A 165,047-nucleotide genomic window follows, 5' to 3' on the forward strand; every position below is an offset into this window, starting at 1 on the left:
ACCCCCACACCCTGACCACCCGCCACAACCTCGCCTACTGGCGGGGAGAGGCGGGAGACGCGGCCGGCGCCGCAGCCGCGTTCGAGCAGCTGCTGGCCGACCGCCTGCGGGTGCTGGGCAAGGACCACCCCCACACCCTGACCACCCGCAGCAACCTCGCCCACTGGCGGGGAGAGGCGGGAGACGCGGCCGGCGCCGCAGCCGCGTACGAGCAGCTGCTGGCCGACCGCCTGCGGGTGCTGGGCAAGGACCACCCCCACACCCTGACCACCCGTAACAACCTCGCCCACTGGCGGGGAGAGGCGGGAGACGCGGCCGGCGCCACGGCCGCGTTCGAGCAGCTGCTGGCCGACCAAGTTCGGGTGCTGGGCGAGGACCACCCCCACACCCTGACCACCCACCACAACCTCGCCTACTGGCGGGTCAAGGCGGGAGAGACACCCCGCGATTGAAGGCCAGCTGGATCCGACACCGTTCCCGAGCCTGACGGGCTGGCGCCGGCGAAGTCGCGGAAAAACTACGCTGACGCGCTCGCCACCATCACGCCTGCACTCGTGAAGTCCAGGACAGGTATGCCAGGTTGGATCAATGTCACCTTCCTGAGACGGGGTGGGGCATGTTCACCTTGCGGCAGGGCGTTGTCCGGGCCGGCCGGAGCTGGACAGACGACGGGGCAGCGCACGAGACCCGCCACCTGAAGGCCCGGACCAAGAGGGACTCCCGGCCGGTACCCATCCCGCCGCACTTCGTGCGGATGCTCCGGGAGCACATCGCTACCGAAGGCACAGCGCCCGACGGCCGGCTCTTCAGGACCAACCGCAACGGCCTGTTGCAAGAGACCGGCTACGAGGTGTGGGCGAAGGCTCGCCGAGATGTGCTGAGCCCCTACGACTTGCGGCACGCCGGGGTGTCGTTCTGGCTCAGCTCCGGAGTGGACGCCATGGAGTGCGCCCGTCGCGCTGGCCACAGCATCGCGGTCCTCCACAAGGTGTACGCCAAGGTGTTGGACCAGACGCGGGAGCGGGCAAACAGTCGGATCGACGCGGCCCTACGAGCGTGGAACGAGCCGGAGTGATCATCCTCTCCCCCGGGGGACGCCTGGGGGACACGCACTGACTGACGTCGGGATACGAGCGGCGGGGTGAGACACGCCCGCGTTCCGCCCGCTGCGACGCGAAGGGCCGTCGACAACGAGAAACCCCCTCTGACCAGGTATTCAACCTGGTCAGAGGGGGTTTCCCTCCGTGTGGCGGCGCCAGGATTCGAACCTGGGAAGGCTGAGCCGGCAGATTTACAGTCTGCTCCCTTTGGCCGCTCGGGCACACCGCCGGGTAGTGCTGCCGCTTCGAACCCGCTTTCGGCGGTGTTCCCCGGCAACGACGTAAACAATACCCGATCCGCAGGGGTGCTTCGCCACCCCATTGATCTCCACCCGCGGGGCGCGGGGTGGCTAGGCTGGTGCGGATGCGGCCCGGTGCTCCACCGGGCCCGGCGGTCGCCGCCGCGCACGCCGGCACGCACCCGATACGCACCCGATACAAGGAGCCACAGGACATGGCCGACTCCAGTTTCGACATCGTCTCGAAGGTCGAGCGGCAGGAGGTCGACAACGCCCTCAACCAGGCCGCCAAGGAGATCTCGCAGCGCTACGACTTCAAGGGCGTGGGGGCCTCGATCTCGTGGTCCGGTGAAAAGATCCTCATGGAGGCGAACTCCGAGGACCGGGTGAACGCCATCCTCGACGTCTTCCAGTCGAAGCTCATCAAGCGCGGCATCTCGCTGAAGGCGCTGGAGGCGGGCGAGCCGCAGCTCTCCGGCAAGGAGTACAAGATCTTCGCGTCGATCCAGGAGGGCATCTCCCAGGAGAACGCGAAGAAGGTGGCGAAGATCATCCGCGACGAGGGCCCCAAGGGCGTGAAGGCCCAGGTCCAGGGTGACGAGCTGCGCGTCAGCTCCAAGAGCCGCGACGACCTGCAGACCGTCATCGCCCTCCTCAAGGGCAAGGACTTCGACTTCGCGCTGCAGTTCGTGAACTACCGGTAGGACCGGGCACGGGCGAGGAGACGATGAGGGTGGGCACCCGGCGGTGCCCACCCTTTGCGTACCGCCGCGCCTCACGCGCGCGGTCAGTCGCGTGAGTTGCCGAACAGGATCCGGTAGACGATCAGCAGCACCAGGGAGCCGCCGATGGCCGCGGCCCAGGTGGCGCCGTCGTAGAAGTGCTTGCTGACCGGGTGGTCCAGCCAGCGGGCCGATATCCAGCCCCCGATGAACGCGCCGGCGATGCCGATGAGGGTCGTCCCGATGAAGCCGCCCGGGTCGCGTCCCGGCAGCAGGACCTTGGCGATGGCTCCGGCCAGCAGTCCCAGAATGATCCAACCGATGATGCTCATGCCGTGAACCTGCCCTTCCGCGCTGTGTCCGCACTGTCGGTTCCCTGGGATTCCAGTGGGACCCGCTGTCCGTCGCGCGCGTGTTCGTGCCGTGTCGATGAAGAGGACGTCACAGGTCCGCCCGCCGGTTGCCGGGCTCACTAGGGTGCGGCGCATGACACCTACCGATGCCGCTCTGCGCCGTACTCTGGGCGTGCGGGACGCCGTGGTCGTCGGCCTGGGCTCGATGGTCGGCGCCGGCGTCTTCTCCGCTCTGGGCCCGGCCGCGCGCGCGGCCGGCTCCGGGCTGCTGCCCGGGCTCGCCCTCGCCGCCCTGGTGGCCTACTGCAACGCCATGTCCTCGGCCCGGCTCGCCGCCCGCTACCCGGCCTCCGGCGGGACGTACGTGTACGGCAGGGAGCGGCTCGGCGCCTTCTGGGGCCATCTCGCCGGCTGGGCCTTCGTGGTCGGCAAGACGGCCTCCTGCGCGGCCATGGCGCTCACCGTGGGCGCGTACGTGTGGCCAGGGCAGGCGCACGCGGTGGCGGTCGCCGCCGTGGTGGCCCTGACCGCCGTGAACTACGGCGGGATCCACAAGTCGGCCTGGCTGACGCGGGCGATCGTGGCCGTCGTCCTGGCCGTTCTCGCGGCCGTGGTCGTGGTGTGCCTGACCTCCGGACGCGCCGACGCCGGGCGGCTGGACATCGGCCTGTCCTCGGGGGCCGGCGGGGTGCTCCAGGCGGCCGGGCTGCTGTTCTTCGCCTTCGCCGGGTACGCGCGGATCGCCACCCTCGGCGAGGAGGTGCGCGACCCGGCGCGCACGATTCCGCGGGCGATCCCGCTGGCCCTGGGGATCGCTCTGGTGGTGTACGCGTGCGTGGCCGTCGCCGTGCTCGCGGTCCTCGGCGCGGACCGGCTCGGGCAGACGGCGGCGCCGCTGGCCGACGCCGTGCGGGCGGCCGGGGCGCCGGGGCTCGTGCCCGTGGTGCGGGCCGGGGCCGCGGTGGCCGCGCTGGGCTCGCTGCTCGCGCTGATCCTCGGGGTGTCCCGGACGACGCTCGCCATGGCCCGGGACGGCCACCTGCCGGGCGTCCTGGCGGCCGTCCACCCACGGTTCCGGGTGCCGCACCGGGCGGAGCTGGCCGTGGGCGCGGTGGTCGCCGTGCTGGCCGCGACGGTCGACGTGCGCGGCGCGATCGGCTTCTCGTCGTTCGGCGTGCTCGTGTACTACGCCGTTGCCAACGCCTCGGCCTGGACGCTCGGGCCGGGCCCGCGCGCCCGCGTGGTGCCCGCGGTGGGCCTGCTGGGCTGCGTCACGCTGGCGTTCGCGCTGCCGGCGGCCTCGGTGGCCGTCGGCGCGGGCGTGCTCGCGGCGGGCGGGGCGGCCTACGGCGTACGAGGGTGGTGGACGGGCCGGCGCGAGACGTGACGTCGGGCCGACGGGCCGGGCACGCGTGCGTGCACGCGCGTGCGCCGGCCCGGCTGCGGCGCCCCGGTCAGCGGCCCGCGAACGGCTGGTCGGTGCGGACGATCTCGCGGCCCAGCGGCAGCAGGGAGACCGGGATCAGCTTGAAGTTGGCGATGCCGAAGGGGATGCCGATGATCGTGATGCACAGGGCGATGCCGGTGGCGATGTGGGCGAGCGCCAGCCACCAGCCGGCCAGGAGGAGCCACAGGACGTTGCCCACGCAGGACGGCGCGCCCGCGTCGCGCCGCTCGACCGTGGTGTACCCGAACGGCCAGAGGGCGTAGATGCCGATGCGGAAGGCGGCGAGGCCGAAGGGGATGCCGATGATCGTGATGCACAGCAGGACGCCGGCGGCCAGGTAGCCCAGGAACAGCCAGAAGCCGCTCAGGACGAGCCAGATGACGTTCAGGATGGTCTTCACAGGCGTCCTGCCATCTTCTCCAGGCGGGCGATGCGCTCCGCCATGGGCGGGTGGGTGGAGAACATCTTGGACAGTCCCTGCCCCGCGCGGAAGGGATTGGCGATCATCATGTGGCTCGTCGTCTCCAGCCGGGGCTCGGGCGGCAGAGGCAGCTGCTGGGTGCCCCTCTCCAGCTTGCGCAGGGCGCTGGCCAATGCGAGCGGGTCGCCGGTGAGCTGGGCGCCGGAGGCGTCCGCCTCGTACTCCCGGGAACGGCTGATGGCCAGCTGGATCAGGCTGGCGGCGAGCGGGCCGAGGATCATGATCAGCAGCATGCCGAACAGGCCGGGGCCGTCGTCGTCGTCCGAGCGGCCGACCGGGATCAGCCAGGCGAAGTTCACCAGGAACATGATCACCGAGGCGAGCGCGCCGGCGACCGAGGAGATGAGGATGTCCCGGTTGTAGACGTGGCTCAGTTCGTGGCCGATGACGCCGCGCAGCTCCCGCTCGTCCAGCAGGCCCAGGATGCCCTCGGTGCAGCACACGGCCGCGTTGCGCGGGTTGCGGCCGGTGGCGAAGGCGTTGGGGGCCTCCGTCGGTGAGATGTACAGGCGGGGCATGGGCTGGCGGGCCTGCGTGGACAGCTCCCGCACCATCCGGTACAGCGCCGGGGCCTCGAACTCGCTGACCGGGCGGGCGCGCATCGCGCGGAGCGCCAGCTTGTCGCTGTTCCAGTACGCGTAGGCGTTCGTGCCCAGGGCGACCAGGACCGCGACGATCAGTCCGGTGCGCCCGAAGAAGCTGCCGATGACGATGATGAGTGCGGACAGTCCCCCGAGGAGTACGGCGGTCCTGAGCCCGTTGTGCCGGCGGTGCACGGTACGCCCTCCAAGTCGTGCATCTGGGGAACACTCTGATCCAGTGGACCCTCCCGCTGATGACAACGCCAGGCGGCGGCCACGAGTTCCCCGACGGATACGGCGGCGTGCCTGGGCCGCCCGGGTGACGTGCGGGTTCGGCCACGCGCGCGTCGGGGGCACGGGTGCCCCGCGCGCGCGTGACGACTCCTCAGAACAGTCCGGTGGCCGCGAAGCGGAGGACCAGCTGGGGTGCCCCGGACAGGGCGACGCCCAGGACGCCGGTCAGGGCGAGCGCGGCCGTGAGGGGGGCCGGGACGCGGTGCCGGGCGGGCTCGCCCTCGGGGGCGCGGAACAGCAGGGCCGTCCACTGCAGGTAGTAGAAGAGGGCGATCACGACGTTGACGGCCATCACGACCGCGAGCCAGCCGAGGCCGGCGTCGACGGCCGCCGAGAACACGGTGACCTTGGCGAACAGGCCGATGATGCCCGGCGGCAGTCCGGCCAGGCACAGCAGGAAGAAGGCCAGCAGGAGCGCGCTGAGCGGGTTGGTGGCGTACAGGCCCCGGTAGTCGCTGATCCGGTTCAGGGCGCGGCCGCGGCCCACCAGGGCGGCCACGGCGAACGCGCCGAGGTTCACGGCGGCGTACATCAGGGCGTACGCGACCGTGGAGCCGATCGCCCTCTGGGCGTCCTTGGTGTACCCGGCGGCGGCGATCGGCACCAGCAGGTAGCCGGCCTGGCCGACGGAGGACCAGGCGAGCAGCCGTACGGCGCTGTACGCGCGCGTGGCCTGCTGGCGCAGGGCGGCGACGTTGCCGACGGTCATGGTGAGGGCGGCCAGGACGGCGAGCGCGGGGCCCCACACGTCGGCGTACGAGGGGAACGCGACGACGGTGACGAGGATCAGCCCGGAGAAGCCGACCGCCTTGCCGATGACGGACAGGTAGGCGGCGACGGGCAGGGGCGCGCCCACGTAGGTGTCGGGCACCCAGAAGTGGAAGGGCACGGCGGCCGTCTTGAAGGCGAAGCCGACCAGGGTGAGGACGACACCGGTCTGGGCGAGGGTGTGCAGCTGCCCGTCGACGTGCGGCAGGCGCTGGGCGACCTGGGTGAGGTAGAGGGTGCCGGTGGAGGCGTAGACGAAGCTGATGCCCATGAGGCTGACCGCGGTGGCGGTGACCGAGGACAGGAAGAACTTCAGGGCGGCCTCGGAGGACCGCTTGTCGCCGTGCCGGATGCCGACGAGGGCGAAGGCGGGCAGGGAGGCGACCTCCAGGGCGACGATCAGGGTGGCGAGGTCGCGGGAGGCGGGCAGCAGGGCGGCGCCGGCGGCGGAGGACAGCAGCAGGAACCAGAACTCGCCGGCCGGGACGCGGCGCCGCTCGTCGTCCAGGTGGGTGACCGAGAGCAGGGCCGCGAGCAGGGCGCCGCCGAGGACCAGGAACTGGATGACGAGGGTGAAGTGGTCGGCGGTGTAGCTGCACGCGCGCGCGTGGCCGCCGGTGCAGAAGGTGCTGCGGTCGCCGTCCAGCAGGGGCAGCAGCAGCGCGGTCGCCGCGGCCAGTCCGGCCACCGAGACCCAGCCGAGCACGGCCTTGCGGGGCTCCGGCACGAACAGGTCAGCGACGAGGACGGCGAGCGCCACGACGGCCGCGAGGGTGGGCGGGGCGATCGCGAGCCAGTCGACGGACTGGACCAGCGACTCGGCAAGCGGCTGGGCGCTCATCGGGTGCCTCCTGCGAGGAGCTGCTGCACGGCCGGGTCGGTCAGGCCGAGCAGGGCCCTCGGCCACAGTCCGGCGAGGACGGTGAGGGTGACGAGCGGGGTCCAGGCGGCGAACTCGTACCCGTGCACGTCGGCGAGTTTCGGCACCTCCCGCTCCGCGCCGCCCATGCAGACGCGGCGGACCACGATCAGCATGTACGCGGCGGTCAGCAGGGTGCCGAACGCGCCGATCGCCATGAAGGTGAGGAAGGCGGGCCGGCTGAGGTCGGCGCCGGGCCGGAACGCGCCGAAGAGCGCGAGCATCTCGCCCCAGAACCCGGCGAGCCCGGGCAGGCCGAGGGAGGCGACGGCACCGAAGGCGAGCAGGCCGCCGAGGCGCGGGGCCCTGCCGTACAGCGCGGCACCGGTCTTCTCGGCGAGGGTGTCGAGGTCGGTGCTGCCGGTGCGGTCCTTCAGCGCGCCGACCAGGAAGAACAGCAGGCCGGTGATGAGGCCGTGGGCGATGTTGGCGAACAGGGCGCCGTTGACACCGGTCGGGGTCATGGTGGCGATGCCGAGCAGGACGAAGCCCATGTGGCCGACGGAGGAGTAGGCGATCAGGCGTTTGAGGTCGCCCTTCGCACCCTGCTTGGCGAGGGCCAGGCAGGCCAGGGATCCGTAGATGATCCCGACGACGGCGAACGCGGCGAGGTACGGCGCGAAGGTGTGGAAGCCGTGCGGCGCGACCGGCAGCAGGATCCGGACGAAACCGTACGTACCCATCTTCAGCAGGACACCGGCCAGCAGCACCGAGCCGACGGTCGGGGCGGCGGTGTGGGCGTCGGGCAGCCAGCTGTGCAGCGGCCACATCGGTGTCTTCACCGCGAGCCCGATCCCGATCGCCAGAACGGCGATGACCTGCACGGACGCGGTCAGCGACCGGCCGTTGTCAGTGGCGAGTGCCACCATGTCGAACGTGCCCGCCTTGATTCCGATCAGGAGCAGGCCGAGCAGCATGACCACGGAGCCGAGCAGCGTGAACAGGATGAACTTCCACGCGGCCCGGGTCCGGCCCTCGCCGCCCCAGCGGGCGATGAGGAAGTACATCGGGATGAGCACCATCTCGAACGCGAGGAAGAACAGCAGCAGGTCGAGGACGGCGAAGGTCGCGAGGGTGCCGGACTCCAGCAGGAGCAGCAGGGCGACGAACGCCTTCGGGGACGGGCCCGACGGCGGCTTGAAGTAGGAGTAGAGCGCGCAGAGGAAGGTCAGCAGCGCGGTCAGGACCAGAAGGGGGAGGGAGATGCCGTCGGTGCCGAGGTGGATCCGCACGTCGAGTGCGGGGATCCAGCTGATGTCGGTCGTGGCCTGCATCTTCGACGGATGGTCGTGGTCGAAGCCGAGCGCGAGGACGATCGCGGCGATGAGGACGACGCCGGTGACGGTCACACCGTGCCGGAGCACGGCCTGCGCGGGTGACTTCCCCTTCAGCCCGGGCGGGGCGGGCAGGAGAGCGGCGGCGGCGCCGAGGAGCGGGCCGACGACGACGAATGCCAGAAGGAACTGCATCACGGACTCGTTGATATCGATCACGCCTGCTCACACTCCCGTGGCGACGAGGAGGACGGCGACCGCCAGGACGACGGTGCCGGCGAGCAGCGCGCTCACATAGGTCTGCACATTGCCGGTCTGGGCGCGCCGTACGGCGGCCCCGAGGAGCCGGGGCAGGGCGGCGGCGCCGTGGACGTAGGTGTCGACGACCTCGCGGTCGAGGAACCGGACGAGACTCGCCCCGGCCTGCACCGGGCGGACGAACAGTGCCGCGTAGACGGCGTCCAGATGGAAGCCGGCGGCCGCGGGGCGGTGCAGCGGGCCGAGCAGCAGCCGTGACGGGTCGGCCGGGTCGGGGGCGGAGGCGATGTCGCCGTAGGCCGGTTCGTGGGTGGCGATGGCTTCGGCCTCGACCAGCCCGGCGTCCTCCTCGGGGTGGGCGGCGACCGCACCGAGCGGGACGCGGGCGGCGAGCACGGCGGTGCGCTGCCAGGCGCCGTAGGTGAGCAGCCCGCCGACCAGGGCGAGGCCCGTGCCGAGGATCGAGGTGAGCAGGGTCGGGGTCAGGTCGCGGCCGTCGAACCAGCCGGGCAGCGAGCGGTAGGCGAGCCCGCCGAAGGCGAGGGAGGGGACCGCCAGGACCCAGAGCACCACGGTCATGGTCAGCGGCTGGCGGCCGTGGTCGGGGGCCTCGGCGCCCCGGCCGCGGAAGGCCAGCAGCCACAGCCGGGCGGCGTACGCGGCGGTGAGCAGGGCGGTGACCAGACCGGCGACGAGGACGATCCAGCCGGCGGCGCCGGGGGCGTGCCCGGTGTGGCCGGAGGTGACGTGCTCGGCGGCGCCGAGGACGGACTCCTTGGAGAAGAAGCCGCTGAAGGGCGGGATCGCGGCGAGCGCGAGCAGCGCCACGGTCATCGTCCAGTAGGCGTCCGGGACGCGGTCGCGCAGGCCGTGCATGCGGGACATGGCGGCCAGCGAGTTGGTGCCGGCGGCGTGGATGACCGCGCCGGCCGCGAGGAACAGCAGCGCCTTGAAGGCGCCGTGCGACAGGAGGTGGAAGACGGCGGCACCGCGGTCGCCGACGGCGAGGGCGCCGGTCATGTAGCCGAGCTGGCCGATGGTCGAGTAGGCGAGGACACGCTTGATGTCGTCCTGGGCGAGCGCGGCCAGACCCGAGCCGGTCATGGTCACGGCGGCCATGACGGCGAGGACCACCATCGCGGCCTGGGAGGCCTCGAAGAGCGGGAGGAGACGGGCGGTGAAGTAGACACCGGCGGCGACCATCGTCGCGGCGTGGATCAGCGCCGAGACGGGTGTCGGGCCCGCCATCGCGTCCGGGAGCCAGGTGTGCAGCGGGAACTGCGCCGACTTGCCCGCGACGCCCGCGAGCAGCAGCAGGGCGATCACGGTGGGGTGGCCGATGCCGCCGCTCGCGACGGCGCCGAGGACGCGGGTGATGCGGAACGACCCGGCGTCGGCGGCCAGCGCGAACAGGCCGATGAGGAACGGCACGTCGCCGAGCTTGGTGACGAGGAAGGCCTTCAGGGAGGCGGCGCGGGCCTCAGGGGTCTCCCAGTAGTGGCCGACCAGGAAGTAGGAGCAGATGCCCATGACTTCCCAGCCGACCAGCAGCACGATCAGGTCGCCGGAGTAGACGACCAGGAGCATCGCGGAGGTGAACAGGGAGACGAGGGCGGCGTACGAGGGGTAGCGGGGGTCGTCCCGCAGGTAGCCGGTGGAGTAGATCTGCACGCAGGTCGCGACGAACGCCACCAGGACGGCGACGAGCGCGGCGAAGCCGTCGATGTGCAGGGCCAGCTCGATCGGCACGGACCCGGTGGGCGTCAGCTCGGTGTGGGCGTCGACGGCCGTGCCGCCACCCTGCCGTACGGCGACCAGCGCGGCCAACAGCAGGGAGGCCAGCGGCGGCAGCACGGCGAGCGGGCGGACGAACCCGGGGGCGGTGCGGCCGAGCAGCAGGCCGGCCGCGGCGCCCAGGAACGGCAGGAGCGGGACGAGGACGGCGAGGGTGGTCGTGGTCACGCGGTGGCCTCAGCCTTCTCGGCCGCGGGGGTGTCGGGGCCTTCGGTCTCGGGGCCCTCGGCGGTGTCGCGGAGCTTGTCGATGTCGGAGGTGCCGCGGTTGCGGTAGACGGCGAGCACGATGGCCAGGCCGATGCCGATCTCGGCGGCGGCGATGGCGATGGTGAACAGGGTCAGGGCCTGGCCGGAGTGCAGGGTCTCCTTCGCGGCACGGCTGAGCCAGACGTCGAAGGAGACCAGGTTGAGGTTGACGGCGTTGAGCATCAGCTCGACCGACATCAGGACCAGGATGGCGTTGCGGCGGGCGAGGACGCCGTACAGGCCGGTGCAGAACAGGAGGGCGGAGAGTACGGCGGGGTAGGCGAGGTGCATCAGCGGGCGCCTTCCTTCCCGGGAACCGCGGGGGCGGCGTCGGCCTTGGCCTTGCGGGACAGGACGATCGCGCCGACCAGAGCGGCGAGGAGCAGCACGGACAGCGCCTCGAAGGGCAGCACCCAGTGCCGGAACAGGCTGGCGCCGGTGACCTCGGTGGTGCCGGCGGCCGGGCCGTCCAGGTCGATCCAGGTGGTCCGGAAGGCGTCGACGACCACCCACACCAGGGCGACCGCGGCGGCGACGGCCACGGCCAGGGCGGCCCAGCGGTTGCCGGAGTCGGCGTCCGGGGAGCGGCCGATGGGGGCCCGGGTGAGCATCAGACCGAACAGCAGGAGGACGACGACGGAACCGACGTAGATCAGCACCTGCACCCAGGCGATGAACTCGGCCGTGAGCAGCAGGTACTCCACGGCGAGACCGCCGAGCGTGACCACCAGCCACAGGGCGGCGTGCACCAGCTGCCGGGTGGTGACGGTGACGAGCGCGGCGCCGAGGGTGACCAGGCCGACGAGCAGGAAGGCGATCTCGACGCCGGTCGGGGAGAGGAAGCCGTGCGGGTCGGCGGCGGCCGCGGTGGCCGTTGCTGCGGCGAGGGTCACGACGCACCCTCCTGTGGATCGGCCGGCTCGGCCTGGGCCGCGGCCAGCTTCTCGGCGGTCTTGCGGGCGGCGGCGATCTCCTTGGGCTCCTCCGCGCCGGGGTCCAGGGCGGGCGGGGCCGGCACGGTCCACATCCACTCGCGGAGCTTGTCCCGCTCGTGGGTGAGGTCGCGGATGTCGGTCTCGGCGTACTCGAACTCCGGGGACCAGAACAGGGCGTCGAAAGGACAGACCTCGATGCAGATACCGCAGTACATGCACAGCGAGAAGTCGATCGCGAACCGGTCGAGGACGTTGCGGCTGCGCTCGCGGCCGCCGGGGGCGGCGGGCGGGACCGTCTCCTTGTGGGAGTCGATGTAGATGCACCAGTCGGGGCACTCGCGGGCGCACAGCATGCAGACCGTGCAGTTCTCCTCGAACAGACCGATCACGCCGCGGGTGCGGGGCGGCAGTTCGGGCAGGACGTCGGGGTACTGCTCGGTGACGTGCTTCCTCGTCATCGTGCGCAGGGTGACGGCCAGGCCCTTGGCGAGGCCGCTGCCGGGGATGGGGGCCATGGTTAGCTGATCACCACCTTGACGATGCCGGTGAGGGCGATCTGGGCGAGGGAGAGGGGGACGAGCAGGGTCCAGGAGAGCTTCTGGAGCTGGTCCTCGCGCAGCCGCGGGTAGGTCACGCGGAGCCAGATGACCAGGAACGCGAGGACCGCGGTCTTCAGCAGGGTCCAGACCCAGCCGAGGCCGTCGGCGCCCCACGGGCCGTGCCAGCCGCCCAGGAAGAGGACGGTGGTCAGGCCGCACAGGACGACGATGCCGGCGTACTCCGCCAGCAGGAACAGGGCGAAGCGCAGGCCGGTGTACTCGGTGTACGCACCGAAGATGATCTCCGAGTCGGCGACCGGCATGTCGAACGGCGGGCGTTGCAGCTCGGCGAGTCCGGCGACGAAGAAGACGACCGCGCCGACGATCTGCCAGGGCACCCACCACCAGTGGAAGGAGTGCAGGATGCCGGGCAGGGAGACCGTGCCGGCCGCCATCGCCACCGAGGCCGCCGCCAGCAGCATCGGGAGTTCGTAGGCGAGCAGCTGGGCGGCCGTGCGCAGGCCGCCGAGCAGGGAGAACTTGTTGGCGCTGGCCCAGCCGGCCATCAGCGAGCCGAGCACGCCGACGCCCATCACCGCGAGCACGAAGAACACGCCGGCGTCCAGCACCTGGCCGACGGCGCCCTCGCTCGGGCCGATGGGGACGGCGAGCAGGACGAGGAGGTACGGCAGCAGGGCCACGGCGGGGGCGAGCTGGAAGATCCGGCGGTCGGCGCCCGCCGGGACCACGTCCTCCTTCTGCGCGAACTTCACACCGTCCGCGATGAGCTGCGCCCAGCCGTGGAAGCCGCCGGCGTACATCGGGCCGAGGCGGCCCTGCATGTGGGCCATCACCTTGTGCTCGGTCTGGCCCACGATCAGCGGGAAGGTGAGGAAGACGACGAAGACGACCAGGAGTCGCAGGGCGACGTCCAGCGCGCCGTTCACTGCGGGCCTCCTGCGGGGTCGTCGGGGGTGGTGGGGGTGGTGGGGTCGTCGGCGGTGCCCGGCTCCTCGGGGGTGCCGGGGCGCGGCTCCGGGGCGGGTGGCTGTTCCGGCTCCGGTGCCTTCCCCTCGGCCGACCGCGGCTCCGGTGCCTTCCCCTCGGCCGACCGCGGCTCCGGTGCCTGCTCCTCGGCCGACCGCGGCTCCGGTGCCTGCTCCTGGTCCGGCTGCGGCTCCGGCTCGGTGAACGCCGGGCGGGCGTGGTGCCACGGGGCGTCGGCGCTGCGTGGGGCGGTGCTGCGCCGGGCGGGGCGGGCGCCGGCCGCTCCGGCCGGCCCCTCCGGTTCCGCCCGCTCGGCCGGCCCTGCCGGTCCCGCGGATTCCGTCGCTTCCCTAGGGGCGGCCGGTTCCGCAGGGGCGGCCGGTTCCGGGGTCGCCCGGGTCCGCTGGGTGGCCGAGCCCTCCGAGGCGCTGCGGGCGCGGCGCGGCCGGGCGGGTGCGGGCGCCGGACCGGGCTCGTGCGCGACCGAGGCCTCGGCGGCCGGCCCTTCCACCGGACCCTCCGCGGCCGCCTGGACGGCGTCGCCCTCGGTCGCGGCCTGCTTGCGGCTCGCCGCGTCCTCGTCCCGCGCCGCCGCCTGGCTCACCGAGCCCTCGCTCGCGCTCCGCGCCCGACGCGGCCGAACGGGAGCACCGGCACCAGCCCCCGCACCGGCGCTGGCCTCCCCCGCCTGCGGAGCAGCCTGGCCGGCCGAGCCCTCGGAGGCCGTGCGGGTGCGTCGTACCGGGCGGTCGCCCGCCGTGCGCCCCGCCGCCCTGGCCGGGCGGGCCGGGGCAGGGGGGAGCTGGCCCTTCAGGGGGCCCCACTCGTTGGGGTCCGGTACGCCCGGGGGCAGCATCTGGCGGCGCTTCGGGCCGCCGTGCGCCGCACCCGCCGCAGGCTCCCCGGGTTCCTTGGCCCCCGGCCAGGCCTTGGCGACGCGGGCGGCGAGGACGAAGTCCTTGCGGAGCGGGTGGCCCTCGAAGTTCTCGGGGAGGAGGAGGTGCTCCAGGCCCGGGTGGCCCTCGAACTCGACGCCGAACATCTCGTGGGTCTCGCGCTCGTGCCAGGCGGCGCCGGCGTAGACGCCGACGGCGGAGGGCAGGGAGGGGGCGTCGTGCGGGACCGTCGTACGGACCAGGAGGCGGCGGACCGGGTTCAGGGCGACGACGTGCGCGGCGACGCGGAAACCGGTGCCCGGTTCGTCGACCGCGCTCAGCCAGTCGAAATAGGTGCAGGACAGGGTCGTACGGGCCGTCTCCAGCGCGGTGAGCCAGTCGGACGGCGGTACGTCCACGGTCAGCAGCTCGTACGACTCCTCGGCCACCGCCTGCGGACCGAAGAGTTCCGCGGCGGGGGCGGGCAGCCAGCCCTCGGCCGTGCTCATCGCGTGCCTCCCTCGCCGGCCGGGGCCGGGGGCTGCACCAGTCCGCTCTGCAGCGCGGCGGCGGAGGGGCGGGCGGACCCGTTGCCGTACCGCTCCCCCAGCGACTCGCGGGCGATCTTCTCCTGGAGCTTGAGGATGCCCTGGAGCAGCGCCTCGGGGCGGGGCGGGCAGCCGGGGACGTAGACGTCCACCGGGATGATCTGGTCGACGCCCTTGGTGACGGAGTAGGAGTCCCAGTAGGGGCCGCCGCAGTTGGAGCAGGCGCCGAAGGAGATGACGTACTTCGGCTCGGGCATCTGCTCGTACAGGCGCTTGACGGCCGGGGCCATCTTGTCCGTGACCGTGCCCGAGACCACCATCAGGTCGGCCTGGCGGGGGCCCGGTGCGAAGGGGATCACGCCGAGCCGGATGAAGTCGTGGCGGGCCATCGACGCGGCGATGAACTCGATCGCGCAGCAGGCGAGGCCGAAGTTGAACACCCAGAGCGAGTAGCGGCGGCCCCAGTTCAGGACCACCTTCATCGGCTCGGGTGCCAGCCGGGCGAGGGCGCCCAGCCGCTTCGGCTCCGGCAGGAGAACGGGCTCGGACACCGGCTCGGGCGCCGACTCGGGCACTGAGGGGTTCACGTCCATGCCAGGACGCCCTTCTTGTATGCGTACAGCAGGCCTACGGCGAGGAAGCCGAGGAAGATGAACATCTCCACGAGGGTCGTCGCGCCGTAGCCGGGGGCGGCGAAGACCGTCGCCCAGGGGAACAGGAAGATCGAGTCGACCGCGAAGATCACGTACAGGAAGGCGTAGACGTAGTAGCGGACCTGGGTGTGGGCCCAGCCCTCGCCGACGGGGTCGACGCCGCACTCGTAGGTCAGCAGTTTCTCCGGCGTCGGCACGACCGGCCGCAGCAGGCGGCCCGCGCCGAACGCAACCGCGACGAACAGCACGCCGATGAGGGCGAGCAGCCCGACCACCGAGTAGGACCGGAAGTAGCCGGCCGCGACGACGTTCGCCGCGGCGAACGACGAGTCCCCCAACGTCTCCCGCACGGTCCGTCCCTCGCTCCCTGACCTCGTGACCTTTGTGAACAAGTGAACTCTGTGTCGCTACGCGATTCGAGGATCTGTACGCACGGGAGTCTAGGCCCTGATAAAGACCGGGTAAGCAGCCCGTCACGCCGTGAGACAGCCGGGCCCGCTGGGGGTGGGGTTTTCCCCCGGCGGCGGAGGCAGGCGTACCGCATGGCGTCAGGGGTGCCGCGCACGGCACGCTGATCAGCATGACCGCTCCCCGCCCCGCCGCCGGCCGGTCCGACGGCACCGACGAACGCGACGGATCCGACGGCCCGCACCGGCTGCCTCCGCCCCGGCCCGCCTACGACGCGCACACCTGGAAGGAGATCGCGCATCTCCTGCTGAACCTGCCGGTGGCGGTGTTCGGGTTCACGTACGCGCTGACCGTGCTGGTGACCGGCGGCGCCCTCACCCTCACCGCGATCGGGCTCCCGCTGCTCGCGCTCAGCCTGCTGGGCGCCCGGCAGCTGGGCAAGCTGGAGCGGGCCCGGGCCCGCAAGCTGCTCGGGGTGCGGGTGGCGGAGCCGTCGCCGCTGCCCATCGCCAGGGGCGGGGGCCCGGTGCAGCGGCTGTGGATGGCGCTGAAGGACCCGGTGGGCTGGCGGACCCTGCTGTACGACGCGATCCGGCTGCCCTGGGGCATCCTCACCTTCTGCACCGTGCTGGTCTCGCTGTTCGTGCTGTGGCCGGTGCTCCCGTACCTCGCGCGGGCCATGGCGAACCTGGACCGGGTGATGGTGCGCGGGCTGCTGTCGCCCTCGGACGAGCTGGAACGCCGTATCGCCGAACTGGAGTCCGACCGCGGGATCGTGGTCGACACGGCGGCGGCCGACCTGCGCCGGATCGAACGGGATCTGCACGACGGCGCCCAGGCGCGGCTGGTCAACCTGGCCATGGGGCTCGGCCTGGCCAAGGAGAAGCTGCTGGAGGACCCGGACACGGCGGCGGCGATGGTCGAGGAGGCGCACGGCGAGGTGAAGCTGGCCCTCCAGGAGCTGCGCGACCTCGCCCGGGGCATCCACCCGGCCGTGCTGACCGACCGCGGCCTGGACGCGGCCCTGTCGTCCGTCGCCTCCCGCTGCACGGTGCCGGTGAAGGTGACCGTGGACCTGCCGGCCCGGCCCGCGGAGGCCATCGAGGGCATCGCCTACTTCACCGTCTCCGAACTGCTGCAGAACGTCAGCAAGCACAGCGGGGCCCGGACCGCCGCGGTCGAGGTGTGGCGCACCACGGACCGGCTGATGCTCCAGGTCCGGGACGACGGCCGGGGCGGCGCCCGGCTGGACGGGGGCAGCGGCATGCGGGGCCTGGCGGACCGGCTGGGCGCGGTGGACGGCCTGTTCGTGGTCGACTCCCCGGCCGGCGGCCCGACGGTGGTCACCGCGGAACTGCCGTGGCGGGACCGTACGGCCTGAACCCCGCCGGGACGCGCCGGCCCGCCCCGGACGGCCGGGGTGGGGAAAACCCCCCGCTCGAGACGCCGACGGACTCCATGTCGCGCGGACGCGCGGCGGACGACCCTGGTCGTACGGCTGAACCGCCGCCAGGACGACGAGAACGGGACGACACCGATGGCCACGGAGTACGGACAGGGGTTCGCCCACCGGAGCGAGCCGCACCACCGGCTGCCCGCCGCGCTGCGGGCGCCCGTCGAGGGGCGCAGCCTGCGCGAGTTCGCCTACGTGCTGCTGGGCCTGCCGATCGCGATCGTGCTGTTCACGTGGACGGTGACGATGGTCGCGCTCGGCGCGGGCCTGCTGGTGACCTTCCTCGGCATCCCGGTGCTGGCGGCGGCGCTGGCCGGCTGCCGGGGCTTCGGCGTGCTGGAGCGGGCGCGGGCGCGCGGGCTGCTCGGCCTGGAGGTGGCCGACCCGGAGCCGCTGCGGCCGCGCACGCCGGGCGCGGCGGCCTGGACGGGCGCGCTGCTCAAGAGCGGCGCCTCCTGGCGGCACGCGCTGTACGCGCTGGTGCAGTTCCCGTGGGCGGTGTTCTCGTTCTCGGTCGCGCTGACCTTCTGGACCTGCGGCTGGACGCTGCTGACCTATCCGCTGTGGTTCTGGGTGTTCCCGGCGTACGCCGGCGAGGGCGGTCTGCAGCTGTACGGCGACGCCCACCACAGCGTCTATCTCGACAACCCCTTCGAGATCACCGTGACCGCGTTGGTCGGGCTGCTGTTCACGCTGGTCACGCCGTGGCTCGTCCGGGCGCTGACCACCGTGGACGGGCTGCTGGTGCGCGGGCTGCTCGGCCCGTCGCCGCTGTCGGCGCGGGTGGTGGAGCTGGAGTCGGACCGCGGGACCGTGGTCGACACGGCCGCCGCCGACCTGCGGCGCATCGAGCGGGACCTGCACGACGGGGCGCAGGCCCGGCTGGTCGGCCTGGCCATGGACCTGGGGCTGGCCAAGGAGAAGCTGCGGGAGGACCCGGACACGGCGGCGCGGATGGTGGAGGAGGCGCACGGCGAGGTGAAGACGGCCCTGCAGGAGCTGCGCGACCTCGCCCGGGGCATCCACCCGGCCGTACTGACCGACCGCGGCCTGGACGCGGCCCTGTCGTCCGTCGCCTCCCGCTGCCCGGTCCCGGTGCGGGTGGAGGTCGACCTGCCGGCCCGGCCGGCGCCGGCCATCGAGGGCATCGCCTACTTCACCGTCTCCGAACTGCTGCAGAACGTCGGCAAGCACAGCCGGGCCCGGTCCGCCACGGTCGACGTCTGGCGCTCGGCGGACCGGCTGATGCTCCAGGTGACCGACGACGGCGTCGGCGGCGCGGACGCCTCCCGGGGGTCCGGCCTGGCCGGGCTCACCGCGCGCCTGGACGCGGTGGACGGCGTCCTGCTGGCGGACTCCCCGGCGGGCGGCCCCACCCGGGTGATCGCGGAACTGCCCTGGCGCGGCTGAGGGCACCCGCGCTCCGCCCCGGTGCGGCAAGGGCACCCCCGCTCCGCCCCGGTAGGGCGGCGGTCCGGCACGAATCCTGGAATGCTGGTCCTCCGCGGGACGGCGCGGACGGATGCCGTCGCGGAGACCGGGGCGCAGGGCAGTGGGGGGCCGGAAGATCGTGGAGGACAGGGTGCGGGTGGTCATCGCCGAGGATTCCGTGCTGCTCAGGGAGGGCCTGACCCGGCTGCTGACCGACCGGGGGCACGAGGTCGTGGCCGGCGTCGGCGACGCGGACGCACTGGTGAAGACCATCGCGGAGCTGGCCGACCAGGGCGAGCTGCCCGACGTGGTGGTGGCGGACGTGCGGATGCCGCCGACCCACACCGACGAGGGCGTCCGGGCGGCCGTCCTGCTGCGCCGGCTGCACCCGGGGCTCGGGGTACTGGTGCTGTCGCAGTACGTGGAGGAGCGTTACGCCACCGAACTGCTGGCCGGATCCAGCCGGGGCGTCGGCTATCTGCTCAAGGACCGGGTCGCGGACGTACGGGAGTTCGTGGACGCGGTGGTGCGGGTCGCCGGGGGCGGTACGGCGCTGGACCCGGAGGTGGTCGCGCAGCTGCTCGGCCGCAGCCGCAAGCAGGACGTGCTGACCGGGCTGACGCCCCGGGAGCGCGAGGTGCTCGGGCTGATGGCGGAGGGGCGGACCAACTCGGCGATCGCACGGCAGCTGGTGGTCAGCGACGGTGCCGTGGAGAAGCACGTCAGCAACATCTTCCTGAAGCTGGGTCTGGCCCCGAGCGACGGGGACCACCGGCGGGTTCTGGCCGTTCTCACCTACCTGAACTCCTGAGGCGGGGGTCCGTCCGGGAGGGCGGGGTGATCCGCAGGAGGCGGTCCCGGACGGCGGCCGGAGAAGGGAACCTGGAAACGCGCGGGGAGCGCCTTGGCCGGTGCCTCGGCGATGCGGGACATCATGTGAACGCAGCGCGACAGGCCGTCTCGAATTCGTCCAATCCACGGATGACCTCGGGAAGGCGACCCTAACCGACGTAGGGTTGATCCTGGGATGGTCCGTGGGACGACCAGGCCCCGGACAGCCGCCTCGAAGGAGGTCCAGTTCAGTGACCAGCCAGGTCAGCAGCCCAGCGGAGCAGACCGACGGAACCGTCGTGGGAGAGCAGCGCAAACCGGGCGGCGCGAAGGACGTGCGGCGCCTGGACCGGGTGATCATCCGGTTCGCGGGGGACTCGGGTGACGGCATGCAGCTCACCGGGGACCGGTTCACCTCGGAGACCGCTTCGTTCGGCAACGACCTCTCCACCCTGCCGAACTTCCCCGCCGAGATCCGCGCCCCCGCCGGCACCCTGCCGGGTGTCTCGTCCTTCCAGCTCCACTTCGCCGACCACGACATCCTCACCCCGGGTGACGCGCCGAACGTCCTGGTCGCGATGAACCCGGCCGCACTGAAGGCCAACATCGGCGACCTCCCGCGGGGCGCCGAGATCATCGTGAACACCGACGAGTTCACCAAGCGGGCCCTGCAGAAGGTCGGCTACGCCAGCGACCCGCTCCAGGACGGCTCGCTCGACGGCTACAGCCTCCATCCGGTGCCGTTGACCACGCTCACCGTGGAGGCGCTGAAGGAGTTCGACCTCTCCCGCAAGGAGGCCGAGCGCAGCAAGAACATGTTCGCGCTGGGCCTGCTGAGCTGGATGTACCACCGGCCCACCGAGGGCACCGAGAAGTTCCTGAAGTCGAAGTTCGCCAAGAAGCCGGAGATCGCCGAGGCCAACATCGCCGCGTTCCGCGCGGGCTGGAACTTCGGCGAGACGACGGAGGACTTCGCGGTCTCCTATGAGGTCGCGCCGGCGGCCAAGGCCTTCCCCGTCGGCACCTACCGGAACATCTCCGGCAACCTCGCCCTGTCCTACGGCCTGATCACGGCGTCCCGGCAGGCGGATCTGCCGCTGTTCCTGGGGTCGTACCCGATCACGCCGGCCTCGGACATCCTGCACGAGCTGAGCAAGCACAAGAACTTCGGTGTGCGCACCTTCCAGGCCGAGGACGAGATCGCGGGCATCGGCGCGGCGCTGGGCGCGGCGTTCGGCGGTTCGCTGGCGGTGACCACGACGAGCGGCCCCGGTGTCGCCCTGAAGAGCGAGACGATCGGTCTGGCGGTCTCGCTGGAGCTGCCCCTGCTGGTGGTGGACATCCAGCGCGGCGGCCCGTCGACGGGTCTGCCGACCAAGACGGAGCAGGCCGACCTGCTCCAGGCGATGTACGGCCGCAACGGCGAGGCGCCGGTACCGGTGGTCGCGCCGAGGACCCCGGCCGACTGCTTCGACGCGGCTCTGGAGGCGGCGCGGATCGCGCTGACGTACCGCACGCCGGTGATGCTGCTGTCGGACGGTTACCTGGCCAACGGCTCCGAGCCGTGGCGCATCCCGGACCTGGAGGAGCTGCCCGACCTGCGGGTGCGGTTCGCCTCCGGCCCGAACCACACGCTGGAGGACGGCACCGAGGTCTTCTGGCCGTACAAGCGGGACCCGCAGACCCTGGCCCGGCCGTGGGCGATCCCGGGCACCCCGGGCCTGGAGCACCGCATCGGCGGCATCGAGAAGCAGGACGGCACGGGCAACATCTCCTACGACCCGGCCAACCACGACTTCATGGTCCGCACCCGGCAGGCCAAGGTCGACGGCATCGACGTCCCCGACGTCGAGGTCGACGACCCGCACGGCGCGAGGACGCTGGTCCTCGGCTGGGGTTCGACCTACGGCCCGATCACGGCGGCGGTACGGCGGCTGCGCACGGCCGGCGAGTCCATCGCCCAGGTCCACCTGCGCCACCTCAACCCCTTCCCGCGCAACCTCGGCACGGTCCTGAAGGGCTACGACAAGGTGGTGATCCCCGAGATGAACCTGGGGCAGCTCGCCACCCTCATCCGAGCGAAGTACCTGGTCGACGCCCACTCCTACAACCAGGTCAACGGCATGCCGTTCAAGGCGGAACAGCTCGCCGCGGCGCTGAAGGAGGCCATCGATGACTGACGCCACCAACGGGCTGCTCCAGCTGGTCCCCAAGGCCGAGGCCAAGCAGTCGATGAAGGACTTCAAGTCGGACCAGGAGGTGCGCTGGTGCCCGGGCTGCGGTGACTACGCGATCCTCGCCGCCGTGCAGGGCTTCATGCCGGAACTGGGCCTGGCCCGGGAGAACATCGTCTTCGTCTCCGGCATCGGCTGCTCCTCCCGCTTCCCGTACTACATGAACACCTACGGGATGCACTCCATCCACGGCCGCGCCCCCGCCATCGCGACGGGCCTGGCCTCCTCCCGCCGGGACCTGAGCGTGTGGGTCGTCACCGGCGACGGCGACGCGCTGTCCATCGGCGGCAACCACCTGATCCACGCCCTGCGCCGCAACGTCAACCTGAAGATCCTGCTGTTCAACAACCGGATCTACGGCCTGACCAAGGGCCAGTACTCGCCGACCTCCGAGGTCGGCAAGATCACCAAGTCGACGCCGATGGGCTCGCTGGACGCGCCGTTCAACCCGGTGTCGCTGGCCATCGGCGCGGAGGCCTCCTTCGTGGCCCGCACGATCGACTCCGACCGCAAGCACCTGACCGAGGTGCTGCGCGCCGCCGCCGACCACCCGGGCACGGCGCTGATCGAGATCTACCAGAACTGCAACATCTTCAACGACGGCGCGTTCGACGCCCTGAAGGACAAGCAGCGGTCCGAGGAGGCGCTGATCCGGCTGGAGCACGGGCAGCCGATCCGCTTCGGGGCCGACGGGGCCAGAGGCGTCGTCCGCGACCGGCGGACCGGCGACCTGAAGGTGGTGACCGTGACCCCGGAGAACGAGGCGGACGTCCTGGTGCACGACGCCCACTCCGCGTCCCCGACCACGGCCTTCGCCCTGTCCCGGCTGGCCGACCCGGACACCCTGCACCACACCCCGGTCGGGGTGTTCCGCTCGGTCGAACGGCCGGTGTACGACGTTCAGATGGCCGAGCAGCTCGACACCGCGATCGAGCAGAAGGGCAAGGGCGACCTGGGCGCGCTGCTGGCGGGCGGGGACACCTGGACGGTCGTCGGCTAGCCCGTACGCCCGCGTGTGATCACGAGGCCCGGGACCGCGCGTCCCGGGCCTCGTCGTATGCCCGGCGGGCACCGAGCACGTCGTCCATGCGCTGCTCGGTCCACAGCGCCAGCGCCCGCACCTGCTCCGCCGCCTCGCGGCCCAGCCCGGTCAGGGAGTAGTCGACGCGCGGCGGGATGACGGGCTTGGCGTCCCGGTGGACGAGACCGTCGCGCTCCAGCGTCTGGAGGGTCTGCGTGAGCATCTTCTCGCTGACGCGGCCGATCGCCCGGCGCAGTTCGCTGAAGCGGTACGGGCGGTCGAGAAGCTGGATGAGCACCAGCACGCCCCAGCGGCTGGTGACGTGCTCCAGGACCAGGCGGTGGGGGCACATGGCCTCGCCGTCGCCCTTCCCCTCACTAACCGACATGTATGTACCTTACTTCAAAGTGGGTACTTACCGATAGTTAGCGCTTCTCCTAGGGTTAGCGGCATACGCAGTCGAGAAGGAGAACGCAGACCATGAGCATCGTCGTCACCGGAGCCACCGGACACCTCGGCCGGCACGTCGTGGAGCAGCTGCTGGAGAAGGTCCCGGCGGAGCGGATCACCGCCGTCGTACGGGACGAGGCGAAGGCCGCCGATGTCGCGGCCCGCGGCGTGCGGCTGGCCGTCGCCGACTACAACGCGCCCGAGACCTTCGACGGCGTGTTCGCCGCCGGCGACAAGGTGCTGCTGATCTCCGGCAACGAGTTCGACAAGGGCCGGGTGGGCCAGCACACCGTCGTCATCGAGGCGGCCAGGGCGGCCGGCGTGGCGCTGCTCGCCTACACCAGCGCCCCCGGCGGTCTGACGGCCGCGCTGGCGGACGACCACCGGGCGACCGAGGAGGTGCTGCTCGCCTCCGGCCTGCCCTACAGCCTGCTGCGCAACGGCTGGTACCACGAGAACTACACGGAGAACCTGGCGCCGGTGCTGGAGCACAACGCGGTCGTCCAGGCCGCCGGCGAGGGCCGGGTCTCCTCGGCCTCCCGCGCCGACTACGCCGCCGCGGCGGTCGCGGTGCTGACCGGCGAGGGCCACGAGAACACCACGTACGAGCTGGGCGGCGACGAGGCGTGGAGCTTCGCCGAGTACGCGGCCGAGCTGAGCCGGCAGACCGGCAGGGAGATCGTCTACAACGCGGTCCCGGTGGAGACCCTCACCGACATCCTGACCGGTGCCGGGCTGCCCGCTCCGCTGGCCGGGATCCTGGCCGGCGTGGACGTCTCGATCGCGCGGGGCGAGCTGGTCGTCTCCTCCGGCGACCTGTCCCGGCTGATCGGCCGCCCGACCACCCCGCTGGCGGAGGCCGTCACGGCCGCACTGAAGGGCTGACGCGCACTCCCGCCCGGCTGTCATGACCGTATGGCAATACGGGCATGACAGGCGGTGGCCTGCGGCGCTACCTTCGTTCTCGTGCGTCCAGGGAGGACGCGCGCGAGAAGGAGGGTCCGTGGCCGGGACGTCCGATGGTGAGCACCGCATAGGCCTGCTGAACGGCTTCGCCGCCTACGGGATGTGGGGGCTGGTCCCCCTGTTCTGGCCGCTGCTCAAGCCCGCCGGTGCCGTGGAGATCCTGGCCCACCGCATGGTGTGGTCCCTGGTGTTCGTCGCCGTCGCGCTGCTCTTCGTACGGCGCTGGGCCTGGGCCGGCGAGCTGCTGCGCCAGCCCCGGCGGCTCGGCCTGGTCGCCGTGGCGGCCGCCGTCATCACCGTGAACTGGGGCGTCTACATCTGGGCGGTGAACGCCGGGCACGTCGTCGAGGCCTCGCTCGGCTACTTCATCAACCCGCTGGTCACCATCGCGATGGGCGTGCTGCTCCTGAAGGAGCGGCTGCGGCCCGTGCAGTGGGCGGCGGTCGGGATCGGCCTCGCCGCCGTCCTCGTGCTGACCGTCGGCTACGGCCGACCGCCGTGGATCTCCCTCTGTCTCGCCTTCTCCTTCGCCGTCTACGGGCTGGTCAAGAAGAAGGTCGGCCTCGGCGGCGTCGAGTCGCTGACCGCCGAGACCGCGATCCAGTTCCTGCCGGCGCTCGGCTATCTGCTGTGGCTGACCGCGCACGGCGAGGCCAGCTTCGTGAACGACGGCACCGGACACGCCGTCCTGCTCGCCTCCACCGGCGTCGTCACCGCCCTGCCCCTGGTCTGCTTCGGCGCGGCGGCGATCCGCGTGCCGCTGTCCACGCTGGGCCTGCTGCAGTACCTGGCCCCGCTCTTCCAGTTCCTGCTCGGCATCCTCTACTTCCACGAGGCCATGCCGCCCGAGCGGTGGGCCGGGTTCACGCTGGTCTGGCTGGCGCTCATCCTGCTGACCGGCGACGCGCTGCGCGCCTCGCGACGGCCGGCCCGGCTCGCCGTACCGGCGGCCCGCACGGTCGAGACGCCCGCGTCGGCGCGGGCGGACGTCTGACGCCGGCGCCGGCTCGGCGGACGTTGCGACCGGCGGGGCCGAAGCGGGCCCTTCCGCCGGTGACTGCGGCTATAAGTGGGACGCATGACCACACAGGCACCCGCCCCGCTGCACTGGAAACTCGTCATCGACGCCGCCGACCCGCACGCGCAGGCCGACTTCTGGGCCGCCGCGCTGCACTACACGGCCGAGGACAACAGCGCCCTCGTCGAACGGCTGCTGTCCGCCGGCGCGCTGTCCGGGGAGGCCACCGTCGAGTACCACGGGCGGGCCGCCTTCCGTGACCTGATCGCCGTACGGCACCCGGACGACCCGTACGACCCCGAGACCGGCACCGGGCTCGGACGGCGGCTGCTGTTCCAGCGGGTGCCGGAGCCGAAGGCGGGGAAGAACCGGCTCCACCTCGACCTCCACGTGGGCCCGGAGCGGCGCGCGGACGAGGTGACACGCCTTCAGGCGCTGGGCGCCCGCGTGCTGCGGGAGGTGAAGGAGCCCGCGGGTCAGTGGGTGCTGATGGCCGACCCGGAGGACAACGAGTTCTGCGTGCAGTAGGCCCGGCTCCCGCGCGCGGGGGCGGTCACGCCCGCGCCGCCGCCTTGGCCGCGCGGTCGGTCAGGCGGACCATGCGGGCACGGGCGGACTCCAGCGGGCGCGGATCGTCCGCGGCGGGGCCCGGCTCGGCGCTCAGGTCCGTCCACAGGTCGATCAGGTCGCGGCCGAGCCGCAGCCCCTCCTCGGGATCGCGCACCGCACGCCACGCGGTGGCCGCGCTCTGCACGTTGCCGTAGGCGGCCTCCCCGTCCCGCGCCTGGCGGCGCAGCCGGGCGAGGTCCAGGGACAGCCGGAAGGCGCGGACCGGGTCACCGGCCAGGTAGGCGATGTAGGCGGACAGTTCACGCAGGTGGAGGACCTCGGCGTGGCCCGGGCCGAACACGGCGGACGCCTCGGCGAGGGTCCGGTCGGCCAGCTCCGCCGCCGCGTCGATACGGCCCGCCCGCACGGCCTCGTTGATACGGCCCATCGGCTCGCTCAGCAGCTCCGCACCCTCGGCGGTCTCGGTCAGCGGCCCGTCCCCGAGCACCTCCTCGGCGACCGCGTCGAACCCGCGGGCCGGGGTCGGGGTGGCGGTGGTGGCAGGGGCGGGGGCGGCCAGGTCCGACGGGACGGCGGTGAGCGGCGCCGACGGTACGGCCGCAGCCAGGGCCGGGGCAGCCGGGGGTCGGACGGCGGGAGCCGGGGTGGCGTGGACCTGGGAGGCGGAAGTCGGGGTGGCGGGAGTCGGGGTGGCGGGGGCCTGTGTGGTCGGGGCGGGCTCGGTCATCACGGGCGCCGGGCCGAACTGCCCGGTCGGGGCCTGCACGGTGCCCGGCGGCACGGTCCCCGGCCGCCGGTCCGGCGCGGCCAGCCGCATGGGCTTGCCCGTCATCCGGCTGGAGCCGTCCGCCGCGACCTCCAGGGGGACGACCCAGCCCGCGCGGTCGTCGTGGATGGTCGCCCGTACGGGGGTACCGAGGCTGATGGCCAGCCGCTGGAGGTGGTTCAGCACGGCCTGCTGGATCTCCTCGCCCGGCGCCGCCGCGACCGGCGTCCCGCCGACCGACGCGGAGCCCGCGCCGAACACCCGGACGGGCACCGCCGTCGGGTGCTCCACGGGCTGCGGTGCCCGCTTCTTCTCGAAGCTGAGTCCAGCCATCGGTGTTCCTCACTCCCCCGGCGTCGCGATCCGGTCGTACGCGTCCTGCCACCAGTGTGTCGCCTGCCTCCCGGCTTCCACGTCACCGCGACGTCACAGCCTCGCACCAGCCGTACCCTGAACCCACTGGCGCGATTTGCTTGCACATGCATAAAATGCACACGCCTTTAGTGGTACGACAACACGCACCTGGGGGATCCATGAACCGCCGCTTCCTCTTCGTCCTGGGCAGCGCCCGCCCGGACGGCAACACCGAACTGCTGGCCCGCGCGGCCGCCGAGCAGTTGCCCGCAGAGGCCGAGCAGCAGTGGGTCCGCCTCGCCGACCACCCACTGCCCGACTTCGTGGACCGGCGCCACGACAGCGACCACGTACGGCCGGCGGCGGACACGACCACCGGCCTGCTGCTGGACGCCACGCTCGCGGCGACGGACATCGTGATCGCCTCGCCGCTGTACTGGTACTCGGTCTCCAGCCTCACCAAGCGGTACCTGGACCACTGGTCGGGCTGGCTGCGCACCCCCGGCATCGACTTCAGGGCGGCGATGGCCGGCCGCACCCTGTGGGGCGTCGCCGCGCTGGCGGACCACGAGCCGTCCGTCGCCGATCCGTACGCGGGCACCCTCAACAACTCGGCCGCCTACCTGAAGATGCGCTTCGGCGGGGTCCTGCTGGGCAACGGCAGCGGGCCCGGCGACGTACGCAAGGACACCGAGGCGCTGACCCGCGCGAAGACGTTCTTCGCCCAGGAGGCGCCCCTCGCGCGCTTCCCGTACGAGACCGCCCAGGCGGGGGCTAGGCGTTGATGTCCTTCGCCGTGAACCGGGCCCAGGCCGCCGAGCCGAACACGGCCGCGTACAGGGCCTGGAGGCCGAGGTTCTTCACCAGGTCGTCCCAGTAGACGGGGTCGCGCATCAGGTCGGCGAAGGACAGCCAGTAGTGCGGGAACAGGTAGGGCTGCACGGCGTGCAGCTGGGGTATCTGGTCGACGATCTGCACGGTGATGAGCAGCCCGACCGTGGTCGCCATCGCCGCGATACCGCTGTGGGTGAGGGTCGACACGAACAGGCCGAGGGCCGCCACACCGACCAGTGAAGCCGCGACGACCAGGGCGATCAGCAGGGCGCGCCCGAGTCCCTCGGCCAGGCCGATCCGGGTGCCGGAGATCGTCGTCAGCTCGCCCATGGGGAACAGCAGCGCGCCGACGAGCAGCGCCGAGACCGTGACGACCAGGGTGGCCAGCAGACAGAAAGCCAGCACGGTCACGTACTTGGCGAGCAGCAGCCGGGTGCGGCCGGCCGGGGCGACCAGCAGATAGCGCAGGGTGCCCGCGCCCGCCTCCCCGGCGATCGCGTCGCCCGCGACGACACCGACCGCCATCGGCAGGAAGAACGGCAGGGTCGCGGCGAGCGCGGTGAACACCAGGAACAGCCCGTTGTTGGTGATCTGCGTGATGAACGCCGGCCCCTCGCCGTGCCCGCCGCCGACCGTCCCGCCGCCCTGTGTCTCGATCCGCACCGCGGTCCCGACCAGCACCGGCACCGCGGCCAGCACCCCGAGCAGGGCGATGGTGCGCCAGCGGCGGACGGTGGTGACCAGCTCGCTGCGCAGCAGCCCGAGGGTCCACAGGGGTTTCGGCCGGCGCGCGGCACCCGCCTGGAGCACGTCAGCCCGCGACATCGAAGCCCTCCCCCGTCAGTGCCACGAACGCGTCTTCCAGCGAGGCCCGTTCGAGTGTCAGACCGCGGACGCGGACGCCCGCGGTGACCAGGGCCGCGGTCACCTCGGCGAGGTCCCGCCCGGGTGGTTCGCCGGTGACCCGGTCGCCGTCGGCGGCCACGTCCCCGACTCCCAGCTCCTTCAGCACACGGGCCGCCTCGGCCCCGTCCGGGGTCGTCACCACCAGCCGGCCGCGCGCCCCGGCCGCCAGCTCGGCCACCGCGCCCTGGACGACGAGCCGGCCCTGCGCCATGACCGCCGCGTGGGTGCAGACCTGCTCGATCTCGTCCAGGAGGTGGGAGGAGAGGAAGACGGTCGTACCGTCGGCGGCCAGCTCCCTGATCAGGGTGCGGATCTCCCGCATGCCCTGCGGGTCGAGGCCGTTGGTGGGCTCGTCCAGGACGAGCAGTCTGCGCGGCTGGAGCAGCGCGGCGGCCAGCCCCAGGCGCTGCTTCATGCCGAGCGAGTACGCCTTGGCCTTCTTGCCCGCGGCGGCCGCGAGGCCGACCCGGTCCAGTGCCGCGGCGACCCGGGCGCGCCGGGTGCGCGGGTCGGCGGTCGGGTCGGCGGCGTCGTAGCGCAGCAGGTTGTCCCGGCCGGAGAGGAAGCCGTACAGGGCGGGGCCCTCGATGAGCGCGCCGACCTGGGGGAGGACCGTACGGGCCGCCCGGGGCATGGGCCGGCCGAGCAGCCGGGCCGTGCCCGCGGTCGGCTCGATCAGGCCCATCAGCATGCGGATCGTGGTGGTCTTGCCCGAGCCGTTCGGGCCGAGGAAGCCGAAGACGCTGCCCGCCGGGACGGTCAGGTCGAGACCGTCCACGGCGAGCTGTCCGCCGCGGTAGCGCTTGGTGAGTCCGCGCGTGTCGATCACGGGCAGTTCGTCCATCGGCTCCCCCTCGATCCGTGTTCCCGTGAAGGGTCAACGTGCGGTCACGCTCCGTAGTGCCCGGACGGGGTCACTTTTCCGCGTCGGCCGCCTTCACCAGGGCGTCCTTGGTCACCGCGCCGGCGTACACCTTGCCGTCGTCGGTGATCAGGGCGTTGACCAGGCGGGTGGAGAAGACCGTGCCCTTGCCGAACTTCCCGGAGACCTTGTCACCGATCGAGCCCAGGAAGCCGCCGAGGTCGCCGCCGCGGGAGCCGGTGGGCAGGCCGCCCTCGGCGCCGGTGTCGAAGGTGGCGACGGACGTCCAGCCCTTGCCGAGGACCTTCGGCCCGTCCTTGCCCTCCAGGCCGCCTGCGAGGCCCTCGCCGTGCTTCGGGGCGTGCCCGGGCGCCTCGGCCCCGTCCTTGTCCTCGGTGACCTTCGCGCCCTTGGGCGGGGTGAAGTCGAAGGTGGAGGCGGCCGGCTTGGCGAAGGACACCTGGGTGAAGCCGGCGTCGAGCACGGCGGCGCCGCCGCTCTTCGGGGTGAGCGTGAACTTCAGCGGCAGGCCCGTCTTCGCGTCGACGGCGATGCTGATCGCGCCGACCGTGGTGCCGGACTGCCTGGGCTGGATGAGCAGCTTGTAGGCGTCGCGCCCGGCGACCTGCGCGGTGCCGTCGACGGTGACGGACGTGGTGTCGTCCACCGACTTCAGGGCCTCGTCGGCGAAGTCCTTGGGGGTGGCCGGCGGCTCGGCCCGGTGGTCCTTGCCGGAGTCGGGCGTGGTGGAGTGGTGGACCTGGTTGCTCTTGCTGTCGTAGCCCCAGACGTCCTTGCCGTCGTGGATGAGGCTGTACTCGGCGCCGCTCTCCAGGAGGGACAGTTTCTGCCGGTCGGGGCCGTCGGCGGCGACGCGCAGGGTGTGCGTGCCGGAGACCAGTTCGGTGAGCTTGGCCTGCGGGTCGGCGGCGGAGTCGTCGCCGGAGCCGCCCCGGCCCTCGCCGGAGAGCAGGCCCTTCTCCAGGCCGCCGAGGTCGGGCAGGCCGAGGTCGGTGCTGACCTTCACGGTGCCGGACAGCTGCTGCACGTCCGACTTCGCGATCTTGTTGATGAGCTGCTGTGCGCTGATCTTCGGCAGGTCGGGGTCGCCGGAGTCGGCGAGCGCCGGGACCAGCCCGATCGTGGCCGCCGCCACTCCCACCACCGCGACCGGGACGGCGTACCGGGCGGCCTTGCGCCGACCGGAGCGCGGGTCCTCGTCCCGCGCGGAGCCCACTGCGTCGTCGGATTCGTACGGTGCCATGTGTGCCTTACCTCCGTCGTCGGCGGCGGCTGTCCTCACGCTGGTCCGCTGGTCCGCTGGTCCACCTGAGCCGCCATTCTCACCCGAATCGGTGAGGAGTGGTGATTTCCGTGGTTCCCATCTGACCAAATCGGCCGTGAGGAAGCGTCAGCCCTCGGAGCCAACTCCGTGTACGCCTGCGGTATGACACACGGCGGCGGCATCTCCACCCGACCCGTAGGGGTCGGGACGGCGCCGCCGCCCGTACGTGGTCCGGCCGGGTCAGCCGGCGCGGTGCACGACCGCGTCGCACAGCTCCAGCAGCGCGGCCTTGGCGTCGCACTCGCGCAGCGGGGCGAGCGCGGCCCGCGCCTCCTCCGCGTACCGCACGGTGTCCCGGCGGGCCTGCTCCAGCGCGGGGTGCGCGCGCAGCGCGGCCAGCGCCTCGGCGAGCCGGGCGTCGTCGCTGAGGTCGGAGTCGAGCAGCTCGCACAGCGCGACGTCCTCGGGCAGGCCCAGCCGGGCGGCGCGCTCGCGCAGCCGGAGCACCGGCAGGGTGGGGATGCCCTCGCGCAGGTCGGTGCCCGGGGTCTTGCCGGACTCGTGGGAGTCGGAGGCGATGTCCAGGACGTCGTCCGCGAGCTGGAAGGCGACCCCGAGCCGTTCGCCGTACTGGGTGAGGACGTCGACGACCGTCTCGTCGGCGCCGGACATCATCGCGCCGAACCGGCACGACACGGCCACCAGGGAGCCCGTCTTGCCGCCGAGCACGTCCAGGTAGTGCTCGACCGGGTCGCGTCCGTCCGAGGGACCCGCGGTCTCCAGGATCTGACCGGTGACCAGCCGCTCGAACGCCAGGGCCTGCACCCGGACCGCCTCGGGGCCGAGGTCGGCGAGGATCTGGGAGGCGCGGGCGAACAGGAAGTCGCCGGTGAGGACCGCGACGGAGTTGCCCCAGCGGGTGTTGGCGCTGTCCACCCCCCGTCGTACGGCCGCCTCGTCCATGACGTCGTCGTGGTACAGCGTGGCCAGGTGGGTCAGCTCCACCACCACGGCCGACGGTACGACGCCGGGCGCGTACGGGTCGCCGAACTGGGCCGCGAGCATCACGAGGAGTGGCCGGAAACGCTTCCCTCCGGCGCGTACGAGGTGCTGCGCGGCCTCCGTGATGAACGGGACCTCGCTCTTGGTGGCCTCGAGCAAGCCTTCCTCGACAGCCGCCAATCCGGCCTGGACATCGGCTTCCAGAGCCTGGTCCCGCACGCTCAGCCCGAACGGCCCGACGACGGTCACGAGGGGTCTCCTGTCTGCTGGTGTCTGCTGGCGATTACACGGTTTGTCGATAGGTCGCTGCCATCACTCAAGTCAGCGTATCCGGTCCCTGTTCGATCACCGATAGCGCCCACCGGTCCAGCCCGGGCGGTATCGGATCATGACCGACATAGGGGTGATCACATAATAAGAAGGGACATTTATCCCCTTAACAGTAATTCGGGCATTCCACCGCAACCTCTCCGCTCCTTTTTGGCCACCCCTTACTACGTCGCCCACTACGACAACGACACACCCCGTACCCCGGATTCCACCACCACCCCGACTTCCCTCCTCAATCCCCCTAATCCCCCATGTCTGATTTGAAGCAGTTTGCTATTTCGTGAGTTGGCTCACGTTCCCCCTCCACCCGACCCACCCTCAGAAGGCCCTGGGAGCCCTTGTCCTGTCGGCGAGTTGAGGATTGGCAACCGCAAAGGATCAAGCACCCCATACGGCATCGATCAAGGTCAAATCGCATGTTGTGTGAATCCGGTACTTGTTCCCGACATGTGCTCTCGCATACGTTCCGGGCCGTCGGGCGGACGCCGAATCCTGCCGCCGCCCGCGTAACCCATCGACGAACTCATTCGTACGGCAGGAGCGGGGGACCCAGGTAAGCCGCCAGGCCGGACGGCACACGCCGCACCGGTACGGCTCGGGGTGAAGTCGTGCCTCTTCCAGGGCACGGCCGGGCACCTCCCCGCCCGAACCCGACAGCTCACCTCGCAGGCGCCGGAGAGGAACACCCCTATGTCTGCTGCCGCTCAGCCCCGCCGCACCCGCCTCGTCCGCGCCCTCGCCGCCGTCGGCACCGGCGTCGCCGTCCTCGCCCTGCCGCTGATCGGCGCGACCGGCGCCTCCGCGGCCACCGGCACCACCACGACGGCCGCCACCACCACCGCCGGATACCCGAACAACCTGGACGGCTGGATCCGCGAGTCGCTCGCGATCATGGCCGAGAAGCACATCCCGGGCACCTACAACGGCATCTACCGCAACATCATCCGCGAGTCCTCGGGCAACCCGAACGCCATCAACCTCTGGGACTCCAACGCCGCCAAGGGCATCCCGTCCAAGGGCCTGCTCCAGGTGATCGACCCGACGTTCAACGCGTACCACGTCGCCGGAACGTCGTTCAACATCTACGACCCGGTCGCGAACATCACCGCCGCCTGCAACTACGCGGCCGCGCGGTACGGCTCGATCGACAACGTGTTCGGCGCGTACTGACCGGCCCGGGGCCGCGCCCGGCACCCCTGATGTCCCGGTCAGCCGGCCGGGAAGAGTCCTTCGAGGACGACGGCGACGCCGTCGTCCTCGTTCGACAAGGTGATCTCGTCGGCCACCGCCTTCAGTTCGGGATGCGCGTCGGCCATGGCGACACCGCGCGCGGCCCAGTCGAACATCGGGATGTCGTTGGGCATGTCGCCGAAGGCGAGGGCCCGGTCGGCACCGATCCCCAGCCGCTCGGCGGCCAGCGCCAGCCCGGTCGCCTTCGTCACCCCGCTCGGCTGGAGCTCCACGGTGCCGGGCCCGGACATGGTGACCGTCGCCAGCGAGCCCACCGCCGCGCGCGCCACCGCCGCCAACTCGTCGTCCGACAGGGTGGCGTGCCGCAGCAGCACCTTGCTGATGGGCTCCGTCCACAGGTCGTCGCGCCGGCCGACGCACACCGCGGGCAGCGTCGGATGGGGCATCCGGTAGCCGGGCTCGATCAGCGTGAGCCCGTCGACGCCGTCCTGGTCGACCGCCGCGTAGACCTGCCCCACCTCCGCCTCGATCTTGCCGAGCGCGGTCTCGGCCAGCTCCCGGTCAAGCCGGACCGACCACAGCAGACGGTCGGTCCCGGCGTCGTAGACCTGTGCCCCCTGCCCGCACACCGCGAGCCCCGCGCAGCCGAGGTCCGCGAGCAGCGCCCGTACCCGCGGCGCCGGGCGGCCCGTCACCACCAGGTGCCGGGCACCGGCCCGCGCCACCCGCGCGAGCGCGGCGAGCGACCGGTCGGAGACGGTGTCGTCGCCGCGCAGCAGCGTCCCGTCCAGGTCAGTGGCGATCAGTGCATATGCCGGGGTGGGTGCCATGATCAGAGAATACGGACACCGCACCCCGCCGACTCACCTCTCGATCCACGCACTTACGTGCTGCCGCGCCCCAAGTCGCGTGCACAGCAGGCCCGATGGCGAACCCTCCGCGACTCCCCGGCTCAACCGTGGGCCGTGGCCGGGCGCTTGGGCAGCGCGTGCAGACCGCCGGCGCCGGCCTGCACGGGCACTCTTCAGACGACTCTTCCGACGCTGTGCGAGCAACCTGTCGAGCCTCGCGTGAGGCACTGCCCAAGACATGCGGGTGGGACGTAACGTGTGGCCCGACCACATGGAACGCAGTGCCATGCATGGCCCGGATGAGAGTGAGGCAGCACCCCATGCCCCCCTTCGACGTCCCCGAGGGCGACCCCTTCGGTCCGCACAACCTCCCCTATGGCGTGTTCTCGCCCTCCGGCAGCACGGAGCGGAGGATCGGTGTCCGCCTCGGGAACCACGTCCTCGACGCGGGCGCCGCGGCCGCCGCGCTCGGCTCGCCCCACCAGGCGGTGCTCGCCCGGCCCACCCTCAACCCGCTGCTGGCCGCCGGCCGCGCCACCTGGTCGGACGTGCGGCGTGCCGTCACCTCCTGGGTCACGGACCCGGCGCACCGCGAGGCCGTCGAGCCGCTCTTCCACCCCCTGTCCGAGGTGACCCTGCACCTGCCCTTCGAGGTCGCGGACTACGTCGACTTCTACGCCTCGGAGAACCACGCCCGCAACGTCGGCCAGATCTTCCGCCCGGACGCCGAGGACTCCCTCACCCCCAACTGGAAGCACCTGCCGATCGGCTACCACGGCCGCTCCGGCACGGTGGTCGTCTCCGGCACGGACGTCGTACGGCCCTCCGGGCAGCGCAAGGGCCCGGGCGACCCCGCGCCCGTCTTCGGCCCCTCGGTCCGGCTGGACATCGAGGCCGAGGTCGGCTTCGTCGTGGGCGTACCGTCGCGGCTGGGCAGCCCGGTCGCGCTCGGCGACTTCCGGGAGCACGTCTTCGGGCTGTGCCTGCTGAACGACTGGTCCGCGCGGGACATCCAGGCCTGGGAGTACGTCCCGCTCGGCCCGTTCCTCGGCAAGTCCTTCGCGACCTCGGTGTCGGCATGGATCACCCCGCTGGAAGCACTGGAGCACGCGCGCGTGGCGCCCCCCGAGCGCACCCACCCGCTGCTGCCCTACCTGGACGACTCGGCGCCCGACGCCGAACCCGACGGCTACGACCTGCGCATCTCCGTCGCGATCAACGGCCATGTGGTCTCCGAGCCGCCGTTCTCCACCATGTACTGGACCGCCGCCCAGCAGCTCGCCCACATGACGGTGAACGGCGCCTCCCTGCGCACGGGCGACCTGTACGGCTCGGGCACGGTCAGCGGCCCCGCCGAGGACCAGCGCGGCTCGCTGCTGGAGCTGACCTGGAACGGCCGCGATGCCCTCGAACTCCCCGACGGCAAGCGGACCTTCCTGGAGGACGGTGACGTGGTGACGCTGTCGGCATGGGCCCCCGGCGCGGACGGGCGCCGGGTCGGGCTGGGCGAGGTGACCGGGCAGATCGTGGCGGGGTGACCCGCGGGCTGGCGGTGCCGGAGTCCCTCCGGGCTGTGCACCGAGGTCGGCGCGCGTGGCGGCCTTCGGGCTGCGCCCGCCGGCATCGGCGCGCGCGTGGCGCCGCGGAAATCGGCCACGCGCGCGTGCCGGTGCGGGCCGGCACCGTCGGGCACCCGGACCCGTCCGGTCCGCCCACGCGCGCGTGCCGCGGTGCGGCGGGATCGTCGCCGACACCTGACTCGGGGCGCCGGTCTTCGTCATACTGACGGGGACACGCACCACGCGCGAGCCGCCGCCGCGTGACGCGTGCCCCGCACCACCGACACCGCACACCTCTCCGACCAGGAACCGGAGCCCCGGCATGACCGTCTGCCTGCTCCTGCTGAGCGTCGTCGCCCTCACGGCCGCCGTACCGGCGCCGCGCGCGCTGACCCGTGCCGCCTGGCCCGAGCGGGACCCCGTGGTGGCGCTGTGGGTGTGGCAGTGCCTGGTCGCCACCGTCCTGCTGTGCTGCCTGACCGCGCTGGTCCTGGGCGCGGCGGCCGTCTTCCACACCGTCCGCGACCGCGTGTTCGCACCCGCACCGCCCGCCGTCACCGCCGCCTACGACCTGTCCACCGCGCCGGTGTGGGCCGCGGTGCTCACCATGCTGCTGGCCTGCGGGGCGGCCTGGACGACGGCGATGCTGGCCCGGGAACTCGTCGAGGCCCGCCGCAGCCGCGGCCAGGCCCGGGCGCACCTGCGCGAGCGCGCCCCCGAGCTGCCGGCCGGACTGCCCGCGGCCCGCGGGCCGATGCTGGTACTGGAGGACGAGTACCCGGACGCCTGGTGGATGCCGGGGCACCCGCCGCAACTGGTCGTCACCACGGGAGCGCTGCACCGCCTCACCGATCTCCAGCTGGACGCCGTCCTCACCCACGAGCGCGGACACGCCCGCGCCCACCACGACTGGCTGCTGCACCTGTCCACCGCGCTCGCCACGGGCTTCCCGCGCGTGCCGCTCTTCGCCCACTTCTGCGACCAGACGCACCGTCTGGTCGAACTGGCCGCCGACGACACGGCGTCCCGGCGCTGCGGGCACCTCACCACGGCCCTCGCCCTGATCGAGCTGAACCAGCACCGGGGCGTCCTCTCCTGCGACTCCAGCCGCCGCCTCCTGGGCGAGCGCGTCGACCGCCTGCTGGAGCCCCCGCCGCGGCTGCTGCGCCGGCACCGGGCCCTGACGACGACCGTGGCCGCGCTGGTGCCGCTGCTGCCCCTGCTGATCACGTTCGCTCCGGGGCTGACGGCACTGTCCTGACCGACCCCGCGGGGTGGCAGATCTTGCCCCACCGAACGAAAACGCCCAGCTCAGCGGCTTGCTCCAGATATCCGCAGCTGGCGCAACACTCCAGCAACACGCCATTTCCTACCGCGTAGGTATGGTTTCAGCCATGCCACCCACCGACCGCCCCCGAGACCATGCCGGGCAGGGCGCCGCGAGTACCGTCGCCGCCCACCGCGCACGGCGCCGGCTGCGTGCGGACCGGGCCCGGCAGCTCGCCGACCTGCTGCGCCGCCAGATCCTCACCGGCGCCTTCCAGGACGGCACCCTCCCTCACGAGTCCACCCTCGCCACCGACTACCGCGCCTCCCGCAACACCGTCCGCCAAGCCCTGGACCTGCTCCGGGCCGAGGGCCTGGTGGACCGGCTGCCCGGAGTCGGCACCGTCGTCGTCGCCCGGAAATACCCGCACGGGCTCGACCGTCTGATGGGCCTCGCGGAAACCCTCCGCGAACACGGCCGCGTCACCAACGAGGTCCGCACCATGGGCCCCGCCCCCGCACCCGTCCCCGTGGCCGAACGCCTCCGCGTCCCGGCCGGCGCCGACGTCCTGTACATCGAACGCCTGCGCCGCCTGAACGGCCTCCCGCTCTCCCTCGACCTCACCTACATCCCGCTCGACATCGGCACCGCCCTGCTCGGCGCCGACCTGGAGAACACCGATGTCTTCCGCCTCCTGGAAGCCATCACCGGCCAGCGCCTCGGCCACGCCGAGATCACCCTGGAGGCGGTGAACGCGGACGCCCACTCCGCGGCCGTACTCCAGGCCCCGCGCGGCGCCGCCGTGCTGATGCTGGAACGCCTCACACACCTCGCCGACGGCCGCCCCGTCGACCTGGAGTTCATCCGCTTCCGCGGCGACCGCATCACGATGAGCGGCCTGCTGCACCGGTCGTAACCGCCCCGCCTGCACATTCCCTGGAGACAGCCATGCCCTTGGCGCCCCAGCGGGCCGACGTGCCCGTGACCATCGACGAGTCGAAGTGCATCGACGGCTGCACCCTCTGCGTGGACATGTGCCCGCTGGACTCCCTCGCCATCGACGAGAGCAGCGGCAAGGCGTACATGCACGTCGACGAGTGCTGGTACTGCGGCCCCTGCGCGGCCCGGTGCCCCACCGGAGCCGTCACGGTCAACATGCCCTACCTGCTGCGGTGAGAGGTACACCCATCATGAAACGCACGACAGTCGCCCTGTCCGCCGCCGCACTCCTGCTGCCCCTGTCCGCCTGCGGCGGCAGCGCCGAGGCGGGCAGCGGCTCCACGGTCACCGTCACCGTCGGCTACCAGTCCAAGACCATCAACACCGTCACCGCCGGGACCCTGCTGCGCTCCCTCGGGTACTTCGAGAAGCAGCTCAACTCCCTGCACGACGGCCACACCTACAAGGTGGACTGGCAGGACTACGCCACCGGCGCCCCGATCACCGCCCAGATGACGGCCGGGAAGATCGACATCGGCTCGATGGGTGACTTCCCGCTGCTGCTCAACGCGGCCCGCGGCAAGCAGCTCGGCCGGCCGACCCATCTGGTCTCCGCCACCGGCTACAACCTGCGCGGCGGCCTCAACACCATCGTCACCGCACCTGACTCCTCGCTCACGTCGCTGAAGGACCTGAAGGGCAAGAAGGTCTCCACGAGCGTCGGCTCAGCCGCCGACGGCACCCTGGTACGGGCCCTGCAGCGAGCCGGCATCGACCCGGACAAGGGGATCTCCAAGCTCAACCAGCAGCCCGCCGTGGGGGCTTCGGCGCTGTCGGCCGGCAGCGTGGACGCGCTGTCCCAGTTCGTCGCCTGGCCGGGCCTGCTCGCCTTCCAAGGCAAGGCCAAGGCGCTCTACGACGGCGCCCAGCTGAAGCTGCCCACCTTCCACGGCGTCACCGCCCGCGAGGACTTCGCCCGGCAGCACCCGGCCGTCCTGGAAGCCTTCCTCAAGGCGCAGGCCCAGGCGACGGACTACCTCAACGGCCACCCTGTCACCGCGGCCGAGAAGGTCGCCGAGGCCACCGGCCTGCCCGCCGAGGTCGTGTACCTGTACAACGGCGCCCACGGCATCTCCACGTTCAGCCCGGCGCTCACCCCTCAGCTCGTCTCCGCCCTGAAGCAGGACGTGCCCGTGCTGAAGGCCGCCAAGCTGACCGGCGACATCGACGTGGACTCCTTCGTCGACGACCGGTACGTGAAGAAGGCCCTCGGCACGTCGTACACCAAGCGGCTCGCCGCGTCGCCCCCGCCGGCCGCGAGCGAGGCGTGGCCCAAGGGCAGCGAGAAGACCCTCTCCTACAAGTCCCCGAAGCAACTGCTGACCTACCTGGCCGCACACCAGGACGGCATCCGCGCCGCCTACGTGCCCGACTCCACCACCGGCACCCTCTGGTTCGCCGACAAGGCGGTCTGGGTGGCCGACGGCGACCGGCTGCTGCCCTTCGTCACCCCGGCCACCGCGCAGGACTATCTCTCCGCGCACGGCGGCGCCCGCACAGTGTCGTACCGCGAGGCTCTGGAGCGGGCCTCATGACCCGGCGCCCCCTGGCCCGGTATGCGCTGCGGGCGGTGTCCCTGACCGCCGCCCTCGGCGTGTGGCAGCTGCTGACCAGCCTGAACGTCGACCTGTGGCTGCGGTTCTCGCAGTTTCCGACGGTCACCGACGTGGCCCGCGCCTTCACCGACCGGCTCTCCGGCGACGACTACTGGACGGACCTCACCGACAGCCTCACCCGCATCCTGACCGGCTTCGTGCTGGCGGCCGTCCTCGGCGTGGCGACCGGTGTGCTCGTGGCCCGCTCCCGCCTGGCCGAGGACCTGCTCGGACCGGTGCTGGAGGTCGTCCGGCCGATCCCGGCGATCGCCCTCGTCCCGGTCGCGATCCTGCTGTTCCCCTCCAACGAACAGGGCATCGTCTTCATCACCTGCACCGCCGCCTTCTTCCCCGTGCTGGTCTCCACCCGGCACGCGGTCCGCGCGCTGAGCCCGGTCTGGGAGGAGGCGGTGCGCACCATGGGCGCCGGCCGACTCCGGATCCTCGGCTCGGTCGTGCTGCCGGGAGCCCTGCCCGGCATCTTCGGCGGGTTGTCGGTGGGCATCGGCGTGTCGTGGATCTGCGTGATCTCCGCCGAGATGATCTCCGGCCAGTACGGGGTCGGATACCGCACCTGGCAGGACTACACGGTGGTGAACTACCCCGGTGTCTTCGTCGGCATGGTCACGATCGGCGTGCTCGGCTGGATCACCTCCACGGCCGTGGAACTCCTCGGCCGCCGGCTGACCCGCTGGCTGCCCCGCACCTCGTACGTCCCCGGCGTGCGTCCCCGCGCGCCCCGGCCGCTCGCCGCCCCAGCCCGCCCCGACGGCGAGCCCGAGCAGCAGGCCGAGTCCGAGCAGCAGGGCCAGAACGACACCGAGGAGGCCCGTGATGAGCACCTCGTCTGAGACCGTCACTGCCCCCGCCGCGCCGGCACCGGAAGGCGTGCGCGGGACCCGGCTGGCTTTCCGGTCCGCCGTCCTCGGCCGCCCGGACGCGCCGGTGCTGTCAGGCGTCGACCTGGAGGTCGCCCCCGGCGAGATCCTCACCGTCGTCGGCCCTTCCGGCTGCGGCAAGTCCACGCTGCTGCGGACGCTCGCCGGGCTGCTGGCGCCGCTGGGCGGCACGGCCGAGGTGGACGGCGGCACGCTGACCGGGCCGTCGGCCGACCGCGCGCTGGTCTTCCAGGAGGACGCGCTGCTGCCCTGGCGCAGCCTGCGCGGAAACGTCGAACTCCCCCTGGCCATCAGGGGTGTCCCGCGTGCGGAGCGGCGTTCCCGGGCCGAGTCGTGGCTCGCGCGGGTCGGACTGAGCGAGCAGGCCGGGCAGTTGCCGCACCGGGTGTCCGGCGGGCAGCGCCAGCGCGCCCAGTTGGCCCGGGCCCTGGCGGACAGTCCGCGCGCGGTTCTCATGGACGAGCCCTTCGGCGCCCTGGACGCGCAGACCCGTTCCGGCATGCAGGACCTGCTGGTGGAGGTGTTGCGGGGCACGGGCGCGACCGTCGTGTTCGTCACGCACGACGTGGACGAGGCCCTTTTCCTCGGTGACCGTGTGGCCCTGCTCGGGTCGGGGCGGGTGTCCGCCGTGCGCGAGGTGCCGCGCCCCCGGGACCGTGCGGCCTTCGACGATCCGGCCCGTGTGGCGCTGCGCCGCGCCGTCCTCAGCTCGCTCGGCTCCTGAAAGGCATTCCGGTGACCACCCTCGCGCCCACCCCCCTGCAGATTCCCGCCGTCACCGACGCCGAGGAGCTGACCTGCGATGTCCTCGTCGTCGGCGGCGGCACCGCCGGCACCATGGCCGCCCTGACCGCCGCCGAGCGCGGTGCGAACGTCCTGCTGCTGGAGAAGGCCCACGTCCGGCACTCCGGCGCGCTCGCCATGGGCATGGACGGCGTCAACAACGCGGTCATCCCCGGCCGTGCCGAGCCCGACGACTACGTCGCCGAGATCACCCGCGCCAACGACGGCATCGTCGACCAGTCCACCGTCCGCCAGACCGCCACGCGCGGCTTCGCGATGGTGCAGCGGCTGGAGTCGTACGGGGTCAAGTTCGAGAAGGACGAGCACGGCGAGTACGCGGTCCGCCAGGTCCATCGCTCCGGCTCGTACGTACTGCCGATGCCAGAGGGCAAGGACGTCAAAAAGGTCCTGTACCGGCAGTTGCGGCGGCGCGAGATGCGGGAGCGGATCCGGATCGAGAACCGGGTGATGCCGGTCCGGGTCCTGACCGCCGGCGGTCGGGCCGTGGGTGCGGTCGGCTTCCACACCCGTACCGGCGCGTTCGTCACCATCCGCGCGGGCGCGGTGATCCTGGCGACCGGTGCCTGCGGCCGGCTCGGCCTGCCCGCCTCCGGTTACCTCTACGGCACCTACGAGAACCCGACCAACGCCGGTGACGGGTACGCCATGGCCTACCACGCGGGTGCCGAGCTGACCGGTATCGAGTGCTTCCAGATCAACCCGTTGATCAAGGACTACAACGGCCCGGCCTGCGCCTACGTCGCCAACCCGTTCGGCGGCTACCAGGTCAACCGGCACGGCGAGCGCTTCGTCGACTCCGACTACTGGTCGGGGCAGATGATGGCCGAGTTCGCCGCCGAGGTGGCCGGCGACCGGGGCCCGGTCTACCTCAAGCTCAGTCATCTGCCCGAGGAGTCGATCTCCGCCCTGGAGTCGATCCTGCATTCCACCGAGCGGCCCACCCGCGGCACCTTCCACGCCGGCCGCGGGCACGACTACCGCACCCACGACGTCGAGATGCACATCTCCGAGATCGGCCTGTGCGGCGGCCACTCCGCCTCGGGTGTCCGCGTCGACGACCACGCGCGTACAACCGTGCCCCGCCTGTACGCCGCCGGCGACCTCGCCTGCGTCCCGCACAACTACATGATCGGCGCCTTCGTCTTCGGCGACCTCGCGGGCGCGGACGCCGCCCGGTACAGGGCGTACGACGGTGAGCTTCCCGCGGACCAGGTGCGCGAGGCCCACGAGTTGATCTACCGCCCGCTGCGCAACCCGGACGGCCCGCCGCAGCCCCAGGTCGAGTACAAGCTGCGCCGCTTCGTGAACGACTACGTGGCACCGCCGAAGTCCGGCGCGCGGCTCTCCCTCGCGCTGGAGGCGTTCGAGCGGATGCGTGCCGACATCGCCGCCATGGGTGCCCGCACTCCGCACGAGCTGATGCGCTGTGCCGAGGTCACCTTCATACGCGACTGCGCGGAGATGGCCGCCCGCGCTTCTCTGGCCCGTACCGAGTCCCGCTGGGGCCTCTACCATGATCGTCTCGACCATCCCGGGCGCGACGACGTCTCCTGGTTCCACCATCTCGATCTGCACAAGTCCCCCTCTGGTGCGATGGAGTTCACGGCCCGTCCCGTGGCTCCGTATCTGGTGCCGGTGGAGGAGTTCACGCCTGTCGGCGGTCCCTCCCGGCATCTGGGCGAGGTCCGTCCCGAGCACGTGGCCACGGCCGGGTCCCGCGAGGTGGCTCCGGTGGCCGTACGGCCCGCGTCCGCGCGTGCCGCCGATGCCGGTCCCGTGAGCCCGGCGGACGCGCGGGACGCCGCCTCTCCCCGGCTGCTGGAGCTGCTGGGCCTGGCCGAGGCGGAGCCCGAACTTTCGGTGGTCGAGCCGTATTTGGCCGACCGGGATCCCGCTGTGCGCCGTACGGCCGTCGCGGTGCTCACGGAGACCGTGCCGGCCGGCACCGGTCAGGCCCTCGCGGGTGCGCTCGCCGACCCCGATGCCGAGGTCCGCGCGGCCGCCGCGGCCTCGCTGCGGGAGCTGGTGGAGACGCTGCCGCCCGAGCCGGCTCTGGGGGCCGCGCTCACCGACGCGCTCGGCCAGGCCGACCCCGTGGTCCGGGCCGCCGCCCTCGATGTGCTGCGGGCCCTGCGGCTCGGCGAGGCCGGGGTGTTCGCCGCGGCACTGGGCGACCCCGACATCGCCGTCCGGACGGAGGCCGTGCGGGCACTCGTCTCGGTGGACGCGGTCCGGCCTCTGGCGGGCGCGGCGGACGATCCCTCCCGGGAGGTCCGGGTCACCGTGGCGAAGGCCCTGGCCACCGTCGCCCCGGCCGCCCTCGCCCCGGGCGACCGGGACCTGCTCACCGCCGCCCTGGACCGGCTCACCGAGGACGGCGACCCGCTGGTGCGCGGTGCCGCGCTGGGCGCGCTGGCGGCCACCGGCTGCCCGCCGCCGCTGGCCGCACGTGCCGTGGCCGCCCTGTCGGACCCGGCCTGGCAGGTACGGTCCGGCGCCGCGACCGCGCTGTCGGCCGCGCCTGCCGACCCGGCCGTCCCCGCGCTCGCCAAGGCCCTCGCCGACCCGAACGCCGACGTCCGTAAGGCGGCGGTCCTGGCCCTGAGCCGGCACCGGACCTCGGCGGAGGCCCGCGCGGCCCTCGCCACGGCCACGGCCGACTCGGACGCGGACGTCCGGGCCTACGCGGCGCGGGGGCTGTGAGCCCCGCACCGCGCGGGGCCGCAGCGGCCTATATCCAGTCGTCCGGCTCCGGCTCGTCGGCCGGTTCGGGCCAGTGGTCGTCCGGCCCGTCGTCGGCGGCCGGGGCTTCGCCGTCGGCGGCCTTGGCCGACCCGTTCAGGGAGGCCAGCACCTCGAGCACCCCTTCGCCGTACGTCGCCAGCTTCTTCTCGCCGACGCCGCCCACCGTGCCCAGTTCCCGCACCGAACCGGGCCACCGGGTCACGATCTCCCGGAGGGTGGCGTCGTGGAAGATGACGTACGCCGGGACGCCCTGCTCCCGGGCCTGCTCGGCGCGCCAGGCCCGCAGGGCCTCGAAGGCGGGGAGCAGCGCGTCGGGCAGTTCGGCCGCGGCGGTCTTGGCCTTGCGGTCGCCCCCGGAGGCGCCGGCGGACCGGGACCGGGAGGCGGCCGGTTTCTTCGGCTCCTTGCGCAGCGGCACCTCGCGCTCCCGCCGCAGCACCGAGCCGCTCGCCTCGGTGAGGACCAGCGTGCCGTACTCCCCTTCGACCGCGAGGAGCCCCTGGGCCAGCAGCTGCCGGACGACGCCGCGCCACTCGCCTTCGGTGAGGTCCTGGCCGATACCGAAGACGGACAGCTGGTCGTGGTCGAACTGGATCACCTTGGCGGTGCGCTTGCCGAGCAGGATGTCGACGATCTGCATCGCGCCGAACTTCTGTCCGCGCTCCCGCTGCAGCCGTACAACCGTGGACAGCACCTTCTGCGCGGCGATCGTGCCGTCCCAGGTCTCGGGCGGGGTGAGGCACGTGTCGCAGTTGCCGCAGCCGGTGGCGTCGGGGTGCTGGCCGAAGTAGGCGAGGAGCTGGCCGCGGCGGCACTGGGCGGTCTCGCACAGCGCGAGCATGGCGTCGAGGTGGGAGGCGGCCCGCCGGCGGAACGCCTCGTCGCCCTCGCCGGACTGGATCAGCTTGCGCTGCTGTATGACGTCGTTCAGGCCGTACGCCATCCAGGCCGTGGACGGCAGTCCGTCGCGGCCCGCCCGGCCGGTCTCCTGGTAGTAGCCCTCGATCGACTTGGGGAGGTCCAGGTGGGCGACGAAGCGTACGTCCGGCTTGTCGATGCCCATGCCGAACGCGATGGTCGCCACCACGACCAGGCCGTCCTCGCGCAGGAACCGTGACTGGTGCGCCGCGCGCGTGGCCGCGTCCAGGCCCGCGTGGTACGGCACCGCCTGGATGCCGTTGGAGGTCAGGAACTCCGCCGTGCGCTCCACCGAGTTCCGCGAGAGGCAGTACACGATGCCGGCGTCGCCCGCGTGCTCCTCCCGGAGGAAGGCGAGCAGCTGCTTCCTGGGGTCCGCCTTGGGCACGATCCGGTACTGGATGTTGGGGCGGTCGAAGCTGGCGACGAAGTGCCGGGCCGTCGGCAGGTTCAGTCGCTGGGTGATCTCCTGGTGGGTGGCGCGGGTGGCCGTGGCGGTGAGGGCGATCCGCGGGACGTCCGGCCAGCGCTCGCCGAGCAGGGACAGGGAGAGGTAGTCGGGGCGGAAGTCGTGGCCCCACTGGGACACGCAGTGCGCCTCGTCGATCGCGAAGACGGAGATCTTGCCGCGGGAGAGCAGGTCCAGCGTGGCGTCCAGGCGCAACCGCTCCGGTGCCAGGTACAGCAGGTCCAGCTCGCCGGCCAGGAACTCGGCCTCGACCACGCGCCGCTCGTCGAAGTCCTGCGTGGAGTTCATGAAGCCGGCACGGACGCCGAGGGCCCGCAGGGCGTCCACCTGGTCCTGCATGAGGGCGATCAACGGCGAGACCACCACGCCGGTACCGGGTCTGACCAGGGCCGGGATCTGGTAGCAGAGCGACTTTCCGCCGCCGGTCGGCATCAGGACGAGGGCGTCACCGCCCGCCACGACGTGCTCGATGATCGCCTGCTGTTCGCCCCGGAAGGCGTCGTATCCGAAGACCCGGTGCAGCGTGGCCAGCGCCTCGCTGTCGGCCGCGCCCGGCCCCTCGGTCACCTGTGTCATCTCGCTGATACCGCCCGTCGCGCCCATCGTCCTGTCCCCCGTCGGTCCCCCGTGTGTCGTCTCTCGACCGCTGCATCCACGATAGGGGTCCGCACCGACAGCCCCGGAGTTATCCACAGGTTTCCCCGACGGCACCGCATGTCAAGGACACGATCGTCGTTCACACGTTCGCGGGAGACCTGCTCCTTTCCGCCCGATAGCCTGAACGCACTGGCGAGACTCCGTCGCATGGGAGCACTGATGAGCGTCGCACCGAAGGCGTCCGCGTCCAGCTGGCCGATCCCGCCGAAGGGCGGATGGACCGCCGACGACCTGGACCGCCTCCCGAATCTTCCGCCGCACACGGAATTGATCGACGGGAGCCTGGTCTTCGTGAGTCCGCAGACGATGTTTCATGTACGGGCCGTTGACTTCTTCAATTGGCAGCTCCAGTCGCTGGCGCCGGAGGAATTCGAGGTCATTCGCGAGTTCACGATCGACATCGACCACCAGAACAGGCCCGAGCCGGACGTCGTGGTGGTAAGCGCAGACGTGGTGGAGGACCCGAGCCAGACCCGCTTCCCAGCGGAGTCCGTCGTCCTGGCCATCGAGGTCGTCTCCGAGGACTCCGTCTCCCGCGACCGTGAGACCAAGCCCCTGAAGTACGCCCGCGCCAAGATTCCCCACTACTGGCGGGTCGAGAACGAGAACGGGCGGGCCGCGGTGCACGTCTTCGAGCTGGAGCCGACGACCGGCACCTACACGAGCACCGGCATCTTCCGCGAGCGCATGAAGCTGGATGTGCCGTTTCGGATGGACCTCGATCTCACCCGGATCAAGACGCGCCGCGACAGGAATCAGTGACCACGACGACATGCCGCTGCCCGGCACCCTGAGCGGGGGTGCCGGGCAGCGGCATGTACGCGGGGAACGTCAGCGCACGAACACTCCCGCCTGGTTCGCCAGGTCCAGGAAGTACTGCGGTGCCACACCGAGGACCAGTGTCACCGCCACGCCCAGGCCGATCGCGACCATGGTCAGCGGTGACGGAACGGCGACGGTCGGGCCTTCCGCCCTCGGCTCGCTGAAGAACATCAGCACGATCACCCGGATGTAGAAGAACGCGGCGATGGCCGAGGAGATCACACCGATCACGACCAGTGGTGCCGCGCCGCCGTCCGCCGCCGCCTTGAACACGGCAAACTTCCCGGCGAAGCCGGAGGTCAGCGGGATGCCGGCGAAGGCCAGCAGGAACACCGCGAACACGGCCGCCACCAGCGGCGAGCGGCGGCCCAGGCCCGCCCACTTGGACAGGTGGGTGGCCTCGCCGCCGGCGTCGCGGACCAGCGTGACGACGGCGAAGGCGCCGATCGTGACGAAGGAGTAGCCCGCCAGGTAGAAGAGGACGGACGACACGCCGTCCTTCGACGTGGCGATGACACCCGCGAGGATGAATCCGGCGTGGGCGATGGACGAGTAAGCCAGTAGCCGCTTGATGTCGGTCTGGGTGATGGCGACGATCGCACCGCCCAGCATGGTGATGATCGCCACGGCCCACATGACCGGCCGCCAGTCCCAGCGCAGCCCGGGCAGGACGACGTAGAGCAGGCGCAGCAGCGCGCCGAACGCGGCCACCTTGGTCGCCGCCGCCATGAAGCCGGTCACGGGGGTGGGCGCGCCCTGGTAGACGTCGGGCGTCCACATGTGGAAGGGCACCGCGCCGACCTTGAACAGCAGGCCCATCACGAGCATGGCGCCGCCGATCAGCAGCAGCGCGTCGTTGCCCATGGTGTTGGCGAGCGCCGGGTCGACGTCGGTGGCCGTGCCGTCGACGACCTGGGCGATGCGGGCGTACGACACCGAGCCCGCGTACCCGTACAGCAGCGCGATGCCGAACAGGGTGAACGCGGAGGCGAACGCCCCGAGCAGGAAGTACTTGACCGCGGCCTCCTGCGACATCAGGCGCTTGCGGCGGGCCAGCGCGCACAGCAGGTACAGCGGGAGGGAGAAGACCTCCAGGGCGACGAACAGGGTCAGCAGGTCGTTCGCCGCGGGGAAGACCAGCATGCCGCCGATGGCGAAGAGGAGCAGCGGGAAGACCTCGGTGGTGGTGAAGCCCGCCTTCACGGCCGCCTTCTCGCTGTCGCTGCCGGGCACGGATGCGGCCTGCGCGGCGAAGGAGTCGACCCGGTTGCCGTGCGCCGCCGGGTCCAGGCGGCGCTCGGCGAAGGTGAACAGGCCGACCAGGCCGGCCAGCACGATGGTGCCCTGCAGGAAGAGGGCCGGGCCGTCGACCGCGATCGCGCCCATGGCCGCGATGTGCGCCTTGGTGGTGCCGTACCCGTCGGCCGCCAGCGCGACGACCGCGGCGAACGCGGCGCACAGGGCCACGACGGACACGAAGACCTGGGCGTAGTAGCGGGACCTGCGCGGCACGAAGGCCTCGATGAGCACCCCGACCAGCGCCGCACCGATGACGATCAGGGTGGGCGACAATTGTGCGTATTCGATCTTCGGCGCGTCGATCTTCGAGATCGGATCGGCCGCGGTTGTCCACAGGCTGTGGACGGCTGGTGCGCTCACTTGGCCGCCTCCACTGCGGGCTTGGGGTCCTTCTGGTGTACGTCGGACATGGTCTGCTTGACCGCCGGGTTGACGATGTCCGTGACGGGCTTCGGGTAGACGCCCAGGAAGATCAGCAGCACGATCAGCGGGGCGACGACGACCAGCTCGCGCGCGCGGAGGTCGGGCATCGCCGAGACCTCCGGTTTCACCGGGCCCGTCATCGTCCGCTGGTACAGCACGAGGGTGTACAGCGCGGCGAGGACGATGCCGAAGGTGGCGATGATGCCGATCACCGGGTAGCGCGTGAACGTGCCGACCAGGACGAGGAACTCGCTGACGAACGGCGCCAGTCCGGGAAGCGACAGGGTGGCCAGGCCGCCGATCAGGAAGGTGCCGGCGAGCACCGGGGCGACCTTCTGCACGCCTCCGTAGTCGGCGATGAGCCGGGAGCCGCGCCGGGAGATGAGGAAGCCGGCGACCAGCATCAGCGCGGCGGTGGAGATGCCGTGGTTGACCATGTAGAGCGTGGCGCCGGACTGGCCCTGGCTGGTCATCGCGAAGACGCCCATGATGATGAAGCCGAAGTGCGAGATCGACGCGTACGCCACCAGGCGTTTGATGTCCCGCTGGCCGACGGCGAGCAGGGCTCCGTAGACGATGCTGATGAGCGCCAGGACGAGGATCACGGGCGTCGCCCACTTGCTGGCCTCCGGGAACAGCTGGAGGCAGAAGCGGAGCATCGCGAAGGTGCCCACCTTGTCGACGACCGCGGTGATGAGCACGGCGACCGGGGCGGTGGCCTCCTGCATGGCGTTGGGCAGCCAGGTGTGCAGCGGCCACAGCGGCGCCTTCACCGCGAAGGCGAAGAAGAAGCCGAGGAACAGCCAGCGTTCGGTGCTGGTCGCCATGTGCAGCGAGCCGCCGGCGCGGGCCTCGGCGATCTCGGTGAGCGAGAAGTTCCCGGCGACCACGTAGAGGCCGATCACCGCGGCCAGCATGATGAGGCCGCCGACCAGGTTGTAGAGCAGGAACTTCACCGCGGCGTACGACCGCTGGGTGGCGGCCGTCTCCTCGCCGTGCGCGTGCGCACGGTCCCCGAAGCCGCCGATGAGGAAGTACATCGGGATGAGCATGGCTTCGAAGAAGATGTAGAAGAGGAAGACGTCGGTGGCCTCGAACGAGATGACCACCATCGCCTCGACCGCCAGGATCAGCGCGAAGAAGCCCTGGGTGGGCCGCCAGCGGCGACTGCCGGTCTCCAGCGGGTCGGCGTCGTGCCAGCCCGCCAGGATGATGAACGGGATCAGTACGGCGGTCAGCGCGATCAGTGCGACCGCGATGCCGTCGACGCCCAGCTCGTACCTGACGCCGAAGTCCTTGATCCAGGCGTGGGACTCGGTGAGCTGGTAGCGGGCGCCGCCCGGGTCGAAGCGGACCAGGACGGTGATCGCCAGGGCGAGCGTGGCGAGCGAGACGACCAGCGCCAGCCATTTCGCGGCGGTGCGCCGGGCGGCCGGTACGGCGGCCGTGGCGACGGCCCCGAGGGCCGGGAGCGCCGCCGTCGCTGTCAGCAGAGGAAAGGACATCGGTATCAGACCGCCCTCATCAGCAGGGTCGCGGCGACCAGGAGTGCCGCACCGCCGAACATCGAGACCGCGTAGGAGCGGGCGAAGCCGTTCTGGAGCCGGCGCAGCCGTCCGGACAGGCCGCCGAAGCCGGCTGCCGTGCCGTTGACGACGCCGTCGACCAGGGTGTGGTCGACGTACACCAGGGAGCGCGTCAGGTGCTCGCCGCCGCGCACCAGGACCACGTGGTTGAAGTCGTCCTGGAGCAGGTCGCGGCGGGCCGCGCGGGTGAGCAGCGAGCCGCGCGGGGCGACCGCCGGGACGGGCTTGCGGCCGTACTGGGCCCAGGCGATGGCGACGCCGATGACCAGGCACACCATGGTGGCGCCGGTGACCGTGGCCGCGCTGAGCGGTGAGTCGCCCTCGCTGTGGCCCGTGACGGGCTCCAGCCAGTGCAGGAAGCGGTCGCCGATGCTGAAGAAGCCACCGGCGAAGACCGAGCCGACGGCCAGCACGATCATCGGGATGGTCATGACCTTCGGGGACTCGTGCGGGTGCGGCTCGGCGTGCTCGCCGCGGGTCTCGGCGGCGGGCTCCACGCTGGGCTCGGCCGGGGACGGGGTCGGGGCCTTGCGCCACCGTTCTTCTCCGAAGAACGTCATCAGCATCACGCGCGTCATGTAGAAGGCGGTGATGGCCGCGCCGAGCAGGGCCGCGCCGCCGAGGATCCAGCCCTCGGTGCCGCCCTTGGCGAAGGCCGCCTCGATGATCTTGTCCTTGGAGAAGAAGCCGGACAGGCCCGGGAAGCCGATGATGGCGAGATAGCCGAGGCCGAAGGTGATGAAGGTGATCGGCATGTACTTGCGCAGGCCGCCGTAGCGGCGCATGTCGACCTCGTCGTTCATGCCGTGCATCACGGAACCGGCGCCGAGGAACAGGCCGGCCTTGAAGAAGCCGTGCGTCACCAGGTGCATGATCGCGAAGACGTAGCCGATGGGGCCGAGGCCGGCGGCGAGGACCATGTAGCCGATCTGCGACATGGTGGAGCCGGCCAGCGCCTTCTTGATGTCGTCCTTGGCGCAACCGACGATCGCACCGAACAGGAGCGTGACCGCGCCGACGACGGTGACGGCCAGCTGGGCGTCGGGGGCGGCGTTGAAGATGGCGCCGGAACGGACGATCAGGTACACGCCCGCGGTCACCATCGTCGCCGCGTGGATGAGGGCGGAGACCGGGGTCGGGCCCTCCATGGCGTCCCCAAGCCAGGACTGCAGCGGCACCTGGGCGGACTTGCCGCAGGCGGCCAGCAGCAGCATCAGGCCGATCGCGGTGAGCTTGCCCTCGGAGGTGTCACCGGTGTGACCGAGGACCGGGCCGAAGGCGAAGCTGCCGAAGGTGGTGAACATCAGCATGATCGCGATCGACAGGCCCATGTCGCCGACCCGGTTGACCAGGAAGGCCTTCTTCGCGGCCGTGGCGGCGCTGGGCTTGTGCTGCCAGAAGCCGATCAGCAGGTACGAGGCGAGGCCGACGCCCTCCCAGCCGACGTACAGCAGCAGGTAGTTGTCGGCGAGGACGAGCAGCAGCATCGCCGCGAGGAACAGGTTGAGGTAGCCGAAGAAGCGGCGGCGCCGCTCGTCGTGCTCCATGTACCCGACCGAGTACAGGTGGATCAGCGAGCCGACGCCCGTGATGAGCAGCACGAACGTCATGGACAGCTGGTCGAGGCGGAAGGTGACGTCCGCCTGGAAGCCGGCCACCGGGACCCAGCTGAACAGGTGCTGCGTCAGGGTGCGGTGCTCCGCGCCCTTGCCGAGGAGGTCGGCGAAGAGGATGAGGCCGAACACGAAGGAGGCGGCCGACAGGAGCGTGCCGATCCAGTGGCCGACGCGGTCCAGGCGCCGGCCGCCGGTCAGCAGGACGGCCGCTCCGAGCAGGGGCGCCGCGATGAGCAGCGCGATCAGGTTCTCCACGATTCTTCCGACCCCTTACAGCTTCATCAGGCTGGCGTCGTCGACCGAGGCCGAGTGGCGGGTACGGAACAGCGACACGATGATCGCGAGGCCCACCACGACCTCCGCGGCGGCGACGACCATCGTGAAGAAGGCGATGATCTGGCCGTCGAGGTTGCCGTGCATCCGGGAGAAGGTGACGAACGCGAGGTTGCAGGCGTTCAGCATCAGCTCGATGCACATGAAGACCACGATGGCGTTGCGCCGGATCAGTACGCCGGTCGCGCCGATCGTGAACAGCAGGGCGGCGAGGTAGAGGTAGTTGACCGGGTTCACTTCGACGCCTCCTCGGGCCGCTTGAACGTCTCCGGCTCGATCGCCCTGCGCTCCAGGCGCTCCTCCGCGCGCTGCTCCAGCGCCCGCAGGTCGTTGAGCGCCTCCGCGGACACGTCACGGATCTGGCCGCGTTCGCGCAGCGTCTTGCTGACGGTCAGCTCGGACGGGGTGCCGTCGGGCAGCAGGCCCGCGATGTCCACGGCGTTGTGCCGGGCGTAGACACCGGGGGCGGGCAGCGGCGGGATGTGCGCGCCCTCGCGGATGCGCTGCTCGGACAGCTCGCGCTGGGTCCGGGCGCGCTCGGTGCGCTCCCGGTGGGTGAGCACCATGGCTCCGACGGCGGCCGTGATGAGCAGCGCGCCGGTGATTTCGAAGGCGAAGACGTACTTGGTGAAGATGAGGGTGGCGAGGCCCTCCACGTTGCCGTTCGTGTTCGCCTGGCCGGTGCCGTTGAACTCCTTCAGGGAGGCGTTGCCGATGCCGGCGAACAGCAGGACACCGAAGCCGACGCCGCACAGAAGGGCCAGCCAGCGCTGGCCCTTGATGGTCTCCTTCAGGGAGTCCGCGGCGGTGACGCCGACGAGCATCACCACGAACAGGAACAGCATCATGATCGCGCCGGTGTAGACGACGATCTGCACGATGCCGAGGAAGTAGGCGCCGTTGGCGAGGTAGAACACCGCCAGGACGATCATGGTGCCGGCGAGGCAGAGCGCGCTGTGCACGGCCTTCTTCATGAAGACGGTGCACAGGGCGCCGAGCACCGCGATCGTGCCGAGGACCCAGAACTGGAAGGCCTCACCGGTGGAGGTGGTGTAGGCGGCGAGGTGGTGCGCGCTCATCGGCCGATCACCTTCTCCGAGGCCGGCTCGTCCTCGCCGAACGTGGACGCGGCCTCCTGCGGGACCTCTCCCTTGGAGACGGCGACCTGGCGGACGGTGCCGGGTGCGGCCTGCGTGACCAGGCCGCGGTAGTAGTCCTGTTCGTCCGTCCCCGGGAAGATCGCGTGCGGCGTGTCGACCATGCCCTCTTCGAGACCGGCGAGCAGCTGCTCCTTGGTGTAGATGAGGTTGGCGCGGCTGGAGTCGGCCAGCTCGAACTCGTTGGTCATCGTCAACGCGCGCGTGGGGCACGCTTCGATGCACAGGCCGCACAGGATGCAGCGGGCGTAGTTGATCTGGTAGACGCGGCCGTACCGCTCGCCCGGCGAGTAGCGTTCCTCGTCGGTGTTGTCGGCGCCCTCCACATAGATGGCGTCGGCGGGGCAGGCCCAGGCGCACAGCTCGCAGCCGACGCACTTCTCCAGGCCGTCCGGATGGCGGTTGAGCTGGTGCCGTCCGTGGAACCGCGGAGCCGTGGTCTTCTTCTGCTCCGGGTACTGCTCGGTGAGCCGCTTCTTGAACATGGCCTTGAAGGTCACGCCGAAGCCGGCCACGGGGTTCTGGAAGCCGGGCTTGGTCTGCCCGGTCTCCTGAGGCTCCTCAGCCATCGGACGCCTCCTTTCCATCCGAAGATCCGTCACTGACAGTGTCCGGCCCGCCACTGACAATCAGTTCCCGCTCCCGGTTGGAGCGGCGCCTGGGCACCGGCGGCAGTTGCTGCCCGGGCAGCGGCGGTACGGGGAAGCCGCCCGCCATCGGGTCGAAGGCCGGCTCCTGGGCGGCGGGCTGCTCGGCCGTCCTCCCCTTCTCGCGGAACATGTCGGCGACGAAGGAGATCAGCAGCAGGGCGAGGACACCGCCGCCGACGTAGAGCGCGATGTCGGCGAAGTCGTAGTTCTCGTTGCGCAGGGCGCGGACGGTCGCGACCAGCATCAGCCAGGTCACCGAGACCGGGATGAGGACCTTCCAGCCGAGCTTCATCAGCTGGTCGTAGCGGACCCGCGGGAGCGTGCCGCGCAGCCAGATGAAGAAGAACAGCAGCAGCTGCACCTTGATCACGAACCAGAGCAGCGGCCACCAGCCGTGGTTCGCGCCCTCCCAGAAGCTGCTGACCGGCCAGGGGGCGCGCCAGCCGCCGAGGAACAGGGTGGTCGAGACGGCCGAGACGGTCACCATGTTCACGTACTCGGCGAGCATGAACATCGCAAACTTGATCGAGGAGTACTCGGTGTTGAAGCCGCCGACCAGGTCGCCCTCGGACTCCGGCATGTCGAAGGGGGCGCGGTTGGTCTCGCCGACCATCGTGACGATGTACAGGATGAAGGAGACCGGCAGCAGCAGGATGTACCAGCGGTCGTGCTGCTGCTCGACGATCGTGGACGTCGACATCGAGCCCGAGTAGAGGAACACGGAGGCGAACGCGGCGCCCATGGCGATCTCGTACGAGATCATCTGCGCGCAGGAGCGCAGGCCGCCGAGGAGCGGATAGGTGGATCCGGAACTCCAGCCCGCGAGGACGATGCCGTAGATGCCGACCGAGGCGACCGCGAGGATGTAGAGCATCGCGATCGGCAGGTCGGTGAGCTGCATCGTGGTGCGGTGGCCGAAGATCGAGATCTCGTTGCCGGCCGGTCCGAAGGGGATCACCGCGATCGCCATGAAGGCCGGGATGGCCGCGACGATCGGCGCGAGGACGTAGACCACCTTGTCCGCGCGTTTGACGATGACATCTTCCTTGAGCATCAGTTTCACGCCGTCGGCGAGCGACTGGAGCATGCCCCAGGGGCCGTGCCGGTTGGGTCCGATGCGCAGCTGCATCCAGGCGACGACCTTGCGCTCCCAGACGATGGAGAACAGCACGGTCACCATCAGGAAGGCGAAGCAGAACACCGCCTTGACGACGACCAGCCACCAGGGGTCGCGGCCGAACATCGAGAGGTCTTCAGCGGCGAGGTACGGGCTCATGCCTCCACCTCCTTGGGGGCCTCTCCGGCGGCAGCCGCCGGGCCGATACGGACGAGGGAGCCGGGCCGCGCCCCGGTGTCGGAGGCGACGCCGGAGCCGACGGAGTTCAGCGGGAGCCAGACCACCCGGTCGGGCATGTCGGTGATCTGGAGGGGCAGTTCGACCGTGCCGGCGGGGCCGGTGACGGCCAGGGGTGCGCCGTCGGCGACGCCCGCCTCGGCGGCGGTCGCGGCGGACACGCGCGCGCGTGCGGCGTGCCGGGTGCCGGCGAGCGCCTCGTCGCCCTCCTGGAGGACGCCCTGGTCGAGCAGCAGCCGGTGTCCGGCGAGCACGGCCTCGCCGACGGCCGGCCGGGGCAGCACGCCCGCGGATTCCATGGGCCCGCCGGCGCGGGGGCCGTCCCAGGGGCCGAGCCGGTCGATCTCCGCGCGCGTGGTGCGCAGATCCGGCAGGCCCAGGTGGACGTCCATGGCGTCGGCGAGCATCTGCAGCACGCGCGTGTCGGTCGGTGCGAGCCGGCGGGTCATCTGGTCGGGCTTGAGCGCGGCCTCGAAGAAGCGGACGCGGCCTTCCCAGTTGAGGAAGGTGCCCGCCTTCTCGGCGACCGCGGCGACGGGCAGGACGACGTCGGCGTGCTCGGTGACCTCGCTGGGCCGCAGCTCCAGCGAGACCAGGAAGCCGACGCCGTGCAGCGCCTCACGCGCGCGTGCCGGGTCGGGCAGGTCGGCGACCTCCACCCCGGCGACCACCAGTGCGGACAGTTCGCCGTTGGCGGCGGCCTCGACGATCTGGTGGGTGTCGCGGCCGTAGCGCGACGGGAGTTCGGCGAGCCCCCAGACGGCGGCGACCTCCTCCCGCGCGCGCGGGTCGGTCGCCGGGCGGCCGCCCGGCAGCAGCGAGGGCAGCGCGCCCGCCTCGACGGCGCCGCGCTCACCGGCCCGGCGCGGGATCCACACCAGTTCGGCGCCGGTCGCGGTGGCGGCGCGGAGGGCGGCGGTGAGGCCGCCCGCGACCCCGGCCAGCCGCTCCCCTACGACGATGACGGCGCCCTCGGTGCGCAGGGCCTCGGCGGCACGCGCGCCGGGCTCCTCCAGGCCGTCGCCGCCGGCGAGGGCGTCCAGCCACTCCGGCTCGGTGCCCGGCGCGGCCGGCAGCAGCGTGCCGCCGGCCTTCTCCAGGCCCCGGGTGGCGTGCGTGGCCAGCGCGAACACCTGCTGCTTGTGCTTGCGCCAGGCCTTGCGCAGCCGCAGGAAGACGCCGGGTGCCTCCTCCTCCGACTCGAAGCCGACCAGCAGCACGGCGGGCGCCTTCTCCAGGGAGGTGTACGTGACGCCCGTACCGTCGAGGTCACGGCCGCGGCCGGCGACCTGTGCGGCCAGGAAGTCGGCCTCCTCGCCGCTGTGCACGCGCGCGCGGAAGTCGATGTCGTTGGTGTCGAGCGCCACGCGCGCGAACTTGCTGTACGCGTAGGCGTCCTCGACGGTCAGCCGGCCCCCGATGAGGACGCCGGCCCGGGAACGGGCGGCGGTCAGGCCGCGTGCCGCCGCCTCCAGTGCCTCGGGCCAGGAGGCGGGCTCCAGAACGCCGTCGGCGTTCCGGACGAGCGGGGTGTCGAGGCGGTCCTTCTGCTGCGCGTAGCGGAACGCGAAGCGTCCCTTGTCGCAGATCCACTCCTCGTTGACCTCGGGGTCGTCGGCGGCGAGCCGCCGCATGACCTTGCCGCGCCGGTGGTCGGTGCGGGTGGCGCAGCCGCCGGCGCAGTGCTCGCAGACCGACGGCGAGGAGACGAGGTCGAAGGGGCGGGAACGGAACCGGTAGGCGGCCGAGGTGAGCGCGCCGACCGGGCAGATCTGGATGGTGTTGCCGGAGAAGTACGACTCGAACGGGTCGCCCTCGCCGGTGCCGACCTGCTGGAGCGCGCCCCGCTCGACCAGTTCGATCATCGGGTCGCCCGCGATCTGGTTGGAGAAGCGGGTGCAGCGGGCGCACAGCACGCACCGCTCGCGGTCGAGCAGCACCTGGGTGGAGATCGGTACGGGCTTCTCGTAGGTGCGCTTCTTGCCGTCGAAGCGGGACTCGGCGTTGCCGTGCGACATCGCCTGGTTCTGCAGCGGGCACTCGCCGCCCTTGTCGCAGACCGGGCAGTCCAGCGGGTGGTTGATGAGCAGCAGCTCCATCACGCCGTGCTGGGCCTTCTCGGCGACCGGCGAGGTCAGGTGGGTCTTCACCACCATCCCGTCGGTGCAGGTGATGGTGCAGGACGCCATCGGCTTGCGCTGGCCCTCGACCTCGACGATGCACTGGCGGCAGGCACCGGCCGGGTCCAGGAGGGGGTGGTCGCAGAACCGCGGGATCTCGATGCCGAGCTGCTCGGCGGCCCGGATGACCAGGGTGCCCTTGGGCACGCTGATCTCGATGCCGTCGATCGTCAGCGTGACGAGGTCCTCCGGCGGGACCGCCGCCTCTCCGCCACCCGCGGGAGCGTTGGTGGTCACGGTCATGCGTTCACCTCCGGGCGGTCCGCCCAGGCCGTCGACTTGGCCGGGTCGAAGGGGCAGCCCCGGCCGGTGATGTGCTGCTCGTACTCCTCACGGAAGTACTTCAGCGAGGAGAAGATCGGTGATGCGGCACCGTCACCGAGGGCGCAGAAGGACTTGCCGTTGATGTTGTCGGCGATGTCGGCGAGCTTGTCGAGGTCGGACATGACGCCCTTGCCGGCCTCGATGTCCCGCAGCAACTGCACCAGCCAGTACGTGCCTTCGCGGCAGGGCGTGCACTTGCCGCAGGACTCGTGGGCGTAGAACTCGGTCCAGCGGGTCACGGCCCGCACCACGCAGGTCGTCTCGTCGAAGCACTGCAGTGCCTTGGTGCCGAGCATGGAGCCGGCGGCGCCGACGCCCTCGTAGTCGAGGGGGACGTCGAGGTGCTCGTCGGTGAACATCGGTGTCGAGGAGCCGCCCGGTGTCCAGAACTTCAGGCGGTGGCCCGGCCGCATGCCGCCGCTCATGTCGAGGAGCTGGCGCAGGGTGATGCCGAGCGGGGCCTCGTACTGGCCGGGGCTCGCGACGTGGCCGCTGAGCGAGTAGAGCGTGAAGCCCGGGGACTTCTCGCTGCCCATCGACCTGAACCATTCTTTGCCGTTTTTCAGGATGGCGGGAACTGAAGCGATCGACTCGACGTTGTTCACCACAGTCGGACAGGCGTAGAGGCCTTCCACCGCAGGGAAGGGGGGACGGAGCCGCGGTTGACCACGGCGGCCTTCGAGCGAGTCGAGCAGTGCGGTCTCCTCACCGCAGATGTACGCGCCCGCACCCGCGTGCACGGTGAGCTGGAGGTCGAGTCCGCTGCCCAGGATGTTCTCGCCGAGGTAGCCCGCCGCGTAGGCCTCGCGCACGGCCTCGTGCAGCCGCCGCAGAACTGGGACGACTTCACCACGCAGATAGATGAAGGCATGCGACGACCTGATGGCATAGCACGCGATCACAATGCCCTCGATGAGGCTGTGCGGGTTCGCGAAGAGGAGCGGGATGTCCTTGCAGGTGCCCGGCTCCGACTCGTCGGCGTTGACAACTAGATAGTGCGGTTTCCCATCACCCTGAGGAATGAACTGCCACTTCATTCCGGTCGGGAACCCCGCGCCGCCGCGGCCTCGCAGCCCGGATTCCTTGACGTACGCGATCAGGTCGTCCGGCGACATGGCGAGGGCCTTGCGGAGCCCCTCGTACCCCTCGTGCCTCCGGTAGACGTCCAGGGACCAGGACCGGTCCTCGTCCCAGAAGGCCGACAGCACGGGTGCGAGCAGCTTCTCGGGGCTCATGTCCTTGAGCTCGGATGCCACGGTCATCACTCCCCCTCCTCGGCGGTAGGCCCTGCCGGGTGAGCCGGGTCGGAGGCCGACGTCTCCTGCGGCGCGTCATGGGAGCTGAGGTGCTCGGACGGCGACGGCTCGTGCACCCTGTCCTGCGGTTCCCCCTGCGGACCTCCGCGCGGATGGACCACGCGTGCGGATGCGGCCTCTCCCCTTGCCAGGCGAAGGCCCACCAGCGACGCGGGTCCCGCACTGCCGCCCTCCTCGACGGCCCCGGGCCGCTCGTCGGGGAAGCCGGCCAGAATCCGCGCGGTCTCCTTGAAGGTGCACAGCCGCGCCCCGCGCGTGGGCTGTGCGGGGCGCCCCGCGCGCAGGTCGTCGACCAGGCGCTTGGCGCTCGCCGGGGTCTGGTTGTCGAAGAACTCCCAGTTGACCATCACCACCGGCGCGTAGTCGCAGGCCGCGTTGCACTCGATGTGCTCCAGGGTGACCTTGCCGTCGTCGGTGGTCTCGCCGTTGCCGAGGCCCAGGTGTTCCTGGAGGGCCTCGAAGATCGCGTCGCCGCCCATCACCGCGCACAGCGTGTTGGTGCACACGCCGACCTGGTAGTCACCGGAGGGCCGGCGCCGGTACATCGTGTAGAAGGTGGCGACGGCGGTGACCTCGGCTGTGGTCAGGCCCAGCATGTCCGCGCAGAACTGCATCCCGGTGCGCGTGACATGGCCCTCCTCCGCCTGCACGAGGTGGAGCAGCGGCAGCAGGGCGGACCGCGAGTCCGGGTAGCGCGCGATGACCTCGCGCGCGTTCGTCTCCAGCCGGGCCCTGACGTCGTCCGGGTAGGCGGGCGCGGGCAGTTCGGGCATGCCCAGGCTGACGCCCCGCTCCGAAGAAGAGGTGGTCACCGGTCGACGCCTCCCATCACGGGGTCGATGGACGCGACGGCGACGATGACGTCGGCGACCTGGCCGCCCTCGCACATCGCCGCCATGGCCTGCAGGTTGGTGAAGGACGGGTCGCGGAAGTGGACCCGGTAGGGGCGGGTGCCGCCGTCGGAGACGGCATGCACCCCGAGTTCGCCCTTGGGCGACTCGACGGCCGCGTACGCCTGTCCCGGCGGGACGCGGAAGCCCTCGGTGACCAGCTTGAAGTGGTGGATCAGGGCCTCCATGGAGGTGCCCATGATCTTCTTGATGTGGTCGAGGGAGTTGCCCAGTCCGTCCGGTCCCAGGGCGAGCTGGGCGGGCCAGGCGATCTTCTTGTCGGCGACCATGACCGGGCCGGGCTGGAGCCGGTCCAGGCACTGCTCGACGATCCTGAGCGACTGGCGCATCTCCTCCAGGCGGATGAGGAAGCGGCCGTAGGCGTCGCAGGAGTCGGCGGTCGGGACGTCGAAGTCGTACGTCTCGTAGTCGCAGTACGGCTGCGTCTTGCGCAGGTCGTGCGGGAGGCCGGTGGCGCGCAGGATCGGGCCGGTCGCGCCGAGGGCCATGCAGCCGGCCAGGTCGAGGTAGCCGATGTCCTGCATGCGGGCCTTGAAGATGGGGTTCCCGGTGGCGAGCTTGTCGTACTCCGGGAGGTTCTTCTGCATCTTCTTCACGAACTCGCGGATCTGGTCCACCGCGCCGGGCGGCAGGTCCTGGGCGAGTCCGCCGGGCCGGATGTACGCGTGGTTCATGCGCAGGCCCGTGATGAGCTCGTAGATGTCGAGAATCATTTCACGATCACGGAATCCGTAGATCATGATCGTGGTGGCGCCCAGTTCCATGCCGCCGGTGGCGATGCACACCAGGTGCGAGGAGAGCCGGTTCAGTTCCATCAGGAGCACCCGGATGATCTTGGCGCGCTCGGTGATCTGGTCCTCGATGCCGAGGAGCTTCTCGACGGCGAGACAGTAGGCGGTCTCGTTGAAGAAGGACGTCAGGTAGTCCATGCGCGTGACGAAGGTGGTGCCCTGCGTCCACGTGCGGTACTCGAGGTTTTTCTCGATGCCGGTGTGGAGGTAGCCGATGCCGCAGCGGGCCTCGGTGACCGTCTCGCCCTCGATCTCCAGGATCAGGCGGAGCACTCCGTGGGTGGACGGGTGCTGGGGTCCCATGTTGACGACGATGCGTTCGTCGTCGGCGCGGGCCGCGGACTGGACGACCTCGTCCCAGTCGCCACCGGTGACGGTATATACGGTGCCCTCGGTGGTCTCGCGTGCGGACGCGGCCGACGCGGCGGATGCTGACTGCGTGCTCACGAGTACGACCTCCGCTGGTCCGGAGCCGGGATCTGGGCGCCCTTGTACTCGACGGGGATGCCGCCGAGGGGATAGTCCTTGCGCTGCGGGTGGCCCTGCCAGTCGTCGGGCATCATGATCCGGGTCAGGGCCGGGTGACCGTCGAAGACGATCCCGAAGAAGTCGTAGGTCTCGCGCTCGTGCCAGTCGTTGGTCGGGTAGACGGAGACCAGCGACGGGATGTGCGGGTCGCTGTCGGGGGCGCTGACCTCGAGGCGGATCAGCCGGTTGTGGGTGATCGAGCGCAGGTGGTAGACGGCGTGCAGCTCGCGGCCCTTGTCGTTCGGGTAGTGGACACCGCTGACGCCCGTGCACAGCTCGAAGCGCAGGGCCGGGTCGTCGCGCAGGGTGCGGGCGACGCGGACCAGGTGCTCGCGTTCGATGTGGAAGGTCAGCTCGCCGCGGTCGACGACCGTCTTCTCGATGGCGTTGCCGGGCGGGAGGCCCTGCTCCTCCAGGGCGCCCTCCAGTTCGTCGGCGACCTCGTCGAACCAGCCGCCATAGGGCCGGGCCGCCGGTCCCGGGAGCCGGACCGAGCGGACCAGGCCGCCGTAGCCGGAGGTGTCGCCGCCGTTGTTGGCGCCGAACATGCCGCGCTGGACGCGGATCTCCTCGCCGCCCTGGCCGCGGCGGCCGGGGAGGTTGGAGGCGGAGAGGTCCTTCTCGGGGTTCACCCCGTTCGCGGACCCGTTCGCCCCGTTGACTCCGTGGGTGCCGTTCGCGTCGCTCACCGCAGCAGCCCCTTCATCTCGATCGTGGGCAGGGCCTTGAGCGCCGCCTCCTCCGCCTCGCGGGCCGCTTCCTGCGCGTTCACGCCGAGCTTGGAGGACTGGATCTTCTGGTGGAGCTTGAGGATCGCGTCCATCAGCATCTCGGGGCGGGGCGGGCAGCCGGGCAGGTAGATGTCGACCGGGACGATGTGGTCGACGCCCTGGACGATCGCGTAGTTGTTGAACATGCCGCCGGAGGAGGCGCACACCCCCATGGAGATCACCCACTTGGGGTTGGGCATCTGGTCGTAGACCTGCCTCAGGACGGGCGCCATCTTCTGGCTGACCCGGCCGGCGACGATCATCAGGTCGGCCTGGCGCGGTGAGCCGCGGAAGACCTCCATGCCGAAGCGGGCGAGGTCGTAGCGGCCGGCGCCGGTGGTCATCATCTCGATGGCGCAGCAGGCCAGGCCGAAGGTGGCCGGGAAGACGGACGCCTTGCGCACCCAGCCCGCGGCCTGCTCGACGGTGGTCAGCAGGAAGCCGCTCGGCAGCTTTTCTTCGAGTCCCATGTCGTTAAAGGCCCCTCAGTCCCATTCCAGGCCGCCGCGCCGCCATACGTACGCGTAGGCGACGAAGACGGTGAGCACGAAGAGCAGCATCTCCACGAGCCCGAAAATCCCCAGGGCGTCGAAGGTGACGGCCCAGGGGTAGAGGAAGACGATCTCGATGTCGAAGACGATGAAGAGCATCGCCGTCAGGTAGTACTTGATGGGGAAGCGCCCGCCGCCGGCCGGCGTGGGGGTCGGCTCGATGCCGCACTCGTAGGCCTCGAGCTTGGCGCGGTTGTACCGCTTCGGACCGATCAGCGTGGCCATGACCACGGAGAAGATCGCAAAGCCTGCCCCGAGGGCTCCCAGTACGAGGATGGGCGCATACGCGTTCACCGCTCCTCGCTCCTCTCAGTCGGCACTGACTGCTGGCGGTTGCACTGGGCTCACGTCCGCCTCACCGGTCCCACGAGCCCCGCTCGTCCCGGGCGAAGATCGAGAACATGTGAAGCAGGTCACAAGCCCAACTGCCTCGCATCTTATGCCCGCCGCTCTGTGATCTGCGACACGGGGTATTGCACAAGCTTTGTGATCTCCACCACCTGACGAAGGATCATGAAGTCGGATGATGAGTGATCTTCATACGTGAAGCGTTCAGTTGATCACCAGACGTGACAATCTTGCCTGTCTTTGCAGGCCGGAGGGGGCGTCTCCATATCAAGAGAGTTCCGTTGCATGCAAATTGGCGTGGGACGCGGATGGCTGCTAGAGGACTGCGTTCACACATCAGGGGGAGGCGAGGGGTGGGGTGTGGACGCGGGTCGGGGTGCGTGCACGCGTTCACGAGCCGGGCGCGCGCGGGACGCCGTGGTTCCGGTGGTCGTTCCGTGACCTCCGCCACATTGATGAGAGGCCTCTGAGAAGCGGGCTTGGCCAACGACCCCAACCGATGGTAGGTGGGGGGCAATTCGGACGTAATGATCAAAGACCGTGATCAAGGGCTTGATCACGGGCGTCCGCAATGTCCGTTACGGCGTCAATAAAGAGCGACACGCCCGGGATTTGAGGGCTCGATTGAGTAACTGTGGCGCAGCACACGTTTCTTGAAGATATGAAGGAGCCCCTGGTACCGGTTGTTCCCATGTCCCACACCGCTCACATACGCAGCCACCGGAAGCCCCGCCGCAGCGCGTCGACCCTCGCGATGCGGGCCGGAGTTGCCGGTGGCGTTCTCGGCACCCTGGCAGTCGCCGGGGCGTCCGGCTCGGCGAACGCGGCCGAGCCGGTGACGCAGACCCTTGAACTGCCCACCCTGACGGCCGACCTGGCCGCTCAGGCGGCCCAGTCCGCGGACGCCACCGAACAGGCCGCCGCGCACTACCAGCTGCAGGCCGAGCGTGACGCGGCTGCCGCCAAGGCCGCCAAGGAGGCCAAGGCGGACCTCGCCGAGGCCAAGAAGAAGGCGGCCGAGGCCAAGAAGAAGGCGCAGGAGGAGGCCCGCAAGGAGGCCGCCGCTCGCGCCTCGCGCACCGCGGACCGGACCACGCTCTCCACCACGGCGAGCACCGGCTCCACCTCGACCTCGACCTCGACGTCCACCAGCACCTCCCCGGCCACCGGTTCCGCCGCGGCCGTCATCAGCTTCGTCAAGGCGCAGGTCGGCAAGGCCTACGTCTCCGGCGCCACCGGCCCGTCCGCCTACGACTGCTCCGGCCTGGTGCAGACGGCCTTCAAGCAGGTCGGCATCAGCCTGCCGCGCGTCTCCCAGGACCAGTCGACCGCCGGCACCCAGGTCTCGCTCAGCAACCTGCAGCCGGGCGACATCCTGTACTGGGGCAGCGCGGGCAGCGCGTACCACGTCGCGGTGTACGTCGGCGACGGGATGTTCGTGGGCGCCCAGAACCCCTCCACCGGCGTCGTGGAGCGCCCGCTGTCGTACGACCCGCCCACCGGCGCCGTGCGGGTGCTCTGACCGCACTCCGCACCTCTCACGCAAGGGCCGCAGCCGCTCGGGGGCAGCGGCCCTTGCGTCGTCCCTGGCATGCTCTGCCCGGGCCGCCGTCCGGCGGTCCGACGCCGAGTGGAGGAGTCCACGCGATGCCACGCGTGTTCGTTCAGGGAGTTCCCGCCGACTACTACCCGCGCCACGCCCCCGAGGCCGGGCGGGGCGCGGTGCGCCGCATCACCGAGGTCGGCGAGCAGGTGCTGCACAAGCCGTGCCGGGACGTCACGGAGTTCGGGCCCGACCTCGCCGCGCTCGTCGACGACCTGTTCCGCACCATGTACGTCGCCGAAGGGGCGGGACTGGCGGCGAATCAGGTCGGGGTCGATCTGCGGGTGTTCGTGTACGACTGCCCCGACGACGACGGAGTCTGGCATGTCGGGCATGTCGTCAACCCCGTGCTGGACACGCCCACGAGCGGGCGACGGCTGCTGGACGAGGGCGAGGGCTGTCTGTCGGTTCCCGGCGCCGTGATGGCCGTACCGCGGCCGGACCGGGCCGTCGTACGCGGGCAGGACAAGGACGGCCGTCCGGTCGTCGTGGAGGGCACGGGGTACTTCGCGCGGTGCCTGGTCCACGAGACCGACCACACCAACGGGTACGTCTACCTGGACCGGCTCTCGAAACGGGACAAGAAGGACGCGCTGCGGCAGATGGCGGACCGGCGGGACGAGGTGTACGCCCGCCGGGCCGCCAACGCCGCGGCTTTCAGCTCCTAGTCACGCCTTCGGGGCCACCTTGCTCAGCCCGTTGATGATGCGGTCCATCGCGTCGCCGCCCGTCGGGTCGGTGAGGTTCGCGAGGAGCTTGAGGGTGAACTTCATCAGCACCGGGTGGGTCAGACCGCGCTGGGCGGCGATCTGCATGACCTTCGGGTTGCCGATGAGCTTCACGAAGGCACGGCCGAGCGTGTAGTAGCCGCCGTAGGTGCCCTTGAGGACGCGCGGGTAGCGCTGGAGGGCGATCTCCCGCTGGGCGGGCGTCGCGCGCGCGTGGGCCTGCACGATGACGTCGGCGGCGATCTGGCCGGACTCCATGGCGTAGGCGATGCCCTCGCCGTTGAAGGGGTTCACCAGGCCGCCGGCGTCGCCGACGAGCAGCAGCCCGCGCGTGTAGTGCGGCTGGCGGTTGAAGGCCATGGGGAGGGCGGCGCCGCGGATGGGGCCGGTCATGTTCTCGGGGGTGTAGCCCCAGTCCTCCGGCATGGAGGCGCACCACGCCTTGAGGATCTCGCGCCAGTCCAGCTCCTTGAAGGAGGCGGAGGTGTTGAGCACGCCGAGGCCCACGTTGGAGGTGCCGTCGCCCATGCCGAAGATCCAGCCGTAGCCGGGCAGCAGCCGGTCCTGGGGACCGCGCCGGTCCCACAGCTCCAGCCAGGACTCCAGGTAGTCGTCGTCGTGGCGGGGGCTCTCGAAGTAGGTCCGGACGGCGACGCCCATCGGGCGGTCCTCGCGGCGGTGCAGGCCCATGGCGAGGGACAGCCGGGTGGAGTTGCCGTCGGCGGCCACCACCAGGGGCGCGTGGAAGGTCACCTCGCGCTTCTCCTCGCCGAGCTTGGCGGTGACACCGGTGATGCGGCCGGTGCGGTCGTCGACGACCGGGCCGCTCACGTTGCAGCGCTCGTACAGCCGCGCGCCCGCCTTCTGGGCGTTGCGGGCGAGCTGCTCGTCGAAGTCGTCGCGCTTGCGGACGAGTCCGTAGTTCGGGTAGGCGGCGAGATCGGGCCAGTCCAGCTGGAGGCGGGAGCCGCCGCCGATGATGCGCAGGCCCTTGTTGCGCAGCCAGCCGGCCTCCTCGGAGATGTCGATCCCCATGGCGACGAGCTGCTTCACCGCGCGCGGGGTGAGGCCGTCACCGCAGACCTTCTCGCGCGGGAACTCGGTCTTCTCCAGGAGCAGCACGTCGAGACCGGCCTTGGCGAGGTGGTACGCGGTCGTGGAACCGGCCGGTCCCGCCCCCACGACGATCACATCGGCGGTGTTCTCGGAGAGGGGCTCGGTCACGACGGTCACGGCGGGATCTCCCCAAGTTCGAAATCAGTGTGCCGACCGGCACTGGACATGGGCAGTCTATTCAGCAGAATTGATCACCCGGCTGAAGGGCTGCCCTGTGAACCGACCTCTCCCCGCGGTACGGCTGCGCGTTCCCACGCACGAGGACGCGGTCGCCTGGCACCGGGTCTTCGCCGACCCGGAGGTCATGGAGTTCCACGGCGGCAGGCCGGCGGAGCTGTCGGCGTACGAAGAGCTCACCGCGCGCCAGCGGCGGCACGACGCGGAGCACGGTTTCTGTCTGTGGACCCTACTGGACGAGTCCGGGGAGGTCATCGGCTTCACCGGTGCGCAGCCCTGGCCGAGGGACTGGGGCCCGGTCGGCGAGACCGAGATCGGCTGGCGGCTGGGGCGGGCGCACTGGGGCAAGGGGTACGCCACCGCGGCGGCGCGGGAGACGCTCGGCCGGGTGCGGGCGGCCGGGGTGCCCGGTGTGGTGGCGATGGTCCGGCCGGGCAACGGGCGGTCCCTGGCGGTGGCCCGGCGGCTCGGCATGGAGCAGGCGGAGACCTACACCCACCCCGCGTTCGACGAACCGGCACTCTGCTTCCGGCTGAGCCTCACCGACAACTACGCACAGTAGTCGTCTGTTACAGAAAGACACCGGCGCCTTCCGGGCGGCCCGGGCGGGAGTTACCCTGCCAGTACCGCTGGGGGTGACATCTGTGCGTATAACACCCAAAACACCCGAAGTGCGCGTCCCGCGTCTGGTCGGTCTGATGGCCATGGACGCGCGCGAAACGGCCCGGGCGCGGGGGCTGTCCCTCAACGCGCCGGACCGCCCGGACTTCCACCGCACCGTCGTCGACTACGTCGTACGCCAGTATCCGCAGCCCGGCGCCGAGGTGCCGGCGGACTCGATGGTGTACGTGTGGTTCGACTTCGGTGAGGGCGAGGGCGGCGGAGGCGTGCGCGAGCCGCGCGTTCCGCGGCCCCCGACGGGCGGACTGCAACGGGAACTGGACCAGCCCGGCGACCCGTGCGGGGTGGCCGGATTCAGCTCTCCTTGAAGCCCCGGTGCAGTGCGACCACACCGCCGGTGAGGTTGCGCCACGCCACCTTCGACCAGCCCGCCTTGCGCAGCCGTTCGCCGAGGGCGGGCTGGTCGGGCCAGGCCCGGATGGTCTCGGCGAGGTAGACGTACGCGTCGGGGTTGGAGGACACCGCGCGCGCGACCGGCGGCAGCGCCCGCATCAGGTACTCGGTGTAGACGGTACGGAAGGGCGCCCAGGTCGGGTGGGAGAACTCGCAGATCACCACGCGTCCGCCAGGCCGGGTGACCCGGTACATCTCCCGCAGGGCCGCGTCCGTGTCCTGCACGTTGCGCAGCCCGAAGGAGATCGTCACCGCGTCGAAGGTGTCGTCCTTGAAGGGCAGCTTCGTCGCGTCGCCCGCGGTGAACGGCAGCCAGGTGTGCTTCCTCTTGCCGACCTGGAGCATCCCGAGGGAGAAGTCGCAGGGGACCACGTACGCGCCCGTCCGCGCGAACGGCAGCGAGGAGGTGGCCGTGCCGGCGGCCAGGTCCAGGACCTTCTGCGCGGGGCGTGCGTCGACCGCCTTCGCCACCTCCCTGCGCCAGAACCGGTCCTGGCCGAGCGACAGCACGTCGTTCGTCAGGTCGTACCGTTCCGCCACGTCGTCGAACATCGAGGCGACTTCGTGCGGCTGCTTGTTCAGGGAAGCGCGGGTCACCCGCCCATTCTTGCAGCCCGCCCTCCGAGCAGGGGCGTCGGCTTCCTGCGCGCCGCGACGTCCTCCACCCAGCCGCACAGCAGCACGAAGCCGGCGATCAGGATCCAGCCGACGCCGATCATGGACCATTGGCTGTCCAGCGGCAGGTAGTGAGAGATTCCCCTTCATGAGGAGACCACTGAGGCCGATCGCCGCGTTCACCTGTGCCGTCGCACTCGCGGTGACCGGCTGCTCCCAGGGGGCCGGGAGCACGGCGGCCGCGGGCACGCCCCGCTCCGCCGCCCACTCCCCCGGCTACACGCCCTACGTCAGCGCCACCGAGGCCGCGGCCACCGACTCCGCCGGTTCCCCGACCACGTACAACCTGGCCTTCGTGATCTCCGGCGGCAGCGGCTGCACCCCGGAGTGGAACGGCACCGAGGCCGTCGCCGATTCCGCCGTGACGTCCCGGATATCGGCGTTGAAGAAGAACGGCGCCACCGTCCGTGTCTCCTTCGGCGGGGCCTCCGGAAAGGAGTTGGCCGCCACGTGTGACAACGCCGAGGAACTCGCCGCCGCTTATGCCGAGGCGCTCGACGCGGCCGGTTCCACCGCGGCCGATTTCGATATCGAGGGAGAGGAACTGACCGACTCCGCGTCCGTCGGCCTGCGTTCGCGGGCGATAGCCCGGCTGCAGAGGGAACGGCCGGACCTGGAGGTCTCCTTCACCCTTCCGGTGATGCCGTCGGGGCTCGACGCGGGCGGCCTCGCCCTGCTGGAGTCGGCGAACACCCATGACGTCCAGGTGTCCACGGTCAATCTCATGACCATGAACTACGGCGAGTCGTACGGCGGTGACATGGGGGACTACGCCGTGACGTCCGCGAGGGCCGCGCACGCGCAGTTGAGGAAGGTGTTCGGGCTGTCGGACGCCGGGGCGTGGCGCGGGATGGCGCTCACGTCGATGATCGGGGTCAACGACGTGGCCGGTGAGACGTTCACGCTCGCCGACGCCGGTGAGGTGCGGGCGTTCGCGGAGCGGAAGGGCATCGCGTGGGTGTCCATGTGGTCCGCGTTCCGGGACCGGCCGTGCGCGAGCGCATCCGCCGCGCAGGACGCGTCGACCGTGTGCAGCGGGGTGAAGCAGGAGAAGGGGGCGTTCGCAGAAGCGTTCGCGGGGTGAGGTACGGGTGGGGGACGCCCCTCAGCGCCGCCGGAACACCAGCCTCCCCGCCACCACCGTGGCCACGCACGTCCCCGCCCCCCGCTCGGTCAGCTCCGCCTCGTCGCGGACGTCGAAGACGGCGAAGCGGGCCGGGGAGCCCGGGGCCAGGGCGGGCGGGGTCGCGGGCGGGAGGGCGGAGGCGAGCGGGTCCAGGGAGGGGACGCCGGGGGAATGGGGCCGGCGGGGCAGGAGTTCGAGCCCGGTGCGGTGCACGGCGTCCCGTACCGCGCGGTTGCGCAGCGGTGCGCAGGCCGCCGCGACCGTGCCGTGGGCGAACATGCGCTGCACCCCGCGCCGGGCGCTCGCGCCCCAGCGGGCGTCGTCGGGGGCGAGGGCCGTCAGCGCGTCCCCGGTCAGCGGCTCGGTGCCGAGGGTGTCGGCCTCCCGCGGGTCGGGGTGGTACGTCTCCTCCAGCAGTTCGGTGCCGTGGAGGTTGACGAATCCGGGCGTGAGGATGCCGGGCCAGCTGCGCACGCGCGCGTGCGGGTGCGCGGCGGCCAGCTCCTCCAGGGGCCCGACGGCCTCGATGCGCTCGCCTCTGACGAGGACGGCGTGGCCCCGGGAGTCCGCGTGGATCGTCAGCACGGGGCGCCTAGTTCGACGCGAGCAGCTTCAGCTCGGGGTGGGCGGTGCCGCCCTCGATGGCCGTGGAGGAGATGTGCGAGACCACGCGGTCGTCGACGGGGTCGTTAGCCGGGTCGTCGTGGACGAGCAGGTGCTCGTACGTCGTGGACCGCTGGGCCGGGACCCGGCCGGCCTTGCGGATCAGGTCGATGATCTCCAGGCGGTTGGAGCGGTGCCTGGCGCCGGCCGAGGAGACCACGTTCTCCTCCAGCATGATGGAGCCGAGGTCGTCGGCGCCGTAGTGCAGGGACAGCTGGCCGACCTCCTTGCCGGTGGTGAGCCAGGAGCCCTGGATGTGCCGGACGTTGTCCAGGAAGAGGCGGGCGATGGCGATCATCCGCAGGTACTCGAAGAGGGTCGCCTGGGTGCGGCCCTTCAGGTGGTTGTTCTCGGGCTGGTAGGTGTACGGGATGAAGGCGCGGAAGCCGCCCGTACGGTCCTGTACGTCCCGGATCATCCGCAGGTGCTCGATCCGCTCGGCGTTGGTCTCGCCGGTGCCCATCAGCATGGTGGAGGTGGACTCGACGCCCAGCCGGTGCGCGGTCTCCATGATCTCCAGCCAGCGCTCGCCGCTCTCCTTGAGGGGCGCGATGGCCTTGCGGGGGCGCTCGGGGAGCAGTTCCGCGCCGGCGCCGGCGAAGGAGTCCAGGCCGGCCTCGTGGATGCGGGTGATGGCCTCCTCGACCGACACCCCGCTGATCCGGGCCATGTGCTCGACCTCGGACGCGCCCAGGGAGTGGATGACCAGCTGCGGGAAGGCTTCCTTGATGGCGCGGAAGTGCTTCTCGTAGTACTCGACGCCGTAGTCCGGGTGGTGGCCGCCCTGGAACATGATCTGGGTGCCGCCCAGCTCGACGGTCTCCGCGCAGCGGCGCAGGATGTCGTCGAGGTCGCGGGTCCAGCCCTTCTCCTTGTCCTTGGGGGCCGCGTAGAAGGCGCAGAACTTGCACGCCGTGACGCACACGTTCGTGTAGTTGATGTTCCGCTCGATGATGTACGTGGCGATGTGCTCGGTGCCCGCGTAGTTGCGGCGGCGTACGGCGTCGGCGGCGGCGCCCAGGGCGTGCAGGGGGGCGTCACGGTAGAGGACGAGTGCCTCTTCCGGGGTGATCCGCCCACCGGCAGCGGCACGGTCGAGGACAGACGTGAGGTCGGCCTTCTCGGTCACCAGGGCGTCCCTTTCGTCAAGGGTTGTGGACGGGTCGAAGTCAGCCTACGCCAGCCGTTTCGGCCGCCCGCGCTCAGGCCGCGTACGCGCCGATCAGCAGCCCGGTGAGGGCGCCGGCCAGGAGGAACGGGCCGAAGGGTACGGCCGTCTTGCGGCCCGCGCGCCGGGCGAGGACGAGCACACCGCCGTAGAGCGCGCCGAACAGGAACCCGGCGAAGGTGCCGAGCAGCACGGTGGGCCAGCCGTACCAGCCGAGGACGGCGCCCGTCCCCAGGGCCAGCTTCACGTCGCCGAAGCCCATGCCGCCCGGGTTGACGCGGTACAGCACGTAGTAGCCGGCGCCGAGTGCGAGGGCTCCGTAGAGGGCGGTGCGCCAGTGGCCGGCGTGTTCGGGGAGCAGGGCGGCGAGGCCGAGCAGGGCGAGGGCGGTGGCGGCGAGCGGGAGGGTCAGCGGGTCGGGCAGCCGCTGCACCCGGAAGTCGACGGCGGCGAGCAGCACGCCGACGGGCGCGAGCAGCAGCCAGACCGCCAGTTCGGGCCGGGTGCCGGTGGCGGCGGCGAGGGCGGCGCAGACGAGGGCGCCGACGGTGGCGAGGAGGAGCGCGGAAGGGGCGTACGGCTGGTACGACATGACGGGCGCGCGCTCCCGGGCGCCCGCGCGTTCGCCGGAGCGCCCGCTCCCCTCGGCTGCCGCGCGTCCGTCGACGTGCGCGCACTCCCCGCACCGGACCCCGCCCAGCCACCCCCGGACCGGATGCCGGCCGTCCGGGCAGCGCTCGCGCCAGGGCTCGCCGGACGGGACGGCGAATCGGTAGGCGGCGCGGGGCAGCAGCGTGCCCGTCAGCGCGCCCCACACCGCGGCGACGAGCACCAGCACCCCCGTGGTCACCCCGCCCACGCTCCCCTCCCCCTCGGCCGGCCCGTCCCGGGTTCCTACCCCGTTCAGGGCCGGAGCAGTTCCACCTTCACGTCGGCCGGGAAGCCGGTGGTCGGCCCGACCCGGCGGGCGAACTCGGCGACGGCCTCCAGCTGGGGGGCGCCGAAGCTGAAGTCGAGGGTGGTGAAGTACCGCTCCAGGACGGCCTCGTCGAACGCCTCCCAGCGGGCGGCCTGTTCGGCGACCTTGTGGACCTCTTCCAGGGAGAGGTTGCGGGACTCCAGGAAGGCCTCGTGCACCTTGCGGGTGATGAAGGGCTCGCGTTCGAGGTAGTCGCGCCGGGCCGCCCACACCGCGAACACGAACGGCAGACCGGTCCACTCCTTCCACAGCGCGCCGAGGTCGTGCACCTGGAGGCCGTAGCGGGGGCCGTCGAGCAGGTTGGCGCGCAGGGCCGCGTCCCCGATGAGGACGGCGGCCTCCGCCTCCTGCATCATCAGGCTGAGGTCGGGCGGGCAGGTGTAGTAGTCGGGCTGGACGCCGTAGCGGTCGGCGAGCAGGAGCTGGGCGAGCCGGACCGAGGTGCGTGAGGTCGAGCCGAGGGCGACCCGGGAGCCGTCCAGCCGGTCCAGCGGGACCTGAGAGACGATCACGCAGGACATCACCGGGCCGTCGCAGCCGACGGCGATGTCGGGGAAGGCGACGAGATCGTCCGCGTTGCGCAGGAACTCGACCAGGGTGACGGGACCGATGTCGAGGTCCCCGCGCACGATCTGCTCGCTGAGCTTCTCGGGGGTGTCCTTGGTCAGCTCGAAGTCGAGGAGCGTGCCGGTTCTCGCGAGCCCCCAGTAGAGGGGCAGGCAGTTCAGGAACTGGATGTGGCCGACGCGCGGCCGGGTGCGAGAATTGTCCACATCGCGAGACTAGACCCCATGCGCTACGGTGCCGGGACCGGCCCCACCTCCAAACGGGCTAGCGGACGTTCAAACATCCGGGTGAAGTGATCTTGACCTCTCTTGATTTCGGCCGCCCGGATGCTAGGCTTGCCGCAAGTTGCAGTTTGGTTTCCCTTGCAGTACAGAGCCTGCGGAGCATGTAACCGCGGGCTCTCGTCGTTTTCAGACGAATGCAGTCGTGCAGCACCGTTTCGCACTTGCAGGTTCTGGAGCAGGGCAACCCTTTTGAGCCCAAGGAGGGCTTATGGCTACCGGAACCGTTAAGTGGTTCAACGCCGAAAAGGGCTTTGGCTTCATCGCCCAGGAGGGCGGCGGCCCCGACGTCTTCGTTCACTACTCCGCGATCAACGCCACCGGCTTCCGCTCCCTCGAGGAGAACCAGCAGGTGAGCTTCGACGTGACGCAGGGCCCGAAGGGTCCGCAGGCGGAGAACGTCACTCCCGTCTGATCACTGCCTGATCGCAGAACCTGAGTGCAGTACCCAAGGAGCCCCGCGCCGTCCGGCGACGGGGCTCCTGCCTTTCCCCGTTCATTTCGTGTTCATGAACGCTCACACGTGCTGCATGATCAGCACGAACCGGGTCCCGGCCGCGAGCGCCTCGTACGCGTGAGGTACGTCTCCCCGGTATGACATGTAGTCACCGGGGCCGAGTTCCACGGCCTCTCCGAGCGGACCGGCTTTCACGGCCCCTTCACTGACCACGATGTGCTCGACGGTCCCGGGAATGTGGGGCTCGGAGTCCCGTACGGATCCGGGCTCCAGCCACACGTGGTAAATGTCCCGGCGCGCCCCCGGCGGGCTCGCCGAGAGCAGCGCGGCCACATAGCTGGACCGCTCCGAGCCGACCGTGGGCCCCTCGCCGGCCCGGATCACCTGGACGCCGGGCGCCGGTGACTCCACCAGCGTGCTGAACGGCACGCCGAGCGCGACCGCGAGCGCCCAGATGGTCTCCATGCTCGGGTTGCCGCTCGCCGCCTCCAGCTGGGACAGCGTGGACTTGGCGATTCCGGCGCGTTTGGCCAGCTCGGACAGGGACAGGCCGGCACGGCCGCGCTCCCGCTTGAGAGACGCGGCGATCCACTCCAGGGGGAGCCGGGCGGGTACCTCGGACATGGGCGTTCGCTCCATCGGTACGATCGTTCGCCTTGACGGACAGGGCACTCACTGTCCATTGTAGAAAACATGCGTTCGGCACAGCGAACAGCCGCGACTGGTTCCCACGGCTCCCTCGTCCGCAACAGCTCGCTCGTCTGGCTGGCCAGCGGTGTCGTCGGCGTCTCCTTCGGTGCCGTCTCCGTCGCCGGCGGGCTGCCGGTGTGGGTGCCGGTGCTGATGTCCCTGGTGGTGTACGCGGGATCGGCCCAGTTCAGCGCGGTGGGTGTGCTGCTCGCCGGTGGCGGCCCGGTCGCCGCCGTGGCCACCGGGCTGCTGCTCAACACCCGGACGGCGGCCTTCAGTCTGGCCGTGGCGGAGATCCTCGGCACCGGCCGCGCGGCCCGCTTCCTCGGCGCCCACCTGGTCACCGACGAGACGGTGGCCTTCGCCCTCGCCCAGCCGGACCCGGTACGGCAGCGGCGGGCGTTCTGGGTATCCGGGCTCGGCCTGTTCGCCGTGTGGAACCTCGGCGTCCTGGCCGGCGCGATGGCGGGCAGCGCACTGGGCGACACCGCCCGCTACGGCCTGGACGCCGCCTTCCCCGCCGTGCTGGCCGCCCTGGTCCTGCCCGCCCTCCGCGCGGACGCGACGGTACGGCGGTGTGCCCTGCTCGGCGCCGCCCTGGCCCTGGCGGTCACGCCCGCCGTCCCGGCCGGGGTCCCGGTCCTGCTGGCCCTGGCCGGACTCTTCCTGCACCGCCCCCGGGGAGCCGCCGCATGAACACCACGCTCGCCGTGATCCTCGCCCTGGCCGTCGGCACGTACGCCTTCCGGCTGGTCGGCCCGGTCCTGCACGGCCGGGTCACGATCCCGCCGCGGGTCCAGGAGCTGGCCGGCGCGGGCGCGGTGGTCCTCCTGGTCGCCCTGCTGGCCACGGGCGCCCTGACCGAGTCCGGCGGCTTCGCCGGCTGGGCCCGCCCCGCCGGGGTGCTGGTGGGCGCGGCCCTGGCCTGGCGCCGGGCACCGTTCGCCGTGGTGGTCCTGGCCGCGGCGGCGACGGCGGCGCTGCTGCGGTGGGCGGGGGTCGGTTAGGCGGCGTTCCGCCAGACGGTCAGGTCGCCGGTCAGGAAGGCGATGTCCGGCATCGCGGTGGACTTCGTCTGGATCACGTACAGCCCGATGTTCCCCTCGGTGTCCTTCATGCAGAACTCGGTCCCGGCCGCCGCCGCGGCCAGCGTCCAGCTGTGCCGGTGGGCGCTCCTCAGCATGAGACGGCACTCGTCGAGGGTGGTGCCGTGGGCGCCGAACATCTGCATGAACACCACCTTGTCGCCGGTGAGTTCACAGCCGGTCGCCCGGCAGTCGAAGCGGACGTCCCCCTTGCGGTCCTTCCGCTCGGGGTTCTTGTCCCCGAGGCTCAGCGAGGTCTTGGCGTCCAGCCACACCTGCGCGAACCCCTCCGGCCGCGGGTCCCGGGGCGAGGCCGAGGCCGAGGGCACGCTGTCACCGGCCCCCGGGTCCGACGTCCCGGAGGAGCCCGCCGCGGAGCCCGCCGCGGAGTTCGACGGAGAGTCCGACGAGGACGCCGACGCCCGCGCGGACGCCGCCCCGCCGGCCCGTGAGGAACCGGTCGCCGCGGCCCGCCCGCCCGACCGGTCCCGTGCGTCCATCACCGTCCACGCCAGCAGCGCCACCAGCAGCGCACCGCCGAGCACGCCGGTCACCGAGATCAGCGCGGCGCGCCGCCGGCGGGCCGTGCGCTCCTCCGGCGTCGGCTGCGGCCACCCCGTCAGCGGCTGCGGGTAGGTGACGAGCGGCTGTGGGTACGCCGTGGGCGCGGGCACCGGCGGCTGCGGAGAGGCCGGGGTCGGCTCGGGGACGGGTGCCGGGACCGCGACCTCCGGTCCGGTGATCTCCCGCCACACGGCCGGTCCCCCGCCCGCGTCGGCCTCGGTCCCCAGCCGCTTGCGGCACCACTCCACGATCTCCGCCGGAGTGGCCCGCTCCGCCGGGTCGGCGGCCAGACACCGGGCGAGCAGCGGACGCAGCGGCTCGGGCAGCAGGTCCAGGTCGGGTGCGGAGTGCACGATCCGGTACAGCACGTTCACGGCCGGGCCGTCGCCGTACAGCGGCCTGCCCAGCGCGGCGAACGCGGCCGTCTGCCCGAGCGCGAAGACGTCCGTCGCCGCCGTCACCCCGTCCCCGGCCGCCTGTTCGGGCGCCATGAACGACGGAGTGCCGATCGTGCCGCCGGTGGCCGTGTACGACGTCCCGTCGGCGGCCAGCGCGATACCGAAGTCGATCACCCGGGGCCCGTCGGCGGCCAGCAGCACGTTCGACGGCTTCAGATCCCGGTGCACGATGCCCTCGGCATGGATCGCCTGCAACGCCTCGGCCACCCCCGCCATCAGCCACAGCACCGCCGGCACGGGCAGCGGTCCGCGCCGGGCCACCGCCTCCGCCAGCGACGGCCCCGGCACGTACAGCGTGGCCAGCCACGGCGGCACGCCGTCCGCGTCCGCGTCGATCAGCTCGGCGGTGTACGCCCCCCGGACCCGCCGGGCCGCCTTGATCTCCCTGCCGAACCGCCGCCGGAAGTCCGGGTCGTCCGCCAGCTCCGGCCGCACGACCTTGAGGGCCACGGGCCGGCCGCCCTGCGTGTGCGACAGGTAGACCCGGCCCATGCCGCCGGCACCGAGCCGGGCGGCGAGCCGGTAACCGGCCACCCTTGATGGATCGTCCGCCTGCAGCGGCTGGAAGATCTCCGTCGCGTGGTTCACGGCCCCAGTACCCCCCGGTGTGATGCATTGGCCAAGGGCAGCAGCCTAAGGGGACGTGTCGGTGCGGTCCGCTACGGTCCCTCCCCATGACCGACACGCGCGCCTTCTACGACGCCATCGCCGAGGACTACGCCGACCACTTCCGCGACCCCCTCGCCGAACGGCCCCTGGAGCGGGCGCTGCTCGCCGCGTACGCCGAGCAGGTCGGCCCGGGCGGCCGGGTCGCCGACCTCGGCTGCGGGCCGGGCGCGGTCACCGCCCACCTGGCCGAGCTGGGGTTGTCCGTCTTCGGCCTGGACCTGTCCGAGTCCATGATCGCCATCGCCCGTCGCGACTTCCCGCGGCTGCGGTTCGAGCAGGGCTCCATGCGGGAGCTGTCCGTCGCCGACGGTTCGCTGGCCGGGGTGGTCTCCTGGTACTCCAGCATCCACACCCCCGTGGACGAACTCCCCGACCTGTTCGCCGAGTTCCACCGCGTACTGGCGCCCGGCGGGCGGCTCCTGCTCGCCTTCCAGGTGGGCGACGTACCGCTCCGCCTCGAACGCCCCTTCGGTCACGACGTGGCCCTGGACTACCACCGGCGCCACCCCGGGCAGATGGCCGAGCTGCTCTCCGACGCGGGCTTCACCCTCCGCTGCACCACCGTGCGCGAGCCCGAGGTGACGCGCGGCGAATCACCCGTCCCGCAGGCGTTCCTTCTCGCCCAGAAGGAAGGCTGACCAGGCGGAGGGGGTGACGGTGAGGTGGGCGGCGAGGGGTTGCTTCGAGTCGCGGATGTGGATGGCGGTGGGGTGGGCGGCGACTTCCACGCAATCGCCGCCTTCGCCACCGCTGTGGCTGGATTTGAACCAAGTCAGTTCCGCGCTGCTCATAGCGTCTCCAGCTTCTTTTCGATCAACGCTCGCGTTTCCAGGGGCGGAAGTGCCACGGCCCGCATGATCCCATAGCGATCGGCGATCTTCCGTACCTCCTCCCGGTCCGTGACGAGTCGGGGGAACCCTTGGATCTCCGTGTACGCGACCTGCGAGTGCCCCCGGGGAACAAGGAGGTTGAACGCGCCGTCCATGTTGGGGTGTTCCTGTAGGCGCGTCGGCATCACCTGGATCTCCACGTTTCTCATACTGCCGACGTCCAGCAGGCGGCGCAGTTGCTCGGCGTGAACGCGTGGCCCGCCGATCGGTCGATCGAGCACGACCTCTTCGAGTACGTAGCTGACCACGGGGGCCGGTACGCGCTCGAACACCTGCTGGCGTGAGAGTCGGTCGGCGACCCGCTTCTCGATGGTCTCCTCACTGAGGAACGGTCGGCGTTTGGTGAACACCGCCCGCGCGTAAGCCTCGGTCTGCAACAAACCCTGCACCGCATGGTTGGAGTAGTGGTGCAGCTCCACAGCCTCCGCTTCCATCGCCGCGTAGTTCCGGTACCACTCCGGGTGCCGGGTCCGCGCCTTGGCCATCGCCTCCTCGACCTCGGGGATGACGTCCGTGAACAGCCCGTCCGCATTGAGGATCTTGTCCGCCCTCCGCAGGAACTCCGGCCTCGGCGTCCGCACCCCCCGCTCGATGGCCGAGATCAGATCCGGACCGTACCCCGCCAGCTGACCGAACTCCCTCTGGTTCAGCCCGGCCTTCTCGCGCAGCAACTTCAGCTGCTTGCCGATGAGGACGAACACCGCGTGCGACCCGTTCGCCTCCGCCGGTGTCTCCGGCCTCCGCTCCTCCAACACGACACCCTCCACGACACCCGTACACCAGACGATCCGCACCCGTACGACTACGGAGAGTCGCCGAGTATCCCCTGGTCAGGGTAGAGAGAAGTGACCACTGTCGGTGATGTGAACGTAGAAATCTCCACCCCCACAACCGAACTCGTCCAACGGCTCAGCCCGACCCCCCGAGGTGCCCGGCTGGCCCGTCGGCTCACCAGTACCGCGCTCGCCACCTGGGGATACCCCCACGACGGCGACCTCAGCCACACCGCCCAGCTCATCGTGGCCGAACTCGCCGCCAACGCCGTCACCCACGGTCGCGTACCGGGCCGGGACTTCGAACTGCGGCTCGCGCTGCTCCCCGCCAGGGACACCTTGCGTATCGAGGTGAGCGATGCCCGGGGCGACCGCGCCCTGCGGTTCCTGGACGGGCGGCTGGAGGACGAGAACGGCCGGGGTCTCGTGGTCGTGCAGGTGCTGGCCACCCTCTGGGGCGTGTCCGAGCGGGACGTCGGCAAGACGGTCTGGGTGGAGCTGGCGCTCAGCGCAGGGCGGCGACCGTGTCCGCGAAGGCCCGGGCCGGCGGGCTGAGCGCGTCCCAGCGGCGCACGGCCCAGCCGACGGGGAGGGGACGGAGGCCGGGCAGCGGGACCAGGCGCAGTGGGCCGTCGCCGGGGACCGGCAGCCCCGGTACGGCCGGTACGACCGCCCTTCCGATCCCCAGCTCGGCGAGGAGCAGGGCCGTGTCCCAGTCGGCCACGTTCGGTTCGTAGGCGAACCGGACGCCGCGTTCGGCGCACGCCGCTTCCAGGTGGGCGGCGGACGTGGAGTTCGGCGGGAGCCGGATGACCCGGGCGTCGGACAGCTCGGCCGGGTCCAGGTGCGGGCGGTCGGCCAGCGGGTCGTCCGCCCGGACCGCGAGGAGCCACGGCAGCTCAGCGACCGTCCGCTGCTCGATGCCCCGGACCGGCGGTCCGATGGTGATCCAGGCGAGGTCCAGCGTGCCGTCGGCGAGGGCGTCGAAGCTGCCCCGGCCCGAACTGACCGTGCGGAACTCCAGGTTGACCCTGGGGTGCCGGCGGCGGAACGCGACGACCGCGTCGGACATGAAGTGCCGGACGGTCGTCGCGCCGGTGGCCACGCGGACGTACCCGCTGTGGCCGTCGACCAGGTCGCGCAGCTGTCGTACGGCGACGTCCAGGGCGTTGATGCCCTCGCCTGCGGCGGCCTCCAGTATCCGGCCGGCCTGCGTCGGTACGACCCCACGCGGCCGGCGTTCCAGCAGGGCCACGCCGGTCTCCCGCTCCAGCCGCTTGACGTGCTGGCTGACGGCGGACTGGGTGCGGCCCAGGTCGCGGGCGACCGAGCTGAGGCTGCCCGCACGGCACACGGCGATGAACACGCGGAGGTCTTCGAGGGTCACAAAACCCAAGCTAACACTGGGGTTTGGTGAGGAAACCCAAGGATTGACTGGGCTCAGCACGGCGCGCGAGGATCGTTCGCGGGCCGCGACCGACCCAGGCGGCAACCCGCTCCCCGCCCCACCGAGTCCGGAGGAGGTGGGACCAGCGAGGAGCGGGTGCCGACCCTCGCCGCGCGCACCGGCGGTGGCCCAATCCGTCCCTCACCTCAGCGCTCGTACAGCGCCTCCACCTGCGGAGCGAAGTCCCGGAGGACCCTGTCCCGGCGGAGTTTCATCGACGGAGTCAGGTGGCCCGCCGCCTCGGTGAAGTCCACCGGGAGGACGGTGAAGCGGCGGATGGACTCGGGGCGGGAGACCATGCGGTTCGCCTCGTCCACCGCTCGCTGGAGAACGGCCGTCAGTTCCAAGTCGCCGACCAGGAGTTCCGGCGGTACCGGATGCTTGCCGATCATCTGGCGCCAGTGCGTGATGCCGTCGGGGTCGAGGGTGATGAGGGCGGCCACGAACGGGCGGGCGTCGCCGACCAGCATCACCTGGGAGATCAGGGGGTGCTGGCGCAGCCAGTTCTCCAGCGGGGCCGGGGCCACCGACTTGCCGCCCGCGGTGATCAGCAGTTCCTTCTTGCGGCCGGTGATGGTGAGGTAGCCCTCGTCGTCCAGTTCGCCGATGTCGCCGGTGGGCAGCCAGCCGTCCCGGGTCGCCGGTACCACCCCGCCCGCCTGCGGGTCCCAGTAGCCGCGCAGCACATGGTCGCCGGCGAGCAGGATCTCGCCGTCCGCCGCGATCCGCACCCGCGTGCCCGGCAGCGGCCAGCCGACCGTGCCGAGGCGGGGCTTCAGGGGCGGGGTGACCGTCGAGGCGCCGGTGGTCTCGGTGAGGCCGTAGCCCTCGAAGATCTCGATGCCGGCGCCGGCGTAGAACGCGGCGAGGGACCGGCCGAGCGGGGAGCCGCCGCAGATGGCGTACCGGACGCGGCCGCCCATGGCGGTGCGGATGCGGCGGTAGACGAGGGGGTCGTAGAAGGTGCGCTGCGTCTTCCGGGCGCGGCTCGGACCGCTTCCGGTGCCGGTCTGCCGGGCCTCCAGCGCCTCGCCGTAGCGCCGGGCCACGGCCGCCGCGCGGTCGAAGACCGACGCCCGGCCGCCCTCCTCCGCCTTGGCGCGGGTGGAGTTGTAGATCTTCTCCAGGATGTAGGGGATGGTCAGCAGGCAGGTCGGCTTGAAGGCGGCCATGTCCGGGAGGAGTTCGTCCGGGGCGAGGCTCGGCGCGTGGCCGAGGCGGACCCGGGCGCGGACGCAGGCGATGGCCACCATCCGGCCGAAGACGTGGGACATGGGGAGGAAGAGGAGGACCGACGGGTCTTCGTCCTTCCCCTTGAAGACGGGGTGGAGGAGTTCGATCGCGTTGTCGACCTCGGCGAAGAAGTTGCCGTGCGAGAGGGCGCAGCCCTTGGGGCGGCCGGTGGTGCCCGAGGTGTAGATCAGCGTGGCGAGCGTGTCGGGGCCGAGCATGCCCCGGCGTACGGCGACCTCCCCCTCCGGCACCGGCGCGCCCGTCTCGGCGAGCCGGGTCACGTGGTCCTTCTCCATCACCCACACATGGCGCAGGTCGGGCAGGTGCGCCAGCTCCGGGCCGATGGCGGCGGCCTGGGCGGCGGTCTCGGTGACCAGGGCGACCGCGCCGGAGTCGTGCAGGATCCAGCGGGTCTGGAAGACGGAGGAGGTCGGGTAGACGGGGACCGTGACCAGGCCGGCGGCCCAGGCCGCGAAGTCGAGGAGGGTCCATTCGTAGGTCGTACGGGCCATGACGGCGATCCGGTCGCCGGGCATCAGGCCCTCGGCGATCAGGCCCATGGCCACCGCCTGCACCTCGGCGGCGAACCGGGCCGCCGTCACGTCCGTCCAGCCGCCGTCGGTCCGCTTGCGGCTGAGGACGACCTGGTCGGGTGCCGCCTCGGCGTTCTCGTACGGCAGGTCGGCGAGGGAGCCGTGGGTGACCGGCGGGGCGAACGGCGGGACCGACGCCTCCCGTACCGCGCCGTCCAGCCGGCGTATCTCGGGTTCCACGAGGACCGGGCGGCCGTCGTAGTCGGTGGCGGAGACGTGGGTGCCGGAGGAGGCGGGCGGGGTGGGGTACGGCGTGGACACGGGCGGCTCCTCTGGCGTGCGTGCACCTGCGGCCGACCCTGGTGCGGACAGGGGTTACCGCTGGTTAGGCAGGTGATCGTACGACTCCGCTGTGAGGGGGTTGTGCGGGTTCGGGGATGGTCCGGAGCCGGGGATGTGCAGCCTCGCGGGTTATGTGACGGGTGTTCAGCTTCGCCGGGGTGCCGTCTCCGCCGACCGTGTCCCCTTCGACTTACCTCCGGTAACCTTACTCCCGAGTAAGCACGAGACCCCCGCTGGAGGCGCGATGACCGCCGTCACCCTGAGCGCGTCCCCCGCGCTGGCTCCGCTGCTGGCCCGGGGCGCCCTGCGCTCGCCCTTCAAGCGCCCCGCACCCGACGCGGCCTTCCCGCGCACCCGGCTCGTGCTGCCCGGTGTGCGCGTGGACCTGGTGAAGCTGGCCGCGTACGAGCGGGTCTGCGGCTTCCCGACCGGCGAGCCCGGCCTGCCGGTCACCTACCCGCACGTCCTCGGCTTCCCGCTGGCCATGCGGCTGATGAGCGGCCGGGACTTCCCGCTCCCGCTGCTGGGCCTGGTCCACACGTCCATCGAGATCGTGCGGAGCGCGGCACTGACGGCCGACGGGGAGTACGAGCTGTCCGTCCGGGTGGAGGGACTGGCCCCGCACCGGCGCGGGACACAGGCCGCGGTGGTGACGGAGCTCCGCTCGGGCGGGAAGGCGGTGTGGGAGTCCCGCAGCACCTACCTGGCCCGGCACCGCACCGGGCCGGGTGCACCTCCCGGGCCACGGGAGGACACCGGCGCGCGGCTGCCCGTCGTCGCCGAGTGGAGCCTCGCCGGGGACGTGGGGCGGCGGTACGGGGCCGCGTCCGGCGACCGCAACCCCATCCACCTGCACCCGCTCACCGCCCGCCTCTTCGGCTTCCCGCGGCCCATCGCGCACGGCATGTGGACCGTCGCCCGCTGCGTGGCCGCGCACGGCATCCCGGACGCGACCAGGGTGCGGGCACGGTTCCGGTCCCCCGTGCCGCTGCCGGGGACGGTGGCCTACGGGGCGGACGGCAGCGGGCGGTTCGAGTTGCGCGGCGGGGGCGGGCGGGTGTGCGTGGAAGGGGACGTGTGGGGGAAGTGAGCGCCGTCGCGGAGTGCGAGCGGGCGGGGGCCGCGCGCGCCTAGACCGATTCGGCCGGCTCGGCCGACGGTGACCACATCTGACCCCGCATCAGGTTGCCCAGGCCCGCCCACGCGAAGTTCATCAGCGTGGCCGCCGCCTGGCGGTCCGTGACCCCCGGCGTGGCGTTGGCCCACGCGGCGAGGGACTCGGCGGCGCCCACCAGCGCCTCGGCCAGCCCGGCGACCTCGTGTTCCGGCAGGTCGGGGTCCCGGTGGGCCTCGCGGGCCGCCACCGCGACCAGCCGGGTCACGAACGCGACGATCTCCCTGCGCATCGCGGCGGCCTCGGCCGCGAAGGGCTCCCCGTGCGTACGGGCCTGGAGATGCAGCACCGACCAGCCGTCGGGGTGCTCCCCGGTGTGCGCGAAGAACGCCCGCAGGCCGTCCCAGAGCTGCCGGTCGGCGGGCAGCCCCGGCCGAACCCCGGCGCGGACGGCCTCCGTGAGCGCGGCGGCCTCGCGGCGGATGCAGGCGGTGAAGAGGTCTTCCTTGGAGTTCAGGTACAGGTAGACCAACGGCTTGGACACGCCCGCGAGTTCGGCGATCTCGTCCATCGAGGCGGCCATGTACCCGCGTTGCCCGAAGATCCGTACGGCGGCGTCGAGCATCTGCTGCTCGCGCACCGCCCTCGGCATCCGTTTGGTCTTGACGGCACCCATGAGGGCAAGACTAGTTGGGCCGGGGCCCGCACTAGTGGGGCGCGGCGGCCCCGCCCTGCGCCCGCGAGGTGTCGTCGGTCCCGTCCTCCTGGCTGCGGTTGGCGTCCAGGTTGGCCTTGATCCGGTCGACCTTGCCCGCGATGTGCACGGACGCCCGGTCCCGCTCCTTGCGCAGCGCCACCCAGCTGATCGGCGCCGAGAGGACCAGGGCGAGCAGCAGGACCCACAGTCCGTTGGAGTCGCCGAAGCCGCGCGGGAAGAGGCCCGAGTAGACGGCACCCCAGACGACCACGAGGCAGCCCGCGAAGATACCGAGGCGCATCAGCGTGTAGCGGAGCATCTCATTCCACTCGTCCGATTCCAAAAGGGGTCATCGTCCAGTGAAGCACGGACCGCGGGCGATCACGCAGGGGGGTCGGCTCAGCCGAGCGGCAGCAGCATGAACACTTCGTCGCGGTCGTCGCCGGGCGCGACCCGGATGGCGTCCGGGACGCGGCCGACCTCCTTGTAGCCGCAGGAGGCGTAGAACCGCTCCAGTCCGTGCCCGCCCCGGCAGGTCAGCCGGATCGCCCGGACGCCCTCGATCCCGCGGGCCGCGTCCGCCGCGGCGGCCAGCAGGTCACGGCCGTAGCCCCGGCCCTGGTGGCGGGGGTGGACCATCACCGTGTACAGCCACACCCAGTGCGTCATGAGCCGGTGCGCGGTGTGGGTGAGGAAGGCGGTCGCCGCGACCTCGCCGGCCTCGTCGTGGCCGACCAGCAGCCGGGTGCGCCCCTCGGCCATCTGCACGAAGTGGCGCACCAGCTCCGGCCGTATCTCCTCGCGGCTCACCGGCGGGACGAAGCCGACGGCGCCGCCCGCGTTGGAGACGTCCGCCCACAGGTCGAGGATGCCGTCGCGGAGGGTGGGGGTGATCGCTGGATCCAGGGTGAAGGTAAGAGGCACGGTGGCAGTTTACTTATTACCCAAGGGCTCGTGCAGCCACCTTCAGGTCGGCCACCAGGCCCTGGTACGCCGCCTTGCGGTCCTCGTCGTCCTGCGCGCGCAGCACCGAGGACGGGTGCACGGTCGGCACCAGCCGCTCCGGCCGGCCGTGGATCTCCCGTTCGAGCACGGTCCCGCGTACCTCGCCCACCCGGAACGACGACCCCAGCAGGGCCTTGCCGGCCGTCGCCCCCAGGATCACGATCAGCTCCGGCTCCACCAGCGCGAGCTCCGCCGCCAGCCAGGGGCCGCAGGCCGTCATCTCCCGCAGGCTGGGCGCCTTGTGGATGCGGCGCTTGCGAGGCTCGGCCTGGGTGAACTTGAAGTGCTTCACCGCGTTGGTCACATAGGCCTCGGCGGGGTCGATGCCGGCGTCCTGGAGCGCCCGGTCGAGCAGCTTGCCGGCGGGGCCGACGAACGGCCTGCCCTGCCGGTCCTCCTGGTCGCCGGGCTGCTCCCCCACGAGCATCACGCGGGCGTCGGTGCTTCCGGCGCCGAAGACCGTCCGGGTGGCCGCGCGGTGCAGGGGGCAGCCGTGGCAGTCCGCCGCGGCCTTTCGGAGAGCGTCCAGGCCGGCTCCCTCGGGAACGAAGGGAGCCGCGTCGTACCGGTCCTCGGGTGCCTTCGTGGGCATGCGCCCCGGGTACCCAGCCGGGGGCGCGGGGAACTGCGCGACCGGTCCCCGCGCTCCCGCACGACTACCCGTGCCTCACACCCGCATCGGCTGCGGGGACTCCCGGCGCTCGGGGTCCGGGCCGTCGTACTCGCGGATGATCTCGTAGCGGGTGTTCCGCTCCACCGGGCGGAAGCCGGCGTCCCGGATCAGTTCCAGGAGATCGTCACGGGTCAGCTTGTTCGGCGTGCCGAAGTTGTCCGCGTCGTGCGTGATCTTGTACTCGACGACCGAGCCGTCCATGTCGTCGGCGCCGTGCTGGAGGGCGAGCTGGGCGGTCTGCACGCCGTGCATGACCCAGAAGACCTTGACGTGCGGGACGTTGTCGAAGAGGAGCCGGGAGACCGCGAAGGTCTTCAGGGCCTCGGCGCCGGTGGCCATCTGCGTCCGCGCCTGGAGGCGGTTGCGGACCTTGCCGTCCTTCATGTCCACGAAGTCGTGCTGGTAGCGCAGCGGGATGAAGACCTGGAAGCCGCCGGTCTCGTCCTGGAGTTCACGCAGCCGCAGGACGTGGTCGACGCGGTGGCGGGGCTCCTCGATGTGGCCGTACAGCATGGTGCACGGGGTCTTCAGACCCTTCTCGTGCGCCAGGCGGTGGATGCGGGACCAGTCCTCCCAGTGGGTCCTGTGGTCCACGATGTGCTGCCGGACCTCCCAGTCGAAGATCTCCGCGCCACCGCCGGTGAGGGACTCCAGGCCGGCGTCGATCAGCTCGTCCAGGATCTCCGAGGCCGACAGACCGGAGATCGTCTCGAAGTGGTGGATCTCCGTCGCGGTGAAGGCCTTCAGCGAGACGTCCGGCAGGGCGGCCTTCAGCTCGCGCAGGGACCGGGGGTAGTACCGCCACGGCAGGTTCGGGTGCAGGCCGTTGACGATGTGCAGCTCGGTGAGGTTCTCCGACTCCATCGCCTTGGCGAGCTTGACGGCCTCCTCGATGCGCATCGTGTACGCGTCCTTCTCGCCCGGCTTGCGCTGGAACGAGCAGTAGGCGCAGGAGGCCGTGCACACGTTGGTCATGTTCAGGTGCCGGTTGACGTTGAAGTGGACGACGTCACCGTTCTTGCGGGTCCGCACCTCGTGGGCGAGCCCGCCGAGCCAGGCCAGGTCGTCCGACTCGTACAGCGCGATGCCGTCCTCACGGGTCAGCCGCTCCCCGGAACGGACCTTCTCCTCCAGCTCGCGCTTGAGCCCGACGTCCATGTCCACACCTTTCTACGACAGCACCGCCAACGGTATCCCTAGACCTCTTCCGGCAGCTCCCCGACCCGGTTCTCCCACTTCGTGGACAGCACGATGGTGGTACGGGTGCGGGAGACGCCCTTGGTTCCGCTCAGCCGGCGGATGATCTTCTCCAGGCCGTCCACGTCCGTCGCCCGCACCTTGAGCATGAAGGAGTCGTCGCCGGCGATGAACCAGCAGTCCTCGATCTCCGGCAGGTCCCGCAGCCGCTGGGCGACGTCCTCGTGGTCGGCGGCGTCGGAGAGCGAGATGCCGATCAGCGCGGTGACGCCGAGGCCGAGGGAGGCCGCGTCCACCGTCGCGCGGTAACCGGTGATGACACCGGCCGCCTCCAGCCGGTTGATGCGGTCGGTGACGCTGGGGCCCGACAGGCCGACGAGGCGCCCCAGCTCCGCGTAGGAGGCCCGGCCGTTCTCCCTCAGGGCCTGGATGAGCTGCCTGTCCACCGCGTCCATGCGATCGAAGCCTTCCGGTGAAAGTTCCTGAAGTGATGAGAGGTACTGCTGCTTGCCTTACTCGCCCGCCGTGCCGCCGCCGAGTTCGCCCTTCCACCGCCGGTACAGGCCGTGCCCGACGCCGGCCGCGTCCAGCACCCGGCCGGCGACGAAGTCCACCAGGTCCTGGATGTGGGTGGCGCCCGCGTAGAAGGCGGGCGAGGCCGGGACGACCGTGGCGCCGGCGTCGTCCAGGGCGACGAGGTGACGCAGCGTCTGTCCGTTCAAGGGGGTCTCCCGCACGGCCACGACCAGCGTCCGGCGCTCCTTCAGTGTGACGCTCGCCGCACGCTGGAGCAGATCCTTGGACAGGCCGAGCGCCACACCGGCCACACAGGCGGTGGAGGCGGGCACGATGAGCATGCCCTTCACCGGGTACGACCCCGAGGAGGGGCCGGCGGCGAGGTCGCCCGCGTTCCAGTACCGCACCCCGCTGACGTCCGCCTCGAAGGTGCCCGGCTTGCCGTCGGCGCCCCGGCCCAGCCATTCCCGCAGGTCGTCCTGCCAGTGGGCGTCCCGGAACGAGATCCCCGTCTCGTCCAGCAGCGTCAGCCGCGAGGCCCGGCTGACCACCAGGTCCACCGCTTCCCCCGCCTCCAGCAGCGCCCGCAGCACCGCAGCGGCGTACGGCGTTCCGGAGGCTCCGGACACCCCCACGATCCAAGGCACGCGCTGCATTTCTCCTGCGTTCACATCTTGAGCGTACCGGTGGGTTGGGCAGGGCTCAGGCCGGGTGGGGCGCCCGGCCGCCGGCCTCCCCCTCAGCGCACCCGATGGCGGGCCGACCGTACTCAGACGGTCAGACCGCGGACCAGGAGATCGAGGAGCGCGCACACGAACAGGGCGATGCCGATGAAGCCGTTGACCGAGAAGAAGGCGCGGTTCAGGCGGGAGAGGTCGTGGGGGCGGACGATGCGGTGTTCGTAGACGAAGGCACCGGCGACGATCAGCAGACCGAGCCAGAAGAAGGCGCCGGCGTGGGTGGTCAGGCCGTACCAGACGAACAGGGCCGTCGTGAGGGCGTGGCAGACCCGCGCGCCCCGGATCGCGGCCGGGATGCCGAAACGGGCCGGGACCGACATGACGCCGATCTCGCGGTCGGTCTCGACGTCCTGGCAGGCGTAGATCAGGTCGAAGCCGCCGATCCAGATGCCGACGGCCAGGCCCAGGATCACCGCCGTCCAGGACCACTCGCCGCTGATCGCCAGCCAGCCGCCGATCGGGCCCATGGACTGGGCGAGGCCCAGGATGGCCTGCGGGAAGTTGGTGAACCGCTTCCCGTAGGGGTAGACCACCATCGGGACTACCGCGACCGGGGCCAGGGCCAGGCAGAGCGGGTTGAGCAGGGCCGCCGCGCCCAGGAAGACCACCAGGGCGATCAGGGCGCCCGTCCAGGCGTGCCTGACCGACATCGCGCCGGTCACCAGCTCGCGGTGGGCCGTGCGCGGGTTCCGGGCGTCGATCTCGCGGTCGATGATCCGGTTGACGGCCATGGCGAAGGTGCGCAGGCCGACCATGCAGACGGTGACCAGCAGCAGGCGGCCCCAGTGGATGTTCCCGTCCCCCTCGTACATCGCCGTCAGGGCGGCGATGTAGGCGAAGGGCAGCGCGAAGACCGAGTGCTCGATCATCACCAGGCGCAGGAAGGCCTTGGTGCGTCCCGGCTGGGGGATGGCGGCGGATGCCGAGGTCACAGTCCGTACTCCTTCCAGCGGCGGTCCACCAGGGCCGCCGTATCCGGGTCCGACAGGACCATCTCCGGCCAGCCCCCGTCCCGGGTGTAGCCCTCCTCCGGCCACTTCCTCGTCGCGTCGATGCCGGCCTTGCCGCCCCAGAACTGCTGGTAGGAGGCGTGGTCCAGGTGGTCGACGGGGCCTTCCACGACCGTGAGGTCGCGGGCGTAGTCGGTGTTGCCGAGGGCCCGCCAGGCGACCTCGTGCAGGTCGTGGACGTCGCAGTCGGCGTCCACGACCACGATCAGCTTGGTCAGGGACATCATGTGTGCCCCCCAGATCGCGTGCATCACCTTCTGCGCGTGCTTCGGGTACTTCTTGTCGATCGAGACGATCGCGCAGTTGTGGAAGCCGCCGGCCTCGGGCAGGTGGTAGTCCACGATGTCCGGGACGATGATCTTGAGCAGGGGCAGGAAGAAGCGTTCCGTGGCGCGGCCGAGGGGGCCGTCCTCCGTGGGCGGCCTGCCCACGACGATCGACTGGAGCAGGGGCCGCCTGCGCATCGTCACGCAGTCGATCGTCAGCGCCGGGAAGGGCTCCTGCGGGGTGTAGAAGCCGGTGTGGTCGCCGAAGGGGCCCTCGGGCAGCATCTCGCCCGGCTCCAGCCAGCCCTCCAGGACCACCTCGGCGTTGGCCGGCACCTGGAGCGGGACCGTCTTGCAGTCGACCATCTCGATGCGCTTGCCGGCGAGGAACCCGGCGAAGAGGTACTCGTCGATGTCGCCGGGGAGCGGGGCGGTGGAGGCGTACGTCACGGCGGGCGGGCAGCCGAAGGCGATCGCGACCGGCAGGCGTTCGCCCCGGCGCGCGGCCACCTGGTAGTGGTTCCGGCTGTCCTTGTGGATCTGCCAGTGCATGCCGATCGTGCGCTTGTCGTGGCGCTGCAGCCGGTACAGGCCCAGGTTCCGGACGCCGGTCTCGGGGTCCTTGGTGTGGGTCAGGCCCAGGTTGAAGAAGGAGCCGCCGTCCTCGGGCCAGGTGAACAGCGCCGGGAGCCGGTCGAGGTCGACGTCGTCGCCGCGCAGGACGACCTCCTGCACCGGCGCCTCCTTGACCTTCCGCGGCGGGACGTGGGTCATCGCGCCCAGCTTGCCGAAGGCCTCGCGCACGCCGACGAAGCCGTGCGGCAGCTCGGGCCGCAGCAGGCCGCCGATCTTCTCGGAGATCTCGCCGTACGACTTCAGGCCCAGCGCCTTCAGCAGGCGGCGGTCGGTGCCGTACACGTTCATGGCGAGGGGCATGTCCGAGCCGCGCACGTTCTCGAAGAGCAGCGCCGGGCCGCCGGACTTCTGCACCCGGTCGACGATCTCCCCGACTTCCAGGTACGGGTCCACCTCGGCCTTGATGCGCTTGAGGTCTCCCTCGCGCTCCAGCGCCCGCAGCAGGGAGCGAAGATCGTCGTAAGCCATGTGTCCCAGTATCTGCCACCCGCTACTCTGGCCCGGTCACCAGGGTCGAATCACGGCGTGGGGAGTACGCGCGGCCATGCTCAGGTATCTGCCGTTCCTGCTGGTCATGGCGCTGTTGATCTACTCCGTCGCCTGGCGGTTCACCGACCGGACCCGGCGCGGCCCGGCGGGCGGCTCCACCCCGGCCGAGCGGCACCGCGACACCGCGGCGAACTGGGTCGCCCCGGACGACAACCCGGAGTTCCTGAAGTCCCTGGACGACAGGACCCGGGGCGGGGACGACGGCCCCCGCCGGGACTAGGGCCTGATCCGAACGCAAGGCCCTGCGGCCGGCCTGCGCGCGCGTGAGGTGAACGTCCGTCAGACATCCCGGGGCTTTCCCCCTTAACGACTTGCCACCGCCGACTCCGGGTGGGGTTAATGGTCGGCATCGAGACACGAGGGATCTTCTGACCTCTGGGGGACCACATGGAGACCGGCCAGTCGCCCGAGCGCCCGGCCCACGCACCGCCGTCCGCACCGGCCGCCCCGCCGGTCGCGCCGCCGTCCGGTCCGCCGCCGGAGCCTGCGGCCACCGCGCACTCCGGGCCGCCCATGCCGGACGTGCCGCCGCCGGCCCGGACCGCTCCGCCGGCCCCCGTGGAACTGCGGGTCAGCAAGCGGATCCTGTGGATCGGCTCGGCGGTCTACCCGCTGCAGAACATCGCCCGCGTCTACACCTTCACGATGCGGCCGAGGCGCAAGGAGGCGGTGCTGCGGTTCCTGCGGTACGCGGCCGGGACCCTGGTCGTCGGGTTCATCGCGATGCTGCCGGGGCTGCCCTCGCTGACGTTCCAGGGCGCCGACTCCGGCGGGGCGAGCTACGTGGCCTGGGTCTGGTTCCTGGCCCTCGCCGCCGCCGTCTACTTCTTCATCGACATGATGTCCGTGCTGACGGCCCAGCCCCACTACGTCCTCGCCGTCGAGACGTCCGGCGCCTCCACCGGGCTGGTCACCAGCCGGGACGCGCGCCATCTGGACCAGCTCGTGGGCCAGATCTCGTACGCCATCGACCACCCCGACACCGAGTTCCGGGTGACGGTGGAGCGCCTGACCGTCTCGCCGAACCACTACTACTTCGGCGACAACGTCAACATGTACGGCGGCAACGGAAACGTGGGGATCACGCGATGAGCGGCAACAACTACTACTACGGCGACAACGTGAACATGTACGGCGGCCAGGGCAACCAGGGCATCGTCAGGAACCAGACGGCCGCCGCCGGACAGGACCCGGCGCTGGTCGCGGCCCTCGCCGAACTGCACCGGATGATCGCCGAGTTGCGCGCCCAGGTGCCGGCCGCCAGCGCCCGGCTGCTCGACGAGTCGCTGCCCGCCCTCAGCACCGAAGCCGCCGTCCCCGCGCAGGAGCGGCACCGCGCGCTGATGGCGATCGCCGGGATCGCCGCCACCGTCGGCGCGGTCGGCCAGCCGGTGGCCCAGGCGGTCCAGGCGATCGTCGGCCTGCTGGGCGGCTAGAAAGGCCCGCCGAAGGGTGGAAGCATGAGGGGAGGGACCCCGGCTCTGCGGAACGAGGCCAATGGTGAGTGACGCGCGTATCCCCACCGTGGATCTGCGGATCTGGACCGACGGGGACGCGGTGCCGCGGGCCAGGCTCGCCCGTACCGTCGACCAGGCGCTGCAGAGTGCCGGGTTCCTGCTGGTCACCGGACACGGCGTGGCACCGGAGCTGCGGGCCGGGATCCGGTCGGCCGCCCGGGAGTTCTTCCTGCTGCCCGCCGAGGTCAAGCAGCGGTACGCGGCGAAGGTCGGCGGACGCGGCTGGCTCGGCCCGGGCACCGAGGCCAACGGGTACGCGGAGGGCACCGAGACCCCGCCGGACCTGAAGGAGTCGCTCACCTTCGCGACCGCCGAGCCGTTCGGGGATCCGGTCCTCGACGCCGAGTGGTACGCGCCCAACGTGTGGCCCGCCGAGGTCCCCGCGCTGCGCGGGCTGTGCGAGGAGTACCTGGGCCGGATGGCCGCGCTGGAGAAGGAGCTGCTGGCCCTGCTGGCCTGCGCGCTCGGTCTCGGCGCCGACTTCTTCGCCCGGCACATGGACCACCCGACGTACGGCTTCAACATCAACTGGTACCCGGGGACGGACGTCGTCGGCGCGCCGCAGCCGGGGCAGTTCCGGATCGGGCCGCACACCGACTTCGGGACCGTCACCATCCTCGACCGGCAGGCCGGCCGGGGCGGACTCCAGGTGTACACCGACGCGGACGGCTGGCAGGACGCTCCGTACGACCCGGCCGCGTTCACCGTCAACATCGGTGACCTGCTGGCCCGTTGGACCGGGGACCGGTGGCGGTCGGGCCGGCACCGGGTGCTGCCCCCGCCCGTCGACGCGCCCGCCGAGGAGCTGATGTCGCTCGTCTACTTCGGCGAGTGCACCCCGGGCACGCTGGTGGAGTCCCTGCCGGCGCCGGTGGGCCGGGTGGCGTACCCGCCGGTCGACTCGCACGTGTACCTCCGCGCCAAGCTCGACTCGATCACCGTCGGCTGACCTCGTCCCGGTCCTGCCCTCACCGGTCACCGAGGGTTAATCACTTCCGCGTTCGGCCTGCCATCCGTTCCGTTGAAATGGACCGGGCGGGCATGTCCCGGCCGCGTCTGACGGCATTGCCTTGCAGGGGGCCCGAACACCGGGCCCCTTCGGCGATGGGAGACGCGTGCGAATCACTGACATCCAGCGCTGCGAGGTCCGGCCGGGACGGCTCGTCGAGTGGACGCTGAGCCCGGCGACCGTCGCGGCGGCGACGGCGCTCCCGGAGGACTCCCGGCCGCCCGCCTACATCCAGGAGTCGCACATCAGGACGGCCAGGTCCGTCCGCGAGGACGGGCTGTTCGTGCCGACCTGGCTCGGCACCGCCTTCGACCTGCCCGGCCCGCTCGACCTCGATGTGCTGGAGCGGGCCCTGCACGCCTGGACCCTGCGGCACGAGACGCTGCGCAGCGGCTTCCGCTGGGCCGGTGACGAACTGCGCCGGTTCACGCTCGACGCGGCCGAGGTGTCCCTGCACCGCGAGGACGCGGGCGACTTCCCCGACGCGGAGGGCCTGGTCCGGCACCTCCAGCACCGCTTCGACACGGTCGCGGACGCGCTGCGCTGGCCCAACCTCATCTACACGGCGGTGGTCCGCGACGACGGCGCGAGCGTGTACATGGCGTTCGACCACAGCAACGTCGACGCCTACTCGGTGCAGCGGATCGCCGCCGAGATCCACCAGCTGTACGCGGCGGGCCTGGGCGGCACCGAGCCGGACGACCACGGGCCGGTCGCCAGTTACGTCGACTTCTGCGAGATCGAGCGGGCCGGCGCGGACAGTCTCGACGGCCGGCACGCGATCGTGGAGCGCTGGCGGGAGTTCATCCACCGCTGCGACGGCACACTGCCGGCCTTCCCGGTCGACCTGGGCCTGACCCCGGGCGGACCGCTGCCCAGGCAGCAGATGCTGTGCGAGCCGCTGGCGGACGCGGACGCGGCGGCAGCCTTCGAGGCGTACTGCCGGCCGTACGGCGGCAGCCTGGTCGGGCTGCTGGCCGCGACCGGGCTCATCGTGCACGAACTCGGCGGGCAGCCGGTGTACCGGACGGTGGTGCCGTTCCACACCCGGGTGAAGTCCCGGTGGAGCGACTCGGTGGGCTGGTACGTGGGCGGCGCCCCGATCGAGGTGCCGGTGGGCCGTACCCGCGGCTTCCCGGAGGCCCTGCGGGCGGTGCGCGCCGAGCTCCAGGCGAACCGGTCGCTGGCCCGGATGCCGCTGGCCCGGGTGCTCCGCCTGCTCGGCTCCGACTTCCGGCCGACCTCCCCGGACCTGCACTCGATCGTGTCGTACGTCGACGCCCGCGGCATCCCGGGCGCCGAGCGGTGGACCGGGCTGAAGGCGTACGGGCTGATGCGGGTGTCGTACGGCGACCAGGTGTGCGTGTGGGTGAACCGGCTGCCCGAGGGGCTGTGGCTGGCGAGCCGGTACCCGGACACGGACGTCGCGGTGAAGACCATGCGGCTGTACGTGGAGCGGCTGCGGGACCGGATCGCCTCGGTGGCCGACGGCAGCCTCTCCGCGGTCTCCTAGGCGTTCGCGCCGAGTGCCCCGATCAGGCGTTCCAGCCGCTCGCGCCAGCGCTGCTCGGACTCCTCCTCACCCTGGAACTCGTGCGTGAAGCGGAGCACGCTGGCGTTGTCCCCTTCGCGCTCCAGATGGAACCGGAGCCGGCCGGCGCCCTCCAGCGTGTACTCCGCGACCCGGTCCACGTCCCACGCGGTCACCTGCCCGCTGCCCAGGTCGCGCAGGGTGACCGCGCCGCCGAGGCGGTGTTCGAGCACCTCGACGGCGGTGAACCAGGACGCCAGCCCCTCGGCCGTGGCCACCGCGGCCCAGACGTCCTCCATCGGCCGCGGGAGCTGCACCACGAAGTGCAGGATGTGCTCGTTCCCGTGCGTCTGGCTGGTGCCCTGTGCGATGGAACCGCTCATGACACCAGCCTGCCCCCGACCCGGGGCACCCGCACGCGGCGGTCACACGCCGGCGTAGGAGTGCTTGCCGCTCACGAAGATGTTGACGCCGTAGTAGTTGAACAGCCAGCAGCCGAAGGCGAGCATCGCCAGGTAGGCGGCCTTGCGGCCCTTCCAGCCGGCGGTGGCGCGGGCGTGCAGGTAGCAGGCGTAGGCGATCCAGGTGATGAAGGACCAGGTCTCCTTCGGGTCCCAGTTCCAGTACCGGCCCCAGGCGTCGCCCGCCCAGATCGCGCCCGCGATGATCGTGAACGTCCACAGCGGGAAGACGGCCGCGTTGACGCGGTAGGCGAACTTGTCCAGGGAGGCGGAGGCGGGCAGCCGCTCCAGCACGGAGGACGCGAACCTGCCGGGCGTGCCGCCGGACTCCAGCTTGTTCTCGTACGAGTCCTTGAACAGGTACAGGATCGTGGCGACCGCGCCGACGTAGAACACCGCTCCGCAGAAGATCGCGGTGGAGACGTGGATGTACAGCCAGTACGAGTGCAGGGCCGGCACCAGCTGGTCGCTGGCCGTGTACAGGACGGTGACCGCGAGGCCCAGGTCCAGCAGGACGGTCGTGACGAGGAACAGGCCGAGCCAGCGCACGTTCTTCTTCAGGGCCAGCAGCGCGAGGTACACGCCGACGGCGACCGTGGAGAAGGTGATGTTGAACTCGTACATGTTGCCCCACGGCGCCCGCTCCACGGAGGCCGCGCGGGCGACGACACCGCCCAGCTCCACGAGGAACGCGAGCACGGTGAGGGAGATGGCGATCCGGCCGTACAGGTCGCCCTGCTCGTCGCCGCCGTGCGCTCCCGGCCCGTCGGGCACGTCCCGCGCGCCGGACGCCGAGCGGACGACGACCTTGGGCCGCTCCAGCACGGCGGTGCCGCCGGCCTGCCGCACGGCGACGGCGGGGGCGGCCGCCTTGCGCTCGCCACCGGCGGTGAGCGCGGCGGCCGTACGGCCCACCTTGCTGCGGCTGCCGAACAGCCACTCGGCGATGTAGGCGAAGAAGGCCAGGGTGTAGACGGCCATCGACGAGTAGATCAGCGTGTTGCTGACGCTCGCGAGGTGTTCGTTGGTTGCGGCGGCGAGAGTCACTTCTCAGCCCCTTCGGCAGGTACGGCTGGGGATTCGGAGGCGTCGTCGTCGGGGTCGGGGGCCCCCGGCGCCTGGTCGTAGAGGATTCCGGCGAGGTCGCCCAGCTCCTCGGGCACCTTGGCGGACTCGCTGCGGCCGAGCCCGGCCATCTCGACCACCGTGACGCCGTCGGCACCGCGCACCGCCCGCACCCACACGCGGCGGCGCTGGATGAACAGGGACGCGGCCAGGCCGAAGATCGCGGCGAGGGCACCGCCGAGCGCCCAGCCGCCGCCCGGCTCCTGGACGATCTCGAAGCCGGCCCACTCCTTGATGTTCTTCTCGAAGGTGACGGTGCCGGCGCCGTTCGGCAGCTTCATGGTCTCGCCGGGCTGGAGGTTGTCCCTCAGCTGCGCGCCCTTGGCGTCCTTGTAGTCCTTCATGTGGGTCTTGTCGAGCTGGTACACGCTCTGCGGCAGGCCCGAGTCGACGCCCAGGTCGCCGTGGTACGGCTCCAGGTTCAGCATCGGGTTCAGCAGCGCGGGGAAGGAGGAGGCGATCTCCGTGCCCGTGCCGCCGTAGGTCGGCAGGAGGAACGCCTTGATGCCGAGCTGCTCCTTCTTGCCCTTGGCGTCGCGGTAGCCGTCCATGACCTTGACGACGCCCTGGGAGGTGACGTTGCCGTCGAGCGGCAGCAGCGGCACGGCGTCGCGGTAGACCACCTTGCCCCGGCCGTCCCGGACGGTGATCACGGGCGCGTAGCCGTGGCTGACCAGGTAGACCTTGGAGTCGCCGATCTTCAGCGGCTCGTTGACCTTGACGGTGGTCGTCCTGTCCTTGCCGTACGCGCCCTCGCTGTAGCGGATCCGCGCCTGGAAGGTGCGCGGGGTGCCCTTGTTGGGGCCCGTGAGCTCGTAGGTGCCCTGGAAGTCCTTCAGGTCGAAGCTGAACGGGACCAGGTCGTCGTTCTGGAACAGGCTGCCGGACTTGAAGTCGTCGTACATCGGCAGCGCGTTGGAGAAGCCGTCGCCCTCCACCATCAGCTTGGTGCCGTCGGACTTGTACAGCTGGCCCGAGGCGAAGGCGACGAGCAGCACGATCAGGGCGATGTGGAAGACCAGGTTGCCCAGCTCGCGCAGGTAGCCCTTCTCGGCGGCCACGGCGTCACCGGCGAGGTGCGCGCGGAAGCGGCGCTTCTTCAGCAGGGCGAGCGCGGCCTCACGGACCTGCTCCGGGTCGGCCTGCGTCCGCCACGTCGTGTACGCGGGCAGCCGGGTCAGCCGCCTGGGCGCGCCCGGCGGACGGCCGCGCAGCTGGCCGACGAACTGCCAGGTGCGCGGGACGATGCAGCCGATCAGGGAGACGAACAGCAGGATGTAGATCGCGGAGAACCACACCGAGCTGTAGACGTGGAACAGGCCGAGCCTGTCGTAGACCGGCGCCAGCGTCGTGTGGGCGGCGCGGAAGTCCTCGACCTTGCTCGCGTCCGCGCCGGTCTGCGGGATCAGCGAGCCGGGGATGGCGCCCAGCGAGAGCAGCAGGAGCAGCAGCAGCGCGACCCGCATGGAGGTCAGCTGCCGCCAGAACCAGCGCACCCAGCCGATGACGCCGAGGGACGGCGGGGCGGAGATCTCCTCCTGCGGGGCGGTGGACAGCTGGGAGCCGGCGGCCCCCAGGTCCTCCTGGTCCCGGCCGAGGTCGGTGTCGGTCTTGCTCATCGATCAGATCCCCACAGTGAAGCCGTCGGACCAGGTCTGCATCTGCTGGATCAGACCGCTCCAGGCGCCCGTCAGCAGCAGCACACCGGTCACGATCATCATCGAGCCGCCGATGCGCATCACCCACACATAGTGGCGCTTGATCCAGGCGAAGGCACCGAGCGCCTTGCGGAAGGCGATCGCGGTGATGACGAAGGGGACGCCGAGGCCGAGGCAGTAGACGACCATCAGCAGCGAACCGCGCGCGGCGCTCGACTCCTGGAAGGAGAGGAAGTTCACCGAGGAGAGCGTCGGGCCCATGCAGGGCGTCCAGCCGACCCCGAAGAGGGCGCCGAGGACGGGCGCCCCCAGCAGGCCGCCCGTCGGCCGCTTGTGGAAGCGGAACTCGCGCATGGTGAACCAGGGCAGCAGCCCCATGAAGAAGACGCCCATGACGATCATGAGCAGGCCGAGCACCCTGGACAGGGTGCCCTGGTACTCCAGCAGGTTCGAGCCGAAGTAGCCGAAGAGCGCGCCGGTGGAGACGAACACGGTGCTGAAGCCGAGCACGAACAGGGAGGCGCCGGTGATCATCCGCCCCCGTTTCGCCTCGGCGAGGTCGGTGCCCGCGACGCCCGTCACATAGGAGAGGTAGCCGGGGACCAGCGGCAGCACGCAGGGCGAGAAGAACGAGACCAGCCCGGCGAGCAGCGCGATGGGCAGGGAGACCAGCAGGGCACCGTGCAGCACGGTCTCGTTCCGCCCCGGCCCCGACTCCGCGGCCAGCGTCAGCAGTGCACTCACGTCACTTCTCCGCGAGGACCGGCTTGATCATCTTCAGCAGGGTGGTGTCGTCGAGCGCCTCCAGGGCGCGTGCGGCGACCTTCCCGTGCCGGTCGATGACGAGGGTCGAGGGGATGAGCTGCGGGTTGAGGGTGCCCTTCTCGAAGCGGAGCATGAGCTTGCCCGTCGGGTCGTACAGGCTCGGGTACCCGACCCCGTGCTCCTTCTCGAAGTTCACGGCCGGGGTGGTGCTGGTGTCCCGGGTGTTGATGCCGACGAACTGGACGCCCTTGTCCTGGTACTCCTTGGAGACCTTGGCGAAGTACTCGGCCTCCTGGCGGCACGGTCCGCACCACGAGCCCCAGACGTTCAGGACGACGACCTTGCCCTTGTAGTCGGCGACGTCGAGGGTCTTGCCGTCGATGGTCTTGCCGGACAGCTCCGGGGCCGCGGCGCGCCGGCCGGCGGACACGGTGTCGATGCCGTTCTTGCCGGTGACGAAGTTGGTGTCGCCACCGCCTCCGGAGATGCCGCCCTTTCCGCACGCGGACAGGGTCAGGGCCGCGACGGCGGCCACAGCGGTGAGCAGGACGGCGCGGCTGCGGGTACTCATGTGAAAAGTTTCGCATGCCTGTTCCGCGGATCTCGCACGCCCCCCTGCCGGGCGGAAAACCGCATTTCAGGGCGTATTTACACGGGACATTCCGGACACCCGGCCGGGATCACGCCGCATTGGAGGAGGCGGACTTGGTGTCCCGCAGGAACTCCTTCCAGCCGCCGGCCGGCCGCTGCCCGACGCCCAGCGTGCGCAGCTTGGCGAGCACCTCGGGCTTCTGCACGTCCATCCAGTCCACGAACTGCCGGAAGGAGACCAGCCGCACGTCGGCGCCCTTCTCCTTCTCGCGCGCGATGTGCTTGAAGGCCTCCTCGACGGAGTCCATGTAGATGCCGCCGTTCCACTGCTCGAAGTGGTTGCCGATGAAGAACGGTGCCCGGTTCGTCTCGTATGCCCGCTGGAATCCCTGGATGTACGCCTGCGCGGACTGCTTGCGCCAGCCCGGGTAGTTGTAGGCGGGCGCCTTGGTGGAGTTCACGGACTGGTTGGCGAGCATGTTGTAGTCCATGGACAGGACCTCGAAGGAACGTCCGGGGAAAGGTATCTGCTGCAACGGCAGGTCCCAGATCCCCAGCTTCTTCTCCGGCCACGTCTGACGGCCGCCCGGCGAGGAGGCGTCGTAGCGCCAGCCCAGCTCGCGCGCGGTGGGCAGCAGGTTGTTCTGGCCGAGCAGACAGGGCGTACGGCCGCCGACCAGCTCCTTGTCGTAGTCGAACGGCAGCGAGGGCAGGTCCGTCCAGCCGGTGTTGGTCCGCCACTCCTTCACGAACGCCTTGGCCTGCCGGATCTCGCTCGCCCACTGCTGCGGGGTCCAGTTGCCGACCGTGCCGGTGCCGCCGCAGAAGTGCCCGTTGAAGTGGGTGCCGATCTCGTGGCCCTCCAGCCAGGCCCGGCGCAGGTTCGTCAGCGTGGCCTTGATGTGCGGGTCGCTGAGGTAGCCGATGTCGGAGGCGCCGCGCGGGTTGTTCGGGGGCTCGTACAGCCGCTTCTTCGACTCGGGCAGCAGGTACAGCCCCGAGAGGAAGAAGGTCATGGACGCGCCGTGCTCCTTGGCCAGGTCCAGGAAGCGCGGGAACAGGCCGTTGCCGACCTCGCCGGCGCCGTCCCAGGAGAAGATCACGAACTGGGGCGGGGTCTGCCCCGGCTCCAGCGGCTCGGGCTTGCCCGGCTGGTGCGGCTGCTTGCCGGTGAAGGAGGTGGAGCCGTCGCCGATGGGCCGCGCCGGACGCGCACCGTCGCCCTTCCCGCCCCCGTGCCCGGGCCGGCCCTGGCCGGAACCGTTCGGGTGCCCGCCGCCGTCCGAGGACGTGAGGCTTCCGCAGCCGGCGAGCGAGGCGGCGGCCGCGCCCGCGCCGAGGCCGAGTGCTCCCCGCCGGGAGAGGGTCCGGGAGAAGGTGCGCATGGAAAACCCCGATTCGTCGCGCCTGCTGGTGTTCACCCAGTCAGAGGGCACGACGATCGGGGAGGTTCCGATCATTCTTATGTTTTTCGCAACGCTTCCGGCAAAAGCACCCTAAGTCACGCCAAACGGACTGTCAGTGCACCGGAGTTCGGCCGGTCAGGCGCCGAAGGCCTTCCCCTGCGCGGTGCCCTGGCCCTTCTGCGGCTTGGCGCCGGCCCGCAGGTGGGCCGGGACCAGGTCGATGGCGGGCTCGCTGTAACCCACGGACACGATCTTGTCACCCAGGTATGTGAAAGTCGTCAGGGAGGCGAGGGTGCACTGCCGCCGGCGCGGGTCGTGCCACAGCCGCCGCCGCTCGACGTACGACCGCACGATCCAGATCGGCAGCTGATGGCTGACCAGCACCGCCTCGTGCCCGCGCGCGTGGTCCTTGGCCGCGTTCAGCGCGCCCATCATCCGCACCACCTGGTCCACGTACGGCTCGCCCCAGGACGGCCGGAACGGGTTGACGAGGTGTTTCCAGTTGTCCGGCTTGCGCAGCGCACCGTCGCCCACGCCGAACGTCTTGCCCTGGAACACGTTCTCGGCCTCGATCAGCCGCGCGTCGGTGTCCAGGTCCAGCCCGTGCGCCTTGGCGATCGGGGTGGCCGTCTCCTGCGCCCGCTCCAGCGGGGAGGAGCAGACGTAGGTGACGTCCCGTGGGGCCAGGTGCTCGGCGACCCGCTCGGCCATCTTCCGGCCCAGCTCGGACAGGTGGTAGCCGGGCAGCCGCCCGTACAGGACGCCGTCCGGGTTGTCGACCTCGCCGTGCCGCATGAGGTGGACGACGGTGATGTCCTTGTTCTCGGGGGAGGTGCTCATTCTGCCGTGGCCTCCGCAGCCGCCCGGGCCGCCGCCGGAAGGGCGTCGGCGATCTTCTGCACGGCCCGCTCGTCATGGGCCGTGGACACGAACCAGGACTCGAAGGACGACGGCGGCAGGTACACGCCGTTCGCCAGCAGCGAGTGGAAGAACGCGGTGAAGCGGTACGACTCCTGCCGCTTGGCGTCCTCGTAGGTGCGCACCTGCCGGTCCGTGAAGAACACGGAGAACATGTTGGACGCGGTCTGCACCCGGTGCGCGACACCCTCCTTCGACAGCGCCTCGCCGACGAGCGTGCGGATCTGCTCGGAGACGGCGTCGACCTTGGCGTAGGCCGCGTCGTCGAGCAGCCGCAGCTGGGCGAGACCGGCGGCGGTGGCGACGGGATTGCCGGAGAGGGTGCCGGCCTGGTACACGGGCCCGGCGGGCGCGAGGTGCGCCATGACGTCGGCCCGGCCGCCGAAGGCCGCGGCCGGGAACCCGCCGCCCATGACCTTCCCGAAGGTCATGAGGTCCGGCTTCACGCCCTCCACGCCGTACCACCCGGCGCGGCTGGTGCGGAACCCGGTCATCACCTCGTCGGAGATGAACAGGGCGCCGTTCTTCCGGCAGGCGTCCTTCAGGCCCTGGTTGAACCCGGGGTCCGGCGGCACGACGCCCATGTTCCCCGGCGACGCCTCGGTGATCACACAGGCGATCTCGCCGGGGTGCCGGTGGAAGGCCTCCTGCACGGCCTCCAGGTCGTTGTACGGCAGCACGATCGTGTCCCCGGCCTGGGCGCCGGTGACACCGGGGGTGTCCGGCAGCGCGAAGGTGGCGACACCGCTGCCGGCCGCGGCGAGCAGCGAGTCCACGTGCCCGTGGTAGCAGCCGGCGAACTTGATCACCTTGGACCGCCGGGTGAAGCCGCGGGCGAGACGGATCGCGGACATGGTCGCCTCGGTGCCGCTGCTGACGAGCCGCACCTGCTCGACCGGCTCGACCCGGGCGACGATCTCCTCGGCGAGCGCGACCTCGCCCTCGCCGGGCGTACCGAAGGACGTACCGCGGGCGACGGCCTCCTGGACGGCGGCGATGACCTCGGGGTGGGAGTGCCCGAGGATCATGGGCCCCCAGGAGCAGACCAGGTCGACGTACTCGCGGCCGTCGGCGTCGGTGAGGTAGGCCCCCTTGCCCGACACCATGAACCGGGGGGTGCCGCCGACGGCGCGGAAGGCGCGCACCGGGGAGTTCACTCCGCCCGGGGTGACGACGGAGGCGCGGTCGAAGAGCGCCTGTGAGACGGGCGCGTCGTAGGGATAGGGCGTTTCGCTCATGGCACTCATGACGTGCGGCTTCTCCGGCTTCTCGGACTCCGGTTGCGGGGTGACCTCCTCAGGGTAGGCCGCGGGCCGGACGAACCGCGGTCGGCCTCGGGATCAGAGCGGCGCCCTCCCTCATCTGCGAGACTGAGACCTGATACACACAGCTCATACGCACGTAAGGATCAGAGGCCGGGAATTTCCCGCGCGGACTGTTGTTCCACCGTACGTTTCGGCGGGCGGCCGTGGGGGAGGTCACTGACACGATGATCGGGTTGCGCGGCGGGGGCCACGCGTCCTAGAAAAGCAGTCGGGTGGAGATATGCATCGCGGTGGCGGACTGGGCGAGGGGACTGATGACCTGGGTCCTCGACGTGCCCGGCGGGGAAGGCACCGACGCGACGCGGAGGAAACGACCGAGGCACGTCAGACCGAGGCACGTCATACACAGGGTGTACCGAGTGAGCCCGAGCGGTACGACCGGCAGATCGACGGCCGGCTCGACCACCGGGCCGACCGCCTCCGGGCGGGGAGCAGGAATGGTGGTCGAGTGGGGGTGACGTACAAATACTTCGGCGCGCCGGACGGCGCGACCGCGGCCCGCGTCCCCATCTCGATGCGCCCCGAGGAACTCGGCGGCGACGAGCTGGGCATGAACGGCATGTTCACCAAGATCAAGCCGGAGACGATGGCCGCGATGGTCCTCACGGGCATCGAGGGCGTCCCCCTGCACAAGGTCCCGCCCCTGGAACTCGTCGTCCTGCACCCCGACTACGCCGTCGTCAAGCTCCCCATGACGGTCGTCGACCCCCTCCGCGGCATCGGCGAGGAAGCGGTCGGCGCGGCGGCCTTCATCTGGTCGACGGTCCCGGACCGGGGCGGGCCGCGGGACGCGTTCAACGTGTACCAGCTGCTGCACGAGTGGCAGGACTTCAGCCATCGGCTGCATGAGGCGGGGCATCAGCCTTATTGCCTTGTGTGGCCCTGAGCCGGGGCTCCCTGCCCTGCGTCACGGGCGAGACGCCGAGATGTCCGCCCGTGCATCCGGCAACGATGCGGCCCAGGCCGATGGTCCTCAGGTGTCGCTGAGCGGCTGGAAGTAGACGCCTTTGGCGGACCCTTCAGCTTTACCGGGTGGGGTCTGCTTGTGCGGCCGTGCTCAGTTCGCGTGCGGTCGGCCGTCCCGGGCCCACGTCACCAGGACCAGGGCCGAGGTGATGTACATGAGGACGCTGAAGGTGGTCACGGACTCCACGTACTGCTCGTAGCCCGCCGAGCGCAGTTGCAGCGCGAGCGAGCCGAGCGCCGTCCCCAGTGCGGCGGTTGCAGCGGACATGGCCACGAAAGGTGCCTTGGTCATGGGCACTTCCTCTCTCGTCTGGCAGATGGTCAACCCAGCGTACGCCGCTCCCCTTTCGCAGTACGGGGCGTGCGCTCCAGGAGCTCCAGGGCCTCCTCCCAGCGGAAGCGGTCCGCGCCCCCGTCCGCCCCGGAGCCGATCGCGACGCCCATCGACCGCAGGCGGTCCAGGCTCTGCCGGTAGGCGGGGTGGGCGGCCTGGGCGGCGTTCAGGCACGGCAGGGCCACCGTGGGGATGCCCATGCCGTACGCCTCGCACAGGATGCCCAGGGCGAGGGTGTCGGAGATCCCGGCGGCCCACTTGTTGAGGGTGTTGAAGGTGGCCGGGGCGACCGCGATGGCGTCCGGGGGCGGCAGCGGGCGCGGGTCCCCCGGCCTGCGCCAGGCGGAGCGGATCGGATAGCCGGTCTGCGCCTCGACCGCCTGGGCGTCGATGAAGCCGAGGCCCTGCGGGGTGGCGACGACACCGACGTCCCAGTTCGCCTCCTGGGCCGCGGTGATCAGCTTGCCGACGCCGTGGGCGATGCCGCCGGCGCAGACGACGACGTACAGGAAGGGCTTCTTGTCCGGGGCGGTCGTCGGCTCGGTCACGCGGGCACTCCCGGTCGGTGGCTGATGCGGCGAGGTTCCGGCAGGGTACGCCGACGGGGCCGGGGAGGGGGAGCCGCCGGGGGCGTGCTCACCTCCGCGGGCGGCGCGGGTGCCCTCGGACACCGCGCCCGCTCCGGCCCGCCCCGGGCTGATGGCGGCGGCTCCTGCGGCTCAGGCTCCGGTGGCGTGGGCGACCGCGGTCCGGTGGTCCCGACCGGGGTCTCACGCCCGCCCCGCGCCGGCGCCGGCCGCTCCCGCGGTTCAGGCTCCGGTGGCGTGGGCGACCGTGATGTGGTGGTCCCGGCCGGGGGTCTCCAGTTCGTCCACGGCCGCCACGGCCAGGTCCTCCGCGCTGATCCAGGAGCGGCCGTCGGGGGCGGTCAGGAGGGTGGTCGTACCGCGGCGGTAGCGGGCGGTGCGGGGGCCGGGCTCCAGGAGGGCCGGGGGGCTGAGGTAGACCCAGTCGGTGTGGGGGTGGGTCTGGCAGGTGCGGAGCTGGGCCACTCCCGCCGCCGCGACCGGCTGCCACTGTGCCGGGACGTACTCGGGGTTGTCGGCCACGAGGACGTCGGGGGCGCCGGGGCTGCGCAGGGCGCCGGCGCCGCCGATCACCAGGACGCGGATGCCGAGCCGTGCGGCCGCGTCCAGGACCGTCCGGGTGGTGCCGAGCAGGAACTCCTCGTCGACGGGATGGGTCCGTACGGTCAGTACGGCGGCGTCCGCGCCCGAACCCGCCAGCGCCTCGTGGACGGCGTCCGGATCGTTCGCGTCGACCGGGACGGGCGTCACGTTCGGATGTTCGCTCGTCGGCTTGCGGGACAGGGCCAGGACCCGGTGTCCGCGGGCGGCGGCCTCGGCGGTCACCCGGCCGCCGACCATGCCGGTGGCGCCGAGGACGGCGATCGTCAGGTGTGGGCTCATCGGTGTCGATCCCCTTGTCGTCACGGACTTCTTGTTCGGTGGGTTCAGTTGCGCGGCGAGCATCGCCGTGAGGGCCAGGGCGAAGCCGGCCGCCTGGAGCGGACTCAGGGACTCGCCCCGGAGCGTGCCGATGACCGTGGCGACCAGCGGCGAGAGGAGGACGAGCGGGGCGGAGGCGCCGACCGGGAGACGGGCTATGCCCCGGAACCAGAGCGTGTACGCGATCAGGCCGCCCATGCTGCCGAGCCACAGGTAGCCGGCGGCCGCGCCGGCGTCGATCCGCGGCGGCAGCCCCTCGACCGTCAGCGTCAGCGGGAGCAGGAGCAGGCCGCCGGCCGTGAGTTGCCAGGCGGCCAGGGTGAGGGGGTTCGCGCCCGGGGGACGGCCCCAGCGCTTGGTGAGGACGACCCCGGCGGCCATCGCGGCCGTGCCGCCGAGACCGGCGAGTACGCCGACGGCGTCCAGGCGGGCCTGCGGGCCCAGGACGACCAGGCCGACGCCGGCCACGCCGAGCACGCCCCAGGTCCAGCGCCGGACGGTGGGCCGGTCCTGGAGCACCGGGATCGCCAGGGCGGCGACCAGCAGCGGCTGCGCGGCACCGAGGGTGGCGGCGACCCCGCCGGGCAGTCGTTCGGCCGCCAGGAACAGCAGCGGGAACAGGGCGCCGATGTTGAGCGCGCCGAGGACGCCCGCCTTCCACCACCAGGCACCGTGCGGCAGGACCCGGGTGAGGGCCAGGCCGAGCAGCCCGGCGGGCAGGGCGCGCATCAGGCCGGCGAACAGAGGGTGGCCGGGCGGGAGGAGTCCGGTGGTGACGACGTAGGTCGTGCCCCAGGCCGCGGGGGCGAGGGCGGTCAGCAGGACGGTTGCCGCTCTGTCGGCGTAGGCAGGCATGTGACGAGTCTCGGCACCGGCCGCCCATGCGTCCAAGACATGCTTGTCATCGCAGCCATGTACGAGAACGATGGATGCGTGGACCTCCAGCAGATGCGGTACGTCGTCGCCGTCGCCGAGACCCGTAACTTCACCCGTGCCGCCGAGCGGTGTTTCGTGGTGCAGTCCTCGCTCAGCCACCGGATCGCCGGTCTGGAGCGCGAGTTGGGGGTGCGGCTGTTCGCGCGGTCCAGTCGGCGGGTCGAACTCACGAGCGCGGGCGAGGCGTTCGTGGCCCGGGCGCGCGAGGCCCTGGCCGCCGCCGACCTCGCCGTCGCCGACGCGGCCGCCGCGACCGGGGTGGTACGGGGGCGGCTCTCCGTCGGCGTGATCGTGACCACGGCCGCCGTGGACGTACCGGAGCTGTTGCAGCGGTACCGGGCCCGGCACCCGGAGGTCCGCGTGATGCTCCGCTCCGGGCGCAGCGACGAACTGGCGGCGGCCATCCGGGACGGGGACGTGGACATCGCCTTCCTGGGGCTGCCGGAGGGTGAGCGGCCCTCCGGGGTGGAGAGCGTGGTGCTCGACCGTGACGAGCACGTGCTGGTGGCGGCGGCCGGGCACCGGCTGGCCGGGGCGGACCGGGTCACGCTGGAGGACATCGCCGGGGAGACGTTCGTCGACTTCGTGACCGGTACGCCGGCCCGGGCCCAGTCGGATCAGGCGTTCGCCGCGGCCGGCCTGGTCCGTGATGTCGCCTACGAGGCCGGGGTCGTCGAGCTGATCACCCGGCTGATCGCGCGCGGGCTCGGCATCGCGCTGCTCCCCTCGGCGTTCATCCGCCCGCTGGCCGCCGACGACCCGGGGCTGGCCCTGGTCCCGGTGGTCGACGGACCCCGCCGGGCCGAGCACCTGGCCTGGAGCCGCTTCAACCCGAGCCCGGCCACCCGCGCGATGCTCGACGTCCTCGGGGTACGGCCGGGGGCGTAGAGCGCCGGGCGGCGGCGGGGGCGGTCAGTGCGCGTCCGGCGTGGGCAGTCCCGGCTCGGCGCGGGCGGTCAGTGCGCGTCCAGAGCGGGCCGTTCGGGCTCGACGCGGGCGGTCAGCGCGCGTCCAGAGTGGGCCGTTCCGGCTCGGCGGGGGCCGTGGTGGCGGTCAGGAGGCGCAGGGCCGCGTCGGACGGGGTGCCGGGCTCGGCCGTGTAGGCGATCAGGCGCTGGTCCCCGGTGCCGGGCAGGCACAGGTTCTCGAAGCTCAGCTCCAGGGTGCCGACGGCCGGGTGGTGCAGGGACTTGGTCCCGGAGGTGCAGGTGCGGACCGGGTGCCGGGCCCACAGGGCGGTGAACTCGTCGCTCTGGATGGACAGGTGGCCGATCAGCTCGGCCAGCGCGCGGTCCTCGGGATGCCGGCCGGCGACCAGGCGCAGGGAGGCGACCGCGAGGTGGGCCTCCTCCTGCCAGTCGGTGTACCGGGCCCGGTAGCGCTCGTCCAGGAACAGCATGCGGACCAGGTTGGGGCGGGCGGCGGGGGTGTCCGGGCCCTCCCACGGCAGGTGCGGGGCGAGCAGGGCGTGGCCGAGCCGGTTCCAGGCCAGGACGTCGCTCCGCCGGTCCAGGATGAGCGCCGGTACGTCCGTCATGGCGGCGAGCAACTGGCGGGCCGAGGGCGTCGCGTGGGCCGCCCGGGGCGCGGGCGGGCGGCGCCGGGCGGCGGGCCGGGCCAGGTCCCTGAGGTGGGCGGTCTCGTCCTCGGTGAGCCGGAGGGTGCGGGCGATGGCGTCCAGCACGGAGTCGGAGACGCCGGCCGCGCGGCCCTGTTCGAGGCGGGTGTAGTGGGTGATGCTGACGCCCGCGAGCAGGGCCAGCTCCTCGCGCCGCAGTCCGGCGACCCGGCGGCGGGCCGGCGCGGTCGCGAGGCCGACGTCCTGCGGCCGTACCGCGGCACGGCGGGACTTCAGGAAGTCTCCCAGCTCGGACGACGCGTCCATGTCTGCCTCCGGGGAAAGGGGCGTACGCCCTCCGGGTGTGCGGCGGTCGTCGTCCATCCTGCCCGGCGGGCGGCGCGAACGGGATACCCGAGGGTGGTCGTGCGATGACCACCCTCGCGGCGGCCGGTCGCAGGGGGGTGCTGGCTGGGACGGCCGGAACGGAGGAGGTTCGAAGCCGTCGACTTCGCCGCAGACCGGCGACTTGGCCGCACACCGGCCGCTCGGCCCTACGCCGGCCGCTTCGCCGACCGTCGGTGACCTGGCCGTGCACCGGCCGCTTCGCCGTACGTCGGTGACCTGGCCGTACACCGGCCATTTCGCCGTACGTCGGTGACTCCGCCGTACGCCGGCCACTCCGCCGAACAGAGGGGACCCTCTCGTCATGTCCGTCGCCACCGTCCGACCGGACGGCGCATCCGCCGTCCTGACCCCCCGGCTCCGCCTGGTGCTGGTGCTGCTGCTCGCGGCCCAGTTCATGCTGGCCGTGGACTTCTCCATCCTGAACGTGGCCCTGCCGGTGATCGGTGCGGGTCTCGGTTTCCCGCTCGCCCGGCTGCAGTGGATCGGTACGGCGTTCGCCCTGTGCGCGGCCGGGTTCACGCTGCTGTTCGGGCGGGTCGCCGACCTCTTCGGCCGCCGCCGGCTGTTCCTGGGCGGTCTCGTCGTCCTGGGTGCGGCCTCGCTGGCGGGCGGGCTGGCGCAGAGCCCGGAGGTGCTGCTCGCGGCCCGGGTGTTCCAGGGGCTGGCCACCGCCGCGGTCACGCCGGCCGGTCTGTCGCTGCTGACGACGTCCTTCCCGGAGGGCCCGCTGCGGGAGAAGGCGCTCGGTCTCAACGGGGCGCTGATGTCGGCCGGTTTCACCACGGGCGCGGTCCTCGGCGGGCTGCTGACCGACCTGCTGTCCTGGCGCTGGGCGTTCTTCGTGAACGTACCGGTGGCGCTCGCCGTGCTCCTGGTCGCGCCCGCGGTCATCGCCGAGTCCCGGCCCGCGGAGCGCCCGAGGCTGGACGTGCCGGGGGCGGTCACCGTGACGCTCGGGCTGCTGGCGGTGATCCTCGGGCTGACGCAGGCCGGTGAGCGGGGCCGGGGCGCGCCGGTCACGCTGCTGCCGCTGGCGGCCGGGCTGGTGCTGCTGGTGGTGTTCGGGGCGGTGGAGCGCCGGGTGGCCGCGCCGCTGGTGCCGCCGCACGTGCTGGGCAGGCGGTCGGTGGCGTGGGGCAACCTGGCGGGGCTGGTCGCGTTCCTCACCGAGACGTCCCTGGTGTTCCTGCTGACCCTGTACCTGCAGGAGGTGCTCGGTTTCTCGCCGCTGGCCGCCGGGCTGTCCTTCGGTGTGCTGGGCGCGGGGACGGTGGTCGGCGGTGCCCTCGCCCCGCGGTGGATCGGCCGGTTCGGCGCCACCCGGGCGCTGCTGGCCGGCGGGCTCGTCCAGGCCCTGTTCACGGCGGCGCTGCTCGGGCTCGGTGCCGAGCGCTCCTCGCTCTGGCTGTTCCTGGCCGCGACCTTCGCGGGCGGGGTGGGCAACATGCTGGTCATCGTCGGTTTCATGGTGACCGCGACCTCGGGTCTCGCCGACCACGAGCAGGGGCTGGCCACCGGGCTCGCGACGATGACCCAGCAGATCGGCATCACCATGGGCACGCCGGTGATGAGCGCGGTGGCCACCGCCGCGATGACCGGTACGGGGGCCCTGGCCGTCCTCGGCGGTCTGCGGACGGCGATCGCGCTGAACGCGGCGCTCGTGCTCCTCGGCACGCTGACCAGCGCGCTGTTCCTGCGGGGAAGGGCCCGCTGACCGGGCGGCCGGCGAGCGGGGGCGGCGGTCGGTCCCGGTGCAGGCGGTCCGCCGGCCCCGCCTCCTCGAACGCCCGCATCCCGTCCTCCCGGGTCTCGGCAACCGCTGCCTGCTCCGCCACGGCCGCCGCCACGGGTGCTCGACCCGCTGCGGCGACCGCGCCCGCGCGGCCCGCCGCACCCGCCCCGCGGGCGAGTGACCCCGCCGGTTCAGCGGCACAGCCGCGTCACCCAGTCCTCCAGACCGGGGAACTCCTCGCGGGCCAGTGCCACCAGCGCCGCGGCCGGCCGTCTCCGGCCGGGCGCGAACCGCTCGGCCACCGCGGTCCGGGCGGGGTCCGGGCGGGGGGTGGCCCGTACGCCGTGCGGATCGGCCGCCTCCATCGGGCCGAGGCCGTCGGCCAGCACCCACAGGAAGTCGGCCAGGTCGCGGGCGACGACACCGGTCTCGCCCTCCGAGCCGAGGAACACGACCGGCTGCCCGGCGAGTTCCCGCCCGGGGCGCACCAGCCAGAACGCCGCGTACCCGCCCGTGCCGTCGCAGCCGAAGACCCGGAAGACGTCCCCGCTCGCCTCCGCGTTGCCCGTCCACGCCCGGAACCAGTCGGTGGTCTCCTCGGCGGACAGGAAGGCGTCGAAGGGTTCGAAGTCGACGCCGTCGCCGTCGGCGTAGTCGAAGGGGTGCGCGAAGGCGGCGGTGAGCGCGGCCGGGAAACCGCGGCCGTCGGCGGTGTGGATCATGCGCGCAGCGTAGCCGCGGGCACCGACAACGCCCGGCCGGCGGGCGTCAGCAGTACGGCGGCTGGTTGGTGAGGGAGGCCGCCACCCGCATCCACACCCCGAACTGCCGGTACAGCGCGGGCAGCGGACCGGTCGCCCGGACCGTCCGGGCGTCCTCGGCGGTCACACCGGGGATGCCGAGCAGGGTGACGGCGACCGAGGCGGACTGCCAGCGGACGGTGAGGGTCGCCTCGGCGGCGGGCGGCGCGGGGCGGGCCGGGGCCGGGGTCAGCGCCCGGGTCACCGCCTCGGTGATGGCCTGCCGGGCCTCCGCCACCGGCCGCAGCTCGGCCGCGAACCGGCCGTGGGCGTACTTCACCGGGACGGTCTCGACCGACGCGTCCCACTCCGTCATCTCCGCGCACGCCGCGTCGTCACCCGTGAGGGCCACGACCGGCACGCCGAGGGAGGCCGCCGTGGCGTGGGCGAGGCCGATCTCGCCGACCGGGCGGCCGTCCAGCCACATGTCCTCGATCTCGTGGCCCATGAAGCTGTGGCTGAGCACGCCCAGGGCACCGGCCCGGGCGTGGTAGCCGACGCAGAGCGCGGCGTCGTACTCCCCGGTCAGGCCCTCCAGCATGCCCAGCTGCTTGGGCTTGCCGCGTACCAGGCGGACCGCCGGGTGCAGGGCCTCCGGGAGCAGGTTGCGCATCGGGCCGTGGGCGTCGTTGACCAGGATGTCGGTCGCGCCGGCCGCCAGCGCGCCGCGTACGGCGGCGTTGACGTCCTCGGCCATCATCGTGCGGCCCCGCTCGTAGTCCCGGCCGCCCGGCTGGACGTCGTCGGCGTCCACGAGCCCGGTGACGCCCTCCATGTCCACGCTGATGTAGATCCGCACGGCGTCGACCCTAACCGACCCTACGTATTGTAGGTTCCCAACCGCCATCGGCCACCGGGCTGTTCACACGTCTGTTCAACGGGGGACCCATGCAGGACACCACGGAAGCGGCGCCCGATACGCAGGTGTGCGCGCGCAGTCTCGCGCCGACGCTGGCCCTGCTGGTCGTCAGCCTCGCCATCGCCGCCGTCGGCGTGTACCAGCTGTGCGGTTTCGGGCTGCACAGCCTGGACCGGCGCCCGCACCTGTTCAGCGACGGCCTGGCCACCGGCGGGGTGATCGCGGCCGCGGTGGCCGCCGGGGCGGCGGTGGGCAACCTGGCCTGGCACCTGACGGCGGCCCGACGCGGGCCCGGCGGCTGAGCACGGGCGACCGGGGCCGGAGCCGGTGACCGGGCGCGGCCGGCGGATGAGAAGCTGTGCGCCGGCTGTACGGAACCTCGCCCTTCGCTTTACCCTACAAGCTGTAGGGTCTGCGGTGCCCTGTCCCCGTCCCCAAGGGTGACCCGTCAGCATGCCCGCTCAACAGACGACCCTGATGCCTCCCCCGGTTCCCGCTCCCCGCTCCGCCCGCCGCCGCATCCGCTTCCTCCCGCCCCCGCTGCGCACCCGCCCCGGCGGCCGGCGGCTGCGCGTCCGCGCCGCCACCGCCACTGTCTGGTACCTGCGGCTGCTCGCCGTACTGAACATCGCGGCGGTGCTGTCCCTCCCGTTCCGCGAGGAGGTGCACGAGCACAACGCGGGCGAGTACTTCACCCCCTACCTGGCCACCGCCGGCCTGGTCTCGGCGGCCCTCGCCCTGTTCCTCGCGGTGGTGATGCGCCGCCGCAAGCGCGCCGCCTGGCTCTTCAACCTCCTCCTCGCCGGTCCCCTGCTCGGCCTCTACGCCGTCGCCCTGACCCGCGCCCCCTACCGCGAGCACGCCTTCAACTGGGTCTCCACGGCCCTGACCGGCCTGTTCGTCGCCGCCCTGCTGCTCGGCCGCCGCGAGTTCGACGCCATCGGCGACCGCTCCAACCCGCGCCTGGCGCTCGCCGTCGGCGCAGGCGGCACCCTCGTCAGCGGCGGCCTCGGCACCCTGCTGGTGCACGCGACGAACACGGTCGCCGGGGCCACCCTGAAGGACGAGATCGCCTACACCCTGCTGCGCGGCATCAGCGTCGGCCCGCTCGCCGACCGCGTCCCCGCCGTCCACGCACCCCGCTGGGCCGACGTGACCGTCAACGTCCTGATGGCGGTCACCTTCCTGCTGGTCCTCTACGCCTGCTTCCGCGCCCCGCGCGGCGCCCGCCTGCTGGCCGAGGAGGACGAGCACAGGCTGCGCGACCTGCTGGACCGGCACGGCGAGCGCGACTCCCTCGGCTACTTCGCGCTGCGCCGCGACAAGTCCGTCATCTTCTCCCCCAGCGGCAAGGCGGCCGTCGCCTACCGCGTGGTCGGCGGGGTCAGCCTCGCCTCCGGCGACCCGCTCGGCGACCCCGAGGCCTGGCCCGGCGCCATCGACGCCTGGCTCGCCGAGGCCCGCCGCCACGCCTGGACCCCGGCCGTGATGGGCGCGAGCGAGGAAGCGGGCACGGTCTACGCCCGGCACGGCCTGGACGCGCTCGAACTCGGCGACGAGGCGATCGTGGACCTCGCCGACTTCACCCTGGACGGCCGGGCCATGCGCGTGGTCCGCCAGGCCCACAACCGGGTCCGCCGGGCCGGCTACACGGTCCGTGTCCGCCGCCACGAGGACATCCCCGCCGAGGAGATGGCGCTCCTCGTGGACCGCGCCGACCACTGGCGCGACGGCGCCACCGAACGCGGCTTCTCCATGGCCCTCGGCCGGCTCGGCGACCCCTCCGACGGCCGCTGCGTGATGCTGGAGTGCCGGGACGCCGACGGCGCGCCCCGCGCCCTGCTCAGCTTCGTCCCCTGGGGTGAGCGCGGCCTCTCCCTGGACCTGATGCGCCGCGACCGCGCCTGCGAGAACGGCCTGATGGAGTACATGGTCGTCGAACTCCTCCTCCAGGCGAAGGAGTTGGGGATCGACCGGGTCTCGCTGAACTTCGCGATGTTCCGCTCGGTCTTCGAACGCGGCGCCCGCCTCGGGGCCGGCCCGGTGCTGCGCCTGTGGCGCTCGGTCCTCACCTTCTTCTCCCGCTGGTGGCAGATCGAGTCCCTGTACCGCGCCAACGCCAAGTACCGGCCGGTGTGGGAACCGCGTTTCCTGCTGTTCGCCAAGAGCAGCGACATCCCGAGGATCGGCCTGGCGAGCGCCCGCGCGGAGGGCTTCCTCACCCTGCCGGGCCGCTCATAGCCTGCCGGGCCCGAGCACCGGCGGCGTCACGGAGCGGGCGGCGTCGTCGGGGAAGAAGGTCTCGCCGCCGCCGTCCGTCCACCCCGGGTCGTAGGCGCAGGGTGCGGTGGCGCCGCCGGTGAAGTACCGCCGGTCCGGGTACCAGGTGAAGGACATCCGCTCGTTCCCGCCGTCCCGCTGCACGAACAGCGACCACTCCGACCCGTCCTTCCCGCCCTCGCGGTACGACGACACCTCCCAGCCGTCCTCCCGCAGCCGCTGGCGCAGCCGGCGCAGACCGGGGACGGCCTGGCCGGCGGGCACATCGTCCAGCGCCCAGTCGTGGTCCATCCGGTAGGCGCCGTCGATGGTCTCGTCCGCCAGCCCCAGCAGGCCTCCGTCGTAGCAGTACCCGGCGTCCAGCGTGTTCCTCGCGTCGACGCCGATGCGCCCGCCCCCCGGCCGCACGGTCCGCGTGAACCCCAGGACGTCGTACGCCTCCTGGGAGTGCCGGACGGCGCGGCGCGCCATCTCCTCGGGCGCGGCCCGGGGGAGGTCCCTGGGCGAGTCCCAGGTGAGCTGGATGAACAGGGCGACGACGGCGACGAACGCGAGTCCGGCACAGCCGAGGCAGCCGAGGCCCGGGAAACGGGCCCCGGACGCGGCGGGCGGGGTGACGGGCGGGGTCTCCTCGGGCATACGGCGACGGTAGGGCGGCGGGCGCGCCGGCCGGATGGGCACACCTACGGCCACCGGGTAGGTACCCGTACTCAACGCCGGCCCCGTCCGTGCCCGGTCAGGCGCCGGTGCCGCCGGGGACGTAGCCGCCGCCCACCGTGAACCCGATGACCGCGCCGCCGCCCTCGCGGCGGAAGGCGAAGGGTGCTCCGCCGTGGGCCATGGCGACCTCGCGGACGATGGACAGGCCGAGGCCGGAGCCCGGCAGGGAGCGGGCGTCGGCGGCGCGGTAGAACCGGTCGAAGATGCGCACGAGGTCGCCCTCGGCGATCCCGGGCCCCCGGTCCAGCACCTCCACCCGTACCGTGCCCGGCCGGGCCGGCCCGGTGACGCTGACCTCGATCGGCGCCTTGCCGTCCCGGTCGAACTTGGCCGCGTTCTCCACCAGGTTGGAGATGGCCCGCTGGAGCATCCCGGGCCGCCCGTCGGTCGTCGTGTCACCGCTCGCGTGCAGTACGACGTCCCGGCCGGTACGGCGCCGGGCCAGCCCGACGACGTCCTCGGCGAGGTCGGCGAGGTCCACCCGCTGGGGCGGCTCGCCGTCGGACTGTCCGGCGGCCAGGTCGACCAGCTCGTTGACGAGGTCGGTCAGTTCCCGGGCCTCCTGGGAGAGGTCGGCGACGAGTTCCTCGCGGGTGGCGGGCGGGAGTTCGTCGATCCGCCGCAGCAGCGAGATGTTCGTGCGCAGCGAGGTGAGCGGCGTCCGCAGCTCGTGGCCGGCGTCCTGCACCAGCCTGCGCTGGTCCTCCTCCGACTGCGCGAGCCGGCCCAGCATCCGGTCGAAGGCCCGGCCCAGCCGCCCCACCTCGTCCAGGCCGGCCACCGGGACCTGGATACCCAGCTGCCGGGTGCGGGCGACGTCCTCGGCGGCGGAGGTGAGGACGACCAGGCGCCGGGTGATCCGCCGGGCCAGCCACCAGCCGAACAGCCCGGCCGCCACCACGACCGCCGCCATCAGGATCAGCGTGCGCTGCTGGAGCGCCCGCAGCAGGTCCTCGGTGTCGCTGAACTCCTGCGCGACCTGGACGGCGCCGCGCCCGTGGCCGAGCGAGACGGTGGCGATGCGGAACAGGTCCGCGTCCACCCGTACGTCCTTGTGCTCCACCACCCTGCCGGCCGGCCGCGCGACGGCCATGGCCCGGTCCCGGGAGGTGACCGGCAGCACCGGGCTGCCGTGGTCCACGATCTGCCCCTGCGCGCCCAGCACCTGCACGTCCGTGCGGGCGGGGCGGACCACATCGTGCCCGGGGCGGGAGGAGGAGAAGTCGTCGGGGCCCATCGGGTGCTGGCGCACCTCGTCCCGCACGTCCTGCACGACCTGCGTGAACACCGACTGCTGGTCGACGCGGACGAGCCGGGCGGCGGAGTTGTACGACAGGATGCCGACCAGGATGGTGACGGCGGCGGTGACGGCCGCGAAGGAGACGGCGAAGGTGGTGCGCAGGGAGACGAGCTTCGGCCGGGGCCCGGCCGGCAGCCGCCAGCGGCGGCCCACCTAGTCCTCCCGCAGCACGTAACCCACGCCCCGCACGGTGTGGATCAGCTGCGGGGCGCCCGGTTCGTCGAGCTTGCGGCGGAGGTAGCCGACGTAGACGGCGAGGTTCTTGGAGCCGGGCCCGAAGTCGTAGCCCCAGATCCGGTCGTAGATCGTGGAGTGGTCGAGGACGATGCCCGCGTTGCGCGCCAGCAGTTCCAGCAGCTCGAACTCGGTGCGGGTCAGTTCCAGCTCGCGCCGGCCGCGCCAGGCCCGGCGGGCCTGGAGGTCCATGCGGATGCCGGCGGCCTCCACCTGCCGGTCGGAGACCTGGGCCTCGCGGACCGGGCCCTCGGGGGCGGCACCGCCGGCGGGCACGGGGCTGGTGCGGCGCAGCAGGGCCCGCAGCCGCGCGAAGACCTCCTCGACGTCGAACGGCTTGACCACGTAGTCGTCGGCGCCCGCGTCCAGGCCCGCGATGCGGTCGGCGGTCTCCACGAGGGCGGTGAGCATGAGGATGGGCGTGCGGTCGCCCTCGGCGCGCAGCACCCGGCAGACCTGGAGGCCGTCGATGCCCGGCATCATCACGTCCAGCACGAGGACGTCCGGCGGGTTCTTGTGCGCCTGCGCCAGCGCTTCCACGCCGTCGGCGACCGCCGTCACCTGGTAACCCTCCAGCGTCAGGGCACGCTCCAGGGCATGACGGATGGCACGGTCGTCTTCAGCGAGCAGCACAGTCTGGGGCACGCCCCCAGTGTGCCAAGCCCCCTTCCGGTCGGGCCGGGCCCGATGGCCCTACGATCACCCTTTTTACCCCCCTCTCACCGTCACAGAGGCAACCCGGGCCCGCCGCGGGCCGCCGGTCTCCGGCAGCGCTCGGGAGGCGGGGGTCTGTCGTCGGTGCCGGGTGGGGCGCTCCGGGGGCGCAGGCCGGCACGGCGGTGCCGGCCCGGCCGAACGAATCGGCCCGGGTGATCGAGACCCCACCCGCCCCGGCGCGTTCCCGCCCGACCGAACGCCCGCCCACCCGAACCGGCAGCCTCTCGGCCGAGCGAGTCGGGTGGGCGGGCGAACGGGATCAGCGCTGCAGTGCCGCCAGCTGTTCGGCGAAGGGCACCACCGTGTCCTCCTCCTCCCGCGGAGCCAGCGGCATGAGCGCGGCCAGCTCGACCGCCGCCCGGTCGATCCGGGCGGCCAGCCCGTCCGCGCCCCAGTCCTCGGACGCCGCGTACACCCCGGTCGGCACGACCACGGCCCGCAGGTAGGCGAACAACGGCCGCAGCGCGTGTTCCAGCACCAGCGAGTGCCGCCCCGTACCCCCGGTCGCACCGATCAGCACCGGCTTCCCGACCAGCGCGTCCTTGTCCAGCACGTCGAAGAACGACTTGAACAGGCCGCTGTAGGACGCGCTGAACACCGGTGTGACGACGATCAGTCCGTCGGCCCCCGCCACCGCGTCCTGCGCGGCGGCGAGGCCCTTGCCCGCGAACCCGTTGGTGAAGTTGTGCGCGATCTCGACGGCGAGCTCGCGCAGCTCGATCACCTCGATGTCCACCGGCGTCCGCCGGCCGACGGCGGCGGCCAGCCGGTCGGCGAGCAGCCGGGTGGAGGACGGGACGCTCAGTCCCGCCGACACGACGACGAGCTTCATGCGGTCGTTCATACGGTGGCCGCCTCCTTCTCCTTCGCGGCGAGCAGCGACTGGTGGGTCGGCGCCTCCGGCACGTCCGCCGGGCGCCCCTTCGCGAACTCCTCGCGCAGCACGGGCACGACCTCCTCGCCGAGCAGGTCGAGCTGTTCCAGCACGGTCTTCAGCGGCAGCCCCGCGTGGTCCATGAGGAACAGCTGGCGCTGGTAGTCGCCGGCGTACTCGCGGAAGGCGAGGGTCTTCTCGATCACCTGCTGCGGGGACCCCACGGTCAGCGGGGTCTGCTCGGTGAAGTCCTCCAGCGAGGGCCCGTGGCCGTACACCGGCGCGTTGTCGAAGTACGGCCGGAACTCCTTCACCGCGTCCTGCGAGTTCTTCCGCATGAACACCTGGCCGCCCAGGCCGACGATCGCCTGCTCGGGCGTGCCGTGCCCGTAGTGGGCGTACCGCCGCCGGTAGAACTCCACCATCCGCTTGGTGTGGTCGGCAGGCCAGAAGATGTTGTTGTGGAAGAAGCCGTCGCCGTAGAACGCGGCCTGCTCGGCGATCTCCGGCGAGCGGATGGAGCCGTGCCAGACGAACGGCGCCACGTCGTCCAGCGGTCGGGGGGTGGAGGTGAAGCCCTGCAGCGGGGTGCGGAACTTGCCCTCCCAGTCCACGACGTCCTCGGTCCACAGGCGGCGCAGCACGGCGTAGTTCTCGATGGCGAGGTTGATGCCCTCCCGGATGTCCTTGCCGAACCACGGGTAGACCGGCCCGGTGTTGCCGCGGCCCATCATCAGGTCGACGCGCCCGTCGGCCAGGTGCTGGAGCATCGCGTAGTCCTCCGCGATCTTCACCGGGTCGTTGGTGGTGATCAGGGTGGTGGACGTGGAGAGGATCAGGTTCTCCGTCCGCGCGGCTATGTAGCCGAGCATGGTGGTCGGGGACGACGGCACGAACGGCGGGTTGTGGTGCTCACCGGTCGCGAAGACGTCGAGCCCGACCTCCTCGGCCTTCAGCGCGATGGCGACCATGGCCTTGATCCGCTCGCGCTCGGTCGGGGTCCGCCCCGTGGTGGGGTCCGGCGTGACGTCGCCGACCGTGAAGATCCCGAACTGCATGGTCGCTCACCCTCCAGGTTGTTGACCGTTCAACTATACCCCTCCAACGGTCACCCCACCCCGGGTATTCCACCCCCCTCCCCACCCCTCCCACCGGCGCCTTTCCGGCCGCTACGGCACCAGCACCAGCCGCCCCCGCACCCCGCCCCCGCCCAGCCGGGCGTGCGCCTTCGCCGCCTCCGCAAGGGGGTAGGTCTCGGCCACCCGCAGGGTCAGCACCCCCTCGTCCACCAGCCGGACCAGCTCCGCCAGCCGGCCCCCGTCCGCGGCCACCTCCACGGCCCCCGTCCGCACCCCGCGCACCGACTCCGGAGACGCCCCGGGGCGCACTCCCGCGTACGCGCCCCCGTCCCGCACCCACTCCAGGGCCGCCTCGCCGAGCACCGCCGCGTCCAGCACCGCGTCCACACTCCCCGCCGGCACCCCCTCGGACGTGAAGTGCGCGGCGCCCAGCGAGCGCACCAGCTCCTCGTCACCCGCCCGGGCCTGCCCGGTCACCTCGATCCCCCGGTGCGCCGCCAGCTGCACCGCGAACCCGCCGACCGCCCCCGCCGCCCCGGTCACCAGCAGCGATCCGCCCGGCGCGAGATCCAGCAGCTCCAGCGCCTGGAGCGCGGTCAGCCCGTTCAGCGGCAGCGTGCCCGCGTGTACGGCGTCCGCCGCGGCCGGCGCCTTCGCCACCGCGTCCGTGGCCACCACCACGTACTCCGCGTGCGCCCCCAGCGGGTCGGCCACCCCCGCCGCCAGCGCCACCACCGGGTCACCGACCCGCCAGGCCGCGGCCACACCGACCGCGTCCACCGTCCCGGCCACGTCCCAGCCGAGCCCGAGCGTCTTGCCGGCCCCGCCGAAGAAACCGGCGCGCACCCCCGCGTCCACGGGGTTCAGCGCCCCCGCGGCCACCTTGATCCGCACCTGACGCGCCCCCGGCTCCGGCACCGGCACCTCGGCGATCTCCACCGCTTCCGGCCCGCCGAACGTCCTCACCACAGCAGCACGCATGACAACTCTCCCTGAATTCACGGCACTTGAAGATTCCGCGGCCTGTTTCCGACCGCGACACCAACCGTAGGAGAGGTACTATCCATTGGTAAGTAGTTACCTGAGAGTGCGTAGCTGCCCCGAAGGGAAGAGCCCATGGCCACCATGACCGCCGCCCAGCGCCGCGAACAGGCCCGCGCCGACTACGACGCCTTCCTGCGCAGCTGCCCCACCAACCAGCTCCTCGGACGGCTGAGCGACAAGTGGGTCAGCCTCGTCGTCGCCGCCCTGGCCCCCGGCCCCCTGCGCTACAGCGACCTCAGCCGCAAGATCGCCGGCGTCAGCCCCAAGATGCTCACCCAGACCCTGCGCGCCCTCGAACGCGACGGCATCGTCGACCGCACCGTCACCCCCTCCGTCCCCGTCCGCGTCGACTACGCCCTCACCCCCCTCGGCGCCAGCCTCGCCGGACTGCTCACCGCCGTGAAGGACTGGGCGGAGACCCACTTCGACGAGGTCCGCACGGCCCGCGAACGCTACGACGCCGACGCCGACAACCCCGCCTGACCCGGGGCGGGCACCGGCTCAGAAGGCGTACTCGTCCCCGGTGTCCAGCACCAGCACCGCCATCCGGTCGTTCGACCGGTCCTGGTCCACCGCACCCGCGCTCCACACGGTGTCGATCTCCAGCGTCACCTCCGACGTCCGCTCCCGCAGCCGCACCGGCACCCGCACCTGCTCCCCCGCCGCGTCCACCGCCAGCGCCCCCGTCCCGCACACCACCGTCCGCTCGTCCTCCCGGGCACACCGGGCCGGCAGCTCCTGCTCGTCGGCCAGCTCCACCGACCAGCGCAGCCGGAACGTGGCGTCCGCGACGGCGGCCGGCCCGTTGTTCCGCGGAGTCAGCCGCACCTCCACCTGGTCCCCGTTCATCACCGCGGTCCCGTGGAAGGCCAGATCGGCCTCCGGAACCGGAGCGGCCACCGCGGTCCCCGGCACCAGGACGGCACCGGCACACACTCCGGACAACACCCACGCCCGCATCCGCACGCCCTCACCACTTTTCGCTCGCGCCGGCACCGCCGTACACCTGGCCGCCGCAACCACGACCGCCGTACGGATGTATGCCACGCGAGCCGCCCGCCAGGCCCCCTCCAACAAGGTGACACCACCCCCGCGTGCGAAGCTGCGCCCATGCCGATCCTCCGCTCCGCCGTCCTCTTCGTCGTCGCCGCCCTGTTCGAGATCGGCGGCGCCTGGCTGGTCTGGCAGGGCGTACGCGAACACCGCGGCTGGCTGTGGGCGGCCGGCGGCGTCCTCTCCCTCGGCGCGTACGGCTTCGTCGCCACCTTCCAGCCCGACGCCCACTTCGGCCGCATCCTCGCCGCCTACGGCGGGATCTTCGTGGCCGGCTCCCTGCTGTGGGGCGTGATCGCCGACGGCTACCGCCCCGACCGCTGGGACATCACCGGAGCACTGATCTGCCTCGCGGGCATGGCCGTCATCATGTGGGCGCCACGAAGCGGCGGCTGAGGCTCACTTACGCTGGACGGGACCATCCGAGCGCACCACCCCGACGCAGCCCCAGGAGCAGCCATGGCCACCGCCGCCCCGTCCGCCGCCTCCCGCATCGCCGTCGTCACCGGCGCGAGCAGCGGCATCGGCGCCGCCACGGCCCGGCAGCTCGCCGCGGCCGGCTACCGCGTCGTCCTCACCGCCCGCCGCAAGGACCGCATCGAGGCCCTCGCCGAGGACATCACCAAGGCCGGCCACTCCGCCGTCGCCTACCAGCTGGACGTGACCGACCGCGCAGCCGTGGACGAGTTCGCCACCGCCTTCAAGACCATCGGCGTCCTCGTCAACAACGCGGGCGGCGCCCTCGGCGCGGACCCGGTGGCCACCGGCGACCCCGCCGACTGGCGCACGATGTACGAGACCAACGTCATCGGCACCCTCAACCTCACCCAGGCCCTGCTGCCGAAGCTGGTCGCGAGCGGCGACGGCGTGATCGTGGTCGTCTCCTCCACCGCCGGCCACGGCACCTACGAGGGCGGCGGCGGCTACGTGGCCGCCAAGCACGGCGCCCACGTCCTCGCCGAGACCCTCCGCCTGGAGATCGTCGGCCAGCCGGTCCGCGTCATCGAGATCGCCCCCGGCATGGTCAAGACCGACGAGTTCGCCCTCACCCGCTTCGGCGGTGACACCGAGAAGGCCGCCAAGGTGTACGAGGGCGTCGCCGAGCCCCTCACCGCGGACGACGTGGCCGAGACCATCACCTGGGCGGTGACCCGCCCCAGCCACGTCAACGTCGACCTCCTGGTCCTGCGCCCGCGCGCCCAGGCGTCCAACACCAAGGTCCACCGGGAGCGGTGATGGACGACCACTCCCCGACGGACGACTCCCCGGCGGAGGACACCCTCGAGAAGCGGCGCCTGGCCCAGGAGACGAAGAACGAACGCCAGGTCTGGTACTTCCTGGCCTACTTCCTCTTCGGCATCCACTTCGTCGCGTTCATCATGATCTACGCCGTACGACACGCGAAGTAGCCCGCCGGGCGGAACTAGGCGAACGCCGGCAGGTTTCGTGCGACCCACGCCGCGAAGGGGGCGGCCGGGCGGTGCAGCACGGCCGCCACATCGGGGCCGGGCCGCCGCTCGGCCGGCAGCGGCGCACCGAGGACGTCCAGCGTGCCGGCGACCACCTGCTCCGGCATGAACCGCGCCATCCCGGAGTGCGCCTCCTCCCGGGACAGCTCCACGAACGCCACCTCCTCGCCCAGGGCCGCCGAGATGGCCTCCGCCTGCCCACGCGGACTGATCGGCTCCGGGCCGGTCAGCTCGTACACCCGGCCCGCGTGACCGTCCTCCAGCAGCGCGGCGGCGGCCACGGCGGCGATGTCCGCCGGGTCGACCACGGGCAGCGCGACGTCGCCGAAGGGCGCGTACACCGTGCGCCGGGTACGCACCGACTCGCTCCAGGCGAGCGCGTTGGACGCGAACCCCGCCGGCCGCAGCACGGTGAACTCCCGCCCCGACGCCCGTACGGCGGCCTCGAACTCCCGCAGCCGGGCGTGCGAGGGCGCCTCCGGCCGGGTGGCACTGACCTGCGACGACACCAGCACGATCCGCTCGACCCCGGCATCCGCGACCGTCGCGACCAGCTTGTCGGGACTCTCCCCCCGGAAGTTCACCTCGCCGCCCAGCACGAGGAACACCGCCCGGGCCCCGTCGAGGGCGGGCCGCAGGCTCCCGGCGTCCCCGACCCCGCCCCGCACCCACCGCACCCCGGCCCCGGCTGCCGCCCCGTGCCCCCGCGACACGGCCACGACCTCCTCACCGGCCTCGGCCAGCAGCCCCACCAACGTCCGCCCGATGTTCCCGGTGGCCCCGGTGACAACGATCATCGCTCCCCCTCATTCTCAGTCAGTCAACTAACTAAATAGGAAGCTAGCACACGACCACCCCCGCCTGTCTATAGTCAGTCAGGTGACAAACTCAGTGGATCGGCGGGCACGGGCGTCACAGAAGCGCCGACGGCTCACGGCGGCGGCGGCCCGCGTCCTGCACCAGCAGGGCGTCGAGCGCACCACCCTCGCCGACATCGCCCGCGAGGCCGACGTCCCGGTGGGGAACGTCTACTACTACTTCAAGACCAAGGACGAACTCGTCCAGGCGGCACTGGCGGAACACCAGGCCCACCTGGACGAACTCACCGAAGTCCTGGACGAGTTGCCGACGCCCCGCGACCGCCTCAAGGCCCTCGTCGAGGCCTGGATCGCCCAACGCGAGACCGCCGCCCGCCACGGCTGCCCCACCGGCACCCTGGCCGCCGAACTCGGCAAACGCACCGACGGCACCCTGGACGCGGCGACCGGCGCGGTCATCCGCCGCCTGCTGGACTGGACGGCCGCCCAGTTCCGCCAGTGGGGCCTGCCCGACCCGGACGACCACGCCCTCACCCTGGTCTCCGCCTACCAGGGCATGTCCCTCCTGACCAACGCCCTGCGCGACCCGGACATCATGACCAGGGAGGGCGAACGCCTGCTGCGGTGGCTGGACTCGCTGGAACCGGGGGGCGAGTAACCCACAAGGGCGAACCTCCTCGATCAGCCGATCACCACACGAACATCCGCCCTAGGCTCGCGCCACACGATCAACTCGACGGCCCTCGCCCGGGATGCCGCCCGGCCGAGGGCCTGACCAGCATGGAAGTGGAGGCTTCCCTGTGGCTGCATGCGAGCCTAACGCCCACCGGTTCATGGACCTCACGGTCCCCGAGTACGCGTATATGTTCGGGTTTTTTCAGGCGGATGGGCATCTGGCGATGGGCCAGGGCCGGAAAGGGCGCTTGACCGTCGAGATCAGCGCCCGGGACATCGATCTGCTGCGTGAGTTCCAGAAGCTGACGCCCTACAAGAGCTACATCACCGAACGCACCCGGTCGACCAACTTCGCCGCGACTCACACTGCCGCCATCTGGAGCGTGCATGCGCTGGAAGCCAGGACCACGATCAACAAGCTCGGCCTGCCGTACGGACGCAAGTCCGATCTGATCAGTCCACCGAGTGTGACGTTCTCGCGCCGTGACTATCTTCGGGGCCTGATCGACGCCGACGGCTCGGTCGGCTACACCGCCAAAGGGTTCCCCTTCGTCTCCCTCAGCAGCGCCAGCAGCGCGATCGCGTCTTTCCTGTCCGCCTACGGCAAGGAAGTCACTGGAGCCGAGCGCACCGCCAAGCGGAACGCCCGCGAAGGCATCTACAACGTTCTCTACATGATGGAACTGGCGCAGCGCCTGGCAGGCCACCTCTACTACCCCGGCTGCCTTTCGCTGGAGCGCAAGCACGTGGCCGCGGACTCCCTCTCCGCGTGGGTACGCCCCCACGGCATGAGGGCCGCGTATACAGCGCGCCGCTGGACCGATCCGGAAGACCGGATCCTACTGAAGCTCAACAGCCCCACGGCCGCCGCGGAGGCACTCGACAGAACTCCCCAGAGCTGCAGCCTCCGCCTCTGGCGCCTGCGCACCGGCCGAGTGCCGACTCCCGCCGATCAGTGACCGGATGCACGAGGCCCCCGGCTCAGGCCGGGGGCCGGCCTCCGCTTCAGCCCTTCACGCAGATGAACTGCTTCAGCTTCGCCACCACCTCGACGAGGTCGCGCTGCTGGTTCATCACCTGGTCGATGTTCTTGTAGGCACCCGGAATCTCGTCCAGCACTCCGGAGTCCTTGCGGCACTCAACACCCTGCGTCTGCTCCTCGAGGTCCTTGGTCGTGAAGTGACGCTTGGCCGCATTGCGGCTCATACGACGACCAGCCCCGTGCGAGGCAGAGTTGAAGGCCTTCTCGTTTCCGAGACCCTTCACGATGTACGAACTGGTGCCCATCGAGCCCGGGATGATCCCGAATTCACCAGTGCCGGCCCGGATCGCCCCCTTACGGGTCACCAGCAGGTCCATGCCCTCGTACCGCTCTTCCGCCACATAGTTGTGGTGACAGGAGATCTCCTGCTCGAAGGTCGGCTTCGCCTTCTTGAACTCCTTGCGGATCACGTCCTTCAGGAGTGCCATCATGAGCGCCCGGTTGTACTTGGCGTACTCCTGCGCCCAGAACAGGTCATGGCGGTAGGCCGCCATCTGCGGGGTGTCCGACACGAAGACGGCAAGGTCACGGTCGACCAGGCCCTGGTTGTGCGGAAGCTTCTGGGCCACACCGATGTGGTGCTCGGCGAGTTCCTTGCCGATGTTCCGGGAGCCGGAGTGCAGCGTGAGCCAGACCGAACCTGACTGATCCAGACAGAGTTCGATGTAGTGATTGCCCGAGCCAAGCGTCCCCATCTGCTTTTCTGCCCGATCATGACGGAATTTGACCGCCTCCGCGACCCCGTCGAACCGCCCCCAGAAGTCCTCCCAGCCGGCCGTGGCCAGCCCGTGGAAGTCCCCCGGCTCGACCGGTTCCTCGTGCATCCCCCGCCCCACCGGAATGGCCTGCTCGATCTTCGACCGCAGCCGCGACAGGTCACCCGGGAGATCGTTCGCCGTCAGGGACGTCTTCACCGCCGACATCCCGCAGCCGATGTCCACGCCCACCGCGGCCGGGCACACCGCGCCCTGCATCGCGATGACCGAGCCGACCGTGGCGCCCTTGCCGTAGTGCACGTCCGGCATCACGGCCAGGCCCTTGATCCACGGCAGGGTGGCCACGTTCTGGAGCTGGCGCAGGGCCACGTCCTCGACCGTCGCCGGGTCCGTCCACATCCGGATCGGGACCTTGGCGCCCGGCATCTCCACGTACGACATATGTTCCTCGTTCCCCCGGAAGCAACAACAAAAGGCTTAAAAGCAGCAAAACGCAAAAGCGGCGCCAAAGTCGACGAAAAGGGACAAGGGACCGGCGTCCACCGCAGTGCGTGCGATAGACATTGTCTCCAGGGGGCGCCCCGCTGCGGCAAGCGAATAACCAGCGGGGACACTGGAGCACCGAGCGAGCACACACCGTCGAGAGGAGCCCGACCGTGCAGCGGAAGGCGTACGTATCCGGCACCGCCGCCCTCCTCGCGGCGCTGCTGGCCGGCTGCACGAGCGGTTCCGGGGACGGCGGCGCGACGGACAACGCCAATCCGGGCGACGCCGGTACGGCGACGGTGGCCGCGCAGCCGGGCAAGTACCGCACGCTCCCGGAGCCCTGCGGTGCGGTCGACCACGACACGCTGGACGCGCTGCTGCCGGGCATCCGGCAGATCACCGACCCGGACCAGCGGGACAAGGCGTACCAGGGCGAGGCCGCGCTCACCTACGACACCGATCGCAAGGTCGGCTGCCGGTGGAAGGTGGAGTCCGCCGACGCCACGGACCGGCTGTCGGTGGACATGGAGCGCGTGGTGTCGTACGACAACACGGTCAGCGACGACGATCAGGCGCAGAAGCTGTTCCAGGAGAAGGAGACGGCCGCCGATCTGCCGGTGCCGAGCAGTTCGTCGGCGCCGGCGTCCCCGACGCCCACCTCCTCGGTGTCCGCGTCGCCGGCCTCGCCCTCGGCCGCGTCCCCGAAGGGGTCCGCGAGCGGCAGCGCCTCCTCGTCCGCGTCCCCGGACGCCTCCTCCTCCGGTGCCACGCCCACGGATCTGCAGCCTCGCGCGCTTTCCGATCTCGGTGACGAGGCGTATCTGGACGACCGGCTGAACACGTCCGGTTCGACGGCCGAGCAGCGGACGGTGACTGTGGTGTTCCGCACGTCCAATGTCATCGTCACGCTCCAGTACGAGGAGCAGCCGATGGCCATGGGAACGGTCCCGGACAGCAAGGAAATGCAGGACAGCGCCCTGAATCTGGCCTCTCGGCTGGATGACGCACTGGGTGGCTGACGGTCTCGCCGGCCCCCTCCGGCCCTGTCCGCAAAGCGCGGGAACGGAAAGCCCGCGGCGCCCTCACCGCGTACCGTGGCCCCGCAGGAACCCGCACGAACACCGAGCGTCATGAGTGAAGGAACCATGCAGCGAGCAGCCCAGCGAGACGACCGTGCCCAGCCCAGCCAGCGAGCCAAGCGCCTCCGCCGCGCTCTTGTCTGCGCGGCAGCCGTTCCCGCGGTTCTGATCACGGCCGCCTGTTCCTCGGACTCGGGTGATTCCAAGGCCAAGTCCGGGGACGAGAGCACGCCGTCGGCGGGGAGCGGCAGTACACAGCCGTCGGCGAGTGCGTCGCCGACCGTGGAGGCCGCCGCGTACCAGAAGCTTCCCGACGCGTGTGCGGTGCTGGGGAAGAAGACCCTGGAGGATCTGGTCCCCAAGGGTGTGAAGTCGGCCAAGAAGGGCAGTTCGGACGATCCGTCGTCGCGTGCGTCCTGCTCGTGGAACAGCCTGGACAACAACGGGGTGAAGGGTTCGCAGTTCCGCTGGCTGACGGTCTCCCTGCTGCGGTTCGACTCGGATGCCTCGCGCGGCTCCGGTGCCGACCAGGCGCACGCGTACTTCTCGCGGCAGGCCAAGGACGTCCAGTCGGTGGACGGCGCCAAGAACACCAAGGTCGTGCCGTTGTCGGGTACGGGTGCGGAGGCGACGGCGGTGCGGTACGACCTGAAGAAGAAGGAAGGCCTCTTCAAGCAGCAGACGGTCGTCGCCCGGGTGGAGAACGTCGTGGTGACGCTCGACTACAACGGTGCGGGTCTCGCTGGTGAGAAAACTCCGGACGCGGACGATCTGACGAAGGCGGCGGAGAAGGCGCTGAAGGAGGTCGTGGCGTCGGTGTCGTCGGCCAACGGTGCGGGCGGTGGGGCGAGTTCGCCGTCCCGGTCCTCGGAGCCGTCGAAGTCGGCGTCGCCGTCGAAGTCGCCGTCCAAGTCGGCCTCCTCCAGTGCATCTCCGTCCAAGTCGGCCGCGCGGGAGAGCTGACCGGAGGCCGTAGCGGCTGACCGGCACCACGTTCTCCGCACACGTGTGCCACTCTGTTGCGCGCAACAACACGCAATGGGAGGGGAGTACGAGTGGCCGCGCCACTGCAGCTGACTCGGATGCACCGCGTTCTCATCGGCGTGGTCGTGACCGGCGCTTTGATCATCGCCGGCATCGGCTTCGCCGGTTCGTACGCGGCCGTCCGCGAGCTGGCCATCAAGAAGGGATTCGGGAACTTCTCCTATGTGTTCCCGGTGGGTATCGACGCAGGTATCTGTGTTCTCCTCTCCCTTGATCTGCTGCTGACCTGGATCCGGATCCCCTTCCCGCTGCTGCGCCAGACGGCGTGGCTGCTGACCGCGGCGACGATCGCGTTCAACGGTGCGGCCGCGTGGCCGGATCCGCTGGGTGTGGGGATGCACGCGGTGATCCCGGTGCTGTTCGTCGTCGCGGTGGAGGCGGCGCGGCATGCGATCGGTCGTATCGCCGACATCACGGCGGACAAGCACATGGAGGGGGTCCGCCTCACCCGCTGGCTGCTCTCGCCGGTGCCCACGTTCCTGCTGTGGCGCCGGATGAAACTGTGGGAGCTGCGTTCCTACGATCAGGTGATCAAGCTGGAGCAGGAACGTCTCGTCTACCAGGCGCGGCTGCGCAGCCGCTTCGGCCGGGCGTGGCGCAGGAAGGCTCCGGTGGAGTCCCTGATGCCGCTCCGGCTGGCGAGGTACGGCGTGCCGCTGGCCGAGACGGCCCCGGCGGGCCTGGCGGCGGCGGGCATCGAGCCGGCGCTCCTTCCTGCGGTGGCGCAGCAGCCGCGGCTGGCGGCGGCGGGTGCCGCGGCTGCGGGCGGGCCGGCCGCAGCCGCCGCGGGCGGTCGTGCCGCCGGGGCGGCGCCCGTGCCGAGGCAGGCGGCGCCCGCCGGGCAGCGCCCGGAGGACCCCACGGCGGACGAGCAGAGCCCCTGGTTCCAGGCGCCGCGGGAGATCGAGTACCACGGCGGGTACGACCCGACGTACGACCCGATGATGCAGGAGCCCCAGTACGCCCCCGAGGAGGAGTACGGGGAGTGGTACGAGGAGCAGCCGCCGGAGCAGTTCCAGCAGCCGTCTCCCGAGGAGACCGGCAGTTTCCCGATCCCGGTGAGCGCGACCCGGACCCGCGAGCTGGGCGAGGGCGGCGGCACGCCCGAGCCGGAGCCGACGGAGGAGGACTACTACCAGGTCTTCCGCAAGTCGATCGACGGCAGCTATCCCACGGGCCCGCAGCTCAGGGAGGACGTGGAGGCGACCTACGGCGTGTCGCTCCCCCGGGGCGAGGCCGAGCGCCTGGTGAAGATCTTCGCCGAGCGGCACTACCAGGAGATGCAGGACGAGCACATCGCATGACGGCATGAACAAGGGGCCCTCCGCCGGGAGGGCCCCTTGTGCGTTGCCGCCCGGTCCTACTCGCCGAGCAGGCGCCGTACCCGGTCCTGCCCGACCGCGAGGAGCAGGGTGGGCAGTCGGGGGCCGGTGTCGCGGCCGACGAGCAGGTGGTACAGCAGGGCGAAGAAGGTCCGCTGGGCCGTCTTGATCTCGGGCGGGAGTTCCTTCGGCGTGGCGTCGGCGGGGAAGCCGGCCTGGACCTTGGGGACGCCGTAGACAAGGTGGGTGAGTCCGTCGAGCGACCAGTGGTCGGCGAGTCCGTCCAGGAGCAGGCGTACGGACTGCTGGGAGGCCTCGTCGAGGGACTTGAGCAGGTCGACGTCGGGTTCGTCGCGCACGATGGTCCGCTGGTCGGCGGGGACGTGCGTGTTGATCCAGGCCTCGGCCCGGTCGTAGCGCGGCCGGACCTCGTCCAGGGAGGCGATCGGCTGCTCCGGGTCCAGCTCGGAGAGGATCCGCAGGGCCTGGTCCTCGTGTCCGGCGGTGATGTCGGCGACGGACGCCAGCGTGCGGTACGGCAGCGGGCGCGGGGTCTTCGGCAGTTCGCCGGCGGCGGTGCCGACGGCGCGGGAGTACGCGGCCACGTCACCGGGCAGGGCGGAGCCGTCGGCCACCTTAGCGGCGAGCTTGTCCCACTCGTCGTAGAGCCGCTGGATCTCCTGGTCGAAGGCGATCTTGAAGGACTGGTTGGGCCGGCGGCGGGCGTAGAGCCAGCGCAGCAGCTGCGGTTCCATGATCTTCAGCGCGTCGGCCGGGGTCGGGACCCCGCCCCGCGAGGAGGACATCTTCGCCATGCCGGAGATGCCGACGAAGGCGTACATGGGGCCGATGGGCTGCTTGCCGCCGAAGATGCCGACGATCTGGCCGCCGACCTGGAAGCTGGACCCGGGGGACGAGTGGTCGACTCCGCTGGGCTCGAAGATCACGCCCTCGTATGCCCAGCGCATCGGCCAGTCGACCTTCCAGACCAGCTTGCCGCGGTTGAACTCGTTCAGCCGGACCGTCTCGGTGAAGCCGCAGGCGGTGCAGGTGTACGTCAGCTCGGTGCTGTCGTCGTCGTAGGAGGTGACGGTGGTCAGGTCCTTGCCGCAGCCGCCGCAGTACGGCTTGTACGGGAAGTACCCGGCGGAGCCGGAGCTTCCGTCGTCCTCGGAGGCGGCGCCGGAGCCCTCCTCGGCCTCCAGCTCGGCCGCGTCGACCGGCTTCTGCTGCTGCTTCTTCGGCGCCTTCTTCGTGCGGTACTGGTCGAGGATGGCGTCGATGTCGTTCCGGTGCCGCATGGCGTGCAGGATCTGCTCGCGGTAGGCGCCGGAGGTGTACTGCTCGGTCTGACTGATCCCGTCGAACTCGACGCCGAGCTGGGCGAGCGACTCGATCATCGCGGCCTTGAAGTGCTCGGCCCAGTTCGGGTGGGGCGAGCCGTTCGGGGCCGGGACGGAGGTCAGCGGCTTGCCGATGTGCTCGGCCCAGGACTCGTCGACGCCGGCGACACCGGCCGGGACCTTGCGGTACCGGTCGTAGTCGTCCCAGGAGATCAGGTGCCGGACCTGGCGGCCGCGGCGGCGGATCTCGTCGGCGACGAGGTGCGGGGTCATGACCTCGCGGAGGTTGCCGAGGTGGATCGGCCCGGAGGGGGAGAGTCCGGACGCGACGACGACCGGTTTGCCCGGGGCCCGGCGCTCCGACTCCTCGATGACCTCATCCGCGAAACGGGAGACCCAGTCGGTGGTCTCGGTGCTCTGAGCCACGATCGGCACGTCCTTCTTTCTGAACGGGGTGACACTCCATTCTCACAGACGGGATCGCGGCCGGGAAAACGGCTTTACCCCCCGTGGGATACTGGGCGGGTCTATCCATCCCCACGAGGAGAACGGCACCCCTTCCTATGGCCTCGGTCACGTCCCTCAGCGACAACGTCCAGCAGCACCTCGCGACCGCTCTCTCGGCCACCCTGCCGGAGGCCGCCGGCGCGGACCCGCTGCTGCGACGAAGCGACCGGGCCGACTTCCAGGCCAACGGCATCCTGGCGCTGGCGAAGAAGGCGAAGGCGAACCCGCGGGAGCTGGCGACCCAGGTCGTCTCCCGCGTGGTGACGGGTGACGTGATCGCGGACGTCGAGGTGTCCGGCCCCGGCTTCCTCAACATCACGATCGCGGACAGGGCGATCACCGCCAACCTGGCCGCGCGGTACGCGGACGAGACGGGCCGCCTCGGCGTGCCGTCCGCCGAGCAGCCGGGCACGACGGTGATCGACTACGCGCAGCCGAACGTGGCGAAGGAGATGCACGTCGGCCACCTGCGGTCCGCGGTGATCGGCGACTCGGTGGTGCAGCTGCTGGAGTTCACCGGCGAGAACGTGGTCCGCCGGCACCACATCGGCGACTGGGGCACCCAGTTCGGCATGCTCATCCAGTACCTGGACGAGCACCCGCACGAGCTGGACCACAAGGCCGCCCAGGTGACGGGCGAGGAGGCGATGTCGAACCTCGACCGCCTCTACAAGGCCGCGCGCAAGCTCTTCGACTCCGACGAGGAGTTCAAGACGCGGGCCCGCCGCCGGGTGGTCGACCTCCAGGCCGGGGACGAGCACACGCTCGCCATGTGGCAGAAGTTCGTGGACGAGTCGAAGATCTACTTCTTCTCCGTCTTCGAGAAGCTGGACATGGAGATCCGGGACGCGGACATCGTCGGCGAGTCCGGTTACAACGACATGCTGGCCGAGACCTGCCGCCTGCTGGAGGAGTCGGGCGTCGCCGTCCGCTCCGAGGGCGCCCTGTGCGTGTTCTTCGACGACATCAAGGGCCCGGACGGCAACCCGGTCCCGCTGATCGTGCAGAAGTCGGACGGCGGCTACGGCTACGCGGCCACCGACCTCTCGGCGATCCGCGACCGCGTCTTCAACCTCAAGGCGAACACCCTGCTGTACGTGGTGGACGCCCGGCAGGCCCTGCACTTCCGGATGGTCTTCGAGACCGCCCGCCGGGCCGGCTGGCTGAACGAGGACGTGACGGCGGTGCAGCTGGCCTTCGGCACGGTCCTCGGCAAGGACGGCAAGCCGTTCAAGACGCGTGAGGGCGAGACGGTCCGCCTGGTCGACCTGCTGGACGAGGCGATCGACCGCGCGTCGGCCGTGGTCCGGGAGAAGGCGCAGGACCTGTCCGAGGAGGAGATCGCCGAGCGGGGCGCCCAGGTGGGCATCGGCGCGGTGAAGTACGCGGACCTGTCGACGTCGGCGAACCGGGACTACAAGTTCGACCTGGACCAGATGGTCTCGCTGAACGGCGACACGTCCGTCTACCTCCAGTACGCCTACGCCCGTATCCAGTCCATCCTCCGCAAGGCCGGCGCGGTCTCCCCGGCGGCCCACCCGGAGCTGGCCCTGCACGAGGCGGAGCGCGCCCTCGGCCTGCACCTGGACTCCTTCGCGGAGACGGTGCGGGAGGCGGCGACGGAGTACGCCCCGCACAAGCTGGCGGCGTACCTGTACCAGCTGGCGTCCCTGTACACGTCGTTCTACGACAAGTGCCCGGTGCTGAAGGCCGGCTCGCCCGACCAGGTGGAGAACCGCCTGTTCCTGTGCGACGTCACGGCCCGCACCCTGCACCAGGGGATGGCCCTGCTGGGCATCCGCACGCCCGAGAAGCTCTGACCGGGTCCGCGCATGGCTCCGCGCCCCTGAATACCTCCGGGCGCGGGGCCCACGGTCGTGACAACACGCAACCGGTTTTGTACGGTTGGTTGCCTGTCAGGTGGCTCTGGCGGGCATGGGGCGGTGGCATCGGGGGGCTCGTTGGCTGTGGTGATCTCGCCTGAGTTAGGTTCCGTGCGTCCTGGGACCTCCCTGTCGGGCTCGGGTGGCACCGCTCAGGGTTCGCTGACCGCCGAGAACGTGCTGGGGCAGGTCGACGGCACGGCCGCGCTGCGGCGTGCCAGACCGATCGATGCGGGCGGAAATCCTCATCTGGAAGAACGTGCAGTGGCGCTCTCGGCCGCGGCGAAGGCCGCTGCCGCCTGGTTGTCCGCGCCCTCGGGGCTGCACAACCTTCCTGCCGCCAAGGACGGTCTGGTGGGTCGGACGGACGCTCTGCGAGGCCTCCGTGAGTCGCTGACGTCCGGTGCGGGTGTGATCTCCCAGGCCGCGGCCGTCCATGGCCTCGGCGGTGTGGGCAAGACGACGCTGGCTCTGCACTACGCGCACAGCCACCTCCGCGACTACTCGCTGGTCTGGTGGATCACTGCCGAGAGCGAGGAGCAGATCGCTTCTGCTCTTGCCGATCTGGCCGTCCGTATCCACCCCGAGTGGGCACTGGAGGCCAGTGCCAGGGAGCGCACCGAGTGGGCCGTCAGGTGGCTGCAGTCCCATCACGGCTGGCTGATCGTCTATGACAACGTCAACGACCCGCTCCACGTCAACCCGTTCCTCAGCCGGCTCTTAGGCCACGGCCACCAGCTCGTCACGAGCCGCCGACGAGCCGGATGGCGTGCCGGAACGCGCCTGGTCAGCCTTGATGTGCTGGCTCCGCATCTGGCCGTCGACCTACTGTGCAACGTGGCGTTCCCCGATCGTCGCCCGACCGCGGCGGAGCGGGGGCAGGCGGGCCTGCTGGCGTCGGATCTGGGACACCTCCCCCTGGCCTTGGCACAGGCCGCGGCTTACGTACGCGAGACAGGCACGTCTTTCGCCTCCTACCGCTCGCAGCTGGCCGCCACCGCAGGCGACGCGCTGGAGGCGACGGCACCGTCCGAGGGACTGGACCGGGCGATCGCACAGATCTGGCTCACCAGTTCACGAGCGATCCGTGAGCGCTGCCCGGCCGCTGTGGATCTGTTGATGGCACTGGCCTGGTACGCGCCCGAGGCGCTCCCGGTGCGGGTGCTCCTGTCGTTGGCGGACAGCGAGGCCGAGGCACGGACCGCTGTGGACGTGCTGGCCGACTACAACCTGGTCAGTGTGGGCGAGGACGTCGTCTCGCTGCACCGGCTGATGCAGAAGACCCTCCGTGCCGCGGCTTCCGTGCGGGCGGCCGGCATTCGCAGCCGGGCCGAACGGGCTCTGGCCAGGGCGCTCCCCGGCACGTCCGCCATGGACGCCGAGGCGGAGCGGGGCGTCTGGCAGCAGTGGCTTCCGCACATCCAGGCGCTGGCGAAGACGGGGCCTTCGAAGACCCCGCATGGTGAAGTGACGGAGATGTACCGGCGCGCGGCCGACGAACTCGTCGCCCGTGAGCAGCATGTGCTGGCCATCCCCCTTGTCGAGTGCGTGGTCGAGAACCAGCTTCGGCTGCTGGGCGCGGACGCCGACGCCACCCTCGCCGACCAGGATCGTCTGGCCGAACTGCATGCGAAAGCCGGTGACCCGGCCAAGGCCGTGCGCCTGTGCCAGGAGGTCTTCCGCAACCGCTCGCGGTTGTCGGGCAGGGAGGCGCATTCGACGCTGGCCAGCAGGCACAGGCTCGCTTACGCGTACCGGAAGGCCGGAGACGTCCTGGCCGCCGTGCGCGAGTTCGAGGCCGTGGTCGCAGACCGCCGGCGCGTCCTCGGCGACCACCACCCCGACACCCTCACCAGCCGCAACGACCTGGCCTACGCGCGCCAGCGGGCAGGTCAGTACCGGCCTGCAGTGGAGGAGTTCGAGGCCGTGGTCGCAGACCGCCGACGCCTCCTCGGCGACCACCACCCCGACACCCTCACCAGCCGCAACAACCTGGCCTACGCACATCTCAGGGCAGGAGACCACCAGCTGGCACTGCGGTTGTACGAGCAGGCGGTGGCCGACCGGGAGCGGGTCCTGGGTACCGACCACCCCGACACCCTGACGAGCCGGGGTTGGCTGGCCTCCGCCCACGAAGCGGCGGGCAACCAGCAACAAGCCATCTCTCTGTACAGGGCCCTGCGAGCCCAGCGCGGCCGCATCCAGGGCGAGGACCATCCGGAAACGCTGAAGACCCGCCAGAGCCTGGCCTACGCCCTGATGGACGCGAAGGGCCCCGCCGCGGCCCTCCCGGAGTTCGCGTCTCTGGCAGAGGACAGTGAACGATGCCAGGGCCGCGACCACCCCGACACGCTCGACTACCGGGCGGACATCGCGTACGCCCATCGGACCCTCGCGGACTACCCGCAGGCGCTCGCGGAATACGAGCGCCTGGTCGAGGACTACGCCAGGGTCCGGGGACCGGAGCACCCCGAGACCCTGTCCACCCGTAACGCCCTCGCCTACGCCCGGCAACTGGCCGGGGACCACCCCAGGGCGATCCTGGAGCTCCAGAGCCTCCTGGACGATCGCGCCCGCATTCAGGGTGAGGACCACCTCGCCACACTGACCGCCACCGAGAACCTCGCCTACGCGTACCAGGCGGCATCCGAGTACGAGCAGGCCACCGTTCTGTACAAGCGTGTCCTGCGTGACCGGATCCGGATCATGGGTGACGACCACCCCCGGGTCCTCGACACCCGGTGGTATCTGGCCCGCTGCCGTCAGCTGGCGGGTTTCCCGGAGCGTGCTGTTTCGGAGTTTCACGCCCTGGTGGCGGACCAGGTACGCGTCCTGGGCCCCGGACACCCGGACGTGTACCTCACGCGCCGGGCGCTGGGCGGGGCGCACACCGCCGCCCAGGAGTATGCCGCTGCGATCCGCCTGTACCAGCAGCTCCTCGAAGAGATGGCACAGGCACTGGGACCGGATCACCAGGAGGTCCTCAACACCAGGGGATGGCTCGCCGAGGCGTACCGGCTCGCCTGCGAGTACGACCGTTCGATCGCTGCATGGGAGGCACTGGTCGCGGACCGCCGGCGGGTCCAGGGAGCCGACCACCCCGACCTCCTGGAGGCCAGGCACCAGCTGGCCTGGTCGCTTCGGTCCGCCGACGAGTACCGGCGCGCGATCAAGATCTACGAGGAGGTACTCAGGGACCGCATCCGGCTCCACGGCGCGGACAGCCGGAGCACGCTGATCGAACGCAACGAGTTGGCTCTCTGCCGCAAGTACGCGGGGGACCACCAGCGCGCGATCGATGAATTCGCCTCGCTCATGGCCGACTACCAACGGGTGTTCGGCGAGGACCATCCTGACACCCTCGTGGTCAGTGCGAACCTCGCCTACGCGTATGCGGACGCCGAGCGCCACCGCGAGGCCAGGTCCCTCTTCGAGGACGTGATCAGTCGATGGATCCGCCTCAAGGGGGACGATCATCCGCGGACGCTGGACGCCCGCCGTGACCTGGCCATGTCGTACCGCGAGGACGAGGAGTACCAACTCGCGCTTGCCGAGTTCGAGGCGATCTGGGCCGCCCGGGCACGGCTGAACGGATCCGATCACCCCGACACCCTCGACGCCCGCGACGATCTGGCCGCCGCCTGCCGTGACGCGGGCGACTACCAGCGAGCAGCACTTCTCTCCCGGCAGAACGTCGACGACTGGGGGCGGTTGCGGCACCCGGACCATCCCAACACGTTGCTCGCCCGCAACTGGCTGGCCTTCGCGCACCAACTGGCAGAGGAACACGACCGGGCGATCGCCGAGTTCGAAGCGCTCGCGGCGGATCGCGAACGTGTCCAGGGACCCCTTCACCTCGGCACGATCACCGCCGGTGAGAACCTCGCCTACGCCTGTCAAAGCGCTGCGGAACACGAACGGGCCGTCCGGATCCGCGAGCACTGGCTGGACCGGCGGCTCCAGGTCCAGGACCGCGACCACCCGCAGGTCCTCGCCTCACGACATTGGCTGGCGCGCACGCGGCTCGACGCCGACGACTTCGCCGGTGCACTGCGCGATACCGTGGCGGTGCTGGCGGACCGGGAACGCACGCTGGGGGCATCCCATCACGACACGCTCGACGCCCGGCTCACCCTCGCCCTGGTACGTCAGCGGTCGGGCGATACGGCGGAGGCCATCCGTCTGTCCGAACGGCTCGTCGCCGACTGCATCCGCGTCCTGGGACCTGATCACCCGTTCACGTTCACGGCACGGGGCAGGCTCGCGTCCGCTCACCGCGCAGCCGGGCACTTCGCCCAGTCCCTCGGGCTTCGCCGGGAGCAGGTGGCCGATCTCGTACGGGTGCGGGGTGCCGACCACCCCAGGGTGCTCGACGCTCGCGACGCGCTCACCCGGGTCCTCCGCCTCTCCGGTGCCTACAAGGAGGCCGTGGGTGAACTGGAGTCGCTGGTCGCCGACGGCCTTCGACTGCACAGGCCACTGCATCCGAGCACCGTCGCGTGGCGAGTGGATCTGGCCTTCGCCTGCCGGGACATGGGTGATCACTGGCGAGCGATCGCGGTCATGGAGGAGTTGCTGCGCGACTGCCGGACCGTCCTGGCGGAGGACCACCCCACGACCCTGCACGTCCGCGCTCGTATCGCGCTGCTGGCCACCGAGTTCGGCCCACCGAAGCGAGCGGTGGCCCAGTTCGAACGGATCGTCGAGGATGCGACGAGGCTGTACGGACCCTGCCATCGCGTCCCGCTCCGGTTACGGGACGACCTGACCTACGCACTGGTGCAGGCCGACGACCCCGAGGGGGCCCTCGCCGTCCAGCGCGCGTCGCTCGCCGACCGAGCGCGGCTATGGGAGCGATCGGAGTTCCCCAGCACTCCCGAAGGCCTCGCCGAGGCTCATCGGGAAGCTGCCGGCGGAAGCGCCGATGACCGTGTCAGGCCGGTCGTCATGGTGTGTCTGGAACGAGCCGACGACGGTTACCCCACGTGGACGGAGACCCTGGCCCGCGCGATGGCCGAAGCGGGCGATACCGAGGGAGCCGTACGGCTACTGCGGGCAGTGCATGCCGGGCGGGAACGCATCCTCGGTCCCGACGATCCGGACACGCTGGACAGTCTGACCATGCTCGCGTTCGTCCGCGCGGAGGCGGAGGGGCACGACACCGAGCCGTCCGACGACGAGTTGCTGGCGCGCTGGGAGCGGGTGCTCGGGCCGGACCACCCGCGCCTGAAGACACTCCGCTCCCAGCTGGCCCGGCTGCGACCCGCCTGGCTGCCCCGCGTGACCCTCCTGGACGACCCGAGCGTCGGAACCGGAGCGGCCATCGAAGTGTGGCTGGAGCGCTCCGGGGGGACGGCCTCGCCGGAACTGCCGCCGCTGCTGCTGGTGGCGGGAGTCCGCACGGCAGGGGTGATCGAGCCGGCCGCGCAGGAGTACGTGGCCGGAGGCGAGCCGGCCCGCTTCGGCTTCACCGCCAAGGAGCCGGGGGCGCATCGCGTCCGGTTCACCGTGTACGACCACGAGTCCGGCTTCGTGCTGCAGGACCTGGAGGTGACCGTCCACGTTCCCGCACCCGCTGTCCCGAGTTCCCCGGGGAGAGACTGACCAGCCATGCCCCAGGACCTGACCGTCGACATACTCGGTAACCCCTCGCTCGACTACACGGTGCTGCCCCGGCAGCGCCCCGGCTCGGAGAGGAGCCCGTCGCGCGGTGAACCGCTGGATCTCAGCGTCGTGCTCTCCCGCAACGGCGGGGACGACCTCGTTCTTCTGATCATGGGGTCGGCCGTACCCCGCGTGCGCACCCGGTCGCCTCGTGCCTCCCTGTCCGTACCGGCCCCGACGCTGGTGCAAAAGGCCGCGAGGCTGCGGACGACATGGCGGGACCGCGTGGTGTGCCACACGGAGACGATCGACGGAGAGGTCCGCTACCCGCTCGCCGAGACCGCTGATCTGTCCGCGCACGCCGACCTGATGGACCGGTTGACGGGCGACATGGCCGAGGAGGGCGCCTACCTGCTCGACTGCCTGCTCGGCGGCGACAGTCATGAGGAGCGCTCGCTGCGGGCTCTCTTCCTGGACATCCTGGGCGGCGAGCGGTCGCTGCGGATCAGCTTCGACTCGGAGATCTACCTGCCCTGGCCCATGCTCTCCCTGGATCCGAGGGACCACGGCGGGCCATGGGGCTCCTTCCTCGGCCACCGGCACCAGATCGAACAGACCGGCGGCACGTGGCCGATGTACGACACCCCGTGGGGTTCGCGGGCCCAGGCGATCACCAGCCTCAACACCGACACCCGGCTGGACTCGGTCGGTAGAGCACCCGAGGTGCGCAAACTGCTGGAGGAACGCTCCAGGCTGACCGTGCGGACCGAGGCCGGCCCACTCTTGGAGGCGTTGTCCGGTGCGGATTTCGACGAAGACCTCATGTACTTCTGGTGCCACGGCCATTTCGTCGACAACGGTTCGCCCCATCCGCACCTGGTGCTCCGGCTCTCCGACGAGCGGCACATCGACGCCGACAGCATCGAACTCAGGCGCAGACGCATCAAGGACCCCGCGCGTACCCGCTTCAAGCCGTTCGTCCTGCTCAACGCCTGCCACGCCGGACAACCAGCCGCCGCTCCCCAGTTGGAACACCTCGGCCGAGCGCTCATCAACTTCGGCGCCGACGGTGTGCTGGGACCGCAGATCGAGATACCCCAGGACTTCGCCAGCGAGTACGCGTACGAGTTCCTGAACCTCTACCTGAGCGGAACCCACACAGCGGGAGAGATCAGTCGAGGACTGGTACGCCGTTTCGCCGAGGACTTCCGCAACCCCCTCGCCCTCACCTACTCACTGCACTGCGGCCTCGACAGCAGACTGGACCTCTCCTCGTGACCCGCCCTCGGACGAACCCCAGGCCCCTGCCCCGGCCCGCAGAGGTCGACCTGGACGAACAGGGAAGGATCAGGGCTCCGGGCAGCGGAACGCCGGTACCGGCCCCGAGGATCCGCGAGCATCTGGAACACCACCTGCGGATCCCGGCCTGGGCGAGCGACATATACGTGTACGTCCACGGCTGGCAGACCGCGCCCGGCACCGCGACACACACCGCTGCGCGGCTGCTCCGGCACGCTTTGGACCTACGGTCCGCTCGGCCGGGACTGTATCCGGGCGTGACCTCGGGCTACCGGCCCTGGTGCGTGGTCGTCCGCTGGCCCTCCTCCAGCCTGCCCTCTTTGCGGGGCTACCGCAGGATCCGGGACCGAGCCCATGCGATGAGTGCCCAAGGCGTCGGCCAGGCACCCTACGTACTCGCCCACCTTCTCGGCTATCTGGACGACCGGCGCGCCAATCCGGCCCATCCCGCGGTGCTGGCCAACCGCTCGGGGCAGTACCTGCATCTCGTGGGCCATTCCTTCGGCGGACGGTTCCTCTGCGAGGCGGTGCAGCGGGCGGCCGAACGGCCGCCGCGTCCCCCCGTCCTTGGCTGGAGCACACCGCGGGACCCTCGGCAGCCCTTCACGGTCGACAGCATGCTGATCTTCCAGATGGCCGCTCCCCGTGACGCGTTCGTCCGCCACTTCCCCAGGCTGTTCCCCTCCGGGGAGACTCCGGGCGCGCCGCTTCGGGGGCCTCTCGTCCTGACGCATTCCCGCTGGGACCGGGCCACGGGCTTCTGGCATCTGCGTGCCGAAGGAGCCCCGGGCATCGGGCACTCCGGCGCGGGGGCCGCGCCGGTGGACCCGTTCCCCACCCGGCTGCTGCCCACGAACGCCGTGTATCCACAGCAGGCGCTGGACCACCGCATCGTCAATGTGGATGCCGGCTGGCTCTACCGGGGAAGCAGGCTCACCCGCCTTGCTCCGGCGGGTGCCCACTCGGACTTCCAGCGGGCCGAGTCCGCTCACCTGTTGCTGACACTGGCGGAGCGCTCCCGCTGACACCTGTTCGCTCCACCGGCTCATGAGCCGCGTTCTCTTCGGCGAGCTCCCGCGCCCGCCGCGCCAGGGCCTGCCGCACGGCGTCCGGGGCGAGGACGCGCAAGGGGGTGGCGAGGCCGAGCAGGTAGCGGGCGAGGCCGTCCGCGTCGGGGCCGCCGATGTCCACGACGGTGGCGTCCGGGCCGTCGGCCCGGTGGGTGCCGACGGTGGCGGGGACGACCCGCAGGGCGTCCGCCAGGGGCAGCGGCAGCCGGATGGTGGCCGACAGCGGGTAGGGGCCGTTGGCGGTGTTGTGGGAGACGAGCCGGGCCGGGTCGGGCGGGTCGGTGATCTCCGCCGGGCGGCCGGTGGGCTGGAGCCGCTCGACGCGGTCGGCGCGGAAGGTGCGCCAGCCCCGCTCGACGTCCCGGGCGACGAAGTACCAGCGCCGTCCGGTGTGGACGAGCCGGTACGGGTCGACGTCCCGGACCGTGCTGCGGCCCTGCCCGTCGCGGTACGACAGCCGGGCGCGTTCGCCGCGCCGGCACGCGGCGGCCAGTTCCAGCAGCATGCCGGGCCGGAGCCGCGGCGCGTCGGGCCAGGGAAGCCGTACCAGGGCGTCGTCCCACTCCCCGAGCCGTTCGGCGATCCGGGGCGGCAGCACCTGCCGCAGCTTCAGCAGCGCGGACAGGGCGGCCTGGTCCCCGCCGAGGGCTCCGCCGAGCGCGGCCTCCCGCAGCCCCACGGCCACGGCCAGCGCCTCCTCGTCGTCCAGGATCAGCGGCGGCACGCGGGAGCCGGCCCGCAGCCGGTAGCCGCCCCAGGGTCCGGCGTCGGAGTCGACCGTGTAGCCGAGGTCCCTCAGCTTGGCGATGTCCCGCCGCACGGTGCGGTCGGTGACGGCCATCCGGTCGGCCAGCTCGGCGCAGGTCCAGGCGGGCCGGGCGGCGAGCAGCGCGAGCAGACGCAGCAGACGGGCGGAGGCGCTGAGCACGGGCGGAAGTCTTCCACACGGGCCCGCACGACCAGGACCGTATCTGTCCGGGTCGTGTCCTACGGTCGTCCCCATGAGCACAGACACCGCTTCCGCGCCCGTCCTCCGCTACGCAGCCGTCACCTTCGACTGCGCCGACCCGCTCGAACTGTCCCGTTTCTACGCCGAGATGTTCGGCCTCCCCGTCGCCTACACCTCCGAGGACTTCGTCTTCCTCGGCGGCAAGGACGGCGCGCCGGGCCTGGGCTTCAACCGCCTGGCCGACTACCGCCGCCCCACCTGGCCGGACCCGGCCCAGGAGAAGCAGGCCCACATCGAGGTGGGCGTGGACGACCTGGAGGCGGCCGAGGCCCACCTGCTGAAGCTGGGCGCGACCAAGCCGGAGACGCAGCCGCAGCCGGACCGCTGGCGGGTCCTGCTGGACCCGGCGGGCCACCCGTTCTGCATCACCACGCTGGTCTGACCGCCCGGTGGCGCGGCAACGGCCGTGACGGCCAAGGGCGTTGTCAGTGGGGGGCCGTACAGTCGGCGGTATGGCGACTCTTCCCAATCCGCTGCCCAAGCTGGCCACCGACCCCAGTGGGCGTTCGCTGGGTCTTCAACTGCCGCCCGGCAGACTCGTCGACATGACGGACGACGGCCCCTGGCCCGAGCCCCTGTTGTGGTACGCGGAGAAGCCGGCCGCACCGGGCTCCTGGAAGGCGCTGGGGGCGCCGGGGGCGCGGGTCGGCCTGCTGCCGGTGCTGGTCGACACCGGCGCCGGCACGGACGGCCTGGACGACTGGGTGCTGCTGCCGGGTGAGGCGTCGTACCCGGGCGATCACGACGGCGCGGACGTCCTCGCCGAGTACTGGGAGGAAGAGACGGAGGACGGCGAACTCGCCGAGGAGATCGAGCCGTTCGGGGAGGAGTGGCCCGGTCTCGCGGCCGCCCCCGCCGCGCTCTCCGCCGACCCGGACACCCGTGCCGCGCAGGTCGCCGACGTGCTGGCCGCCGATCCGGACCGGGGCGTGGAGGTGGCCCACCTCGCGCTCGTGCCGGCCCGGCGGTCCGCCGACATACCGGCGGCGATCGGCTGGACCGGCGCCGTGAACTACGAGGCCGACGTGGCCCGGATCTGCGCGGTGCTGCGCTCCTGGGAGGACCGGTTCGGTGCCCGGGTGGTGGCGCTCGGCCCGGACACCCTCGTCGTGTCCGTCGCCGCCCCGCCCATCACGCAGGAGCAGGCCGAGGCGGTGGCGGCGGAGCACTTCGCGCTCTGCCCGGACAACGTGCTCCAGGGCGAGCAGGACACCCTCGCCGCCTACGCGAAGGGCCTGATCGGGGCGCCCGCCTGGTCCTTCTGGTGGGACTGACGCGACGCCCCGGCGGGCCGGCGGCGGGTCAGCGCAGCTTCCGGGCCGCCTCGGTGGCCCAGTAGGTGAGGATGGTGCGCGCCCCGGCCCGCTTGATGCCGGTGAGGGTCTCGAAGATCGCCTGGTCCCGGTCGATCCAGCCCTTCTCGGCGGCGGCCTCGACCATCGCGTACTCGCCGGAGATCTGGTAGGCGGCGACGGGCACGTCCACCGCGTCCGCGACCCGGGCGAGGATGTCGAGGTAGGGGCCGGCCGGCTTGACCATCACCATGTCGGCGCCCTCGGCCAGGTCCAGCTCCAGCTCCCGCAGGGACTCCCGCCAGTTGGCGGGGTCCTGCTGGTACGTCTTGCGGTCGCCCTTGAGGGAGGAGGCGACGGCCTCGCGGAACGGGCCGAAGAAGGCGGAGGAGTACTTGACGGTGTAGGCGAGGATCGCGACGTCCTCGCGGCCGATCTGGTCGAGCGCGTCGCGGATGACGCCGATCTGGCCGTCCATCATGCCGCTCGGGCCGACGACGTGGGCGCCGGCGTCGGCCTGCACCTGCGCCATCTCGGCGTACCGCTCCAGGGTGGCGTCGTTGTCGACACGGCCCTCGGCGTCCAGCACCCCGCAGTGCCCGTGGTCGGTGAACTCGTCCAGGCACAGGTCGGACATGACGAGCAGGTCGTCGCCGACCTCGGCCCGGACGTCGCGCAGGGCGACCTGGAGGATCCCGTCCGGGTCGGTGCCGGCCGTGCCCAGGGCGTCCTTCTTGCCGTCCTCCGGCACGCCGAACAGCATGATCCCGGAGACCCCCGCCTCCACGGCCTCCAGCGCGGCCTTCTTCAGGCTGTCCCGGGTGTGCTGCACGACCCCGGGCATCGAACCGATCGGCACCGGCTCACTGACGCCCTCCCGGACGAACGCCGGAAGGATGAAGTCGGCGGGGTGCAGCCGGGTCTCGGCGACCATGCGGCGCATGACGGGGGTGGTGCGCAACCGTCGGGGACGCGTACCGGGGAAGGATCCGTACTTCGTCATGCCCTCTACGCTACGCCCGCCCCGCCCATGCCTTTGCCGACGCGGAGTCGGACGGGTATGGGAACGACCTCCCCTGCGGCAGACGGATTGCGCGGGGGCCACCGGCTGGTGCAGCAGGCTCATGCGGCGCGTACGCCTTCGTCCGGCACCGTCCGGTCGGCGCGGCAGTCGCGGCAGCGGCCCGGGCGGGGTGCGCGGAAGGCGCGTTCGCAGCCGTCGCAGGTCTGGAAGGGGTACGGGAGACATCGAGTGGCTTCGCTGGTCACCGGCGCGGACGGTGGGCTCGCGGGCAGGGGTGTCGGCAGCAGCTCGCGGAGGCGGTAGGCGAGCACACCGGCCGGGTTCCCCATCTCCACGGGCAGGCCTGCGGTAAGGGCGCGGTGGACGACGGCGGCCGTGGCACCGCCCGCGAACCAGGCGACGACGGCGGGAGCGAGCCGGTCCACCTCCCGCCGGGACAGGGTCAAGCGGTCGTCGGTGCGGCGCAGGCCTGCGAGGAGGGTGACGGCCGCCCTGTGGTGCCGGTCGGCCGGGGGCTGCGCGGAACTGTGCGCCTGCGCCTTCGGCGGCGCCGGGGGCTCGTCGCCGGGCGTTTGGTCGTCCTCCTGGGACGTCTCTTCGGCCTCCGCGCCGGCCGCTCGGCCGCCGGTGGCACGGGCAAGGGGGGCTGCGGGCCGGTCCGGGACGCGTACCGGAATTCCGGATACGGCGGCCCGGGCAGGGGTGTGGTGGGCGTAGGTACGGGTGACCAGGCGGCCCGACTCCGTGTGCTCGCGGACCCGCGCCAGATAGCCGTACGCCTCCAGCTCTCGCAGTGCGGAGGCGATCCGCTCCCGCCCCTCGGGAAAGCGTTCGGCGAGGCTGCGGATGTCGACCGGGGTGCCCTCGGGCACCGACAGGATGTGGGTGGCGAGTCCGATGGCGGTCAGCGACAGGTCGCGGTGCTGGGCGAGGTGGTTGCCGATGACGACGTACTGGCCGGACTGGTACGTACGTACGTGGGTGACCCCGGAGGGTGTGGTGGCTTGCCGAAGAGCCCGAATCGGGCGCAGGACGGCGTTAGGCTTCTTCTCAGCCATGGGGAAGGTCTCTTCTTCCTCGTTGGTCAGGCCCTCGCACTGGGATTGCCGTCCCGGCGGGGGCCGATGCATGTGGGGGTTGTGAAGTGGTGAGGCGCATATGCCTCGGGCTGAGACTGCACGCCCGAACCACCGCTGCGCCAGCCGGACCGACCCGTTTCACCCGCGCGAGTGACCTACGCGGGGTTTGGTTTGGTTGGTTGGTTTTTTCCCTAGGTTCTTAGGTCTTTTACGGCCCGCAGCCCCGGCCGCGGAGCCACCGCGTCACGCATTCCCCGGCTTCGGTGCGAGGTGCGCCGATGGCCCGGCCGGATCGACTTCGGCCCACACCGTCTTGCACGGCACCGGCCCGTGCCGCACACCCCAGCGGTCCGCCAACTCCTCGATCAGCAGCAGCCCGTAGCCGGACTCGGCCGACCCCGGGGCGGCGGCCCGCGGAACGGGCAGCGCGTCACCACGCGTATCGGTGACCTCGATACGCAGAACCCCCTCGGCCGTCACCGCGAGAGCCAGCCGGAAGCTCCGTCCGAGCACCCTGCCGTGCAGCGCGGCGTTCGCCGTCAACTCGGCGACGATCAGCCGGGCGGGGTCCAACGGCATCCCCCACGAGCGCAATTGCTCGGTTGCGAGCAGGCGGCCGAGGCGGGCGCCGCGCCGGGTCGAGGAGAGCGGCACACAGAACTGGCGCGCCGGGGTGCGGAGGGTGGAGATTCGCTCGTTCACGTCACTCAGCGTGTCCAAGCGTGCTTAGCCTGTGAAGCACGACAGCCCGTGCGGACGGAGGCTGTCCGTGCCGTGTCCGGGTGCGTCCGGGGCGTACGGGGTGAGTGGTGACGGGAGGACGGTCTACGTGAGCGACTGGGATGCGGGGCTGGAGGACGACGAGGCGGGGGCGGTAATGCGGACCGTCTCACGGCAGCTGAAGCTGTGGCGGGAGGCGGCCGGCCTCACCCAGGCCGAGTTCGGGGCGGCCATCGGATACGGGGAGGAACTGGTCTCCTCGGTGGAGCGGGGGCGGCGGATCCCCCGGCCGGAGTACCTGGACGGGGCGGACGAGGTGTTGGGGGCGGGCGGGAAGATCGCCGCGCTCAAGCAGGACGTGGCGGAGGTCCGGTACCCGAAGAAGGTGCGGGACCTGAAGAAGCTGGAGGCGGACGCGGTCGAGCTGTGCGCGTACAACAACTCCGTCGTCCATGGGTTGTTGCAGACGAAGGAGTACGCGCAGGCAGTCTTCAGCGCTCGTCGGCCACCCTTCACCGCAGAAGAGCTGGACCAGCGATTGGCGGCCCGAGTCGCACGTCAGGAGATCGTCAACGAGACCGTGGCCCGCCCCGTCTTCAGCTTCGTCCAGTGCGAGTCGACACTGCGTCGGCCCATCGGCGGCAGGACGGTCATGCGAGCGCAGCTGGAACGCCTGTTGGCTGTCGCCGAGTTCCGCAACGTCGACCTCCAGGTACTGCCGCTCGGGCGTGAGCAGAACTCAGGCCTTGCCGGGTCGTTCAGGTTGCTCAGGCTCAAGGACGGCACCACGGTCGGGCACGTGGAGGTGCAGCACATCAGCCGGGTGATCGTCGACCCGAAAGAGGTGCAGCTCCTCGATATGCGTTATGGGATCATCCGGGCACAGGCTCTCGACCCACGGGAGTCGACGGTCCTCATCGAGAAAGTGCTGGGAGAGACATGAAGCTGGAGTGGATAAAGAGCAGCTACAGCACGGACGAGGGCCCCGACTGCGTAGAGGTGGCCACCCCCGACGAGGCCCACGTCCTCGTCCGCGACTCCAAGAACCCCACCGGCCCCCGTCTCACCCTCACCCCCGACGCGTGGGCGACCTTCCTGCCGTACGCCTCGGGGCGCTGACGGCAGCACGGAACGCCGCAGGGGTGCCCCGGCGGCAGCCCGGGCACCCCTGGAGACGGCGTCAGCCGGAGGTCACGTCGTCGAGCGGCGCCTGCGCGCTCCCGGCCGGCGTTCGCTCGGCCGGGTCACCGGGTCGCCGGCCTCCAGCGCGGCGGCACGGCGCTTCATGCCGAAGTCGGCCAGCGCCTCCGCGAGCTTGTGCACGGACGGCTCCGGGGCCATGACGTCGACCCGCAGGCCGTGTTCCTCGGCCGTCTTCGCCGTGGCGGGACCGATGCACGCGATCACCGTCACGTTGTGCGGCTTGCCCGCGATGCCGACCAGGTTGCGGACCGTGGAGGACGAGGTGAACAGGACCGCGTCGAAGCCACCGCCCTTGATGGCCTCGCGGGTCTCCGCCGGCGGCGGCGACGCGCGGACCGTGCGGTAGGCCGTGACGTCGTCGACCTCCCAGCCCAGCTCGATCAGACCGGCCACCAGGGTCTCGGTGGCGATGTCGGCACGGGGCAGGAAGACGCGGTCGATCGGGTCGAAGACCGGGTCGTAGGGCGGCCAGTCCTCCAGCAGGCCGGCCGCCGACTGCTCGCCGCTCGGCACCAGGTCGGGCTTCACGCCGAAGGCGACCAGCGCCTTGGCGGTCTGCTCGCCCACCGCGGCCACCTTGATCCCCGCGAAGGCACGGGCGTCGAGGCCGTACTCCTCGAACTTCTCGCGGACCGCCTTCACCGCGTTGACGGAGGTGAACGCGATCCACTCGTAGCGGCCGGTCACCAGGCCCTTGACCGCCCGCTCCATCTGCTGGGGCGTCCGCGGCGGCTCCACCGCGATCGTCGGGACCTCGTGCGGCACCGCGCCGTAGGACCGCAGCTGGTCGGAGAGCGACGCCGCCTGCTCCTTCGTGCGCGGCACGAGCACCTTCCAGCCGAACAGCGGCTTGGACTCGAACCACGACAGCTGGTCGCGCCGGGCGACGGCACTGCGCTCGCCGACCACGGCTATCACCGGGCGGCCGCCCTCCGGCGACGGCAGCACCTTCGCCTGCTTCAGCGTCTGCGCGATGGTGCCGAGCGTCGCCGTCCAGGTCCGCTGCCGGGTCGTCGTACCGGCGATCGTCACCGTCAACGGCGTGTCCGGCTTGCGGCCCGCCGCGACCAGCTCGCCCGCCGCGGCGGCCACGGAGTCCAGGGTCGTCGACACGACCACCGTGCCGTCCGACGCGCCCACCTCCGTCCAGCACCGGTCGGAGGCGGTACGGGCGTCCACGAAGCGGACGTCCGCGCCCTGCGCGTCCCGCAGCGGCACACCGGCGTACGCGGGCACGCCGACCGCCGCCGCGACACCGGGGACGACCTCGAAGGGCACCCCGGCGGCCGCGCAGGCGAGCATTTCCTCCGCCGCGTACGTATCAAGTCCCGGGTCCCCGGACACCGCACGGACGACCCGCCTGCCGCCCCGCGCGGCCTCCATGACAAGATGAGCGGCATCCCGAGCAGCAGCGGGGACAGCGACGGGTGTTGACGTGCCGTCAACGACCGTCAGCTGGGGCGTGCCCGTGCCCGGCGGGGACACCGAGGAGGAGTCCGCGTCCGTCGGCACCACGGAGACGCCCTGACGGGCGTGCGTCCGGATGACGTCGAGCACCTCGTGCTCGGCGACCAGGACGTCCGCGTGCGACAGCGCCTCCACGGCGCGCAGGGTCAGCAGTCCCGGATCTCCGGGTCCGGCACCGAGGAAGGTGACGTGCCCGTGTTCCGGACCGGCGGCAGGAAGGGCGGTGGGGCTCAATGTGCTCGCTCCCCCATCAGACCGGCCGCGCCCTGGGCGAGCATCTCGGTGGCGAGTTCGCGACCGAGTGCCCACGCCTGGTCGTGCGTCTGGGGCACGGGACCGGTGGTGGACAGCTGCACCATGCGCGTGCCGTCGGTCGTGCCGACGACGCCGCGCAGGCGCATTTCCTTGACAATCTGCCTGTCGGCCTGGGGGTCCCCCCGCTCGAGCGGAGCCGAGAGTGGGGGAAGGTCGGCCAGCGCGCCCACAGGGGCGCTGCAGCCGGCCTCCAGGGCGGCGAGCAGTGACCGTTCGGCGGTCACGGCGGCCCGCGTGAACGGGTCGTCGAGTTCGCCGAGCGCCGCGATGAGCTCCGCGTTGGCCGCGGGACACTCGATCGCCAGGGCCCCCTGGCCGGGGGCGGGCAGAACCGTGTCGACCGACAGGAAGTCGGTCGCCTCGTCGATCCGGCCGATCCGGTTGAGTCCGGCGGCGGCCAGCACGACCGCGTCCAGCTCGCCGTCGCGGACGTACCCGATGCGGGTGTCGACGTTGCCCCGGATCGGGACCGTCTCGATGTCCAGGCCGTGGGCGCGTGCGTACGCGTTCAGCTGCGCCATGCGGCGCGGCGCACCGGTGCCGATGCGCGCCCCGCGCGGCAGGTCGGTGAGCTTCAGCGCGTCGCGCGCGACGATCACGTCCCGGGGGTCCTCGCGCACCGGTACGGCGGCCAGGGCCAGCTCCTCGGGCTGCGCGGTCGGCAGGTCCTTGAGCGAATGAACCGCGAAGTCCACCTCGCCCCTGAGCAGCGCGTCGCGCAGCGCCGTGACGAACACGCCGGTGCCGCCGATCTGCGCCAGCGCCTCCCGGGAGACGTCGCCGTACGTGGTGATCTCGACCAGCTCGACGGGCCGCCCGGTCACCCGGCGGACGGCCTCCGCCACCTGCCCGGACTGGGCCATGGCGAGCTTGCTGCGCCTGGTCCCCAGCCTCAAAGCCTTCTCACTCATGCCGGTCGGTCCTTCGTCTGTGTGCTGTCCCCGGCCCGGGAGACGGCGGCGACCGTCTCGGGGTCGAGGTCGAACAGGGTGCGCAGCGCGTCCGCGTACCCGGCGCCGCCGGGCTCGGCCGCGAGCTGCTTGACCCGGACGGTCGGCGCGTGCAGCAGCTTGTCGACGACCCGGTGCACGGCCTGGCGGATCTCGCCGCGCTGGCGCTCGTCCAGGTCGGGCAGGCGGCCGTCGAGGCGGGCGATCTCACCGGCGACGACGTCGGCGGCCATGGTGCGCAGCGCGACCACGGTCGGCGTGATGTGCGCCGCCCGCTGTGCCGCACCGAAGGCCGCGACCTCGTCGGAGACGATACGCCGGACCTGGTCCACGTCGGCCGCCATCGGCGCGTCGGCGGAGGCCTCCGCGAGCGACTCGATGTCCACCAGGCGGACCCCGGCCAGCCGGTGCACGGCCGCGTCGATGTCGCGGGGCATGGCCAGGTCGAGCAGGAAGAAGAAGGGCGCGGGCCGCTCGGCGACCGGCTCCGGCCTGCGCCGCTCGGGGATCCGGCCGACGGTGGCGACGGTCGCGGCGAGCGCGGTGATCAGCTCGGCGTCCGCCTCGGGCGTACGGCGCTCCCGGCGGTCCACCGTCGTGCCCTTGTCCACCCAGGCCGCGTGCTGCTCCAGGGTGGCCGCGTCCATGCCGGCCACGGCGGCCTCGCCCATCACGGAGAAGCCGGGCTGTACGGCGGCGAGGTCCAGCGGGCAGTTCTCGTCGGCGCCGAGGCCGGTGTGGCGCGGCGCGGCCGCGGGCGGCCCGGCCGTGACGCCGGTGTCGGCGACGGGCTGCCCGGTGCGGCCCTCGACCGCCTGCGCGACGGCCTCCGCGGTGAGCACCAGACCCGTCGCCCCGGTACAGGAGACGACGACGTCGGCACGTGTCAGCTCGTCAGCCACGGCGTCCATCCGCACCGCGCGGGCACGCACCCCGGTGTCCTCGTCCTCGGTGAGTATCCGGGCGAGCCGCTCGGCGCGGTCGAAGGTGCGGTTGGCGACGACGACCTCGGCGACCCCGGCGCGCGCGAGGGTCGCGGCGGCCAGGGATGACATCGACCCGGCGCCGATGACGAGGGCCTTGCGGCCGCTCGCCCAGTCCTGCACGTCCCCGCCCGCGGCCAGCTGCTCCAGGCCGAAGGTGACCAGGGACTGGCCGGCGCGGTCGATGCCGGTCTCGGAGTGGGCGCGCTTGCCGACCCGGAGGGCCTGCTGGAACAGGTCGTTCAGCAGCCTGCCCGCGGTGTGCAGGTCCTGGGCACGGGCCAGGGAGTCCTTGATCTGGCCGAGGATCTGGCCCTCGCCGACGACCATCGAGTCCAGACCGCAGGCCACCGAGAACAGGTGGTGGACGGCCCGGTCCTCGTAGTGCACGTACAGATAGGGAGTCAGCTCTTCCAGGCCGACGCCGCTGTGCTGGGCGAGCAGCGTGGACAGCTCGGCGACACCGGCGTGGAACTTGTCCACGTCGGCGTACAGCTCGATGCGGTTGCAGGTGGCGAGCACCGCGGCCTCGGTGGCGGGCTCGGCGGCGACCGTGTCCTGGACCAGCTTGATCTGGGCGTCCGTGCCGAGCGCGGCCCGTTCCAGCACGCTGACCGGTGCGCTGCGGTGGCTCAGTCCGACGACGAGGAGGCTCATGCCGGCATCACGGCGGGGACGTCCCCGTCGGGTCCCTGGTCGGCGGACTCCTCGCGGGTGGTGGCGGCGGGCAGCGCGCCGTCGCCGGCGGCGGTCTCCTCGCCGGCCTTGCGCTGCTCGTGGAACGCGAGGATCTGCAGCTCGATGGAGAGGTCGACCTTGCGCACGTCGACGCCGTCCGGGACGGACAGCACGGTCGGCGCGAAGTTCAGGATGGAGGTCACCCCTGCGGCCACGAGCCGGTCGCAGACCTGTTGGGCGGCACCGGCGGGGGTCGCGATCACGCCGATCGAGACGCCGTTGTCCTCGATGATCTTCTCGAGGTCGTCCGTGTGCTGGACGGGGATACCCGCGACCGGCTTGCCGGCCATCGCCGGGTCGGCGTCGATCAGCGCGGCGACCCGGAAGCCACGGGAGGCGAAACCGCCGTAGTTGGCCAGGGCGGCACCGAGGTTGCCGATACCGACGATGACGACCGGCCAGTCCTGGGTCAGGCCGAGTTCGCGGGAGATCTGGTAGACGAGATACTCCACGTCGTAGCCGACACCGCGCGTTCCGTAGGAGCCCAGGTACGAGAAGTCCTTGCGCAGCTTGGCGGAGTTGACCCCCGCCGCCGCGGCCAGCTCCTCGGAGGAGACCGTGGGGACCGAGCGCTCCGACAGTGCGGTCAGGGCTCGGAGGTACAGCGGAAGCCGGGCGACGGTGGCCTCGGGAATTCCTCGGCTACGGCTCGCCGGTCGGTGTGTTCGGCCAGTTGCCACGGTGCTCCTGCGGGTAGAGCGGGGCTGCAGGCGGTCATACGTCCCCAGACCGCCCCGTCGACAGCAGGCTATGTCTTTGTGAACGCGTGCACAAAGATGGTGTCCGATTTGCCCGGCAGAAGTGACCGGGGTCACGCGGGTTTCACGCCCTCGCCCGGAACCGGTGCCTACGCACCGCCGTTCCTTCATTACTGGGGGCAAAACCGCACACACTCCTCACGAATCCCGCCCCCGAGACCAAGCCGCCATCGATCCTAAGCGACTTTCCGGCCACTTTGGACTACTCGGTCAGTGCCCGCCGCAGTCGCTCCTCGTTCACGCGCCAGAACGTGTGCTGCTCGCCGTCGATCAGTACGACCGGGATCTGCTCCCAGTAGCGGTCGTACAGCTCGCGGTCCTCGGTGATGTCCTTCGGCTCCCACGGCACACCGAGGTCGCCGCACACCTTCTCGACCACCGCCTGGGCGTCGTCGCACAGGTGACAGCCGGGCTTGCGGACGAGCGTGACCAGCCGCGCGCGCGGCTCGGACCTGCGTCGGAAGAGGGGACTCATGCCGGCCATTCTCGCGCGCCCGGTGCCCATTCCGGATCGCTTCTTTTACGACCCGGTCAAGCAGAGTTCACACCGCGCCAACCTCGTGACGCCGGAACCGCCGAACAGACTGGCTATGCTCACGTCATGGCCGCTCTCGGATGGCTCACTCCCCGTAGGCGCTCCGCCACGGCGCGGAGCGTGTTGGCAGGCGAGGCCTCGGCGGAGGCCGCCCGCAAGTCCTCGCAGGAGACCCCGCTCGCCGCGCCCGAGGAACCGCAGTTCCCGGTGATGGGCGACGACCGGGCCGCCGCCTTCTTCGACCTCGACAACACGGTCATGCAGGGCGCCGCGCTGTTCCACTTCGGCCGGGGACTGTACAAGCGGAAGTTCTTCGAGACCCGCGACCTCGCCAGGTTCGCCTGGCAGCAGGCGTGGTTCCGGCTGGCCGGCGTCGAGGACCCCGAGCACATGCAGGACGCCCGCGACTCCGCGCTGTCGATCGTCAAGGGCCACCGGGTCGCCGAGCTGGAGTCGATCGGCGAGGAGATCTACGACGAGTACATGGCCGACCGCATCTGGCCCGGCACCCGCGCCCTCGCCCAGGCCCACCTGGACGCCGGCCAGAAGGTGTGGCTGGTCACCGCGGCCCCGGTGGAGATCGCCCAGGTGATCGCCCGTCGCCTCGGCCTGACCGGCGCGCTCGGCACGGTCGCCGAGTCCGTCGACGGCGTGTACACCGGCAAGCTGGTCGGCGAGCCGCTGCACGGGCCCGCCAAGGCGGAGGCGGTGCGCGCGCTGGCCGCCGCGGAGGGCCTGGACCTCTCCCGCTGCGCGGCCTACAGCGACAGCCACAACGACATCCCCATGCTGTCCCTGGTCGGCCACCCCTACGCCATCAACCCGGACGCCAAACTCCGCAGGCACGCCCGCGAGCAGGACTGGCGCCTGCGCGACTACCGCACCGGCCGCAAGGCCGCGAAGGTCGGCATCCCGGCCGCGGCGGGCGTGGGCGCGGTCGCCGGCGGCACCGCGGCGGCCATCGCCCTGAGCCGGCGCCGCCGGTAACCGCACGGCCGCGTCCCGCCCGGCCTCCGCATTCCGCCGCACCTCCGCGTCCCACTCCGGTGCCGCGCGCACGAATTATGCCGCGGCCACTTCAACACGCCCTGTACCTCACCGAAACCGGCACCATTCCGGTCAACAACCGATCAACTTACGGCACTTGACCCGGCATCAAACGGTTATGGATGCGACGCAATCGATGATTTGAGCAACTCGGTGTAGCAGTGCCTGTACGAAGCGTTATTCTCCTCAGACGCATACCGGTACCCCTCCGTCGCTACGACGGGTGAAAGGTCCCGCACTGCACGTGATGGAAGCTCTGCCTCTGGGAGTCCCGTGTACCCACACGTCGGGGTTGACGCCTCGGGCCTGGCTACGCTGCGCGCAAGGATCGCGACGGTCAAAGAGACGCTGCGCGGCTTCGTCCCCACCGCGTACGCCGTCCCGGCCTTCGCCGCCGCCGCGCCCGCAGGCCCGTGCTACGCACTGGCCGACGGCAGCGCCGCCGTCGGCAGACGAGGGCGTGCCACCGGCTCGGCCACCGCCCGCCGTCCGGCCGCCGACAGCGACAGCGCCCGGATGATGGACCTGGTCGAACGCGCCCAGGCGGGGGAGGCCGAGGCCTTCGGGCGGCTCTACGACCAGTACAGCGACACCGTCTACCGCTACATCTACTACCGCGTGGGCGGCCGGGCCACCGCCGAGGACCTCACCAGCGAGACCTTTCTGCGGGCGCTCCGGAGGATCGGCACCTTCACCTGGCAGGGCCGCGACTTCGGCGCATGGCTGGTGACGATCGCCCGGAACCTGGTCGCCGACCACTTCAAGTCCAGCCGCTTCCGGCTGGAGGTCACCACCGGCGAGATGCTCGACGCCAACGAGGTGGAGCGCTCCCCGGAGGACTCCGTCCTGGAGTCCCTGTCCAACGCCGCCCTGCTCGAAGCCGTACGGCGGCTCAACCCGCAGCAGCAGGAGTGCGTGACGCTCCGCTTCCTCCAGGGCCTCTCGGTCGCCGAGACCGCCCGGGTCATGGGCAAGAACGAGGGCGCCATCAAGACCCTCCAGTACCGCGCCGTCCGCACCCTCGCCCGGCTGCTGCCGGACGACGCGCGCTGAACCCCGCCACGCAGGGCGACGCTCAACTCACGTCCAGTGACGCAACGTTGCCTTTCTGATCCGTTCATCCGCCGTCCGTAACCCAAGTGCCGCGCCAGTCGTTGTGCGGGATACAGGCTCCCTGTGGTCACGTCCTGGCCGACCCTGATCGCTCGATCGTGTGGAAGGGCTCGTGGGCGTGCAACCCTCAGGACCCCCTGGGGAGTCGACCGTCATGACGAGAGGAGGTGCCGCCAGTGATCGCGAACGTATCGGCGCACCGGCGGGCGAACGCCTTCGCCCAGGCCCTGGAGGAGCAGTCCGACCGGGACACGGCGGCCGAGCAGTCCGCAGCACCGGCGGAGTCACCGCCGGACACCGAGGATCACACCGAACAGGGCGCACTGCTGGCCCTGGCGGCGGGTCTCGGCGCACTGCCCAAGCCGCAGCTCGACCCGGAGGTCAAGGTCGTCCAACGGGCCCAACTGGTGGCCGCGATGGAGGCCATGCTCCAGGAGGGAACCGGGGCGGCGGACGCGTCGGTACCGGAACAGCGGTCCCACCGGGCCAGGGGCGCGCACCGGGCGAGCCCGCTGGGCAAACTCCGCCCGCGCACCAGACTGACCAAGGGCCTCGCGGCCGGCGGGCTGAGCGTGGGCGTGGCAGCCGGGGCCTTCGGCGGGGTCGCCGCCGCCAGCTCCGACGCCCTGCCCGGCGACTCGCTGTACGGCCTGAAGCGCGGCATCGAGGACTTCAAGCTCAACTACCTGGCCGACGGCGACGACCAGCGCGGCGAGACGTACCTCGACCAGGCCTCCACCCGGTTGAGCGAGGCCCGCCGGCTGCTGGAGCGCGGCCGGGGCGGACACCTGGACCACGAGTCCATCGGTGAGATCCGCCGCACCCTGGCCGGAATGCAGCACGACGTCACCGAGGGCCACCGGCTGCTCCACGCGGCCTACGAGGCCGACCCGGACTCCCTGGGCCCCATCCAGACGCTGTCCGCGTTCTCCAGATCCCACCGGGAGGCCTGGAGCGCGCTCAGCGACAAGCTGCCCGTGCAGCTGGGCGACGTCAAACAGCAGGTGTCCTCGGTCTTCGACGCCATAGACGAAGAGGTCGCCCCGCTGCAGTCCCTGCTCCCCCAGCCACCCGCACCGCCGAGCGACGGCAGACACCCGGGCAGCTCCGGCCCGGCGTCCACCGGCTCCTCCGGCAGCCACCGGACCGCCGAGCCCAGCTCCGGCAGCACACCGTCCGCCGGCCGGCACAGCGGCACCGGCACACCGAGCGGACCGGCCACCGGCAGCAGCGGTGACGGGCTCATCGGCGGCGACACGGGCGGCCTGCTCGACCCGCCGCGGACCGGGTCGGAGGGCAGCAGCTCCCCGTCCGCCGGCAAGTCCCCCACGGGCCAGCCGGACGTCACCATCCCGCCGCTCATCCCGGACCTGCTCCCGGGCCTGGGCATCGACGGACAGGACGCGGACTAGCACGGCACGGCGACGGCACCGGGGGCGCCCCTTTCCGAGCAGGGGCGCCCCCGGTGCCGTACGCACGCGGACGTCGCAAGACCGCGAGCGTCGGAAGAACACAGCCGTCAGAAGAACACAGCCGTCAGAAGAACGCAGCCGTCAGAAGAACACGGAGCGCCGCTGCACCAGCAGCTTGTACAGCGTGTGCTGGATCTGCTCCCGTACCTGGTCGGTCAGGTTGAACATCAGCATCGGATCCTCCGCCGCCTCCGGCGGATAGCCGTCCGTCGGGATCGGCTCGCCGAACTGGATCGTCCACTTGGTGGGCAGCGGGATCGCGCCCAGCGGACCCAGCCACGGGAAGGTCGGCGTCAGCGGGAAGTACGGGATCCCCAGCACCCGGGCCAGCGTCTTGGCGTTGCCGATCATCGGGTAGATCTCCTCCGCGCCGACGATCGAGCACGGAATGATCGGCGCGCCCTGCCGCAGCGCCGTCGAGACGAAGCCGCCCCGGCCGAACCGCTGGAGCTTGTACCGCTCGCCGAACGGCTTCCCGATGCCCTTGAAGCCCTCCGGCATCACCCCGACCAGCTCGCCCTGCCCCAGCAGCCGTTCCGCGTCCTCCGCACAGGCCAGCGTGTGCCCCAGCTTGCGGGCAAGTTCGTTCACCACCGGCAGCACGAAGACCAGGTCGGCCGCCAGCAACCGCAGATGCCGGCCGGCCGGATGGTGGTCGTGCACCGCGACCTGCATCATCAGGCCGTCCAGCGGCAGCGTCCCGGAGTGGTTGGCGACGATCAGCGCCCCGCCCTCGGCCGGGATGTTCTCGACGCCCTTCACCTCGACCCGGAAGTACTTGTCGTACACCGGCCGCAGCAGCGACATCAGGACCTGGTCGGTCAGCTCCTCGTCGTACCCGAAGTCGTCGACCTCGTAGTCCCCGGTGAGCCGGCGCCGCAGGAAGGCCAGCCCGGCCGCCACCCGCCGCTCCAGGCCGCCGTCGCGCCCGCCGGTGTCCGACGCCTCCAGCGGCTCCTCCTCGCGGCTCACAGGCCCATCGTCCTGCGCCCGCTCCCGGCCGGGCAGGGGCTGCACGGCCCCGATCTCGCCCGGCTCCCCGAGCGCGCCGCGCCGGATCCCCCCGCTCCGGCGCCGCGCCGGGCGCTGTGCGGCGCTCCCGCGGGACCGGTCGTCGTCGAACGGAATGACCTTGGCGTCCGCCATCGTTGCCGCTCCTCAGTTGGCGCCGTGCGTCTGGGATGGGCCGCCGGCCTTCGCGGTCAGCGCGGCGAGCCGGTCCACGGCTCCCGCGAGGGTCTCGGGCGGCAGCAGTCCGGGGGCCTGGCCGCGGGCGAAGTCCGCGAAGGCCTCGGCCGTCGTGTAGCGGGGCGTGAAGCCCAGCGTCTCGCGCATCTGGACGGTGTCCACCACCCGTCCGTGGGTGAGCAGCCGGATCTGCTCCGGCGAGAAGTCCGTCATACCGAGCGTACGGACCAGGGAGCCGGCCCAGGTGACCGCGGGCAGCAGCAGCGGCACGGTGGGCCGTCCGAGCCGCCGGGAGCACTGCGAGAGCAGCAGCACGCCGTCCCCGGCGATGTTGAAGGTGCCGCTGTTGAGGGTGCCCCGGCGCGGCTCGTGCGAAGCGATCCGCAGCACCTCGATCACATCGTCCTCGTGCACGAACTGCAGCCGCGGGTCGTAGCCGAACACGGTCGGCAGCACGGGCAGCGCGAAGTACGAGGCGAGCGGGGTGTCCGCGGCCGGCCCGAGGATGTTCGCGAACCGCAGCACGCACACGGCGACGTCCGGCCGCCGCCGCGCGAACCCGCGCACGTACCCCTCCACCTCGACGGCGTCCTTCGCGAAGCCGCCGCTGGGCAGCGACTTGGGCGGGGTCGTCTCGGTGAACACGGCCGGATCGCGCGGCGCGGAGCCGTAGACGTTCGTACTGGACTTCACCACCAGCCGGCGCACGGTCGGCGACTTCTGGCAGGCGCCCAGCAGCTGCATGGTGCCGATGACGTTGGTCTCCTTGACCGTGGCCCGGCTGCCGCCGCCCAGCGCCGTGCCCGTCACGTCCATGTGGACGACGGTGTCGGCGCCCGTCTCGGCGAGCACCCGGGCGATCGTCGGCTGCCGGATGTCGGCCTGGATGAAGTCGGCGCCGCCCAGATGGTGCGCCGGCGGTACGGCGTCCACCGCGATGACACGGTCGACCTCCGGGTCCCGCTGGATCCGCCGCACGAACCGGCCGCCCAGCTGCCGGGCCACTCCGGTGACGAGCACGATCCTTCCCAAGATCAGCGCCTTCCTTCCGCGTACCGGTATCCCGCGTTCCCGTGTGCGGCCAACCTAGCCGGTCGATGTTGCGCTGTGATGACCCCAGGTGCGTGAGGTGACGGATTTTCCCCCATCGGAATATGCCGGGGCGGCCGGAACATGGCTGTGGCCCCCCACCGGTACCGGTGGGGGGCCACAGTCGTCACGCTCTCGCGGCGCCGCTTACTTCTTGTTACGGCGCTGAACGCGCGTGCGCTTGAGCAGCTTGCGGTGCTTCTTCTTGGCCATCCGCTTGCGCCGCTTCTTGATAACAGAGCCCACGACTACCCTCGCTCACTTCTCATCACTCGGTTGTTTGGGCGCCATGGGCCCACACGACCTACGAGGGGCTAGCCTACCCAACCGAGCGCCGAGGTCGTAATCGAGGGGGCACCCCCGGGTCACCCGGGGGTGGCCGTCAGACCGTCTCCACCCCCACATAGCTGTCGCGGAGGTACTCGTGTACCGCTTGCTCCGGGACGCGGAACGACCGTCCCACCCGGATCGCGGGCAGATGACCGCTGTGCACCAGGCGGTACACGGTCATCTTCGACACTCGCATCACCGAGGCGACTTCCGCCACGGTAAGGAACTGAACCTCGTTCAGAGGCCTCTCGCCAGCTGCAGCCATGACACACCTGAACCTTCCGCACTCGACGGCCACCGGCTTCCCCTTCCGGTGACTCTTCGTCGTTGCGTGCTCACTCCCCAGACTAGGGGCGGGTGATGCGAGTGGGGAAGAGGTGCACCCATCGGCGGCCTACTGTGACAGACATGCTCGATTGAGCACGTAGCGGGCCAGCGGCCCGTAGTGAGCAGACCGCACTGCGTCATCAACCGGAACGACGACGGACACCCGCCCCTCGGCCTCCCCCACGAACAGCGCCGGATCGTCGGTGTCGGCCAGACCGATGGCCTCGAACCCCAGCTGACCTGCACCGCAGACCCAGCCGTGGTCCCCGACGACCAGCTCGGGCAGCGGTCCGCCGGCCTCCGCCGCGGCGTCCAGCGCGACCCGAACCGGGAGGGGCGAGTGGGTGTGGGAGCCCGGCTCACAACCGGGGCGCCCGCTCGCCGGTTCCCGCACCAGGGCAACCCCTCGTACGTAGTCGAGGCGATGCGTACGTAGACCGAACCGGGTCAATATGTCGACACAGCGACCCCGCGCCGGTGTGAGGACCTCACATCCCGCCGTCGACAAAGCGTCCGCAAGGCCGGCGTAGAAACCCAGCAACCGGTGCGGGTGCCCGGTGCCCAGCAGCACGGGCGCACCGCGCCGGGCCGCCTCCCGGATCCGCCCCGCGAAAGCGTCCAGAGCGGCGAGCGTCCGGTCCGGATCGATCACATCCGGTCCTGATGTGTACTGCGGGTCGGCCGAAACCCCGCACCTGTCCGCCATCAGCCCGAGCAAGTCCCCGACCTGCCAGGCTCCTTCGGGGTCGATCCCGATCAGCACCCGCGGATCCCGGGCCGCGAACAGCCGGTAACTGCGCAGGCTGTCCTCCCGCGGCGTCGCCACGACCCCGGCCAGCCGAGCGGCCACCAGATGCGCACGGAGACGAGCGGCGGTCCACACGGATGCGATGGTGGCCGACGGGGAACGGGGCCGGGGCGGAAACCGGGGAATTCCGCACGGTTGGCCTAATGGGCACCCCCGTGGCCTGAGGGGCGCCCCTCAGGGGAGCAGCCCCCGCAGCGGGAACACCGCCCGCCGGGTCGCCAGTACGGCCTGGTCCACGCGGTCGGCGGGATCGTAGCCGTCCTCCCACGCCCCGTACCCCACCGGCCACCGCCCGTCCGTCATCCGCTGCGGCCCCAACTGCCGGGTCCGCGCGAACACTTCCCGGCGCCACCCCTCCGGGATCACCGCCTCCGGCGCCACCGGCCTGCCCGCCGCGATCCCCACCAGGTGCGTCCAGGACCGCGGTACGACGTCCACCACCGCGTACCCGCCGCCGCCCAGCGCGACCCAGCGGCCGTCGGCATACTCGTGCGCCAGCTCGTGACACGCCACCTGCACCGCCCGCTGCGCGTCCAGCGAGACCGCCAGGTGCGCGAGCGGGTCCTCGAAGTGCGTGTCGGCCCCGTGCTGGGAGACCAGGACCTGCGGCCGGAACTCCGCGAGCAGCTCCGGCACCACGGCGTGGAAGGCCCGCACCCACCCCGCGTCCCCGGTCCCGGCCGGCAGCGCCACGTTGACCGCGGCCCCCTCCCCCGCGCCCGCCCCGGTCTCCTGCGGCCACCCGGTCTGCGGGAACAGCGTCCGGGGGTGCTCGTGCAGCGAGATGGTCAGCACCCGCGGGTCCTCCCAGAACGCGGCCTGCACCCCGTCCCCGTGATGCACGTCGACGTCCACGTACGCGACCCGCTCGGCCCCCAGCTCCAGCAGCCGGGCGATCGCGAGCGAGGCGTCGTTGTAGATGCAGAACCCGGACGCCCCGCCCGGCATCGCGTGGTGCAGCCCGCCCGCGAAGTTCACGGCGTGCTCGGCGTCCCCCCGCCACACCGCCTCGGCCGCGCCCACCGACTGGCCCGCGATCAGCGCGGACACCTCGTGCATCCCGGCGAACGCGGGGTCGTCGATCGTGCCGAGCCCGTACGACCCGTCCGCTCCCGCCGGATCCGCCGACGCGGCCTTCACGGCGTCGATGTAGTCCTCCCGGTGGACCAGCCGGAGCGTCGACTCGCCGGCCGGCTTGGCCGCGACGACCTGCAGTTCCCGGTCGAGCCCGAAGGCACCGACCAGCCGCCGGGTCAGCTCCAGCCGCACCGGATCCATCGGATGGTTCGGACCGAAGTCATAGCCCGTTACTGCCTCGTCCCACATCAGCTGTGCGCGGCCGCTCATGCCCGCCACCGTATCGGTCCGGTTGAGCCGCGAACGACCTGGCGTACCCCAGTGTCACCAGGACCAACACCATCGGCACCAGCATGGCCCCCCGATAGCTCCAGGCGTCCCCGAGCGCCCCCACCAACGGCGACCCGATCAGGAAGCCCACGTAGTTGAAGATGTTCAGCCGCGCGATCGCCGCATCGGAGGCATGCGGGAACAGCCGCCCGGCCGCCGCGAACGTCTGCGGCACCAGCACACACAGACCCAGCCCCAGCAGGGTGAACCCGAGCATCCCCACCCACGCGCCGGGCGCCACGGCCACCACCGCGAACCCGCCGGCCGCGACCAGCGCCCCGAGCCGCACGACCGCCGCCGCCCCGAACCGCCGTACCCCGAGGTCCCCGAGCGACCGCCCCACCAGCGTGGTCACCATGTACACGTTGTACGGCACGGTCGCCAGCTGCTCCGAGCTGCCCAGCACGTCCTTCAGGTACTTCGCGCTCCAGTTGGAGACGGTCGAGTCCCCGATGTAGGCGAAGGTCATCACCAGGCACAGCGGCAGCAGCAGCGCGAAGACGACGCTCCCGCGCGCTCCGCTGTCCTCCGCCGCCGGCGCCGGCTCCCCGTCGACGTACCACCGGCTGCCCACCAGCGTCGCCGGCAGCAGCACGGCCACCACCGGCAGGTACGACACCCACAGCGCCAGGTGCCAGTGCGCACCGGCCCACGCCAGCGAGGCCCCGAGGATCCCGCCCAGGCTGTAGGCCGCGTGGAAGCTGAGCATGATGCTGCGCCCGTACGACCGCTGGAGGCTGACCCCGAGCATGTTCATGGACGCGTCCAGCGCCCCCACCGCCAGGCCGAAGACGCCCAGCGCCACCGCGAGCCCGGCCACCTGCCCGTGCCCGCCCGCCCCGACGCCGAGGAGTGCCAGCAGCACCACCGGCTGGGACCAGCGCAGCAGCCGGCTGGGCCGTATCCGCTTCACCAGCTGCTCGGTGGTCACGCTGCCCACACCGGCGAGGATCGGCACGGCGGCCAGGAAGACCGGCAGCAGCGCGTCGGAGACGCCGTACCGGTCCTGGACGGCCGGGATCCGCGTCACCAGCAGGGCGAAGGCGACGCCCTGGGCGAAGAAGCCGAACGCCAGCGAGGCCCTGCCGCGCCGCAGCACATCAGTCATGGCGGCGAGAGTAGGGCCCCGGGCTACCCGTGGGTAGATCCGGCCAAAGATGAATTTCCCTCAGCTTCGGCCTTGCCGATCCGCGTTCAGGCGGCGACGGCCAGCGTGGGCTGCTGCGCCCGCCCGGCCTCCACCTCGGCCGCGAGCATCCGCTCCATCGGTCCGACGGCCAGCCCCCCGCTGACCACGAACCCGACCGCCATCGCGGCGACCAGGATGAGGGAGCCCAGCCACACCATGGTGTCCACGGGAACGGTGTACGCACCCACGATCCGCGCGACGCACTCGGCGAGCAGGGTCACCCCCCACACCGCGGAGAACACCCGCTCCTTGGCCCGGAAGGCCGCCGAACCGGACATCAGCCGCTGCCAGGCGGCTTCCTTGGCCGCGTCGCCCTTCACCACGAAGGGCTTCATGCCGGCGGTCATCATCGGCTTCCCGAGCCGGACGGAGACCAGGATCCCGATGGCGACCGTGCTGCTGACCGCGCTGTCCTTGGCCAGCATCAGCCGCGGGTCACCCGAGACGAAGCTCAGCAGCAGCGAGACGACGTTCACGACGAGGATGAGGCCCGCCAGCGCGTTGGTCGTGCGCTCCTTCACCAGGCCCCACACCGTCCGCACCGCGGGTACCACGCTGCTCCAGGCGAGCGCCGCGACGGTGCTCATCCCGAAGGCGTCCTTGAAGAGGTAGTACGAGCCGAGCGGCACCGCCACGTCGACGAGCAGCGGCTTGAAGTTGTCGAGCACGCTCGGCTGCCGGCCCTGGTTCCCCGTGTTCTCCGTCATGCCGTCAGCTTCCCGCGCGGGCGGGGTCCCGCAGTAGAAACGATCGTCCGGTGCTCCGCATGACAAATGTCAGCGCGGGCCGCCGACCGGCGTCATACCAGCAGGTCAGCCAACTCGCCCATGGTCGAGAAGAGTTGGCCGGCGCCCGCGAGCTTCGCCGCCGGTGTCATCGCGGTGAACCCGTACACGTCCATCCCGGCCGCCACGGCCGCCTGTACGCCCAGCGGGGAGTCCTCCACGACCACGCACCGCTCGGGGGCCACCCCCATCCGCTCGGCCGCGTACAGGAACAGGTCCGGCGCCGGCTTGCCCCGCCCCACGTCCTCCGAGCTGAAGATCCGCTCCTCGGGGAACCACCGGTCGAGCCCGGTCGTCCGATGCCCGACCCGGATCCGCGCATGGCTCCCGGAGGAGGCCACGCAGTACGGCACCCCGTCCGCGGCCAGCTTCTCCAGTACGCCGGCCACCCCGGGCACGGGCTGCAACTCCCGCTCGAACGCGGCGAAGACCCGCCGGTGGAAGACCTCGTCGAACTCCGCCGGCAGCCGCTGTCCCGTCCGCTCCAGGACCAGCTCGTGGATCCGGTGCATCGCCGACCCCATGTAGTCACGGATGGAGTCCTCGTAGGAGGTGGGGTGCCCCAACTCGGTCAGATAGGCGGCCAGGTGCCGGTTGGATATCGGCTCGCTGTCCACGAGCACACCGTCGTTGTCGAAGATGACAAGGTCATAGCGCATGGACTCACCCTAAACGCAGAAAACCCCCGCACCGAAGTGCGGGGGTTTTCTCAAAATTTGTTCGGCGGCGTCCTACTCTCCCACAGGGTCCCCCCTGCAGTACCATCGGCGCTGTGAGGCTTAGCTTCCGGGTTCGGAATGTAAC

The 165,047-nt window shown here is 71.6% G+C and carries 162 protein-coding genes, 1 tRNA gene, 1 rRNA gene, 2 pseudogenes and 1 riboswitch; of the genes and pseudogenes, 64 read left to right on the forward strand and 102 right to left on the reverse strand.

Annotated features, from left to right (window positions below):
• Together ABZ923_RS03450 and ABZ923_RS03455 are read left to right on the forward strand one after the other, a co-directional pair.
• The coding region (locus ABZ923_RS03450; protein WP_361466207.1) for a tetratricopeptide repeat protein at positions 1-452 on the forward strand (452 nt) is incomplete at its 5' end.
• 164 nt (positions 453-616) lie between these two features.
• Positions 617-1,075, forward strand: a complete 459-nt coding sequence (locus ABZ923_RS03455; protein WP_361466210.1) for a hypothetical protein — start codon at positions 617-619, stop codon at positions 1,073-1,075.
• A 172-nt stretch (positions 1,076-1,247) separates the two neighbouring features.
• On the opposite strand, the gene ABZ923_RS03460 is transcribed toward ABZ923_RS03455, so the two are convergent.
• A tRNA-Tyr gene (locus ABZ923_RS03460) sits at positions 1,248-1,329 on the reverse strand.
• Between the two features lie 225 nt (positions 1,330-1,554).
• Here ABZ923_RS03460 and ABZ923_RS03465 point away from each other — a divergent pair.
• On the forward strand, positions 1,555-2,043 hold the full coding sequence (locus tag ABZ923_RS03465) for a YajQ family cyclic di-GMP-binding protein (protein ID WP_030345349.1): 489 nt from the start codon (positions 1,555-1,557) through the stop codon (positions 2,041-2,043).
• An 83-nt stretch (positions 2,044-2,126) separates the two neighbouring features.
• On the opposite strand, the gene ABZ923_RS03470 is transcribed toward ABZ923_RS03465, so the two are convergent.
• Positions 2,127-2,393 carry a GlsB/YeaQ/YmgE family stress response membrane protein gene (locus ABZ923_RS03470; protein WP_361466213.1) on the reverse strand — a complete coding sequence of 89 codons (267 nt, stop codon included), beginning with the start codon at positions 2,391-2,393 and terminating at the stop codon, positions 2,127-2,129.
• Between the two features lie 154 nt (positions 2,394-2,547).
• On the opposite strand from ABZ923_RS03470, the gene ABZ923_RS03475 reads away from it, so the two are divergent.
• On the forward strand, positions 2,548-3,801 hold the full coding sequence (locus tag ABZ923_RS03475; protein WP_361466216.1) for an amino acid permease: 1,254 nt from the start codon (positions 2,548-2,550) through the stop codon (positions 3,799-3,801).
• Between the two features lie 67 nt (positions 3,802-3,868).
• Here ABZ923_RS03475 and ABZ923_RS03480 read toward each other — a convergent pair whose 3' ends face one another.
• From ABZ923_RS03480 to ABZ923_RS03535, 12 genes are all read right to left on the reverse strand, one after another.
• On the reverse strand, positions 3,869-4,261 hold the full coding sequence (locus ABZ923_RS03480; RefSeq protein WP_361466219.1) for a YccF domain-containing protein: 393 nt from the start codon (positions 4,259-4,261) through the stop codon (positions 3,869-3,871).
• The gene (gene htpX, locus ABZ923_RS03485; RefSeq protein ID WP_361466221.1) at positions 4,258-5,118 is read right to left on the reverse strand and encodes a zinc metalloprotease HtpX; all 861 of its coding nucleotides are present in this window, start codon (positions 5,116-5,118) and stop codon (positions 4,258-4,260) included. The genes ABZ923_RS03480 and htpX overlap by 4 nt, the downstream gene beginning before the upstream one ends.
• A gap of 190 nt (positions 5,119-5,308) precedes the next feature.
• On the reverse strand, positions 5,309-6,826 hold the full coding sequence (locus ABZ923_RS03490) for an NADH-quinone oxidoreductase subunit N (protein ID WP_361466224.1): 1,518 nt from the start codon (positions 6,824-6,826) through the stop codon (positions 5,309-5,311).
• Positions 6,823-8,397, reverse strand: coding sequence for an NADH-quinone oxidoreductase subunit M (locus ABZ923_RS03495; protein ID WP_361466226.1), 1,575 nt, complete (start codon positions 8,395-8,397; stop codon positions 6,823-6,825). Before ABZ923_RS03495 ends, ABZ923_RS03490 begins: the two co-directional genes overlap by 4 nt.
• A gap of 6 nt (positions 8,398-8,403) precedes the next feature.
• Positions 8,404-10,398 (reverse strand): NADH-quinone oxidoreductase subunit L, encoded by a 1,995-nt coding sequence (locus ABZ923_RS03500; RefSeq protein ID WP_361466229.1) that lies wholly within the window; start codon positions 10,396-10,398, stop codon positions 8,404-8,406.
• Positions 10,395-10,769 carry an NADH-quinone oxidoreductase subunit NuoK gene (gene nuoK / locus ABZ923_RS03505; RefSeq protein ID WP_361466231.1) on the reverse strand — a complete coding sequence of 125 codons (375 nt, stop codon included), beginning with the start codon at positions 10,767-10,769 and terminating at the stop codon, positions 10,395-10,397. The genes ABZ923_RS03500 and nuoK (ABZ923_RS03505) overlap by 4 nt, the downstream gene beginning before the upstream one ends.
• Complete coding sequence (locus tag ABZ923_RS03510) at positions 10,769-11,371, reverse strand: NADH-quinone oxidoreductase subunit J (RefSeq protein ID WP_361466233.1); 603 nt, start codon at positions 11,369-11,371, stop codon at positions 10,769-10,771. The genes nuoK (ABZ923_RS03505) and ABZ923_RS03510 overlap by 1 nt, the downstream gene beginning before the upstream one ends.
• Entirely contained in the window at positions 11,368-11,928 is a 561-nt protein-coding gene (locus ABZ923_RS03515; protein WP_361466236.1) for an NADH-quinone oxidoreductase subunit I, read from the reverse strand. The genes ABZ923_RS03510 and ABZ923_RS03515 overlap by 4 nt, the downstream gene beginning before the upstream one ends.
• A gap of 2 nt (positions 11,929-11,930) precedes the next feature.
• Entirely contained in the window at positions 11,931-12,899 is a 969-nt protein-coding gene (locus ABZ923_RS03520) for a complex I subunit 1 family protein (protein ID WP_361466239.1), read from the reverse strand.
• The gene (locus ABZ923_RS03525) at positions 12,896-14,323 is read right to left on the reverse strand and encodes an NADH-quinone oxidoreductase subunit C (RefSeq protein ID WP_361466242.1); all 1,428 of its coding nucleotides are present in this window, start codon (positions 14,321-14,323) and stop codon (positions 12,896-12,898) included. Before ABZ923_RS03525 ends, ABZ923_RS03520 begins: the two co-directional genes overlap by 4 nt.
• Entirely contained in the window at positions 14,320-14,955 is a 636-nt protein-coding gene (locus ABZ923_RS03530) for an NADH-quinone oxidoreductase subunit B family protein (protein WP_361466245.1), read from the reverse strand. The genes ABZ923_RS03525 and ABZ923_RS03530 overlap by 4 nt, the downstream gene beginning before the upstream one ends.
• Complete coding sequence (locus ABZ923_RS03535; RefSeq protein WP_356147249.1) at positions 14,946-15,365, reverse strand: NADH-quinone oxidoreductase subunit A; 420 nt, start codon at positions 15,363-15,365, stop codon at positions 14,946-14,948. Before ABZ923_RS03535 ends, ABZ923_RS03530 begins: the two co-directional genes overlap by 10 nt.
• A 230-nt stretch (positions 15,366-15,595) precedes the next feature.
• On the opposite strand from ABZ923_RS03535, the gene ABZ923_RS03540 reads away from it, so the two are divergent.
• The 5 genes from ABZ923_RS03540 (at position 15,596) to ABZ923_RS03560 (ending at position 22,372) form a co-directional block, all read left to right on the forward strand.
• On the forward strand, positions 15,596-16,804 hold the full coding sequence (locus ABZ923_RS03540; RefSeq protein ID WP_361466248.1) for a sensor domain-containing protein: 1,209 nt from the start codon (positions 15,596-15,598) through the stop codon (positions 16,802-16,804).
• Positions 16,805-16,960: 156 nt separating this feature from the next.
• Complete coding sequence (locus ABZ923_RS03545; RefSeq protein ID WP_361466251.1) at positions 16,961-18,286, forward strand: sensor domain-containing protein; 1,326 nt, start codon at positions 16,961-16,963, stop codon at positions 18,284-18,286.
• 160 nt (positions 18,287-18,446) lie between these two features.
• The gene (locus ABZ923_RS03550) at positions 18,447-19,118 is read left to right on the forward strand and encodes a response regulator transcription factor (RefSeq protein ID WP_361466253.1); all 672 of its coding nucleotides are present in this window, start codon (positions 18,447-18,449) and stop codon (positions 19,116-19,118) included.
• 271 nt (positions 19,119-19,389) lie between these two features.
• On the forward strand, positions 19,390-21,318 hold the full coding sequence (locus ABZ923_RS03555; RefSeq protein WP_361466256.1) for a 2-oxoacid:acceptor oxidoreductase subunit alpha: 1,929 nt from the start codon (positions 19,390-19,392) through the stop codon (positions 21,316-21,318).
• Positions 21,311-22,372 (forward strand): 2-oxoacid:ferredoxin oxidoreductase subunit beta, encoded by a 1,062-nt coding sequence (locus tag ABZ923_RS03560; RefSeq protein WP_361466259.1) that lies wholly within the window; start codon positions 21,311-21,313, stop codon positions 22,370-22,372. Before ABZ923_RS03555 ends, ABZ923_RS03560 begins: the two co-directional genes overlap by 8 nt.
• 19 nt (positions 22,373-22,391) lie before the next feature.
• Here the strand turns inward: ABZ923_RS03560 and ABZ923_RS03565 are convergent, their stop codons facing one another.
• Complete coding sequence (locus ABZ923_RS03565) at positions 22,392-22,781, reverse strand: helix-turn-helix domain-containing protein (RefSeq protein ID WP_361466262.1); 390 nt, start codon at positions 22,779-22,781, stop codon at positions 22,392-22,394.
• A 92-nt stretch (positions 22,782-22,873) separates the two neighbouring features.
• Here ABZ923_RS03565 and ABZ923_RS03570 point away from each other — a divergent pair, with 92 nt between their 5' ends.
• The 3 genes from ABZ923_RS03570 (at position 22,874) to ABZ923_RS03580 (ending at position 25,355) form a co-directional block, all read left to right on the forward strand.
• A complete protein-coding gene (locus ABZ923_RS03570) occupies positions 22,874-23,728 on the forward strand; it encodes an SDR family oxidoreductase (protein ID WP_361466264.1) in 855 nt (284 codons plus the stop codon).
• A gap of 118 nt (positions 23,729-23,846) precedes the next feature.
• Complete coding sequence (rarD, locus tag ABZ923_RS03575; protein WP_361466266.1) at positions 23,847-24,803, forward strand: EamA family transporter RarD; 957 nt, start codon at positions 23,847-23,849, stop codon at positions 24,801-24,803.
• Between the two features lie 84 nt (positions 24,804-24,887).
• Complete coding sequence (locus tag ABZ923_RS03580; protein WP_361466269.1) at positions 24,888-25,355, forward strand: VOC family protein; 468 nt, start codon at positions 24,888-24,890, stop codon at positions 25,353-25,355.
• 25 nt (positions 25,356-25,380) lie between these two features.
• On the opposite strand, the gene ABZ923_RS03585 is transcribed toward ABZ923_RS03580, so the two are convergent.
• Positions 25,381-26,496, reverse strand: a complete 1,116-nt coding sequence (locus ABZ923_RS03585) for a hypothetical protein (protein WP_361466271.1) — start codon at positions 26,494-26,496, stop codon at positions 25,381-25,383.
• Positions 26,497-26,696: 200 nt separating this feature from the next.
• Here ABZ923_RS03585 and ABZ923_RS03590 point away from each other — a divergent pair, with 200 nt between their 5' ends.
• On the forward strand, positions 26,697-27,302 hold the full coding sequence (locus ABZ923_RS03590) for an NAD(P)H-dependent oxidoreductase (protein ID WP_361466274.1): 606 nt from the start codon (positions 26,697-26,699) through the stop codon (positions 27,300-27,302).
• On the opposite strand, the gene ABZ923_RS03595 is transcribed toward ABZ923_RS03590, so the two are convergent.
• The 4 genes from ABZ923_RS03595 to ABZ923_RS03610 all read right to left on the reverse strand — a co-directional run bounded on the left by ABZ923_RS03595 (position 27,292) and on the right by ABZ923_RS03610 (position 31,655).
• Positions 27,292-28,176 carry an ABC transporter permease gene (locus ABZ923_RS03595; RefSeq protein WP_361466276.1) on the reverse strand — a complete coding sequence of 295 codons (885 nt, stop codon included), beginning with the start codon at positions 28,174-28,176 and terminating at the stop codon, positions 27,292-27,294. The genes ABZ923_RS03590 and ABZ923_RS03595 overlap by 11 nt on opposite strands.
• On the reverse strand, positions 28,163-29,101 hold the full coding sequence (locus ABZ923_RS03600; protein WP_361466279.1) for an ABC transporter ATP-binding protein: 939 nt from the start codon (positions 29,099-29,101) through the stop codon (positions 28,163-28,165). The genes ABZ923_RS03595 and ABZ923_RS03600 overlap by 14 nt, the downstream gene beginning before the upstream one ends.
• A 70-nt stretch (positions 29,102-29,171) precedes the next feature.
• A complete protein-coding gene (locus tag ABZ923_RS03605) occupies positions 29,172-30,383 on the reverse strand; it encodes a DUF2092 domain-containing protein (protein WP_361466282.1) in 1,212 nt (403 codons plus the stop codon).
• 261 nt (positions 30,384-30,644) lie between these two features.
• Positions 30,645-31,655 carry a polyprenyl synthetase family protein gene (locus ABZ923_RS03610; protein ID WP_361466284.1) on the reverse strand — a complete coding sequence of 337 codons (1,011 nt, stop codon included), beginning with the start codon at positions 31,653-31,655 and terminating at the stop codon, positions 30,645-30,647.
• A 586-nt stretch (positions 31,656-32,241) separates the two neighbouring features.
• A riboswitch (cyclic di-AMP (ydaO/yuaA leader) is annotated at positions 32,242-32,421 on the forward strand.
• A 5-nt stretch (positions 32,422-32,426) separates the two neighbouring features.
• Between ABZ923_RS03610 and ABZ923_RS03615 the strand changes: the two genes are divergently transcribed.
• Positions 32,427-32,906 (forward strand): transglycosylase SLT domain-containing protein, encoded by a 480-nt coding sequence (locus ABZ923_RS03615; RefSeq protein WP_361466286.1) that lies wholly within the window; start codon positions 32,427-32,429, stop codon positions 32,904-32,906.
• A gap of 38 nt (positions 32,907-32,944) precedes the next feature.
• Here the strand turns inward: ABZ923_RS03615 and ABZ923_RS03620 are convergent, their stop codons facing one another.
• Positions 32,945-33,757, reverse strand: a complete 813-nt coding sequence (locus tag ABZ923_RS03620) for an HAD family hydrolase (RefSeq protein WP_361466289.1) — start codon at positions 33,755-33,757, stop codon at positions 32,945-32,947.
• Between the two features lie 341 nt (positions 33,758-34,098).
• Between ABZ923_RS03620 and fahA the strand changes: the two genes are divergently transcribed.
• The 8 genes from fahA (at position 34,099) to ABZ923_RS03660 (ending at position 43,604) form a co-directional block, all read left to right on the forward strand.
• Positions 34,099-35,316 (forward strand): fumarylacetoacetase, encoded by a 1,218-nt coding sequence (gene fahA / locus ABZ923_RS03625; protein ID WP_361466291.1) that lies wholly within the window; start codon positions 34,099-34,101, stop codon positions 35,314-35,316.
• Between the two features lie 343 nt (positions 35,317-35,659).
• On the forward strand, positions 35,660-36,598 hold the full coding sequence (locus ABZ923_RS03630) for a M56 family metallopeptidase (RefSeq protein ID WP_361466292.1): 939 nt from the start codon (positions 35,660-35,662) through the stop codon (positions 36,596-36,598).
• A 133-nt stretch (positions 36,599-36,731) separates the two neighbouring features.
• A complete protein-coding gene (locus ABZ923_RS03635; protein WP_361466294.1) occupies positions 36,732-37,520 on the forward strand; it encodes a GntR family transcriptional regulator in 789 nt (262 codons plus the stop codon).
• 32 nt (positions 37,521-37,552) lie between these two features.
• Complete coding sequence (locus tag ABZ923_RS03640; RefSeq protein WP_030347217.1) at positions 37,553-37,780, forward strand: ferredoxin family protein; 228 nt, start codon at positions 37,553-37,555, stop codon at positions 37,778-37,780.
• A 14-nt stretch (positions 37,781-37,794) separates the two neighbouring features.
• The gene (locus ABZ923_RS03645) at positions 37,795-39,138 is read left to right on the forward strand and encodes an ABC transporter substrate-binding protein (RefSeq protein ID WP_361466297.1); all 1,344 of its coding nucleotides are present in this window, start codon (positions 37,795-37,797) and stop codon (positions 39,136-39,138) included.
• Complete coding sequence (locus ABZ923_RS03650; RefSeq protein WP_361466300.1) at positions 39,135-40,049, forward strand: ABC transporter permease; 915 nt, start codon at positions 39,135-39,137, stop codon at positions 40,047-40,049. Before ABZ923_RS03645 ends, ABZ923_RS03650 begins: the two co-directional genes overlap by 4 nt.
• Positions 40,033-40,821, forward strand: coding sequence for an ABC transporter ATP-binding protein (locus ABZ923_RS03655; RefSeq protein ID WP_361466302.1), 789 nt, complete (start codon positions 40,033-40,035; stop codon positions 40,819-40,821). Before ABZ923_RS03650 ends, ABZ923_RS03655 begins: the two co-directional genes overlap by 17 nt.
• 11 nt (positions 40,822-40,832) lie before the next feature.
• A complete protein-coding gene (locus tag ABZ923_RS03660; protein ID WP_361466304.1) occupies positions 40,833-43,604 on the forward strand; it encodes a fumarate reductase/succinate dehydrogenase flavoprotein subunit in 2,772 nt (923 codons plus the stop codon).
• A gap of 28 nt (positions 43,605-43,632) precedes the next feature.
• Here the strand turns inward: ABZ923_RS03660 and recQ are convergent, their stop codons facing one another.
• The gene (gene recQ / locus ABZ923_RS03665) at positions 43,633-45,636 is read right to left on the reverse strand and encodes a DNA helicase RecQ (RefSeq protein ID WP_361466307.1); all 2,004 of its coding nucleotides are present in this window, start codon (positions 45,634-45,636) and stop codon (positions 43,633-43,635) included.
• 213 nt (positions 45,637-45,849) lie between these two features.
• On the opposite strand from recQ, the gene ABZ923_RS03670 reads away from it, so the two are divergent.
• On the forward strand, positions 45,850-46,452 hold the full coding sequence (locus tag ABZ923_RS03670) for a Uma2 family endonuclease (protein ID WP_361466310.1): 603 nt from the start codon (positions 45,850-45,852) through the stop codon (positions 46,450-46,452).
• Positions 46,453-46,521: 69 nt separating this feature from the next.
• Here ABZ923_RS03670 and nuoN read toward each other — a convergent pair whose 3' ends face one another.
• Genes nuoN through ABZ923_RS03740 form a run of 14 tightly spaced genes read right to left on the reverse strand, consistent with a single transcriptional unit; the run spans position 46,522 to position 62,595 of the window.
• Positions 46,522-48,171, reverse strand: coding sequence for an NADH-quinone oxidoreductase subunit NuoN (nuoN, locus tag ABZ923_RS03675; RefSeq protein ID WP_361466313.1), 1,650 nt, complete (start codon positions 48,169-48,171; stop codon positions 46,522-46,524).
• On the reverse strand, positions 48,168-49,739 hold the full coding sequence (locus ABZ923_RS03680; RefSeq protein ID WP_361466316.1) for an NADH-quinone oxidoreductase subunit M: 1,572 nt from the start codon (positions 49,737-49,739) through the stop codon (positions 48,168-48,170). Before ABZ923_RS03680 ends, nuoN begins: the two co-directional genes overlap by 4 nt.
• A 5-nt stretch (positions 49,740-49,744) precedes the next feature.
• Positions 49,745-51,691 (reverse strand): NADH-quinone oxidoreductase subunit L, encoded by a 1,947-nt coding sequence (nuoL, locus tag ABZ923_RS03685; protein ID WP_361466318.1) that lies wholly within the window; start codon positions 51,689-51,691, stop codon positions 49,745-49,747.
• A 15-nt stretch (positions 51,692-51,706) separates the two neighbouring features.
• Positions 51,707-52,006 carry an NADH-quinone oxidoreductase subunit NuoK gene (gene nuoK, locus ABZ923_RS03690; protein WP_023547474.1) on the reverse strand — a complete coding sequence of 100 codons (300 nt, stop codon included), beginning with the start codon at positions 52,004-52,006 and terminating at the stop codon, positions 51,707-51,709.
• Complete coding sequence (locus ABZ923_RS03695; RefSeq protein ID WP_361466321.1) at positions 52,003-52,848, reverse strand: NADH-quinone oxidoreductase subunit J; 846 nt, start codon at positions 52,846-52,848, stop codon at positions 52,003-52,005. The genes nuoK (ABZ923_RS03690) and ABZ923_RS03695 overlap by 4 nt, the downstream gene beginning before the upstream one ends.
• The gene (gene nuoI, locus ABZ923_RS03700; RefSeq protein ID WP_361466324.1) at positions 52,845-53,495 is read right to left on the reverse strand and encodes an NADH-quinone oxidoreductase subunit NuoI; all 651 of its coding nucleotides are present in this window, start codon (positions 53,493-53,495) and stop codon (positions 52,845-52,847) included. The genes ABZ923_RS03695 and nuoI overlap by 4 nt, the downstream gene beginning before the upstream one ends.
• The gene (gene nuoH / locus ABZ923_RS03705; RefSeq protein WP_361466327.1) at positions 53,488-54,852 is read right to left on the reverse strand and encodes an NADH-quinone oxidoreductase subunit NuoH; all 1,365 of its coding nucleotides are present in this window, start codon (positions 54,850-54,852) and stop codon (positions 53,488-53,490) included. The genes nuoI and nuoH overlap by 8 nt, the downstream gene beginning before the upstream one ends.
• On the reverse strand, positions 54,849-57,353 hold the full coding sequence (locus ABZ923_RS03710) for an NADH-quinone oxidoreductase subunit G (protein WP_361466329.1): 2,505 nt from the start codon (positions 57,351-57,353) through the stop codon (positions 54,849-54,851). The genes nuoH and ABZ923_RS03710 overlap by 4 nt, the downstream gene beginning before the upstream one ends.
• Entirely contained in the window at positions 57,350-58,699 is a 1,350-nt protein-coding gene (gene nuoF, locus ABZ923_RS03715) for an NADH-quinone oxidoreductase subunit NuoF (RefSeq protein WP_199808406.1), read from the reverse strand. Before nuoF ends, ABZ923_RS03710 begins: the two co-directional genes overlap by 4 nt.
• A complete protein-coding gene (nuoE, locus tag ABZ923_RS03720) occupies positions 58,696-59,562 on the reverse strand; it encodes an NADH-quinone oxidoreductase subunit NuoE (protein ID WP_361466332.1) in 867 nt (288 codons plus the stop codon). Before nuoE ends, nuoF begins: the two co-directional genes overlap by 4 nt.
• Positions 59,559-60,899, reverse strand: coding sequence for an NADH-quinone oxidoreductase subunit D (locus ABZ923_RS03725; RefSeq protein ID WP_361466334.1), 1,341 nt, complete (start codon positions 60,897-60,899; stop codon positions 59,559-59,561). Before ABZ923_RS03725 ends, nuoE begins: the two co-directional genes overlap by 4 nt.
• Positions 60,896-61,669: an NADH-quinone oxidoreductase subunit C gene (locus tag ABZ923_RS03730; RefSeq protein WP_361466336.1), complete on the reverse strand. Its 774-nt coding sequence runs from the start codon at positions 61,667-61,669 to the stop codon at positions 60,896-60,898. The genes ABZ923_RS03725 and ABZ923_RS03730 overlap by 4 nt, the downstream gene beginning before the upstream one ends.
• Positions 61,666-62,220 (reverse strand): NADH-quinone oxidoreductase subunit B family protein, encoded by a 555-nt coding sequence (locus tag ABZ923_RS03735; protein WP_361466338.1) that lies wholly within the window; start codon positions 62,218-62,220, stop codon positions 61,666-61,668. The genes ABZ923_RS03730 and ABZ923_RS03735 overlap by 4 nt, the downstream gene beginning before the upstream one ends.
• A 15-nt stretch (positions 62,221-62,235) precedes the next feature.
• Complete coding sequence (locus tag ABZ923_RS03740; protein ID WP_003992243.1) at positions 62,236-62,595, reverse strand: NADH-quinone oxidoreductase subunit A; 360 nt, start codon at positions 62,593-62,595, stop codon at positions 62,236-62,238.
• Positions 62,596-63,340: 745 nt separating this feature from the next.
• Here ABZ923_RS03740 and ABZ923_RS03745 point away from each other — a divergent pair.
• Both ABZ923_RS03745 and def read left to right on the forward strand, forming a co-directional pair.
• Positions 63,341-64,171, forward strand: a complete 831-nt coding sequence (locus tag ABZ923_RS03745) for a C40 family peptidase (protein WP_361466340.1) — start codon at positions 63,341-63,343, stop codon at positions 64,169-64,171.
• 125 nt (positions 64,172-64,296) lie between these two features.
• Complete coding sequence (gene def, locus ABZ923_RS03750; RefSeq protein WP_361466343.1) at positions 64,297-64,920, forward strand: peptide deformylase; 624 nt, start codon at positions 64,297-64,299, stop codon at positions 64,918-64,920.
• Here def and ABZ923_RS03755 read toward each other — a convergent pair whose 3' ends face one another.
• The gene (locus ABZ923_RS03755) at positions 64,921-66,213 is read right to left on the reverse strand and encodes a geranylgeranyl reductase family protein (RefSeq protein ID WP_361466346.1); all 1,293 of its coding nucleotides are present in this window, start codon (positions 66,211-66,213) and stop codon (positions 64,921-64,923) included.
• Positions 66,214-66,310: 97 nt separating this feature from the next.
• Here ABZ923_RS03755 and ABZ923_RS03760 point away from each other — a divergent pair, with 97 nt between their 5' ends.
• Together ABZ923_RS03760 and ABZ923_RS03765 are read left to right on the forward strand one after the other, a co-directional pair.
• On the forward strand, positions 66,311-66,835 hold the full coding sequence (locus ABZ923_RS03760) for a GNAT family N-acetyltransferase (RefSeq protein ID WP_361466348.1): 525 nt from the start codon (positions 66,311-66,313) through the stop codon (positions 66,833-66,835).
• A 109-nt stretch (positions 66,836-66,944) separates the two neighbouring features.
• Positions 66,945-67,262 (forward strand): PASTA domain-containing protein, encoded by a 318-nt coding sequence (locus ABZ923_RS03765; protein ID WP_361466350.1) that lies wholly within the window; start codon positions 66,945-66,947, stop codon positions 67,260-67,262.
• On the opposite strand, the gene ABZ923_RS03770 is transcribed toward ABZ923_RS03765, so the two are convergent.
• Together ABZ923_RS03770 and ABZ923_RS03775 are read right to left on the reverse strand one after the other, a co-directional pair.
• Positions 67,249-67,944 carry a demethylmenaquinone methyltransferase gene (locus ABZ923_RS03770; RefSeq protein WP_361466352.1) on the reverse strand — a complete coding sequence of 232 codons (696 nt, stop codon included), beginning with the start codon at positions 67,942-67,944 and terminating at the stop codon, positions 67,249-67,251. The two genes, ABZ923_RS03765 and ABZ923_RS03770, sit on opposite strands and share 14 nt — an antisense overlap.
• Positions 67,941-68,093: pseudogene (locus ABZ923_RS03775) on the reverse strand (acyltransferase); the annotation flags it as partial. The pseudogene ABZ923_RS03775 and the gene ABZ923_RS03770, both read right to left, overlap by 4 nt.
• A gap of 17 nt (positions 68,094-68,110) precedes the next feature.
• On the opposite strand from ABZ923_RS03775, the gene ABZ923_RS03780 reads away from it, so the two are divergent.
• Entirely contained in the window at positions 68,111-69,106 is a 996-nt protein-coding gene (locus ABZ923_RS03780) for a chitinase (RefSeq protein ID WP_361466354.1), read from the forward strand.
• A 21-nt stretch (positions 69,107-69,127) separates the two neighbouring features.
• Here ABZ923_RS03780 and ABZ923_RS03785 read toward each other — a convergent pair whose 3' ends face one another.
• The 4 genes from ABZ923_RS03785 to ABZ923_RS03800 form a co-directional block, all read right to left on the reverse strand.
• Positions 69,128-69,733: a hypothetical protein gene (locus tag ABZ923_RS03785; protein ID WP_361466356.1), complete on the reverse strand. Its 606-nt coding sequence runs from the start codon at positions 69,731-69,733 to the stop codon at positions 69,128-69,130.
• Positions 69,734-69,740: 7 nt separating this feature from the next.
• Positions 69,741-70,940 carry a cyclic dehypoxanthinyl futalosine synthase gene (mqnC, locus tag ABZ923_RS03790; RefSeq protein ID WP_361466359.1) on the reverse strand — a complete coding sequence of 400 codons (1,200 nt, stop codon included), beginning with the start codon at positions 70,938-70,940 and terminating at the stop codon, positions 69,741-69,743.
• Positions 70,941-71,013: 73 nt separating this feature from the next.
• Positions 71,014-71,829 (reverse strand): A24 family peptidase, encoded by an 816-nt coding sequence (locus tag ABZ923_RS03795; RefSeq protein ID WP_361466565.1) that lies wholly within the window; start codon positions 71,827-71,829, stop codon positions 71,014-71,016.
• A 53-nt stretch (positions 71,830-71,882) separates the two neighbouring features.
• On the reverse strand, positions 71,883-72,731 hold the full coding sequence (locus tag ABZ923_RS03800) for a menaquinone biosynthesis protein (protein WP_361466362.1): 849 nt from the start codon (positions 72,729-72,731) through the stop codon (positions 71,883-71,885).
• Between the two features lie 286 nt (positions 72,732-73,017).
• Here ABZ923_RS03800 and ABZ923_RS03805 point away from each other — a divergent pair, with 286 nt between their 5' ends.
• Entirely contained in the window at positions 73,018-73,221 is a 204-nt protein-coding gene (locus tag ABZ923_RS03805; protein WP_004984723.1) for a cold-shock protein, read from the forward strand.
• A 102-nt stretch (positions 73,222-73,323) separates the two neighbouring features.
• On the opposite strand, the gene ABZ923_RS03810 is transcribed toward ABZ923_RS03805, so the two are convergent.
• A complete protein-coding gene (locus ABZ923_RS03810; RefSeq protein WP_361466365.1) occupies positions 73,324-73,887 on the reverse strand; it encodes an XRE family transcriptional regulator in 564 nt (187 codons plus the stop codon).
• A 69-nt stretch (positions 73,888-73,956) separates the two neighbouring features.
• Here ABZ923_RS03810 and ABZ923_RS03815 point away from each other — a divergent pair, with 69 nt between their 5' ends.
• Positions 73,957-74,649, forward strand: coding sequence for an AzlC family ABC transporter permease (locus tag ABZ923_RS03815; protein ID WP_361466366.1), 693 nt, complete (start codon positions 73,957-73,959; stop codon positions 74,647-74,649).
• Positions 74,646-74,960: an AzlD domain-containing protein gene (locus ABZ923_RS03820; RefSeq protein WP_361466369.1), complete on the forward strand. Its 315-nt coding sequence runs from the start codon at positions 74,646-74,648 to the stop codon at positions 74,958-74,960. The genes ABZ923_RS03815 and ABZ923_RS03820 overlap by 4 nt, the downstream gene beginning before the upstream one ends.
• Here ABZ923_RS03820 and ABZ923_RS03825 read toward each other — a convergent pair.
• Positions 74,957-76,648 carry a protein kinase gene (locus tag ABZ923_RS03825; protein ID WP_361466371.1) on the reverse strand — a complete coding sequence of 564 codons (1,692 nt, stop codon included), beginning with the start codon at positions 76,646-76,648 and terminating at the stop codon, positions 74,957-74,959. The two genes, ABZ923_RS03820 and ABZ923_RS03825, sit on opposite strands and share 4 nt — an antisense overlap.
• 86 nt (positions 76,649-76,734) lie before the next feature.
• On the opposite strand from ABZ923_RS03825, the gene ABZ923_RS03830 reads away from it, so the two are divergent.
• Positions 76,735-77,367, forward strand: a complete 633-nt coding sequence (locus ABZ923_RS03830) for a methyltransferase domain-containing protein (RefSeq protein WP_361466373.1) — start codon at positions 76,735-76,737, stop codon at positions 77,365-77,367.
• Here the strand turns inward: ABZ923_RS03830 and ABZ923_RS03835 are convergent.
• Both ABZ923_RS03835 and ABZ923_RS03840 read right to left on the reverse strand, forming a co-directional pair.
• Positions 77,323-77,520 carry a DUF397 domain-containing protein gene (locus tag ABZ923_RS03835; protein ID WP_361466376.1) on the reverse strand — a complete coding sequence of 66 codons (198 nt, stop codon included), beginning with the start codon at positions 77,518-77,520 and terminating at the stop codon, positions 77,323-77,325. The two genes, ABZ923_RS03830 and ABZ923_RS03835, sit on opposite strands and share 45 nt — an antisense overlap.
• Positions 77,517-78,386 carry a helix-turn-helix transcriptional regulator gene (locus tag ABZ923_RS03840; protein ID WP_361466377.1) on the reverse strand — a complete coding sequence of 290 codons (870 nt, stop codon included), beginning with the start codon at positions 78,384-78,386 and terminating at the stop codon, positions 77,517-77,519. Before ABZ923_RS03840 ends, ABZ923_RS03835 begins: the two co-directional genes overlap by 4 nt.
• A 96-nt stretch (positions 78,387-78,482) precedes the next feature.
• On the opposite strand from ABZ923_RS03840, the gene ABZ923_RS03845 reads away from it, so the two are divergent.
• Complete coding sequence (locus ABZ923_RS03845) at positions 78,483-78,947, forward strand: ATP-binding protein (RefSeq protein WP_361466380.1); 465 nt, start codon at positions 78,483-78,485, stop codon at positions 78,945-78,947.
• Here ABZ923_RS03845 and ABZ923_RS03850 read toward each other — a convergent pair.
• A complete protein-coding gene (locus tag ABZ923_RS03850) occupies positions 78,898-79,779 on the reverse strand; it encodes a LysR family transcriptional regulator (protein ID WP_361466383.1) in 882 nt (293 codons plus the stop codon). The genes ABZ923_RS03845 and ABZ923_RS03850 overlap by 50 nt on opposite strands.
• 206 nt (positions 79,780-79,985) lie before the next feature.
• On the reverse strand, positions 79,986-81,926 hold the full coding sequence (locus ABZ923_RS03855) for a long-chain fatty acid--CoA ligase (protein ID WP_361466386.1): 1,941 nt from the start codon (positions 81,924-81,926) through the stop codon (positions 79,986-79,988).
• Positions 81,927-82,191: 265 nt separating this feature from the next.
• Here ABZ923_RS03855 and ABZ923_RS03860 point away from each other — a divergent pair, with 265 nt between their 5' ends.
• The gene (locus tag ABZ923_RS03860; protein WP_361466387.1) at positions 82,192-83,037 is read left to right on the forward strand and encodes a MaoC/PaaZ C-terminal domain-containing protein; all 846 of its coding nucleotides are present in this window, start codon (positions 82,192-82,194) and stop codon (positions 83,035-83,037) included.
• A gap of 40 nt (positions 83,038-83,077) precedes the next feature.
• Here ABZ923_RS03860 and ABZ923_RS03865 read toward each other — a convergent pair whose 3' ends face one another.
• The 9 genes from ABZ923_RS03865 to ABZ923_RS03905 all read right to left on the reverse strand — a co-directional run bounded on the left by ABZ923_RS03865 (position 83,078) and on the right by ABZ923_RS03905 (position 90,269).
• The gene (locus ABZ923_RS03865) at positions 83,078-83,737 is read right to left on the reverse strand and encodes a TetR/AcrR family transcriptional regulator (RefSeq protein ID WP_361466390.1); all 660 of its coding nucleotides are present in this window, start codon (positions 83,735-83,737) and stop codon (positions 83,078-83,080) included.
• A 31-nt stretch (positions 83,738-83,768) separates the two neighbouring features.
• Complete coding sequence (locus tag ABZ923_RS03870; protein WP_361466393.1) at positions 83,769-84,077, reverse strand: DUF4229 domain-containing protein; 309 nt, start codon at positions 84,075-84,077, stop codon at positions 83,769-83,771.
• Between the two features lie 80 nt (positions 84,078-84,157).
• Positions 84,158-84,682 carry a GNAT family N-acetyltransferase gene (locus tag ABZ923_RS03875; protein WP_361466396.1) on the reverse strand — a complete coding sequence of 175 codons (525 nt, stop codon included), beginning with the start codon at positions 84,680-84,682 and terminating at the stop codon, positions 84,158-84,160.
• Positions 84,683-84,698: 16 nt separating this feature from the next.
• Positions 84,699-85,355 (reverse strand): UdgX family uracil-DNA binding protein, encoded by a 657-nt coding sequence (locus ABZ923_RS03880; RefSeq protein ID WP_361466399.1) that lies wholly within the window; start codon positions 85,353-85,355, stop codon positions 84,699-84,701.
• A gap of 75 nt (positions 85,356-85,430) precedes the next feature.
• Positions 85,431-86,594 (reverse strand): aminofutalosine synthase MqnE, encoded by a 1,164-nt coding sequence (gene mqnE / locus ABZ923_RS03885; protein ID WP_361466401.1) that lies wholly within the window; start codon positions 86,592-86,594, stop codon positions 85,431-85,433.
• Between the two features lie 38 nt (positions 86,595-86,632).
• The gene (locus ABZ923_RS03890) at positions 86,633-87,088 is read right to left on the reverse strand and encodes an Lrp/AsnC family transcriptional regulator (RefSeq protein ID WP_356857998.1); all 456 of its coding nucleotides are present in this window, start codon (positions 87,086-87,088) and stop codon (positions 86,633-86,635) included.
• Between the two features lie 57 nt (positions 87,089-87,145).
• Complete coding sequence (locus ABZ923_RS03895; protein ID WP_361466568.1) at positions 87,146-87,796, reverse strand: UbiX family flavin prenyltransferase; 651 nt, start codon at positions 87,794-87,796, stop codon at positions 87,146-87,148.
• Positions 87,797-87,918: 122 nt separating this feature from the next.
• Positions 87,919-88,821, reverse strand: coding sequence for a menaquinone biosynthesis prenyltransferase MqnP (gene mqnP / locus ABZ923_RS03900; RefSeq protein ID WP_361466404.1), 903 nt, complete (start codon positions 88,819-88,821; stop codon positions 87,919-87,921).
• Positions 88,818-90,269 carry a menaquinone biosynthesis decarboxylase gene (locus ABZ923_RS03905; protein ID WP_361466406.1) on the reverse strand — a complete coding sequence of 484 codons (1,452 nt, stop codon included), beginning with the start codon at positions 90,267-90,269 and terminating at the stop codon, positions 88,818-88,820. The genes mqnP and ABZ923_RS03905 overlap by 4 nt, the downstream gene beginning before the upstream one ends.
• Before the next feature lie 76 nt (positions 90,270-90,345).
• On the opposite strand from ABZ923_RS03905, the gene ABZ923_RS03910 reads away from it, so the two are divergent.
• From ABZ923_RS03910 to ABZ923_RS03930, 5 genes are all read left to right on the forward strand, one after another.
• Positions 90,346-90,570 carry a hypothetical protein gene (locus ABZ923_RS03910; RefSeq protein WP_361466408.1) on the forward strand — a complete coding sequence of 75 codons (225 nt, stop codon included), beginning with the start codon at positions 90,346-90,348 and terminating at the stop codon, positions 90,568-90,570.
• A 167-nt stretch (positions 90,571-90,737) separates the two neighbouring features.
• On the forward strand, positions 90,738-91,442 hold the full coding sequence (locus tag ABZ923_RS03915) for a DUF6232 family protein (RefSeq protein ID WP_361466411.1): 705 nt from the start codon (positions 90,738-90,740) through the stop codon (positions 91,440-91,442).
• Positions 91,439-91,786 (forward strand): hypothetical protein, encoded by a 348-nt coding sequence (locus ABZ923_RS03920; protein WP_361466413.1) that lies wholly within the window; start codon positions 91,439-91,441, stop codon positions 91,784-91,786. The genes ABZ923_RS03915 and ABZ923_RS03920 overlap by 4 nt, the downstream gene beginning before the upstream one ends.
• Before the next feature lie 64 nt (positions 91,787-91,850).
• A complete protein-coding gene (locus tag ABZ923_RS03925; RefSeq protein WP_361466416.1) occupies positions 91,851-92,816 on the forward strand; it encodes a 2-oxoglutarate and iron-dependent oxygenase domain-containing protein in 966 nt (321 codons plus the stop codon).
• Positions 92,817-92,982: 166 nt separating this feature from the next.
• Entirely contained in the window at positions 92,983-94,389 is a 1,407-nt protein-coding gene (locus ABZ923_RS03930) for a condensation domain-containing protein (protein WP_361466419.1), read from the forward strand.
• Here the strand turns inward: ABZ923_RS03930 and ABZ923_RS03935 are convergent.
• The 8 genes from ABZ923_RS03935 to hemL form a co-directional block, all read right to left on the reverse strand.
• Complete coding sequence (locus tag ABZ923_RS03935; protein ID WP_361466421.1) at positions 94,386-94,790, reverse strand: SRPBCC domain-containing protein; 405 nt, start codon at positions 94,788-94,790, stop codon at positions 94,386-94,388. The genes ABZ923_RS03930 and ABZ923_RS03935 overlap by 4 nt on opposite strands.
• A 42-nt stretch (positions 94,791-94,832) precedes the next feature.
• A complete protein-coding gene (ccsB, locus tag ABZ923_RS03940) occupies positions 94,833-95,915 on the reverse strand; it encodes a c-type cytochrome biogenesis protein CcsB (protein ID WP_361466424.1) in 1,083 nt (360 codons plus the stop codon).
• Positions 95,912-97,612, reverse strand: a complete 1,701-nt coding sequence (locus ABZ923_RS03945) for a cytochrome c biogenesis protein ResB (RefSeq protein ID WP_361466426.1) — start codon at positions 97,610-97,612, stop codon at positions 95,912-95,914. Before ABZ923_RS03945 ends, ccsB begins: the two co-directional genes overlap by 4 nt.
• A gap of 3 nt (positions 97,613-97,615) precedes the next feature.
• A complete protein-coding gene (locus ABZ923_RS03950; RefSeq protein WP_361466429.1) occupies positions 97,616-98,395 on the reverse strand; it encodes a cytochrome c biogenesis protein CcdA in 780 nt (259 codons plus the stop codon).
• A gap of 1 nt (position 98,396) precedes the next feature.
• Positions 98,397-98,987 (reverse strand): TlpA disulfide reductase family protein, encoded by a 591-nt coding sequence (locus tag ABZ923_RS03955; protein WP_361466432.1) that lies wholly within the window; start codon positions 98,985-98,987, stop codon positions 98,397-98,399.
• 109 nt (positions 98,988-99,096) lie between these two features.
• Positions 99,097-100,392: a hypothetical protein gene (locus tag ABZ923_RS03960; RefSeq protein ID WP_361466434.1), complete on the reverse strand. Its 1,296-nt coding sequence runs from the start codon at positions 100,390-100,392 to the stop codon at positions 99,097-99,099.
• Positions 100,393-100,548: 156 nt separating this feature from the next.
• The gene (locus ABZ923_RS03965) at positions 100,549-101,253 is read right to left on the reverse strand and encodes a histidine phosphatase family protein (protein WP_361466437.1); all 705 of its coding nucleotides are present in this window, start codon (positions 101,251-101,253) and stop codon (positions 100,549-100,551) included.
• Positions 101,250-102,569 (reverse strand): glutamate-1-semialdehyde 2,1-aminomutase, encoded by a 1,320-nt coding sequence (gene hemL, locus ABZ923_RS03970; protein ID WP_361466440.1) that lies wholly within the window; start codon positions 102,567-102,569, stop codon positions 101,250-101,252. Before hemL ends, ABZ923_RS03965 begins: the two co-directional genes overlap by 4 nt.
• Positions 102,570-103,104: 535 nt before the next feature.
• On the opposite strand from hemL, the gene ABZ923_RS03975 reads away from it, so the two are divergent.
• Positions 103,105-103,542 carry a hypothetical protein gene (locus tag ABZ923_RS03975; RefSeq protein ID WP_003974483.1) on the forward strand — a complete coding sequence of 146 codons (438 nt, stop codon included), beginning with the start codon at positions 103,105-103,107 and terminating at the stop codon, positions 103,540-103,542.
• A 171-nt stretch (positions 103,543-103,713) separates the two neighbouring features.
• Here the strand turns inward: ABZ923_RS03975 and ABZ923_RS03980 are convergent, their stop codons facing one another.
• The 4 genes and pseudogenes from ABZ923_RS03980 to ABZ923_RS03995 form a co-directional block, all read right to left on the reverse strand.
• The gene (locus ABZ923_RS03980; RefSeq protein WP_361466442.1) at positions 103,714-103,914 is read right to left on the reverse strand and encodes an SCO3870 family protein; all 201 of its coding nucleotides are present in this window, start codon (positions 103,912-103,914) and stop codon (positions 103,714-103,716) included.
• 29 nt (positions 103,915-103,943) lie between these two features.
• Positions 103,944-104,504: a flavoprotein gene (locus ABZ923_RS03985; protein WP_361466445.1), complete on the reverse strand. Its 561-nt coding sequence runs from the start codon at positions 104,502-104,504 to the stop codon at positions 103,944-103,946.
• 261 nt (positions 104,505-104,765) lie between these two features.
• Positions 104,766-105,425, reverse strand: coding sequence for an NAD(P)H-binding protein (locus ABZ923_RS03990; protein ID WP_361466570.1), 660 nt, complete (start codon positions 105,423-105,425; stop codon positions 104,766-104,768).
• 33 nt (positions 105,426-105,458) lie between these two features.
• A pseudogene (locus ABZ923_RS03995) lies at positions 105,459-106,319 on the reverse strand (EamA family transporter); the annotation flags it as partial.
• Between the two features lie 78 nt (positions 106,320-106,397).
• On the opposite strand from ABZ923_RS03995, the gene ABZ923_RS04000 reads away from it, so the two are divergent.
• Entirely contained in the window at positions 106,398-107,288 is an 891-nt protein-coding gene (locus ABZ923_RS04000; protein ID WP_361466573.1) for a LysR family transcriptional regulator, read from the forward strand.
• A 112-nt stretch (positions 107,289-107,400) separates the two neighbouring features.
• Here the strand turns inward: ABZ923_RS04000 and ABZ923_RS04005 are convergent, their stop codons facing one another.
• Positions 107,401-108,285: a helix-turn-helix transcriptional regulator gene (locus ABZ923_RS04005; RefSeq protein WP_361466448.1), complete on the reverse strand. Its 885-nt coding sequence runs from the start codon at positions 108,283-108,285 to the stop codon at positions 107,401-107,403.
• A gap of 382 nt (positions 108,286-108,667) precedes the next feature.
• Between ABZ923_RS04005 and ABZ923_RS04010 the strand changes: the two genes are divergently transcribed.
• Positions 108,668-110,080, forward strand: coding sequence for an MFS transporter (locus ABZ923_RS04010; RefSeq protein ID WP_361466451.1), 1,413 nt, complete (start codon positions 108,668-108,670; stop codon positions 110,078-110,080).
• Positions 110,081-110,289: 209 nt separating this feature from the next.
• Here ABZ923_RS04010 and ABZ923_RS04015 read toward each other — a convergent pair whose 3' ends face one another.
• Both ABZ923_RS04015 and ABZ923_RS04020 read right to left on the reverse strand, forming a co-directional pair.
• Positions 110,290-110,820 (reverse strand): SMI1/KNR4 family protein, encoded by a 531-nt coding sequence (locus ABZ923_RS04015; protein ID WP_361466453.1) that lies wholly within the window; start codon positions 110,818-110,820, stop codon positions 110,290-110,292.
• A 46-nt stretch (positions 110,821-110,866) separates the two neighbouring features.
• Positions 110,867-111,697, reverse strand: a complete 831-nt coding sequence (locus ABZ923_RS04020; RefSeq protein ID WP_361466454.1) for a M55 family metallopeptidase — start codon at positions 111,695-111,697, stop codon at positions 110,867-110,869.
• An 89-nt stretch (positions 111,698-111,786) separates the two neighbouring features.
• Here ABZ923_RS04020 and ABZ923_RS04025 point away from each other — a divergent pair, with 89 nt between their 5' ends.
• Together ABZ923_RS04025 and ABZ923_RS04030 are read left to right on the forward strand one after the other, a co-directional pair.
• Positions 111,787-112,059 (forward strand): hypothetical protein, encoded by a 273-nt coding sequence (locus tag ABZ923_RS04025; RefSeq protein WP_361466457.1) that lies wholly within the window; start codon positions 111,787-111,789, stop codon positions 112,057-112,059.
• 151 nt (positions 112,060-112,210) lie between these two features.
• Entirely contained in the window at positions 112,211-113,998 is a 1,788-nt protein-coding gene (locus tag ABZ923_RS04030; protein WP_361466460.1) for a phosphatidylglycerol lysyltransferase domain-containing protein, read from the forward strand.
• Here ABZ923_RS04030 and ABZ923_RS04035 read toward each other — a convergent pair.
• The 6 genes from ABZ923_RS04035 to ABZ923_RS04060 all read right to left on the reverse strand — a co-directional run bounded on the left by ABZ923_RS04035 (position 113,993) and on the right by ABZ923_RS04060 (position 119,942).
• Positions 113,993-114,676, reverse strand: coding sequence for a hypothetical protein (locus tag ABZ923_RS04035; protein ID WP_361466463.1), 684 nt, complete (start codon positions 114,674-114,676; stop codon positions 113,993-113,995). The genes ABZ923_RS04030 and ABZ923_RS04035 overlap by 6 nt on opposite strands.
• 97 nt (positions 114,677-114,773) lie before the next feature.
• Complete coding sequence (locus tag ABZ923_RS04040; RefSeq protein WP_361466465.1) at positions 114,774-116,210, reverse strand: HAMP domain-containing sensor histidine kinase; 1,437 nt, start codon at positions 116,208-116,210, stop codon at positions 114,774-114,776.
• Entirely contained in the window at positions 116,211-116,936 is a 726-nt protein-coding gene (locus ABZ923_RS04045; RefSeq protein ID WP_358638158.1) for a response regulator transcription factor, read from the reverse strand.
• A gap of 331 nt (positions 116,937-117,267) precedes the next feature.
• Complete coding sequence (locus tag ABZ923_RS04050; protein WP_361466575.1) at positions 117,268-117,840, reverse strand: FMN reductase; 573 nt, start codon at positions 117,838-117,840, stop codon at positions 117,268-117,270.
• An 8-nt stretch (positions 117,841-117,848) separates the two neighbouring features.
• Positions 117,849-118,940: an LLM class flavin-dependent oxidoreductase gene (locus ABZ923_RS04055; RefSeq protein ID WP_361466468.1), complete on the reverse strand. Its 1,092-nt coding sequence runs from the start codon at positions 118,938-118,940 to the stop codon at positions 117,849-117,851.
• Positions 118,941-119,051: 111 nt separating this feature from the next.
• The gene (locus tag ABZ923_RS04060) at positions 119,052-119,942 is read right to left on the reverse strand and encodes an NADP-dependent oxidoreductase (protein ID WP_361466470.1); all 891 of its coding nucleotides are present in this window, start codon (positions 119,940-119,942) and stop codon (positions 119,052-119,054) included.
• Between the two features lie 135 nt (positions 119,943-120,077).
• Here ABZ923_RS04060 and ABZ923_RS04065 point away from each other — a divergent pair, with 135 nt between their 5' ends.
• On the forward strand, positions 120,078-120,488 hold the full coding sequence (locus ABZ923_RS04065) for a helix-turn-helix domain-containing protein (protein ID WP_361466473.1): 411 nt from the start codon (positions 120,078-120,080) through the stop codon (positions 120,486-120,488).
• A gap of 18 nt (positions 120,489-120,506) precedes the next feature.
• Here the strand turns inward: ABZ923_RS04065 and ABZ923_RS04070 are convergent, their stop codons facing one another.
• Complete coding sequence (locus ABZ923_RS04070) at positions 120,507-120,905, reverse strand: hypothetical protein (RefSeq protein ID WP_361466476.1); 399 nt, start codon at positions 120,903-120,905, stop codon at positions 120,507-120,509.
• Positions 120,906-121,115: 210 nt separating this feature from the next.
• On the opposite strand from ABZ923_RS04070, the gene ABZ923_RS04075 reads away from it, so the two are divergent.
• From ABZ923_RS04075 to ABZ923_RS04085, 3 genes are all read left to right on the forward strand, one after another.
• A complete protein-coding gene (locus ABZ923_RS04075) occupies positions 121,116-121,454 on the forward strand; it encodes a YnfA family protein (protein WP_361466479.1) in 339 nt (112 codons plus the stop codon).
• A gap of 63 nt (positions 121,455-121,517) precedes the next feature.
• The gene (locus ABZ923_RS04080; RefSeq protein ID WP_358638170.1) at positions 121,518-122,294 is read left to right on the forward strand and encodes an SDR family NAD(P)-dependent oxidoreductase; all 777 of its coding nucleotides are present in this window, start codon (positions 121,518-121,520) and stop codon (positions 122,292-122,294) included.
• A complete protein-coding gene (locus ABZ923_RS04085; RefSeq protein ID WP_361466482.1) occupies positions 122,294-122,467 on the forward strand; it encodes a hypothetical protein in 174 nt (57 codons plus the stop codon). The genes ABZ923_RS04080 and ABZ923_RS04085 overlap by 1 nt, the downstream gene beginning before the upstream one ends.
• Positions 122,468-122,481: 14 nt before the next feature.
• Here ABZ923_RS04085 and ABZ923_RS04090 read toward each other — a convergent pair whose 3' ends face one another.
• Positions 122,482-123,324, reverse strand: a complete 843-nt coding sequence (locus ABZ923_RS04090) for an NAD(P)H-binding protein (RefSeq protein ID WP_361466485.1) — start codon at positions 123,322-123,324, stop codon at positions 122,482-122,484.
• Positions 123,325-123,406: 82 nt separating this feature from the next.
• Here ABZ923_RS04090 and ABZ923_RS04095 point away from each other — a divergent pair, with 82 nt between their 5' ends.
• The gene (locus ABZ923_RS04095; RefSeq protein ID WP_361466487.1) at positions 123,407-124,003 is read left to right on the forward strand and encodes a TetR/AcrR family transcriptional regulator; all 597 of its coding nucleotides are present in this window, start codon (positions 123,407-123,409) and stop codon (positions 124,001-124,003) included.
• A gap of 175 nt (positions 124,004-124,178) precedes the next feature.
• The gene (locus ABZ923_RS04100; RefSeq protein ID WP_361466490.1) at positions 124,179-124,979 is read left to right on the forward strand and encodes an LAGLIDADG family homing endonuclease; all 801 of its coding nucleotides are present in this window, start codon (positions 124,179-124,181) and stop codon (positions 124,977-124,979) included.
• Positions 124,980-125,025: 46 nt separating this feature from the next.
• Here ABZ923_RS04100 and ABZ923_RS04105 read toward each other — a convergent pair whose 3' ends face one another.
• Complete coding sequence (locus ABZ923_RS04105; protein ID WP_361466492.1) at positions 125,026-126,219, reverse strand: RtcB family protein; 1,194 nt, start codon at positions 126,217-126,219, stop codon at positions 125,026-125,028.
• Positions 126,220-126,434: 215 nt separating this feature from the next.
• Here ABZ923_RS04105 and ABZ923_RS04110 point away from each other — a divergent pair, with 215 nt between their 5' ends.
• The 3 genes from ABZ923_RS04110 to ABZ923_RS04120 all read left to right on the forward strand — a co-directional run bounded on the left by ABZ923_RS04110 (position 126,435) and on the right by ABZ923_RS04120 (position 129,691).
• Complete coding sequence (locus tag ABZ923_RS04110) at positions 126,435-127,283, forward strand: DUF3558 domain-containing protein (RefSeq protein WP_361466494.1); 849 nt, start codon at positions 126,435-126,437, stop codon at positions 127,281-127,283.
• 126 nt (positions 127,284-127,409) lie between these two features.
• Positions 127,410-128,306 (forward strand): DUF3558 family protein, encoded by an 897-nt coding sequence (locus ABZ923_RS04115; protein ID WP_361466496.1) that lies wholly within the window; start codon positions 127,410-127,412, stop codon positions 128,304-128,306.
• A gap of 92 nt (positions 128,307-128,398) precedes the next feature.
• Positions 128,399-129,691, forward strand: coding sequence for a DUF2637 domain-containing protein (locus ABZ923_RS04120; protein ID WP_361466498.1), 1,293 nt, complete (start codon positions 128,399-128,401; stop codon positions 129,689-129,691).
• 56 nt (positions 129,692-129,747) lie between these two features.
• Here the strand turns inward: ABZ923_RS04120 and lysS are convergent, their stop codons facing one another.
• Positions 129,748-131,487: a lysine--tRNA ligase gene (gene lysS / locus ABZ923_RS04125; protein ID WP_361466501.1), complete on the reverse strand. Its 1,740-nt coding sequence runs from the start codon at positions 131,485-131,487 to the stop codon at positions 129,748-129,750.
• A 128-nt stretch (positions 131,488-131,615) separates the two neighbouring features.
• On the opposite strand from lysS, the gene argS reads away from it, so the two are divergent.
• The 4 genes from argS to ABZ923_RS04145 all read left to right on the forward strand — a co-directional run bounded on the left by argS (position 131,616) and on the right by ABZ923_RS04145 (position 141,370).
• Positions 131,616-133,379: an arginine--tRNA ligase gene (gene argS, locus ABZ923_RS04130; RefSeq protein ID WP_361466503.1), complete on the forward strand. Its 1,764-nt coding sequence runs from the start codon at positions 131,616-131,618 to the stop codon at positions 133,377-133,379.
• A gap of 147 nt (positions 133,380-133,526) precedes the next feature.
• Positions 133,527-139,046 (forward strand): FxSxx-COOH system tetratricopeptide repeat protein, encoded by a 5,520-nt coding sequence (gene fxsT / locus ABZ923_RS04135; protein ID WP_361466578.1) that lies wholly within the window; start codon positions 133,527-133,529, stop codon positions 139,044-139,046.
• Positions 139,047-139,052: 6 nt separating this feature from the next.
• Positions 139,053-140,324 carry a CHAT domain-containing protein gene (locus ABZ923_RS04140; RefSeq protein ID WP_361466505.1) on the forward strand — a complete coding sequence of 424 codons (1,272 nt, stop codon included), beginning with the start codon at positions 139,053-139,055 and terminating at the stop codon, positions 140,322-140,324.
• Between the two features lie 380 nt (positions 140,325-140,704).
• The gene (locus ABZ923_RS04145; protein ID WP_361466508.1) at positions 140,705-141,370 is read left to right on the forward strand and encodes a hypothetical protein; all 666 of its coding nucleotides are present in this window, start codon (positions 140,705-140,707) and stop codon (positions 141,368-141,370) included.
• Here the strand turns inward: ABZ923_RS04145 and ABZ923_RS04150 are convergent.
• A complete protein-coding gene (locus tag ABZ923_RS04150) occupies positions 141,279-142,343 on the reverse strand; it encodes a YafY family protein (RefSeq protein WP_361466511.1) in 1,065 nt (354 codons plus the stop codon). The genes ABZ923_RS04145 and ABZ923_RS04150 overlap by 92 nt on opposite strands.
• Before the next feature lie 73 nt (positions 142,344-142,416).
• Here ABZ923_RS04150 and ABZ923_RS04155 point away from each other — a divergent pair, with 73 nt between their 5' ends.
• Entirely contained in the window at positions 142,417-142,806 is a 390-nt protein-coding gene (locus tag ABZ923_RS04155) for a VOC family protein (RefSeq protein WP_361466513.1), read from the forward strand.
• Between the two features lie 70 nt (positions 142,807-142,876).
• Complete coding sequence (locus tag ABZ923_RS04160) at positions 142,877-143,698, forward strand: DUF4253 domain-containing protein (RefSeq protein WP_361466515.1); 822 nt, start codon at positions 142,877-142,879, stop codon at positions 143,696-143,698.
• Between the two features lie 28 nt (positions 143,699-143,726).
• Here ABZ923_RS04160 and hemB read toward each other — a convergent pair whose 3' ends face one another.
• The 3 genes from hemB to ABZ923_RS04175 form a co-directional block, all read right to left on the reverse strand.
• Positions 143,727-144,719 carry a porphobilinogen synthase gene (gene hemB / locus ABZ923_RS04165; RefSeq protein ID WP_361466518.1) on the reverse strand — a complete coding sequence of 331 codons (993 nt, stop codon included), beginning with the start codon at positions 144,717-144,719 and terminating at the stop codon, positions 143,727-143,729.
• 119 nt (positions 144,720-144,838) lie between these two features.
• A complete protein-coding gene (locus ABZ923_RS04170; RefSeq protein WP_361466519.1) occupies positions 144,839-145,798 on the reverse strand; it encodes a helix-turn-helix domain-containing protein in 960 nt (319 codons plus the stop codon).
• A gap of 264 nt (positions 145,799-146,062) precedes the next feature.
• On the reverse strand, positions 146,063-146,521 hold the full coding sequence (locus ABZ923_RS04175; protein ID WP_361466520.1) for an ATP-binding protein: 459 nt from the start codon (positions 146,519-146,521) through the stop codon (positions 146,063-146,065).
• Positions 146,522-146,648: 127 nt separating this feature from the next.
• On the opposite strand from ABZ923_RS04175, the gene ABZ923_RS04180 reads away from it, so the two are divergent.
• Both ABZ923_RS04180 and ABZ923_RS04185 read left to right on the forward strand, forming a co-directional pair.
• On the forward strand, positions 146,649-147,482 hold the full coding sequence (locus ABZ923_RS04180; RefSeq protein ID WP_361466523.1) for a helix-turn-helix transcriptional regulator: 834 nt from the start codon (positions 146,649-146,651) through the stop codon (positions 147,480-147,482).
• Positions 147,479-147,658, forward strand: coding sequence for a DUF397 domain-containing protein (locus tag ABZ923_RS04185; protein ID WP_361466526.1), 180 nt, complete (start codon positions 147,479-147,481; stop codon positions 147,656-147,658). The genes ABZ923_RS04180 and ABZ923_RS04185 overlap by 4 nt, the downstream gene beginning before the upstream one ends.
• A 72-nt stretch (positions 147,659-147,730) precedes the next feature.
• On the opposite strand, the gene ABZ923_RS04190 is transcribed toward ABZ923_RS04185, so the two are convergent.
• From ABZ923_RS04190 to ABZ923_RS04210, 5 genes are all read right to left on the reverse strand, one after another.
• Complete coding sequence (locus ABZ923_RS04190) at positions 147,731-149,443, reverse strand: uroporphyrinogen-III synthase (RefSeq protein WP_361466529.1); 1,713 nt, start codon at positions 149,441-149,443, stop codon at positions 147,731-147,733.
• Positions 149,440-150,435, reverse strand: coding sequence for a hydroxymethylbilane synthase (hemC, locus tag ABZ923_RS04195; RefSeq protein WP_361466532.1), 996 nt, complete (start codon positions 150,433-150,435; stop codon positions 149,440-149,442). The genes ABZ923_RS04190 and hemC overlap by 4 nt, the downstream gene beginning before the upstream one ends.
• Complete coding sequence (locus ABZ923_RS04200) at positions 150,432-152,114, reverse strand: glutamyl-tRNA reductase (RefSeq protein ID WP_361466534.1); 1,683 nt, start codon at positions 152,112-152,114, stop codon at positions 150,432-150,434. Before ABZ923_RS04200 ends, hemC begins: the two co-directional genes overlap by 4 nt.
• Positions 152,111-152,875, reverse strand: a complete 765-nt coding sequence (locus tag ABZ923_RS04205; RefSeq protein ID WP_361466537.1) for a redox-sensing transcriptional repressor Rex — start codon at positions 152,873-152,875, stop codon at positions 152,111-152,113. Before ABZ923_RS04205 ends, ABZ923_RS04200 begins: the two co-directional genes overlap by 4 nt.
• 280 nt (positions 152,876-153,155) lie before the next feature.
• Positions 153,156-153,428: a glutaredoxin family protein gene (locus ABZ923_RS04210; RefSeq protein WP_361466539.1), complete on the reverse strand. Its 273-nt coding sequence runs from the start codon at positions 153,426-153,428 to the stop codon at positions 153,156-153,158.
• A gap of 126 nt (positions 153,429-153,554) precedes the next feature.
• Here ABZ923_RS04210 and ABZ923_RS04215 point away from each other — a divergent pair, with 126 nt between their 5' ends.
• The 3 genes from ABZ923_RS04215 (at position 153,555) to ABZ923_RS04225 (ending at position 157,060) form a co-directional block, all read left to right on the forward strand.
• Complete coding sequence (locus ABZ923_RS04215; RefSeq protein ID WP_361466541.1) at positions 153,555-154,475, forward strand: HAD-IB family hydrolase; 921 nt, start codon at positions 153,555-153,557, stop codon at positions 154,473-154,475.
• A 333-nt stretch (positions 154,476-154,808) separates the two neighbouring features.
• Entirely contained in the window at positions 154,809-155,588 is a 780-nt protein-coding gene (locus tag ABZ923_RS04220) for an ECF subfamily RNA polymerase sigma factor, BldN family (protein WP_361466543.1), read from the forward strand.
• Between the two features lie 236 nt (positions 155,589-155,824).
• On the forward strand, positions 155,825-157,060 hold the full coding sequence (locus tag ABZ923_RS04225) for a DUF5667 domain-containing protein (protein WP_361466546.1): 1,236 nt from the start codon (positions 155,825-155,827) through the stop codon (positions 157,058-157,060).
• A gap of 141 nt (positions 157,061-157,201) precedes the next feature.
• On the opposite strand, the gene ABZ923_RS04230 is transcribed toward ABZ923_RS04225, so the two are convergent.
• The 10 genes from ABZ923_RS04230 to rrf all read right to left on the reverse strand — a co-directional run.
• Entirely contained in the window at positions 157,202-158,266 is a 1,065-nt protein-coding gene (locus ABZ923_RS04230) for a lysophospholipid acyltransferase family protein (protein WP_361466549.1), read from the reverse strand.
• 12 nt (positions 158,267-158,278) lie between these two features.
• Positions 158,279-159,340 (reverse strand): NAD-dependent epimerase/dehydratase family protein, encoded by a 1,062-nt coding sequence (locus ABZ923_RS04235; RefSeq protein WP_361466552.1) that lies wholly within the window; start codon positions 159,338-159,340, stop codon positions 158,279-158,281.
• 204 nt (positions 159,341-159,544) lie between these two features.
• Positions 159,545-159,643 (reverse strand): AURKAIP1/COX24 domain-containing protein, encoded by a 99-nt coding sequence (locus tag ABZ923_RS04240; protein ID WP_003948845.1) that lies wholly within the window; start codon positions 159,641-159,643, stop codon positions 159,545-159,547.
• A gap of 136 nt (positions 159,644-159,779) precedes the next feature.
• Complete coding sequence (locus tag ABZ923_RS04245; RefSeq protein ID WP_158712621.1) at positions 159,780-159,992, reverse strand: helix-turn-helix domain-containing protein; 213 nt, start codon at positions 159,990-159,992, stop codon at positions 159,780-159,782.
• Between the two features lie 129 nt (positions 159,993-160,121).
• Entirely contained in the window at positions 160,122-160,937 is an 816-nt protein-coding gene (locus ABZ923_RS04250; protein ID WP_361466553.1) for a phosphatase, read from the reverse strand.
• A 99-nt stretch (positions 160,938-161,036) separates the two neighbouring features.
• Complete coding sequence (locus ABZ923_RS04255) at positions 161,037-162,209, reverse strand: acetoin utilization protein AcuC (protein ID WP_361466556.1); 1,173 nt, start codon at positions 162,207-162,209, stop codon at positions 161,037-161,039.
• Positions 162,160-163,377 carry an MFS transporter gene (locus ABZ923_RS04260; protein WP_361466559.1) on the reverse strand — a complete coding sequence of 406 codons (1,218 nt, stop codon included), beginning with the start codon at positions 163,375-163,377 and terminating at the stop codon, positions 162,160-162,162. The genes ABZ923_RS04255 and ABZ923_RS04260 overlap by 50 nt, the downstream gene beginning before the upstream one ends.
• An 86-nt stretch (positions 163,378-163,463) precedes the next feature.
• A complete protein-coding gene (locus tag ABZ923_RS04265; RefSeq protein ID WP_361466561.1) occupies positions 163,464-164,165 on the reverse strand; it encodes a VC0807 family protein in 702 nt (233 codons plus the stop codon).
• Positions 164,166-164,257: 92 nt separating this feature from the next.
• Entirely contained in the window at positions 164,258-164,902 is a 645-nt protein-coding gene (locus ABZ923_RS04270; protein WP_361466563.1) for an HAD family hydrolase, read from the reverse strand.
• A gap of 59 nt (positions 164,903-164,961) precedes the next feature.
• A 5S ribosomal RNA gene (gene rrf, locus ABZ923_RS04275) occupies positions 164,962-165,047 on the reverse strand; the annotation flags it as partial.

This window comes from Streptomyces sp. NPDC046881 (assembly GCF_040645015.1).
Classification (GTDB): domain Bacteria; phylum Actinomycetota; class Actinomycetes; order Streptomycetales; family Streptomycetaceae; genus Streptomyces.

What these genes read in the sequence shown, in the direction of transcription:
- ABZ923_RS03455 (WP_361466210.1), top strand. Translation starts at nt 617, where the DNA reads ATGTTCACCTTGCGGCAGGGCGTTGTCCGGGCCGGCCGGAGCTGGACA.
- ABZ923_RS03465 (WP_030345349.1), top strand. Translation starts at nt 1,555, where the DNA reads ATGGCCGACTCCAGTTTCGACATCGTCTCGAAGGTCGAGCGGCAGGAG.
- ABZ923_RS03470 (WP_361466213.1), bottom strand. Translation starts at nt 2,393, where the DNA reads ATGAGCATCATCGGTTGGATCATTCTGGGACTGCTGGCCGGAGCCATC.
- ABZ923_RS03475 (WP_361466216.1), top strand. Translation starts at nt 2,548, where the DNA reads ATGACACCTACCGATGCCGCTCTGCGCCGTACTCTGGGCGTGCGGGAC.
- ABZ923_RS03490 (WP_361466224.1), bottom strand. Translation starts at nt 6,826, where the DNA reads ATGAGCGCCCAGCCGCTTGCCGAGTCGCTGGTCCAGTCCGTCGACTGG.
- nuoK (WP_361466231.1), bottom strand. Translation starts at nt 10,769, where the DNA reads ATGCACCTCGCCTACCCCGCCGTACTCTCCGCCCTCCTGTTCTGCACC.
- ABZ923_RS03515 (WP_361466236.1), bottom strand. Translation starts at nt 11,928, where the DNA reads ATGGCCCCCATCCCCGGCAGCGGCCTCGCCAAGGGCCTGGCCGTCACC.
- ABZ923_RS03525 (WP_361466242.1), bottom strand. Translation starts at nt 14,323, where the DNA reads ATGAGCACGGCCGAGGGCTGGCTGCCCGCCCCCGCCGCGGAACTCTTC.
- ABZ923_RS03530 (WP_361466245.1), bottom strand. Translation starts at nt 14,955, where the DNA reads ATGGACGTGAACCCCTCAGTGCCCGAGTCGGCGCCCGAGCCGGTGTCC.
- ABZ923_RS03540 (WP_361466248.1), top strand. Translation starts at nt 15,596, where the DNA reads ATGACCGCTCCCCGCCCCGCCGCCGGCCGGTCCGACGGCACCGACGAA.
- ABZ923_RS03545 (WP_361466251.1), top strand. Translation starts at nt 16,961, where the DNA reads ATGGCCACGGAGTACGGACAGGGGTTCGCCCACCGGAGCGAGCCGCAC.
- ABZ923_RS03560 (WP_361466259.1), top strand. Translation starts at nt 21,311, where the DNA reads ATGACTGACGCCACCAACGGGCTGCTCCAGCTGGTCCCCAAGGCCGAG.
- ABZ923_RS03565 (WP_361466262.1), bottom strand. Translation starts at nt 22,781, where the DNA reads ATGTCGGTTAGTGAGGGGAAGGGCGACGGCGAGGCCATGTGCCCCCAC.
- ABZ923_RS03570 (WP_361466264.1), top strand. Translation starts at nt 22,874, where the DNA reads ATGAGCATCGTCGTCACCGGAGCCACCGGACACCTCGGCCGGCACGTC.
- ABZ923_RS03580 (WP_361466269.1), top strand. Translation starts at nt 24,888, where the DNA reads ATGACCACACAGGCACCCGCCCCGCTGCACTGGAAACTCGTCATCGAC.
- ABZ923_RS03585 (WP_361466271.1), bottom strand. Translation starts at nt 26,496, where the DNA reads ATGGCTGGACTCAGCTTCGAGAAGAAGCGGGCACCGCAGCCCGTGGAG.
- ABZ923_RS03590 (WP_361466274.1), top strand. Translation starts at nt 26,697, where the DNA reads ATGAACCGCCGCTTCCTCTTCGTCCTGGGCAGCGCCCGCCCGGACGGC.
- ABZ923_RS03595 (WP_361466276.1), bottom strand. Translation starts at nt 28,176, where the DNA reads ATGTCGCGGGCTGACGTGCTCCAGGCGGGTGCCGCGCGCCGGCCGAAA.
- ABZ923_RS03600 (WP_361466279.1), bottom strand. Translation starts at nt 29,101, where the DNA reads ATGGACGAACTGCCCGTGATCGACACGCGCGGACTCACCAAGCGCTAC.
- ABZ923_RS03605 (WP_361466282.1), bottom strand. Translation starts at nt 30,383, where the DNA reads ATGGCACCGTACGAATCCGACGACGCAGTGGGCTCCGCGCGGGACGAG.
- ABZ923_RS03615 (WP_361466286.1), top strand. Translation starts at nt 32,427, where the DNA reads ATGTCTGCTGCCGCTCAGCCCCGCCGCACCCGCCTCGTCCGCGCCCTC.
- ABZ923_RS03620 (WP_361466289.1), bottom strand. Translation starts at nt 33,757, where the DNA reads ATGGCACCCACCCCGGCATATGCACTGATCGCCACTGACCTGGACGGG.
- fahA (WP_361466291.1), top strand. Translation starts at nt 34,099, where the DNA reads ATGCCCCCCTTCGACGTCCCCGAGGGCGACCCCTTCGGTCCGCACAAC.
- ABZ923_RS03630 (WP_361466292.1), top strand. Translation starts at nt 35,660, where the DNA reads ATGACCGTCTGCCTGCTCCTGCTGAGCGTCGTCGCCCTCACGGCCGCC.
- ABZ923_RS03635 (WP_361466294.1), top strand. Translation starts at nt 36,732, where the DNA reads ATGCCACCCACCGACCGCCCCCGAGACCATGCCGGGCAGGGCGCCGCG.
- ABZ923_RS03640 (WP_030347217.1), top strand. Translation starts at nt 37,553, where the DNA reads ATGCCCTTGGCGCCCCAGCGGGCCGACGTGCCCGTGACCATCGACGAG.
- ABZ923_RS03645 (WP_361466297.1), top strand. Translation starts at nt 37,795, where the DNA reads ATGAAACGCACGACAGTCGCCCTGTCCGCCGCCGCACTCCTGCTGCCC.
- ABZ923_RS03650 (WP_361466300.1), top strand. Translation starts at nt 39,135, where the DNA reads ATGACCCGGCGCCCCCTGGCCCGGTATGCGCTGCGGGCGGTGTCCCTG.
- ABZ923_RS03655 (WP_361466302.1), top strand. Translation starts at nt 40,033, where the DNA reads ATGAGCACCTCGTCTGAGACCGTCACTGCCCCCGCCGCGCCGGCACCG.
- recQ (WP_361466307.1), bottom strand. Translation starts at nt 45,636, where the DNA reads ATGGGCGCGACGGGCGGTATCAGCGAGATGACACAGGTGACCGAGGGG.
- ABZ923_RS03670 (WP_361466310.1), top strand. Translation starts at nt 45,850, where the DNA reads ATGAGCGTCGCACCGAAGGCGTCCGCGTCCAGCTGGCCGATCCCGCCG.
- ABZ923_RS03680 (WP_361466316.1), bottom strand. Translation starts at nt 49,739, where the DNA reads ATGTCCTTTCCTCTGCTGACAGCGACGGCGGCGCTCCCGGCCCTCGGG.
- ABZ923_RS03695 (WP_361466321.1), bottom strand. Translation starts at nt 52,848, where the DNA reads ATGAGCGCGCACCACCTCGCCGCCTACACCACCTCCACCGGTGAGGCC.
- nuoI (WP_361466324.1), bottom strand. Translation starts at nt 53,495, where the DNA reads ATGGCTGAGGAGCCTCAGGAGACCGGGCAGACCAAGCCCGGCTTCCAG.
- nuoH (WP_361466327.1), bottom strand. Translation starts at nt 54,852, where the DNA reads ATGAGCCCGTACCTCGCCGCTGAAGACCTCTCGATGTTCGGCCGCGAC.
- ABZ923_RS03710 (WP_361466329.1), bottom strand. Translation starts at nt 57,353, where the DNA reads ATGACCGTGACCACCAACGCTCCCGCGGGTGGCGGAGAGGCGGCGGTC.
- ABZ923_RS03735 (WP_361466338.1), bottom strand. Translation starts at nt 62,220, where the DNA reads ATGGGACTCGAAGAAAAGCTGCCGAGCGGCTTCCTGCTGACCACCGTC.
- ABZ923_RS03745 (WP_361466340.1), top strand. Translation starts at nt 63,341, where the DNA reads ATGTCCCACACCGCTCACATACGCAGCCACCGGAAGCCCCGCCGCAGC.
- def (WP_361466343.1), top strand. Translation starts at nt 64,297, where the DNA reads ATGCCACGCGTGTTCGTTCAGGGAGTTCCCGCCGACTACTACCCGCGC.
- ABZ923_RS03780 (WP_361466354.1), top strand. Translation starts at nt 68,111, where the DNA reads ATGAGGAGACCACTGAGGCCGATCGCCGCGTTCACCTGTGCCGTCGCA.
- ABZ923_RS03805 (WP_004984723.1), top strand. Translation starts at nt 73,018, where the DNA reads ATGGCTACCGGAACCGTTAAGTGGTTCAACGCCGAAAAGGGCTTTGGC.
- ABZ923_RS03810 (WP_361466365.1), bottom strand. Translation starts at nt 73,887, where the DNA reads ATGTCCGAGGTACCCGCCCGGCTCCCCCTGGAGTGGATCGCCGCGTCT.
- ABZ923_RS03815 (WP_361466366.1), top strand. Translation starts at nt 73,957, where the DNA reads ATGCGTTCGGCACAGCGAACAGCCGCGACTGGTTCCCACGGCTCCCTC.
- ABZ923_RS03820 (WP_361466369.1), top strand. Translation starts at nt 74,646, where the DNA reads ATGAACACCACGCTCGCCGTGATCCTCGCCCTGGCCGTCGGCACGTAC.
- ABZ923_RS03830 (WP_361466373.1), top strand. Translation starts at nt 76,735, where the DNA reads ATGACCGACACGCGCGCCTTCTACGACGCCATCGCCGAGGACTACGCC.
- ABZ923_RS03835 (WP_361466376.1), bottom strand. Translation starts at nt 77,520, where the DNA reads ATGAGCAGCGCGGAACTGACTTGGTTCAAATCCAGCCACAGCGGTGGC.
- ABZ923_RS03860 (WP_361466387.1), top strand. Translation starts at nt 82,192, where the DNA reads ATGACCGCCGTCACCCTGAGCGCGTCCCCCGCGCTGGCTCCGCTGCTG.
- ABZ923_RS03865 (WP_361466390.1), bottom strand. Translation starts at nt 83,737, where the DNA reads ATGGGTGCCGTCAAGACCAAACGGATGCCGAGGGCGGTGCGCGAGCAG.
- ABZ923_RS03870 (WP_361466393.1), bottom strand. Translation starts at nt 84,077, where the DNA reads ATGCTCCGCTACACGCTGATGCGCCTCGGTATCTTCGCGGGCTGCCTC.
- ABZ923_RS03880 (WP_361466399.1), bottom strand. Translation starts at nt 85,355, where the DNA reads ATGCCCACGAAGGCACCCGAGGACCGGTACGACGCGGCTCCCTTCGTT.
- mqnE (WP_361466401.1), bottom strand. Translation starts at nt 86,594, where the DNA reads ATGGACGTCGGGCTCAAGCGCGAGCTGGAGGAGAAGGTCCGTTCCGGG.
- ABZ923_RS03890 (WP_356857998.1), bottom strand. Translation starts at nt 87,088, where the DNA reads ATGGACGCGGTGGACAGGCAGCTCATCCAGGCCCTGAGGGAGAACGGC.
- ABZ923_RS03905 (WP_361466406.1), bottom strand. Translation starts at nt 90,269, where the DNA reads ATGGCTTACGACGATCTTCGCTCCCTGCTGCGGGCGCTGGAGCGCGAG.
- ABZ923_RS03910 (WP_361466408.1), top strand. Translation starts at nt 90,346, where the DNA reads ATGCTCAGGTATCTGCCGTTCCTGCTGGTCATGGCGCTGTTGATCTAC.
- ABZ923_RS03915 (WP_361466411.1), top strand. Translation starts at nt 90,738, where the DNA reads ATGGAGACCGGCCAGTCGCCCGAGCGCCCGGCCCACGCACCGCCGTCC.
- ABZ923_RS03920 (WP_361466413.1), top strand. Translation starts at nt 91,439, where the DNA reads ATGAGCGGCAACAACTACTACTACGGCGACAACGTGAACATGTACGGC.
- ABZ923_RS03935 (WP_361466421.1), bottom strand. Translation starts at nt 94,790, where the DNA reads ATGAGCGGTTCCATCGCACAGGGCACCAGCCAGACGCACGGGAACGAG.
- ABZ923_RS03945 (WP_361466426.1), bottom strand. Translation starts at nt 97,612, where the DNA reads ATGAGCAAGACCGACACCGACCTCGGCCGGGACCAGGAGGACCTGGGG.
- ABZ923_RS03955 (WP_361466432.1), bottom strand. Translation starts at nt 98,987, where the DNA reads ATGAGTACCCGCAGCCGCGCCGTCCTGCTCACCGCTGTGGCCGCCGTC.
- ABZ923_RS03960 (WP_361466434.1), bottom strand. Translation starts at nt 100,392, where the DNA reads ATGCGCACCTTCTCCCGGACCCTCTCCCGGCGGGGAGCACTCGGCCTC.
- ABZ923_RS03965 (WP_361466437.1), bottom strand. Translation starts at nt 101,253, where the DNA reads ATGAGCACCTCCCCCGAGAACAAGGACATCACCGTCGTCCACCTCATG.
- hemL (WP_361466440.1), bottom strand. Translation starts at nt 102,569, where the DNA reads ATGAGCGAAACGCCCTATCCCTACGACGCGCCCGTCTCACAGGCGCTC.
- ABZ923_RS03980 (WP_361466442.1), bottom strand. Translation starts at nt 103,914, where the DNA reads ATGACCAAGGCACCTTTCGTGGCCATGTCCGCTGCAACCGCCGCACTG.
- ABZ923_RS03990 (WP_361466570.1), bottom strand. Translation starts at nt 105,425, where the DNA reads ATGAGCCCACACCTGACGATCGCCGTCCTCGGCGCCACCGGCATGGTC.
- ABZ923_RS04005 (WP_361466448.1), bottom strand. Translation starts at nt 108,285, where the DNA reads ATGGACGCGTCGTCCGAGCTGGGAGACTTCCTGAAGTCCCGCCGTGCC.
- ABZ923_RS04010 (WP_361466451.1), top strand. Translation starts at nt 108,668, where the DNA reads ATGTCCGTCGCCACCGTCCGACCGGACGGCGCATCCGCCGTCCTGACC.
- ABZ923_RS04015 (WP_361466453.1), bottom strand. Translation starts at nt 110,820, where the DNA reads ATGATCCACACCGCCGACGGCCGCGGTTTCCCGGCCGCGCTCACCGCC.
- ABZ923_RS04025 (WP_361466457.1), top strand. Translation starts at nt 111,787, where the DNA reads ATGCAGGACACCACGGAAGCGGCGCCCGATACGCAGGTGTGCGCGCGC.
- ABZ923_RS04030 (WP_361466460.1), top strand. Translation starts at nt 112,211, where the DNA reads ATGCCCGCTCAACAGACGACCCTGATGCCTCCCCCGGTTCCCGCTCCC.
- ABZ923_RS04035 (WP_361466463.1), bottom strand. Translation starts at nt 114,676, where the DNA reads ATGCCCGAGGAGACCCCGCCCGTCACCCCGCCCGCCGCGTCCGGGGCC.
- ABZ923_RS04050 (WP_361466575.1), bottom strand. Translation starts at nt 117,840, where the DNA reads ATGAAGCTCGTCGTCGTGTCGGCGGGACTGAGCGTCCCGTCCTCCACC.
- ABZ923_RS04055 (WP_361466468.1), bottom strand. Translation starts at nt 118,940, where the DNA reads ATGCAGTTCGGGATCTTCACGGTCGGCGACGTCACGCCGGACCCCACC.
- ABZ923_RS04060 (WP_361466470.1), bottom strand. Translation starts at nt 119,942, where the DNA reads ATGCGTGCTGCTGTGGTGAGGACGTTCGGCGGGCCGGAAGCGGTGGAG.
- ABZ923_RS04065 (WP_361466473.1), top strand. Translation starts at nt 120,078, where the DNA reads ATGGCCACCATGACCGCCGCCCAGCGCCGCGAACAGGCCCGCGCCGAC.
- ABZ923_RS04075 (WP_361466479.1), top strand. Translation starts at nt 121,116, where the DNA reads ATGCCGATCCTCCGCTCCGCCGTCCTCTTCGTCGTCGCCGCCCTGTTC.
- ABZ923_RS04080 (WP_358638170.1), top strand. Translation starts at nt 121,518, where the DNA reads ATGGCCACCGCCGCCCCGTCCGCCGCCTCCCGCATCGCCGTCGTCACC.
- ABZ923_RS04085 (WP_361466482.1), top strand. Translation starts at nt 122,294, where the DNA reads ATGGACGACCACTCCCCGACGGACGACTCCCCGGCGGAGGACACCCTC.
- ABZ923_RS04090 (WP_361466485.1), bottom strand. Translation starts at nt 123,324, where the DNA reads ATGATCGTTGTCACCGGGGCCACCGGGAACATCGGGCGGACGTTGGTG.
- ABZ923_RS04100 (WP_361466490.1), top strand. Translation starts at nt 124,179, where the DNA reads ATGGACCTCACGGTCCCCGAGTACGCGTATATGTTCGGGTTTTTTCAG.
- ABZ923_RS04105 (WP_361466492.1), bottom strand. Translation starts at nt 126,219, where the DNA reads ATGTCGTACGTGGAGATGCCGGGCGCCAAGGTCCCGATCCGGATGTGG.
- ABZ923_RS04115 (WP_361466496.1), top strand. Translation starts at nt 127,410, where the DNA reads ATGCAGCGAGCAGCCCAGCGAGACGACCGTGCCCAGCCCAGCCAGCGA.
- argS (WP_361466503.1), top strand. Translation starts at nt 131,616, where the DNA reads ATGGCCTCGGTCACGTCCCTCAGCGACAACGTCCAGCAGCACCTCGCG.
- ABZ923_RS04140 (WP_361466505.1), top strand. Translation starts at nt 139,053, where the DNA reads ATGCCCCAGGACCTGACCGTCGACATACTCGGTAACCCCTCGCTCGAC.
- ABZ923_RS04145 (WP_361466508.1), top strand. Translation starts at nt 140,705, where the DNA reads ATGAGTGCCCAAGGCGTCGGCCAGGCACCCTACGTACTCGCCCACCTT.
- ABZ923_RS04155 (WP_361466513.1), top strand. Translation starts at nt 142,417, where the DNA reads ATGAGCACAGACACCGCTTCCGCGCCCGTCCTCCGCTACGCAGCCGTC.
- ABZ923_RS04160 (WP_361466515.1), top strand. Translation starts at nt 142,877, where the DNA reads ATGGCGACTCTTCCCAATCCGCTGCCCAAGCTGGCCACCGACCCCAGT.
- hemB (WP_361466518.1), bottom strand. Translation starts at nt 144,719, where the DNA reads ATGACGAAGTACGGATCCTTCCCCGGTACGCGTCCCCGACGGTTGCGC.
- ABZ923_RS04170 (WP_361466519.1), bottom strand. Translation starts at nt 145,798, where the DNA reads ATGGCTGAGAAGAAGCCTAACGCCGTCCTGCGCCCGATTCGGGCTCTT.
- ABZ923_RS04185 (WP_361466526.1), top strand. Translation starts at nt 147,479, where the DNA reads ATGAAGCTGGAGTGGATAAAGAGCAGCTACAGCACGGACGAGGGCCCC.
- hemC (WP_361466532.1), bottom strand. Translation starts at nt 150,435, where the DNA reads ATGAGTGAGAAGGCTTTGAGGCTGGGGACCAGGCGCAGCAAGCTCGCC.
- ABZ923_RS04200 (WP_361466534.1), bottom strand. Translation starts at nt 152,114, where the DNA reads ATGAGCCTCCTCGTCGTCGGACTGAGCCACCGCAGCGCACCGGTCAGC.
- ABZ923_RS04210 (WP_361466539.1), bottom strand. Translation starts at nt 153,428, where the DNA reads ATGAGTCCCCTCTTCCGACGCAGGTCCGAGCCGCGCGCGCGGCTGGTC.
- ABZ923_RS04215 (WP_361466541.1), top strand. Translation starts at nt 153,555, where the DNA reads ATGGCCGCTCTCGGATGGCTCACTCCCCGTAGGCGCTCCGCCACGGCG.
- ABZ923_RS04230 (WP_361466549.1), bottom strand. Translation starts at nt 158,266, where the DNA reads ATGGCGGACGCCAAGGTCATTCCGTTCGACGACGACCGGTCCCGCGGG.
- ABZ923_RS04245 (WP_158712621.1), bottom strand. Translation starts at nt 159,992, where the DNA reads ATGGCTGCAGCTGGCGAGAGGCCTCTGAACGAGGTTCAGTTCCTTACC.
- ABZ923_RS04255 (WP_361466556.1), bottom strand. Translation starts at nt 162,209, where the DNA reads ATGAGCGGCCGCGCACAGCTGATGTGGGACGAGGCAGTAACGGGCTAT.
- ABZ923_RS04260 (WP_361466559.1), bottom strand. Translation starts at nt 163,377, where the DNA reads ATGACTGATGTGCTGCGGCGCGGCAGGGCCTCGCTGGCGTTCGGCTTC.
- ABZ923_RS04265 (WP_361466561.1), bottom strand. Translation starts at nt 164,165, where the DNA reads ATGACGGAGAACACGGGGAACCAGGGCCGGCAGCCGAGCGTGCTCGAC.
- ABZ923_RS04270 (WP_361466563.1), bottom strand. Translation starts at nt 164,902, where the DNA reads ATGCGCTATGACCTTGTCATCTTCGACAACGACGGTGTGCTCGTGGAC.